This is a genomic window from Planococcus donghaensis (genome assembly GCF_001687665.2).
GTDB lineage: Bacteria > Bacillota > Bacilli > Bacillales_A > Planococcaceae > Planococcus > Planococcus donghaensis.
The window spans coordinates 518,516-749,201 of record NZ_CP016543.2; the positions used below are offsets into that span (position 1 = coordinate 518,516).

201 protein-coding genes, 9 tRNA genes, 3 rRNA genes, 1 pseudogene and 3 riboswitches (2 of these 217 cut by a window edge) are annotated in these 230,686 nt (G+C 41.3%); of the genes and pseudogenes, 162 read left to right on the plus strand and 52 right to left on the minus strand.

From position 1 onward, the window contains the following. The 24 genes from BCM40_RS02705 to tsaD all read left to right on the plus strand — a co-directional run. Nucleotides 1–400, plus strand: the 3' portion of a protein-coding gene (locus tag BCM40_RS02705; RefSeq protein ID WP_008432420.1) for an anti-sigma regulatory factor. 2 nt of this gene lie to the left of the window's left edge; 400 of the gene's 402 nt are visible here — the last part of the coding sequence; its start codon straddles the left edge of the window (only 1 of its three bases is visible, at nucleotide 1); the stop codon is at nucleotides 398–400. A 12-nt stretch (nucleotides 401–412) separates the two neighbouring features. Continuing rightward, nucleotides 413–1,414: a PP2C family protein-serine/threonine phosphatase gene (locus BCM40_RS02710; protein WP_065527261.1), complete on the plus strand. Its 1,002-nt coding sequence runs from the start codon at nucleotides 413–415 to the stop codon at nucleotides 1,412–1,414. Between the two features lie 96 nt (nucleotides 1,415–1,510). Further along, nucleotides 1,511–1,840 (plus strand): anti-sigma factor antagonist, encoded by a 330-nt coding sequence (locus tag BCM40_RS02715; RefSeq protein WP_065527260.1) that lies wholly within the window; start codon nucleotides 1,511–1,513, stop codon nucleotides 1,838–1,840. 1 nt (nucleotide 1,841) lies between these two features. Then, nucleotides 1,842–2,312 carry an anti-sigma B factor RsbW gene (rsbW, locus tag BCM40_RS02720; RefSeq protein WP_065527259.1) on the plus strand — a complete coding sequence of 157 codons (471 nt, stop codon included), beginning with the start codon at nucleotides 1,842–1,844 and terminating at the stop codon, nucleotides 2,310–2,312. After that, nucleotides 2,290–3,072, plus strand: a complete 783-nt coding sequence (sigB, locus tag BCM40_RS02725) for an RNA polymerase sigma factor SigB (RefSeq protein ID WP_008432426.1) — start codon at nucleotides 2,290–2,292, stop codon at nucleotides 3,070–3,072. Before rsbW ends, sigB begins: the two co-directional genes overlap by 23 nt. Beyond that, nucleotides 3,072–3,671 (plus strand): PP2C family serine/threonine-protein phosphatase, encoded by a 600-nt coding sequence (locus BCM40_RS02730; protein WP_008432428.1) that lies wholly within the window; start codon nucleotides 3,072–3,074, stop codon nucleotides 3,669–3,671. The genes sigB and BCM40_RS02730 overlap by 1 nt, the downstream gene beginning before the upstream one ends. A 54-nt stretch (nucleotides 3,672–3,725) precedes the next feature. Then, nucleotides 3,726–5,891: a Tex family protein gene (locus BCM40_RS02735; protein ID WP_065527258.1), complete on the plus strand. Its 2,166-nt coding sequence runs from the start codon at nucleotides 3,726–3,728 to the stop codon at nucleotides 5,889–5,891. Nucleotides 5,892–5,912: 21 nt separating this feature from the next. Continuing rightward, nucleotides 5,913–6,365, plus strand: coding sequence for a SprT family protein (locus tag BCM40_RS02740; protein WP_065527257.1), 453 nt, complete (start codon nucleotides 5,913–5,915; stop codon nucleotides 6,363–6,365). A gap of 172 nt (nucleotides 6,366–6,537) precedes the next feature. After that, nucleotides 6,538–6,612: transfer RNA gene (locus BCM40_RS02745), tRNA-Asn, on the plus strand. Between the two features lie 5 nt (nucleotides 6,613–6,617). Continuing rightward, nucleotides 6,618–6,692 (plus strand) — tRNA-Glu (locus BCM40_RS02750). Nucleotides 6,693–6,820: 128 nt separating this feature from the next. Continuing rightward, nucleotides 6,821–6,897, plus strand: a tRNA-Met gene (locus BCM40_RS02755). A 3-nt stretch (nucleotides 6,898–6,900) separates the two neighbouring features. Then, a tRNA-Asp gene (locus tag BCM40_RS02760) sits at nucleotides 6,901–6,976 on the plus strand. Nucleotides 6,977–6,981: 5 nt separating this feature from the next. Further along, nucleotides 6,982–7,056 (plus strand) — tRNA-Gln (locus tag BCM40_RS02765). 102 nt (nucleotides 7,057–7,158) lie between these two features. Then, nucleotides 7,159–7,244 (plus strand) — tRNA-Leu (locus BCM40_RS02770). A 13-nt stretch (nucleotides 7,245–7,257) separates the two neighbouring features. Further along, nucleotides 7,258–7,334 (plus strand) — tRNA-Arg (locus tag BCM40_RS02775). Between the two features lie 20 nt (nucleotides 7,335–7,354). Beyond that, nucleotides 7,355–7,428: transfer RNA gene (locus tag BCM40_RS02780), tRNA-Gly, on the plus strand. A gap of 237 nt (nucleotides 7,429–7,665) precedes the next feature. Next, nucleotides 7,666–9,216, plus strand: a 16S ribosomal RNA gene (locus BCM40_RS02785). Between the two features lie 204 nt (nucleotides 9,217–9,420). Beyond that, a 23S ribosomal RNA gene (locus BCM40_RS02790) occupies nucleotides 9,421–12,353 on the plus strand. 75 nt (nucleotides 12,354–12,428) lie between these two features. Then, a 5S ribosomal RNA gene (gene rrf / locus BCM40_RS02795) occupies nucleotides 12,429–12,544 on the plus strand. The 16S, 23S and 5S rRNA genes sit together here with 9 tRNA genes alongside, the layout of an rRNA operon. Nucleotides 12,545–12,559: 15 nt before the next feature. After that, nucleotides 12,560–12,632 (plus strand) — tRNA-Asp (locus tag BCM40_RS02800). A 145-nt stretch (nucleotides 12,633–12,777) separates the two neighbouring features. Then, complete coding sequence (gene tsaE / locus BCM40_RS02805; RefSeq protein ID WP_065527256.1) at nucleotides 12,778–13,230, plus strand: tRNA (adenosine(37)-N6)-threonylcarbamoyltransferase complex ATPase subunit type 1 TsaE; 453 nt, start codon at nucleotides 12,778–12,780, stop codon at nucleotides 13,228–13,230. After that, entirely contained in the window at nucleotides 13,227–13,922 is a 696-nt protein-coding gene (gene tsaB / locus BCM40_RS02810; protein ID WP_065527255.1) for a tRNA (adenosine(37)-N6)-threonylcarbamoyltransferase complex dimerization subunit type 1 TsaB, read from the plus strand. The genes tsaE and tsaB overlap by 4 nt, the downstream gene beginning before the upstream one ends. Next, entirely contained in the window at nucleotides 13,919–14,374 is a 456-nt protein-coding gene (rimI, locus tag BCM40_RS02815) for a ribosomal protein S18-alanine N-acetyltransferase (protein WP_065527254.1), read from the plus strand. The genes tsaB and rimI overlap by 4 nt, the downstream gene beginning before the upstream one ends. Further along, entirely contained in the window at nucleotides 14,367–15,386 is a 1,020-nt protein-coding gene (tsaD, locus tag BCM40_RS02820; protein WP_065527253.1) for a tRNA (adenosine(37)-N6)-threonylcarbamoyltransferase complex transferase subunit TsaD, read from the plus strand. Before rimI ends, tsaD begins: the two co-directional genes overlap by 8 nt. A 379-nt stretch (nucleotides 15,387–15,765) precedes the next feature. Here tsaD and BCM40_RS02825 read toward each other — a convergent pair whose 3' ends face one another. After that, nucleotides 15,766–17,700, minus strand: a complete 1,935-nt coding sequence (locus tag BCM40_RS02825; RefSeq protein ID WP_065527252.1) for an ABC-F family ATP-binding cassette domain-containing protein — start codon at nucleotides 17,698–17,700, stop codon at nucleotides 15,766–15,768. A 132-nt stretch (nucleotides 17,701–17,832) separates the two neighbouring features. On the opposite strand from BCM40_RS02825, the gene BCM40_RS02830 reads away from it, so the two are divergent. From BCM40_RS02830 to tatC, 3 genes are all read left to right on the plus strand, one after another. After that, nucleotides 17,833–18,465, plus strand: coding sequence for a redox-sensing transcriptional repressor Rex (locus BCM40_RS02830; protein WP_008429888.1), 633 nt, complete (start codon nucleotides 17,833–17,835; stop codon nucleotides 18,463–18,465). A gap of 90 nt (nucleotides 18,466–18,555) precedes the next feature. Beyond that, entirely contained in the window at nucleotides 18,556–18,732 is a 177-nt protein-coding gene (locus BCM40_RS02835) for a twin-arginine translocase TatA/TatE family subunit (RefSeq protein ID WP_008429889.1), read from the plus strand. A 30-nt stretch (nucleotides 18,733–18,762) separates the two neighbouring features. Then, the gene (gene tatC, locus BCM40_RS02840; protein WP_065527251.1) at nucleotides 18,763–19,533 is read left to right on the plus strand and encodes a twin-arginine translocase subunit TatC; all 771 of its coding nucleotides are present in this window, start codon (nucleotides 18,763–18,765) and stop codon (nucleotides 19,531–19,533) included. Between the two features lie 16 nt (nucleotides 19,534–19,549). Here the strand turns inward: tatC and BCM40_RS02845 are convergent, their stop codons facing one another. Then, complete coding sequence (locus tag BCM40_RS02845; protein ID WP_083394461.1) at nucleotides 19,550–20,362, minus strand: CPBP family intramembrane glutamic endopeptidase; 813 nt, start codon at nucleotides 20,360–20,362, stop codon at nucleotides 19,550–19,552. 192 nt (nucleotides 20,363–20,554) lie between these two features. Between BCM40_RS02845 and groES the strand changes: the two genes are divergently transcribed. Both groES and groL read left to right on the plus strand, forming a co-directional pair. Further along, on the plus strand, nucleotides 20,555–20,839 hold the full coding sequence (gene groES, locus BCM40_RS02850) for a co-chaperone GroES (RefSeq protein ID WP_008429894.1): 285 nt from the start codon (nucleotides 20,555–20,557) through the stop codon (nucleotides 20,837–20,839). A 31-nt stretch (nucleotides 20,840–20,870) separates the two neighbouring features. Then, a complete protein-coding gene (gene groL / locus BCM40_RS02855) occupies nucleotides 20,871–22,502 on the plus strand; it encodes a chaperonin GroEL (RefSeq protein WP_065527250.1) in 1,632 nt (543 codons plus the stop codon). A gap of 142 nt (nucleotides 22,503–22,644) precedes the next feature. Here the strand turns inward: groL and BCM40_RS02860 are convergent, their stop codons facing one another. Next, nucleotides 22,645–23,937 carry an LLM class flavin-dependent oxidoreductase gene (locus BCM40_RS02860; protein ID WP_197681411.1) on the minus strand — a complete coding sequence of 431 codons (1,293 nt, stop codon included), beginning with the start codon at nucleotides 23,935–23,937 and terminating at the stop codon, nucleotides 22,645–22,647. A gap of 221 nt (nucleotides 23,938–24,158) precedes the next feature. Between BCM40_RS02860 and BCM40_RS02865 the strand changes: the two genes are divergently transcribed. After that, on the plus strand, nucleotides 24,159–24,593 hold the full coding sequence (locus BCM40_RS02865) for a DUF6526 family protein (protein WP_065527248.1): 435 nt from the start codon (nucleotides 24,159–24,161) through the stop codon (nucleotides 24,591–24,593). 52 nt (nucleotides 24,594–24,645) lie between these two features. On the opposite strand, the gene BCM40_RS02870 is transcribed toward BCM40_RS02865, so the two are convergent. Continuing rightward, nucleotides 24,646–26,061 carry a DHA2 family efflux MFS transporter permease subunit gene (locus tag BCM40_RS02870; protein ID WP_065527247.1) on the minus strand — a complete coding sequence of 472 codons (1,416 nt, stop codon included), beginning with the start codon at nucleotides 26,059–26,061 and terminating at the stop codon, nucleotides 24,646–24,648. 464 nt (nucleotides 26,062–26,525) lie between these two features. On the opposite strand from BCM40_RS02870, the gene BCM40_RS02875 reads away from it, so the two are divergent. Then, nucleotides 26,526–28,103 (plus strand): BCCT family transporter, encoded by a 1,578-nt coding sequence (locus tag BCM40_RS02875; protein ID WP_065527246.1) that lies wholly within the window; start codon nucleotides 26,526–26,528, stop codon nucleotides 28,101–28,103. A 223-nt stretch (nucleotides 28,104–28,326) separates the two neighbouring features. Continuing rightward, nucleotides 28,327–29,172 (plus strand): DegV family protein, encoded by an 846-nt coding sequence (locus BCM40_RS02880; RefSeq protein WP_065527245.1) that lies wholly within the window; start codon nucleotides 28,327–28,329, stop codon nucleotides 29,170–29,172. A 59-nt stretch (nucleotides 29,173–29,231) separates the two neighbouring features. Here the strand turns inward: BCM40_RS02880 and BCM40_RS02885 are convergent, their stop codons facing one another. Beyond that, the gene (locus BCM40_RS02885) at nucleotides 29,232–29,579 is read right to left on the minus strand and encodes a DUF6568 family protein (protein WP_065527244.1); all 348 of its coding nucleotides are present in this window, start codon (nucleotides 29,577–29,579) and stop codon (nucleotides 29,232–29,234) included. Nucleotides 29,580–29,818: 239 nt separating this feature from the next. On the opposite strand from BCM40_RS02885, the gene BCM40_RS02890 reads away from it, so the two are divergent. From BCM40_RS02890 to BCM40_RS02900, 3 genes are all read left to right on the plus strand, one after another. Continuing rightward, nucleotides 29,819–30,766 (plus strand): sensor domain-containing diguanylate cyclase, encoded by a 948-nt coding sequence (locus tag BCM40_RS02890; protein ID WP_065527243.1) that lies wholly within the window; start codon nucleotides 29,819–29,821, stop codon nucleotides 30,764–30,766. A gap of 278 nt (nucleotides 30,767–31,044) precedes the next feature. Next, nucleotides 31,045–32,040: a tRNA dihydrouridine synthase gene (locus BCM40_RS02895; RefSeq protein ID WP_065527242.1), complete on the plus strand. Its 996-nt coding sequence runs from the start codon at nucleotides 31,045–31,047 to the stop codon at nucleotides 32,038–32,040. A gap of 155 nt (nucleotides 32,041–32,195) precedes the next feature. Next, the gene (locus BCM40_RS02900) at nucleotides 32,196–32,630 is read left to right on the plus strand and encodes a MarR family winged helix-turn-helix transcriptional regulator (RefSeq protein ID WP_156851245.1); all 435 of its coding nucleotides are present in this window, start codon (nucleotides 32,196–32,198) and stop codon (nucleotides 32,628–32,630) included. 65 nt (nucleotides 32,631–32,695) lie between these two features. On the opposite strand, the gene BCM40_RS02905 is transcribed toward BCM40_RS02900, so the two are convergent. Next, the gene (locus tag BCM40_RS02905; protein WP_065527240.1) at nucleotides 32,696–33,205 is read right to left on the minus strand and encodes a CarD family transcriptional regulator; all 510 of its coding nucleotides are present in this window, start codon (nucleotides 33,203–33,205) and stop codon (nucleotides 32,696–32,698) included. Nucleotides 33,206–33,396: 191 nt separating this feature from the next. Here BCM40_RS02905 and BCM40_RS02910 point away from each other — a divergent pair, with 191 nt between their 5' ends. After that, nucleotides 33,397–33,609: a hypothetical protein gene (locus BCM40_RS02910; RefSeq protein ID WP_065527239.1), complete on the plus strand. Its 213-nt coding sequence runs from the start codon at nucleotides 33,397–33,399 to the stop codon at nucleotides 33,607–33,609. 116 nt (nucleotides 33,610–33,725) lie between these two features. Beyond that, nucleotides 33,726–34,247, plus strand: coding sequence for a YehS family protein (locus tag BCM40_RS02915; protein ID WP_065527238.1), 522 nt, complete (start codon nucleotides 33,726–33,728; stop codon nucleotides 34,245–34,247). A 172-nt stretch (nucleotides 34,248–34,419) separates the two neighbouring features. On the opposite strand, the gene BCM40_RS02920 is transcribed toward BCM40_RS02915, so the two are convergent. Beyond that, nucleotides 34,420–35,055, minus strand: a complete 636-nt coding sequence (locus BCM40_RS02920) for an NAD(P)-binding protein (RefSeq protein ID WP_065527237.1) — start codon at nucleotides 35,053–35,055, stop codon at nucleotides 34,420–34,422. Nucleotides 35,056–35,312: 257 nt separating this feature from the next. After that, nucleotides 35,313–35,419: riboswitch (SAM riboswitch) on the plus strand. A 134-nt stretch (nucleotides 35,420–35,553) separates the two neighbouring features. On the opposite strand from BCM40_RS02920, the gene sat reads away from it, so the two are divergent. The 12 genes from sat to metH all read left to right on the plus strand — a co-directional run bounded on the left by sat (nucleotide 35,554) and on the right by metH (nucleotide 52,649). Continuing rightward, entirely contained in the window at nucleotides 35,554–36,717 is a 1,164-nt protein-coding gene (sat, locus tag BCM40_RS02925) for a sulfate adenylyltransferase (RefSeq protein ID WP_065527236.1), read from the plus strand. Nucleotides 36,718–36,734: 17 nt separating this feature from the next. Further along, complete coding sequence (locus BCM40_RS02930) at nucleotides 36,735–38,513, plus strand: SLC13 family permease (protein ID WP_065527235.1); 1,779 nt, start codon at nucleotides 36,735–36,737, stop codon at nucleotides 38,511–38,513. 12 nt (nucleotides 38,514–38,525) lie between these two features. Further along, entirely contained in the window at nucleotides 38,526–39,128 is a 603-nt protein-coding gene (gene cysC / locus BCM40_RS02935; RefSeq protein WP_065527234.1) for an adenylyl-sulfate kinase, read from the plus strand. Nucleotides 39,129–39,156: 28 nt separating this feature from the next. Continuing rightward, nucleotides 39,157–39,870: a phosphoadenylyl-sulfate reductase gene (locus tag BCM40_RS02940; protein ID WP_065527233.1), complete on the plus strand. Its 714-nt coding sequence runs from the start codon at nucleotides 39,157–39,159 to the stop codon at nucleotides 39,868–39,870. A gap of 86 nt (nucleotides 39,871–39,956) precedes the next feature. Next, nucleotides 39,957–40,733 (plus strand): uroporphyrinogen-III C-methyltransferase, encoded by a 777-nt coding sequence (cobA, locus tag BCM40_RS02945; RefSeq protein WP_065527232.1) that lies wholly within the window; start codon nucleotides 39,957–39,959, stop codon nucleotides 40,731–40,733. A 13-nt stretch (nucleotides 40,734–40,746) separates the two neighbouring features. After that, nucleotides 40,747–41,499, plus strand: coding sequence for a sirohydrochlorin chelatase (locus tag BCM40_RS02950; protein WP_065527231.1), 753 nt, complete (start codon nucleotides 40,747–40,749; stop codon nucleotides 41,497–41,499). A gap of 22 nt (nucleotides 41,500–41,521) precedes the next feature. After that, nucleotides 41,522–42,331, plus strand: coding sequence for a uroporphyrinogen-III synthase (locus BCM40_RS02955; protein WP_065527230.1), 810 nt, complete (start codon nucleotides 41,522–41,524; stop codon nucleotides 42,329–42,331). Between the two features lie 68 nt (nucleotides 42,332–42,399). Further along, a complete protein-coding gene (locus BCM40_RS02960) occupies nucleotides 42,400–44,235 on the plus strand; it encodes an assimilatory sulfite reductase (NADPH) flavoprotein subunit (RefSeq protein ID WP_065527229.1) in 1,836 nt (611 codons plus the stop codon). 69 nt (nucleotides 44,236–44,304) lie between these two features. After that, the gene (gene cysI, locus BCM40_RS02965) at nucleotides 44,305–46,020 is read left to right on the plus strand and encodes an assimilatory sulfite reductase (NADPH) hemoprotein subunit (RefSeq protein ID WP_156851247.1); all 1,716 of its coding nucleotides are present in this window, start codon (nucleotides 44,305–44,307) and stop codon (nucleotides 46,018–46,020) included. A gap of 370 nt (nucleotides 46,021–46,390) precedes the next feature. Then, nucleotides 46,391–47,008: a hypothetical protein gene (locus tag BCM40_RS02970; RefSeq protein WP_065527228.1), complete on the plus strand. Its 618-nt coding sequence runs from the start codon at nucleotides 46,391–46,393 to the stop codon at nucleotides 47,006–47,008. Between the two features lie 188 nt (nucleotides 47,009–47,196). Next, nucleotides 47,197–47,301: riboswitch (SAM riboswitch) on the plus strand. A 70-nt stretch (nucleotides 47,302–47,371) separates the two neighbouring features. Beyond that, nucleotides 47,372–49,231, plus strand: a complete 1,860-nt coding sequence (locus BCM40_RS02975; protein WP_065527227.1) for a bifunctional homocysteine S-methyltransferase/methylenetetrahydrofolate reductase — start codon at nucleotides 47,372–47,374, stop codon at nucleotides 49,229–49,231. After that, nucleotides 49,212–52,649, plus strand: coding sequence for a methionine synthase (gene metH, locus BCM40_RS02980; RefSeq protein ID WP_065527226.1), 3,438 nt, complete (start codon nucleotides 49,212–49,214; stop codon nucleotides 52,647–52,649). The genes BCM40_RS02975 and metH overlap by 20 nt, the downstream gene beginning before the upstream one ends. Before the next feature lie 263 nt (nucleotides 52,650–52,912). On the opposite strand, the gene msrB is transcribed toward metH, so the two are convergent. Next, entirely contained in the window at nucleotides 52,913–54,052 is a 1,140-nt protein-coding gene (gene msrB / locus BCM40_RS02985; protein ID WP_065527225.1) for a peptide-methionine (R)-S-oxide reductase MsrB, read from the minus strand. 220 nt (nucleotides 54,053–54,272) lie between these two features. On the opposite strand from msrB, the gene BCM40_RS02990 reads away from it, so the two are divergent. Further along, the gene (locus BCM40_RS02990) at nucleotides 54,273–55,280 is read left to right on the plus strand and encodes an LLM class flavin-dependent oxidoreductase (protein WP_065527224.1); all 1,008 of its coding nucleotides are present in this window, start codon (nucleotides 54,273–54,275) and stop codon (nucleotides 55,278–55,280) included. A 49-nt stretch (nucleotides 55,281–55,329) separates the two neighbouring features. Next, on the plus strand, nucleotides 55,330–55,608 hold the full coding sequence (locus tag BCM40_RS02995; protein WP_065527223.1) for a hypothetical protein: 279 nt from the start codon (nucleotides 55,330–55,332) through the stop codon (nucleotides 55,606–55,608). Between the two features lie 21 nt (nucleotides 55,609–55,629). Here the strand turns inward: BCM40_RS02995 and BCM40_RS03000 are convergent, their stop codons facing one another. Then, on the minus strand, nucleotides 55,630–56,658 hold the full coding sequence (locus BCM40_RS03000) for an NADP-dependent oxidoreductase (protein WP_065527222.1): 1,029 nt from the start codon (nucleotides 56,656–56,658) through the stop codon (nucleotides 55,630–55,632). A gap of 181 nt (nucleotides 56,659–56,839) precedes the next feature. On the opposite strand from BCM40_RS03000, the gene BCM40_RS03005 reads away from it, so the two are divergent. After that, complete coding sequence (locus BCM40_RS03005) at nucleotides 56,840–57,964, plus strand: NADH-dependent flavin oxidoreductase (protein ID WP_065527221.1); 1,125 nt, start codon at nucleotides 56,840–56,842, stop codon at nucleotides 57,962–57,964. Nucleotides 57,965–58,029: 65 nt separating this feature from the next. Here the strand turns inward: BCM40_RS03005 and BCM40_RS03010 are convergent, their stop codons facing one another. Beyond that, complete coding sequence (locus BCM40_RS03010; RefSeq protein WP_065527220.1) at nucleotides 58,030–59,358, minus strand: TrkH family potassium uptake protein; 1,329 nt, start codon at nucleotides 59,356–59,358, stop codon at nucleotides 58,030–58,032. A 189-nt stretch (nucleotides 59,359–59,547) separates the two neighbouring features. Here BCM40_RS03010 and BCM40_RS03015 point away from each other — a divergent pair, with 189 nt between their 5' ends. The 9 genes from BCM40_RS03015 (at nucleotide 59,548) to BCM40_RS03055 (ending at nucleotide 69,551) form a co-directional block, all read left to right on the plus strand. Further along, the gene (locus tag BCM40_RS03015; protein ID WP_065527219.1) at nucleotides 59,548–60,528 is read left to right on the plus strand and encodes a TAXI family TRAP transporter solute-binding subunit; all 981 of its coding nucleotides are present in this window, start codon (nucleotides 59,548–59,550) and stop codon (nucleotides 60,526–60,528) included. A gap of 28 nt (nucleotides 60,529–60,556) precedes the next feature. Further along, the gene (locus BCM40_RS03020; RefSeq protein ID WP_238323770.1) at nucleotides 60,557–60,982 is read left to right on the plus strand and encodes a DUF1850 domain-containing protein; all 426 of its coding nucleotides are present in this window, start codon (nucleotides 60,557–60,559) and stop codon (nucleotides 60,980–60,982) included. Continuing rightward, nucleotides 60,979–63,006: a TRAP transporter permease gene (locus BCM40_RS03025; protein ID WP_065527217.1), complete on the plus strand. Its 2,028-nt coding sequence runs from the start codon at nucleotides 60,979–60,981 to the stop codon at nucleotides 63,004–63,006. The genes BCM40_RS03020 and BCM40_RS03025 overlap by 4 nt, the downstream gene beginning before the upstream one ends. Nucleotides 63,007–63,889: 883 nt before the next feature. Beyond that, nucleotides 63,890–65,800, plus strand: coding sequence for an N-acetylglucosamine-specific PTS transporter subunit IIBC (gene nagE, locus BCM40_RS03030; RefSeq protein WP_065527216.1), 1,911 nt, complete (start codon nucleotides 63,890–63,892; stop codon nucleotides 65,798–65,800). Nucleotides 65,801–65,863: 63 nt separating this feature from the next. Further along, nucleotides 65,864–67,033 (plus strand): N-acetylglucosamine-6-phosphate deacetylase, encoded by a 1,170-nt coding sequence (gene nagA, locus BCM40_RS03035; protein ID WP_065527215.1) that lies wholly within the window; start codon nucleotides 65,864–65,866, stop codon nucleotides 67,031–67,033. Beyond that, entirely contained in the window at nucleotides 67,030–67,770 is a 741-nt protein-coding gene (nagB, locus tag BCM40_RS03040; RefSeq protein ID WP_065527214.1) for a glucosamine-6-phosphate deaminase, read from the plus strand. The genes nagA and nagB overlap by 4 nt, the downstream gene beginning before the upstream one ends. Before the next feature lie 5 nt (nucleotides 67,771–67,775). After that, the gene (locus tag BCM40_RS03045) at nucleotides 67,776–68,498 is read left to right on the plus strand and encodes a GntR family transcriptional regulator (protein ID WP_065527213.1); all 723 of its coding nucleotides are present in this window, start codon (nucleotides 67,776–67,778) and stop codon (nucleotides 68,496–68,498) included. Between the two features lie 19 nt (nucleotides 68,499–68,517). Then, on the plus strand, nucleotides 68,518–68,787 hold the full coding sequence (locus BCM40_RS03050) for a phosphocarrier protein HPr (protein WP_008432745.1): 270 nt from the start codon (nucleotides 68,518–68,520) through the stop codon (nucleotides 68,785–68,787). Between the two features lie 29 nt (nucleotides 68,788–68,816). Then, a complete protein-coding gene (locus tag BCM40_RS03055) occupies nucleotides 68,817–69,551 on the plus strand; it encodes an SIS domain-containing protein (RefSeq protein ID WP_065527212.1) in 735 nt (244 codons plus the stop codon). Nucleotides 69,552–69,554: 3 nt separating this feature from the next. Here the strand turns inward: BCM40_RS03055 and BCM40_RS03060 are convergent, their stop codons facing one another. Together BCM40_RS03060 and BCM40_RS03065 are read right to left on the minus strand one after the other, a co-directional pair. Next, nucleotides 69,555–69,875, minus strand: a complete 321-nt coding sequence (locus BCM40_RS03060) for a hypothetical protein (protein WP_065527211.1) — start codon at nucleotides 69,873–69,875, stop codon at nucleotides 69,555–69,557. A gap of 37 nt (nucleotides 69,876–69,912) precedes the next feature. Beyond that, complete coding sequence (locus tag BCM40_RS03065) at nucleotides 69,913–70,503, minus strand: YdhK family protein (RefSeq protein WP_065527210.1); 591 nt, start codon at nucleotides 70,501–70,503, stop codon at nucleotides 69,913–69,915. A 134-nt stretch (nucleotides 70,504–70,637) separates the two neighbouring features. Here BCM40_RS03065 and BCM40_RS03070 point away from each other — a divergent pair, with 134 nt between their 5' ends. From BCM40_RS03070 to BCM40_RS03080, 3 genes are read left to right on the plus strand one after another with little or no spacing between them, the layout of a single operon-like run. Continuing rightward, complete coding sequence (locus BCM40_RS03070; RefSeq protein WP_065527209.1) at nucleotides 70,638–71,576, plus strand: F510_1955 family glycosylhydrolase; 939 nt, start codon at nucleotides 70,638–70,640, stop codon at nucleotides 71,574–71,576. A gap of 27 nt (nucleotides 71,577–71,603) precedes the next feature. Beyond that, nucleotides 71,604–72,992 carry a sensor histidine kinase gene (locus tag BCM40_RS03075; RefSeq protein ID WP_065527208.1) on the plus strand — a complete coding sequence of 463 codons (1,389 nt, stop codon included), beginning with the start codon at nucleotides 71,604–71,606 and terminating at the stop codon, nucleotides 72,990–72,992. Further along, on the plus strand, nucleotides 72,985–73,653 hold the full coding sequence (locus BCM40_RS03080; RefSeq protein ID WP_197681412.1) for a response regulator transcription factor: 669 nt from the start codon (nucleotides 72,985–72,987) through the stop codon (nucleotides 73,651–73,653). The genes BCM40_RS03075 and BCM40_RS03080 overlap by 8 nt, the downstream gene beginning before the upstream one ends. Nucleotides 73,654–73,687: 34 nt before the next feature. Here BCM40_RS03080 and BCM40_RS03085 read toward each other — a convergent pair whose 3' ends face one another. The 3 genes from BCM40_RS03085 to BCM40_RS03095 all read right to left on the minus strand — a co-directional run bounded on the left by BCM40_RS03085 (nucleotide 73,688) and on the right by BCM40_RS03095 (nucleotide 75,940). Then, nucleotides 73,688–75,166: a phytoene desaturase family protein gene (locus BCM40_RS03085; RefSeq protein WP_065527206.1), complete on the minus strand. Its 1,479-nt coding sequence runs from the start codon at nucleotides 75,164–75,166 to the stop codon at nucleotides 73,688–73,690. Nucleotides 75,167–75,272: 106 nt separating this feature from the next. Further along, nucleotides 75,273–75,599 (minus strand): four-helix bundle copper-binding protein, encoded by a 327-nt coding sequence (locus tag BCM40_RS03090; RefSeq protein ID WP_065527205.1) that lies wholly within the window; start codon nucleotides 75,597–75,599, stop codon nucleotides 75,273–75,275. 86 nt (nucleotides 75,600–75,685) lie between these two features. Then, nucleotides 75,686–75,940, minus strand: coding sequence for an SHOCT domain-containing protein (locus BCM40_RS03095; RefSeq protein WP_065527204.1), 255 nt, complete (start codon nucleotides 75,938–75,940; stop codon nucleotides 75,686–75,688). Between the two features lie 180 nt (nucleotides 75,941–76,120). Here BCM40_RS03095 and BCM40_RS03100 point away from each other — a divergent pair, with 180 nt between their 5' ends. The 5 genes from BCM40_RS03100 (at nucleotide 76,121) to BCM40_RS03120 (ending at nucleotide 80,125) form a co-directional block, all read left to right on the plus strand. Further along, the gene (locus BCM40_RS03100) at nucleotides 76,121–76,660 is read left to right on the plus strand and encodes a GNAT family N-acetyltransferase (RefSeq protein ID WP_065527203.1); all 540 of its coding nucleotides are present in this window, start codon (nucleotides 76,121–76,123) and stop codon (nucleotides 76,658–76,660) included. 103 nt (nucleotides 76,661–76,763) lie between these two features. Beyond that, nucleotides 76,764–77,489: an ABC transporter ATP-binding protein gene (locus BCM40_RS03105; protein ID WP_065527202.1), complete on the plus strand. Its 726-nt coding sequence runs from the start codon at nucleotides 76,764–76,766 to the stop codon at nucleotides 77,487–77,489. Next, nucleotides 77,486–78,505, plus strand: a complete 1,020-nt coding sequence (locus tag BCM40_RS03110; RefSeq protein WP_065527201.1) for an ABC transporter permease — start codon at nucleotides 77,486–77,488, stop codon at nucleotides 78,503–78,505. The genes BCM40_RS03105 and BCM40_RS03110 overlap by 4 nt, the downstream gene beginning before the upstream one ends. Before the next feature lie 564 nt (nucleotides 78,506–79,069). Beyond that, nucleotides 79,070–79,354, plus strand: a complete 285-nt coding sequence (locus BCM40_RS03115; protein ID WP_065527200.1) for a DUF5316 domain-containing protein — start codon at nucleotides 79,070–79,072, stop codon at nucleotides 79,352–79,354. An 18-nt stretch (nucleotides 79,355–79,372) separates the two neighbouring features. Next, the gene (locus BCM40_RS03120) at nucleotides 79,373–80,125 is read left to right on the plus strand and encodes a class I SAM-dependent methyltransferase (RefSeq protein ID WP_065527755.1); all 753 of its coding nucleotides are present in this window, start codon (nucleotides 79,373–79,375) and stop codon (nucleotides 80,123–80,125) included. A 32-nt stretch (nucleotides 80,126–80,157) separates the two neighbouring features. On the opposite strand, the gene BCM40_RS03125 is transcribed toward BCM40_RS03120, so the two are convergent. The 3 genes from BCM40_RS03125 to BCM40_RS03130 form a co-directional block, all read right to left on the minus strand. Further along, on the minus strand, nucleotides 80,158–80,514 hold the full coding sequence (locus tag BCM40_RS03125) for a DUF1801 domain-containing protein (RefSeq protein WP_065527199.1): 357 nt from the start codon (nucleotides 80,512–80,514) through the stop codon (nucleotides 80,158–80,160). A gap of 13 nt (nucleotides 80,515–80,527) precedes the next feature. Next, nucleotides 80,528–80,764 carry a cupin domain-containing protein gene (locus BCM40_RS16240; protein ID WP_238323747.1) on the minus strand — a complete coding sequence of 79 codons (237 nt, stop codon included), beginning with the start codon at nucleotides 80,762–80,764 and terminating at the stop codon, nucleotides 80,528–80,530. Between the two features lie 840 nt (nucleotides 80,765–81,604). Beyond that, a complete protein-coding gene (locus tag BCM40_RS03130; protein WP_065527198.1) occupies nucleotides 81,605–82,165 on the minus strand; it encodes a maltose acetyltransferase domain-containing protein in 561 nt (186 codons plus the stop codon). 115 nt (nucleotides 82,166–82,280) lie between these two features. Between BCM40_RS03130 and BCM40_RS03135 the strand changes: the two genes are divergently transcribed. Then, a complete protein-coding gene (locus BCM40_RS03135) occupies nucleotides 82,281–82,922 on the plus strand; it encodes an alpha/beta family hydrolase (RefSeq protein ID WP_065527197.1) in 642 nt (213 codons plus the stop codon). Nucleotides 82,923–83,044: 122 nt separating this feature from the next. On the opposite strand, the gene BCM40_RS03140 is transcribed toward BCM40_RS03135, so the two are convergent. Together BCM40_RS03140 and BCM40_RS03145 are read right to left on the minus strand one after the other, a co-directional pair. Continuing rightward, nucleotides 83,045–84,142: an ABC transporter ATP-binding protein gene (locus BCM40_RS03140; protein WP_065527196.1), complete on the minus strand. Its 1,098-nt coding sequence runs from the start codon at nucleotides 84,140–84,142 to the stop codon at nucleotides 83,045–83,047. A 107-nt stretch (nucleotides 84,143–84,249) separates the two neighbouring features. Then, nucleotides 84,250–85,140, minus strand: coding sequence for a PucR family transcriptional regulator (locus BCM40_RS03145; protein ID WP_065527195.1), 891 nt, complete (start codon nucleotides 85,138–85,140; stop codon nucleotides 84,250–84,252). Nucleotides 85,141–85,293: 153 nt separating this feature from the next. On the opposite strand from BCM40_RS03145, the gene BCM40_RS03150 reads away from it, so the two are divergent. The 14 genes from BCM40_RS03150 (at nucleotide 85,294) to BCM40_RS03215 (ending at nucleotide 101,550) form a co-directional block, all read left to right on the plus strand. Then, nucleotides 85,294–86,883: a glycoside hydrolase family 13 protein gene (locus BCM40_RS03150; protein ID WP_065527194.1), complete on the plus strand. Its 1,590-nt coding sequence runs from the start codon at nucleotides 85,294–85,296 to the stop codon at nucleotides 86,881–86,883. Between the two features lie 24 nt (nucleotides 86,884–86,907). Beyond that, nucleotides 86,908–87,780, plus strand: coding sequence for an ROK family protein (locus tag BCM40_RS03155; RefSeq protein ID WP_065527193.1), 873 nt, complete (start codon nucleotides 86,908–86,910; stop codon nucleotides 87,778–87,780). Between the two features lie 225 nt (nucleotides 87,781–88,005). Next, a complete protein-coding gene (locus BCM40_RS03160; protein ID WP_065527192.1) occupies nucleotides 88,006–89,313 on the plus strand; it encodes an ABC transporter substrate-binding protein in 1,308 nt (435 codons plus the stop codon). A 463-nt stretch (nucleotides 89,314–89,776) separates the two neighbouring features. Next, the gene (locus BCM40_RS03165; protein ID WP_065527191.1) at nucleotides 89,777–90,637 is read left to right on the plus strand and encodes a carbohydrate ABC transporter permease; all 861 of its coding nucleotides are present in this window, start codon (nucleotides 89,777–89,779) and stop codon (nucleotides 90,635–90,637) included. Further along, nucleotides 90,637–91,452 (plus strand): carbohydrate ABC transporter permease, encoded by an 816-nt coding sequence (locus BCM40_RS03170; protein ID WP_065527190.1) that lies wholly within the window; start codon nucleotides 90,637–90,639, stop codon nucleotides 91,450–91,452. Before BCM40_RS03165 ends, BCM40_RS03170 begins: the two co-directional genes overlap by 1 nt. A 13-nt stretch (nucleotides 91,453–91,465) precedes the next feature. Then, on the plus strand, nucleotides 91,466–92,485 hold the full coding sequence (locus BCM40_RS03175; protein ID WP_065527189.1) for a LacI family DNA-binding transcriptional regulator: 1,020 nt from the start codon (nucleotides 91,466–91,468) through the stop codon (nucleotides 92,483–92,485). 12 nt (nucleotides 92,486–92,497) lie between these two features. After that, a complete protein-coding gene (locus tag BCM40_RS03180) occupies nucleotides 92,498–94,135 on the plus strand; it encodes a glycoside hydrolase family 13 protein (RefSeq protein ID WP_065527188.1) in 1,638 nt (545 codons plus the stop codon). Nucleotides 94,136–94,471: 336 nt separating this feature from the next. Further along, nucleotides 94,472–95,038 carry an MEDS domain-containing protein gene (locus BCM40_RS03185; RefSeq protein ID WP_065527187.1) on the plus strand — a complete coding sequence of 189 codons (567 nt, stop codon included), beginning with the start codon at nucleotides 94,472–94,474 and terminating at the stop codon, nucleotides 95,036–95,038. Nucleotides 95,039–95,587: 549 nt separating this feature from the next. Beyond that, complete coding sequence (locus tag BCM40_RS03190) at nucleotides 95,588–96,034, plus strand: DUF4385 domain-containing protein (protein WP_008432694.1); 447 nt, start codon at nucleotides 95,588–95,590, stop codon at nucleotides 96,032–96,034. Nucleotides 96,035–96,098: 64 nt separating this feature from the next. Beyond that, nucleotides 96,099–96,986, plus strand: a complete 888-nt coding sequence (locus BCM40_RS03195; protein WP_065527186.1) for a TIGR01777 family oxidoreductase — start codon at nucleotides 96,099–96,101, stop codon at nucleotides 96,984–96,986. A 149-nt stretch (nucleotides 96,987–97,135) separates the two neighbouring features. Beyond that, complete coding sequence (locus BCM40_RS03200; protein ID WP_065527185.1) at nucleotides 97,136–97,399, plus strand: RNA polymerase sigma factor; 264 nt, start codon at nucleotides 97,136–97,138, stop codon at nucleotides 97,397–97,399. A gap of 142 nt (nucleotides 97,400–97,541) precedes the next feature. Continuing rightward, nucleotides 97,542–98,006 (plus strand): MarR family winged helix-turn-helix transcriptional regulator, encoded by a 465-nt coding sequence (locus BCM40_RS03205; protein WP_065527184.1) that lies wholly within the window; start codon nucleotides 97,542–97,544, stop codon nucleotides 98,004–98,006. Then, nucleotides 98,003–99,727, plus strand: coding sequence for an ABC transporter ATP-binding protein (locus tag BCM40_RS03210; protein WP_065527183.1), 1,725 nt, complete (start codon nucleotides 98,003–98,005; stop codon nucleotides 99,725–99,727). Before BCM40_RS03205 ends, BCM40_RS03210 begins: the two co-directional genes overlap by 4 nt. After that, nucleotides 99,724–101,550 (plus strand): ABC transporter ATP-binding protein, encoded by a 1,827-nt coding sequence (locus BCM40_RS03215; RefSeq protein ID WP_065527182.1) that lies wholly within the window; start codon nucleotides 99,724–99,726, stop codon nucleotides 101,548–101,550. Before BCM40_RS03210 ends, BCM40_RS03215 begins: the two co-directional genes overlap by 4 nt. A gap of 36 nt (nucleotides 101,551–101,586) precedes the next feature. Here the strand turns inward: BCM40_RS03215 and BCM40_RS03220 are convergent, their stop codons facing one another. Then, a complete protein-coding gene (locus BCM40_RS03220; protein ID WP_065527181.1) occupies nucleotides 101,587–102,393 on the minus strand; it encodes a CPBP family intramembrane glutamic endopeptidase in 807 nt (268 codons plus the stop codon). 156 nt (nucleotides 102,394–102,549) lie between these two features. Between BCM40_RS03220 and BCM40_RS16435 the strand changes: the two genes are divergently transcribed. From BCM40_RS16435 to BCM40_RS03255, 8 genes are all read left to right on the plus strand, one after another. Continuing rightward, nucleotides 102,550–102,723 (plus strand): hypothetical protein, encoded by a 174-nt coding sequence (locus BCM40_RS16435; RefSeq protein ID WP_169818709.1) that lies wholly within the window; start codon nucleotides 102,550–102,552, stop codon nucleotides 102,721–102,723. A 752-nt stretch (nucleotides 102,724–103,475) separates the two neighbouring features. Then, nucleotides 103,476–105,461, plus strand: coding sequence for a penicillin-binding transpeptidase domain-containing protein (locus tag BCM40_RS03225; RefSeq protein WP_238323748.1), 1,986 nt, complete (start codon nucleotides 103,476–103,478; stop codon nucleotides 105,459–105,461). A 457-nt stretch (nucleotides 105,462–105,918) separates the two neighbouring features. Then, nucleotides 105,919–106,305 carry a MerR family transcriptional regulator gene (locus BCM40_RS03230; protein WP_065527179.1) on the plus strand — a complete coding sequence of 129 codons (387 nt, stop codon included), beginning with the start codon at nucleotides 105,919–105,921 and terminating at the stop codon, nucleotides 106,303–106,305. Between the two features lie 38 nt (nucleotides 106,306–106,343). Further along, a complete protein-coding gene (locus BCM40_RS03235) occupies nucleotides 106,344–107,660 on the plus strand; it encodes a hemolysin family protein (RefSeq protein WP_065527178.1) in 1,317 nt (438 codons plus the stop codon). 50 nt (nucleotides 107,661–107,710) lie between these two features. Further along, nucleotides 107,711–108,763 (plus strand): hemolysin family protein, encoded by a 1,053-nt coding sequence (locus BCM40_RS03240; RefSeq protein WP_065527177.1) that lies wholly within the window; start codon nucleotides 107,711–107,713, stop codon nucleotides 108,761–108,763. 97 nt (nucleotides 108,764–108,860) lie between these two features. Next, nucleotides 108,861–109,349 carry a DUF4306 domain-containing protein gene (locus BCM40_RS03245; RefSeq protein ID WP_065527176.1) on the plus strand — a complete coding sequence of 163 codons (489 nt, stop codon included), beginning with the start codon at nucleotides 108,861–108,863 and terminating at the stop codon, nucleotides 109,347–109,349. 329 nt (nucleotides 109,350–109,678) lie between these two features. Continuing rightward, nucleotides 109,679–110,140 carry a LytTR family DNA-binding domain-containing protein gene (locus tag BCM40_RS03250; RefSeq protein WP_065527175.1) on the plus strand — a complete coding sequence of 154 codons (462 nt, stop codon included), beginning with the start codon at nucleotides 109,679–109,681 and terminating at the stop codon, nucleotides 110,138–110,140. Beyond that, a complete protein-coding gene (locus BCM40_RS03255; protein WP_065527174.1) occupies nucleotides 110,137–110,544 on the plus strand; it encodes a DUF3021 domain-containing protein in 408 nt (135 codons plus the stop codon). Before BCM40_RS03250 ends, BCM40_RS03255 begins: the two co-directional genes overlap by 4 nt. A gap of 446 nt (nucleotides 110,545–110,990) precedes the next feature. On the opposite strand, the gene BCM40_RS16440 is transcribed toward BCM40_RS03255, so the two are convergent. Together BCM40_RS16440 and BCM40_RS03260 are read right to left on the minus strand one after the other, a co-directional pair. Next, nucleotides 110,991–111,158 carry a hypothetical protein gene (locus tag BCM40_RS16440; RefSeq protein ID WP_169818710.1) on the minus strand — a complete coding sequence of 56 codons (168 nt, stop codon included), beginning with the start codon at nucleotides 111,156–111,158 and terminating at the stop codon, nucleotides 110,991–110,993. Nucleotides 111,159–111,171: 13 nt separating this feature from the next. Then, nucleotides 111,172–111,438: a hypothetical protein gene (locus tag BCM40_RS03260; protein ID WP_065527173.1), complete on the minus strand. Its 267-nt coding sequence runs from the start codon at nucleotides 111,436–111,438 to the stop codon at nucleotides 111,172–111,174. A gap of 208 nt (nucleotides 111,439–111,646) precedes the next feature. Between BCM40_RS03260 and BCM40_RS03265 the strand changes: the two genes are divergently transcribed. From BCM40_RS03265 to BCM40_RS03275, 3 genes are all read left to right on the plus strand, one after another. Beyond that, nucleotides 111,647–113,131 carry a flotillin family protein gene (locus tag BCM40_RS03265; protein ID WP_065527172.1) on the plus strand — a complete coding sequence of 495 codons (1,485 nt, stop codon included), beginning with the start codon at nucleotides 111,647–111,649 and terminating at the stop codon, nucleotides 113,129–113,131. Nucleotides 113,132–113,298: 167 nt separating this feature from the next. After that, on the plus strand, nucleotides 113,299–113,895 hold the full coding sequence (locus BCM40_RS03270; protein WP_065527171.1) for a hypothetical protein: 597 nt from the start codon (nucleotides 113,299–113,301) through the stop codon (nucleotides 113,893–113,895). A gap of 138 nt (nucleotides 113,896–114,033) precedes the next feature. Further along, the gene (locus BCM40_RS03275; protein ID WP_065527170.1) at nucleotides 114,034–115,353 is read left to right on the plus strand and encodes a short-chain fatty acid transporter; all 1,320 of its coding nucleotides are present in this window, start codon (nucleotides 114,034–114,036) and stop codon (nucleotides 115,351–115,353) included. Nucleotides 115,354–115,423: 70 nt separating this feature from the next. Here BCM40_RS03275 and BCM40_RS03280 read toward each other — a convergent pair whose 3' ends face one another. Together BCM40_RS03280 and BCM40_RS03285 are read right to left on the minus strand one after the other, a co-directional pair. Then, the gene (locus tag BCM40_RS03280) at nucleotides 115,424–116,656 is read right to left on the minus strand and encodes a GGDEF domain-containing protein (RefSeq protein ID WP_065527169.1); all 1,233 of its coding nucleotides are present in this window, start codon (nucleotides 116,654–116,656) and stop codon (nucleotides 115,424–115,426) included. 122 nt (nucleotides 116,657–116,778) lie between these two features. Continuing rightward, nucleotides 116,779–118,242 carry a S8 family peptidase gene (locus tag BCM40_RS03285; protein ID WP_065527168.1) on the minus strand — a complete coding sequence of 488 codons (1,464 nt, stop codon included), beginning with the start codon at nucleotides 118,240–118,242 and terminating at the stop codon, nucleotides 116,779–116,781. A 141-nt stretch (nucleotides 118,243–118,383) separates the two neighbouring features. Next, nucleotides 118,384–118,473, minus strand: a riboswitch (cyclic di-GMP riboswitch). A gap of 695 nt (nucleotides 118,474–119,168) precedes the next feature. On the opposite strand from BCM40_RS03285, the gene BCM40_RS03290 reads away from it, so the two are divergent. Then, nucleotides 119,169–119,954 carry an Ltp family lipoprotein gene (locus tag BCM40_RS03290; RefSeq protein ID WP_065527167.1) on the plus strand — a complete coding sequence of 262 codons (786 nt, stop codon included), beginning with the start codon at nucleotides 119,169–119,171 and terminating at the stop codon, nucleotides 119,952–119,954. A 326-nt stretch (nucleotides 119,955–120,280) separates the two neighbouring features. On the opposite strand, the gene BCM40_RS03295 is transcribed toward BCM40_RS03290, so the two are convergent. Together BCM40_RS03295 and BCM40_RS03300 are read right to left on the minus strand one after the other, a co-directional pair. Next, complete coding sequence (locus BCM40_RS03295) at nucleotides 120,281–121,303, minus strand: sodium-dependent bicarbonate transport family permease (RefSeq protein ID WP_065527166.1); 1,023 nt, start codon at nucleotides 121,301–121,303, stop codon at nucleotides 120,281–120,283. 161 nt (nucleotides 121,304–121,464) lie between these two features. Next, a complete protein-coding gene (locus BCM40_RS03300; RefSeq protein ID WP_065527165.1) occupies nucleotides 121,465–121,839 on the minus strand; it encodes a Na-translocating system protein MpsC family protein in 375 nt (124 codons plus the stop codon). Between the two features lie 623 nt (nucleotides 121,840–122,462). On the opposite strand from BCM40_RS03300, the gene BCM40_RS03305 reads away from it, so the two are divergent. The 9 genes and pseudogenes from BCM40_RS03305 (at nucleotide 122,463) to BCM40_RS03340 (ending at nucleotide 131,462) form a co-directional block, all read left to right on the plus strand. Continuing rightward, the gene (locus BCM40_RS03305) at nucleotides 122,463–123,140 is read left to right on the plus strand and encodes a hypothetical protein (RefSeq protein WP_156851249.1); all 678 of its coding nucleotides are present in this window, start codon (nucleotides 122,463–122,465) and stop codon (nucleotides 123,138–123,140) included. 326 nt (nucleotides 123,141–123,466) lie between these two features. After that, nucleotides 123,467–125,077, plus strand: coding sequence for a DUF2075 domain-containing protein (locus tag BCM40_RS03310; RefSeq protein ID WP_065527164.1), 1,611 nt, complete (start codon nucleotides 123,467–123,469; stop codon nucleotides 125,075–125,077). Between the two features lie 205 nt (nucleotides 125,078–125,282). Next, nucleotides 125,283–125,504 carry a hypothetical protein gene (locus BCM40_RS03315; RefSeq protein ID WP_065527163.1) on the plus strand — a complete coding sequence of 74 codons (222 nt, stop codon included), beginning with the start codon at nucleotides 125,283–125,285 and terminating at the stop codon, nucleotides 125,502–125,504. A 181-nt stretch (nucleotides 125,505–125,685) separates the two neighbouring features. Beyond that, nucleotides 125,686–126,192: a hypothetical protein gene (locus BCM40_RS03320; protein WP_169818711.1), complete on the plus strand. Its 507-nt coding sequence runs from the start codon at nucleotides 125,686–125,688 to the stop codon at nucleotides 126,190–126,192. Between the two features lie 386 nt (nucleotides 126,193–126,578). Further along, nucleotides 126,579–127,583, plus strand: coding sequence for a hypothetical protein (locus tag BCM40_RS03325; RefSeq protein ID WP_065527161.1), 1,005 nt, complete (start codon nucleotides 126,579–126,581; stop codon nucleotides 127,581–127,583). A 205-nt stretch (nucleotides 127,584–127,788) separates the two neighbouring features. Then, nucleotides 127,789–128,222, plus strand: a pseudogene (locus tag BCM40_RS16560) (transposase); the annotation flags it as partial. A gap of 259 nt (nucleotides 128,223–128,481) precedes the next feature. After that, the gene (locus tag BCM40_RS03330) at nucleotides 128,482–129,066 is read left to right on the plus strand and encodes an SLATT domain-containing protein (protein ID WP_065527160.1); all 585 of its coding nucleotides are present in this window, start codon (nucleotides 128,482–128,484) and stop codon (nucleotides 129,064–129,066) included. Next, complete coding sequence (locus BCM40_RS03335) at nucleotides 129,066–130,430, plus strand: reverse transcriptase domain-containing protein (RefSeq protein ID WP_065527159.1); 1,365 nt, start codon at nucleotides 129,066–129,068, stop codon at nucleotides 130,428–130,430. Before BCM40_RS03330 ends, BCM40_RS03335 begins: the two co-directional genes overlap by 1 nt. A gap of 555 nt (nucleotides 130,431–130,985) precedes the next feature. After that, nucleotides 130,986–131,462 carry a DUF4126 domain-containing protein gene (locus tag BCM40_RS03340; protein ID WP_238323749.1) on the plus strand — a complete coding sequence of 159 codons (477 nt, stop codon included), beginning with the start codon at nucleotides 130,986–130,988 and terminating at the stop codon, nucleotides 131,460–131,462. Nucleotides 131,463–131,745: 283 nt separating this feature from the next. Here the strand turns inward: BCM40_RS03340 and BCM40_RS03345 are convergent, their stop codons facing one another. Continuing rightward, the gene (locus tag BCM40_RS03345) at nucleotides 131,746–132,396 is read right to left on the minus strand and encodes a peroxiredoxin-like family protein (protein WP_065527158.1); all 651 of its coding nucleotides are present in this window, start codon (nucleotides 132,394–132,396) and stop codon (nucleotides 131,746–131,748) included. A 140-nt stretch (nucleotides 132,397–132,536) separates the two neighbouring features. Between BCM40_RS03345 and BCM40_RS03350 the strand changes: the two genes are divergently transcribed. The 8 genes from BCM40_RS03350 (at nucleotide 132,537) to BCM40_RS03390 (ending at nucleotide 142,545) form a co-directional block, all read left to right on the plus strand. Further along, complete coding sequence (locus tag BCM40_RS03350; protein WP_065527157.1) at nucleotides 132,537–133,097, plus strand: CGNR zinc finger domain-containing protein; 561 nt, start codon at nucleotides 132,537–132,539, stop codon at nucleotides 133,095–133,097. A 219-nt stretch (nucleotides 133,098–133,316) separates the two neighbouring features. Next, nucleotides 133,317–135,587, plus strand: a complete 2,271-nt coding sequence (locus tag BCM40_RS03355) for an excinuclease ABC subunit UvrA (protein WP_065527156.1) — start codon at nucleotides 133,317–133,319, stop codon at nucleotides 135,585–135,587. A gap of 211 nt (nucleotides 135,588–135,798) precedes the next feature. Beyond that, a complete protein-coding gene (locus BCM40_RS03365) occupies nucleotides 135,799–137,118 on the plus strand; it encodes a PQQ-dependent sugar dehydrogenase (RefSeq protein WP_065527154.1) in 1,320 nt (439 codons plus the stop codon). A 325-nt stretch (nucleotides 137,119–137,443) separates the two neighbouring features. Continuing rightward, on the plus strand, nucleotides 137,444–137,770 hold the full coding sequence (locus BCM40_RS03370) for a hypothetical protein (RefSeq protein ID WP_065527153.1): 327 nt from the start codon (nucleotides 137,444–137,446) through the stop codon (nucleotides 137,768–137,770). A 288-nt stretch (nucleotides 137,771–138,058) separates the two neighbouring features. Next, nucleotides 138,059–138,520, plus strand: a complete 462-nt coding sequence (locus BCM40_RS03375) for a hypothetical protein (RefSeq protein ID WP_065527152.1) — start codon at nucleotides 138,059–138,061, stop codon at nucleotides 138,518–138,520. Nucleotides 138,521–138,801: 281 nt separating this feature from the next. Continuing rightward, nucleotides 138,802–140,037 (plus strand): DUF1572 domain-containing protein, encoded by a 1,236-nt coding sequence (locus BCM40_RS03380; RefSeq protein WP_065527151.1) that lies wholly within the window; start codon nucleotides 138,802–138,804, stop codon nucleotides 140,035–140,037. Nucleotides 140,038–140,133: 96 nt separating this feature from the next. Further along, complete coding sequence (locus tag BCM40_RS03385; RefSeq protein WP_065527150.1) at nucleotides 140,134–140,808, plus strand: metallophosphoesterase family protein; 675 nt, start codon at nucleotides 140,134–140,136, stop codon at nucleotides 140,806–140,808. A gap of 351 nt (nucleotides 140,809–141,159) precedes the next feature. Further along, a complete protein-coding gene (locus tag BCM40_RS03390) occupies nucleotides 141,160–142,545 on the plus strand; it encodes an LVIVD repeat-containing protein (protein ID WP_420330057.1) in 1,386 nt (461 codons plus the stop codon). Nucleotides 142,546–142,702: 157 nt separating this feature from the next. Here BCM40_RS03390 and BCM40_RS03395 read toward each other — a convergent pair whose 3' ends face one another. Beyond that, nucleotides 142,703–143,749: an FUSC family protein gene (locus BCM40_RS03395; protein WP_065527149.1), complete on the minus strand. Its 1,047-nt coding sequence runs from the start codon at nucleotides 143,747–143,749 to the stop codon at nucleotides 142,703–142,705. 278 nt (nucleotides 143,750–144,027) lie between these two features. On the opposite strand from BCM40_RS03395, the gene BCM40_RS03400 reads away from it, so the two are divergent. The 23 genes from BCM40_RS03400 to BCM40_RS03510 all read left to right on the plus strand — a co-directional run bounded on the left by BCM40_RS03400 (nucleotide 144,028) and on the right by BCM40_RS03510 (nucleotide 174,097). Continuing rightward, a complete protein-coding gene (locus BCM40_RS03400; protein ID WP_083394463.1) occupies nucleotides 144,028–145,017 on the plus strand; it encodes a LacI family DNA-binding transcriptional regulator in 990 nt (329 codons plus the stop codon). Between the two features lie 111 nt (nucleotides 145,018–145,128). Further along, nucleotides 145,129–146,949 carry a beta-glucoside-specific PTS transporter subunit IIABC gene (locus BCM40_RS03405; protein WP_065527147.1) on the plus strand — a complete coding sequence of 607 codons (1,821 nt, stop codon included), beginning with the start codon at nucleotides 145,129–145,131 and terminating at the stop codon, nucleotides 146,947–146,949. A gap of 170 nt (nucleotides 146,950–147,119) precedes the next feature. After that, nucleotides 147,120–148,589, plus strand: coding sequence for a glycoside hydrolase family 32 protein (locus BCM40_RS03410; protein WP_065527146.1), 1,470 nt, complete (start codon nucleotides 147,120–147,122; stop codon nucleotides 148,587–148,589). Between the two features lie 32 nt (nucleotides 148,590–148,621). Then, the gene (locus BCM40_RS03415; RefSeq protein ID WP_065527145.1) at nucleotides 148,622–149,587 is read left to right on the plus strand and encodes a carbohydrate kinase family protein; all 966 of its coding nucleotides are present in this window, start codon (nucleotides 148,622–148,624) and stop codon (nucleotides 149,585–149,587) included. Between the two features lie 208 nt (nucleotides 149,588–149,795). Continuing rightward, nucleotides 149,796–150,650, plus strand: a complete 855-nt coding sequence (locus BCM40_RS03420; RefSeq protein ID WP_065527144.1) for an SDR family oxidoreductase — start codon at nucleotides 149,796–149,798, stop codon at nucleotides 150,648–150,650. A 308-nt stretch (nucleotides 150,651–150,958) separates the two neighbouring features. Continuing rightward, on the plus strand, nucleotides 150,959–151,693 hold the full coding sequence (locus tag BCM40_RS03425; RefSeq protein WP_169818713.1) for a MurR/RpiR family transcriptional regulator: 735 nt from the start codon (nucleotides 150,959–150,961) through the stop codon (nucleotides 151,691–151,693). Nucleotides 151,694–151,823: 130 nt separating this feature from the next. Beyond that, nucleotides 151,824–153,767: a PTS 2-O-a-mannosyl-D-glycerate transporter subunit IIABC gene (mngA, locus tag BCM40_RS03430; protein WP_065527143.1), complete on the plus strand. Its 1,944-nt coding sequence runs from the start codon at nucleotides 151,824–151,826 to the stop codon at nucleotides 153,765–153,767. Between the two features lie 24 nt (nucleotides 153,768–153,791). Then, the gene (mngB, locus tag BCM40_RS03435) at nucleotides 153,792–156,392 is read left to right on the plus strand and encodes a mannosylglycerate hydrolase (RefSeq protein ID WP_065527142.1); all 2,601 of its coding nucleotides are present in this window, start codon (nucleotides 153,792–153,794) and stop codon (nucleotides 156,390–156,392) included. 29 nt (nucleotides 156,393–156,421) lie between these two features. Beyond that, nucleotides 156,422–157,591, plus strand: a complete 1,170-nt coding sequence (locus tag BCM40_RS03440) for a glycerate kinase family protein (protein ID WP_065527141.1) — start codon at nucleotides 156,422–156,424, stop codon at nucleotides 157,589–157,591. 183 nt (nucleotides 157,592–157,774) lie between these two features. Then, nucleotides 157,775–158,734, plus strand: a complete 960-nt coding sequence (manA, locus tag BCM40_RS03445) for a mannose-6-phosphate isomerase, class I (protein ID WP_065527140.1) — start codon at nucleotides 157,775–157,777, stop codon at nucleotides 158,732–158,734. 270 nt (nucleotides 158,735–159,004) lie between these two features. Continuing rightward, a complete protein-coding gene (locus BCM40_RS03450) occupies nucleotides 159,005–160,180 on the plus strand; it encodes a M20 metallopeptidase family protein (RefSeq protein WP_065527139.1) in 1,176 nt (391 codons plus the stop codon). An 11-nt stretch (nucleotides 160,181–160,191) separates the two neighbouring features. Continuing rightward, nucleotides 160,192–161,508, plus strand: a complete 1,317-nt coding sequence (locus BCM40_RS03455; RefSeq protein WP_065527138.1) for an amidohydrolase — start codon at nucleotides 160,192–160,194, stop codon at nucleotides 161,506–161,508. After that, on the plus strand, nucleotides 161,501–162,739 hold the full coding sequence (locus BCM40_RS03460) for a M20 family metallo-hydrolase (protein WP_065527137.1): 1,239 nt from the start codon (nucleotides 161,501–161,503) through the stop codon (nucleotides 162,737–162,739). Before BCM40_RS03455 ends, BCM40_RS03460 begins: the two co-directional genes overlap by 8 nt. Continuing rightward, nucleotides 162,736–164,055, plus strand: coding sequence for a helix-turn-helix domain-containing protein (locus BCM40_RS03465; RefSeq protein ID WP_065527136.1), 1,320 nt, complete (start codon nucleotides 162,736–162,738; stop codon nucleotides 164,053–164,055). Before BCM40_RS03460 ends, BCM40_RS03465 begins: the two co-directional genes overlap by 4 nt. A gap of 16 nt (nucleotides 164,056–164,071) precedes the next feature. Continuing rightward, nucleotides 164,072–165,586, plus strand: a complete 1,515-nt coding sequence (locus tag BCM40_RS03470) for an AbgT family transporter (RefSeq protein ID WP_065527135.1) — start codon at nucleotides 164,072–164,074, stop codon at nucleotides 165,584–165,586. Between the two features lie 228 nt (nucleotides 165,587–165,814). Further along, entirely contained in the window at nucleotides 165,815–166,336 is a 522-nt protein-coding gene (locus BCM40_RS03475) for a DUF421 domain-containing protein (RefSeq protein WP_065527134.1), read from the plus strand. Between the two features lie 102 nt (nucleotides 166,337–166,438). Next, nucleotides 166,439–167,116: a type 1 glutamine amidotransferase domain-containing protein gene (locus BCM40_RS03480; RefSeq protein WP_065527133.1), complete on the plus strand. Its 678-nt coding sequence runs from the start codon at nucleotides 166,439–166,441 to the stop codon at nucleotides 167,114–167,116. A 3-nt stretch (nucleotides 167,117–167,119) separates the two neighbouring features. Then, nucleotides 167,120–167,404 carry a putative quinol monooxygenase gene (locus BCM40_RS03485; protein ID WP_065527132.1) on the plus strand — a complete coding sequence of 95 codons (285 nt, stop codon included), beginning with the start codon at nucleotides 167,120–167,122 and terminating at the stop codon, nucleotides 167,402–167,404. A 230-nt stretch (nucleotides 167,405–167,634) separates the two neighbouring features. Beyond that, nucleotides 167,635–168,639, plus strand: a complete 1,005-nt coding sequence (locus tag BCM40_RS03490) for a LacI family DNA-binding transcriptional regulator (protein ID WP_065527131.1) — start codon at nucleotides 167,635–167,637, stop codon at nucleotides 168,637–168,639. 126 nt (nucleotides 168,640–168,765) lie between these two features. Further along, nucleotides 168,766–170,163 (plus strand): hypothetical protein, encoded by a 1,398-nt coding sequence (locus BCM40_RS03495; protein WP_008432564.1) that lies wholly within the window; start codon nucleotides 168,766–168,768, stop codon nucleotides 170,161–170,163. 17 nt (nucleotides 170,164–170,180) lie between these two features. Continuing rightward, the gene (locus tag BCM40_RS03500; protein ID WP_065527130.1) at nucleotides 170,181–171,602 is read left to right on the plus strand and encodes an aldehyde dehydrogenase family protein; all 1,422 of its coding nucleotides are present in this window, start codon (nucleotides 170,181–170,183) and stop codon (nucleotides 171,600–171,602) included. A 45-nt stretch (nucleotides 171,603–171,647) separates the two neighbouring features. Next, the gene (locus tag BCM40_RS03505; RefSeq protein ID WP_065527129.1) at nucleotides 171,648–172,823 is read left to right on the plus strand and encodes an iron-containing alcohol dehydrogenase; all 1,176 of its coding nucleotides are present in this window, start codon (nucleotides 171,648–171,650) and stop codon (nucleotides 172,821–172,823) included. A gap of 194 nt (nucleotides 172,824–173,017) precedes the next feature. After that, entirely contained in the window at nucleotides 173,018–174,097 is a 1,080-nt protein-coding gene (locus BCM40_RS03510; protein WP_065527128.1) for a hypothetical protein, read from the plus strand. A 76-nt stretch (nucleotides 174,098–174,173) separates the two neighbouring features. Here BCM40_RS03510 and BCM40_RS03515 read toward each other — a convergent pair whose 3' ends face one another. After that, on the minus strand, nucleotides 174,174–175,022 hold the full coding sequence (locus BCM40_RS03515; RefSeq protein WP_065527127.1) for a hypothetical protein: 849 nt from the start codon (nucleotides 175,020–175,022) through the stop codon (nucleotides 174,174–174,176). Between the two features lie 162 nt (nucleotides 175,023–175,184). Here BCM40_RS03515 and BCM40_RS03520 point away from each other — a divergent pair, with 162 nt between their 5' ends. Both BCM40_RS03520 and BCM40_RS03525 read left to right on the plus strand, forming a co-directional pair. After that, nucleotides 175,185–175,859, plus strand: a complete 675-nt coding sequence (locus BCM40_RS03520) for a response regulator transcription factor (RefSeq protein WP_065527126.1) — start codon at nucleotides 175,185–175,187, stop codon at nucleotides 175,857–175,859. Beyond that, nucleotides 175,849–177,210 (plus strand): sensor histidine kinase, encoded by a 1,362-nt coding sequence (locus BCM40_RS03525; protein WP_065527125.1) that lies wholly within the window; start codon nucleotides 175,849–175,851, stop codon nucleotides 177,208–177,210. The genes BCM40_RS03520 and BCM40_RS03525 overlap by 11 nt, the downstream gene beginning before the upstream one ends. Before the next feature lie 175 nt (nucleotides 177,211–177,385). Here BCM40_RS03525 and BCM40_RS03530 read toward each other — a convergent pair whose 3' ends face one another. Continuing rightward, entirely contained in the window at nucleotides 177,386–178,261 is an 876-nt protein-coding gene (locus BCM40_RS03530) for a YitT family protein (protein ID WP_065527124.1), read from the minus strand. Nucleotides 178,262–178,539: 278 nt separating this feature from the next. Between BCM40_RS03530 and BCM40_RS03535 the strand changes: the two genes are divergently transcribed. The 5 genes from BCM40_RS03535 to BCM40_RS03555 all read left to right on the plus strand — a co-directional run bounded on the left by BCM40_RS03535 (nucleotide 178,540) and on the right by BCM40_RS03555 (nucleotide 184,643). After that, the gene (locus BCM40_RS03535; protein WP_065527123.1) at nucleotides 178,540–179,058 is read left to right on the plus strand and encodes a YcxB family protein; all 519 of its coding nucleotides are present in this window, start codon (nucleotides 178,540–178,542) and stop codon (nucleotides 179,056–179,058) included. A gap of 265 nt (nucleotides 179,059–179,323) precedes the next feature. After that, entirely contained in the window at nucleotides 179,324–179,785 is a 462-nt protein-coding gene (yiaA, locus tag BCM40_RS03540) for an inner membrane protein YiaA (protein WP_065527122.1), read from the plus strand. A 72-nt stretch (nucleotides 179,786–179,857) separates the two neighbouring features. Continuing rightward, nucleotides 179,858–180,760, plus strand: a complete 903-nt coding sequence (locus BCM40_RS03545) for a hypothetical protein (protein ID WP_156851251.1) — start codon at nucleotides 179,858–179,860, stop codon at nucleotides 180,758–180,760. 237 nt (nucleotides 180,761–180,997) lie between these two features. Then, a complete protein-coding gene (locus BCM40_RS03550; RefSeq protein WP_065527121.1) occupies nucleotides 180,998–184,213 on the plus strand; it encodes a M36 family metallopeptidase in 3,216 nt (1,071 codons plus the stop codon). Between the two features lie 250 nt (nucleotides 184,214–184,463). Beyond that, on the plus strand, nucleotides 184,464–184,643 hold the full coding sequence (locus tag BCM40_RS03555; protein WP_065527120.1) for a hypothetical protein: 180 nt from the start codon (nucleotides 184,464–184,466) through the stop codon (nucleotides 184,641–184,643). A gap of 75 nt (nucleotides 184,644–184,718) precedes the next feature. Here the strand turns inward: BCM40_RS03555 and BCM40_RS03560 are convergent, their stop codons facing one another. The 4 genes from BCM40_RS03560 to BCM40_RS03575 all read right to left on the minus strand — a co-directional run bounded on the left by BCM40_RS03560 (nucleotide 184,719) and on the right by BCM40_RS03575 (nucleotide 191,642). Continuing rightward, the gene (locus BCM40_RS03560; protein WP_083394466.1) at nucleotides 184,719–187,172 is read right to left on the minus strand and encodes a S8 family serine peptidase; all 2,454 of its coding nucleotides are present in this window, start codon (nucleotides 187,170–187,172) and stop codon (nucleotides 184,719–184,721) included. Nucleotides 187,173–187,362: 190 nt separating this feature from the next. Continuing rightward, nucleotides 187,363–188,817, minus strand: a complete 1,455-nt coding sequence (locus BCM40_RS03565; protein ID WP_065527119.1) for a S8 family serine peptidase — start codon at nucleotides 188,815–188,817, stop codon at nucleotides 187,363–187,365. Between the two features lie 357 nt (nucleotides 188,818–189,174). Continuing rightward, nucleotides 189,175–189,810 (minus strand): response regulator, encoded by a 636-nt coding sequence (locus BCM40_RS03570; RefSeq protein ID WP_065527118.1) that lies wholly within the window; start codon nucleotides 189,808–189,810, stop codon nucleotides 189,175–189,177. 5 nt (nucleotides 189,811–189,815) lie between these two features. Further along, nucleotides 189,816–191,642 (minus strand): sensor histidine kinase, encoded by a 1,827-nt coding sequence (locus BCM40_RS03575; RefSeq protein ID WP_238323750.1) that lies wholly within the window; start codon nucleotides 191,640–191,642, stop codon nucleotides 189,816–189,818. 198 nt (nucleotides 191,643–191,840) lie between these two features. Here BCM40_RS03575 and BCM40_RS03580 point away from each other — a divergent pair, with 198 nt between their 5' ends. After that, on the plus strand, nucleotides 191,841–192,287 hold the full coding sequence (locus BCM40_RS03580) for an SRPBCC family protein (protein WP_065527117.1): 447 nt from the start codon (nucleotides 191,841–191,843) through the stop codon (nucleotides 192,285–192,287). Nucleotides 192,288–192,389: 102 nt separating this feature from the next. Here the strand turns inward: BCM40_RS03580 and BCM40_RS03585 are convergent, their stop codons facing one another. Continuing rightward, nucleotides 192,390–192,845 (minus strand): universal stress protein, encoded by a 456-nt coding sequence (locus BCM40_RS03585; protein WP_065527116.1) that lies wholly within the window; start codon nucleotides 192,843–192,845, stop codon nucleotides 192,390–192,392. A gap of 471 nt (nucleotides 192,846–193,316) precedes the next feature. Here BCM40_RS03585 and BCM40_RS03590 point away from each other — a divergent pair, with 471 nt between their 5' ends. Beyond that, complete coding sequence (locus tag BCM40_RS03590; RefSeq protein WP_065527115.1) at nucleotides 193,317–196,091, plus strand: bifunctional diguanylate cyclase/phosphodiesterase; 2,775 nt, start codon at nucleotides 193,317–193,319, stop codon at nucleotides 196,089–196,091. A 147-nt stretch (nucleotides 196,092–196,238) separates the two neighbouring features. Beyond that, the gene (locus BCM40_RS03595) at nucleotides 196,239–196,493 is read left to right on the plus strand and encodes an SHOCT domain-containing protein (protein WP_065527114.1); all 255 of its coding nucleotides are present in this window, start codon (nucleotides 196,239–196,241) and stop codon (nucleotides 196,491–196,493) included. 51 nt (nucleotides 196,494–196,544) lie between these two features. On the opposite strand, the gene BCM40_RS03600 is transcribed toward BCM40_RS03595, so the two are convergent. From BCM40_RS03600 to BCM40_RS03615, 4 genes are all read right to left on the minus strand, one after another. Then, nucleotides 196,545–197,369, minus strand: coding sequence for an STAS domain-containing protein (locus tag BCM40_RS03600; RefSeq protein WP_065527113.1), 825 nt, complete (start codon nucleotides 197,367–197,369; stop codon nucleotides 196,545–196,547). Between the two features lie 309 nt (nucleotides 197,370–197,678). Beyond that, complete coding sequence (locus BCM40_RS03605) at nucleotides 197,679–199,304, minus strand: FMN-binding glutamate synthase family protein (RefSeq protein ID WP_065527112.1); 1,626 nt, start codon at nucleotides 199,302–199,304, stop codon at nucleotides 197,679–197,681. A 23-nt stretch (nucleotides 199,305–199,327) separates the two neighbouring features. Beyond that, nucleotides 199,328–199,951 (minus strand): NAD(P)H-binding protein, encoded by a 624-nt coding sequence (locus BCM40_RS03610; protein WP_065527111.1) that lies wholly within the window; start codon nucleotides 199,949–199,951, stop codon nucleotides 199,328–199,330. 164 nt (nucleotides 199,952–200,115) lie between these two features. Then, nucleotides 200,116–200,637 (minus strand): DinB family protein, encoded by a 522-nt coding sequence (locus tag BCM40_RS03615; protein WP_065527110.1) that lies wholly within the window; start codon nucleotides 200,635–200,637, stop codon nucleotides 200,116–200,118. A 351-nt stretch (nucleotides 200,638–200,988) separates the two neighbouring features. Here BCM40_RS03615 and BCM40_RS03620 point away from each other — a divergent pair, with 351 nt between their 5' ends. From BCM40_RS03620 to BCM40_RS03625, 3 genes are all read left to right on the plus strand, one after another. Then, entirely contained in the window at nucleotides 200,989–202,491 is a 1,503-nt protein-coding gene (locus BCM40_RS03620) for a phytoene desaturase family protein (RefSeq protein WP_065527109.1), read from the plus strand. Between the two features lie 20 nt (nucleotides 202,492–202,511). Beyond that, nucleotides 202,512–202,655 (plus strand): hypothetical protein, encoded by a 144-nt coding sequence (locus tag BCM40_RS16445; protein ID WP_008429251.1) that lies wholly within the window; start codon nucleotides 202,512–202,514, stop codon nucleotides 202,653–202,655. Nucleotides 202,656–202,821: 166 nt separating this feature from the next. Then, nucleotides 202,822–204,207, plus strand: coding sequence for an FAD-binding oxidoreductase (locus tag BCM40_RS03625; RefSeq protein WP_065527108.1), 1,386 nt, complete (start codon nucleotides 202,822–202,824; stop codon nucleotides 204,205–204,207). 89 nt (nucleotides 204,208–204,296) lie between these two features. Here BCM40_RS03625 and BCM40_RS03630 read toward each other — a convergent pair whose 3' ends face one another. Beyond that, nucleotides 204,297–205,043, minus strand: coding sequence for an SDR family NAD(P)-dependent oxidoreductase (locus BCM40_RS03630; RefSeq protein WP_065527107.1), 747 nt, complete (start codon nucleotides 205,041–205,043; stop codon nucleotides 204,297–204,299). Between the two features lie 164 nt (nucleotides 205,044–205,207). Here BCM40_RS03630 and nadX point away from each other — a divergent pair, with 164 nt between their 5' ends. Beyond that, a complete protein-coding gene (gene nadX / locus BCM40_RS03635) occupies nucleotides 205,208–205,987 on the plus strand; it encodes an aspartate dehydrogenase (protein ID WP_065527106.1) in 780 nt (259 codons plus the stop codon). Between the two features lie 106 nt (nucleotides 205,988–206,093). Here nadX and BCM40_RS03640 read toward each other — a convergent pair whose 3' ends face one another. Further along, a complete protein-coding gene (locus tag BCM40_RS03640) occupies nucleotides 206,094–206,582 on the minus strand; it encodes a DUF7000 family protein (RefSeq protein ID WP_065527105.1) in 489 nt (162 codons plus the stop codon). Nucleotides 206,583–206,774: 192 nt separating this feature from the next. Between BCM40_RS03640 and BCM40_RS03645 the strand changes: the two genes are divergently transcribed. Next, nucleotides 206,775–207,908, plus strand: a complete 1,134-nt coding sequence (locus BCM40_RS03645; RefSeq protein ID WP_065527104.1) for a glycerate kinase — start codon at nucleotides 206,775–206,777, stop codon at nucleotides 207,906–207,908. A 67-nt stretch (nucleotides 207,909–207,975) separates the two neighbouring features. Here BCM40_RS03645 and BCM40_RS03650 read toward each other — a convergent pair whose 3' ends face one another. Further along, nucleotides 207,976–208,608 carry a Pr6Pr family membrane protein gene (locus BCM40_RS03650; protein ID WP_065527103.1) on the minus strand — a complete coding sequence of 211 codons (633 nt, stop codon included), beginning with the start codon at nucleotides 208,606–208,608 and terminating at the stop codon, nucleotides 207,976–207,978. A 96-nt stretch (nucleotides 208,609–208,704) separates the two neighbouring features. After that, complete coding sequence (locus BCM40_RS03655; protein ID WP_083394467.1) at nucleotides 208,705–209,190, minus strand: SRPBCC domain-containing protein; 486 nt, start codon at nucleotides 209,188–209,190, stop codon at nucleotides 208,705–208,707. A gap of 91 nt (nucleotides 209,191–209,281) precedes the next feature. Here BCM40_RS03655 and BCM40_RS03660 point away from each other — a divergent pair, with 91 nt between their 5' ends. The 3 genes from BCM40_RS03660 (at nucleotide 209,282) to BCM40_RS03670 (ending at nucleotide 214,392) form a co-directional block, all read left to right on the plus strand. After that, on the plus strand, nucleotides 209,282–209,641 hold the full coding sequence (locus tag BCM40_RS03660; protein WP_065527102.1) for a hypothetical protein: 360 nt from the start codon (nucleotides 209,282–209,284) through the stop codon (nucleotides 209,639–209,641). Between the two features lie 157 nt (nucleotides 209,642–209,798). Continuing rightward, nucleotides 209,799–213,635 (plus strand): AAA domain-containing protein, encoded by a 3,837-nt coding sequence (locus BCM40_RS03665; RefSeq protein WP_238323751.1) that lies wholly within the window; start codon nucleotides 209,799–209,801, stop codon nucleotides 213,633–213,635. Nucleotides 213,636–213,639: 4 nt separating this feature from the next. Next, a complete protein-coding gene (locus tag BCM40_RS03670; RefSeq protein WP_065527101.1) occupies nucleotides 213,640–214,392 on the plus strand; it encodes a hypothetical protein in 753 nt (250 codons plus the stop codon). 227 nt (nucleotides 214,393–214,619) lie between these two features. Here BCM40_RS03670 and BCM40_RS03675 read toward each other — a convergent pair whose 3' ends face one another. Together BCM40_RS03675 and BCM40_RS03680 are read right to left on the minus strand one after the other, a co-directional pair. Next, a complete protein-coding gene (locus tag BCM40_RS03675; protein WP_065527100.1) occupies nucleotides 214,620–215,906 on the minus strand; it encodes an aminotransferase class V-fold PLP-dependent enzyme in 1,287 nt (428 codons plus the stop codon). Nucleotides 215,907–215,932: 26 nt separating this feature from the next. Then, complete coding sequence (locus BCM40_RS03680; RefSeq protein ID WP_065527099.1) at nucleotides 215,933–217,198, minus strand: dicarboxylate/amino acid:cation symporter; 1,266 nt, start codon at nucleotides 217,196–217,198, stop codon at nucleotides 215,933–215,935. Between the two features lie 134 nt (nucleotides 217,199–217,332). Here BCM40_RS03680 and BCM40_RS03685 point away from each other — a divergent pair, with 134 nt between their 5' ends. Next, nucleotides 217,333–218,235 (plus strand): LysR family transcriptional regulator, encoded by a 903-nt coding sequence (locus tag BCM40_RS03685; protein ID WP_065527098.1) that lies wholly within the window; start codon nucleotides 217,333–217,335, stop codon nucleotides 218,233–218,235. Between the two features lie 303 nt (nucleotides 218,236–218,538). Further along, a complete protein-coding gene (ltaS, locus tag BCM40_RS03690; RefSeq protein WP_065527097.1) occupies nucleotides 218,539–220,491 on the plus strand; it encodes a lipoteichoic acid synthase in 1,953 nt (650 codons plus the stop codon). Nucleotides 220,492–220,550: 59 nt separating this feature from the next. On the opposite strand, the gene BCM40_RS03695 is transcribed toward ltaS, so the two are convergent. From BCM40_RS03695 to BCM40_RS03715, 5 genes are all read right to left on the minus strand, one after another. Further along, the gene (locus BCM40_RS03695) at nucleotides 220,551–221,114 is read right to left on the minus strand and encodes a DUF4256 domain-containing protein (protein WP_065527096.1); all 564 of its coding nucleotides are present in this window, start codon (nucleotides 221,112–221,114) and stop codon (nucleotides 220,551–220,553) included. A 186-nt stretch (nucleotides 221,115–221,300) separates the two neighbouring features. Then, nucleotides 221,301–221,690: a hypothetical protein gene (locus tag BCM40_RS03700; protein WP_065527095.1), complete on the minus strand. Its 390-nt coding sequence runs from the start codon at nucleotides 221,688–221,690 to the stop codon at nucleotides 221,301–221,303. Between the two features lie 381 nt (nucleotides 221,691–222,071). Next, on the minus strand, nucleotides 222,072–222,782 hold the full coding sequence (locus BCM40_RS03705) for a hypothetical protein (RefSeq protein ID WP_065527094.1): 711 nt from the start codon (nucleotides 222,780–222,782) through the stop codon (nucleotides 222,072–222,074). A gap of 1 nt (nucleotide 222,783) precedes the next feature. After that, the gene (locus BCM40_RS03710) at nucleotides 222,784–223,656 is read right to left on the minus strand and encodes an ATP-binding cassette domain-containing protein (protein ID WP_065527093.1); all 873 of its coding nucleotides are present in this window, start codon (nucleotides 223,654–223,656) and stop codon (nucleotides 222,784–222,786) included. Further along, nucleotides 223,656–224,030: a GntR family transcriptional regulator gene (locus BCM40_RS03715; RefSeq protein WP_065527092.1), complete on the minus strand. Its 375-nt coding sequence runs from the start codon at nucleotides 224,028–224,030 to the stop codon at nucleotides 223,656–223,658. Before BCM40_RS03715 ends, BCM40_RS03710 begins: the two co-directional genes overlap by 1 nt. Before the next feature lie 321 nt (nucleotides 224,031–224,351). On the opposite strand from BCM40_RS03715, the gene BCM40_RS03720 reads away from it, so the two are divergent. From BCM40_RS03720 to BCM40_RS03745, 6 genes are all read left to right on the plus strand, one after another. After that, on the plus strand, nucleotides 224,352–224,546 hold the full coding sequence (locus BCM40_RS03720) for a hypothetical protein (RefSeq protein WP_065527091.1): 195 nt from the start codon (nucleotides 224,352–224,354) through the stop codon (nucleotides 224,544–224,546). A 386-nt stretch (nucleotides 224,547–224,932) separates the two neighbouring features. Further along, the gene (locus tag BCM40_RS03725) at nucleotides 224,933–226,141 is read left to right on the plus strand and encodes an acyl-CoA dehydrogenase family protein (RefSeq protein WP_065527089.1); all 1,209 of its coding nucleotides are present in this window, start codon (nucleotides 224,933–224,935) and stop codon (nucleotides 226,139–226,141) included. 205 nt (nucleotides 226,142–226,346) lie between these two features. Then, complete coding sequence (locus BCM40_RS03730; RefSeq protein WP_065527088.1) at nucleotides 226,347–227,063, plus strand: PspA/IM30 family protein; 717 nt, start codon at nucleotides 226,347–226,349, stop codon at nucleotides 227,061–227,063. 47 nt (nucleotides 227,064–227,110) lie between these two features. After that, nucleotides 227,111–228,139 (plus strand): TFIIB-type zinc ribbon-containing protein, encoded by a 1,029-nt coding sequence (locus BCM40_RS03735; RefSeq protein ID WP_065527087.1) that lies wholly within the window; start codon nucleotides 227,111–227,113, stop codon nucleotides 228,137–228,139. After that, nucleotides 228,136–228,915 carry a TPM domain-containing protein gene (locus BCM40_RS03740; RefSeq protein WP_083394469.1) on the plus strand — a complete coding sequence of 260 codons (780 nt, stop codon included), beginning with the start codon at nucleotides 228,136–228,138 and terminating at the stop codon, nucleotides 228,913–228,915. The genes BCM40_RS03735 and BCM40_RS03740 overlap by 4 nt, the downstream gene beginning before the upstream one ends. A 33-nt stretch (nucleotides 228,916–228,948) precedes the next feature. Further along, nucleotides 228,949–229,944 carry an SPFH domain-containing protein gene (locus tag BCM40_RS03745; RefSeq protein WP_065527086.1) on the plus strand — a complete coding sequence of 332 codons (996 nt, stop codon included), beginning with the start codon at nucleotides 228,949–228,951 and terminating at the stop codon, nucleotides 229,942–229,944. Nucleotides 229,945–230,038: 94 nt separating this feature from the next. Here BCM40_RS03745 and BCM40_RS03750 read toward each other — a convergent pair whose 3' ends face one another. Further along, nucleotides 230,039–230,686, minus strand: the 3' portion of a protein-coding gene (locus BCM40_RS03750; protein ID WP_065527085.1) for a DUF2812 domain-containing protein. The gene runs 531 nt beyond the window's last position; 648 of the gene's 1,179 nt are visible here — the last part of the coding sequence; its start codon lies beyond the right edge, outside the window; it ends in the stop codon at nucleotides 230,039–230,041.

The following is a 230,686-nucleotide window of genomic DNA, read 5'->3' on the forward strand; positions in this document are numbered from 1 at the left end:
GAGCGATGAGTCCTCGGTAGAAATTTTAACGGAATGGGATATTGTTGCTGCAAGACAACTCGGACGTAATGTCGCGAAAGAACTTGGTTTTGGCACAGTTGATCAGGCCCGTATTACAACGGCTATAAGCGAGCTTGCTCGTAATATATATTTATACGCTGGCAAAGGCAGAATCGAAATTCAGCAATTGACTGAAAATGGTCTTAAAGGAATTTTGATTATTGCAGCCGACAGCGGTCCAGGGATTTCCGATATTCGCCAAGTGATGGAAGATGGATTTACGACTTCAGGTGGATTAGGAGCAGGACTTCCTGGTGTTAAGAGGTTGATGGATGATTTTAAGATTGAAACAATTGTGGGCGAAGGTACAGATATAAGGGCTACGAAGTGGCTTCGTTAGGGGGAATACCCAATGATTCACGAAATTGAGAATCAGTATAAAGAAATTTTAAATGAATACATGAAAAAACAAACCGAGCAAAATCTATATGTTGGTCAAAACTTCAGTCGACAACTTATTTTAGAGAATATTGCTCCCGAAGAAGTAATTAGTATGCACAAGGGGGCAATCCAAGAACTTTATGGGGAGTTACCGGATGTAGTATGGCATTCTTTCGACTTTTTAATCGAAATGATGATCAATTATGGATTGGCGCTTCAAGAGCGACAAAGTCTCTTGAAGCAGCAGGAAGAGCTAAAAGTTGAAATGGATTTAGCAGCAAATGTTCAAGAGACGTTGCTAAAAACAAAATTACCTTTACTCGAAGGCTTAGATATTGGCCTTCTTTCGATTCCTGCCCGAAAAATGAATGGTGACTATATTTATTTTGTTAGTGAGCATGATGGTTATGCAGGGGTAGCGGTTGCGGATGTAATCGGTAAAGGTCTCCCTGCAGCTCTGTGCATGTCTATGATCAAATTTGGTATGGATAGTCTAAGTAGCTCGCAAGCGCTTCCAAAAGATGTGCTAAGTGTCATTAACCGCATTGTTGAAAAAAGTGTCGACGATTCAATGTTCGTTTCCATGTTTTACGGAAATTATGACGCGAAGCGAGCGCGATTGACATACGGTTCAGCAGGGCACGAACCGGCTATTTTATACCGGGCAAAAGACAATGAATTCACAGAGTTAAACGCGAAAGGCTTGTTGCTTGGAGTATCTCCAGCTGCGGTTTATGAGGAACACACAGTTGATCTGGAAAAAGGCGACTTAGTAATTATGATGACAGATGGTGTAACAGAAGGCCGAAACGAAGAAGGTTTTATCGAGCGTGAAGTAATCTATGAATTAATCAAACGAAAAAAAGAACAATCCGCACAAGCGATTGTACAGTATGTTTACGATGAACTTGAGCGTATGCAAAATGCGCACTTTCAAGATGACTTTACATTAGTGATTTATAAAAAAGTCTAATACTAGGTTTAATGACGTACCGTTAGTGGTATTAAGGCTTAGAATAGCTTTTTTAAAAGCGAGATTGAATTTTAAAAAACGGGGTGTCAAATTACAATGAATATTCAAGTGGATTTAACTGAATCGAATAATATTCTTGAAGGATATATAGGCGGAGAAATTGATGCACATACTGCACCAGTTTTGCGCGGGAAATTAGAAAATTACCAAAGTCACCAAGGTCTAGAAGCAGAATTAGACCTTTCTGACGTTAATTATATGGATAGCACAGGGCTAGGCGTTTTTGTAGCCTTTTATAAATCGGTCAATTCAAATGGTGGGCATGTGAAATTAAAAGGACTCTCCGTTCGATTGAAACGACTTTTCGATATTACAGGTTTAGGCGATATTATGGACATCGAATCAGTCGGGAAGGAGGGTAACTGATATGCGCCCTTTTGATTATGTAGAAATGCGAGTTCCCGCTAAATCACAATACGTAGGTGTTGCACGACTTACGATTTCAGGTTTGGCTAGTCGTATCGGTTTTTCGTTTGATGATATAGAGGATTTGAAAATTGCTTCAAGTGAAGCAGTGACGAATGCAGTTCAACATGCTTACTCTGAAGGTGAGCAAGGTGAAGTTGTTATTGGTTGCGCACTTTATGAAGACAAAATCGAGATTATGGTAGCTGATCATGGCCGTAGTTTTAATTTTGAAGAAACAAAAGCAAAAGTAGGTCCTTATCATGATGAAGAAGAAGGGGCTTTTCTCCGTGAAGGAGGTCTCGGCTTGTATTTGATTGAAACATTAATGGACGAAGTTAAAGTTCATCATCAAGAAGGAGTAACGATCTTCATGACAAAGCATGTTGAAGGAGAGCAGGTGGAGAAGGATGTCGAAACAGTCTCATCCTAATCAGCCTACTAAAGAGCAGGTGCTTGATTGGATTGAAGCTTATCAAAAAACAGAAGATGAAGAAGCCCAAACAAACTTGGTATTAAATTATAAACGCCTTGTGGAATCCATTGCTCGAAAATATTCTAATGGCAAATCTTATCACGAAGATATTGCGCAAGTAGGGATGCTTGGGCTTTTAGGTGCTATTAGACGTTATGATCCTTCATACGGTCGTAGCTTTGAAGCCTTTGCTGTGCCAACAATTATCGGTGAAATTAAACGATTCTTGCGTGATAAAACATGGGCAATTCATGTCCCACGTCGTATAAAAGAATTGGGTCCGCGGATAAAAGCGACAGTTGAAGTGTTAACTACAGAACTTCAACGTTCACCGCAAGTGTGGGAAATCGCTGAATATCTGGATGTGGAAGAAGACGATATATTAGAAGCAATGGAGATGGGCAAGAGCTATCAAGCACTTTCAATGGACCATTCTTTAGAGGCGGATTCAGATGGTAGCACAATCACTTTATTTGATGTAGTTGGCCAAGAAGACGATGGTTATGAGAAAGCGGATCAGCGGATGCTTGTAGCTGAAGCGATGAATGTGCTTTCTGAACGGGAAAAGCAGATCATCCAATTCACCTACATAGAGCAGTTGAGCCAAAAAGAAGCTGGGGATAAACTCGGCATTTCTCAAATGCATGTTTCCCGTTTGCAAAGAAAAGCGATTAAGAAACTTCAAGAAGCAATATTAGCTGCTGGCGGAGTATCCTAGTGGAGAAAATTCAGCATAGTTTTATAAATGCTTTTATTTTCAATGCAGCAAAAAAAGGGAATTATGAATCTGGCGACAGTTACCATACTGTTTTGACAGATGATTACTTTATTTGCTCTGTAGCTGATGGATTAGGAAGTGGGCCTATAGCGCGTGAATCGTCTCAAGTGATTCCCCAGATTTTAAGGGAATATCATCATGAAACTGTGGATCAGTTGATGCAACGTTTTAATAAATTGATGATTCATAAACGAGGCGCTGCTGTGGCGATTTTTAAAGTTGATTTTAATAACAAAACATTGGAATACAGTTGTGTCGGCAATATCCGATTTTATCTATACCGGAAAGTAAAAGATGAAATTATTTACCCATTACCGGTAATGGGCTATTTGTCAGGACGACCGCAAAAGTTGCGGACTCAGCTTTACACGTATGTCGAAAACGATTTGTTTTTAATCCATTCTGATGGAGTGGATTTAAGAAATCCGAAATCTATGATGCGTAAAGCAACAATACCTGAACAATTGTACAGTGATATATTGGAGTCGATTCAAACAGTTGACGATGCTACATTCATAACAGGAAGTCTTCTCAAGTGAGAAGGCTTCTTTTTTATGTGTTAAAATGAGAAAGAATTGAAGGGGAGTGTCTAGATGGAAATAGAACAAATTCATACATTGATTGCTAAAGAAACGGACGTGCGAAAAGATCAAGTTGCACAAGTTATCGCTTTAATCGAGGACGGCAATACCGTGCCTTTTATCGCGCGTTACCGAAAAGAAGCTACTGGCTCGTTAGATGAAGTTCAAATTAAAGCAATTGATGATCGGTATACATACATTCAAAATTTAGAGCAACGGAAAACAGAAGTGATTCGTTCTATATCAGAACAAGAAAAACTAACTGAGGACTTAGAAAAGGCGATTCAAGGTGCAACTGTTTTACAACGACTTGAAGATTTATATCGACCTTACAAACAAAAGCGTCGCACAAAGGCAATCATCGCAAAAGAAAAAGGCTTACAACCGTTAGCCGATTGGTTGTTAGAGCCTGGTGATGAAAAACTGATGGTAAAAGCGCAAGCGTTTGTTAACGAAGAAGAAGGTGTCGCTTCCGTTGAAGAAGCGATTCAAGGCGCTCAAGATATTTTGGCGGAATTATTTGCGGACGATCCGGATATTCGAGAGAAAATTCGTTACATGACTCGGAAGAGCGGCACTATCGCGACAGCAGCTAAAAAAAATCACGAAGATGAAAAACAAGTCTTTCAAATGTATTACGAATATGAAGAAGCCATTCAGAAAATTGTCCCGCATCGAATTTTGGCGATCAATCGTGGAGAAAAAGAAGATGTTTTAAAAGTTTCCGTCAATCCGCCAGTTGATCGCATCGTGGCGTTAATGAAAAACAATTGGATAAAGCAAACGCATTCAACGACAGATGTGATAGCTGAAGCAATTGAAGATAGCTATAAGCGATTGATCCAACCATCCGTTGAGCGGGAAATTCGTGCCGAGCTTAGTGAAAAAGGTGAGACACAAGCGATTCATATTTTCTCAGAGAACTTGCGTAACCTACTGCTGCAACCGCCAATGAAAAATAAAATGGTCCTTGGTGTGGATCCGGCTTATCGTACCGGCTGCAAGTTGGCAGTTATCGATGAGACAGGGAAGTTGTTAGAAGTAGCGGTTATATATCCGCATCCGCCAAAATCTGATCAAACGGGCTCGAAAAAAATCATGGAACGTTTAACGGCGAAGTATCCGATTGAAATTATGGCGATCGGGAACGGGACTGCGTCACGTGAAACGGAACAATTTGTTGCGGACTTTTTGTCAGAAACATCGGCAAATATTTCTTATGTGATTGTGAATGAAGCAGGAGCGAGTGTTTATTCAGCATCTGACATTGCGCGTGCCGAGTTTCCAGACTTAAAAGTAGAAGAGCGAAGTGCAGCATCCATTGCACGCCGCTTGCAAGATCCGCTATCGGAGTTGGTGAAGATTGATCCGAAAGCGGTAGGAGTGGGGCAATACCAGCACGATGTTTCTCAAAAAAAATTGGCAGACCAATTAACTTTTGTTGTAGAGACTGCTGTTAACCAAGTTGGGGTCAACGTCAACTCAGCATCTGCCTCTTTGTTGCATTATGTGGCAGGTCTAAGTAAAACTGTAGCGGAAAACGTGATTAAAGTGCGCGATGAAAATGGCCGTTTTACTTCGCGTGCACAGCTGAAAAAAATTCCGCGTCTAGGAGCTAAAACGTATGAGCAGGCAATCGGATTTTTACGAATTCCTGAAGGGGAAAATCCATTAGATGCAACAGGGATTCACCCCGAGAGTTATGACATTGCAGAAAAACTATTGAAACTAGTAGGCGAAGACAAAAAATCTGTTGGAAAAGCAGGGCTCTCTGAAAAACTTGAAGAACTCGAGCTAAACGAGTTAAGTACAGAGTGGGGAGTTGGGGAAATTACGTTGAAAGACATTTTGGATGCGTTGAAAAAACCGTTCCGTGATCCGCGAGATGAATTCCCACAACCATTATTGAAAAACGATATTTTAAAAATGGAAGATTTACTTCCGGGCATGGAAGTGCAAGGGACTGTTCGTAACGTAGTCGACTTTGGCGCGTTTATTGACATCGGTGTAAAACAAGATGGCTTAGTCCACATCTCGAAACTGAAAAAAGGTTTTGTGAAGCACCCGCTAGAAGTGGTCGCAGTAGGAGACATTGTGACTGCATGGGTTGAAAAAGTAGAAAAAGACAAAGGGCGCATTGCCTTAACGATGCTGCAGCCAAAAGAGCAAACCCTTTAACTTGAGTCAAGGGGAGTTAGTATGACGAATGAAGAACTAACGGAGTTGATCAAAGAAATCTCGCTGGCGAGTTTTAATAAGCCGTTTCGGCATGCAGGTGTTTTCAATTCGAGGCTGAGAACAACCGGTGGTCGGTATCTGCTGCGTTCTCATAATATTGAGATCAATCCAAAGTCTTACGAGAAGTTTGGATATAACGAACTCGAAGGAATTATTAAACATGAACTTTGCCATTACCACCTTCATATAGAAGGAAGAGGGTATAAGCATCAGGACCAGGACTTTAAAAGGTTGTTAAAAGAAACGGGCTCACCACGTTTTTGTTCATTGTTGGAAAACAAAGCGAAGCAACGTTCTAAGAAGACTTATGTTTATCAGTGTGTGGCATGTGAAACGAATTATAAGCGCAAGATTCGTATGAATACCGAGAGATACCGATGTGGCCGCTGCTCTGGAAAACTAGTGGCGCAATAATAATTTTCGCGAAAAGGAGGCGACCTATAACGGTTTGTCTCCTTTTTCTATGAGCAGAAAACTTAAGATTTTGAGGGAAGAAAAACAAAAGTAAAATTAAAATAAAAAAGGTATTGACGATTCTCTCAGACCTCTTTATAATAGAAAAAGTCGACAAGTACTTAAACGATATTCCGAAGTAGCTCAGTGGTAGAGCACCGCACTGTTAATGCGATGGTCGTAGGTTCGAGTCCTACCTTCGGAGCCATTCATGGCCCCTTGGTCAAGCGGTTAAGACACCGCCCTTTCACGGCGGTAACACGGGTTCGAATCCCGTAGGGGTCACCATCTTTTATAAAACAATTAATCTGAAAAGTTATAGTTAGATAATAAGTGTGTTACACTAGTACATAAGTTAAACAACTGTAAGAAAAACAAATTGATGTTTTGAGAGAAAAACATTCTTATAATATTGTCGCGGGGTGGAGCAGTTCGGTAGCTCGTTGGGCTCATAACCCAAAGGTCGCAGGTTCAAATCCTGCCCCCGCAACCAAATGGTCCCGTGGTGTAGCGGTTAACATGCCTGCCTGTCACGCAGGAGATCGCCGGTTCGATCCCGGTCGGGACCGCCATTTATTGGGGTATAGCCAAGCGGTAAGGCAACGGGTTTTGATCCCGTCATGCCCTGGTTCGAATCCAGGTACCCCAGCCATTATTATTAAACCGAAACGACAATGAATTAGAAATTCTAATTTCTCATTGACATTAACGTGAAGATGCAGTATAATAGAATTTGTCTCTAAAATTAATTCAAGCGGTCGTGGCGGAATGGCAGACGCGCTAGGTTGAGGGCCTAGTGGGAGAAATCCCGTGGAAGTTCGACTCTTCTCGGCCGCACCATATAATCTCTAATGCGCCCGTAGCTCAATTGGATAGAGTACTTGACTACGAATCAAGCGGTTAGAGGTTCGAGTCCTCTCGGGCGCGCCATCTTAACCTTATATAATAACGCGGGTGTAGTTTAGTGGTAAAACCTCAGCCTTCCAAGCTGATGATGAGGGTTCGATTCCCTTCACCCGCTCCATAATTTTAAAACACTTGAACCTTGAAAACTGAACAGCAAAACGTCAACGAAAGACGTCACGAGCACCTCGGTGCGAGAACGGCTTTTGCGAAGGTTGCCTTGGGCAATCAGAGTAAAGTTGTTTTTTATCTCAGTGTTCGTGACGAAAAATTACTGATCAGCGTTATGCAGATCAAAGCGAATCGTGCGTCTTCGGACGGCGATACGCCAGCAGTATTGAGCAATCAACACTACTCTATAATGGAGAGTTTGATCCTGGCTCAGGACGAACGCTGGCGGCGTGCCTAATACATGCAAGTCGAGCGGAACCAGAGGAGCTTGCTCCTTCTGGTTTAGCGGCGGACGGGTGAGTAACACGTGGGCAACCTGCCCTGCAGATCGGGATAACTCCGGGAAACCGGTGCTAATACCGAATAGTTTGCGGCCTCTCCTGAGGCTGCACGGAAAGACGGTTTCGGCTGTCACTGCAGGATGGGCCCGCGGCGCATTAGCTAGTTGGTGGGGTAATGGCCTACCAAGGCGACGATGCGTAGCCGACCTGAGAGGGTGATCGGCCACACTGGGACTGAGACACGGCCCAGACTCCTACGGGAGGCAGCAGTAGGGAATCTTCCGCAATGGACGAAAGTCTGACGGAGCAACGCCGCGTGAGTGACGAAGGTTTTCGGATCGTAAAACTCTGTTGTGAGGGAAGAACAAGTACCAACTAACTACTGGTACCTTGACGGTACCTCACCAGAAAGCCACGGCTAACTACGTGCCAGCAGCCGCGGTAATACGTAGGTGGCAAGCGTTGTCCGGAATTATTGGGCGTAAAGCGCGCGCAGGCGGTCCTTTAAGTCTGATGTGAAAGCCCACGGCTCAACCGTGGAGGGTCATTGGAAACTGGAGGACTTGAGTGCAGAAGAGGAAAGTGGAATTCCATGTGTAGCGGTGAAATGCGTAGAGATGTGGAGGAACACCAGTGGCGAAGGCGACTTTCTGGTCTGTAACTGACGCTGAGGCGCGAAAGCGTGGGGAGCAAACAGGATTAGATACCCTGGTAGTCCACGCCGTAAACGATGAGTGCTAAGTGTTAGGGGGTTTCCGCCCCTTAGTGCTGCAGCTAACGCATTAAGCACTCCGCCTGGGGAGTACGGCCGCAAGGCTGAAACTCAAAGGAATTGACGGGGGCCCGCACAAGCGGTGGAGCATGTGGTTTAATTCGAAGCAACGCGAAGAACCTTACCAGGTCTTGACATCCCACTGCCCGGTGTAGAGATACGCTTTTCCCTTCGGGGACAGTGGTGACAGGTGGTGCATGGTTGTCGTCAGCTCGTGTCGTGAGATGTTGGGTTAAGTCCCGCAACGAGCGCAACCCTTGATCTTAGTTGCCAGCATTTAGTTGGGCACTCTAAGGTGACTGCCGGTGACAAACCGGAGGAAGGTGGGGATGACGTCAAATCATCATGCCCCTTATGACCTGGGCTACACACGTGCTACAATGGACGGTACAAAGGGTTGCCAACCCGCGAGGGGGAGCCAATCCCATAAAACCGTTCTCAGTTCGGATTGTAGGCTGCAACTCGCCTGCATGAAGCCGGAATCGCTAGTAATCGTGGATCAGCATGCCACGGTGAATACGTTCCCGGGCCTTGTACACACCGCCCGTCACACCACGAGAGTTTGTAACACCCGAAGTCGGTGAGGTAACCCTTGTGGAGCCAGCCGCCGAAGGTGGGACAGATGATTGGGGTGAAGTCGTAACAAGGTAGCCGTATCGGAAGGTGCGGCTGGATCACCTCCTTTCTAAGGATAAATTCGGAACCGGGCGCCTAGCGCTCCGGGGTTGACGTTTTGCGTTCAGTTTTGAAGGTTCACCTTCAGGCGGCAACGCCTTTTTTTGTGACTTTCAACAACTTGTTCTTTGAAAACTGGATAAAACGACATTGAAACAAATGCAAGAAATTCAAGTACGCGTGACTTTTAGTCACAACTTTTTAATTAACCATTGGTTAAGTTAGAAAGGGCGCACGGTGGATGCCTTGGCACTAGGAGCCGAAGAAGGACGGCACTAACACCGATATGCTTCGGGGAGCTGTAAGTGAGCTGTGATCCGGAGATTTCCGAATGGGGGAACCCACTACTTTTAATCGAGTAGTATCCATGTGTGAATCTATAGCACATGAGAAGGCAGACCCAGGGAACTGAAACATCTAAGTACCTGGAGGAAGAGAAAGCAAATGCGATTCCCTGAGTAGCGGCGAGCGAAACGGGATCAGCCCAAACCAAGAGGCTTGCCTCTTGGGGTTGTAGGACACTCTATACGGAGTTACAAAAGGTAGGATTAGGCGAAGCGACCTGGAACGGTCCGCCGCAGTGGGTAACAGCCCCGTAGCCGAAAACCTTGCCCCTCCAGAGTGGATCCTGAGTACGGCGGAACACGTGAAATTCCGTCGGAATCTGGGAGGACCATCTCCCAAGGCTAAATACTTCCTAGTGACCGATAGTGAACCAGTACCGTGAGGGAAAGGTGAAAAGCACCCCGGAAGGGGAGTGAAATAGATCCTGAAACCGTGTGCCTACAAGTAGTCAAAGCCCGTTAATGGGTGATGGCGTGCCTTTTGTAGAATGAACCGGCGAGTTACGATTGCATGCAAGGTTAAGCTGAGAAGGCGGAGCCGCAGCGAAAGCGAGTCTGAATAGGGCGACAGAGTATGCAGTTGTAGACCCGAAACCAGGTGATCTACCCATGTCCAGGGTGAAGGTAAGGTAACACTTACTGGAGGCCCGAACCCACGCACGTTGAAAAGTGCGGGGATGAGGTGTGGGTAGCGGAGAAATTCCAATCGAACCTGGAGATAGCTGGTTCTCTCCGAAATAGCTTTAGGGCTAGCCTCAAGATTGAGAATCCTGGAGGTAGAGCACTGTTTGGACTAGGGGCCCATCCCGGGTTACCGAATTCAGACAAACTCCGAATGCCAGTGATTTATGCTTGGGAGTCAGACTGCGAGTGATAAGATCCGTAGTCAAGAGGGAAACAGCCCAGACCACCAGCTAAGGTCCCCAAATATCCGTTAAGTGGAAAAGGATGTGGCGTTGCTTAGACAACCAGGATGTTGGCTTAGAAGCAGCCATCATTTAAAGAGTGCGTAATAGCTCACTGGTCGAGTGACACTGCGCCGAAAATGTACCGGGGCTAAACGGATTACCGAAGCTGTGGATGGATCTCGTAAGAGATCCGTGGTAGGAGAGCGTTCTAAGGGCGTTGAAGTCAGACCGGAAGGACTGGTGGAGCGCTTAGAAGTGAGAATGCCGGTATGAGTAACGAAAGACGGGTGAGAATCCCGTCCACCGAATGCCTAAGGTTTCCTGAGGAAGGCTCGTCCGCTCAGGGTTAGTCGGGACCTAAGTCGAGGCCGATAGGCGTAGACGATGGACAACAGGTTGATATTCCTGTACCACCTCCCCGCCGTTTGAGCAATGGGGGGACGCAGAAGGATAAGGTGAGCGTGCCGTTGGTTGTGCACGTCCAAGCAGTGAGGCGTGGAATGAGGCAAATCCCATTCCTGATACGTTGAGCTGTGATGGCAAGAGACTGAGTCTCAGAGTCCCTGATTTCACACTGCCAAGAAAAGCCTCTAGCGAGGCGGGAGGTGCCCGTACCGCAAACCGACACAGGTAGGCGAGAAGAGAATTCTAAGGTGAGCGAGTGAACTCTCGTTAAGGAACTCGGCAAAATGACCCCGTAACTTCGGGAGAAGGGGTGCTCTGGTAGGGTGTATAGCCCGAGAGAGCCGCAGTGAATAGGCCCAGGCGACTGTTTAGCAAAAACACAGGTCTCTGCAAAACCGTAAGGTGACGTATAGGGGCTGACGCCTGCCCGGTGCTGGAAGGTTAAGAGGAGTGCTTAGCGCAAGCGAAGGTGCGAATTGAAGCCCCAGTAAACGGCGGCCGTAACTATAACGGTCCTAAGGTAGCGAAATTCCTTGTCGGGTAAGTTCCGACCCGCACGAAAGGCGTAACGATCTGGGCACTGTCTCAACGAGAGACTCGGTGAAATTATAGTACCTGTGAAGATGCAGGTTACCCGCGACAGGACGGAAAGACCCCGTGGAGCTTTACTGTAGCCTGATATTGAATTTTGGTGCAACTTGTACAGGATAGGTAGGAGCCTTAGAGCCCGGAGCGCCAGCTTCGGAGGAGGCGTCGGTGGGATACTACCCTGGTTGTATTGAAATTCTAACCCACAAGCCTGATCGGCTTGGGAGACAGTGTCAGGCGGGCAGTTTGACTGGGGCGGTCGCCTCCTAAAGAGTAACGGAGGCGCCCAAAGGTTCCCTCAGAATGGTTGGAAATCATTCGCAGAGTGTAAAGGCAGAAGGGAGCTTGACTGCGAGACGTACATGTCGAGCAGGGTCGAAAGACGGGCTTAGTGATCCGGTGGTTCCGCATGGAAGGGCCATCGCTCAACGGATAAAAGCTACCCCGGGGATAACAGGCTTATCTCCCCCAAGAGTCCACATCGACGGGGAGGTTTGGCACCTCGATGTCGGCTCATCGCATCCTGGGGCTGTAGTCGGTCCCAAGGGTTGGGCTGTTCGCCCATTAAAGCGGTACGCGAGCTGGGTTCAGAACGTCGTGAGACAGTTCGGTCCCTATCCGTCGCGGGCGCAGGAAATTTGAGAGGAGCTGTCCTTAGTACGAGAGGACCGGGATGGACACACCGCTGGTGTACCAGTTGTTCTGCCAAGGGCATCGCTGGGTAGCTATGTGTGGCCGGGATAAGTGCTGAAAGCATCTAAGCACGAAGCCCCCCTCAAGATGAGATTTCCCATTGCGCAAGCAAGTAAGATCCCTCAAAGACGATGAGGTAGATAGGTTCGAGGTGGAAGCGTGGCGACATGTGCAGCTGACGAATACTAATCGATCGAGGACTTAACCAAAACCATGTACACGAAGACTTGCCCGTTCCAATGTCGTTTATCCAGTTTTGAGTGAACAAGCACTCAACCAAATAGTCCAGTGATGATGGCAAAGAGGCCACACCCGTTCCCATCCCGAACACGGCAGTTAAGCTCTTTTGCGCTGATGGTAGTTGGGGGTTTCCCCCTGTGAGAGTAAGACGTCGCTGGTCTGTTTTATTTTTTTTGGTCCCGTGGTGTAGCGGTTAACATGCCTGCCTGTCACGCAGGAGATCGCCGGTTCGATCCCGGTCGGGACCGTAATTTTGATGATGAACACAGCGATCATGCTGTGTTCATTTTTTTTGGTTAAAAGATAGTAACTTTTACGGAAAAACAATATATTTTGATTTACGCTAACTATTTCGCTAAACTATGTAAAGAATCAATAGAGGTGACATGATATATGACATATACAAAAATGCTAAATTCGCCAGAAGAAACCGAAAACTTTGCGATCCATCTTGCGGAACTATTAGAACCCGGTGATCTGCTAACGCTTGAAGGAGATTTAGGTGCTGGAAAAACTACTTTTACAAAAGGGCTAGCAAAAGGTCTTGGTATTCAACGCATGGTGAACAGCCCTACTTTTACCATCTTAAAACAATACTCTGGTCGTTTAGACTTGAATCATTTCGATGTTTATCGTCTCGAAAATAGCGATGAAGATATCGGATTTGATGAATTTTTCAATAGTGAATCGATATCAGTCGTAGAATGGGCAAAGTTTATTGAAGAATATTTGCCGAAAGAACGGTTAGAAATCACCATCAACCGACAATCTGAACAAGAGCGAAAGATGACTTTGAATCCGATTGGCAGACGATATGAAAATCTTTGCGGGGAGCTAAACTTATGATCTATCTTGGAATCGATACCTCAAATTCTCCTTTGTCTATCGCGTTAATCGAAGACGAAAGAATTTTAATAGAAGAAACATCAAATTTAAAAATCAACCACTCGTTAACAGCTATGCCTGCAATTGAAGAAATGATGAAAAAGGCAAAAATCACACCTGCGGACTTAACACATATTGCAGTAGCTGAAGGACCGGGTTCTTATACTGGTGTACGTATTGGCTTAACCATTGCTAAAACATTGGCATGGTCATTAAAAATTCCACTCCACCTTGTTTCTAGTTTAAAGGTGCTTGCAGCAAATGGGCAGGGGTTTGAAGGGCTAGTTTGTCCTATAATGGATGCTCGCCGTGGAACAGCTTTTATTGGCTTGTATGAAGGTGTGGGATTAATCCCTGTTTTTGCTGATCAGCATAGCGAAGTAAAAGAATTCTTACTCAAAATTAAAGAGCTCAATCGACCCGTGTTGTTTACTGGAGTAGATGCTAAATTACACGAAGCACTTATTACAGAAGTGCTTGGCGAACAGGCTCAATGGAGTGAAGTTTCAAACAGATTGCCACGCGCATCAAACCTGATTGTGTTGGCTCAAAAATCTGAGAAAAGCGCAGTTCATCATGCTGTACCAGAGTATCGCCGTATTACAGAAGCAGAAGCAAATTATAATAAAACTCAAGAAGGCAAAAGTGTATGAATGGAGCCGTAAGTTATAGAAAAATGACGGTTGAAGACATTGATGCGGTGTATGAAATTGAAAAATTGTCTTTTACATTGCCTTGGACAAAAGAGGCTTTCTACAATGAAATGAATATTAATGAGCATGCGTATTATGTGATTGCTGAAACCGAGGATGGCATTGTAGGATATTGTGGGATGTGGCTTGTCCTAGATGAAGCGCATGTTACCAATATCGCTATTCACCCGGACCACCGCGGCAAAAAACTAGGCGATGGCTTGATGGAAGCGGCAATTAAAACCGCGAAAGCACAAGGGGCTGTGTTAATGACATTAGAAGCGCGTGTCAGCAACACAGTAGCTCAAAATCTATACCGAAAATTAGGATTTAAAAATGGTGGCATTCGTAAACGGTATTATACGGATAACTACGAAGATGCCATAGTTATGTGGGTGAAATTCGATGAATAAAGACATTTATATATTGGGAATTGAAACAAGCTGTGATGAAACAGCTGCTTCTGTCGTGAAAAATGGAACAGAAATCATTTCAAATGTTGTAGCTTCTCAAATTGAGAGCCATAAACGTTTTGGTGGCGTTGTACCAGAGATTGCTTCAAGACACCATGTGGAGCAAATAACTTTGGTCATTGAAGAAGCGTTACAGTTGGCAGGACTAGAACCGCATCAATTAAATGCAGTTGCAGTAACAGAAGGACCAGGATTAGTGGGTGCTTTATTGATTGGTGTCAACGCAGCAAAAGCTTTTGCTTTTGCCCATCAACTACCTTTAGTGGGAGTTCACCATATTGCAGGTCACATATACGCCAACCGTTTAGAACAAGAAATGGAGTTTCCACTTCTTGCTTTAGTTATTTCAGGTGGACATACAGAGCTCATTTATATGAAAGAACATGGCAATTTCACGGTTATTGGAGAAACGCGAGATGATGCAGCTGGAGAAGCTTATGATAAAGTGGCACGCACATTAGACTTGCCTTATCCTGGTGGACCTCATATTGATCGCTTGGCACATGCAAGCGAAAAAGCTATAGCGTTTCCACGGATTTGGCTCGAAGAAGGATCGTATGATTTTAGTTTCAGTGGATTAAAATCGTCTGTTTTAAATTACATGCATAATGCAGCGCAGCGTGGAGAAACTGTGGCACCTGAACATGTTGCAGCAGGTTTTCAAAATAGTGTAGTAGAAGTGGTAACGGGTAAAACTGTTCGTGCAGCTGAAGAATACAAAGTTCGTCAAGTCATTGCTGCAGGTGGAGTAGCAGCAAACAAAGGATTGAGAAACTCATTGGAATCTGCATTCCAAGAAAAAGAAATTCCTTTCTATATTCCATCATTGCCGTTGTGTACAGATAATGCGGCTATGATTGCAGCAGCGGGAACCGTTATGTACGAAAAAGGACTTTTGGGGACAATGGCGATGAACGGACGACCAGGCATGCCCTTAACATCATGGATTTAATAAAAACAAGTAATTTCATCATTTCAGTACTACTGGAATGTGTGAAATTACTTGCTTTTTTTTACCATAAAATTCAGACTTCTGTACGTATATTGATAATTAGTCTGTCAATAGAGAACATTTGTACTTATGCACAATTTGTGAATAAACTGTTTATAACTAGAGGATAAAAGGTGAATATCCTACATATTGTGTAGAGGTGAGTGGAAAACTATGTGTATAACATTTAGTTTTTCTGTGGATATTGTTAGTAAGTCTGTTGACAGTTGATAAGACAATGTCGATCATGTGGAGAAATCTGTGGAAATAAATATTTTATAAATAGCTATTGACCTATATATAGTAACAAAAAAACCGGCTATCCAATAGCCGGTTGAAATTAAATATTTTCAATTTTTTCCTGAATTTCAAGCCATTGTGTCATCGCTTCTTCGTGAGTAGACTTTAACTCTTCTAACTCATTTTGAAGAGGCAATACTCGCTCGTGATCTTGGAAGATTTCAGGTTTGCAAAGCTGTTCTTCAATCTCAGTAATTTGTGAATCTAGTTTTTCCATCGTTTGTTCAATTTCTTCTGATTGTCGAACCAATTGGCGTTCGAGCTTTTTGGCTTCTTTATCAATCTGTGAAGTAGAAGCAGTAACTGGCGCTTTGACTTCAGTCACTGAACCGGCTTCATCAAGTGCTTTTAGTTCAGCAATTTCAAGTTTTTTCTCTACGTAATAATCATAGTCGCCCAAGTATTCAGTTGTTCCATCTTGTGTAAGCTCAATAACCTTAGTGGCAATGCGGTTCATAAAGTAGCGATCATGCGATACGAAAAGCAATGTGCCTGGATAGTCCAATAACGCATTTTCCAACACTTCTTTACTGTCGAGGTCTAAGTGGTTGGTCGGCTCATCAAGTAACAAGACATTAGCTTTTTGCATCATTAACTTTGCCAGTGCTACACGTGCTTTTTCGCCACCCGATAAAGTAGAAACAGGTTTTAACACATCGTCGCCAGTAAACAAAAAGCGTCCTAATATGCCGCGTATATCTTTTTCGTTGATTAATGGATAATCGTCCCATAGTTCATTCAAAACAAGTTTATTGCCTTTTAAATTAGCTTGTTCTTGATCGTAATAGCCAAATTGGATACCCGTACCATAATGAATGCTGCCTTCAAGTGGTTTCAGCTCTTTCATAATGGTTTTTAGCAAAGTGGATTTTCCGACACCGTTCGGTCCGACGAGCGCTAAGCTTTCTTGGCGATATAGTTTTAACGAAACGTCTTTTGATACAGGGTTTTCGCTATAACCAATCGCTAACGATTGAACATTTAACACATCATTGCCACTTTGTTTGCCGATTGTGAAACCAAAACTTGCGGACTTTTCATTGCCATCGGGGGCTTCCATCCAATCGGTTTTTTGCAGAACTCTTCGCCGGCTTTGCGCCATTTTCGTAGTGGAAGCTCGTGCTAGGTTGCGCTGGACGTAATCTTCAAGCTTGGCTTTTTCTCCTTGCTGCTTTTCAAACTGCTTTTGGTCAAGCTCGTATTGTTTAGCTTTTTCGTTTAAGTATCGACTGTAGTTCCCGGTGTATTTTTTTACGCGATGACGAGACACTTCATAGACAAGCGTTACCACTTGATCGAGGAAATAACGGTCATGTGAAACAATAAGCAAAGCACCCGGATAATTTTTCAAATAATTTTCCAACCAGCTGAGTGTCTCAATGTCCAAATGGTTGGTCGGCTCATCGAGAATTAATAGCTCGGGTTTGCTAAGTAAATGCTTAGCCAACATAAGACGCGTTTTTTGGCCACCCGATAAAGATGTCACTTTTTTATCGTAATCATCGGGATAAAATTTCATGCCGTGAAGAATGGCGCGTGTATCCGATTCATATTGATACCCGCCAGCGTCTTTAAAGTCATGTTGCAGCAAGTCGTATTCTTTCATTACTTTGTCATTTTCTTCGGGATTGTTGTAGACATCGGGATTCGCCATTTGCGCTTCTAAGTGGCGAAGTTTCGCTTCTTGTTCACGGAAATGATGAAAAATTGTCATCATTTCATCCCACACTGTCGCATCTGATTCTAAATTGGTTTGCTGCTCTAAATAGCCGATCGACAAATCTTTCGGCATGCTGATGTCGCCGCTATCATAAGACATTTCTCCAGCAATGATTTTTAATAAGGTTGATTTTCCAGCGCCGTTGCGGCCTACTAATGCTACGCGATCGCGGTGTTGCACTTCTAATTTGACGCCTGAGAGAATCTCTTCTGCGCCAAAGGATTTATGGACTTGGTTTACTTGTAAAACAATCATGTAGGTCACCTCTATTCTCTTTAAGTGTAGCTGATAGGGCGGTTGTTCGCAATTGCACAAGTCTTTACATATCATGGCTCCTACTGTAAGATGAAAGCGATTTGACAACACCTCAGGAGGATGCGAAAGCGTATGTTACACGAGACATCTAAAATTCCGCAAGCCACAACAAAAAGGCTGCCGCTATATTATCGTTTTCTTCAAAATTTCGCGAACGCCGGACAAAAACGGATTTCCTCGCAAGAATTAAGTGAAGCGATGAAAATTGACTCTGCCACGATTCGCCGTGATTTTTCTCATTTAGGCGCACTTGGCAAAAAAGGGTATGGCTACGACGTTCAAGAATTACTGTTGTTTTTCCGTAAAACATTAGATCAAGACGAAGCGACCAATGTTGCATTGATCGGCGTTGGTGGACTTGGCAGTGCATTCTTAAAGTATAATTTCCACCGCAACCACAATACGAAAATCATTGTGGCATTTGATTCGAATAGTCCGTTAGAAGGCGAGAAAATCAGCGAGATTGATACGTACCATCCCGATATGATTGAGGAAAAGATTAAAGAATATGGTGTGGAGCTAGTTATTTTAACGGTCCCTTCTCGGTCAGCTCAAGAAGTAACAGACCGTTTAGCGAAAACCGATATAAAAGGAATCTTGAATTTCACACCAGTTCGAATTTCAGTGCCTGATCATATTCGTGTTCAGACCATTGATTTGTCAGTAGAGTTGCAAACATTGATCTACCAAATCAAGCAGCACTGACTTAAAACCTTCACATTTCCCCAGCCTTTCGAAATAGCCAAACCTGCTCGAATGATGTAAAATAGAGCCATAATACAGGAGGTGCAACGTATGCCAGGTCCAATGAGTATCATTATTATCGGTGTTGTAGCTTTACTTGTTTTCGGTCCGAAAAAATTGCCGGAACTTGGAAAAGCATTTGGTTCGTCTTTGCGTGAGTTTAAGAACGCTACAAAAGGACTTGTAGACGATGACGATGACAAAGTAGATTTGAAAAAGAAAGACTAGCAAAAGGAAATACGATAGGATGTTTGTCTAATGCCAGAAAATGAGATGACATTAATTGAACATATAGGAGAACTCCGAAAACGACTGACCATTCTAGTCGTTTTCTTTGTATTAGCGATTATTGTGAGCTTTTTCCTTGCACAGCCGCTAATTCAGTATTTGCAGTATACCGAAGAAGCAAAAAATCTTACCTTGAATGCGTTCAAAATTACGGATCCACTGAAGATTTTTATGCAAGTAACAATGATTTTAGCGCTAATTATCACGTCACCACTAATTATGTACCAATTCTGGGCGTTTATTAGCCCGGGACTTCTTGATACAGAACGGAGAGCGACACTCAGTTACATTCCGTTTTCTGTACTTTTGTTTTTAGGCGGAATTGCTTTTGCCTATTTAATCTTGTTCCCATACGTCATCGGATTTATGCTGAATATTTCTGATAACATGAACATACAAGAAACCATTGGCATTAACGAGTATTTTCAATTCTTGTTCCAAATTACGTTGCCGTTCGGCGTTATTTTCCAGCTGCCGGTATTGATGTTGTTTTTAACAAGACTTGGCATTATTACGCCGATGTTGATGACGAAATATCGTAAGTTTGCGTATCTTGGATTGGTGATCATTGCGGCGTTTATTACACCGCCTGACATCGTTTCACATATGATAGTTACGTTACCGCTTATTATTTTGTATGAATTTAGTGTCGTAATTGCTAAAATTGGTTACCGTAAGTTTTTAAAAGCCGAGCAGCAACAAGCGATTGAAGAACAACAAGAAAGCCTTCCGCCGAATTGATCGGGGAAGGCTTTTTTTACTGCAAATTTTCCAGTTGTTTTTGGAATTCCATGATTTTGTCCATGTTTAGTTGAATGACCATGACGTAACTATTCAGCAAAATATGAGCAACAATGGGCGTGATGATGCTTTTTGTTTTCTGATATAAAAACGCTAAGATCAATCCGGTCGTGAAATACAGCAACAAGTGTGTAAAATCGAAATGGATCAGTGCGAACGTCAAAGCACTCACCGCAGTGGCGAAAAAGAAATTGGTCGTCTGATTTAATGAACCAAACAACACGCGACGGAAAACGAGTTCTTCAAGAACGGGGCCAAACAAGACGATTGAAACAATCGCGAGTGGTACCACTTCAGCGATGCTCACTAAGGAAGCGGTATTTTCAGAACCGGGTTCAATGCCGAGAAAATTCATTTCGATTAAAGCGGCAATGGATTGGCCGATGAGCAACAACAAGAAGCCGAGAAAGCCCCATACAATCGACATGAGCAGAGACGACTTTTTGCCTTTCCAAATATCGAAAAAGCGTTTGTCTCGAGACACGATAATGAGTGTTATGAGAAAGCCAATACCCATGGTCAAAAAGATTAACCAGCCGGATGTTGCAATGCCTGCAGCTTCACGGTCCATGCCTTGGCCTTGAAAGTAACTCAAAGTAGGACTAATAAACAGGATCGGTGAAAGCTGTGCGGCGATAAAGATCAACAATACATAAAGCGGTGTTTTTTTGCCTTTGGATTTCGGTCGATACGTGCTACTTTTTTTCGTTTTGGTTGCTCGTTCATTTTTTAAAAAGTTGTCTATAAATTTTTTTTGTTTGTCGGGCATGATGTAATTCCTTTCACTATTAAGCTCTCTCTTATTGTAGAGCTTTCAGAAGATAACCGCAAAGAAATCAAAATCATAATAGTTCCTACTTGCAAAAGACTGAAGATTTTATTAAACTTGTTAATGGGTTAGCACTCAAAGGTTGAGAGTGCTAATCGAGAACATTTAGATAATTTGAGGAGGGTGTTTCATTTGTTAAGACCACTAGGAGATCGTGTAATTATTGAGCTCATCGAAGCGGAAGAAAAAACATCAAGCGGTATCGTTTTACCGGGATCAGCACAAGAAAAACCGCAGGAGGGCCATGTGATCGCTGTAGGAAATGGACTTATTCGTGAAAACGGACAGCGCACAGCATTAGACGTGCAAGCTGGCGATCGCGTTATCTTCTCGAAATACGCAGGCTCTGAATTAAAATATGAAGGCAAAGAATATTTGATCTTACGTGAAAACGATATATTAGCAGTTTTAGGCTAAAATAAACCAACGACACAGGAGGAAGCTAAACATGGCAAAAGATATTAAGTTCAGCGAAGATGCACGCAGTTTAATGCTGAAAGGCGTAGATAAATTAGCAGACACAGTAAAAGTAACGCTTGGACCAAAAGGGCGTAACGTAGTGCTTGAGAAAAAATTCGGTTCGCCGTTAATCACCAACGATGGTGTGACAATCGCAAAAGAAATCGAACTTGAAAATGCTTTTGAAAACATGGGCGCGAAACTTGTTGCGGAAGTTGCTTCTAAAACAAACGACATCGCAGGTGACGGTACAACTACTGCAACCGTTCTTGCACAAGCAATGATTCGTGAAGGCTTGAAAAACGTAACAGCTGGCGCAAACCCAGTGGGCATCCGTCATGGTATTGAACTCGCAGTTGAAAGCGCACTTAGCGAATTAAAAGCAATTTCAAAACCAATCGAAGGCAAAGAATCCATTGCACAAGTTGCAGCGATTTCGTCTGGTGACGAAGAAGTCGGCAAACTGATTGCAGAAGCAATGGAGCGCGTTGGTAACGACGGCGTAATCACGCTAGAAGAATCACGTGGCTTTACAACGGAACTTGATGTGGTTGAAGGGATGCAGTTTGATCGCGGCTACCAATCGCCATACATGGTAACTGATTCAGATAAAATGGAAGCTGTTTTAGAAAATCCGTTTATTTTAGTAACTGACAAGAAAATTGGCAACATCCAAGAAATCCTACCAGTTCTTGAGCAAGTGGTTCAACAAAGCAAACCGTTACTTATCGTAGCTGAAGACGTTGAAGGCGAAGCGTTAGCAACATTAGTTGTGAACAAATTGCGTGGCACGTTTAACGCAGTAGCTGTAAAGGCACCAGGCTTCGGTGATCGTCGCAAAGCAATGCTTGAGGATATTGCAGCATTAACTGGCGCAGAAGTGATTACAGAGGATCTAGGACTTGAATTGAAAACAACAAACATTGCGCAACTAGGTCGCGCATCTAAAGTAGTTGTAACAAAAGAAAACACGACAATCGTAGAAGGCGCTGGCAACCAAGAGCACATCGTTGCGCGCGTTGGCCAAATCCGTAACCAATTAGAAGAGTCAACTTCTGAATTCGACAAAGAAAAACTACAAGAACGTTTAGCGAAATTAGCTGGCGGCGTAGCAGTTATCAAAGTCGGAGCGGCTACAGAAACTGAATTGAAAGAACGTAAACTTCGTATTGAAGATGCATTGAACTCAACTCGTGCAGCTGTAGAAGAAGGAATTGTTGCCGGCGGTGGTACTGCATTAGTCAACGTTTACAACAAAGTAGCAGAACTTCTTGAATCGCAAGAAGGCGACGTGGCAACAGGAATCAACATCGTACTTCGTGCGCTTGAAGAACCAGTTCGTCAAATCGCAACAAACGCAGGTCTTGAAGGATCAATCATCGTTCACCGTCTGAAAACAGAAGAAGTCGGCATTGGCTATAACGCTGCTAATGGCGAATGGGTGAACATGGTCGAAGAAGGAATTGTGGATCCAACGAAAGTTACCCGTTCAGCATTGCAAAACGCAGCATCTGTTGCAGCGATGTTCTTGACGACTGAAGCAGTAGTCGCAGACATTCCTGAACCAGCAGGACAAGGCGGCGGCATGCCTGATATGGGCGGCATGGGCGGCATGATGTAAGTAGCATCTTACCCTTAACTCATGAGGGTTAATGTGTTAAAAACATCTTATTTTCTATTCGTGACCTCAAACTAAACAAAAGAGCCTCACACTAATTTATCGAATTAGTGTGAGGCTCTTTTTTATTGAGTAAACTTAAAAACTAACTTTCAACAGATTTCTGCTTTTCCACATAAGGCAACTCCAAATTGTCACGCAATGTCGTTCCCTCGTATTCCGTCCGGAAAATCTTGCGTGTTTGCAAAATCGGCACTACCTGGTCAACAAACGCTTCGAGTTCGCTTGGCAAATTGGCAATGATCATAAAGCCGTCTGCTGCGTATTGTTCGTACCACGATTCGATCAAATTAGCGATGTCTTCAGGTGTGCCTATAAAAGGCGTGCGCGGCGTTGCTTCGCGCAAAGCCACTTGACGCAAGCTTAAGTTTTCGACACGTGCTTCCCTTTTAATGCGATCGGTATCGCTTTGGAAACTGTTTTTGCCGATGGTTCCGATATCCGGAAACGGTTCGTCTAGTGGGTACTGGGAAAAATCATGATGTTCAAACAAACGGCCTAAAAAAGCGAGAGCTTGTTCAGTGGTGACTAAACTCGCCAGTTCTTGGTATTTTCGTTCGGCATCTTCTGCGGTCTCGCCAATAATGGGGCTGATGCCTTGTAAGACGACTACGTCGCTAGGCTCACGACCGCTCAAACGGGCTTGTGCTTTAACGTTTTTATAATACTGCGTGGCTTCTTCTATTTTCGGTATAATGGCAAATACGGCATCTGCTTGTTGAGCAGAAAAAGCAATGCCGTCTTTAGAAGAACCGGCTTGGAAAATGACCGGCTGTCCTTGTGGTGAACGGCCAATGTTTAATGGTCCTTGGACAGAAAAGAATTCGCCTTGGTGGTTCAGCGTATGCAGTTTTTTTGGATCAAAAAATTGCCCAGATTCTTTATCGCGAACAAAGGCATCATCTTCCCAAGAATTCCATAAGCCTTTCATGACGTGAACAAATTCCGTAGTCATTCGGTAGCGTTCAGCGTGACTGGGGTGATCGTCGAGTTGTTTGCTGAAATTCAAGGCCGTCTTTTCAAGTCCTGACGTTACGACATTCCATCCAGCGCGACCACCGCTCAACATGTCTAATGAAGCAAACTGTCTTGCGGCAGAAAACGGTTCGCTATAGGTGGTGGATAAAGTACTCACAAGTCCAATATGTGATGTTACCGCAGCGAGTGCAGAAAGAACAGTTAATGGTTCAAAGCGATTTAAGTAGTGGGGGTTTGATTTTTCATTGATGTACAGGGCATCTGCAATAAAAACAAAATCAAATTTTCCACGTTCAGAAGTTTGCGCTTGCTGTTTATAAAAATCAAAACTGACACTGGCATCTGAAGGGATGGCCGGATGTCGCCAATCTGAAATCTTCTCGCCGGCTCCGTGAATCATCGTTCCGAGTTTTAGTTGCTTTCTCACATTGCATTGTCCTTTCGATAATCCTTTGTCTTAGATTATGGTACGTGTCCCACTAAGTGTCAAGACAGGTGTCGAGTAGAGGGTTTTGAAACTGTAGAACTTAACCCAAGCTTTATTAGGTTCCCGAGCAATAAGATAGGTGAAAGTATTGCAGTATAGTATGATTCCTTTGTAGAGAGTTAAGGAGTGGAAAAATGAACGAACAATCGTATGAAAAACATGTGCGTTACCCAAAGTTACAGCTTTTTTTCTGGGTACCGTTAAGCTTTATATTGCTTATAACCACAGCTAGTTATGGAATTTATCAATTCGTGAAAAATGGTTTTTCGGTGCAGCTTTTATTGATTTTTGCTATTGTGGTCCTGGCGATTATCCCAGGAATGCTTGCGCGAATTTATGCACTTACGTTACAAGATCGTTTGATTTGCACAGAAGAACAATTGCGCTATTTTATGCTGACAGGAAACCGTCTAGATCCGCGACTAACAAAGTCACAACTAATCGCTTTGCGTTTTGCACCTGATGCGGAACTAGTGGCGTTAGCTGAACGTGCAGTAATTGAAGAGTTATCCGCAGACGCTATTAAAAAGTCTATCAACATATGGCGCGCTGATCATCAACGCGTTTAAATTGAAAAAAGCTCACGCTATCTTTTGCGGATAGTGTGAGCTTTTTATGTGCTTAATTTTCCTTTGTGGCGAGTTTTGGACTTTTAATAGCAAACGATAAAAGGAAGCCAAATGCTGCGACAACTCCAGCTACGACAAAGGCAACATTCACGCCTTGTATTGCACCAGCTATGGAACTGCCGTTTGCAGCCGTAACCGTAATCGTCACTAATACCGCTGTCCCGATAGCACCTGAAATTTGACGGAACGTATTATTCATCGCCGTACCGTGAGAAATAAGGTGATCTGGTAACTGATTTAACCCAAGTGTGGTCGATGGCATCATGACCATAGCGATACCGCCCATTCGAATTGCATTTAATACAGCTAAGTACAGAAACGTTGTATCTTGCGAAAGGTTGGTAAAGAAAAAGGTAGTGACTGCCAAAATGGCAAAGCCCAGACGTAATAGCCATTTGCCTCCATATTTATCGAATAACGCACCCGACACAGGATTCATAATTCCCATAATAATTGCTCCTGGCAATAACATCAGTCCAGAATGGAAAGCGTCGAACCCTAGTAGATTTTGCATGAACAAAGGCAAAATAACTGTTGTGGCAATCATCGAAGCAAATACAATCATCCCGAGTGCGGTAGCAATTGAGAAAACACTGTATTTGAAAACACGAAATTCAAGAATAGGTTCTTTTAGTCTTAATTGTCTCGTAATAAACCAGAACAGGGTTACTGCACCAATTACTAGTGAAATGAGTACATTTGGGCTGAGCCAGCCTACGTTACCTGCGATACTAAAGCCGTAAAGAAGTCCGCCAAATCCAAATGTGGAAAGAACGATTGATAAATAATCCATCTTCGGATTGGTTTGTTCGGTTACATTTTTCAATAGGAAATACGCTGAGATAAAAATGATAATTGCGATTGGTAAAACAACGTAAAAGACACTGCGCCACGGGTAGTGGTCGACTAAATAACCTGATAAACTTGGTCCGATTGCAGGTGCAAAAGCTATGATTAAACCAAACATACCCATTGCTTTCCCACGCTGGGAAACTGGGAAGACTAAAAACAAAATTGTTTGCAAGAGCGGCATCATAATTCCGGCTCCAGCCCCTTGTAGCACGCGTCCTCCTAATAAGAAGGTGAAGTTAGGTGAAATAGCTGCGAGCAATGTACCGACAGCAAACATGCCTATGGCCGTTAAGAATAAACTGCGTGTTGTAAATTTCCCAATTAAAAAGGCCGTGATTGGAATCATAATCCCATTGACCAGCATAAAAATTGATTGAAGCCATTGAACCGTACTTTCGCTAATTTTAAGGTCGTCCATAATAGGTGGTAATGATGTAGAGATAAGTGTTTGATTGAGAATGGTGATAAAAGCACCGGATAGCAATACAGCTAAAAGTGGAATGTTCTTTTTAAAGTCGAATGATTGGGTGTTGTCTAACGTTTCTGAATGAACCATTAATGTATCAGCATCCTTTGTTGGAGTTGGAAATCTTTAAGTTGAAAATCGAGTTTGATATGTATTTAATGATAGAGGTTAGTTGGTTAGAGCTCAATTTTCTTGTTTATAGAAATATGGCGACGAAAACAGATGATTGCTGGGCGTTTGTACGACTAATTTTCCGGATAATGGATAGCTACTGACTCAAAATCTCCAATTCATCTTTAGTGAGTCAAAACGATTGGCAAATTGTGTGTAAGTCATATACAATTACATACTTATTGCCAAAAAGCTTTTGAGTATCGTGCTACTCTTATGCAAAAGAAAAGGTAAAGACAATTGAACATGCTGTTTAGAAATAGATGTGCAGAGCACGTTGTCACACGAAGCAGTTAGTGAGATTGAGATCATCATTGTGGAGAGATTCTCCACTTTTCAAAGTATGTGTTTATGCGCATGCTACTAATAGGAGGTTTTATTTTTTGAAGAAATATGGATCAAAGACAGATTGGCCCGTACTGTTCATTAGTGGTGGGTTACTTGTCGCTTTTGTTCTTGCAGCATTTATCAATGTAGAGTTTGTGTCGAATAGTGTAAATCAATCATTTGCTTTTGCCGTGAAGTATTTTGGGGCATTTTGGCAAGTGTTGTTATTGGGAACATTTTTTATTGCACTTTTTCTAGGATTTTCGAAATACGGAAAAGTTCGACTAGGTGCGATGGACAAGCCGGAAGTTGGCTATTTTAAATGGATTGCCATGATTATGACAACCTTGTTAGCAGCAGGAGGCGTCTTTTGGGCAGCTGCTGAGCCAATGTACCATTTTCTTGATGTGTCTCCTAATTTCACAGGCCCAGGTGTAGACTCTGGTACGGAAAGTGCTATTGTACCGGCCTTTGCCCAATCTTATTTACATTGGGGATTTCTTGCATGGTCAATTCTTGGGACCCTTGGAACAATCGTTTTAATGTATGCTCATTATCAAAAAGGCATGCCATTAAAACCGCGTACGTTACTTTACCCGTTACTCGGTGAAAAAATCATGAAAAACAGTGTATTGGGTACGATTATTGATGCGTCTGCCATTATTGCGGTCGCAGCCGGAACAATTGGACCTATTGGGTTTCTTGGTTTGCAAGCCGCATATGGAATGGAATCATTATTTGGCATACCGAATAACTTGTTTACGCAAGTAGCGATCATCATTACTGTAGTAGCGATTGCCACAATATCAGCTATTACAGGCTTGCGTAAAGGAATACAATTTCTTAGTAATTTGAATATCATTATTACACTCATTTTAATGGTTGCTATTTTAGTGTTAGGGCCAGGCGGGTTTATCTTTGATACGTTTCTTGCAGCAACTGGAGTTCACCTTCAAGAATTCCTAGCAATGAGTACGTTCCGCGGAGATTCTGGTTGGTTAGGTTATTGGACTGTCTTTTTCTGGGGCTGGTTCCTCGGATATGGTCCAATGATGGCGATTTTTATCGCTACCATTACACGTGGACGCACGATTCGTGAGTTGATTACAGCAGTTTCGATCATCGCGCCAACCGTTACGGCATTTTGGTTTACAGTTGTTGGCGGAACAGGGATGTTTTATGAACTTGGTCAGCCAGGGATTGTATCAGATGCATTAAACACATCAGGTATGCCAGCTGCGATGGTGGCCATTACACAACAATTGCCACTTAGTTCAGTTATAGCTCCACTGTTCTTACTCGTCACGATCTTATTTGTGGTGACGACTGCCGACTCGATGGCATATACCATTTCAGTAGCCATTACAGGCGATGGTCATCCGCCAAAAATTATGCGTGTTTTTTGGTCAATTATTATGGGAGCGGTAGCAATTGTTCTCTTAATGATTAGCGAAGGCGGCATTCAAGCGATTCAATCGTTTATTGTGGTGACTGCCATTCCGGTTTCGTTGCTATTATTGCCAACGTTCTGGGCGGCACCTAAAGCTGCAAAAATCATGTTTGAAGATCAATTTGGTAGAAGTGTAAAATCGAAAAATAGAGCAATGGGAACAAACCCATTAAAAGACTTATAAGTAAAACCAATTTTCAATACAAAATATAACATCGCCAGCAGCTCATCATGAGTATGCTGGCTATTTTTTTAGAAAAACTAGTTATGTTCAAATTATGACGGCGCTTACAATAATTTAACTTCATATGACAAGTGTCACTAGTACCGTAAAGATTTGTCATGTATGTTAGCGTTAGTAGATAGTGGGTTCTTATATGGAACTTGCACTTAGAGGAGAATATCTTATGAAGAAAATAGCTTGGATTACGGATACAGCTGCACAACTAGACGATGCTTTTATCCAAAAACACGATGTATACGTTCTACCACTTAGTGTTGTATTTGCAGATGGAGAATACAGAGAATCCATTGACTTAACACAAGACGAATTTTACGATAAATTAAAATTAGCGAAAGTTTCACCGAAAACATCACAACCAGCCATTGGAGAAATGCTGGCTTTATATGAAAAATTAGAAGAACAAGGCTATGACTTTGCAATCGCTGTTCATTTATCAAGTGGATTGTCAGGCACATTTGAAACGGCCCAAACGGCTTCTGAAATGACCGACTTTAAAGTTTATCCAATTGATTCGAAAATTGGTTCTTTTCCAATGGTCAAAATGATTGAAGTGGGGAACGAGCTGCTTGCAAACGGTAAAGAAGTAGAGGAAGTTGTCGCTACAATTACAGAAATGACAGGCAAATCAAAGTTGTCTTTTATTCCATCTAGTTTAAACCAATTACACAAAAGTGGGCGTGTTTCTGGTACGCAAACGTTTTTAAGTAATTTGCTAAATATTAAAGTGGTGATTAGTTTTGTTGAGGGTAAAGCAGTAATGACTGAAAAAGTGCGTACAAACAAGCGTGCAAAAGACCATGTGATGTCACTATTGCGTGCAGATATGGCTGCAGGTTCTGTACCAGAAGTGGCTGTTATTCATTGTAATAATGTTCCGGACTCAGAAGTATGGCAAAATGAGTTGTTGCAAGAATTTCCGAGTTTAAAAGTAGAAATAGCGGCTCTAAGTGTTTGCGTTGGTGTCCATGCAGGAGACGGTACGACTGGCTTGAGCTGGGTTAGTTATTAATTAGAAGACGAAAAAGACCGCTGATCCCAGATCAGCGGTCTTTTAATTTCGATAAAAACTTATTTGTTCATAAATGCTTTGATTTCTTCTTTGTCCATTGATGAATCGCATTTTACGTTTACTGTGTTTTCATTTGTATAGATGAAACCAGGAACGGTTGGAATGTTGAACTCATTGCGTAGTGAAGTAATACCCGTCATATCATCTGATTCTACACTGTTTACGTGGTAAACCTGAGTAGCTGTTTCATCAGCAACTTCTTTTAGTTTTTGGACGAAAGTTTTGCAAAAAGGACAAACTTCTTTACCTATGTAAAGAACGGCTTCCGAATCCCCTTTTAGTAATTCTAGTGCTTTTGTAGAATTAATTTTTTCGAAACCGGCTATGTTTTCTTGATAAGTTGTCATGTTCAATCAATCTCCTTTCTCTACTAACTTCATTGTACAGTATGAGGAGGGTGGACCAAAAAGTTATGCTTATAAGAGAAAAAGAGAAAAAATGATTTATGGAGAAACTCATGGATGCATATGTTAAACTTTAGGGAATAGAGGATAGTGTTGTAGTAGAGATAAAAACAAGACGGATGAATTCGCCTGACAGTGGATTAAAGGATAAAAGGTGAATATGAGAATAATCGAGGTGCTATATGACGACGATCTTTCAAGAATTAGAGACGTATAAAAATTTTGATGAATTAGCTAGAGATGTACTGGATCTTGCAAAAGAAATTTTACCTAACCAATTAATTTATATAAGTTCGATTAGTGGTACGCAGCAAGTTATTTTGAAGATCTCAAATGAGACCACAAGTATTATCGCAACTGAAGGCATGATGTTAAATCTCAATGACTCTCTTTGCAGAGCTGTTGATTTTGAAAAGAAACAACCTTTAGTCTATGAGAGCATTATGGAGGCTGACAGTTTAGAGGATTTGAAAAATGGACTTGAAAAAGCCAATATTAAATCTTATTTGGGCATTCCAATTTCCTTTGTGAATGGCGATCGATTTGGTACGTTGTGTGCTGTAAATGATAAGGAAAAACATTTTGACGACAAAAGTATTACATTGCTGCAAAGAATTGTTAAGATGTTTTCATATTATTTGGACCTAGAGCGCATTGCCTATAGAGATTCTTTGACAAACTTATACAATAGACGTTACCTTTCCAATTTTTTTGATGACCAGCAAGAAACGGAAGGTTGGATTTTCTTCTTGGATTTGGATGGGTTTAAAAAAGTAAATGATGTCCATGGTCATGATGCGGGCGATATCGTGTTGGAAGATGTTGCGGTAAGGCTTCAAAATTTTGTGAATGGACATCCGGATGCTTTAGCATTCAGGTTGGGAGGAGACGAATTTGTTATCCACTTTTCCCGTGTCTCGGATATGGAAGAAATGAGTCGATTGGCGGAACAAGTATTGGAGAGGTTGACGATTTGGGATCCTCACTACCAACTGTCTACCAGTATTGGCATCGCTATGTATCCTGGCGATTGCACGGTAAGCTTAAAGACGCTTCTCAAAAATGCAGACTACGCCTTGAACCAGGCAAAAGCATCAGGGAAAAACACGTACAAATTTTTTGAACTGTAATTCGCAACATAACGCTGCAAGTCGATGAATCATGGAAGCTGCTATTTCAAAGACGTCAACTCGTATCCTTAGAGTTGACGTTTTTTAGATGCCTAAGGAGATATTGTTTAAAGCACGTCTCTTTCCACAAGCAGAGGATTCGTGTAAACTGTATAAGGTTAAGAAAAGTAACAGCATCTAAATACATTTACTCGTTATGGATTTGCCTTATAGATACAACAAGAATTTTAGATGATAGAAGAGTGATCATCTCACCATGAAAGGATTGGAAGTTGAATATGAAAGAGAATTTCTGGCGTGATTTACCACGACCATTTTTTGTTTTAGCGCCGATGGAAGATGTGACGAATGTAGTGTTTCGCCATGTAGTGGCAGAAGCCGCAAGACCAGATGTGTTTTTTACTGAATTTACGAATACTGAAAGCTACTGTCATCCGGAAGGGATTTTCAGTGTGCGTGGCCGTTTGACGTTCACGGAAGATGAACAACCAATGGTTGCTCATATATGGGGCAACAAGCCTGAGCATTTCCGAGAAATGAGTATCGGAATGGCCAAGCAAGGATTTAAAGGTGTCGACATCAACATGGGTTGTCCAGTACCGAATGTTGCAGCTAAAGGAAAAGGAAGCGGATTGATTCGCTACCCGGACAATGCAGCAGAGATCATCCAAGCAGCTAAAGCAGGTGGTTTACCCGTAAGTGTGAAAACACGTCTAGGGTACACAGATGTAGATGAATGGAAAGGCTGGTTGACGCATGTCTTTGAACAAGACATTGCAAACTTGTCGATTCATTTACGTACGAAAAAAGAAATGAGTGCAGTGCCTGCTCATTGGGAACTGATTCCAGAGATTAAAAAGCTTCGCGATGAAATAGCGCCAGACACCCTATTGACGATCAATGGTGACATTCCAGATCGTCAAGTCGGATTAGAACTTGCTGAGAAATACGGCATCGATGGTGTCATGATTGGACGCGGAATTTTCCATAACCCGTTTGCTTTTGAAGAAGAGCCAACCGAACATAGCCCGAAAGAGTTGTTTGATTTACTGAGATTGCATTTAGATTTGCATGATAAATATTCTACAGAAATTGAACCAATTGCATTTAAACCACTTCGACGTTTCTTTAAGATTTATGTGCGCGGTGTACGTGGTGTGGGCGAATTGAGAAATCAATTGATGTATACGGAAACCACAGATCAAGTGCGTGCGTTATTAGATGAGTTTGAAGTGTTAAATGAAGCGGAGAGTTCAGTAGAAACAAACGTGTAAATTTAGCTTTATGAAAGCCATCACCAATTTTACGAATTGGTGATGGCTTTTTAAGTGGAAGGGAGAATTCGCAACACCAAAGTATTTTTACTAATTGACTTCACATAAGGGAATCGTTATATTAAATGGCGAAGCAGATAATAGGGGTGAATCGATTGACACCAGACGTGGAGTTGGAAAACTTAAATTTGATTGATTTATTAAGTGAGCGTCATATAGCGACACGAAGAATTACAGAGCTGGCTTGGGATAAAGAAAGCGATATCCAGATTTCGAATTCCGAGTGGCTTATAATGGCCCACATCTACAAACAACAACCCACAATTGCGTCGGTCACAAAAAATTTAGACATTACTCGTCAAGCAACACATAAGTTTATTAAAAACTTAGCTGCTAAAGGATTAGTTGAAGTACAAAATGTGGAGAACAATAAAAAAGAAAAATGCATTAGACTAACGACGTTAGGTGAAGAGTGTCATGAAGAACACGAAGTGGTAAAAAAGCAACTTGAAAACCAAATCGCTAAAAAAATTGGTGTAGATCAATTGAAAATCTTAAAGGATATTTTAAAAGGTGACTGGGAAATTTAGTTATACCTAAAGAAAAGAGCCGCTTCCTCAATTCGTTGAGGAAGCGGCTCTTTTTAGGTGGTAGATTAATTAATTGCTTGCGGTTGTTCATCCGTGATCAAATCGTTAATCATTTTATTGATTTCTTCAAAACTCGTATCCAGTGCATGGGCAAGTTCTTTAAAAAGAATAATTTGTGTATTGTTCAAAAGGTTATAGTCGTGTTCATATAAAGACTCTTTTTGAATTTGAGTATCAAACTTTTTACGTAATAATCCGTTGATAACACCTGCAATTTGCATGCGGTCACCTGACTGGACTTTCTTTGGTTGTGCTTTTGGGTTTTGTGGAAGATCAGCTTCTAGTTCGGGTTGCTTAAAGACCTCAATAATTGCGAGTGCTTCTTCTCGTTGAAGGAGCTTTAGCATGACAACCTTGTCGTTACCAACTGGTGTGCTAATCGTCACTAATGTATTCTCTAAAGGTTGCAATTGATAATATTGCTTAGTGACATCTGAAACGGTTACGTCGTAAATGTCGTTAATCTTACAAAGGCCGTGGGTGGAATAAATGATATGATCTCCAATAGCGAACATCCTTTTTCCTCCTCAAATGTAACTCATCTATTAATACTATAACATACATGGAAAGTATTGTAAACTTGGTTGACGATTTTGCTTAGTTGAAAAAATTTAAAAATATATCTTTAAACTAAGTTTAGAAATGAGTAATAAAGGGAATAGAAGATACTATTAGTTTTGCATTGCCAAAACGGGGGTAGAATGAGATGAAAAGCATCCAAGAAGCAAAGCAGTTGATTAATGCGGAGAAGCTCAAGCATTACAATGAAAGATTGGCAGATATAGAACGAGATTTGGATTTTTTCTATGAGGAATCGGTAGAAGATGAAGAGTCTTTAAAGATTATCCAAGAGTTAAAGAACAACGTTGAACGTTTAAAAACAATAAAGAATAGAGAAAAACAAGAGACGGTCAATTGAGGCTGTCTCTTTTACTGTCTTCAGGACAGACTGGTAGACAGGAGAATATATGCTATCATTAGAGAAGGATTTAATGTAGATAACAAGGATACTGGAAAGCAACAGGAGGAAATTAAATGGACAATAATGATTTATTGATCAGACTGCGTTATGCGTTGGATATAAAAAATAAAGACATGGTTGAAATTTTTAAATTGGGTGGCATTGATTTAAGTAAGGAAGAAGTATTGAAAGTGTTGACGAAAACTCCTGAAAGTGATGAAGAAGATGACGACAGCATATGGATTGATTATGAAGAGCATGATGATTATATTAAAGCCGAAGATTCCCTTTTCGAATCCTTTTTAAATGGCTTTATTATTTTTAAAAGAGGTCGTCAAGAGCCTAAACCGGGCCAGCCAGAAGTGCCATCACTAACTAATGAGCGTTCCAATAACTTACTGCTGAAGAAAGTGAAAATCGCTTTGCAGTTAACTAGCGAAGATATGTTAGCGATTTGGGAGTTAGCAGGAGTTACGGTTACTAAAGGGGAATTAGGTGCCTTGCTTCGTAAAGTCGGTCATAAAAATTACAAAGAATGCGGCGATCGCTACGCGCGGAATTTTCTAAAAGGATTGGCGATTAAGTACCGAAAATAAAAACACCCCAAAAGTTAGAGTTTAAATCTAACTTTCGGGGTGTTTTTATATGGCGAAATATAGTGAAGAGTTTAAGATGAGCAACGCTTTAAAGATGCGTTGGCAGACTCTGATTATTCAACAAAAATTCTATTTAGCTAAGGATTTTCAGCAAAAGAAAAATGGCTTACTGTTAGTCTATATTTTGTTTCGTCTTGTCTACAAGCAACTGTAATTCACGAAGTGTCTGCTGCTGAATAGCGTCCTGTAAAAAGGATTCATCTAGAAATGTGCGCAAATAAGCTTTTTTGTCAGGACTAGAAATCCTGGCTTTTTTTATGAGCAGCCTAGCAGCAAAAAGAAATTCGAGGTATTGGTCATAGCGGTCATCGAATTGATTAGCCAATTCTTGGTTAATTTTTTTTGCGAGCATGGGGCTTGCCCCATTCGTTGACACCGCAATACTCAATTTTCCTCTTGTGAAATGAGCGGGAAAATGAATGTTGCCGAACTCAGCTTCATCAACAGCATTCACTAAGCAATTTGGGGGAGCCGCTTTTCGTGCAGCTACATTACTAACGGGGTCATTCGTTGCAACAATCAGCATAAAAGCTTTTTCCAAATCTTGATACTCAAAATTTCTCGGCTTCCAAGTGACCAGTTCTTGATCTGCCCATCGGATTATTTCAGCAGTCGCAGTTGGACTAATGACAGTCAATCTTGCCTCTTGATCAACCAAACGTTCAAGTCTACGTGTTGCTATATGTCCGCCTCCAACAACGACTACTTCTTTGTTTTTTATATCAATCATGATGGGGATTGTCGTCATGTTTTCTGCCTCCTTTATGCATTTAATACTAGCAAATAAATTCTAAGAAGAGTTATAAAAATAAATAATTCGCTGAATTCTTAAAAAAATAAGCACTACAGTGGAGCATTATTCGCATGACGTTACTGTTTGTGATTGATTTTTTGCAAATATAAATATAAAAAAACTTAAAACATAGTTTGACACTCGGAATAGTATAATATATACTTTGTGAAATCAAACATTTCAGACAATTTTCACTAACAATTGAATAGACGTTCTTATCAAGAGAGACGGAGGGATTGGCCCTGTGATGTCTCAGCAACCCTCCTTTAAGGAAACGGTGCTAACTCCAATAGGCTTGTTTTAGCCTAGAAGATAAGAAGATTGTTTGGCTTTTTAGGACCTTCTTCTTATTGAAGAGGTCCTTTTCTTTTTGCCTGAATGTCTGGATAGTTTGGTCTCAGAGCGCTTTTTCAAGAACTAACACGTAGAAAAAATCACATTGGAGGTAATATCATGACAAGTAAAGCACACGGTGGAGATTTGGTAAATAGACAGTTAGTCGGCACTGCAAGGGAACAGGCGTTGAAAAAAGCAGCATCTCTTTCTTCGATATCCATTTCGGATTGGGCTATCTCAGATTTAGAGTTGATCGGTATTGGCGGCTTCAGCCCATTGACAGGCTTTCTTGGACAAAAAGATTACAGCAGTGTTTTACAAACATCACGTCTAAGCGATGGCACGGTTTGGAGCGTGCCGATAACGCTGTCCGTTACAGAAAAAGAAGCGGACCGCTACCAAATCGGCGACCACATAGCCTTAAAAGGCGAAGATGGAATTATTTATGGCACGCTCGAGTTAACCGAAAAGTATAGTTATGACAAAGTATTAGAAGCTGAAAAAATTTACGGTACCACAGAAAAAGCGCATGCAGGTGTAGAGAAATTATATACACGTGGAAAGATTTACTTGGCAGGTCCGATTATCTTGTTGAACCGTCCAGATCACAGCGAATTCGCAGAGTTTCATCTAGATCCTCTTGAAACGCGACAGTTGTTCAAAGACCTTGGCTGGAAAACAATTGTTGGTTTTCAAACACGTAACCCGGTGCATCGTGCGCATGAATATATTCAGAAAGCCGCCTTGGAAGTAGTCGATGGCTTGTTGCTAAATCCATTAGTTGGTGAAACCAAATCAGATGATATATCCGCCGCTGTTCGGATGGAAAGTTACCAAGTCATTTTGAAGCATTATTATCCGCAAGACCGAGCACGTTTAGCCATTTATCCTGCGGCTATGCGTTATGCCGGTCCAAAAGAAGCTGTTCTCCATGCCATTGTCCGGAAGAATTACGGATGCACGCATTTTATTGTCGGACGTGATCATGCAGGTGTCGGAGATTATTATGGCACATACGAGGCACAGGAATTTATCAGTCAATTTGAAGATGAATTGGGTATTCAAATTTTTAAATTCGAACATTCTTTTTACTGCAATTCTTGTGAAAATATGGCGACAGCCAAAACTTGCCCCCATGATGCAGAACACCATGTTCATCTAAGTGGGACAAAAGTTCGTGAATTACTTCGCAACGGAGAAAAGCCACCGAAGCAATTTTCCCGTCCGGAAGTAGCCGATGTGCTGATCAAAGGCTTGCGGGAGACCGTAATTAGTAACTAATTAGAGGGTGGTTGCCTATGTCAGTCCAAATGATTTTTGTGCTTATTGTCATTGTCGGCATGGTCAGTGCGTTACTTTTTGAAATTGCTCGTCCGGATATGATTGTGTTTTTGGCATTGGTAGTCTTGCTGCTATCTGGAATTTTAACGACAGAAGAAGCATTGCGTGGGTTTTCAAATCCAGGAATGTTGACGATTGCCTTGTTGTTTATCGTAGTCGGTACTGTGCAAAAGCATGGCCTAATCGATCAGATGATGATCAGTTGGCTGAATAAAGGAAAAAGCTTGAAAGGTTCATTGTTTCGCATTTTCCTTCCATTGCCTTTGATTTCTGCTTTTTTGAATAATACGCCCATCGTAGTGACGTTAACACCATTATTGAAAAAATGGGCTGAAGAACGCAATATTGCCCCTTCTAAAGTATTGATTCCTTTATCGTATGTAACTATTTTAGGTGGCACCATCACTTTGATGGGAACTTCTACTAATTTAGTCGTTCATGGCATGTTGATCGATTATGGTCTAAAAGGATTTTCGCTGTTCGAATTAGCCATTGTCGGAATTCCCATCACCATTGTGGGATTGATTTATTTATTTACAGTTGGCAATATGCTGTTGCCTGAAAATAAGGGATTCAGTAAACAAGTTATAGAAGATTCACGAAACTATATTGCTGAAATGATGGTCGAAGAAATATTCCCGCAGATCAATCAAACAGTAGAACAAGCTAGACTGCGAGAGTTGAAAGGGGTGTACTTGATCGAAATTATTCGTGGCGAGACACGGATTTCCTCGGTTAGTTCCAAAACCGTCATTCAAGCCGGAGATCGCTTGATTTTTACAGGGCTGATTTCCACGATTACTGAACTTCAAAAAAGAAAAGGCTTGAAGTTAAAAACCGGAACCGATTTGCAATTGGATGATTTAAAAAATGGCAATACGCAGCTTGCAGAAGCAGTTGTTTCACATGAATCAACCCTGTTGTCGAAAACCATTAAACAAGCTCAATTTCGCTCACGTTTTGATGCAGGCGTTATGGCGGTGCATCGCAATAATGAACGCATTAAAAGCAAAGTCGGAGATATTATCTTACGGCCAGGTGATACCTTGTTGTTGCTTGCTGGAGCAGATTTTGTCGAGAAATACCAGCAATCCAATGATTTTTATGTGGTTTCCTCTATGAAAACACCAAAATCTTTGCAGGAAAGCCGTTTGGTCGGTTGGTTTTCTTTACTCGTGTTAGTGACCGCGATTGGCTGTGTTATTACAGGATGGTTGACGATGTTCAAAGCGATGGCGTTAGCAGTAATTCTATTGCTAGTAACCAAATCAATTTCTATGGAAGATGCAAAGAATGATGTGCAGTTTAACGTGTTGCTACTGATTGCGAGTGCATTCGGCGTTGGAGCAGCTATGACAAAAACGGGTTTAGCACAATGGATGGCAGATGGCTTATTAGCGGTCGGACAACCATTCGGACTGTTGGCAATTTTGATTTTGATTTACTTATTGACTAGCGTTTTTACAGAGTTGATCACTAATAGTGCTGCAGCAGTCTTAATGATTCCAATAGGTATCGAAATGGCTAGCTATCTGCAACTCGATCCAATGGGTTTTGCGGTTATTATCACCATTGCCGCTTCTGCTAGTTTTATTACACCTATCGGCTACCAAACCAACTTAATCGTTTATGGACCGGGTGGCTACAAGTTTATGGACTACGTCAAAGTTGGGACGCCACTGAGCATGTTGGTGATGACGGTAACCATCACAATTGTTTACTATTACTGGTTTTAGGAGGAGAAAAAGATGAGCAAAGCAACCAATATTGTTTGGCATGAATCGACTGTTACAAAAGAAAACCGACAAAAATTAAATAATCACAAAAGTGGGGTGCTCTGGTTTACCGGATTATCGGGATCGGGAAAATCGACAGTTTCTGTCAACCTTGAAAAAGAAATTCATGCGCTCGGAATACGCACTTATTTGCTCGATGGTGACAATGTCCGTCATGGTTTAAACAAAAACTTAGGGTTCAGCCCAGAAGATCGCACTGAAAATATTCGTCGAATCGGTGAAGTTGGCAAGTTAATGACGGATGCAGGTGTTTTGACTTTGACCGCTTTTATCTCACCGTATCAGGAAGACCGTGCTCAAGTTCGTGCGCTACTTGAAAAAGATGAATTTATCGAAGTATATGTAAAATGCGGAATAGAGACGTGCGAAAGTCGAGATCCAAAAGGTCTTTATAAAAAAGCAAGAACTGGTGAAATCAAAGGGTTTACCGGGATCGATGCCCCATATGAAGAACCGATAAATCCAGACATTACCATTGAAACTGATAAGCAGACTGTAGAGGAGTCCGTACAGGTTATCATCGAATATTTGAAAAAAGTCGGATATCTCGGCTAATGAATTTTAGCTAAAGGAGGAATGTGGGATGAGCCATGCATTACTGTATGAGCACTTTACAGAAGATCCGTTTAAAAACCTGGTGCCAAACGATGATTTAAAAGGTGCTGCAGATGTGTTGCGGTGGGCCTATGATTCTTATGGTGAGGACATTGTTTATGCTTGCAGCTTTGGGGCTGAGGGCATGGTGTTGATTGATTTGATTTCTAAAGTGAAAAGCGATGCAGAAATAGTGTTCTTAGATACAGATGTTCACTTTGACCAAACATATCAATTGATTGATCGTGTTAAAGAGCGTTATCCAACATTGAATATTCGGATGAAAAAACCACACATCACGTTACAGGAGCAAGCCAATCAGTTTGGCGATAAACTTTGGGGAAGTCAGCCAGACAAATGCTGTGACATCCGTAAGGTCAAGCCACTAGAACAAGCACTTTCTGGTGCAAAAGCATGGATTTCCGGCTTGCGAAGAGAGCAATCGGCAAGCCGCAGCCAAACCGATTTTATCAACAAAGACAATCGCTTTAAGTCGATTAAGGTTTGTCCACTGATTCACTGGACATGGGACGATGTCTGGCAGTATATCCATTTGAATAGCTTAGAATACAATGTTTTGCATGATGAGGGGTATCCGAGTATCGGTTGCAAACATTGTTCGTTCGCAGTTACCACTGAAGGAGACAGTCGTGATGGCAGATGGCAAGGTTTCACAAAAACAGAATGTGGTCTACACACATAATTCTACCGGAAAAATATTATAAACTAACGATCAGAAAATGACGCACTCCTCGTTTCTCTGATTAAAAAAAGGAGTCTAGGAAGCTTATGAAAAAAGTTTATTTAGTTGGTGCGGGTCCAGGCGACCTTGATTTAATCACAGTGAAAGGCTTGAAGGCGATTCAAAAAGCCGATGTCATTTTATACGATCGCTTAATCAACAACGAGTTGCTAGACGAGGCGAAAGAACAAGCGCAATTGATTTACTGTGGCAAGAAGCCCGATAACCATTCATTAAAACAAGATGAAATCAACGAGCTGCTGTGCCGTTTTGCACTCCAAGGAAAAACGGTAACCCGTCTTAAAGGGGGCGACCCATTTGTTTTTGGCAGAGGAGGGGAAGAAGCAGAAGCTCTGGTCAATCACAACATTCCATTTGAAATTGTTCCGGGCATTACAGCAGGAATCGCAGCACCCGCCTATGCAGGGATACCAGTAACTCACCGTGATTATAGTTCGTCAGTAGCTTTTATTTCTGGCGTTAGCAAAGTAGGTATAGATCAAGAAGCGTACTGGGAGCATGTGGTCAAAAGTATGGATACACTGTGCATCTATATGGGTGTCAGCAAACTCCCTGAAATCTGCAGCCGATTGATGCGCCATGGCTTAAAAGCTACAACGCCAATCGCTTTAATTGAATGGGGAACGACAGAACGCCAGCGAACCGTCACCGGTACATTAGCAGACATTGTCCGACTGGCACAAGATTTCGAAAACCCGTCGATGATTGTGGTGGGAGAAGTGGTTCGTCTGAGAAGTAAATTGCAATGGTATGAGCAGTTAAAAGATGAAAAACAATTTCAGCTTGCCGCCTATGTAGGATAAAGGAGTTGAAGATATGCAGGCTGTATTATACGTAAGTCATGGAAGTCGTGTTAAAGAAACGCGTCAGGAAGCTCTAGCGTTTATGGAGCAAGTATACAAAAATGTGGATGTGGTTCTTCAAGAAACGTGTTTTTTGGAGTTGGCGAGTCCGGATATTGCTACAGGAATTGACAGGCTGGTTCAACAAGGTGCAACGAAAATCGCTGTTGTGCCGGTATTGCTGTTAAGTGCGGGACATTATTACAAAGACATTCCAGACGAAGTGAAAAAAGCAATTGTGCATTATCCAATGATTTATTTTACTTATGGCAAACCACTCGGTGTTCAAGATCGCTTAGTTAAGATTTTAGTTGAGCGTTTAGAGGAAACAGGAGTAGCACGTTTGACAGACGCGAGAATTCTACTAGTCGGAAGAGGGGGCAAGAGTTCTGAAATCACTCATTCGATTGAAAAAATCGCCACGGAATTGGCTATCAAAATCGACGTGGAAAACGTAGATGTCTGCTATTTAGCAGCGAATACACCAACATTTGATGAAGGGCTACAAGTAGCTATCCGTTCTGGTAGCAAACAGATTTTTGTGCTCCCTTATTTGTGGTTTACAGGAAAGTTAGTGCAATCTATGGATCAGAAAATTAGCGAGTTATCTTCAGGAAACCCCGACATCCTGCTTTGTGGGTATTTAGGGAATCACCCAGCTATGGTGACTGCCCTCACTGAACGTGTGCATGAAGCTATACAAAATGAACAGCAATTAGCAGAGTGAATAAAGAAAGGAGCGACTGCGTATGAATGGATTGGCTGGAAAGAAAATAGGAGTGGCAGCAGTTCGTGCAGCTAAAGAAATCAGCGTGTTGATTGAAAAACAAGCTGGTACGCCAGTCATTTTCCCAATTCAAGGACGTCAGCGGCTAAACGAAGCCATTAGCGCACAGAATATTACGGATTTTTTAGGTGAATCTTTTGACTGGGCCATCTTTACGACAGGGATCGGTGCAAGAACATTAACGGATTGCGCAACCACTATGGGCCTTCACTCTCTTTATGTAGACAAGCTGAACAACACTAAGCTAGCAGTTCGTGGCAGTAAAACGATGAAGTGGGTCAAAGAAAAGAAGTTAGCCCCAATTTATGTTTCAGAAGATGGCACCATGAGTAACTTACTTGCAACTTTAGCACAAGATTTTAAAGATAAAAGCCCGCAACGAATTTTTTTACAAGCCTATAACTTAGATGATCACAAGTTAAAAAAGATTTTGGAAGAAGAGGGTCACTCTGTTTACTTGTCTCGACCTTATGCTTACGAAAAACCAGATCCCTTGGTCGTGAACGGCTTAAAGCAATCGATTGTTGAACAGTCTTTAGACGCTATTGTTTTTACGAGTAAAACGCAGGTCAATAACATTTTTGGTGACCAACAACAGCCAAACTTGATCAATGCTTTTAATGACCGTGTGTTGGCAGTTGCTGTCGGAAAAGTAACTGCCAGTGCACTAGAAAGTCAGGGTATCAAGCAAGTGCTGCAACCAAATCATCAAAAGATGGGCGCCATGATCGTAGCGATTGAGCATCATTACAGGCGACTGGCAGAGAATTAACTAAGAGCGCTTTGCAAAAAATCTATTCACAAATTATAGAAAAATAAAACGATTTCGAGGTGAAGAATGTGCAATTACAAACAATGAACAGTCCGTTTGACCAAGAACAAATAGAGCTTATCAATCGCTTGTTGCCTATGTTAACAAACAACCAAAAAATTTGGTTGAACGGCTATTTAGCTGGCACCCAGTCAGCTGCTTCAGTAGCTGTGGAAGAACAACCCGGCTTGGAATGGTATGCCGAGCAAGCCGAAGTTATAGCTACCCGCGAAGTCACTATTTTGGTTGGCTCTCACACGGGCAACTGCCACACCGTTGCCAACGGCATTTCAAAAAAACTGCAAGAAAATGATTACCAAGTCACGCTTACGCCAATGGATGAGTTTAAACCAAAAGACTTGAAAAAAGTTGAAGATTTGCTGGTCATTACGAGCACGCATGGCGATGGTCATCCGCCAGATAATGCGTTAAGTTTCTATGACTTCTTACACAGTAAGCGGGCACCAAAACTTGAGCATGTTCGTTTTTCAGTACTTTCTCTTGGAGACAGCTCCTATGAATTTTTCTGTCAGACTGGAAAAGATTTTGATCAACGTCTCGAAGAGTTAGGCGCAAACCGCTTCCATTCACGTATCGATGCAGATTTGGATTTTGAAGAAACAGCAGCAGAGTGGTTTGCAGGTGTATTCAGTATTTTAAACAAAGCAAAAGAAACCGATCGGCCAAGTGCTTTAGCAGATGTTGCTGCACAAAATACAGCCTCCATCAGCCAACCAATTTACTCGCGCAACAATCCGTTCCATGCCGAAGTTTTGGAAAACATAAATTTAAATGGTCGTGGCTCGAACAAAGAAACCCGTCATTTAGAGCTCAATCTCGAAGGCTCTAGTCTTCAGTATGAACCAGGGGATAGCTTAGGAGTGATTCCAAAAAATGAAGAACAGCTGGTGGATCAGTTACTTTTGGTAACAGATTGGAATCCGGATGAAGAACTTGTTATTAACACACAAGGCGATACGGCTTCATTGCGCGATGCATTGATTACGACCTTTGATATCACGAGTTTGTCGAAACCCTTGCTTAAAAAAGCAGCAGCTTTTGCAAACGGGAATGCGTTAGCAAATTTATTGGCTCCTGAAAACAACGAACAGTTACGGACTTATATACATGGCAGAGATTTGATTGATTTGACTCAAGATTTTGGTCCATGGCAAGTGCCGGCTGCTGAATTTATAACCATACTGCGTAAAATACCTGTTCGATTGTATTCGATTGCCAGCAGTTTAAAAGCAAATCCAGAGGAAGTTCACCTGACTGTGGGTGCTTTGCGTTATGAAGCAAATGGACGCCAGAGATCGGGGGTTTGCTCGATACAATGCGCAGAACGTGCCGACGTTGGAGAAACTTTGCCGGTATTTATCCAAAGTAACAACAGTTTCCGGTTACCTCAAAATCCAGATACACCTATTCTCATGATTGGTGCCGGTACCGGTATCGCTCCTTACCGTGCATTTATGGAAGAGCGGGAAGAACTCGATATTCCAGGAGAGGCGTGGTTGTTTTTTGGAGAACAGCATTTTGTTTCTGATTTTCTTTACCAGACGGAATGGCAGCGGTGGTTAAAAGATGGGGTTCTGACGAAAATGGATGTTGCTTTTTCTCGTGACACAGCCGAGAAAATTTATGTTCAGCACCGTCTGTTAGAAAAAAGCAAAGAAGTATATCAATGGCTAGAAGCGGGTGCCAATGTTTATGTTTGCGGTGATGAAAAATACATGGCGAAAGATGTTCATGCGACGCTTGTAACGATTCTTGAACAACAAGGCAATATGAACGCAGAACAAGCAGAAGCTTACTTAACTTCTATGCGTAGCAATAAGCGTTATTTGCGTGATGTTTACTAAGTACATCAGCTATTAACTTCGAATTTGTCTTTATGTGCATGAATTTTTCAATAACGAAAGGAGCTTCTTATGAAAATAAAAAAATTGACCGACATTAAAGGCACACCAAGCGAAATGGAAGTCATTAAAAATCAAACCAATTATTTACGGGGCAACCTAGTAGAGAGTTTTGCAGAACGTTTGACGGCTTCCATCCCGGATGATGATGGCAAGTTGCTGAAGTTTCATGGCAGCTATATGCAAGATGACCGAGATATTCGCAATGAACGCAATCAGCAAAAATTAGAACCCGCTTATCAATTCATGATTCGAGTTCGCTTGCCATCAGGCATTGCAACGTCCCACCAATGGCTGACAATGGACAAGCTAGCCAATACTTATGGCAATGGAACGTTAAAATTGACGACACGCCAAACTTTTCAAATGCATGGCATTTTAAAATGGAATATGAAAAGCACCATTCAAGAAATGAACCATGCGTTGATGGACACTATTGCCGCTTGTGGGGACGTCAATCGAAATGTCATGTCAACATCCAATCCGTATCAATCGGATGTTCACAGCGAAGTATACGAAATTTCGCGCCGATTAAGCGAACATCTATTGCCTAAAACAAGAGCCTATCATGAGATTTGGCTAGATGAAGAAAAAGTGATCGACAGTAATGAAGCTGAAGTGGTTGAGCCAATATACGGTCATTTATATTTGCCGCGAAAATTTAAAATCGGTTTTGCAATTCCGCCTGCTAATGATGTGGACATCTATTCTCAAGATCTAGGGTTTATTGCCATTTTAGAAAACGGCAACCTACAAGGCTTTAACGTTACAGTGGGCGGAGGTATGGGCATGACGCATGGTGATCCCACGACGTATCCACAATTAGCATGCGTTATTGGATTTTGTCCACCAGAGAAAGTTAACGCAGTTGGAGAGAAAATCCTCACCATTCAACGAGATTACGGCAACCGCTCCGAGCGAAAAAATGCACGCTTTAAATATACCGTTGATAGATTAGGGCTAGACTGGATTAAAGAAGAGCTCAATACACGTCTTGGCTGGGAGTTGGAAGCTGAGCGTCCATTCCACTTTGAACGCAATGGCGATCGTTATGGGTGGATCGAAAGTGATGGCAAGTGGCATTTGACGTTATTTATAGAAAACGGCCGCGTTAAAGATTTTGACGGTTATCCATTAATGACAGGACTTCGCGAAATTGCCCATATCCATACGGGTGAATTCCGTTTAACCGCCAACCAAAACTTAATCATCAGCAATGTTTTGGAAAAGAACAAAAAAAACATTGATGCACTGGTTGAGCAATATGGACTGACCGATGGTAAAGAAAATTCTGCATTGCGGAGAAATTCAATGGCTTGTGTAGCCCTACCAACTTGTGGACTGGCGATGGCTGAAGCAGAACGGTACTTGCCAGTATTGGTTGATAAAATCGAAGAAATACTGGAGCAAGCGGGTCTTCGGGATGAGGAAATCATCATTCGCATGTCTGGGTGTCCAAACAGCTGTTCACGTCCAGCTTTAGGTGAAATCGGTTTTATCGGCAAAGCACCGGGCAAATACAATATGTATTTGGGAGCTGGTTTTGCAGGCGACCGGCTAAATAAACTATACCGTGAGAATATTGGCGAAGAAGAAATTTTAGCGACATTAAAGCCTATTTTCTTCCGGTATGGGAAAGAGCGATATGACAATGAGCATTTTGGCGATTTCGTCGTTCGCGCGGGTTATGTAGCACCGGTCACATCGGGACTTCACTTTCACAGCTAGTCAATCGGATCAAGTAATTGGCTAAAACTCATCGCAAAAAAAGACGGAGAAATGAACTTTTTCTTCGTCTTTTTTGTTGTCTTCAGAAATTAGAAAGCGTTAGTGTGGATTGATAGCAGAGTTTTTTGTGTAGAGCTATTGGTTTAGTGCGAGCTTTACAGGCTCCGAGTTGAGAGAAATTTGAAACGGCATTGATTTTTCGAATGTTACACGGATTATCAGTGTCTTGTGAATGTAGAAATTTCATACTTATGAAAAAAGTGACTTCTAAATAGTCTTTTTTTCACGGATAAAAAGAACTATCTCTTTTGCGTAAATATGATTATGATAGAAATAAGTAATCACAGATGGATGCAAAGGGGATAGCGAGATGAATTGGTTGCCGAGAAGAAAAAATAAGGTGACAACTTTTTGGGAATGGTTTGTTGTAAACGAGCATGCATACCTTGAACTAGAAGGTACTGGCAGGATTAAACTATTGAACCAATTGGAAAAGAAGTTGCAAAAAGTAAACAAACATTTGGCTTTTGAAATGGGCGAAATTCGAGAGGATGGCAAGCGAGAGTTTGTTATTAGTGCGGATGGCATGGTTGAAGCTTTTGACGATGTTATCGAATTAGTAAAGCAAGCTCCTAAACTTAGTGCTTTTGACATTATTGCCTTTCGCCAGAAACAAATGGAAGAAGTATCGATTGCATATGGTGATATCGAATTGGGGTGGGACGATCTTTTTTGTACATATGAAAAAGAAGACAACAATGGCGAACTCAATTTAATCCTTTATGTTAAAGGCTTTAACGAAGAAAATGAAGACGAATTTGTTTCAGCTTCTTTTATTCTACTAGATACGATTATTGGAGAATACAATGTAGGAATGCACATTGGAGAAATCGAATTTACCAATTACATGGGTCAACCCAATGCACGACCGGTAAAAGAATTGCAAAATTTGTTTTTAACAAATCAATTAACACAATGTGGATCATAAAAAACGAAAAGCCCTGTCCAGAACTTTTATTCTAGATGGGGCTTTATCTATTGATTAGATCCTGTATGGTTTTGATGAAATGTATTTTAAGTGATTTCACAGAAAGTTCATTGTTTTTCGATAGATTATCTTGACCTGATTGCTATATCCATGTACTATACTAAGAATACTTATAACTAAATAGTGAATTCTTATCAAGAGAAGTTGAGGGACTGGCCCTACGACACTTCAGCAACCAGCCGCAAGGTAAGGTGCTAAATCCAGCAGGCAAAAGACGGCCTGACAGATGAAAAGGAACGAGTTTGATATCGTAAAGCCTTCTTTTCATGAAGGCTTTTTTTGTTTATAAAAGGGGGTTAATAGATGGGGTTAATAGATGAGTTAAAGACAAGAATTTTAACAGCAGATGGCGCCATGGGGACCTTGTTGTATTCATATGGCATTGAGTATTGCAATGAAGAGTTGAATTTGCAACGCCCCGAAATTGTTGAGAAAATCCATCTCGATTATATTAAAGCAGGGGCCGATATTATCCAAACCAATACGTATGGGGCGAACGCACTGAAACTAGCTCGATACGGATTGGAGTCTCAAGTTGCAGAGATCAATAAAGCTGCCATTGAGATTGCCAACCGAGCAGCAGCACCAGGGGGACAATTTGTCTTTGGCACGATTGGTGGCATTCGTGGTATCCGCAAAAGTGATGCCAGTTTGCAAGAAATTATTGCGATGGTTGATCAGCAAGCCACTCATTTACTCGAAGGAAATCCAGACGGGTTATTGTTAGAAACTTATTACGATTTTGAAGAACTCGCAGCGACCGTGAAACATTTAAAGAGCATTACCAATACACCGTTAATCGCCCAAGTGTCGATGCATGACCCAGGGATTTTGCAAAATGGCATGTCATTAAACGATGCGTTGCATCAATTAGAATCACTCGGGGCCGATGTTGTTGGAGTCAACTGTCGTTTGGGGCCTCACCATACGATTCAAGCTTTTGAAGAAGTGACATTGCCTGAAAAAGCTTTTCTGTCAGCTTACCCAAATGCCAGCTTGCTGGATGTGGAAGATGGACGAATTGTTTATGAATCAGAGGCCGATTATTTTGGACGTGCAGCTTTATTGTTAAGAGAAGAAGGCGTTCGCTTGATTGGTGGCTGTTGTGGGACGACGCCAAAACATATTGAAGCCGTGAAAAAGCATCTAGGTCAACTAGCGCCGATTGTTCATAAAAAAGTAACCGAAAGAAAACCAATTGTTATTCGTGAAGCAGAAGCATTAGAAGTAAAGCCGCTTCACGAAAAAGCAAAAACGGAACGAACCATTATTGTGGAACTTGATACACCGCGTCATTTAGACGTTACGAAATTTTTAGAAGGCTCGGTTGCGTTAAAAGCAGCGGGAGTAGATGCTGTGACGATGGCCGACAATTCACTCGCTTCACCACGCATTAGCAATATGGCGATGGGGTCGATTTTAAAACATACAGAAGACATTCGTGCACTTGCTCACATTACATGCCGCGACCGCAATTTGATTGGTTTGCAATCGCATTTGATGGGCCTTGATGCACTTGGCATACACGATATACTCGCAGTCACAGGTGATCCGACTAAAGTAGGTGATTTCCCAGGAGCGACAAGCGTTTATGATGTGTCGAGTATGGAATTGATTCAATTAATCAAGAAGTTGAACGAAGGCATTTCATTTTCCGGAAAATCGTTACGGAAAAAAGCCAATTTCTCTGTTGCCGCCGCATTCAATCCGAATGTCCGCGTGCTTGACCGAGCAGTAGCAAGACTCGAAAAGAAAATTGAAAGTGGCGCGGATTATTTTATTTCGCAACCTGTTTATACGAAAGAAAAAATTACAGAAATTTACGAAGCGACCAAACATTTAGAAGCGCCAATTTTCATTGGGGTTATGCCGTTGACCAGTATTCGCAGCGCAGAATTCCTGCACAATGAAGTACCGGGCATAAAGCTGTCAGATGATGCGTTAGCACGCATGCGGGCGTGTGGCGATGACAAAGACCGAGCAACTGAAGAAGGCATTCAAATTGCAAAAGAATTAATCGATACCGCAGCCGAATTATTCCATGGAATTTACTTGATCACGCCATTTGTGCGTTACGATATGACCGTAGAACTGATTCACTATATTCGTCAACTAGATCAACAGAAAGAGAGCGATCGCAACCATGTCCAAGCATCTTATTGAACAACAACTCGAAAAAAGAATATTGATCATCGACGGAGCCATGGGAACGATGATTCAAAACGAAGATTTGTCTCCTGAAGATTTTGGCGGAGAGGAATTTGATGGTTGCAATGAATACTTGAACATTGTGCGTCCCGATGTTATCAAAAATGTTCATACCGCATATCTTGAAGCAGGAGCCGATATTTTGTGTACCAATACGTTTGGTGGAACGCCGATTGTCTTGGACGAATACGGAATTGGCGACCAAGCGGCGGATATTAATAGACGCGCAGTCGAAATTGCGAAAGATGCGGCTGCTGAATTTTCCACCCCGGAATGGCCGCGTTTTGTGGCAGGTGCGATTGGACCTACAACGAAAACCTTGTCTGTTACAGGAGGGGCTACGTTTGATGAAATGCTAGAAAACTTCTATGTGCAGGCAAAAGCATTAGTTGAAGGCGGCGCCGATTTGATTTTATTGGAAACTAGTCAAGATATGTTAAATGTTAAAGCTGCAACGATCGGGATTAACCAAGCGTTTGAAGAAACGGGCATCGAATTGCCGATTATGGTGTCAGGCACCATCGAGCCGATGGGAACGACACTGGCCGGTCAAAGCATTGAAGCATTTTACATTTCGATTGAACATGTCAAACCCCTATCAGTCGGGTTGAACTGTGCCACGGGTCCAGAGTTTATGACTGATCATATTCGGTCATTGTCCGAGCTGTCGGATGGCTATGTGAGTTGTTACCCGAATGCCGGCTTGCCCGACGAAGACGGTCATTACCATGAAACGCCAGAATCGCTTGCAAAAAAACTGCGTGGCTTTGCGGATAAAGGCTGGTTGAACGTGGTCGGCGGTTGTTGTGGGACAACCCCTGCACATATTAAAGCAGTTCGAGAAGCAATGGACGGGTTGCCACCGAGAAAACCAGATCCGATCGAGCATGGTCATGTTGTATCTGGAATCGAGCCGTTGCAATACGATGAAACGATGCGTCCTTTGTTTATCGGAGAACGAACCAACGTAATCGGTTCTCGTAAATTCAAACGATTAATCATTGATGGACAGTTTGAAGAAGCCGCTGAAATTGCTCGTGCGCAAGTAAAAAATGGGGCACATGTCATTGATATTTGTTTAGCGAATCCTGACCGTGATGAAGTTGAAGACATGACTAATTTTATGAAAGAAGTCGTCAAAAAAGTGAAAGTGCCGCTGGTAATTGATTCCACAGACGAAGAAGTCATTGAAGTGGCGCTGAAATTTTCACAAGGCAAAGCGATTATCAACTCTATTAACTTAGAAGACGGAGAAGAGCGTTTTGAAGCGGTCATGCCGCTTGTGAAAAAATACGGAGCAGCCGTTGTAGTGGGGACGATCGATGAAGTAGGAATGGCTGTTACACGCGAACGTAAACTCGAAATCGCAGAACGTTCTTACGATTTGCTAGTTAATAAATGGGGACTAGCGCCAGAAGATATCATTTTTGATCCACTTGTTTTTCCAGTCGGAACAGGAGACCAACAATACATTGGTTCTGCAGTTGAGACGATTGAAGGCATTCGATTAATTAAAGAAAAGCTGCCGCGTACGTTAACGATTTTAGGTGTTAGTAACGTATCATTCGGCTTGCCGCCGGTTGGACGTGAAGTGTTGAACGCGGTGTATTTGTACCATTGCACACAAGCGGGCTTGGATTATGCCATCGTTAATACAGAAAAACTAGAACGTTATGCATCGATTCCGAAACAAGAAATTGATATGGCCAATGAACTGCTGTTTACCACTACAGATGATACGTTAGCTGACTTTACAGCTTTTTACCGCGATAAGAAAAAGGAAAAAACCGAAGACGATATCCCGAAAACGGTACCGGACCGGTTAGCTTACTACATTATAGAAGGAACAAAAGAAGGCTTGATTCCAGATTTGGAAAAAGCGTTGGATATGTACGATGAACCGCTTGATGTCATCAACGGACCTTTGATGAAAGGGATGGCCGAAGTAGGTCGATTGTTTAATGACAATCAATTAATTGTGGCCGAAGTGCTGCAAAGTGCAGGCGTTATGAAAGCAGCAGTTTCATTCCTTGAGCAGTTTATGGAGAAAAAAGAAGACGATTCCGGAAAAGGGAAAATCGTTTTGGCGACTGTAAAAGGTGACGTTCATGACATCGGCAAAAACTTAGTGGAAATCATTTTGAGCAATAATGGCTTTAAAGTTATTGACGTCGGCATTAAAGTAACACCGGCTACGTTAATCGAAGTGATTCGAAAAGAAAAGCCGGATATGATTGGTTTGTCAGGTCTACTCGTCAAATCAGCAAAACAAATGGTCATCACTGCACAAGATTTTAAAGAAGCGGGCATTGATGTACCCATTTTAGTAGGCGGTGCGGCGTTATCAAGACGCTTTACGGAAACGAAAATTTCAGCGGAATACGACGGACCGGTGATTTACGCAAAAGACGCGATGCAAGGACTCGACTTGGCGAACCGTTTACAAAGTGGCGCAGGAAAAGCAGAGTTGTTGTTGGAGTTAGATGCGCAGCAAGAAAAACGTCAAGCATCTGAAGCTATTCGTGCAGCAAAACCGGCCGTGGCGGTTGCTGAAAAACCAGTGAAAACCGTGCGTGAAGATGTCACAGTTTACGTACCAAACGATTTGCGTCGTCACGTATTAAAAGATTATTCAGTGGCTCATTTATATCCATATGTTAATATGCGCACATTGATTGGTCATCACCTTGGGTTAAAAGGCTTTAGCGAGAAAACTTTAGCAAAAGGCGATCCGCGTGCTGTTCAGCTTCATGAACTGGCAACTGAGTTTTTAGGTTCTGGTGTATTAAAGCCGTCCGGGATGTATCAATTTTTCCCGGCTCAAAGTGATGGAGACGATGTCATCGTTTATGATCCGAAAGACGGCAAAACGGAAATCGAGCGCTTTACTTTCCCGCGTCAATCGGCTCCTCCGTTTTTATGTTTGTCCGATTACTTAAAATCTGTCGACAGTGGCGAAATGGATTACGTCGCCTTTATGCAAGTAACTGCAGGGTTTGGTGTACGCGAGCAAGCAACACGCTTGAAAGAACAAGGCAAGTTTTTAGAAAGCCATGCACTGCAAGCAACGGCGCTTGAACTAGCAGAAGGCTTTGCCGAACGCATTCACCAAGAAATCCGCGACCAATGGGGCTTCCCGGACGCAACAGATTTCTCGATGCGCGACCGCTTTGCTGCTAAATACCAAGGACAACGCTTCTCTTTTGGATACCCCGCGTGTCCGAACTTAGAGGATCAAGCCAAATTATTTAACTTGATCAAACCCGAAGACATCGGTGTTCACTTAACCGAAGAATACATGATGGACCCTGAAGCATCCGTGTCCGCAATTGTATTTGCGCATCCGGATGCGAGATATTTCATTGTGGATTGATAGAAGAAAAGCGGAAGCAGCCGGGTAGATTCGACGGGCATAAGACGCACTGGCGAAGCGGCGTTCTTTGCCGCACAGCCAGAGTGGCTTATGACCCAAGAATCTGGCTGCTGGAGTCTGGACAAAGAAAAGCGTAAGCGCCCGTGCCGGCGGAAAATGCCCGCCTGGAGCAAGCTCTTAATTCCTGAAACAGTTAAAACCCCGAACACCATTTGAAAAATGGTGTTCGGGGTTTTATGTTTTCATTTAGTAATGACAGGCAATTAATTTACTTTATCCAACAAGAAGCCATAGCCTTGTGCTTCCATATCTGCTTCAGGAACGAACAGCAACGCTGCACCGTTCATGCAATAGCGCAAGCCGCCTTTGTCTTCGGGGCCATCGTTAAAGACATGCCCTAAGTGACTGTCTCCTGCGCGACTTCTAATTTCGGTTCGTTTCATAAAGAACAAACCGTCATCATGTTCAGTCACTACGTCAGGATCAATCGGTTTTGTAAAACTCGGCCATCCGGTTGTGGAATCGTACTTGTCGGCAGAAGAGAAAAGCGGTTCTCCTGTCGTGATATCCACATAAATGCCCGGTTCATAAAAGTCGTCGTATTCACTTGAAAAAGCGCGTTCCGTATCATCTTCTTGCGTAACAGCATATTGAATATCTGTTAATGTGGCTTTTAGTTCGTCGTCACTTGGTTTTGGGTAAAGTGCAGGATCGATTAACGACTGCGCATCTTCACCTAATTTTTGATCTTCTAACGTATCAAATTCGACGTGACAATAGCCATCTGGATTTTTTTCGAGATAATCTTGATGATACTCTTCAGCTAAATAATAATGATCCAGCATTTCAACTTCCGTAACAATTGGATCGTCGTAGCGATCTTCTTGAGCAGTTACCACTTGATCGATCACAGCTCGGTCGTCTTCATTTTCATAATAAATACCTGTACGGTACTGTTCGCCGCGGTCATTGCCTTGTTGATTTAAAAGCGTTGGGTCAATGATGAGGAAGTAATGGTTCAATACTTCTTCTAAATCCACACGTTCTGGATCATACCGGACATGGACCGTTTCAGCGTGGCCTGTATTTTCGCGAACCACTTCTTCGTAAGTTGGATTTTCCGTGTTGCCATTCGCATAACCTGATGTCACATCGTAAACACCGTAAACTCGTGACATATAAGCTTCGACGCCCCAGAAGCAACCGCCAGCTAAGTAAATATCTTGTAAGTTGTCTGTATCAAACTCGAGGTCTATGTTAGGGTTGTCTGGGAATTTGGAGGTACTTGTCGTTGTCCCTTGTCCAGAATCAGTGCCGCTGGACTCTGAAACATTTGCTGTTCCACAACCTGAAAGCAACAATAGCAATAAAATCGCAAATCCTGCGAATGTCAGTGTTTTCATAATAAAGCTCCTGCCTTTCATGGTGGAGTAATTTCGTTACAATTGTTATCTTAATTTTAATCCACTAGCCAATAAAAGAGGTACTGAGTCGATTCGGAAAAAACTGATAATTTGCACGGTCTGTCACAAAATAGATTTATTCAGTTACAGTAAGTCCGTAAAGTAGAAGCGGATTTGATTGCCGTGCTAAGATTTAAGCATTGTGAAAGGAGGCGGCCCCATGGTTGTATTGAACGTCTTAGATTATTCGCCAATTGATGAGGGGCAAACTTCGGTAGTTGCGCTTAAGCAAACGACCGAACTTGCACAGCTAGCAGAAGAGCTTGGGTTCAAGCGGTTTTGGGTAGCGGAACATCATAAAGTCGAGTCGGTCGCAGGCAGTACTCCCGAAATGTTGATGATGCATTTGGCGACGTCTACGAAAACGATTCGCATTGGCTCGGGCGGGGTGATGTTGCCGCATTACAGTGCATATAAAGTAGCGGAAAATTTCCGCATGCTTGAAGCGTTGCATCCGGGCCGCATCGATCTTGGTATTGGTCGTTCGCGCAGTTACCGCAACGTCAACGCAGCATTAAATGAAAGCAAAACAAAACGGTTGCCGTACGATCAACAAATAACGGATCTTCAAAAATATTTTTCGGATGATACGAAAAGTGAGCACCGCTTTCAATCGTTAGTGGCGATGCCAATGATCAATACAGCACCCGAAATGTGGCTACTTGGTACTGGGCTTGGTAGTGCGAAGCTAGCTGCTGAAAAAGGCATGAGTTACGCGTATGCTCATTTTGCAAAACCGTCAGGACAATCTGTCGATGTGGTGAACGCATATCGCGCGGAATTTCAGCCGTCGGTATTCTTACAGGAGCCAAAAGTGATTCTAGCTGTATTTGCAGTAGTTGCTGAAACGGCAGAAAAAGCTGAGAAGTTAGCGACTGCGTTTGATTTGTGGCTATTGTTTATTGAATCTGATTCGCCACCTCCTTATTATCCGTCAGCCGAAACTGCTCGAAAGCGTGGCTTTACTGCGAGTGAACAAGAAAAAGTGAACCGCAATCGTCGACGCATGTTGATTGGAACTGCAGAGCAAGTAAAAGAGCAGATTGAAGACCTTGCTGAACGATTTAGAGCAGATGAAGTCACCGTAATCCCGAATATTTCAGGTGCCGCTAATCGCATGAAAGCCTTGCGTTTATTGACGTCAGTTTTTGATTTGACTGGAAAATGAAACCATTTGTATCCTGCTGCGTATTATGTGAAAAAGCAGAAGGGTAGGCGTGGCAAATGGAAATCAAATCGAAAGAGAAAGAAAAGAAAGACCGCTGGTGGATTTTGGATGTTGTGGAATTTATAGTAGAGGGTTTGGAGCTATTATTTTTCTTGCCGCGCATGGTCTTTCGTTTTCTCAAAGATTTATAAGGGGTGTTGACGCTGTTGGACAGTATTTCTCGATATTGGACAGTATTCGGCTCGATTTCGACAGTATTTTATCCAATTCGGACAGTATTTCACCCAATCTCGACAGTATCGCCATTAAATGGAAAAAAGCCGCCTAGTTTAGGCGGCTTTTCTTCGTTTTATAGCTTTGCAAACTCAGGGTCTGCGACTTTTACTAATTGTTTGCCGAGATTCGTACCTTTGAACAAGCCAAGGAACGCTTCCGGGGTATTTTCAAAGCCTTCAACAATCGTTTCATCGTATTTCAATTTGCCTTCTTGCAGCCATTGCGTAAGTGCCGCAACACCTGCGGGTAATTCTTTTGCGTAGTCACCAAGCGTAAAGCCTTTCATCATTGTGCTGGTCCGAATAAACTGACCTTGCATGCGTGGACCAAGGTCTCCCTCTTCATTGTTATAAGAAGAGATAGCGCCGCACAATGAAATGCGTGCATGTTTGTTTAACTGACGAATCACGGCGTCGGAAATGTCGCCACCAACATTATCAAAGTACACGTCAACGCCATCAGGAAGTGCGTTGATCAAGTCTTCTTTAAAGCTGTCTTTTTTGTAATTCACAGCAGCGTCGAACCCAAGTTCATTGATCAAGTAATCGATTTTATCATCAGAACCGGCGATGCCAACAACGCGCGTTCCTTTAATTTTTGCGATTTGGCCGACAATCGAACCGACAGCACCGGCTGCGCCTGAAACAACCACCGTTTCGCCTGCTTGTGGATTCGCAATATCAAGCAATCCAAAATAAGCAGTAAGTCCAGTCAATCCTAGAACACTCAAGTGTGCCGTAATAGATGCAGCGGTTGGGTCAATTTTTTGCAACTTGCTGGCATTTGCTACATTATATTCAGCCCAGCTAAGATTGCTGCTGACAATATCACCTTTTTCAAATAAATCCGAGCGCGATTCGACGACTTCAGCTAATAGACCGCCAGTTAAAGCTTGGTTTAATTCGAATGGAGGGATATAAGATTTTACGTCTCTCATCCGTCCGCGCATATATGGGTCTACGGATAGGTAAAGTGTTTTTAATAGTACTTCATTTTCTGCGGGTATCGGAATTTCTTTTTCGACAAAATTAAAATCATCATTAGTTGGCATGCCTTCTGGGCGGTTCGCCAATTGAATTTCTTTATGTAATTGAGCTGTCATGAAAAATTCCTCCTCTAGATACGAATTCGAGAAAAGCGTACCACTCAGATAAAGGGCGGTCAAAAATAATGTACCAAAAAAACGATGCGAGCGCGTATTCTTGATTCCTTAAAATCCGTATGCTATTTTGAAATACCGATACCTTTCGGAAAAGAAGAGCACGAAGAAAAGAGGAACTTCCATGAAGCCATTATATAAAGAATTGTTTAACGAAATCACTTTGCCAAATGGCGTGGTGTTAAACGATCGTCTTGGAGTTGCACCCATGACGACGTATTCAGGAAATGAAGACGGTACGGTTTCTAATGAAGAATTGAGCTATTACAATCGCCGTGCAGGTCTCGGCAGTTTATATGTTACGGCGTGCATCGCAGTTTCAGAAAACGGCATTGCGTTCCCCAATCAGTTTATTGGATTTGACGATAGTGCATTGCCGCGCTTGAAACAGTTGGCAAAAGAGATGAAGTCAAAAGGCAGTAAAGCTATACTGCAAATGCAACATGGCGGTCGCCAGAGCAAGCCTGAATTGATTAAGGCAAACGAAACGGTAGCGCCAAGTGCTGTTCCAGGTGAAGTTGGAAAACCAACTCCGCGCGAATTGACTGAAGAGGAAATTTACGCGATTATCGAAGATTTTGGTGAAACGACAAGAAGAGCGATTGAAGCAGGCTTTGACGGTGTTGAAATTCACGGAGCGAATACGTATTTGCTTCAGCAATTTGTTTCATCCGTGACAAACCAGCGTCAAGATCAATGGGGAGGCACGCTTGTAAATCGCATGAGATTCCCTCTTGCCGTTATGAAAAAAGTTCAAGACACGGTAATCGAATATGCGGATGAGCAATTTATCGTAGGCTACCGCCTATCGCCAGAAGAAAACAATGAAAAAACGACAGGGTATACAATTGAAGAAACAAAAATATTGGTGGAAGAATTAATCGACCGTGGCATTCATTATATTCACGTGTCGTTGTTTGAATTTAAGAAAACACCAAAAGGCGCTGAACAAGGCGACAGCATCATTCGCATTTTAGCCGATCAAATTAAAGGCCGCGTCCCATTTGTAGCTGTTGGTAGTGTGAAAACACCAGAAGACGCTTTATCGGTCATCGCAGAAGGTGCCGACATTGTCGTGATGGGTCGCCAAGCATTGATCGATCCTGAGTGGACGGAAAAAATCAAACAAGGCAAAGAACAAGACATCAATCCTGTGATCAAGCCTAACATGGTAGGAACATTAGATATTCCACAAAACATGTGGCACTTAATCACGTCGTACGGCATGGTTACCGTTGCGGACAATTGATTAATAGTTTGTGAAAACATTTTAAAAAACGCAGTTCCGAAACAATCGGAACTGCGTTTTTGTGTTCACCCCGTAAATACCGGGTCATAAGGATAGCGGTAATTTTCTTTGCGCGGTTTCATCAAGATAAAGAACAAGGTTAATGGGCCAATGCGGCCTGTGAACATGACGATACTGAGTAAAACTTCGCCAATGCTTGTCATGTCTCCGCTAATGCCCATCGACAAGCCGACAGTTCCAAACGCTGAGACGACTTCAAACGCTAAAGGCAAGAACGGAATCTTTTCGGTAACGGTCAATAGGAACAAGAAAAAAACAACGAGCAAGACGCTAATCGTCGTGATGGCAAGCGACCGGATGACGGTTTCTAGCCGAATAGAACGGCCGAAAATTTCCGGTTCTCTCCGTGACCGCAAAAAAGAAAGGGTTGCGAGAATAACTACGATAAATGTGGTCAATTTAATACCTGAAGCGGTTGACGCACTGCCGCCGCCAATAAACATCAACAGCATCGTAAACAACAAAGTCGGGTCTTCAAGTGCCCCGTAGTCCAACATATTAAATCCAGCAGTTCGCGGCGTCACGGCACTAAAATAAGACGTCACCAATTTATCAAACAACGACATATTGCCGAGCGTTCCGGGATTGTTGTATTCCAATAGAAAAAACACCAACATGGCCAAACTATTTAAAATTAGGGTGCCGCCAACCATTAACTTTGTGTGCAGAGCCCATCGACGAATTGATTTTTTTTGTGAAACGTCCATAACAACAGTAAAACCAATGCCGCCAATGATGAACAATGAGGAGATCAATATCGTCACCATTGGGTCGCCAGCAAAACTCATCATGTTGTCAGGGAATAAAGAAAACCCTGCATTATTAAAAGCAGAGATGACATGAAAAATGCTGTAGTTGAGTGCGTCTTCAAAACCAAATTGGGGAATCCAGTAAATGGTTAGAAGGATTGTTGCGACAGCTTCTACGGTTAAAGCAAACGTCAAAATCAATTTGACGAGCTTCACGATGCCGCCGATTGAACTTTGTGTGAGTGATTCCTGCAGATAGATACGGTTTTGCAGACCAACTTTTTTGCGAAATAAAATAAGAATCGCGACCGCAAACGTCATCAAGCCGATTCCGCCGCATTGAATGAGGACAAGAAGAACCAACTCGCCAAAAGCAGTCAGCACAGTGCCAGGGTCAAAGACACTTAGCCCAGTCACAGTAGTAGCGGATGTAGCCGTGAACAAAGCATCCGTCCAAGAAATCGGTTGGGTAGTGGCGAACGGTAGCTTTAAAAGTAAAGTGCCCACTAAAATTAAAAACAAAAAGCTTCCAGAAATCACCAATGGTGGAGAAACGGTCATCCGCTTTTTTCCCCAGGAACGCATGCTAGACACTTCCTCATCTTATAGAAGTAAAATATGAGCCTACTTTATTCCTGTTTAAAGAAACTGTCAACAAAATAAAAAATTTTTAAAAAAACACTCCAATTAATGGTTTAATCGGAAAAAAACAAATATTCTATCTAATTAATGGTATAATCTCGCTATACTGAAAAAAACTTAGGGGGAAGAAAGATGAAAAAAATGAAAGTAAGTGCATTATCTTTAATGGTCGCTAGCAGTTTAGCATTAGCAGCATGTGGAGAAGACGAGGCAACACCAACTGAAGGCGGCGGAGAAGCTGAAGGATTAGAAGCAAACCTTGTGACAATCGCAACGGGTGGAGCATCAGGTCCATACAACATTATTGGTTCGACGCTAGCAGAAACTTATAGTTCTACATATGATGTCAATTCAAGAACGCAAACAACAGGAGCTTCTGTTGAGAACGTTAACTTGATTAAAGAAGACAAAATTGAAATGGCTTTCACGATGAGTGATGTTGTGAGCCAAGCAGTAGAAGGGACTGAAGGCTTTACGGAGCCAACGGACAAAATTAGCCAAATCGCTGCTTTATATCCGAACTATGTTCAAATTGTAACGACTGCAGATTCAGGAATTGAAACTTTTGAAGACTTACGTGGCAAACGAATTGCTGTAGGCGATCAAAACTCTGGAGTAGAAGTAAATGCACGTACTCTTCTCGAAGGTTACGGCATTACGTATGACGATATCGATGTGGATTATTTAGGTTATGCAGAAGCAGCTGACGGACTACGTGCCGGCCAAATTGATGCTGCCTTCCTGACAAGTGGTTTGCCAAACGCTTCACTTCTAGAACTATCAGAAACACTAGACATCCGCATGGTTTCTATTGCACCAGAAGACGTTGAACGTGTGGCGGCAGATAAATCTTACTTCTTACCACTAGAAATTCCAGCGGGTACTTATGGTAACGATGAAGCTATTCCAACTGCAGCGATTATGAACGCGTTAGTAGTGCACTCGGATATGAGTGAAGACGATGTTTACAAATTAACGAAAACTTTCTTTGAAAATCTAGATACGTTAGAAAATGCTCACCAAGCAGCTTCAGATATTTCATTAGAAGCGGCACAAGAAGGACTTGTCGCACCGTTACATCCAGGAGCACAGCGCTACTACGATGAACAATAAGTTTTGGGTAGGAGGAGCATGTTTGATTGTGCTCCTCTTTCTTCTGCTATGGCGGATACCCGTTGTGCAATTTGATTTTGCAAACGAGCGTTATTACTTATCGGAAACAGAGTTTCAGTTACAGTGGATTCATTCTGTTGAAAAAGAAGAATGGCTAGAATTTTATGAACGCAATGGGGACATGCTTCTTCTAACAGAAACAAAGTTTAAAACCTACGGTGCAGGTGTTCCTTCGGATGGTGAAATCATTTCTTCTGAAGATGGATTTGTTCATATGAAGATCAATCGTCCATATAAGGAAATGAATTTAACTGTATCCCAAAATGCACAAACAACAATAACAACAGCGAAAAAGAACATTCCGTTATACACATACACGGAGGATTATGGGTTCGTGACAATTACGGTTGAATATCTCAATCTATGGGAGTATGTAAGGGGGAACAAACTATGACAAAAGACAACCGGGATTTGGACGTTGAAAGCGTATCAGCCCATGAAGAAGACAAAACCCTCAGCCAAGAAGTGCTGGAAAAGTACGATACAGATGCAAAAGTTCGTAAGCTTAAAAACCGCAAACTGGTTTGGTTGATTGCAGCGATTGCCATCGCTTATTCGGTTTATCATTTATACGTGACGTTCAACCCGCTCCCAGCCTTGCAAGCACGCTCGATTCACGTAGCGGTCGGGATGGGGTTAGTATTCCTTGTGTATCCAACTTTTAAAAAGCAAGATCGTACAAAAATACCATTTTACGATTGGATTTTGTTTATCTTCAGTCTAGGGACAGCCGGGTACTTAATGTATGAATACAACGACATTATGACGACACGCGGTGGAATTCCAAATACATTGGATATCATTTTTGCCATTTTGACAGTAGTGCTAGTTCTGGAAGCGGCAAGACGTGTAACGGGTATTATCTTGCCAATTTTGGCTTTGGTGTTTTTAGCTTATCCATTCATCAGTCATTTTATTTGGATGCCGGATATGTTAATGACACGCCAGTTTGACCTTGGCGATATTTTTGGTCAATTGTATTTGAAAACAGAAGGTCTTTATTCTACTGCCATATCTGCTTCTTTGCAGTTTATTTTCCTGTTTATCTTGTTTGGCGCATTTTTAGCCAAATCCGGAATGGGGCAATTGTTTAACGATTTAGCAATGGCTTTAGCAGGAAGTAAGCAAGGAGGACCTGCTAAAGTAGCAGTGATCTCTAGTGGATTTATGGGAAGTATCAACGGTTCAGCGATTGCAAACGTTGTCGGAACCGGTGCTTTCACCATTCCATTAATGAAAAAAATCGGCTACAATAAAAATTTTGCGGGGGCTGTCGAAGCAAGTGCATCCGTAGGGGGACAAATTTTGCCGCCGATTATGGGTGCGAGTGCGTTTATCATGGCGGAAACGACCGGCATTGCTTACGGTACGATAGCACTCGCTGCTTTATTGCCAGCCGTTTTGTATTTCCTTGGTGTCATTATGCAAGTGCATTTCCGTGCAGGTAAAGAAAACCTGAAAGGCATTCCAAAAGCAGATTTGCCAAGAACCAAAGAAGTTCTAAAAGACAAAGGTCATTTACTATTACCGATTGTCGGCTTGATTTTCATGCTTTATACCGGCATGCCAATTGCTTATGCGGCATTTTATACAATCGTGCTAACGGTTGTCGTGGCAGGACTTAGAAAATCCACACGCATGGGCTTTAAAGATATTCTTGAAGCAATGGAAAATGGTGCACGCCAATCGCTATCGGTTATGATTGCCTGTGCGGTCGTTGGAATTATTATCGGAGTTGTCAGTCTAACTAGTTTTGGTACAGTCATGACTTCAGCAATTACAAGCTTTGGCGCAGGATCTCTATTTTGGACATTGTTCTTGACGATGCTTGCGTCTATTGTGTTGGGAATGGGCTTGCCGTCAATTCCAGCTTACATCATCACTGCGACAATGACGGCGCCAGCGCTTGCTGAATTTGGCATTCCAGTGCTTGTTGCGCATCTTTTTGTATTTTACTTTGGGATTTTTGCCAATATTACACCTCCAGTCGCACTTGCTGCATTTGCTGGGGCGGGGATATCTGGTGGCGATCCGATGAGGACCGGATTGAACGCCTTACGTCTATCAATTGCTGGGTTTATTATTCCGTATTTATTTGTTTACAATCCAGCCATGTTGATGATTGATACGACAGATATTGCGGTCAATGCGACGGAATTTACTTTACCGCCGATATGGGAGATTTTGATGATTACCGTAACCGCTATTATCGGCATTATCGGATTGAGTTCAGCTGCAGAAGGCTATTTCCAGGCAAAACTTAATGTGTTGTTCCGTATCGTACTGGGAGCGGGTGCGTTACTGCTCATTGTTCCAGAAACGTATACCGATATCATTGGGCTAACCGTTGTGCTTGGCATATTCTTGATTAATTTCCTGAAAAGCAAAAAAGACAATCCGGCAACTGCGACATCTTAAGTGAATGGACGGGACAGAAAGTTTCTGCTGTCTTATCCATTTGGTTGCTGCGTAGGTGAGTTTCAAATAGAGTAGATTTGAAGAGGCAATAAATTATTCAAACTGCAGCTACCTCGAACTAGTACGAGGTAGCTGCAGTTTTTTTGTGGGGAAATTTTTCTGGGACTTAGCGGGGGAGGGGATAGGCGTGTTTGACGTGGAATACGCGCCGTGAGGTGGAGAATACGCGCGTTCTGGCGAAAATACGCACGGTTGAGGGATGTGTACGCACGCTCCGGCAGAAATACGCGCGAATTCGAAGAATATGCGCGGTGCGAGGGTGCTTATGCGCGTTCCGGCGAAAATACGCACGGTTGAAGGGTGTTTACGCGCGTTCCGGCAGAAATACGCACGAACTCGAAGAATACGCGCGGTGCGAGGGTGCTTATGCGCGTTCCGGCGAAAATACGCACGGTTGAGGGGTGTTTAAGCGCGCTCCGGCAGAAATACGCGCGAACTCGAAGAATACGCACGGTGCGAGGGTGCTTATGCGCGTTCCGGCGAAAATACGCACGGTTGAGGGGTGTTTACGCACGCTCCGGCAGAAATACGCACGAACTCGAAAAATACGTACGCTCTGCAAATCCCCCGCAAAAAAACCCACCCCCCAATTACACAAAAAAGCACGGCAGAAAAACCTGCCGTGCGCTCAAAACCAATCTTTAAGTTCTATAAATTTGCTCGCTGTACGTGTCGATATGTAAAAAGGCCATACTCACTGGAATTTATCAGCATTCATAAGAAAACGCTTACTTTATTTTAAGAAATTCTTAAATTGGTATAGACAACTATACCGATTGTGTTTATAGTGAAAATTAAGAATATATAAAAGGGGTGGAAATTTATGTTCAGTTTTCTACAAAAAATAGGGAAATCGTTAATGTTCCCGATCGCTACATTGCCAGCCGCAGCGTTATTGCTGCGTTTTGGACAAGACGACATGCTTGGCATTCCGTTTATGTCAGCTGCCGGTGCCGGAATTATCGATAACTTGGCAATCATTTTTGCAATCGGTATTGCCATGGGTCTCGCTCACGATGGTAACGGTGGAGCAGCTTTAGCGGGTGCTGTCGCTTATCTTGTTTTAACGTCAGCCATCGTCACGATTAACGACACGATTAATATGGGTGTTTTTTCCGGTATTATATCCGGTATCGCCGGGGGGCTTTTATACAATAAATTCTACAATGTGAAATTCCCGCAATGGCTCGCGTTCTTCGGGGGGAGGCGATTTGTGCCGATCGTTACCGCAGCGACGATGACGATTTTAGCGGGTGTCCTTGGGTACGCATGGCCGCCAATTCAAGAAGGTCTTGACAGTGCGGGAGAATGGATTTTAAATGCCGGGATGTTCGGCGTCGGTGCTTACGGATTCTTAAACCGGTTGTTGATCCCAACAGGATTGCACCACGTGATCAACACAGTTGTTTGGTTTGATTTTGGAACATTCACGGATGCCTCTGGTGAAGTGGTACGCGGAGAAATTAACCGTTTCCTAAAAGGCGATCCAACAGCAGGACCATTTTTATCTGGATTCTTCCCAATTATGATGTTCGGTTTACCAGCAGCATGTCTCGCGATGTATGCAGCTGCTAAAAAAGAACGTAAAGCAGTTGTTGGAGGAATGCTGTTCAGTATCGGATTCACTTCATTCTTAACTGGGATTACAGAACCAATTGAATTCACGTTCATGTTCTTGTCTCCTCTATTATATGTCATTCATGCTCTACTCACGGGTGTGTCAATGATGGTTTCGTATGCATTAGATATTCATCACGGTTTCGGTTTCTCGGCAGGAGCGATTGACTATGTGCTCAATTATGGTCTCGCAACAAATCCGTTATTGCTACTTGTCGTTGGACTGGGTATAGGAATCATTTACTTTGTGATTTTCTACTTCTTGATTATCAAACTCGACTTGAAAACACCAGGTCGTGAAGAAGAAGACGAAGAAGGTGCAGAAAATGCAGGGTCTGACAACAAAGCAGTTGACGTTCGCGCATACCACACAATTGAAGGACTTGGCGGCGTTGATAATGTCGTGGCAGTCGATTATTGCACGACGCGTCTACGTATGACCGTTAAAGATTCAGACCGTGTAAACGAAAAAGAATTAAAACGTCACGGTGCCATGGGCGTTATGAAAATAAATAAAACAAACGTTCAAGTGGTAATCGGAACGGCCGTAGAATTTTTAGCTGATGCGATGAAGCCGCGCCTAGCGAATGGCAATCCTGCACCTAGCGATTTATCAGTCGTAGAAAAAGAAAAAACAAACGAAGCAGCGGCAGTACAAGCGATTGCTGCAAAAGATTTTGAAATGCCGATTCAAGGGGACATCATTCCATTGTCTGAAGTGCCGGATGAAGTATTCGCAAAAGGAATGATGGGGCAAGGGTTTGCGATTGTGCCGACTGGCAACATTCTTTATTCACCAGTAGACGGTCGTGTTGTTAGTGTGTTCCCAACAAAACACGCTATTGGTATCAAAACAGATACAGGAGTCGACTTGTTAATCCATGTTGGGTTGGACACGGTCAAATTAAAAGGACAAGGTTTTGAAGCCTTAGTAGAACAAGACACGTTGGTGCAACGTGGAGATGCTTTGTTGAAACTGGATTTGGAATTCTTAAAAGCAAATGCACCTTCGATTGCGACACCGGTCATTTTTACAAACTTAACGGAACAAAAAGTGACGATGATAAAAGACGGCTTCCAAGAACAAGGAACAGCTTCCATTTTGAAAGTCGACTAACTAAAGCTGAAAACCAGGGACATCCATCGAGATTTTCCTGGTTTTTCGCAAGGAGTGGTCCAAATGAAGAAAAGTTTATTGATTTCAGGCATCACCATTGCGGATGCTAACGAAGAAAGCTTTGTAGGAGATATCTTAATAGAAGACGGACAAATCACACGCGTTGCTGAAAAGCTTGAGGTACAAGCAGATAGCTATGTCGATGCAACCGGTAAAAAGTGGACGGCGTTGCCAGGGTTTATTGACATCCATATTCACGGAGCTGCTGGACATGATGTGATGGACAGTACACCTGAAGCACTGAACGGCTTAGCCGCTGCGTTGCCAAAAGAAGGCACGACAAGTTTTTTAGCGACGACGATGACGCAAACAGATGAAGAAATCTCTGCAGCGCTGCAAAACATTCAAGTGTTTAACGCACAAGAAGGTCAGGCAGAAATGCTAGGTGTTCACTTGGAAGGTCCGTTTATTTCCGACAAACGCGCAGGCGCACAACCGATTGAACATATTATCACGCCGTCTTTGCCACTATTTAATAAATGGCAAAAGCTGAGCGGCGGTCAAATTCGTATCGTGACCATGGCTCCTGAAACTGCAACGGACGCAACGTTTATTCAAAGTTTAGCAGATGAGGGAGTAACGGTATCGATCGGACATTCAGATGCTACATTTGAAGAAGTGCAACAGGCTGTGCATAGCGGAGCAAAACATGTAACGCATCTTTACAACCAAATGAGTCCGCTTCACCACCGCAATCCTGGCGTAGTAGGCGCGGCATTGGTAGAAGACGCTTTGTCAGTAGAAGTGATTGCAGATTTTATTCACAGTCATCCGTCTGCTGTTGAACTGGCTTTCCGTCAAAAAGGGGCAAAGCGCTTAATCCTAATTACGGATGCGATGCGTGCGAAAGGGTTGTCTGCAGGCGTTTACGATTTGGGCGGTCAAGATGTGCAAGTGACCGAAAAAGATGCGCGACTTGCTGATGGCACATTGGCGGGCAGTATTTTAACGATGGAAAAAGCGGTTCAAAATGTTCAGTCGATTACGCGTTGCGGTTTGAATGAGCTAGTGGCGATGTCTTCTGCTAACGCAGCGGCGGCACTCGGGCTTTCAAACAAAGGCAAGCTTCAAGCTGGGATGGATGCAGATATAGCGATTGTCGATGACAGCTTTACTGTTCAACTGACGATTTGCAGAGGTGCGATTGCTTATACGAAGGAGAATCGAGTATGAAACTAATATGTGTCGAAAACTACGAAGAGATGAGCAGCAAGGCGGCAGAGTTAGTGGAACAACAAATTTTAGAAAATGATCATTCGGTGCTCGGACTTGCGACTGGTTCGACGCCGCTTGGCCTTTATGAAAACCTTATTCGCGGTTTTAAAGAACGCGGGATTTCTTATCAAAACGTTCATACTGTAAACTTGGACGAATACAGAGGGTTAGCAGGAACTCATCCAAACAGCTACCGCTATTTTATGAATAAGAAACTGTTTGGTCATATTGATATAAAGTTAGAAAATACGCATATTCCAAATGGCAAAGCAAAGTCAGTTGAAGCAGAATGCGCACGTTACGAAGCATTGATTCATGAAATTGGGCCCCCCGATTTGCAAATTCTCGGCATGGGAATGAACGGACATATCGGCTTTAATGAACCCGGCACACCGGAGAAAAGTGTGACACATTGTGTATCGCTTGATCCCTCCACACGAAACAGCAATGCCCGTTTTTTCAGTGACCGCGATGAAGTGCCGACCCATGCAATTACGATGGGGATTGAATCGATTTTAAAAAGCAAACAAATTCTCGTTTTGGTTTCTGGGAAAAACAAAGCGCAAGCAGTCAAGCGGTTGTTGGCCGGACGGATTAGTGAACAGTTTCCAGCGTCGTTTTTATGGAAACACAATCATGTTACACTAATTGTGGATAAGGAAGCATATAGCTTGGTAGCGGCAAACGAGGAGTGATCACAGTGCTGGACAAACAATCGCCAATTCCGATTTACATTCAAATAGAAGAACAGCTAAAACAGCAAATTCAGCAAGGAGATTTTTTAGTAGGGACGGCGATTCCATCTGAGCGGGAGTTGACCGAGTATTTTGGCGTCAGCCGGATGACGGTGCGCCAATCGGTTACGAATTTGGTCAATGAAGGTTTGCTATATCGAGAAAAAGGTCGGGGCACATTTGTTGCGTCTCCAAAAGTGGAACAGCCGTTAAACGGTTTGACGAGTTTCACAGAAGACATGTTAGCCCGCGGCATGGCGCCAAGCAATAAAATCATCGGCTTTGAAATAGTAAAACCTGACGCTGACGTTGTAACGGCTTTGCAATTAGTTGACGGAGAAAAAGTTTACTTTATCGAACGGATTCGCTTTGCCGATGACAAGACCATGGCCATCGAACGGACCTATTTGCCAGTCGCGCGTTTCCCAGGCTTACACCGGGATTTGCTACAAGGATCGCTGTATGCGATGATAGAAAACAATCAGCAGCTGAAAATCAGTCATGCCACCCAGCGGATGGAAGCTGGACTGGTGAAAAAAGAAGATGCCGAACTGTTGCAAATTGATGTGCCAGCCGCTATCTTAATGATTGAACGCATCAGCTATTTAGATGGCGATGTGCCATTTGAATTGGTACGCAGTACGTACCGAGCAGATCGCTACAAATTCACCACCGAAATTAAACGGTAATCAAAAAGGAGAAATGGACATGATTGAAAAAAGTTATACAATTACAAGCGACGAAGGACTTCACGCACGTCCGGCATCAAAATTAGTGGGCGCAGTATCACCGTTTGCGGCTGAAGTAAAAATGCTTTATAAAGAAAAAGAAGTAAACTTAAAATCAATTATGGGCGTTATGTCACTTGGCGTTTCAAAAGGCAACACAGTTAAAATTACAGCTGACGGCAGCGATGAAGAATCACTGATGGCGAAAGTAGACGAACTCATTATCGCTGAAGGCCTTGGAGAAGCATAAGAACCTGTCTGATGTGGAGTTGAGTCACGATGATAAAAAGCTACTTCCAGCAAGCACATGAACGTCTAGAGCTTGTCGAAAAAAATGAAACCGAAGCGATGCTGTCCGCTGCTAAAAAAGTAGCGACTGCTATCCAATCGGGTGGCATCATCCAATTATTTGGTTGTGGGCACTCGCATATTTTAACGGAAGAAGTATTTTACCGTGCCGGTGGATTGGTTCCGATTAAGCCGATTTTCGTGGAACCGTTAATGTTACACGAAGGAGCTGTCCAGTCATCTCAGCTCGAGCGTCAAAATGACTATGCAGCAAGTTTCTTGAAAGACCAGGATTTTCAAAAAGACGACGTCGTGTTTGTCATTTCAACATCTGGCCGAAACCCGGTGCCGGTAGACGTAGCTTTAGCGGCGCGTGAAAAAGGCGCATATGTGATTGGCATTACCTCGCTTTCGTATTCTGGCAGTCAAACTTCGCGACACAGTAGTGGTAACCATCTTTTCAATTCAGTAGATTTGGTAATCGACAATCATTCGGTTGCTGGTGACGCAGTTTTATCATATGAAGGTGTAGACGTTCCATTTGGTCCCACTTCTACAGTTGTTGGCGCCACAATTTTAAACGCCATTTTTGCACAAGCGATTCGGGAAATGGCTGATGCGGGATTTGCGCCACCGGTATTTTTGAGCGGCAATATTGATGGCTCAGACGAACACAATCAAAACTTGATCGACACGTACAGTGAGCGAATTTCGTTGCTGTCGTAAGGGTTAGGATTTAGCGCACGGCAGGTTTTTCTGCCGTGCTTTTTTGTGTAATTGGGGTGTTGGGTTTTGCGGGATTTTTTTGGGACGCGCGTATTTTTGCCGGAGCGCGCGTAAGTTTCGCGGACCGTGCGTATTTTTGCAGGAGCGCGCATAAGTTTCGCGGCGCGTGCGTAAGCTCACCGCGCGTGCATATTTCGCCGGGAGCGCGCATAAGTTTCGCAGACCGTGCGTATTTTCCCGGGAGCGCGCATAAGTTTCGCGGACCGCGCGTATTTTCCCAGAACCGCGCATAACCCTTAACGCATCGTGCATATCATCCCCCATAAAAACCCCCCTGCAACAATGCAGGGGGGTTCATCATTTATTCAGCAGATAACTCACTCTCAGTTACCCATTTATGATTCTTTATCTCTTCACCGTTCTCAGTATCCGTATAGTCGACCATATAAACCGTTGTTTCTTCAGCAGTATCGATCGTTGCAGTAGCACCATCCATGCCTTCCATGTGATCTACAGCAATTACTGCTTCGTCTCCAGCTGAAAGTGGCATGTCGCCAGCATCTTCTAACTCTTCGTGGATGACCCACTTGTGATTTTCGACGGGTTCGCCGCCTGTAGTTGGTGTATAACTCAATGCGTACACGGTTGTATCAAAGGCGCCAACAATCGTGGCCTCAGCACCGTCCATTCCTGGCATATGCTCAGCGGTAATCTTTGCTTGGCTACCAATTTCAAATGTTGGATTATCTGATACTGCCAGCCCCTCAGGAACTTCATCAGAGCCGGAATGATCCATATCGCCGTGTCCCGCATCTTCATCCGCTTCTTCATTCATTTCTACGTGCGTATCAGGGTCTGCTGGGTTCATATCTTCTTCTGTATCACCGCAAGCAGCTAATGTAAGTGCTGTTAAAGTCGACATTGTTAGTAGCAATAGTTTCTTGTGAATCATCTATATCCCTCTTCCATTCTTGTAGTAAATGTACTGTACCCGCTAATTGTGCATTTGCTGTGCAGAATCTGCACCAAAACTCAAAACTTTTCCTGTACAATGAAACCTAACTAACGAATCGGAGGATGAAAATAATGAAAGCAAAATGGATGTTAACCCCTTTAATGACAGGATTGCTGCTAGTCGGATGCTCACCAAGCGAAGAGTCAGATACATCAACTACTGAAACGAATGAAAGTTCGGAAGAAGTGGAAGTGGCATTTGATGGTCAATTAGACCATGTTCACGGCATGGGCTATATCGAAAATGAAGAAGGCTTGTACTTTGCCTCGCATCACGGCTTGCGAATTTACCGCGACGGCCAATGGTTGGAAGCAACTGAACACGCGAATGATTATATGGGGTTTAACGCAGTAGCCGAGGGCTTTTATACATCAGGTCATCCAGGGCCAGATTCAATGATGCAAAATCCGATTGGAATTCAAAGAAGTATAGACGGTGGTCGTTCGCTCGATCACATGGGCTTTGAGGGCGAAACGGATTTTCACCATATGGCGGTTGGTTACCGCAGTCATCATCTGTTCGTGATGAATCCTCAAGAAAATTCGGAGCTAAGCGCAGGATATTTCCGTAGTGAAAACGATGGAGAAGAATGGCAGCAAGTCAGTGGATCTGGACTAGCAGGCGAAGTGTCAGCTTTTGCCATGCACCCGAGTGATTCGCAACTAATTGCTGCAGCTTCAACAGAAGGCGTATTTTTATCAGAAGATGGAGGAGATAATTTTTCGCCATTAACAGGGAATGTGGTTTTCGGTACAGCTGTGTTTTTTAACGAAGAGTCGCTGTATTATGCAACGTACGACGCACAAGCAGAACTGATCAACTACACGTTAGAAACAGCCAATAAGCAGTCAATCGAGTTACCTGATTTACCGGAAGATGGAGTTATATTCATCGCTCAAAATCCACTCCAAGAAGAACAGCTCGCCATATACACAGCAGCGGGTCACGCTTTTGTTTTTGAGGATGATAGCTGGAACCAAATTTTAAACGCTGGACAAGTAGAGAAATAAAAAAGCTAGAAAACAGCGGAGGTCCTTATGTTTAATAAACTTTCTTTGAAAATCGGTATGTTGTTTTTTGTCTTTATCTTAATTATTCAAGCGTTCTTGTTTGCGACGTTGTATGTGACACTGGTCAATGAACGAGTCGACAGAGTATTGGATAGTTTGTTGGCAAGAGGTGAAACGCATAGCGAAGTGTTGGCTGATAGTTTTGAGGAAGTTACGTTGAAACACGTAGGCATGATGGAAGCGGCCACTAACTTTATCGTCGTGATTACAGATGCGACAGGAGAGATTTTGGTGAATTCAGATGCGCTAGAGCCGGAAATGCTGGAGGTTCTTGAACATACAGACTTTAAAAAGGCACCTACCAAAGGTGAAATTATCGAAGAAGATTGGAAAGTAAAACGTTATATTGCAACCGATAGTCCAATTACGATTGATGGACAACATGCAGGACATGTCTTTATGTTTGCGCCAACCGGTAATATTGATCGCATTGTTGCCCATTTAAAAAATCAATTTTTGTTAGTAGCGCTGGTCGCCTTAGTATTAACAATTATTACGATTTTATTGTTGTCACGTTTTATTACTTTGCCGCTAATTCGCATGAAAGAAGCGACAGAGCAGTTAAGCCAAGGCAACAATCAAGTCGATTTATCAAATGAACGAAATGATGAGCTTGGTGAACTCGCCAATGCAATTACGAAGTTATCGACAGATCTCGATCGGCTGAAAAAGGCGCGCAATGAATTTTTAGCGAGCATTTCACATGAATTGCGAACACCGTTAACCTATATTAAAGGTTACGCCGATATTTTGGGGCGCGGAGATACGACAGAGGGAGAGCGCGAAGAATACTTGAACATTATTCGGGAAGAAACGGCTCACTTAACGTTGTTAATTAAAAATTTATTTGATTTGGCGGAATTGGATCGCAATCAATTCACGATTGAACAAAGAGACGTCTCAATTTCGGAATTATTAAACTCAGTTGCAGTTTTAGTGAAACCAGCATTTGCAGATAAGCAACTTACTTTGTCTGTTCAATGCAGTGAAAATTTTCAGGTGTTTATCGATTCAAAACGTATTCAACAAGTATTGCTCAATATTTTAGATAATGCCCGGAAACACTCGGTTGCAGGCGGAAGCGTAGTGATTATGTGCGCAGAAGAAGAAGGTGAAATTGTCATTCGGATTCGTGACGAAGGGCAAGGAATACCTGAAGGCGAACTGCCATTTGTTTTTGACCGACTTTACCGAGTCGAAAAATCGAGGTCACGAGAACGAGGCGGTTCAGGGCTAGGGCTGGCAATTGCTAAAGAAATTGTAGAATCACATGGTGGACAGATCAACATCGACAGCCAAGCTGGCAAAGGAACGACGGTGACGATTCGTTTGAAAAGAGGTGGAGACCATTCCTAAAGTATTGTTGGTAGATGACGAAAAACGAATGCTTGATTTAGTTGCCCTTTATTTGCGGCCACATCACTACGTTTGCACAAAAGCAGCTAATGGCCATCAAGCTTTGGAATTAGTGAAAAAAGAATCTTTTGATTTGGTGTTACTAGATATTATGATGCCTGATATGGATGGCTGGGAAGTGTGCCGAGACATCCGCAAATTTTCGGATATCCCAATCATTATGTTGACAGCTCGCGAACAACAAGAAGACGTGGTCAAAGGGTTACGTCTCGGAGCAGACGATTACATGACTAAGCCTTTCGGCGAAGAAGAATTGCTTGCACGCATGGAAGCTTTGCTGCGCCGAAGCGCACCTACAAGACGAATCGAGTTTAAAGGGCTGCTTTGGGACGAAGAAGGTTTCGAATTAAGTTATGAACAAAAATCAATTCGCCTCACCCCGAAAGAATTTTCTATGCTCGGCTTGTTGATGAAAAATCCAAATAAAGTATTTGAACGCGATCGGCTATTAGAATTAATTTGGGGCTTTGACTCGGAAACAGAAGGACGAACCGTCGATTCGCATGTCCGCAATATTCGAGAAAAAGTTCGTCAAGCAGGTTTTCCCGTTGACGAGCATTTCTTAACGGTATGGGGAATCGGTTATAAATGGGTTCATTAAAAAACCACTGCAGAAAAATCTGCAGTGGTTTTTTCTAAACTAATCGTTTGCCAGAAACCGAGCGTGCCGCATGAATACCGCTTGCAGCAGCGCCAATAGTGCCGCCTCCTGGGAAGATATGATCGCCACAAACATATAAATTAGATAAACCAGAATGATGCGAAATCGAATAGAACAAAGCTGCATCTAAAGTTTGAGGAAATCCCCCGACAAAACCGTTAACACGACCCGCAAAACGTTCCCAAGCTTTAGGGGCGCCACTCTCCATATGAACAATTGCCTCACGAAACCCAGGGATTACATGTTGAATCGCTTGCAGCATACGCTCGGTTAAGACTTCGCGTGTTTTTTCATATTTAGCTGGGCTATCCCATTCTGCAACACGTGAATGGGTGGAAATCGTCACCGTTTGAAAGCCTTCAGGCGCACGTAACTCGTCGCCTAGTAGAGAAGAGGACATAAAGAAATGACCGCCTTCAGCAAGTCCATCACCGGTTGAAATTTGTCTGAATGCCGGTAAAGGTTCGTCGAGTTTGGTCGAATCAATGGCTAGATAAAGCGTTAACGTTGCCCATGTCTCTCCGGCAATGCCGTCGCGTAAAGGCACTTTCAGTTTGGTGACAAGTTCCGGGGCTAGTATTTTCGGCAATTGCTGAATGGGGACGTTTAAAATAATATCGGTTGCGCTATAGGTGTTGCCGCGATGATCGGTCGCCATCCAGCCATCGTCTTGTTGTTCTAATTTTTCAATCGTTCGTCGTTTTTTCAACAAGCCACCATTTTCTATTAAACTGTCACCCATCAGTTCAGCAAAACGATACAAGCCGCCGGGTACATAATAGGCTCCCTCGTGGTAAATATCTAGCGCGACTGCAGCCAATAAATAAGCGACATCGTCACTCCCTGTTTGCATACTATCTATTAACAATCCATCAAGCATATGCCGGAATTCATGCAATTCACTTAGCCCATGTTTTTTTAAACGTTGACTTAAAGTTTGATTGAGAAAAGGAAGCAGTTTCATGTGTTGGGGACGCACTGATTTAACCAAATAAGCCCACTCGTTTGCATTTACAGGAGGTAAGGCAGGTAGAGGGTCCATCAAGGTACGGACAGTTGTGGCTACTGCAAAAATTTCTTTATAGAAAGCACGAATGTTTTCGCTGTAAGATGGAAAGTGAGAGACAATGCCATCAACGTGTTGCGTACGGTCTTTATGAAAGACGAAAGTCGCATCCGGGTGAACCATTTCCATTACACGCTCGAGCGGTTCGATGGGCATTGGTTTACCGAGGTTGCGAAAAACACGCTCATGAATACCACCTGGTTCAAGTCCCATCCCGAGCGTTGCCCCAACGGGAAATAAATACTTGTGGCGCTTAAATTTACTAGCACAGCCACCTAGTTCTGAAGACGCTTCGAGCAAGGTCACGGCCCATCCGTCTTTTGCGAGCAGCGAACCCGCTGTTAAACCGCCAATCCCTGCGCCGATAACCAATACGTGTCGAGTCATCCGAATCCACTCCTTTGAGTTTATTATGGCGAAAAGCGAGCATTCCTGCCAATACAAAAGCCCGGTCGCAGGAAATTTCCTGCGACCGGGCTTTTACTGAAAAGAATTACGCTACGTTACGGCAAGCGTCTGCACATTTTGCACAAGCGTCTGCACATTTTTGGCAATGATCGTGTTCGTGTTTTGAACATTCTTCTGCACAGGCTTCACAAATCGCTGCACAAGCTTTTGCTAGCTCTGCTACGAACGGTGAATTGCGTGTAATGGCGTGCTCCAGATAAGCGCAAATGTCCGCACACTCTCGGTCTAGACGAATGCATTGCGCCATCATTTTGACGTCATCTTCTTGTAAGCACGCGTCAAAACAGTGGTTGCACGCTGCTGCGCAATCGTGCAAGGTTTTAATCAGTTCTGCATGTTGTTCAGTTGCCATCAATAAAACCTCCAATTTCAGATTTTGTTGCTTCTCTTTTTAAGTTCCCTTTCATTTGGAAATTAAACTGAATAAAGAAGCTGAAATTAGTTTTTTGACGACTCTTTTAACAAACGCAATTGCTCATCGTATTGTTCTTTCGTAATTTCACCTGCTACATATCGTTGGCGTAATGCTTCAATTGCTTGATCGGATTCACGTGGTTCCGTACTCGCTGCTTTTTTGCGGGCTTTGATCAACGTAAACCATAACGCGCCCCCAATTAACGTCAACACGATAATAAAGCCAACAGCAATTGTGACACCAAGCGCCTGGTTCCCAGGTGTGAAAAACTCGCTCATTGTTTTCAACTCACTTTCTTTAGTGAAATTTTTATAAAAATGACTATCTCCATACCTTACGGTTAGTGTAGTTCACCCTTTAGATAAATGCAATGAACCGAAATAATTGGTGGCAAATATAGTAATTAGTAGGTAAAAGTTATGCTACGATAGATGCATACAATAAAAGGGGTGATTTCCATGTTCATACATAAAATTGATGAAGACTTATCGCTGAAAGTTTTAGAAGTGCGTGATGCAGATCGGATTTTTGAATTGACTGAAGGATCGAGAACATATTTAAGAGAATGGTTGCCTTGGCTCGATTTCACAACAAAAGTAGAAGACACGAGAGATTTTATTAAATCCGGCAGCAGTAATTTTGTTGAAGGCAAATCTCTAGGCGCTGCTATTTTATACAAAGGAGAGATTGTGGGAGTTGGAGGCTTTAATAGTATCAATGCAGCCAACAAAACTGCCTATATTGGCTATTGGCTCGGACAGGAATATCAAGGAAAAGGCATCATGACGCGTGTGTCAAAAGCTTTAACGGATTATGCACTGACTGAACTCAAGTTAAACAAAGTTGAGATTCGTGCAGCCGCAGAAAATCACAAAAGCCGCAGCATCCCTGAGCGTCTAGGGTATAAAGAAGAAGGCACCATTCGCCAAGCGGAATGGCTATACAACCATTACGTCGATCACGTAGTTTATGGCATGCTGGCTGAAGAGTGGAAATAAGAAAAAATTCGAACAAAGCAGCAAACTTGCTGCTTTGTTTTTTTTAGAATGAGCGTACAATACAAAGTAACACGAAGATTTTATTCGACTGGAGGGAATGCCCATGAAGAATAGCATCTCCATCAATAACCTTAGTAAAGCGTATGGCAAAGCGGGCGTACTGAAAGAAGTAGACTTGCAAATTGCAGCAGGTGAAATTTTCGGCTTGATCGGACCATCGGGGTCAGGAAAAACAACCTTAGTTAAAATGATTGTCGGAATTGAATCTGCGACGAATGGGACAGTAGAAGTGTTGGGCAAACAAGTCCCTAATTTAAAGTTGCTCGAAAACATTGGTTACATGGCTCAAGAAGATGCCTTATACCCTGAATTGACAGGCAAAGAAAATTTAAGCTTTTTCGCATCATTATACAAAATGAAGAAGGCGGACTTGAAAGACCGAATTGCTTATGCTGCAGATCTGGTCGAGTTAACCGACGAGTTAGGAAAAAAAGTTGTGGCCTATTCAGGTGGTATGAAACGGCGCTTGTCTTTAGCGATTGCGCTTGTTCACGATCCGCAAATTCTAATTCTTGATGAGCCAACTGTCGGCATCGACCCAGAACTTCGTATATCCATCTGGCGGGAATTGATGACATTAAAAAAAGAGCAAGGAAAGACGATTATTGTAACCACTCACGTAATGGACGAGGCAGAAAAATGTGACCGCATTGCCATGGTGCGTGAAGGTGGAATTTTAGCAGCTGGAACACCGGCTGAACTGAAAACGACATATGGTGCAGCTGATTTAGAAGAAGTCTTTTTGCAAGCAGGGAGGGATGCACGATGAGAACGCTAGCCCTAATTCGACGCATCATGCTGCAATTACTTCGCGACAAACGGACAATGGCTTTGCTGTTTTTTGCTCCACTAATTGTGCTGACTTTAATGTATTTTTTCTTTAATGGCGAATCAGAAGACCCGAGACTCGCAGTGGTCGGAGGCAGTGAACCGCTCCTTACGGCGATGGAAAACGCATCGATTGATGTGATTTCTTACGAGGAAGCTGACAATCAAACCATCATTTCAGATAATCTCGCAGGATTATTGGAAATAAAAGACGGCAGTTTCCAAGTAGTTTTGGAAAACAATGACCCAAGCACATCCCGTGGATTGCTCATGAAAATTACGCAAATCGCAGCAATGCAAGGGGGAGGAAATGCGCCGAGTATAGAAACCGAATACATTTTTGGGGATGAAGATACCGCATTTTTTGATGTACTCGGACCAATACTAGTCGGCTTTTTCGTGTTCTTTTTTGTATTTCTTATTTCAGGCATCGGCTTGTTAAAAGAACGCGTATCGGGAACGTTGGAACGCTTATTAGCAACACCAATCCGTCGTTGGGAAATTGTTGCGGCTTATTTAACAGGCTTCGGCATTTTTGCGATTATCCAAACCATTATCGTCGTATTTTACTCGATCCAAGTATTGGATATGATTATGATCGGTCAAGTATGGCACGTTATACTTGTCAATTTAATGCTGGCATTAGTAGCGCTGTCGCTTGGAATTTTGTTATCCACATTCGCATCGTCTGAATTTCAAATGGTTCAATTTATCCCGATTGTCGTTATTCCACAAATCTTTTTTGCCGGTATTATCCCACTCGAAGGCATGGCCGACTGGCTGCAAAACCTCAGCCGCATCATGCCGCTATATTACGCAGCCGATGCCTTAAAAGCGATTATGTACCGAGGAGAAGGATTAGCCGATATTTCAAGCAACCTACTAGCACTCGCTGCTTTTGCGATAGTGTTTATCTTTATGAACATCTTCGCTTTAAAACGCTACCGAAAATTATAAAAGTATTTCAGCTGTCTACTTTTGTGGACAGCTTTTTTATAGGTGAATGGAGTAACGCAGTTCGCCTAAGCGAACTGCTAGGCATTATAAGGGTTTGGGTTTTGGGTAAGGGGTTTTGGGTAAGGGGTTGTGGAGTTTGAGGTGCGTGTAAAGAGCGGAAAAGTTCATGTAAAGAGATCAAAAGTTCATGTAAGAGCCGCAAAAGTTAGTGTATAAATCGTGATGTGTGTAAAGAGTGGAAAAGTTCATGTAAAGAGATCAAAAGTTCGTGTAAGAGCGCAAAAAATTCATGTAAGAGCCGCAAAAGTTAGTGTATAAATCGCGATGTGTGTAAAGAGTGGAAAAGTTCATATAAAGAGATCAAAAGTTCATGTAAGAGCGCGAAAAATTCATGTAAGAGCCGAAAAAGTTGCTGTATAAATCACAACCCACCCAAAGGTTCGAAACCACACATAATAAGAAAACAAATTTCCAACTCTCCGACTACCTCAATCGGGTGACATTTGATAAAATTAACGAGCAGGCGAATTTTAGCCACATACAGTATCCAAAGGAGAGAACATAATGAAATACTTTTTAGCTGGAACAGCGATTGCTTTAATTGGCGTGCTGATTGCGTATTTGCTAAATGATTGGTCATTCATTTACATGATTAGCGGCATTGTTGCTGGCGTTGCATTGATATGGGGCGTTTTGGCATTGGGCACTGGTAAAAACAAGTCAACAAGAACAACAAGTTCAGAAAAACGTCGCGAAAAGCAGCAGCGCGTGACAAAAATGAAAAACGCAGTGATGGTGGCTGTGCCGAATATAATTGCCGTAATCGTCAACTTAGCGATGATTTCGTAAAAAGGATGGGGTGAGGTGTTGTTAGGGTATTACAGCAAGTTGTCGTCAGAAGTGTACGATCTCGACAAGCCGATTGGCAGTTCGTTCGGGGATATTGAATATTACTTGGAACGACTCGGTTCGTGTAAAGGCCGCATTTTAGAACCAGCTACGGGAACTGGGCGCATGCTTGTACCGTTGCTTGAAAAAGGGTTCGAAGTAGATGGATTTGATGTATCCGAAGAAATGCTGACAGTATGTCGAGCCAATTGTGAAAAACATGGCTTCCATCCGAATTTATTTCGTGCAAAAATGGAGTCGTTTTCGGTTGACCAAAAATATGCAGCCGTTGTGATTCCAACTGGAACATTCCTATTGCTCGATGAACGAAAAAAATCGCTAAAAGCGCTTCAAAACTTCTACAATCACTTAGAAGCAGGCGGACGATTAATTGTCGACTTGGACGTGCCAGCAGGCGTCGAACTGGAGAAAACGTCGACTCGAACGTGGCAAGCGCTCAATGGCGATACACTAACCGTCGAAAGCAAGAAAATCAAAGTGGATTGGATTCAACAAACTTTTGTTTCACAGGGGCGTTACGAGCGCTGGCGCGAAGGGAAGTTGATGGAAACCGAACTCGAACGCTATCCAATGCGCTGGTACGGCGTTGAAGAATTCCGGACCCTTTTAGAAAACATTGGTTTTAAAGAGATTTCGATTTCATCGGGCTATCAGTTTGGCCACTACCCACCAAACGCAAATGCCATCATCACATACGAAGCGACAAAATAAGAAAACCGAGGTGCACTTGCACCTCGGTTTTCTTATTTTCGGTTTAATTCTACTGCATCCCAAATTAATAGTTTCAGTTCATCGCTTTGAATTTCATCGGTCCGGTTCAAGCGGACGTGCCGCATTTTTTTGCCATCGCCTTCGAGCAGATTGGATTCATCACGGAGTTCCGCGCCGCGGTAAAAGCCGAAATTGACATGACCTTTTGCCGTTTGCATATAACACACGAGGCCTTCTTTAGCATAACTCGGCTTTGACCATTTAAAACCTTCGTCCATCTCTGGGTAAGCTTCGAATACCAATGTGCGGAGTTCAGAAACAATGTCTTGTACCGGATTTTCTAGTCCTTCGATAAATTTATCTACTTGCGGATCTTTGACTGGATGCATAGACGGACTCCCCTTAATTCGTTTTGGATGATACGAGTAAAAATTGTACATCGTGTTCCGTTAAGTTAAACCAATAATGTCGTTTCCGTGCATCAAACAGGATGGATTGTCGCTCGGCAAGTTCGGTGCGTTCGCCGTCCACTTCAACAGTTAACACCCCATCCAATACGAATAAAAACTCATAACCGCTATGGGCAAATGGATTGCCTTCGGATTGATTGGTGAAAAGAGGGGGCGATATTAAAAGCATCTGCTATTTTGCACTGCGATTCTCATGTGGCGCTCGACTTACAACATCCTTTTTTACTAAATGTTCTGTCTCTATCATACCGCACATAAGCTGAAAATAAAATTTAAGAAGTTCGTGTACAGAAGATTACGAACTAAACTGTTGAAAAGGAGTGATTAGAGTAACAACTTAATTTAATACATGAAGAAGAAATTAAGGTAGGCCTCTTTATATGAAGTTTGCCGTCTCTTACACGATGTTTTGAGGCTTATACCTGAACTTTTCGCATCTTTACCGGAATAGCAGGTTATACGTGAACTCTTGGGTTCTTTACATGAATTTTTCGGGTTTATACCTGAACTTTTAAAGTTTATACCTGAAACTTTTCGCATCTTTACCGGAATAGCAGGTTATACATGAACTTTTGGATTCTTTACATGAATTTTTCGGGTTTATACCTGAACTTTTAGCATCTTTACCGGAATAGCAGGTTATACATGAACTTTTGGGTTCTTTACATGAATTTTTCGGGTTTATACACGAACTTTTAAAGCTTATACCTGAACTTTTAGCATCTTTACCGGAATAGCAGGTTATACCTGAACTCTTGGGTTCTTTACCTGAAATTTTCGGATCTTTACCAGAACTTTTGGAGCTTATACCTGAACTTTTAGCATCTTTACCGGGATAGCAATTTATACATGAATTTTCGAACTCTTTACCAGAACTTTTAAAGCCTTTAAAGAAATCAAAATCGCTACACCAACTTTCCAACATATTTTTTACAAAAAATTCGCTTTTTCATAATTTATTTGTATAATGATGGAAAGCAAAAAAGCAACGCGCCGGAGCGCATTGCTTTTATTCCTCAATTTGTTTAATGATTCGTGCGGGGTTGCCACCTACCAATGTATTCGCAGGCACGTCTTGTGTAACGACAGCGCCAGCTGCGATGATTGCATTGTCGCCAATGGTAATGCCTGGATTAATAATGGCCCGGCCGCCGATCCAAACATTGTCACCGATTGTGACAGGTTTACCAAATTCTTTGCCGGAGTTTCGCGCAGCCGCATTTAGCGGATGAGTGGCTGTGTATATATGGACGCCCGGGGCAATCATGCAGTTATCGCCAATTCGAATTTCGCAAACATCGAGAAACACGCAGTCGAAATTGGCATAAAAATTATTGCCGACGTGAATGTTGTATCCGTAATCACACCGAATGGTAGGTTCGACGTGAATCATGTCGCCGGTCGTACCAAGTAATTTTTTAAGTAAATCGGTTCGATCTTGGCCATCCATCTCAGTTGTTTCATTGAACAGTCGGCTAAGTCGGCGAGCATTCATGCGATTTTGGCGCAACGCCGAATCAGTCGGATCGTACATTTCCCCAGCGAGCATTTTGTCTTTTTCCGTTAACATGTGTTAGCCTCCCCGAAAAATTAATGGTAAATCGATTGTATCATAGCTAATTTCAAAAATATTTAGTAAACTTATGGAATATTCTTTATAATAGAGAGAGACAGGAGTGAATTTTATGAAAGCAATAAACAACAAAGTCGTAGGTTACAAGGGGATCGAAGTTCCTTATACCGTGATGCTCACAGAAGACTACACAAAAAAATTGGCTATTTTCTTGCCAGGTGCTGGTTATACAACAAAAAGTCCGCTGTTCCATTTCGCAGAAGAAATTTTCTTGAATGCACATTACGACGTGTTGCGAGTGAACTACCAATACACAGACAAAGCATATGATGAGTTCACAATGACGGAATTGAACGAAGCGATTGTTCATGATGTCCGTTTAGTCATTAGCCAAGTACTCAAAGGAAGAAACTATCAAGACTTTTACTTGGTCGGCAAATCGCTTGGCACGATTGCGATGGGCTCTGAAATGCTGCGCCCAGAATTCAGCGATGCAAAAGCTGTATGGGTAACGCCATTACTAAATCAAGAACAAGTTCTCAACACCATGGTTAACAGCAAAAATGAAGCATTGTGCTTTATTGGCGACAAAGACCGCTACTACTCAGCAGGTGCGTTCGAGCTGTTAAAAGCAAATCCAAATTTAAAATCAACACTATTGCCAGACATTAATCATCGCTTGGATTGCCAAAACGATCCACTAAAATCGATCGATGCTTTAAAACAAATCATTGCTGGCATTAAAGAGTTTTAACAACTAGCTGCCCTTTTGGGTGGCTTTTTTTATGGAGTATTTATAGACACTAGATGATCCAGTAAAACTTCTGCTGCATACAAAAAACCACCGAGAAATACTCGGTGGTTAAAAACGCTCGATTAACGAATGCGCAATTCAGAGTCGCCATCAAAGAAATGGGCTTTGTTCATATCAAACGCAAGGTCCACTGTAGATTCAGCTTCAACGCTAAAGCGAGAATCAACGCGTGCGACGAAATCTTGGTCGTCAATTTTTGAGTAAAGGATGATTTCTGCACCCATTAATTCAGCAACATCGATATAAGCTTGGATCTTTGTATGTGGTGAATGTTCCAAGAATAGCGGCTCATCGTGAATATCTTCAGGACGGATGCCAAGAACAAGGTTCTTGCTTTCATAGCCTTGATCTTGAAGCATTTTTAGCTTGCCATCTGGAATAAGAACTTTAGAATTACCTATTACAAAATGGTCACCCACTAATTTACCACGTAGGAAGTTCATAGATGGAGATCCGATAAATCCGCCAACAAACATGTTTTCCGGTAAGTCGTATACTTCTTTTGGCGTTCCGACTTGTTGAACAAAGCCGTCTTTCATAACGACTAAACGAGTCGCCATTGTCATCGCTTCTGTTTGATCGTGCGTTACGTAAACAGTTGTTGTTTGCAAGCGACGGTGCAATTTTTGGATTTCTGCGCGCATTTGCACACGCAATTTTGCATCAAGGTTGGATAAAGGCTCATCCATCAAAAAGACTTTAGCGTCACGGACAATCGCACGGCCTAAAGCGACACGTTGGCGTTGACCGCCTGATAGCGCTTTCGGTTTGCGGTTTAAGTAATCATCGAGTCCTAAGATTTTTGAAGCGTTAGCAACACGCGCTTTAATCTCGTCTTTTTTCATTTTGCGTAATTTCAAGCTAAATGCCATGTTTTCATATACTGTCATATGCGGGTACAAAGCGTAGTTTTGGAAAACCATCGCGATGTCGCGGTCTTTTGGTGACACGTCGTTAACGCGTTTGTCGCCGATATACAAATCACCGTCTGTAATATCTTCTAATCCAGCGATCATGCGAAGTGTTGTTGATTTCCCACAACCTGAAGGTCCGACGAGTACCAAAAATTCTTTATCGCGAATTTCTAAGTTAAAGTCTTGTACAGAAACTACACCTTTTTCATATTCTTTTTTAATATTTACTAAAGTTAAGCCCGTCATTTGGTTTCCCCCAATAATCTGTTTGTCATTGGTAACAGCTTAACCGATAGAGAATTTAGAAGAAATATCAAAATTGCCTAAAAATTCATATGCGTTTTTGTGCACATTTACTTTTCAATGAGAATTGCTAAGTAAACAGCCATCGCGTCATGAAATTTTCGCACATCAATGCCGGTATTCTCGTAAAAACGGTCAAAACGGTATTGTAAGCTATTGCGATGCATATGCAGTGCCTTTGCTGTTTCAGAGATATTTAAGTTATTGCGTACAAACACCTCTATCATCTTCATCGTTTCTTCGTCACCTTGATAATCTTGCAAAACGGATTGTCTTATTTCATTCTGGAGGGGTTCTGGTATTTGATCGATCACTAAATACGGAACCGCATCCGTATAACTGATAACGGGTTTGGTTGAATAAAGGCTAACGGTCTTTGCGCCATTTACCATCGCGCGGTAATGAGGGGCAGCACCATCTAAAATCGTCCGGAGCGGGCCCACAAAAAAGTGGATTTTAATATACAAATCGCTCATCAACACATCGATGATTTCTTCGTATGAGATTGGACCGTCTTCTTTTGTTACGTATTCGACCAAAATTCCTTGATGATCGTTTTCCCATAAAATCGGTACGTGTTGCGCATAAAAGTCTTGAACGGCTTGTTTAAAAGCATTAGGACTAATTTGTTTTTCTTGGATGGAAAAATGCACAAAGCGATACGGAGAATTTAATGTGATTTTATTCTCCTCAGTCAGTAGAGCAGGATTAACCACATCGGACCACTTTTTTTCTTCCTCCGTCAGTGTTGGGAAAAGTGGATTGTAAGGCGTCAAAAAGGTTGCGAGCAAAGACAAATCTCTTGGCTCAAGTTCTGTTTCATGTATGCCTACAATGACGCCGTCTGAAAGTGAAAACCATTTATAGGCTGAATCTGATGAAAGTGTGCTTTGGTCGAGTAGTTGAAGCGAAGGATAGAGTTCTTTTAATTGATGGATCATCGAATACCTCTTTTCGCAATTTATCGTTTTGAAGAGTTGCGTAATTTATTCATTATACAATAAAACCTTAGATTAAATTAAGTAGTTGGCAAAACAGCGGATTCATGTATGATGTTAGAATAGTATTCACTTTATGAGAAAAGGAGCATCTTAATGACTGACTGGTGGAAAAAATCGACTGTGTATCAAATTTATCCGCGAAGTTTTATGGATTCAAATGGTGACGGAATCGGTGATATTCGTGGCATTATCCAGAAACTCGACTACTTGCATGAACTCGGTGTAGATATTCTTTGGCTATCACCAGTGTATGATTCGCCGAACGACGATAACGGCTATGACATCCGTGATTATTATGAAATCATGCAAGAATTTGGCACAATGGCAGATTTTGACGAGCTATTGGAACAAGTACACGTGCGTGACATGAAATTGGTTATGGATCTTGTTGTCAATCATACGTCTGATGAGCATGCGTGGTTTAAAGACCATCCCGATTTTTACATATGGCGCGATCAGCCAACCAATTGGCGTTCATTTTTTGGTGGGTCTACGTGGGAGTACCAAAAAGAACGCAACCAATATTACTTGCACTTGTTTTCCAAAAAGCAACCAGACTTGAACTGGGAAAACCCAGAGATGCGAAGCGCCGTTTATGAAATGATGCGCTGGTGGTTGGATAAAGGGATAGACGGTTTCCGAATGGACGTCATCAACATGATTTCCAAAGTTCCGGATATGCAAGACGCACCAGATGGCGATGCGAGTAGCCAATTTATGAACGGACCTAACGTTCACACTTACTTAAAAGAAATGAACAAACAAGTGCTGTCCCACTACGATATTGTGACAGTCGGTGAATCCCCAGGAACAACGCCTAAAGAAGCACGCGATTATACAGCTGCACAAAATCAGGAACTCAACATGATTTTCACGTTCGAGCACATGGATCTCGACAAAGCCTCAGGAGAAAAGTGGGATTTAAAGCCGCTCGATTTGACCGATTTAAAAGAGAATCTGGAAAAATGGCAGCACGGTCTTCACGACGAAGGTTGGAACAGTTTGTATTGGAACAACCACGACCAGCCGCGCATAGTCTCGCGATTTGGTGACGATCAACAATGGCGTGTGGAATCTGCTAAAATGCTTGCGACATGTCTCCACTTTATGCAAGGCACACCGTATATTTATCAAGGTGAAGAACTAGGTATGACCAATGTCCGTTTTGATACGATTGAAGAATACAAAGACATTGAAACCATCAATATGTATCAAGAAAAGCGCGCAGCGGGAATTTCGCATGACGACATCATGACAAAGATTCATGTCAAAGGTCGAGACAATGCACGAACACCGATGCAATGGTCGGCCGAGACAAATGGTGGCTTTACGACAGGGACCCCTTGGATAAAAGTAAATCCGAATTATACAGACATTAATGCTTCAGATCATCAAGATCCGGATTCGGTTTACCAATACTACAAAAAGCTCATCGCGTTCCGGAAAAACATGGACATTATTACGCATGGTGATTTCCAGTTATTGCACCGCGAAGACAAAGAATTATTCGCATATACGCGTACGTGGAACAAAGAAAGTTTGACCGTTTATTGCAATTTTTCAAATCAGCCAAAGACAGTAGAACGTCCACAAGGCGATAAGTTGATCGGCAATTATGCTCATCACAATGACGAAGACAATCTCGTACTCGAACCATACGAAGCCGTTGTTTATTACAACTAAAAACGAAGACCATAAGGAGGAGCCATGGAAAAAGTATTAGGAGTCGACATAGGTGGCACAAAAATCCGCATGGGCATTATTGATGCTAGCGGTCAAATTATATACGAGGAAAAAATTCCAACGATTATTCCGCTTTATCCGTATCTTGAAGAAAACATTTTACGTATATTAGCGGAGCAGCCAGAAGTTCAAGCAATTGGCATTGGCACGCACGGCTTTGTCGATCCGAAACAAGGAAAAGTGATTTACGCGGCAGAAACTTTGCCAGGCTGGACGGATACACCGGTTAAAGAATGGCTTCAAAAAGCAACAGGCAAGCGCGTTGAAGTCGAAAATGATGCCAACGTAGTAGCACTTGCAGAAGCGAAGTTTGGTGCCGCGCAAGGCCTAGATCGCGTTGTAGTGTTAACACTTGGTACGGGCCTTGGTGGTGGCGTATTATGGGACGGCAAACTATTAAGTGGTGGGCCTCACGGGGGTGCGGCAGAACTTGGCCACATGATTCTTTACCCAAACGGTGTTAAATGTGCGTGCGGGCGTTTAGGGTGCAGTGAAATGTATGTGTCCGGAACTGCACTGAAGCGCCGCATCAAAGAAGCAGGGCTACCAGTAACGCCACCTGAACTGTTTGAAAATGCCCAAACCGATCCCGCTGCTAAAAAAGTTGTAGAAGAATTTACAGCTGACTTAGCACTTGTTATCAGCAGTTTGCAAGCAGTCTTTGATATGGAAATGGTCATTATCGGTGGCGGTGTATCAGAAGCGGCAGGCTTATGGATGGCTTCACTGCAGGAAAAGATGGATACCGTTTTATTAAATCCGGTACCGGTGGAAGTCGCACAGTTTGAAAACGATGCCGGCATTTTAGGTGCAGCATTATTAGTTCTTGAAAATTAAACCGGTAGAGTGAGATAGGAGCGGAGAAAGAAACCGCTCCTATTTTTTTGCATTTAAGTCCTAAAAAAGTTTTTGAATTATTTTAAAAAGACATCTTGTGCAAACGTTTTCATAATGATATGATACAGATAATTAATTTGTGGGAACACGCTCCAGTCCGTTCTCATTTTTTATTTGAAGCTTTGTGCAAACGATTTCACAAACATTCTAAAGGGGGATTTACTGATGAAAGAATTAAAGTTTAGCAAGGGGCTTGTAGCATCATTGATGTTATCAGCAGCAGTTTTAGCAGGATGTAGCAGTGATGGAGAAGAAGCTGGTTCAGGATCTGAAGGCGAAGAGCAAGTAACCGTTGATATTTTCCAATTCAAAGTGGAATTCAAAGAACAATTTGAAGACGTAGTAGCACTTTACGAAGAAGAAAACCCGAACGTTAATATTGAAATCACAACAGTTGGTGGCGGCGAAGATTACGGCGCAGCACTTCGTTCACGTTTTGCATCTGGCAACGAACCCGCAATCTTTAACATCGGTGGACCTCAAGATGTAGCGGACTGGAAAGACAGCTTAGCAGATTTAACAGACACAGCAGCATCAGGTGCAGCTCTTGAAGGCACACTTGACGGCGTAACAGTTGAGTCTGAAGTACTTGGACTTCCTTATAACCAAGAAGGTTATGGCTTTATCTACAACACACGTCTATTCGAAGAAGCAGGAATTGATCCTGCATCAATCACGGATTACGCATCACTTGAAGAAGCTGTGAAAACATTGGATTCGAAAAAAGACGAACTTGGTCTTGAATCGGTATTCGCTTTCCCAGGTAAAGAAACGTGGGTAACTGGACTTCACTTGTCGAATACATTTTTAGCACCTGAATTCGATAACAACGTATTAACTGCATTTGACGCAGAAACAGTTGACTTCAAATACGGAGAAGGCTTTAAGAAAATCGTTGATTTGCAAAACGAATACTCGAAACAACCAACAGTTAGCCTTGATTACTCGCAACAAGTAGAAGAATTGTTCTCACTTGAGCGCGTAGCGATTATCCAACAAGGAAACTGGGCTTACGGCTCAATCGCTGGCATTGACCAAGAACTTGCGGACAGCGGTGTTGGCCTTATGCCGATTCCTGTAGAAGGCATGGATAATGCTGGACTACCAGTTGGCGTACCAATGTATTGGGGCGTAAACAAAAAAGCTGACGAAGCAGTTATCAAAGAATCAAAAGAATTCTTAGACTGGTTGTACACATCTGATGCAGGTAAAACAGCTGTATTAGAAGACTTTAAATTCATTCCAGCTTATGAAGGTTACGATACATCAAAAATCTCTGATCCAATGTCGAAAGCTATTTACGACGCTTCTGAGTCAGGTAACACAATCGGATGGGTATTCATGGGTTACCCAACTGGATGGGGACAAGACGAGCTTGGCGCGAACATTCAAAAATACCTAAGCGACGAAGCAAGCTGGGATGAAGTTATTGACTCAGCAAAAGAAGCTTGGAAAACAGACAGAGCTAAATAAGCAACTCGCAAGTTAATGATCATTATGAGCGTTTCAAACAAAGTAGCCTCTGTGCTACTTTGTTTTGTTACTAGGGTAAATTGAGAAGTTTAAACCGCGCCGCGCTTTGGGCATGGCTCACACAATAAGCCGAAAAGAGCACTCGTCTTATTGTTCCGCCTAGCCCGTGGACGCGCCGGCGCTAAGAGATTTGCTAGATACAAAGTGAGAGCAGTTAGTATTGCTACTCGAAAATAAAAGATAGGTAGCAAAACGGCGGAGACGCCTGCGGGAAAGCGAGACAGCCGAGACCCTGCAGGAGCAGAGCGACGAAGCGGCTTGGCGCTCGCCCGCGGCAAGCGCAGCTGTTTTGCGGACTATCGCTAACCAAATCAAAATTAAAAGAGGAAAAGCGTCGGTCTGGAGCGATTTCTCAACCGAATTTTAATTTCACCGATCAAAACAAGAAAGGAATGATGCCCGTATGCGTACAAAAGATTTATCTTATTGGTTGTTTCTAGCCCCTGTCTTACTGGCACTTACGCTAGTTGTCATCGTTCCGATGCTACTTGGTGTCTATTACTCCTTCACTACCTGGAACGGCATTAACACAGGTGAGTTTGTCGGATTCCAAAACTACATCGACTTATTCCACGATCAGCGTTTCTTGGATTCGCTTTGGTTCACTACGAAATTCTCAGTAGTCTCTGTTATTTTAATTAACGTAATTGGGCTATCACTTGCACTTCTTGTGACAGGTCGCGTTCGTTCAAGTAAATTATTGCGTACAACATTCTTTATGCCAAACTTGATCGGTGGATTAATTTTAGGATTTATTTGGCAGTTTATTTTCATTAAAGTATTTGCAAGTGTCGGTGAAATTATCGGCATGGAAAGCTTGCAAGGCTGGTTGTCTACAACAGACACTGGTTTCTGGGGATTGGTTATCTTAATGAGCTGGCAAATGGCTGGTTACATCATGGTTATCTATATTGCTTATTTGGAAGGGATGCCAAAAGAATTGCTAGAGGCATCTGAAATCGACGGAGCTTCTTCATTCCAACGTTTCCGTTTTGTCGTATTTCCACTTGTGGCACCTGCGTTTACGGTCAGCATGTTCTTAACGCTGTCGAATACGTTTAAATTGTACGACCAAAACTTGTCGCTAACAGGCGGCGGACCTTATAACTCTACAGAAATGGTTGCGATGGAAATCTTCAAGACAGCGTTTATGCAAAATGCCTTTGCTTATGCGCAAGCGAAAGCCGTCATTTTCTTCATCATCGTAGCGATCATCGCTCTTGTCCAGGTGTATCTGAACAAACGTAAGGAGGTCGAAATGTAATGAAGAAAAAGTGGAATATTAAGCTAGAAGTTCTCGGCGTGTTGTTAGCGATTTTATGGCTAGCCCCGTTTTATCTGATGTTCGTGAACTCGTTTAAATCAAAAAAAGAAATTTTTATGGATACGATTAGTCCTCCAGAAAGCTGGAGTTTTGATAACTACATTAAAGCATTTGAAGAACTTGATTTTATGCAAACCTTATTTAACTCATTGTTAATTACCGTTATTAGTGTAGTGCTGATTATTCTCTTTTCGGCAATGGCAGCTTACGCCTTATCGCGTGCTAAAAGTAAGCTTAGTACGGTATTTTTTTTCACATTCGTAGCAGCGATGTTAATCCCGTTTCAATCAGTAATGATTCCGCTTGTGACTGTGTTTGGTAAGTTTGACATGTTGAATCGCGGCGGGTTGATCTTTATGTATATCGGATTTGGTGCAAGTCTTTCGATTTTCTTGTATCACGGTGCATTAAACAATATCCCGCGCTCACTTGATGAAGCGGCGACCATTGATGGTGCCAATCGTTGGCAAGTGTTCTGGCATATTATCTTCCCAATCCTTAAACCAATTACCGTGACAGTGGCGATTCTGAACATCATTTGGATTTGGAACGATTATTTATTGCCATCACTTGTTATTAATACACCAGGAAGTGAAACGATTCCATTGAAAATGTTCTTCTTCTTTGGCGAATACACGAAACAATGGCATTTAGCGCTTGCCGGATTGACACTGGCTATCGTCCCAGTTATCATTTTCTACTTCTTTGCACAGCGCGAAATCATCAAAGGGGTATCAGATGGAGCAGTAAAATAAGGGAGACGGTTAAATGGCAATCACGATTAAAGATGTTGCGAAAAAAGCGGGTGTCTCACCAGCCACCGTGTCCCGCGTAATCGCAGATAATCCGAGAATCAGTGTGAAAACGAAAGTGAAAGTGCGGAAAGTCATGGAGGATATGGGATATTACCCAAACTTCCAAGCCCGCAATTTGGTGGCAAATAAAAGCCGGACACTCGGCATCATTATGGAAAATTCAGCGGCATTGGCTTTTCAAAACCCCTTTTTTCCTGAAGTATTGCGCGGCATTTCAACACAAGCTCATGACAGTAAGTATGGCTTGTATTTGTCAACAGGTGCTACTCAAGAAGAGATTTATCAGGAAGTAGTTGAAATGGTACAAGGTCGACGAGTTGACGGCATTGTCTTGTTGTACTCGAAAATTGACGATCCAGTGTTGGAGTTTTTAAGAAAAAGCGAGTTGCCATTCGCAGTTGTGGGACGTCCCCATCAAGACCCGTGTTCGGTAACATATGTGAATAACGATAATATCAATACCGCGAAAGACACGGTGGAATACTTGATTGGTTTGGGGCATCGCCATATTGCATTTGTAGGAGGAGCGACAGATTTTGTCGTATCCATTGACCGAATGCAAGGGTATCAACAAGCACTTGCTAAACACGACATCCCATTTGATGTAAACTATACGGTGAACCAAGATTTTATCCAAGGCAAAGAGCGCGATTCGATTCGTCGTCTAATGGGACTTCCGGTTCCACCAACAGCAATCGTTACACATGATGATATGGTGGCGTACGAAGTAATCGGCTATCTTGAAGATTTGGAAATTAGAGTGCCAGATGATGTTTCCATCATTGGGTTTAACAACCACACCATTTCAAGATATTTAAAACCGCCACTAAGCACGGTGGACATCTCGATTTATGAGCTTGGATTGCGTGCCGCAGAATTGGTATTAGAGAAAATAACAGACGCATCGATACCTCCAAAACAAGTCGCGGTTCCTTCCCGACTAATTGAAAGAGGTTCGTGCCGACGTCTTTGAGAGGGATCGAATATGACTAAAAAATGGTGGAAAGAAGCAATCGTATATCAAGTTTACCCACGGAGCTTTATGGATTCGAACGGTGATGGAGTAGGGGATATTAACGGAGTCACAAGTAAATTGGACTACTTAAAAGACTTGGGTATCGATGTGATTTGGATTTGCCCAATGTATAAGTCGCCAAATGACGACAATGGCTATGACATCAGTGATTACCAAGCCATTTTAGAAGAGTTTGGCACAATGAACGATTTTGAGCAGCTGATGGAAGAAGTACATGCTCGTGGCATGAAGTTGATTATCGATTTGGTTATCAACCACACGAGTGATGAACATCCATGGTTTTTGGAGTCTAGTTCATCACGCGATAATCCAAAGCGCGACTGGTATGTGTGGCGCGACGAACCGTTAAATTGGGAAAGCATATTCGGCGGACCTGCATGGGAATTTGATGAAAAAACACAACAATATTATTTGCACATCTTCTCGAAAAAACAACCCGATTTAAACTGGGAAAATCCAGAAGTGCGCAACGAACTTTATAAAATGATCAATTGGTGGATCGATAAAGGAATTGATGGTTTCCGCGTCGATGCGATTAGTCACATCAAAAAAGAGTACGCCAATACAGTAGGGGCAGGTGACCATTTATTTGTTCCTTCATGGGACAAATTCATGAATGTCGATGGCATCCAGCCGTTACTGAAAGAACTGCACGAAGAAACGTTCAGCAAGTACGACATCATGACAGTCGGTGAAGCGAACGGCGTTTCAGCAGATGAAATCGATGAATGGGTCAGCGAAGAAAGCGGCAAATTCAATATGATCTTCCAATTTGAAGACATCGATTTATGGAATACGGAAATAAGCAACGGCGTCAATGTGCCAGAACTTAAAAAAGTATTGAGCAAATGGCAAGACAAAGTAAACGGTGTCGGTTGGAATGCGCTATTCATCGAAAACCACGACAAGCCGCGTGTGGTCTCGACGTGGGGCGACGATCAATACTACTGGCGTGAAAGTGCGACCGCTTTAGCATGTATGTACTTCTTCATGCAAGGTACGCCGTTCATTTACCAAGGACAAGAAATCGGCATGTCGAACGCACCGTTTGAAGAACTTGATCATTTTGATGACGTTCACACGCACAATTTGTATTTCCATAAAAAAGAATCCGGTATGGACCATGAAACCATTATGACGCTCTTGCGCGCAACAAGCCGCGACCATTCGCGAACGCCTATGCAATGGGACAACACATTGCATGCGGGCTTTTCAGAAGGAATGCCGTGGATCAACGTCAATCCCAATTACGAGTGGCTAAACGTTGAAGCACAAGAAAACAATCCACATTCAGTATTAGCCTTCTATAAACAAATGATTTGGCTACGCAAAAATATGGAAGTCTTTGTCTACGGCGAATACAAGCTAATTGAAATGAATCATGATTCGGTATTTGCCTATACACGCGAATCGGCCGACGACAAAGTGCTTATTGTCACAAACCTCGGTCAGCACGCGTGCTTATGCGCCGTGCACCCAGAAGAATCCACATTGCTATTAGCCAATTACAAAAACATCGACCCTGAACAATTGCTTCCATATGAAGCGCGTGTTTACAAAATTCCAAAAGACGCAGTTGTTGGGTAAGTAGAAGCCGAAGAGAGGTTAACTTTCTTCGACTTTTATTTGTGTAAAGGTGGAGTTTTTAAAATCGGTCTTTACATGAATTTTCGAGTGCTTTACATGAACTTTTGAAGTCTTTACATGAAGTTTCCAAGCCCTTATACGCATCGGAACTTTTACCAGAAATTTGAGTATTTTTATCTTTTTGTTTTGAGTTTTCACGTGAAGTTTGATGTTCTATCCACAAGCTATCCAATGCGCGCGTTTATTAACTCCCAATCAAATCGGGGGACAAGTGTTCTTTTATTGTGTATACTTAGTCTAGTAAATAGCCATATTGAATTTCCAAGGGGTGACTGAATGAACAAAGACATGCTGCAATTATTTGACGCTCGGCGCGATGTCCACGTGCTCTATGCGTATGATGAGATTCGGAAATACATCGAACACGTCGTCGCTTATGCCAAGCATGGCGTAGAAGCAGGAGATCACATCATCTTGATCGAGAACCCTCGCTTATCACCAGAAATCCATGCTGAATTGAAGAGCCAGCTAACAACAGAACAGATGGAATTCGTTCATTTTGTAAAAAGCTTAGATTTTTATTTTTCGAGCGGCAGTTACCATCCGCCCGCGATTCAAGCTTATTTTGAAAAAATGCTCGAACCGCTTTTGGAAGAACAAGCCACTTTCAGAGCGTGGGCACACGTAGAATGGACATCGGGAGAAGTACCTATACACTTAATAGAAGAGTTAGAAAAAATTATAGATGTGTCAGTCAAGAATTATCAATTTCCATTGATATGCGCTTATGACAATGCGTTATTACAAGACGACATCAGAAACATGTTACTAGAAACGCATCCCTATATATTGGCAGAAGACGATATTGTCGTCTCTGATCTATACGTAACCAGCGAAGCTTAAAACCACCGCCGAGACCTCTCGGCGGTGTTTTTTTGTATAGGAGAACCTTTACATGAATAAAATCATCTTATACCCGCACATTTCGAGCTGTTACCTGAACTCTTGGTGCTCTTACATGAACTTTTCACGTCTTAACACGAATCCAAGCCTTACCAGAAGTATTCGCGTTGTTACCTGCACATTTCGAGCTGTTACCTGAACTTTTGATGCTCTTACCTGAACTTTTCAAGTCTTTACACGAATCAAAGCTTTTACCAGAAGTTTTCGCATTGTTACCCGCACATTTCGAGCTGTAACCTGAACTTTTGGTGCTCTTACATGAACTTTTAATCTCTTAACACGAATCAAAGCTTTTACCAGAAGTATTCGCGTTGTTACCCGCATTTTTTGAGCTGTTACCTGAACTTTTGGTGCTCTTACATGAACTTTTCAAGTCTTTACATCAATCAAAACATCCTACCAATCTCCCGCCAACCGCATAAAAAAGATTCAGCTCTCGACATCCAGGGTATATTGCTAACAAAGCACAGCACAAAGGAGTCGATCACGATGGCATTTGATTATGATCTTGATTATGAAAATCTTGATTTACGTAAAAATCCGGAATTGTACCGCGTGGGCAAAGGCGAGCAAGGCGTACTTTTAGTAGAGCCGTATAAAAGTGAGATTTTGCCACATTGGCGATTTAAAACACCGGAAATTGCACAAGAGTCGTGCGATAAAATTTCAGAGATGTTTGAGGAGTATCGCAAGCAAGATGATTTTGTCGGCATGGATATGGCGCGGAAGTTTATACAGATGGGCTATACGCGTGCACGGCGTTATACCAATTACAAAGGTGGCCGCAAATACAATGAAGATGGCAGCATTAAAGAGCGAGACATTGATCCGGTCAAAGCAGAATCGGCCGCAATTTTTAAAAAACGGTGGGATGAAATTCGAGAAGATGAAGATTATTTGAAACGCAAAAAGAAACATCAAAAAGAATTCGGCTGAGGTGCATCTTTTGTTCAAGCCACGCGTCAACTACTATAACAACTTACAGAAAATAGGTGGCTAAATGAAAAAGATCGTATTAGCTGGAGGCACAGGTTTTGTTGGACAATACTTAGAACAAAAGTTCACAGATCAAGGCTACAAAGTGATTATCATATCTCGACAATCAGGACATTTGAATTGGTCAAATCATACGGGCATTGTCCACGCTTTGGAAGGCGCAGAAATGGTGGTCAATTTAGCTGGGAAATCAGTGAACTGTCGGTATACTGAAGCCAATAAACGCGAAATTTTTGATTCGCGAATGGAAACTACTGAAGCGCTTGGCACAGCGATTTTAAATTGCGACAACCCGCCACCGTTATGGATCAACTCCAGCACAGCGACGATTTACCGTCATGCGGAAGATCGTCCAATGACAGAGGCAAGCGGTGAATTTGGCAGTGGATTTTCGGTAGAAGTCGGCAAAGCGTGGGAACAAGCGCTGTTTTCGTTCAACTTACCTACTACGCGACAAGTGGCGCTACGGTTATCCATCGTACTTGGCAAAGGTGGCGGGGTCATGACACCTTATGAAAACATGGTGCGTTTCGGCCTAGGCGGCAAACAAGGAAACGGCAAGCAAATGTTTAGTTGGATTCACTTGGAAGATGTCTACAGAATTATCTTATTCGTGCGGGACCATAACCAAATTAGCGGTGTGCTCAATACCACTTCCCCTGAACCTGTTACCAATCGCGAATTGATGAAGCAATTGCGAATGGCAATGAACCGAAAAGTGGGATTGCCTGCAAGCAAATGGATGTTGAATATGGGGGCGGTCATGATTGGGACCGAACCCGAACTGATTTTGAAAAGTCGCTGGATTTTACCTGAACGGTTAGAGCAATTCGATTTTCACTTTAATTATCCAACTCTTGACAAAGCACTTGAAAATATTCTCAACCAATAGAATAAATAGACCTATAGCACTAATAAGTTCTTCAAGTGAGGAACTTTACTAGTGTTATTTTTTTTATTTAGAATAAATGCCTTTATTTTGAGATAATTAGGTTTAAGACAATCGCTTAGCGGAAATGACACAGGTAGGGGGGTGACGAATTGACCATAGACGAAAAGTTGATGACTGGAATTCTTAACCGAGAAGAACAAGCTTTATCCGAATTGTATGACCGTTACCACCGCATACTGTGGAACATTGCACGTCAAAATAATCCAGATCAATCTGTCTGTGAGCAACTCGTCACTCATGTGTTTCGAACGGTTTGGACAAAACCTCAAGACTTTATGCAAAATCGCAAACTACTAGCGATGCTGATCGAATGTTGTCAGTCACAAAACATGATTTCAACCAATAAAATATAACCACTCAAAACGATTCTTGTAGCTCAAGAGTTGTTTTTTTTTGTGAATCAACACTTCCAAGTTGACCACCCGCCATAAAGAGAGTAGCTTATAGTCAACAGTTCCATTTGGAACAGTTCAGAAACGAAAGATGGTGAAGTACATGAAAGAACAAGAAACGTATATGCAATTAATGATGTCTTTTGCCAATGTGCAAAAAAATATGGTGCGTTTTATTCAAAAATCGGCTATGGATAAAGGCTTGTCGATTCCGCAATATTCGATTTTGATGACCATTTCTCATTGCAGCGAAATGACGCAAAAGACGGTTGGAGAAAAAACCTTTTTACCGAAAAGTACATTGAGCCAAGCGGTAGATGGGCTAGTGAAAGAAGGCTATTTAAATCGCCAACAAGTGGTATGCAACCGACGGGAAATGATGTTGTCATTGAGTGAAAAAGGACAACAGTTAGTGGATAACTTCCATTCGCAAGAAGACGGGTTGTACCAAGTGTTTAAGGCGGCGAGTGAACAATTTACCGCTGAACAAATTAAAGAACTTTTAGACGCTCACCAAAAAATTTCAACCTACTTAACAAGAGTAGAATTAGAGGTGACGAACAAATGATCAAAGTGCTAAAAAACTTAAGTCCATATAAATGGATTGTCTGGGGCGTTGTGGCCTTAGTGTTTGCTCAATCGATGGCAGAACTGTTTTTGCCGACCTTGATGGCGGACATTATTGACAACGGCGTAGTAAAAGGCAATATTCCGTACATTTGGGAAATCGGTGGCTGGATGTTACTCGTTTCCGCAATCGGTGCTGTGGCATCTGTTTTTGCTAGTTTTTATTCATCAAAAGCAGCGATGGGGCTAGGTCGTGATTTGCGGCAAAAAGTGTTTAAACACGTCGGGCAATTTTCACTTCAAGAATTTGATGAAGTGGGAACGGCCTCGCTCATTACCCGTACTACAAACGATATCAATCAAATTCAGCAAGTTACCATTATGATGTTGCGAATGGTGATTAGTGCACCCATTATGTTAGTCGGCGGGATTATTATGGCCGTATCAAAAGATGCGAAACTGTCACTCGTTATTATTGGCGCGATGCCGGTTTTGGTTATTGCGGTCATGCTGATTTTGAAATACGGGATTCCGTTGTTCCAACAAGTTCAAAAACGGTTAGACGGATTGAACTTGGTCGTGCGAGAAAACTTAACGGGCATTCGCGTGATTCGCGCGTTTAACCGCGAAACCGAAGAAAAAGCGCGTCTTCAAAAAGCCAATCGGGAATTGGCAGATGTGTCGATTCGCGTCAACAAAGTTATGGCGTTTATGATGCCGACGATGATGCTAGTGATGAACATGACGGTGGTTGCCGTTATTTGGTTTGGTGGCATTCGGATTAGCAATGGTGCGATGCAAATTGGGGACTTGATGGCGTTTATTCAATACGTCATGATGATTATGTTTGCGTTACTGATGGCGTCATTCATGTTTGTGATGATTCCACGTGCAGCTGTATCAGCCAAACGTATTAACGAAGTATTGGAAATGCAGCCAGCTTTTAAAGACGATGGCACAGCTAAAGCAGACCGCAATCGCGGCACGTTGGAGTTTGACAACGTGACGTTTCATTATCCGGGAGCGGAAGAACCGGCATTGTCGAATATTAGCTTTACCGCAAAACCAGGTGAAATCACTGCGTTGATCGGAGGAACGGGTTCTGGTAAAACAACACTCGTCAATCTCGTGCCGCGTTTTTACGAAGCAACTAGTGGGACTATCCGTGTAAACGGTGTCGATATACGCGAAGCTTCGCAACAAGAAATTCGTTCGAAAATTGGTTTTGTGCCACAAAAATCCATCTTGTTTACTGGAACTATCGCAGAAAACATTCGTTTTGGTAAGCAAGATGCTAGCGACGAAGAAATGAAAAGAGCTGCAAGTACCGCGCAAGCTACGGAGTTTATTGATCAAATCAAAGGCGGCTATGCAGCGCCAATCGAACAAGGTGGTTCCAATTTATCGGGCGGTCAGAAACAACGTTTATCAATTGCCCGCGCCTTGATTCGCAAACCAGATTTGTATATTTTTGATGACAGTTTCTCGGCCTTGGATTTTAAAACAGATGCCAAACTGCGTAAAGCGTTAAAGGATGAGACAAAAAATGCGACGGTGCTTCTAGTTGCACAGCGCGTCAGTACAGTAGTCGATGCAGATCGCATCATCGTATTAGAAAAAGGCAAAATGGTCGGTATGGGGACGCATAAAGAATTGTTGGAATCCAACAACGTTTATCGTGAAATTGCCTTATCGCAGCTGTCAGAGGAGGAAATCGCATGAGCCAAATGGGACCTCCACATGGCGGGGCAAGCATGCCGCCACAAAAAGCAAAAGATTTTAAAGGCACATTCCGACGCCTGGTTTCGTATTTAAAGCCACGTCGTAAAAAACTGGCAGCCGTCTTTTTAGTTGCCATTCTTAGTACAGTCTTTACGATTATCGGCCCGAAAATCATGGGGATGGCCATTACCGAATTGTTTGAAGGAGCTTATGGTCAATTACAAGGTGTACCGGGTGGTGGCATCGATTTTGGAGTTATTGGTCAGTTGCTCGCACTTCTTGCCGGATTGTACGTATTTAGTAGTTTGTTTAGTTATATTCAGCAATACATGATGTCGACAGTCGCGCAAGACACCGTCTACGATTTGCGCCAAGACGTCAATAAAAAACTAGAGAAATTACCACTCAAGTATTTTGACGGACGAGCAAACGGCGAAACGCTAAGTCGTATGACAAATGACATTGATACAATCGGCAGCACGTTGCAACAAAGTTTGACGCAATTTATTACGTCGATTGTCACGATTCTCGGGATTTTCGTTATGATGTTAACGATTAGTCCGCTCCTAACGTTGATTGCCGTTGTCACGCTGCCATTGTCGTTATTTGTTATCGGACCGATTTTGAAAAAATCTCAAAAGTACTTTGCGAGCCAACAAAAAAACCTTGGCCATCTAAATGGTCACGTAGAAGAAATGTACACCGGTCACCAAGTCGTCAAAGCGTTTGGACATGAAGCAAAATCGAACGAACAATTTGATGCAGTCAATGAAGAACTATACAACGCCGGGCGTAAAGCTCAGTTTATCTCTGGGATCATTATGCCGATGATGACGTTGATCGGGAACTTGAGTTATGTCTTGATTAGTATCGTCGGGGGTATTTTAGTTACGCAACGCGCGATTTCGATCGGGGACATTCAAGCGTTTATCACGTATTCCAAACAGTTTACGCAGCCGATTACGCAAACGGCGAACATCGCCAATATCGTTCAATCAACCATTGCCGCTGCAGAGCGCGTGTTTGAATTGCTGGATGAGGAAGAAGAAGTAAAAGAAGTGTCCACTTCTGTTCTCGAACGTGCAAAAGGTTCGGTTGTATTTGAAAATGTGAATTTTGGGTATAGCAGTGAGTTGTTGATCGAGAACATGAATATTGATGTGTCACCAGGACAAACGGTCGCCATAGTTGGGCCGACCGGTGCTGGGAAAACCACTTTGATCAATTTACTGATGCGTTTTTACGAATTAAATGCCGGACGCATTTTAATCGATGGTCTCGATTCGCGTGACATGTCGAGACACGAATTGCGTCAAAACTTTGGCATGGTGTTGCAAGACACATGGCTCTTTAACGGCACCATTCGCGACAATATTGCGTACGGCAAAACGGGTGCGACCAAAGAACAAGTGTGCGAGGCGGCAAAAGCAGCACATGCCGATCACTTTATCCGCACGTTGCCGGACGGCTACGATACGATTTTAAATCAAGAAGTATCGAATATTTCACAAGGACAAAAGCAGTTATTGACCATTGCGCGTGCGATTCTCGCCGATCCGCCAATTATGATTTTGGACGAGGCAACATCGAGCGTCGATACGCGGACGGAAATCTTTATCCAAAAAGCGATGAACCAATTGATGGACGGCCGCACAAGCTTTGTTATTGCGCACCGTTTGTCGACCATTAAAGACGCTGACCTGATCCTCGTCATGGATCAAGGGAAAGTTATCGAACAAGGCACACATCAACAATTGCTAGATAAAGACGGCTTTTACGCCGATTTGTATCAAAGTCAATTTACAGCGAAATTGGCTGTTTAACGTAAAAAAGGTCCACTTTGGTGGACCTTTTTTATTCTATAATAGAGTTTTTTGCGTTGGCAGCCCGCGCGCAAGCCAATAAATCGCAGCGATCATGAACACGGCACTAACAACTAACATGATGGTATTCGGCATGGCTTTCGTATAGATGTCTGTAAAGTTGAATATGGCAACAGATGCAGGCCACTTTGGTGCTAAAAACAGGGAAGCGGCCGCAAGTGAATTATTGATGATGTGCAAAAAAATCGGGACCAGTAAATTATTGGTGCGCAAATACAAGAGCGAGGCTATCACACCGAACAAAAATGCGCCAATCACATCAAGATGCAACACACCAAAAACCAAGCTAGAAAATAAAATACCGCCCCACACCGAAGTTTTACCGATCAAGCGTTTTAACAACACGCCGCGGAACATAAATTCCTCGACCACTGGCGCTAAAACGGCGATGGTAAAAATCGTAAACGCAATATACCAAGGCGACTCGGGCAGCGGGATTTCTTCTAGCAAAAAGTCAACAAGCCACGGCGCAAACGGTGCCAACACATACAGCTGTAGCCAAAACATGCTAAGCGAAAAAGCAATCGACACAGCCACTAACGCAAATAAAAGCGGCAACCATTTCTTGGTGCCAGTAAGCGATAAAACGTTCCAAACTGAGGCATTGTGTTTTTTGAAATAATAACCAAAATAAAGTCCAGGTACGATAACATACATCACCAACTGGCTGACAACGTCAAACGTGATGACGCTGACATTTAGCAACACTAACGTCACCATACTGATTATGGTTCCGATCACCGAATACAAAATCAAATACCGCGCTTTCATTTCTTCAAACATGGAGCACCGCCTTTTTAGGTGTCGTAGTAGATTATACGAACGTGAGCGCAGTAAGTTCCAAAAGACGCTATTTTTCGACAGCGGACCTAAAACAGCGTATGCTTAAGGTAGTTTACCTGACTCCTTTAGGGCAGGCAGAACGGAAGGATGATTCACATGGCATTTCTAGACAAACTCACCCAACTCAAAGACAAGTCGATCGAAAAAGGCAGAGCCCATTGGGAAGAAAACAAAGACGACTACAAAGAAAAAGCCACCAACTACAAAGACAAAGCGATGGTCATGAAAGACGACGTTGCCAATAAAATAAAAGAAAAAACGAAAAAATGATGGATCGAGTAGCCAAGCTGGTAAAGCTTGGCTGCTTTTTTTGTGGGGTTGTTTTACATGAAGTTTTGGGGTCTATACGTGAACTTTTGAGAGTTATACACGAACTTTTCAGCTCTTTACCTGAAGTTTTGGAGTTTTAACAGTGATGCCTTCTTTTACATGAAGTTTTCGAGTCTTTACCTGAACTTTTAGCGTTTTAATAAGGATGCCTACTTTTACATGAATATTTGAAGTCTTTACCCGAACTTTTAAGAGTTATACCTGAACTTTTGAGATCTTTACCTGAAGTTTTGGAGTTTTAACAAGGATGCGAGTTTTTACAAGAACTTTTGAAGTCTTTACCTGAACTTTTAAGAGTTATACCTGAACTTTTGAAATCTTTACCTGAAGTTTTGGAGTTTTAACAAGGATGCGAGTTTTTACAAGAACTTTTGAAGTCTTTACCTGAACATTTGAGAGTTATACCTGAACTTTTCAGCTCTTTACCTGAAGTTTTAGCGTTTTAACAAGGATGCCTTCTTTTACCTGAATTTTTGAAGTCTTTACCTGAACATTTGAGCTCTTTACCTGAACTTTTGGAACTTTAACAGGGATGCGAGTTTTTACCTGAACTTTTCAGCTCTTTACTTAAACTTTTAGCGTTTTAACAGGGATGCCTATTTCCACACAATAATAAAAACAGAATACTCAGACTTTAATTCTCGCGTCATTCAAGCGATAATAGAAGAAAGGAAAAGAGTGGAGGTCATATGATGGAGAAGACCATGTTAAAGACCATTTTCTTTGTATTTATTCTTCTATTAACAGCATGCCAGCAGGAGGAAGCTGAACCGACTCCTGAACAATCACCAGAAGAGCCGACTGAAACGGTTGAATCTCCGGAAGGACGGGTGGCAAATTTTATTGAGCTATGGAACAATGGCGACTTTCCTACGATGCACAGCACTTATTTAAATCAAGGTACGCAAACCGTTTACGGGGAAGCAAATTTTGTGACATGGCAACAAGAGCTGCACAACCAGCTGGGCGTTGAAAACATGAACGTGACGTATACAAAGCCCGATGAAGATGCCGAATGGAATCAAGAGCAACCGGCAGATTTCAAAATTAACGTGAGTTTTGATTCCATTATAGGTCCAGTGGAATTCAATAAAACCTTGACCTTGCTTTATGAACAGGAAGATTGGTTTGTGGAATGGGACCCGTCGTTTATTTTGCCGAATTTAGAGGCGGGGGACCAAGTGACGACAGCTGTTGTTGAAGGAGCGCGCGGGGAAATTCTTGACCGCAATGGCAAAGCAATCGCATCGAATAGTGAAGGCTATGAGATTGGTGTGGTTCCTGAAAACTTCGATTTATCGAAAAAGCAACAATTGGCGCAGTTGCTAGGCGTTACCGAAGAGACGATTGATGGTCGACTCAATCAGCCGTGGGTGCAACCGCATTATTTAGTACCGATTGCACAAATCAAGGCAGACCAAGCAACACTCGATGAGCTGTTTACCATTCGCGGCACGAAACAAGAAAAAGTAGTGATGCGCAATTATCCGTATAACCGCGCTTTATCGCACGTTACCGGATATGTGGGACCGATTACGGCTCAGCAACTAGCGGAGTGGAGCGACCAAGGCTATACAACTGAAACCTTGGTAGGACGACAAGGCTTAGAAGAAGTGTTGCAAGAGCGGCTACGTGGAAGAGCAGGCGGCCGCATTATTTTGAAAAAACAGCGCGAAAACGCTGTGATCACCTCGGTCGAAAATAAACCCGTACCTGGCGAAACGGTTACGTTAACGATTGACGCGGAACTGCAAAAGAAAATCTATACGGCAATGGGAGAACAACCGGGAGCAAGTGCAGCGATCAATCCGACGACTGGCGAAACTTTGGCACTGGTCAGCTCACCGGGCTTTGACCCCAATGAATTTGTGCCAAACATCACCACTAGTCGATTCCAAGAACTTGCGAACGACCCGCTGCAGCCATTTTTCAACCGCTTTGCAGCCGTTTATACACCGGGACAAGTGATCCAGCCAATTACCGCAGCGATTGGAATGGAAAGTGGTACGCTTGATCCGGCAGAAGGCATGGACATCACCGGCAAGTCGTGGCAACGTTACCGCTCGTGGGGCGATTTCCGCATTACACGTCCGCGGGATGATATCAAAAATCCAATCGATTTAAACAAAGCACTTGTTTATTCCGACTCGATTTACTTTGCCCAACAAGCATTGAATATCCAAGACAATGAGTTTCAGACAGGATTGGAGAACTTCGGTTTTGGCGAAGAAATCGATTTTCCGATTGAGCTAACAGCATCACGCATTTCAAAAGACGGCACATTCGGCTCTGAAGGGCAGCTTGCTGACACAGCGTCTGGCCAAGGCCAAATGCAAGTCAACATTTTGCATCTCGCCAATCTGTATAGCCCGATTTTGACAAACGGCAAACTGTACAAACCGACTTTGTATGTCACTGAAGAAAAACCGGAATTATGGAATGAAAACCTGTTAAGTGCTGCGAACGCTAAAATGTTGCGGAAAAGCTTCAGCAATACGGGTGAACAACTCGGTATAGAAATCGCTGGCAAAAGCGGAACAGCGAATGAAAGAGGCAAGCAGACAAAATGGTTTGTCGGTTACCAAGCGGCGAAGCCTGAATTGATTGTTTCAATGATGATTCAAGGCGACGAGAAAGTCGAAGAAATGGTAGAACAAGCACTCCTTTCAGAAGAATAAAGTGAGCCAGGCAGATGTTGCCTGGCTTTTTTGTGGTTACATGAAGTTTCTGGGTTTATACATGAACTTTTTAGAGTTATACCTGAACTTTTGAGCGCTTTACCTGAACTTTCAAGCTCTTTACATGAACTTTTCAAGCCTTAACATGGATCACTGCTTTTACATGGAGTTTCAACGTTTATACATGAACTTTTGAGCGCTTTACATGAACTTTCAAGCGCTTTACCTGAACTTTTCAAGTCTTAACAAGGATCACACTTCAACACATCCCCCCATCCAACAAATGTCGATATAATGTCGCGAATTGGCGATCCCCTCGATTTTATTGAAAAACCAGAACGTTACACTGTATGCTTTTTCATAGAACGTGCTATATTTTTTAGTACAACGATCTAGTACTATCGAGTCACAGATCAAATCGAGTAAAAAAGGAGGCGTCTGCATTGGGAAGGAGTTAATGAAAATCGGGGAAATCGCAAAATTGAGCGGGGTATCGACGAGAACCATTGATTATTACACGGTATCGGGATTGCTTCGGAGCGAGCGGTCTGACACAAATTACCGGTTGTATCCGGCTTCTTCTATGCAGACGCTTCAACGCATTCAATTATTAAAAAAACAGCGCATGTCGATTTCGGAAATTAAAGAAGTGTTGAATACAACGGAACATGCCGAAACAGAGTTTCTCGTCGAAGAAGTATACGAAGAATTTGAATGCTTGCAACGAAAAATCACGAGTTTGGAAGAACAGTTAAAAGATGCACCAAGTTCTGTAAAACTGCACGTCAGCAAAGCGCTTGAACATCAATTAGCAGCAATCACTGCACTAATCGCTTTGTTGTAAATCATTTTGGAGGTGAATCCCTTTTACAGGGAAAACACGTGGATATAGTTACCTTATTGAATTTGGCTTTATTAATTTTATTGCTTGGCTTAACCGCATTTTTTGTGGGATCGGAGTTCGCGGTTGTTAAAATTCGCATGTCGCGGCTCGATCAATTAATCGCAGAAGGCAATAAAAAAGCGGTCGTTGCAAAAAAAGTGGCAAGCGACTTGGATTATTATTTATCGGCTTGTCAGCTTGGCATTACCGTTACAGCGCTTGGACTGGGGGCGCTGGGAAAACCAACAATTGAACGATTGATGTACCCCATCTTTGAATTTTTTGCGGTTTCCGATGCTATGGCATCAACTGCTTCTTACGCCATCTCGTTCATACTCGTAACCTATCTTCACGTAGTGGTCGGCGAAATGGCACCGAAAACATTGGCGATTCAATTTGCGGAGAAGATGTCTCTGCTTTTGGCACCGCCGTTGTATTGGTTTGGGAAAGTTATGAAGCCTTTTATTTGGGCATTAAACGGAGCAGCTCGCGTGTCGCTTAGAATGTTCGGCGTTAAACCAGCAGGTCACGAACAAGCCTATTCGGAAGAAGAATTGAAAATCGTAATGGCACAAAGTTTTGAAGGCGGAGCCATCAATGAAACTGAACTTTCGTATATGGAAAATGTGTTTTCATTTGATGAGCGCGTAGCTAAAGACATTATGGTGCCACGTACCGAACTGGTTACGCTTGATAAAGACATGCCACTCGAAGAAATTATCGAGATTTTGGATGAAAACAATTACACACGTTACCCGGTAACAGAAGATGGCGACAAAGACCGAATTCTTGGATTTGTCAGTGCCAAGAAGATGCTTCCGCATATTGTCGCTGGACGCGAGTGGTATCTTGAGAATTTCGTCTTAGAATTGCCGACGGTTTTTGAAGCAACGGGTTTACAAAATGCGTTGATGATTATGCAAAAAGCGCGTGTCCACATTGCCATTGTTGCAGATGAATACGGCGGAACAGCTGGCATGATTACAATGGAAGATATTTTAGAAGAAATTGTTGGTGAAATTCGTGATGAATTTGATTTTGATGAAGTGGCGGACATTAGCAAAGTGAGCGACAATCAATATTTGATCAACGGCCGTGTGTTGTTGAAAGACTTAGAAGAACGCTTTGATTTAACATTTGATGAAAGTGATGACATCGATACCATTGGCGGATGGATTCACTTCAAGAGCCCGGGAGACGTTGAAACCGGCGCGACATTCACGGATTTGAATATTTCGTGGACCATCGTTGAAATGGACAACCAGCAAATCAAACAAGTGATGTTCCATAATCATTCGAATAAATTGAATGATTAACGTTAACTTAACCATTAATGGAGGTGAATCCCTCGTTTGAGGGAGACCAATTGGACGGACAAATAGTCATCAGTTTACTACTTATTGCGTTATTAATTATCGCAACTGCATTTTTCGTCGGTGCCGAATTCGCCATTTTAAAAGTGCGTATGTCGCGAATCGACCAATTGATCGATGAAGGAAATAAAAAAGCCATACTCGCAAAAAAAGTAGCCAATGATTTGGATTATTATTTATCTGCTTGTCAGCTGGGAATTACGATTACAGCGCTCGCCCTCGGTGCATTAGGGGAGCCAACCGTTGAACGTATGCTGCATCCGTTATTTGAAGCGTTCGCAGTTCCGGCAGCATTATCGACCGTGTTGTCGTACGCCATTGCCCTTACCATTGTGACGTTTTTACACGTCGTGATTGGTGAATTGGCACCAAAAACCTTGGCGATTCAATACGCTGAAAAAGTCACGCTATTGCTGGCTCCATCGCTTTATTGGTTCGGTAAAATCATGAATCCGTTTATTTGGTTGATGAATGGTTCTGCCCGCTTGTTGCTGCGCTTATTTAAAGTAGAGCCAGCCGGCCATGAAGAAGCTCACTCGGAAGAAGAGTTAAAGCTGATTATGGCGGAAAGCTTCCAAAGCGGCGAGATCAATCAAACCGAGCTAACGTATTTGAAAAATATTTTCGCTTTTGACGATCGCATTGTCCGCAACATCATGATTCCAAAAGCGGAAATCGTTTCAGTGGATAGTCGTTTGACGCGCTCTGAACTTTTTACGGTATTGGATAAACATCAATTTACCCGATACCCAGTAGCCGATCATGGCAATGAAGACAAACTCATTGGTTTTATTAACACGAAAGAGTTGTTAACCAGCATGGCGGCAGGAAGAACGAGAAGTCCGGAATCGTTTATTCACGAAATGCCACGTTTCCCCGAAACCACACCCATTCAAATAGTATTGACCAAAATGCAGCAAAGCCATACGCATATGGCCATCATTACAAAAGACGGTGCGATGACAGGACTTGTAACAATGGAAGACATTTTAGAAGAAATCGTCGGTGAAATTAGCGACGACTCGTTCGAAGCAGAGCCAACTTAATAGGAATAAAGATAGAGAGAAGCCTATGGGTTTCTCTTCTTTTTTTGGTAATTTATTGGTAAGGTAAAAAGAACAGTGATTAAAAGGAGAGATGTGTATGCAAGAACGTTCGACAAGAAATATGCGAGAAGCCATCTTGTTTTTCGGCGCGTTAATCTTTTTCGCCGTCTCCACATTTTTTAGTTTGTACGAAGGCAGCCGATTAGAAGATGTCTCTTGGGAGTGGCGGTACTCGGCAATCTTCAGCAATTGGCTAAACGGCGGCGTTGAATCGGCAGGGGATATTTTGACGATCGATTACTTAGTGTACGCTGCGAAGTTCGCGCCGTTATTTCCTGTAATCATGTTTGTTTCTGCGTTCATTTTATTGCTGCAACTGGTTTCATGGATTTTTAGAAAAAACAAAATCGCGTTGAACTTGGTTTATTTAGTGTACGGAGTGGCGCTTTTTGTGATGAGCGACGTATTCATGTCGTCCCCAACAGTCGGACTCGAGCTATTTTCTCGGATTTTCTTCGTTTTCGGTTTTGTTCTAGTGATGTTTGGGGTGACTTCGTTAGTTAAAGAGCGAAAAGACGTGGTCTGAGCGGCGTTGTTTGCGGGATACGTTAGTTTGTTTGCAGAGTGCGATGCGTTGTTTGCAGCAACAAGCGGTTTGTTTGCGCAATCCCGCTCGTTGTTTGCAAGATAGACGAGTTTGTTTGCAATTAGCCCACAAACGGTCTCGAAAAATATGCACTTCTCAAAAACAGGTCACGTGGCCTGTTTTTTTGTATGTGACAAACCGGTCGCTGCACCTTACCGGCTGAATTCTGCATGTTACCGGAAAAGCACAGACAAAGGGTGAATAGTAGCATAAACTTGGATTATAAGTAGATAGGGATTTTATTAATGAAAGATAAGAGGTGAGGTCAGGTGAAAGTATCTTTAAACATTGATAGTCGATTTGAAGAAACGAAAATAACCATTGAATGCAAGGAAATGGACGATTCGATTAAAAGCATTATCGATTTTATCAATGGACGAGAAGAGACACGATTTCTTGTTGGGCGAGACGGCGATATGCAACACATATTGAAACCGGCAGACATTCACTATTTTCATGCAAACAACGATAATGTCACAGCGGTAACAGCGAAAGGTGAATTTCGCTTGAAAGAAAAGCTTTACGAATTAGAAGAAATGTTTCCGTCTAGTCAATTTATACGGCTGTCCAAATCAGTCATCGCGAATCTGGATGAATTAAGTCGCTTTGAAGCGTCTTTCAATGGCACACTGTGTGTTTATTTTCATTCGGGTGCGAAAGAATACGTGTCACGGAATTACGTCAACGCCATTAAAGAATCCTTGAAAATGAATAGGAGGAAAGGAAAATGAAAAAGTTTATTATCCGAAGTTTAATCGGTATATTCTTTGGCGCTTTTCTTAGTATTGTCATGACATATACTGTGATTTGGGGTGGCCAAGAGACGTTAAATAGTGCGGTGTTTTTGAGAAATTCACTTGGTACCATGTTTTGTGGTTGGTTTTTCACGGTCAGCAACTTACTTTTTGAAAATCATAGTTGGTCGCTACTCCGTCGCACAATAACGCATTTTGCGATCGTGATGGTGCTGTATTTTGTATTGGGATTCGGAATAGGTTGGTTTCCCTTTACTTTGGAAGGCTTTCTGATAGTCTTAGTGATTTTCGTGGTGTGCTATTTTGTGTTTTGGTTAGCTTGTTACGCCTACTTTAAAAATCAAGCACAGAAAATGAATAAAGAATTGAGCAATAAATGATGAAAACCAGCCCGAGTGGCTGGTTTTTTAGGTTGAGGAGGAATAGGCGAGAAGTCGCTCGTTGTTTGCGGTATGACTTAGCTTGTTTGCAGGAAGCGACGCGTTGTTTGCGCCGATGAGAGGTTTGTTTGCGCAAAGCGACACGTTGTTTGCGGGATACGCCAGTTTGTTTGCAAAAACTCAATCTCTCTTATAAAGGAGAGCTAAGGATGCGACTCACTAGTTAAAGCATAAAAATAGATTGTGTGAGGACGTTATTTGCGGAAACTCGTAGCTTGTTTGCGGGGAGCGACGCGTTGTTTGCAGCAACAAGCGATTTGTTTGCGCAATCCCACCCGTTGTTTGCGCCTAACGCTAGTTTGTTTGCAACTCGCACAAAAAGCCGAATTACCCAAAACAAGAAAAAGGCGTTTCAAGCGCGACTCGCTTGAAACGCCTTTTTCGATTTACTCGATCGTCAGCTTCTCTAATTGTCTATGCTCCAAAGCAAGCTTCTCTCGCTCTAATTGAATATTAGCGAGCTTGATCTCGGATTTTCGATATATATCGAAAGCAGCGAGAAGGATTAAGCCAGTAAAAATAATCGTAATCATTAAGTAGAAACCAATTTCCAAAGTTATCTCTCCTTTACCCGTTCAGTGCTTGTTGCGCACGGTGCTGATCTTTTTTCTCTACATACAAATCGTATTGATTCGTGTTTGTCACAGCGTCGCGCATATGCGAGGAACCGATAAGTCCTTCAGTGCCATGAACATTAGCGTTTACTTTTAATACCGCATCATAGTCAATGCCTTGCGCGCGAAGGCTGTCGACCGCTTGATAATACATGTCGTCACCAAAAGCAGTATAAGCCAAATGCTTCTTCTTAAAAAATAGCCACCGAACGAGTCCCATATCATCACTCCTCACATAGTTTTGCCTCATTCTTCTTAATACGAAAAAGCAGGCTATGGGTTTCATTAAATATAGGGGAGAAAAAATCTGGTAGAAATATTTGGTTTTATTGAAACATTTAGACAATTGGTTCGTATTAATACTATAGGCCACCATCACAAGCTTGAAAAGATCGTGCGTCAAATAGCTAAAGGGGAGTGGAAAGAGCATGCAGTCATTAGGAATTATTACAGTTATTATTGCGCTAGTCGTCATCGCGGCTATTGCAGGAGTTGGGTATTTTTTCTGGATGAAAATCCGTTACCGCACCGCTAAATCCAATGAAGCGTTGATCATCACGGGACCAAAATTAGGAGATCCAGAAAAAGATACGAATATTTTCACCGACGACGAAGGACGTTCAATGAAAATCATTCGAGGCGGCGGGTACCTGTTAAGACGCTTTCAAACGTCAACGCCGGTTAGTTTGACATCGTTCCAATTAAAACTTGCAACACCGCGCGTCTATACAAACGCAGGTGTACCAATTGTTGCAGACGCTGTGGCAATGGTGAAAGTCGCCGATACGTTAAACGGTATTGCCAATTACGCGGAGCAGTTTCTTGGCAAAAAACAAGAGGAAATTGAAACGGAAATTATTGAAGTGCTTGGGAGTAATTTGCGTGCCATCTTGTCAAAAATGACAGTGGAAGACATCAATAGCGACCGCGAAAAATTCAACACGGACGTACAAGACGTCGCTCAAAAACAGCTAGACTTGATGGGCTTTAAAATTACGTCACTTGGTTTGACGGATTTGCGTGATGCTGATGAAGACAACGGCTACTTGGAAAACTTAGGTCGCCCGCGTATCGCCGAAGTGCGCAAGCTCGCTGAAATCGCTGAAGCTAACACGGAGCGCGAAACACGTATTCACCGTGCGCAAACCGATCAAGAAGCAAAAGAAGAAGAATACAAACGCCAAATTTCAACAGCCGAATCGAAAAAAGAAAAAGACATTAAAGACGCTGCGTTCAAAGAAGAAACCGAACGTGCGCGTGCCAAATCTGAGCAATCTTATGAGCTCGAAAAAGCGAAGCTCGCGATGGAAATTCAGGACGAAGAGCTTAGCATGCAATTCGCGGCACGTGAACGCGCAGTTAAACTCGAAGAAGAAGAAAGCAAAGTGCGCAAAACAAAAGCCGATGCCACGTATTACGAAACAACGCGTTCCGCAGAAGCTGATGCACGCCGTGCGGTCATCGAGGGGGAAGCAAAAGCGAAGATCAAACGCGACGAAGGTGCTGCAGAAGCAGAAGTTATTCGGGAGCGCGGTAAAGCCGAAGCCGAGTCTCGTAAACTACTTGCTGAAGCAATGGAAGAACACGGCGACGTTATCATCACTGAGAAACTGATCGACATGCTGCCGGTATTTGCAGAGAAAGTTGCCTTGCCACTGAGCAATATCGAATCGGTGAAAATCATTGATTCCGGTAACGGCCAAGGCATTCCATCGTTCGGCAAAAGTGTCACGAAAACCATGGTCGACATGCAAGAGCCGCTCAAAGAAATGACCGGTATCGACATTGGCGATTTGCTGAAGTCCTACGTCAACCGCAACAACCAACCGGCTCAACAAGCACCGGTTGCAACGATGCCAGTGGTGCAAAAAGAAGAAGTTGAGGATACGAATAAAAACGAAGAAGAATTGTAAACAGCAAACCCCAAGAGCCTTATACAGGTTTTTGGGGTTTTGTGTAGATGATTCACATGTGAAGTTTTTATACAGCATTCCAATAAAATAAGTTACCGTATAAAATGGAAAGTAGAAATAGTAAAACTCCACACCCCACCCAAACTAGCAGAAAGGAGATGCCCCTTATGAAGACTTTTACAAAAACCCTCTATATGAGTAGCGCAATATGGTTACTCGCTGGCTGCGGGAATGACGTAAAGGAAGAGCCAGAAATAGATGTGACCGAAGAAAGTCCGGTAAGTGAGCAAACGCCGGAAAACACTACTGAAGAAGAAAGCGCATCGCCAATGGAAGAAGAAACACAACCCGAAGAAACCACTCCTGAAAAGAGTGGAGATGCATTAGCTCAGTATTCTAGCCAGCAAATCGAATACGCCAGAGTGTGGCTTCAACTTGGACCCAATCAAGAGTTAGACGGCCTGTACGTCAACCACATACCCGCTGGCACACCGCTTAACGTAGACGATGAAACGAGCGGCACTTACCCAGAAGACGTTATTCAATTAGCGGGATCTCGCTTAGTGGATGGCGTCGTCACGTATAGCGGTAACGGCAATGGCACGGTGAACTTATACAATGTTCCGCTGCGGTGGGATGGGGTATATCCAGCAGGCAAGGAGTTTTATGACGAAATCATTGCCAACACCGAGCTTGTCGCTATCGAAGTAGGAGAAGACGAAGAAGTAATCCGCTTGATTGAATTGCTGAAAATGGAACCGTAACGACTAAAAAAACTAACGATGAAAAAGAGTGAACAGCCAAACCTGTTCACTCTTTTTGCGGTTTTTTACGGACGTACCGAGCAAAGTAAGGTAGCATTAGAAATGCAGTGAAAATTTAGATAAAAGGGGAGTCAAAAAATGAAAGGGATTACACGTTTTTCGAATAACTTAATGGAACGCTATTTACCGGATCCATTTTTGTTCGTCATTATCTTGACGGTGGTTGTGTTTGGGCTAGGTTTAGGCTTAACAGATTCATCACCGATACAGATGGTGGCGTTTTGGGGTGAAGGGTTTTGGGCATTACTAGCGTTCTCCATGCAAATGGTACTCGTACTCGTTACAGGATTCGTACTTGCAAGTAGCCCAATTTTCAAAAAGGGACTAGGCAAGCTTGCGAGTTTTGCGAAATCACCAGGCAGTGCCATTTTGTGGGTGACGATTGTGTCATTAGCAGCAAGCTGGATCAACTGGGGCTTTGGCTTAGTTATTGGTGCGTTGTTTGCAAAAGAATTGGCAAAGCGCGTAGAGAATGTCGATTACCGCCTACTGATTGCTAGTGCGTATTCCGGATTTTTGATTTGGCATGCTGGATTTTCTGGGTCGATTCCGCTATCAATCGCGACAGAAGGTCATCCGTTTGTTGACAAAATCGGCATTATTCCAACGACAGAAACGATTTTTTCGAGTTATAACTTAATTATCGTTGCCGCATTATTAATCATCGTGCCATTACTAAACCGCATGATGATGCCAAAAAAAGAAGACACGGTTACCGTGGATCCGAAAGTGTTGGTCGAGCCAACAGTTGAAGAACTTCCGGCAAAAGGGGATATGACACCCGCACAACGATTAGAAAACAGCTGGATCTTATCGATGGTTATTGGTGTTTTAGGTATTGCATTTATCGTTTATTATTTCGCAAACAATGGTTTTGCGTTAACGCTCGACGTGGTTAACTTTATGTTCTTGTTCCTAGGGATTCTTTTCCACGGTACACCGCGCAAATATTTGATCGCTGTTCAAGAAGCGGTCAAAGGAGCGGGTGCCATTATCGTTCAATTCCCGTTTTACGCAGGCATCATGGGCATGATGACAGCCTCTGGGTTGGCTGCTGTCATTTCAGAAGCATTTGTCAGCATTTCAACAGTGGACACGTTCCCGCTATTTGCATTTTTAAGTGCAGGACTGGTCAACTTTTTCGTTCCTTCAGGTGGCGGACAATGGGCCGTGCAAGCACCGATTATGTTAGAAGCGGCCGAAATGCTTGGCAGTGATCCGGCGAAAGTCGCGATGGCTGTAGCATGGGGAGACGCATGGACAAACATGATTCAACCATTTTGGGCTTTGCCAGCTCTAGCAATCGCTGGACTAAAAGCAAAAGACATTATGGGCTTTTGTGTCATCGTCTTAGTGGTTAGTGGCGTGGTAATTGGATTAGGGTTATTGATTTTATAAAACAAAAAAAGGACGATCTTGCAAAAGGCATAACACATGTCTTTTACGAGATCGTCTTTTTGTCGTTCGTTTATTTAGTTACCAAAATAGAGCGTTCAGCTTCAGCTACTTCATATAGGCTAACGACATTTCTGCCTTTTCGTTTGGCTTCATACAACGCTTCATCCGCGGTTTTGATCAACGAGTTGATGTCTGTGGCGTCTTCTGGGTAAGTGGCTACGCCCAGGCTAATCGTCAGAGATACCTTTTCGTTTTCTTCGCTTCGGACGTCTAAGTTTTGCACGTTTTTTCGAATTTCCTCAGCTTGACGAAAAGCTTCTGCTTTTGTTGTATCAGGCAATAGCATAACAAATTCTTCGCCACCAAAACGTGCTACGGTGAATTTGCCTTTTTGGCTTTGCTTAAACACTTTTCCAACAGCAATAATCGCCGTATCGCCAGTAGAGTGGCCATAGTTATTGTTGATATTTCGAAGATAATCCATATCCCCAAAAATTAACGACAGTGACGTGTTGTTTTTCTGGCTCTTTTTGTACAACTCGTTTATCTTTTCATCAAAATGGCGGTAATTGTGAATGCCTGTTTTGGCATCAATGTAGATCAACTCGGCACTATTGGCCTTTTGCAATAAGTTCTGCAACAGCAAAGCAGGAACGATTAAAAACAAGATTAAATAGGGGTTATAAAGATACGTAATCGCTAAAATAGCGCCAGTGATTAACAAGATCCCTTCAGAAGAAACGGTGTCTACTTTGATCACCGGTGCCGTTTTCCAAGCAATGCCTTCATCAAAACTAATCAATGTGTTGATCAAAAAGATGCGCGTGATGCCGAAAACCAGCATTTCGAGCAATAAAGCTATGGTAAACAGCAATTCTGAATCTGGGCTAGTGCCAGATATTTCACTAAAGATTGAATAACCCAACACTCCAGAAATAATGGTAGCAGAAGCATTAAAATCAGGACCCGTGAATGGTTCAGGATGCTTTTCTTTCAAGCGAAAAGCGATATTGACCAAGCACGAAATCACGATACTCAATGCAAACAAGGGAAACGGCAAAATGATCAATGCCGCAAATTCAACAACACAGCCCATTCCTGCAGAAAGCTTGGAATCGACGAAATCGAATAATCCACCATGTCTAGAGACAATCACTAGCGTTAGCCAGATGAGAAACGTAATGGATGTGAGATCAGCTAGTTGCGGCTGCTCGACTTGCCAACTAATTAAGAAAATAGTGAGGGCTAGCATGTTGGACAGCACGATAAAATTGATGGCTTTTCTTGGGTGTTTGGTATTCATCACTATTCACCTCGTGGACAAGAAGTCCAGTTCTAATCACTAATGAATACAATTGGGAAGCGAGTACTCGCTAGCTTAGTAAACTAGAATGTCCGACTTGCAATATACTGAAACGTTTCAGTTTAATCAAAATTATTTCTCCAAGCAATATTTCTCCAAGCAATATTGGACCATGAGACATTGCGCCAAGCAATGTTCGACCAAGAATCCGGAGTGTCTAGGTTCACATCGTCGTCTACTGCAGCTGTAATCAGGGAAGACAATTCGAAATTTTGAGCAACGTTCGCTGGGATATTGCTTGGGTTAAAGAATACAGCCGCATCTGCAGTGACAAGTCCAGCGCTACCTGCAGGTTGTTTTCCATAAGAACGTGTCGTATTCTTCAAAATCCATTTTACTTGGTCAGGAGTCAAGTTTGGGTTTTGTTCAAGCATTAACGCCACAATTCCACTTACCATTGGTGTCGACATGGACGTGCCACCCATGGTGAAATAGTCATTGCTTACAACATTTTCAGGTTTTAATCCTCTCAAGTCACCTTTTGGCATATAAGCAGTGATTTTAGAGCCAGGAGCAACCACTTCTGGTTTAGAAAATCCTTCTGAAGTAAGCCCATTGCTCGACCAGTTTTTTAACGAATCGTCTGCAGTATCCTTTGTGCCCTTATCATCTATAGAACCTACCGTAATGACAAACGGATCGTTTGCAGGTGCATAACAAGTCGAACAACTTGTACCGCCTTGGTTGCCTGCTGACACGACAACGACGATTCCTTTGTGCCAAAGAAGTTCAACAGCCGCGTTCGTTGCACTTTCTTTGTAATTTTGTTGCGTGGCAATTTGATTGGAAATATTCACTACGCGGATATTGTATTTTTTATGGTTGTCGTAAATCCATTCAAGGCCTTCCACTAAGTTTTGCTCGCCAGCTTTTCCTTCGTCGTCACTCACTTTGACGTTGACAATATTAACGCCAGGAGCAACGCCAGGGTAGGCGCCATTGCTTTGAGTTCCGTCGCCTCCAAGAATACTCGCTACGTGCGTACCGTGACCGAAAGAATCCGACATGTTACCAGCAGTTGAGAATTTAGCATTTGCCGAAACTCGTTTTCTGAAGTCCGATTGAGCCCCGTTAGCGATTCCACTATCAACAACTGCTACCGTAACCCCTTTACCGGTAATCCCTTTTTTTACTACTTTGTCACTAGTGATGACAGACTGATAAACATTGGCAATTAACTTATCATCCGAAGTTTTACTAGATCCTTTGTTTTCCACCACTTTTTCATCTTGGTTAATGAAAACGACACCAGGGACTGACTGAATCGACGAGGCTTTAGATGGATCTATCTCCACTAAGTACGTATTGATAAAAGTCCATTCATCAACAATCGATCCGCCAAGTTGTTGGATTGCTTGCTCAATTCCTTGTGTACCTGCTTTTGTGCCTACCATATAGCGAGCGGTAGGTTGTGCTTGTTCAGAAACGACCATGGCATTTGTGGGAGTAGGTGCGATGGAAGCTGCAAAGCCGCTCAGTGCAACTGCGGCCACCATCATATGAGTGAGTAGTTTTTTTACTGTCATTTTTTTCCCTCCTCTTGTTAAATATCTCTTCAAAAGATCTTATTAACTCATCAGCTCCTATCCGTAAAGTGATGTTGTATGTGATCTTCTAGATGTGCCTATAAAAAAAGGACCATTCGCCGAGGAATAGTCCTTAAACCATTCGGTAACCCAGCCATCGTAGATTGTTTGCCAATCCGTAGATCTGTGGTTTTGCGTCTTTGTTTTTCAACAAATTTGCCTTTTCGTTTTTTAGTTGTGAGAGAATTTTACTTAAATTTACTGAATGATTAGAAAATGCAATTTATTAACATTATAAGAATCTTTGTACCTACTGTCAACTGAAAATGTAATTATAATTGCTTATTATGGTCTTTATTTCTTTTATATATTTCCAACTTTTTTTATCAGATTTTTTGATGGAAAATATAGTCGATAGGAAGTTTTTTTAGTGTATTGGTGAAAATCATTTGGTAAGACTGGGAAAACCATTTGGTAAGACTGGGAAAACCATTTTGTTAAAGCCTAAGTTATGAAATTATGCGTAAGCTCTATTCATTTTTTAAATTTACACGGCAATTAAAATTATTTAGGAAAAAGTAGTTCAATAGAAGTTGAGAACATTTTTGTTCGAAAGTGCTGAGTTGGAATTCACAAATTTCAACCGTGCAGATTTTTTGGCATTCTTTTTTTAGTCTCGCAAAAATAGGAAACTGTAAATGACCAATAAATTGGCTAGAGAAATTTAGTTACGTGAATGCTATATGAACTAGAGAGTTGCTGTGTTATATTGGTAATATTATAGTATATATGGGAATTTATTAATACTACAAAAGTACTATATTAGAAATTTGTTTACAAAAAACGATTTAATAACTTATTAATCGACACTAAGTCAAAATAGTACGCACGATCTTATCTCTCTAATCAGAAAGGGGCTTATACACATGTGGAAAAATAAAAAAGTAGTAGCGACGGCGGGACTCATCGTTTTGTTGAGTGGCTGTGGTGAAGAAACAATCGAGAAAGACGAACCAATCATTGAAACACCAGAAGTGGAAGCTGCAGAGCCAGAAAAAGCTGAAGAAGTCGCAAAAGTGGAGACAGAAGAAAAGGAAAAAGCGGAAGCGGAAGAACAAGCGAAAGCTGAGGCAGCAGCAAAAGAAAAAGCCGAGGCAGAGGAAAAAGCGAAGGCTGAAGCAGAAGAACAGAAAAAAGCTGATGAAAAGGCAAAAGCCGAAGAACAAGCAAAAGCCGAAGCTGAAGCTGAAGAGGCAGCACGTATAGAAGCAGAAAATGCGGGTACTGTTTCACAACAACAAGCGGCACGAATGGCTGAAGATTATATTTCGTATACCGCGTTTTCGAAAAGCGGCCTGATCGATCAATTGGAGTTTGAAGGGTTTAGTAACGCGGATGCCACATTTGCAGCAGAAAAAATCGATGTGGATTGGAGCGAGCAAGCAGTAAAGGCCGCTGAAAATTATATCGCATACACGGCTTTTTCGAGGAAAGGTCTCATCGAGCAGTTGGAATTTGAAGGCTATAGTAATGACAATGCGACATACGCAGTAGACGAAATTACTGTCGACTGGAGCGAACAAGCGATATTAGCTGCAGAGAATTACATCGCGTACACGTCGTTTTCGAGATCGGGTCTGATTGAACAACTGATGTTTGAGGGGCATAGTAAAGCGGATGCTACGAATGCTGTGGATGTTATTGGGCTTTAATAAAGTGTTGTCTGATATAGGGATGAGTCTCCGACTATAGATAGATTTGAGGTTATTCGAGTGGTCTAATATTTAGTTCGCTTCGGCGCTTTGGGCTAGGCGAAGCAAGAAGCCAGGAAGTGCGCCTGTCTTCTTGCTTCGCCTAGCCCGTGGACGCGCCGTCGCTGGTATGCGGTTCTCCTTATTCATAGTAGAACATAGCTGCTTTTCTAAACAGGTTATTGGCTAATACCAGAAACAATCACGATAAAAGAGGTGTTGGAATGAGTCTATTCCAACACCTCTTTTTCTATGTTCATCAAATGACACCCATGATTCTTTTAGATTTAATGAGTAAATTGAGCTAAAGCAAAGTAGAAAGGAATGCCTACGATTAAATTGAATGGGAAGGTAACGCCGAGAGACAGACCGAGATATATAGATGGGTTGGCCTCAGGAACCGATGCGCGTAAAGCTGCCGGTGCGGCGATATAAGAAGAGCTTCCCGCTAGTACACCCATTAAGACCACGCCCCCAAGAGATAGTCCGACCCAATTCCCTACTAAGACACCTGCACTCCCACCAATTAGCGGAACACATAGACCGAATAGGAGGATTTTCCAGCCGTGCTTACTGATTTCAGGAAGGCGCTCTCCTGCGATCAACCCCATATTTAATAAGAAGAGAATTAAGATGCTTCCATAAAGATCGATAAACAGCGGTTTAACAATCGATTCAGCGTTTTGTCCCACCAGCCAGCCGATGATCAAACTACCCATCAAGAGCAGGACACTTTTGCCCAACAAGCTGTCGCGCAGCACTTCTTTGTCAAACAAATTCATGAAGGATGAAAAGTTCATCCCTAATTTTGGTGGAGTGCCGGGAGCATTTAAGAGATCTCCTGAATCGGTTTTATGTAAAATCCGCAACAGCAGCAGGGAAATGATGATGGCTGGACTTTCCAATAAAACTACCAGTGCATTCATAAAGCCTTCATAGCCGATCTGTTTCTTTTCAAGGAAGGAGATGGCGGCTCCGTATGTGACAATGCTGACAGAACCGTATGTAGCCGCAAGTCCGATAGAGTTATGAAGATCCATTTTCATCGCGAGAAGTGCAACCAATACAAGTACCGGAATGGTGATGCCCAAAAGCAAAGTTCCAGCAATCGGTTTAATAACGGTGTGGAGTTCGTAATGAGACAGCTCCATGCCGCCTTTAATGCCAATCGCCACTAACAAGTAGATGCTTAAGGCTTCACTCAAGCCGGCAGGGAATTTCAAATCCGATTTGACTAAAGCGGCAACGACCCCCAACACAAAAAATAAAACGACAGGGGACAATAAATTTTGAATCATAATATCATACATAATAATCAGTTCTCCTTTATAAATCGAGTGTATGGTGCAGATTTTTTCATAAAAAAACCGGTACCATTCAACAGGCAATGATGAATAAGCTCATCGCCAATTGAATGGTACCGGTTTACCCGCAGCCCAAGTTGCCTTGTTCTGAAAGTCTCCCATTATATTTATTTTAATTTTTCTTGCAGATTTCCGGATAACCTAAACACCATGATGCGTTCTCCGGTGTGGGTGCTGATATCGGTATGGAAGCTTTTCACTTCTTCTCCGGTTAGCTCCTGTATGACAGTTCCCAAATACTCACGGCCAGATTCGACTAAATCCGAACGCATTCTTTTAACAGCCAACAAACCTTCTTTGGCACTGCATAATGTATACTCGGCAGGTGTTAAAACGCCGCTTAATGAAATGACCAGCATATCTCGGAGAATATCTGTTTTTACCGAAACAGAGCCTCTGCCTAAAAAATCTTTTTCCCACTGGGTTAAGGTTTTGCTGATCTCCGCTTCCAAAGATCCTTTTGTCCATTTACTATGCTCCATTTATTGTTCCCCCTAATAAAGAAAAACGGCATACTTCTACACCTGCAAAAAATGCAGATATAAAAATACACCGTCCCACCATGCTTTTAACCAATGATTCCCCACACTTCTTCATCCAATCAATAAGAAACTTATTAACTGCCTGCTTAAGCCTGAAACAACACTTGGTTACCAGTTTAAATTTTACGGTTATTCTGTTGAAGTAATCTTATCCAATCTGTTTTGGGTTGTCAATAGGATGTTTTTGGGAGAGGGAGTTGCTTAGAAGGTGGTTTGGAAAATGGGGTTTTTGAGAAAGATATCCTTGGGCTCTATCAGTACTTCGAATATGATTTTTTGTTGTCAGTCTATTTAACTTTTAGCGCTGTAGCCTCCTCACAATAGACTTTACAAAATAACATTAGTAAAAAGTTAAAGTAAATTTTGTGAGTTTAAATACAAAAAAGTAAATATCTGTTTTATTAATAAGCGCTCTATGGTATGTTTACCCATATAATATATGTAATCTCTGCTCTGTAGCGAAGCTTTGCACACGTATAAAATGTATTTCTTACTATATAAATAACAACTAAAACGAGGGCTCAGTTGTCTTGGCAAATACAAATAAAATGGAGGATGTTCTTATGATAAAAAAATGGTTTATTCCAGTAGTGATTAGTTCTATCGTTTTGGCGGGTTGTGGATCGGATACCACAAAAATCAGTGATGAGTCAGAAAATACTACGACCACAGCAAGTGAGCAAGATTCAACTACAGATAATGAAAAAACTGAAAGTGAAGGTGAATCTGAAGAAGTCGAAGAAGCTGCAGAAATTGACGAAGACGTACAGGAAGATGACAGCATGAAAGCCACAAATACTTACACAAATAAAGAGTTAGGCATTACCGGCGAGGTTGGACCGATGAAGTACGAAATTCCTGGAATTCAGTTAAAAGTAATCGAGCCGAAAGACCAAGCGACAGCTGATCTTTTTGAAGTAGCAGTAGGTGATGAAGTACATGCTTTCACTATTCAATTAGTGGGAGAAAATACATCTGAAGAAGACATGAGCTTTTATCTTGGCCAAGCTGTAGCAATTACTAACACTAAAGAACAGCTAGATCCAGACATGATCCTGTCTGAATATATTGAAGGCGAGTACATGGGGCAGGTGCGCCATGAAGGCCATAACGTATATATTTTGAAAAACTCAACAGTAGATCAACTTGAAAGTATTGAACTGCGAATTATGGCACCAATGGACAGCAATTATGAAACAGTTGGAGAAGATGTCTCCCATAAAATTGAAGTTAATAAATAAATGAAATATAAATTAGACCCCAAACGATTTTTGTTTGGGGTCTAATTGCTTAAAATTGGGAATGGAATAAACATCTGATGTAAATTACAAAAATATTGCAAAAACTAGATGCTCAAATTGCTAAATAATGCTAGACTGAAAAACAACTACCATACAGGATTTTACATATATAGGAGGGGTGAGTACATCCAGTATTATCTAAAACGAAATCCCCCTTCAAAGTTCATCGATTACGTACTAGAAGATCATATCGAATAGGTGCACGATTCTAATCTTGAACTTTTATAGAAACATTCGATTTTTTCAGATAGAGAGGTTGAAGTTTTATGGGTACGATTGAACTAAAGACATGGGACTTCAATAAAACTGCGTTGGATAGTATCAAGAAAGAAGCTTACTTTGATTATCCAGTCGTTTACTTTTTGAACAATAATACCACTGTATATATTGGGGAGACTGTTGCCTTTAAAAATCGGATGAAATCTCACTTAAGTAATATTGAGAGAAAGAAATTAGAAAAAATGACGCTCATCATTCATGAAAAGTTTCACCGATCAGCTACCTATAATATAGAAACAAAATTAATCAATTATTTTTTAGGCGATAATCGATACAAGCTGCAAAACAAGAGTCAAACGATGCAAAGTGTTATGCACAATTATCATGATAAAGAATTCTACGACATAAAAATTTTCAATGAGATTTGGACAGAACTGTTGAATAGGAACATGGTAAATAGCCCGGCTCATGTAATTGAAAATAAAGACATCTTTAAACTTTCTCCTTTTAAAGAACTGACGATGACCCAACTCGAGCTTAAAACAAAAATTATAGAAGTGTGTGAAGAACACATCGATGATGATGAAACGTTTGTCTTTATGGTTAAAGGTGAAGCGGGTGTTGGTAAAAGTGTGGTCTTAAGTTCCGTGTTCAATAGCATCCAGGAACGAGCGGCTGACAAAAATTCCAACCTCCATCAAACGAAGAATTACTTACTCGTCAACCATTCAGAAATGCTGAAAACGTATAAAAATATCGCAGCTAATGTGAAGTTTCTTAAAAAGAATAACTTTGATAAGCCTACAAGTTTTATTAACAAGCAAAAGAAAGCTGCAGAAAAAGCGGACATTGTTTTAGTCGATGAAGCACATTTATTGCTGAGCAGAGCGGATGCGTTCAATGGCTTTAATGAGAACAATCAATTAGAAGAAATCATTAAACACAGCAAAGTCGTCATCGTTGTCTATGATGAAAAACAAGTATTAAAACTGAAAAGTTATTGGGACGAAGAGCGACTCAAGAAAATAGTGTCAGACTATCAAAGAGGAGAGCCTTACGTTTTAAGAGAACAGTTCCGCATGGATGCTGGCGACGATGTTATCAACTGGATCGATAATTTTGTAGAGAAGCGAATTCTACAGCTGCCAAAAGATGAACTCTATGATTTTCAAATATTCGACTCGGCCAAGGAAATGCATGATGCCATAGTGGAAAAGAATAAAGAACACGGCCTCTCCAGAGTGGTTTCGACATTCGATTATGAACATAAGAAAGATGGCGAGCAGTATTATATTAGAGAAGACAGTCTTGAGATTCCATGGAACTCAACCGACACTAAAAACACCTGGGCAGAAAAGCCGGAGACAATCAAAGAAGCGGGGTCCATCTATACGATTCAAGGCTTCGACCTGAATTATGTAGGAGTGATTTTGGGGCCATCAGTTACATATGATGAACAGAATGGTTGCGTGAAGATCCTTACTGAAAAATATAGCGATACCGAAGCTTTCAGAGGAAAAGAAGGCATTGAGGATGTTGAAAGAGCGAAAGAGCAGATTATATTGAATTCGATTAATGTGTTGATGAAGAGGGGGATAAAGGGGCTTTATGTTTTTGCTAGTGATGAGGGGTTAAGGGAGCGGCTTATAGCACTCTAAGCAAAGCATCCATAGGTCGAACAATATAAAATGGAATTGCCTCCTAGGAAAAGAAACAATTCTAAACGATTTTGACAATGCACTACGATTCATAATTGTGTCGCTCCCTAGGAAGCGATATCTACTGAGAAAGTTATGTGAATCACAAATCCTAAGTTGAATCGGACTTCACAAAATCTACAATTACAGAAGGAGCGGTATAGAAATGTCAGAACTAAAAAAGTTCATGCCAAAGTTAGAGGATATGGAAGAATTCAAAGAAGCTGCTAATGAAGTAAGTAAGGCGTTTGGGGACTCAATAAGAAAACATCCTGAAAGAGCGTTAAGTATAGGAGGGGGCTTAGTGGGCCTCTATATCTTAAAGAACAAAAAAATAAAATTCAAACTAAAAAAAGGAGATTTAGATGTTGAATTCGAAACGGAATAATTTTTTTGGAATATCGACTTTTGTGTAAATTATTTTGAATAGGTTTAATAAATAGATTTGATGAAAAATCACTCATTTAATGTGTCGCTTCCAGAAAGTGACAGGCAATTAATATAAGTCTCCCCATTCAACTGGAGGACATCAATTGAGCTTTAGTTGTTTTGGAGCGGAGGTAAGAGTTTTGGGAATATTTATTCAATGGCTACCTGCTGTTTCCGTAATAGTTGCGGCATTCGCTACTTTTGTTACTTACAGATCTTATTTAGCAAATCAACGTTTTGCAGAAGCTAATTATAAGCCGATATTGAGGGTGAAAAAAACAAGGGCATATCGAGACTTTTGGGGTGTTCTTTTCGAAAATGAATTAAATAGATATTGCTTAATCAAAACAGTCACTTTCACTGACGAAAGAGTAAAGTGCGAATATGCTGGACATATGGTTGTAACAGAGGACAATAGTATGTTTAACCGAAATTTAGCTTTAGAGCCTACAAAAGATGTTGGTCCTTTTGTTAAATTAATAGCTCAAAATAACGAAAAAATTATAGGTGAAATTGTGTTAGAAGTAGAAAGCTTCCTAGGACAAAAATATAAAATTACAACGCCTGAAATTATATTTGAAAACAAAGATATTAAGAATCAAAATAGAATGTGGCTAGAATTTTTAAAGGTAGAAAAAGTTAAATAAATCTTAAAAAGCGAAACTGGGAAAGAAACAATTCTAAACGATTTTGACAATACACTACAATTTAAAATGTTATTCATAGGAAGTTCTCTGAAATCAATGTTTTTAGATATAGCTATTCAGGATTATTTAGGAGTATAAATTGTTTGGGGAAGTTTCGTTTCCTGGGAAATGAAACTTTTACGTCTTACAGGTTTGTGACGGTGCAGAAGCGAAGAGAGTATTAATCCAAGCTGAATCAATTATGGATCTTCAGACAGTGCCATCGGTGTTTTATTCGGATCCTATGTATGAGGCTTATAAGACGTTGGGGGCAAGGTAAATAAATGAAAGATAAGAAGCGTTCAATTTGATTGAGTTCTTCTTTTGAAAAATAAGGAGGGGATAATATGAAAAAGTTTCTTTACTATCCAGGTTTTGAAATAGAAGATGATGAGTGGCTAAAGTTTGCTTTACTATACATGGAAAATGTAAATACAATCGTTCCAGAGTACGCGTCAATAAAAGAGCGATCAGATACAAAAATAATTAAGAAATATACTGATTTATTGGATGTATACCATCCTAAGTACGATGAAGGGAAACAATCTTCAATTGAGGTAATGGAAATTATAGATAGATTTTTCACTTCGAAAATTTATACATCCGAGAAAAAAATGTTAGATACATGGGAATTAAAAGAGTTACAAACAGTAGAATTATATAGAGGGAAATATAGTCATGATTTTGAAGATTATTGTTTGGAAAAAAGTATAGCCACTAAAACTCACAATGGTATTTTAATTTCCAAAGAATTATCGCTAGCCTACATGAGTATTTTTGCACATAGCATAGGTGATAGAAACGGAATGTCGATTATTACCGATGTTAAAGACCAGCAAAGGCTCACTTTATTAAATGATCATACCCAGAGTTACAATTCTGAATTAGTTAAATTAAACACATTAAAAAGTATTTTAAACATTAATATTCCGGCTCATTTAAAAGATGTGCCCCTTTCCGACATAATTAGTTTACGTAATAAAGAAGATTTTCAAGCGAAATTAAAAGCATTTAATAAAGCATTAAACGATTTTACAAGCAGTACAGATCAGAATCTTTCGGAAGATAATTATAAAGATTTTTTAGATTGTTTATATGACGAAACTAATAACTTGAAAAGCATGGTCAAAGCACATTTACCAGAAATAATATCTTTTAATCTGTATATAGGATTAACAATATCTAATTCAGCGAGTAAATCTGAACTTCTTCAGAACATAGTTGGCGCAAGTCCCCTTCTTTTTAATTCAATGAGAGATGTATACAAAGTTTATAGAAATGAAATCCCTAATAATTTAGCTCCTAGATATTTAACTGATTTAAGTAATTTAGGCAGAATTGCTATAACTTAAAAGTATTTAAGAGTCGCGTACCTGAGAGAGAAAAAATTCTAAAAGATATTGACAATACACTACAATTCATACTGTATGCATAGCCATGCCCGATACATCAATATTCTGATTGTGATTTCTCTTTTTATTCATTAACATAAGTTGTTTTGGAGTTGTATGGTTCCCACGGAAGCGAATTTATATTTCAAGAAGCCAAGTATCAGGCTATCAGGCGTGCTGCGTGCATCTGTCGCCAAAGTCCATGTCCACGATTGAAAGAAGATTCTCGATGACTTTAAACCGGTCTACCGAGCAGTGAGCCGAGAACTAGGCAGAAAAGCGTTGAAAGTATTTGTCGACAAGTGGAAAATGGCCTACACCAAAGTGATGGGGTAATTGGAAGTGAAACTCAGTATCTTCATATTCTATGGCTTTTTAAAATCTATTTGGCGAAGTACCTACTCGACGAATCTCATCGAGTCATTTAACAAGAACGTGAAGAAAAACAGCAAGCGCAAGGAGCAATTTCCGAACGAAGATTTCTTGGATCGCTTCCTAGTTTCCCAGATCGAAATATACAACTAGAACATCTCTGCTCGCAGCCATATTGGATTCGATCAAGCTCGCGCAGAGCCGGCTCAGATGTTCAATCAGGCTTAATGAAAATACATAAAAGAAAAGATTTTTACTTATTTACACATAATTCTTGACGGACTCTTGTAAAAGTTACTTTATATAAAATAATTTGATAATTCTGTAACTTAAAACTATAATTAAAGTTGGCCCCCTATCCGATCTTTAAAGCGATTTAAAGATAACCTAACCGCTTTGTTACATGCCAAGTCATGTAGATTCGTTACTTTTACGAATCTTAATCTTCCGTTAACCAATTGGGGGCCATTTAAATTGGAGGGAAACTATGGATAATTTAAATAATGATATTATAAAATACAGAGATAATAGAGTTTGGCAAACAAAAAAGATAAGAATGAACGCAGAAGAGAGAATGAAAAATAATAGTAGTTTTAATAATTTTGTTTTGAATTACTATACATTTTGGTTACTCACTGCTTCAATCTTTCAATTAGTGGACTCTAATACTTCTCAAGAAATTTATGTCTTAATAGCCTCTATCGCTGTTTTTGGTTTTGCAATTTATTCTTCTACTGCTGATTATAAAGGGAAAGCTCTACAATATAAAGATTCCTACACACAATTAGCACATATTGAAAATGATTTAGATAACTTATTGTTAAGAGAGTCTATTTCTAAAGAAGAAAAAGCAAAAGAGTTTTTTCTTATTAAGCAACGTTATATTAGTGAGTTAGGAAAACATGATAATCAAACAAAAAAAGACTATATTTTATTTAATAAAAATGAAGAAAAAACTGGAAAAAGTACTAGCGCATACAAACGGGTGATTTTTTATATTAATTTATATAAAGGTGTTATAGTAATTTTTCCAATTCTTATCTTTTCAATTCTTCAATTGGGAGTGTTATAATGTCAGCCTCTTCAGAGTTTAATAAAAAATACTCTATAAAAGGACTAAATGAAGTATTTGAATCGTATATACATAAAAATACAGCAATAGGGATAGACAATATTCGTTACACTTCATTCAAGAATAACCTTGAACATGAAATTTCTTTAGTAAATAAAAAAGTGAAATCTGGGGATTATAAATTTACTAGATACAAAGAGAAGTTAATTTTAAAAAGTCGATACAGTATTCCCCGTGTGATCTCAATTCCTACCATAAGAGATAAGATGGTTTTAAAAGCTTTGCAGTTAACACTTCAAAAGACCTATAATAATGAGAGTCAAAGATTACCGCAAACTTGTATAGATATAATAATTCCTCAACTTACAGAATATAATATGTTTATTAAAATCGATATTGCTAATTTTTTTGGGAATTTAAACCATAAGCTTTTGGTGGACAAATTGCAAACGAAAATTAAGAAACATGAGATTCTCAGATTAGTCAAAAATGCAATAATAACTGAAACTAAAGGTCAGATATCTAATGCGGATACACAAATCACAAGAGGAGTACCTCAAGGATTGTCTATATCTAATATACTTGCACATATTTATATGAGAGATTTAGATACTAAGTATGAGAATCGTGCTAATGTCTTTTATATAAGATATGTTGACGATATTTTGGTATTTTGTAAAGAACAAGATAGTGAAAATCTTTTAAAAGAAATTATATATGACATTGAGGGGCAACATGCTTTACCCATTAATAAAGAAAAAACTCATTCGGGTTACTTGATCGATGGATTTGATTTTCTGGGATATAACTTTAAAGATTTAGGAAAAAAAATCGAAATAAATGTAAAAAAATCGAACCAAATTAAGTTTGAACAATCTATTGTAGATATGTTCACAAATTTTAAAAGAAACATAAAAATGTCACCAGAGCAATTTGTCTTTTTGATGAATGTAAAGATTACTGGAACAATTAGTAAAAAAATAAGTGGTAACAGTAATAAGGAATATACATATGGATGGATATTTTATTTTTCAAAAATTAACAATACTAAGTATCTTTATCATTTAGATTGGTTAATAAAGAAAATGTTGAAAAATACTAAAAAGTGTAAAGAAATTAATCCGGAAAACATCAAAACCTTTGTGAAAACGTATTATGAAGTTAAGTATAATTTCAATGAAAGTACATATATTCATAGACCAGATGATTTAAAAGAGAGCAGAAAAAGGGATATATTATTAAACATATTTCATGTACCTGAACAAAAATTAAAAACTATTGATGATATAGATTTTCAATTTGAGAAATTAGTATTAAATTTTATAAAAGATCAAGAAAGTGAAATTCAAAAAATTAAGTCATAAAAATTTTGTTTCTCTGCTTTAAAACAATTCGATTAAATCGATTTAGAAAATTGCGCTCCTTTGCAAGGGGGGATATTCTGGAATTTCATGATAATTTATATTCTATTCAAGCCATACTTGTTGCAATAATATTGCGAGTGTGGTTTTTGATTTTATTCATCTTTATGTACTATGTAGAAATTGTGCTGCACACAGGTGTAAAAACGCGCCCTTGGGAAAGAAACAATTCTAAACGATTTCGACAATACACAACAATTTATATCACATACATTGCTGCATACCCTGCATCTATGTTAAGGGGACGACTTTTTCATATTATTCATCTTTATAAATTGTGTGAAAATTGTTCTGCTCCCTGCAACGAAATATAATATTAACGAGCGCTTGATAACCGGCTCCTATATAATGGTGAAAAGTCTTTGGATAGGAGTGGAACTTCTTATGGAGATGATTCTTGTAATCTGTATCGGCCTGGCTTTAAGCGCAACAGTCGGGTTCCGGATTTTTACGCCGTTATTTATAACCGGTGTTTTTGAACGGGCAGACTAGATTACCGTGTCAGAAGGATTTAGCTGGCTCGGCAGCACCCCTGCGTTGATTGCTTTCGGAGCGGCAATCGTATTTGAAGTAGCGGTTAATTATATTCCAGCTGTCGGGTCGATGATGAAACTTATTGCCACACCGATCGCGGCACTTGCGGGTATCCTGCTGACAGCGTCCTTCATCGGAGATATGAATCCGCTGCTAGAATGGAGCATCGCCATTATTGGTGGAGGTCGAGTTGCCACGGCATCACATACTGTGGTGACTGCTGTTAAAGGGGTAAGCGAAACCGCGCTGCTCAGTCCTGCTGTCGCCGTTGCAGAAGATGTAACTGCAACGACAGTACCGATTGCCATTTTCCTGATTCCGGTGCTGGCCATTTTCCTGATTCCGGTGCTGGCCATTTTTTTTGTTTTGCTGATTCCACTGCTGATTTTCATTTATTACCCTAAGCGACAACGACGGAAGAATAATCATAATACTGTTTAAGCCTATATGAGGAACTTAATAAATCGCACTCCTAGGAAAGAAAAATTCTAAACAATTTTGACAATATACTACAATTTATATTCCATACATTGCCACACCCACTGCATCAACATTGCGGGTGTGGCTTTCTATTATATTCATTCGTGTAAATTGTGTTTAAATTGTTTGCGACATAGGAAACTGTAACCGATGAAATTAACTCAAATAGAATAATTCAGGTAAAAATAAAAAAGCTATCCCATAAAGTCAGTAAATGACTTCGGGATAGCTTTTTCCAATTAACTTATTTAAGTTTTTTTAGTTCTTCCAGTACATCAGAAGGTTCGTAGCGATCTTTGTAATCTGATTTGGTGTATTCAAATTCAATCGTTCCGTCCGTTTGGATGATGTAGGTTGCTGATACAGGAAGCGTCCACGTATCGTCACCGTTATGCTGGTCGACGCGGAGTCCGATTTCTTTATACGTTTCAACCAGGTATTCCGGCAATTGATAAACCAAGTTGAATTGGTTCGCCACTTCGTTGCTTTCATCGCTTAATACGATGTATTCCAAGTCGTGTTTTTCTTGAATGGACATGGATTGATCGGGAGTTTGTGGGCTGATGGCAATCAGTTCAGCGCCTTGTCCGTGAATGTCACCAATGATTTGTTGGTACGCGCGTAGCTCCATATTACAGAACGGGCACCAGTTTCCGCGATAGAATGTTAGGACGACGGGTCCTTGCTTTAATTGTTCATAAAGCTCGATTGTTTTGCCAGTTGCATTCGGTAAGTTGAAGTTTGGTGCTTTCTCACCTTTTTTCAATCCTTTTTCTGCGCTCGATGCTTCCAATTCTTCCAAAGCATTTTGCATTTTCTCTTGGACTTCTGCAGGCGCTGTTGCTTTAAAGTTCTCTACGTATTGCTCAAACTCGTTCTTCATATTGGTTGTCATAAAAGTAAAACTCCCTTTTCATCTATTGATTGTATTGACCGCTTTTATGTCTAACTATTTGAAATGTTTTATGCGGTTAGTTTCGAACTTTACGGTATGTTAGAATGTAAGTCAATCATTCTGTTTGAAGGAGGATTCGCATGGAGAAGGATTCGAAAACAGGATATTCCTATGTCAGTCAGTATTTGTTTATCAATTTTTTAAATACGATTAATATCAAAAAAGTTTCCGTGACGGACTTTCTTGATGAAGAAAACGGCCTGGAAGATTGGCTTTCGTTTATGACGCAACAAGGCATACTGAATCAGCAGCAAGCAGAAAAGCTTCACAAGTCCCCAATTGATGTGGAGCGGGTAAAAGAATTTCGTGATCAATGGCGGGGGTATTTGTCTGGGCCGGAAGGGAATGAAATTCCTTTAGCTTCTTTAGCCACTTACACCGAAGATGCCCCTCTTTTTATTGATAAAACATTTACACCAGTGTCGAGCAAAGGAGGCACAGAAGGGTTTCTGGCATTGCTTTCTTTTGAGATGATCCAAGCCTTTCAACAAGGTGTTTTTAAAAAGATTAAAAAATGCGAGAGCTCACTTTGCTATGCTTTTTTTGTCGATACGAGCGGCAGAAGGCAATGGTGTTCAATGGAAGTTTGCGGGAATCGTGAAAAAGCACGCAAACATTACGTGAAAAAAGGAAATATATAAATCACGCCCCTGTGCAAAAAAATTCTAAATGATTTTGACAATACTCAACAATTCATACTCCATACATTGCCACACCCGCAGCATAAATACTGCGGGTGTGGCTTTTCCTGTTTATTCATTTCCTCATCCAATAACCGTTTGTGTAAACGGGACCAAAATAGGGAACGCTTATATCAATAGGTTAGTCACCTGACTTGATCAGAAAAGGAGTAGTTCACCATGGCAGAAAAAAGAGATGAAATCATCCTGAGAGGGTTGCAGGAAAATAATTTGAAAAATGTCGATTTGAATATCCCGAAAGAGAAGATAAATGTGTTTACCGGCCTGTCGGGTTCAGGCAAAAGCTCGGTTGTTTTTGATACATTAGCAACAGAAAGCAGAAGGCAAATGACGCTGAACTACCCGCTGTATATCCGGCACCAGATGCCGAGGTATGAACGGCCGCGTGCCGACTTGATGCAGCATTTAAGTCCGGTGGTCGTTGTCGAACAGAAACCGGTAAGAGGAAATTCGCGTTCAACTGTTGGCACTTATATGGATATCGATCCGTTGATCCGCTTGCTGTTTTCGCGGATTGGCAGCCCGCCGATCGGCTCAGCCGCCGAGTTTTCGAGTGACAGTTCTTTCGGCAAATGTCCGGAGTGCAGTGGACTCGGCGAAATTATTGCGCCGGATATCCACAAACTCATCGATCATTCGAAGTCGCTCCGGGAGTCCGCGGTAAGATTCAGACCGCTCGCGCCGCCCGGCTGGCAAGGAAGATGGATGGTGGACGGCGGATTGTTTGATCCAGACCTTCCCATCAAGGATTACACAGAAGAAAAATACAATCTTCTGGTCTACGGTCCGCGGGAAGGCGAGCGGGCATTCAGTACTTATTATTACAAAGTAGGCAATCGAGACATCGAATGGGACGGCATTCTTCCTCGGTTTATCCGCTTGTACATTAACCGAGACCTCTCAAAATTGAAAGTAACGTCGCAGGACGATGTGCTGGCGGTAACGGCACGTACACTGTGTCCGATCTGCGAAGGTTCTGGGTTGAATCCGAAAGTGTTGGAAAGCAAAATCAACGGCTTGAATATCGCGCAGTACGACCGGCTGGAAATGACGGATTTGCTGGGTGAACTGGGGAAAATAAACGATCCGGTTGGTACGTCGATTGCGCAGCAGGTGTTACCGGGTGTCAAGCAGCTGGTGGATTTGGGACTTGGCTATTTGTGTTTGGCGCGAAAAGTGGGCACTTTGTCTGGAGGGGAAGCGCAGCGCGTGAAAATTGCGCGCCACTTGGGCAGCAGTCTGAACAATATCACGTATATATTCGACGAACCGAGTGCCGGGCTGCATCCAGAAGAAATCGAGAAGTTGACGCACATGCTGAAAAGTTTGAGAGACAACTACAACACCGTCGTCGTCATCGAACACAATTTGGCCGTCATTAAAATAGCGGATGAAATTATCGAAATGGGTCCGGGTGCGGGTGTGACCGGCGGTCGAGTAGTTTATCAGGGCGCACAAGAAGGCTTGCAGAAAGCATCCGCGATCACTGATTTAAACCATAAAGTCGCTGTCAATAAAACCCCGCGACAGGTAGAAAACAGTTTTTCAATCAACAATGCATCTGCGAATAACTTAAAAAATGTAAGTGTGGAAATTCCGAAAAACGTGTTGGTGTCGGTATGCGGTGTGTCGGGTTCTGGGAAGAGTTCGTTAATGTTTGACGCATTTATAGAAAATTATCCCGAAACCATCGCTGTGAGGCAAAGTGGCATTGGAACATCGAGCCGTTCGACACTCGCGACCTATATGGGAATCATGGATGACATCCGATCGATTCTTGCCAAAGAAACAGGGCAGCCTGTGGGCTTATTCAGCTTTAATTCGATAGGAGCCTGTCCTGTTTGCGAAGGCAAAGGCGTCACCACGCCGGATGTGGCATTCGCGGATCCCGTCACCGTTACTTGCGAAGCGTGCAAAGGAACGCGCTATTCTGATGAGGCGCTGTCGTATCGTCACTTAGGGAAAAATATTGTGGAGATTTTGGAACTGTCGATTGACGAAACCAATCATTATTTGAAAATGCCGAAAATCGTTAAAAAAGTGGACACTTTAAAAGATGTCGGCTTGGGCTACCTGACACTCGGCCAGACGACCAGTTCGTTGAGCGGCGGCGAAGTGCAGCGTCTCAAACTCGCCAGTCACCTGAAAAAAGAAGGGCAGATTTACTTGCTCGATGAACCCTCATTGGGACTGCACACAAAAGACAATGCCCACCTATTAGCTGTATTCCAAGGACTCGTTGACAGAGGGAATTCGGTGATCCTCATCGAGCACAACCTGGACTTTATCGCGGCAAGCGACTGGGTCATCGAAATGGGTCCAGGTGGCGGTAAAAGAGGAGGAGAAATCCTATTTGAGGGAACACCGGAAGCGATGCTCGAGTCAGATACGGTGACGGCGAAGTGGCTGAGAAAAGATGCAAAGAGATGAAAAGGTTTTTCTAACACATCGAGCACATACTGCATATGATTCATCTATGCTAAAAAAATCGGTTTGCTGGAGCAGGTTTAAGGGAAAGTACGTTTATAAGGGAGTTTTTAGTAATAATAAGAAAGTCTTAACCAATTTTATTACTGGATTCTGGGAACTGAATTGTGATCTATTATTCAGTTAAATATTTTAGAAAAGGGGAGGAAAAAAGATGACGGAAATTTCGTGGTCAAGATTAATGTTATCTGCAATGCTGATGTCTGTATTGACTTTAGCAGCATGTGGCAATGACGATTCTTCAGAAGAAGGAACAACCGATGACTCGGATCCTGTAACAGAAGAAAGTACAGAAGAGGGCTCAGAAGAAAGCGCTGAAGAGGGCACTAATGAAAGCGCAGAAACTGAACCAAAAGTTACGGAGTTTGAACCAGCATTCCCAGAACAAACACGAGCACCTGCAGTAGTGACTGAGACAGAAATTAATACGGAAGTAGTGGTTGACGGTCTTGGCGTGTCTTGGGGTATGGCAGAGTTTGAACCAAACCGCTTGCTTGTGACGCAAAGAGATGCAGCAGAACTTCTTATCATCAATCTTGATGAAGGCTCTGTGTCAGACCCAATCGAAGGTACACCAGAAGTAAATAACGAAGATCAAGGTGGTTTGCTTGATGTAGCGGTTGCACCTGATTTTGATGAATCAAGATTAGTGTTTATGACGTTTGCTCAAGATATCGAAGGCGGTACGGTAACTGCAGTTGGTAAAGGGATGTTATCTGAAGATGAAACTTCACTTGAAAATTTTGAAGTGATCTTCCAAGCGACACCAGCATATGAAGGTACACTTCACTATGGTGGACGCATTATCTTTGATGAGGAAGGCAACCTATTCTTAACAACTGGTGAGCGTTCAGATGACCCAATTCGCGAACGTGCACAAGACTTGGATGCTTACTTAGGTAAAGTTATTCACATTACACAAGACGGAGAACCGGTAGATTCAAATCCGTTTATCGAAGATGAAGAAGCGCTAGATGGTATTTACAGCTACGGTCACCGTAATATTCAAGGGATAGATTATAACCCTGCAACAGGAGACTTATGGATTGTTGAATTTGGTCCACAAGCTGGGGATGAACTGAATATTATTGAACCTGGTAATAATTACGGATGGCCAATTGTTTCTTATGGTATTGAATACTCTGGTGATTTGATCAATGGCGGTATTTCAGAACACGAGGCGCAAGGTTTTGTGGAACCAAGATATTATTGGGATCCAACAAGTGCACCAAGTGGTATGGCATTCTATGATAATGACGCAATTCCTGAGTGGGAAAACAACTTGTTCATCGGTGGTTTAGCACCGAGCTATATTGTCCGTGTCGTTATTGAAGATGACATGATTGTTGGAGAAGAACGTCTGTTAACAGATGAAGGCGAACGTTTCCGTGACATTCTTGTAACTGAGGCTGGCGCGCTTATTGCCATCACGGATGGCGGTATGGTTTATAAGGTTTCTGCAGGAGGGGAATAAGTTATTGTTCTCTGAAAGCATCTAACTTTATAACAATAGTAAGAAGCAGGCAATCATGGAAACCCGTGATTGCCTGCTTTTTTTGTCTGTACAGGTAATTAAATTATTAAAGTTTGCCTCTGTATAAAAAACTATTCCGAACAAGTTAGATTTTATACATAGGGACAGGTTTTGACATGTGAAAAAGTAAAGTATGTGAGCTAGGTTAAATCGACTCTGCGATAAAAATAACGAAATATTCAAACTTTTTCAGTCTTCCGACTGGTAATCGAACATAGGTTCTGTTATATTAAGTGCATACCACTATGGAATGAGGTGTATTTCGATGGTGCTTGCGATTAAAGAAGTGAACGGATTTGAAAAAGGGAAGAAATATACGAGAGATCTTAAGCTTTTGTCGTGCTTTAAAAATGACGAATATCGTGTAGTCGCTTTAGGAGATAAAGATGGCAATGTTCTTTATTGGACAACCACAAAAAATTCACCTGAATATCAAAATTTCCGCATAAAAGCTACCTACACATTTAAAGTTAGCTATATTTCTACAGTATTTGACCCTTCTACTCCTAAGGTTGTTATTGCAGAATTGAATGACCTAACAACTGAGAACAGTATGCATGGGAAGGCAGACCAATATAAATTAAATGCTTAATATATATAATTGTAAAAAGAACCTTGGCAGTCTCAAGGTTCTTTTTGTTTAGCTTTATAATTGTTTTGCTCCCTGGGAAGAGGAAATTAACTTTGTGGCGATTGCGATTGGGCTAACGAATGGAAAAAGCGGGGCTGATCAAAGAACTGAAATTTATGTATCCGAAACGGACCGGGTTGTTGGATGAGTTGGGGAAGATTGGGGAGGGTTAAATAGACGAGTGCGCTGGGAAACAAAGCAATAATATGCAATGATAGTATAAGCAAGTAAACATAAAGGAGTGACACAATGGACGGATTAGTAAAACAAAAATTAGGTGAGATACTCGATGTGTTTGAGGGGCTTCCTCATTGTAAAGTTGAGCCGAGTGTAGACGATCAGCTTGTAATCACCAGTGAAAAACCGGTTCTGTGGAGTGACTCACTCGAGAACCAAGATGCGGAATCTACGCATAAAATCGGAACGATTAAACCACACAAAGCGTCACTTGGGCTTTATATCGATTTTCCGCATGGTTATATTGATGACAGCAAGCTAGAAAAAATTATGAACCCTGAAGGAACGTTAATGTATTATCCGCCTGGTACGAAGACGTCTACTGTGAAAAGCTGGTGGCGGTTCCGCTCTGATGAAAAATTTGACAGTATCCACCTGGTTTTAAGAAAAATTGAGTTAGCTTATTATAATTTTAAAAGGGAAGACTGGATTGAGTTAATGCGAGAGATTACTGACGCTCATGAAGAAAAATGAAAACCGGCTCCTTAGACAGAAGTAATTCTAATGGATGACGACAACAAACAATAGTATATAACTGATCCATTGCTACACCTGCGAAATCAACATCGCAGGTGTAGCTTTTTTCATTCTATTCATTTTCAAAAATAATGTGCGATCTAGAGAATTAGGAAGGTAAGCAATTGCGAAATTGGGTAAAGATGAATAGAGTGAATCGATTTACCTGAAATCTATAAGAGCGAATTAGAAAGCTCTTATGTGCGTTCCAGGACTATTTAAGAAGTGAGGGAAAGCCCGTGGAATACATTTTCATTTCGGTTGCAGTGATACTGACTTTGCTAGTTGCTGTCTTTATTTACTTTAGAAAGGAAAGGCAGGCCTTAGCGCAAATAGAAGAACTACACGTTGAAGAAACGACAGAAGAAAGCGATACGGTTGAACCAGAGCCAGAAGATGATGACAGCCAGTTGAACCCGACAGTATCGGAAGTAGATAAAGAGGAAGTCGTCAAAAGCGGGTATGAGAAAATCGAACTGCCCACGAATATGATTCCGATTATTGCCCAGACCCTAAAAGACGGAGCGGTCGTGCTCCACCAAAGTCGGACGTACCGCGTGGAGTTCAGCCCGGAAGTAGTGAAGGGTCTGAAAGATAAGAGCATGAAGTTGATTGGTCGGGTAGATGGCAAAGGGTATATGCCGGCAGTGAAAAAAGAGGGCGTGAAAGGAATTTATGAACAAGCGGTTCTTGTGAAGCGTATAAATCCAGCGCTTTTGGCACACGCGAGCGTGAACTTGTTGACGACGGTCGTTGGCCAGCAACAGCTCATGGAAATCCAAAGCTCCTTGAAAAGCATGGAACAAAAGCTCGAAGCTTTGATTCAGCACCGGGAAAATGATTTTGCAGGACGGATCGAGGCGCGCTTTGGCTATTTCAAAGAAGTCATTGAACGCTTCCGCCGAAACGGCATTACGCTTGGTGGGGTGGAAGATGCAGAAATTGAAGGGTTTTATACGGCGACCTTGCAAGATTTAAACGTATTGATGAAAGACTTGAAAGGGATCGTTGCAAACATCGAAGGCTTAAAAGAACACGAAACGCTACGGAAATGGGGAGAAGCTCCCGTGAAAAAAGAGTACGAGCAGCTTGTTGGGCAGTTTAACGCCAAGCAAGAGCTTGTGCTGCTCAATGTACAGTTTATTGAGGAATGCTACGAACCGTATCTCCGGACCATCCGGAACTTTGAGGAAGCGGCCGTCAAATCACAGGCATTAGCGGCGATTGTTGTAGAGAACCATTCCATCATTAGAGCGATCGAAGAAAAAGTAAAAAGCATCGAAGAAAACTACAGAGTGAAGATTAATTTTGGCATCAAGGCTTTAAAATACCGCAATTTGGAGAGCTTAAAGGAACTTTCGCCCAAAAAAATCAGCCAGCAACAAGTAGCGGAAAAAGAGATTCCGTCCGAATTGCTGGTTGAAGTGATGGAAGATGATAGGGCTTATGCATATGTGCGCGCGAAAAACGAATAGTTGAAACCATACTAAAAAACACTCTTTGTTGATTGCTTGGCATCTCCATGCTGATACATCGATAAGAGGGAAAACGAAAGCGGAGGGGTGTCTCTGGTGAACCGACTTTTAGCGATTAGTGATATTCACGGAGAGCTTGAATTGTTTAATGAGTTATTGGAGAAGGTAGAATATGACGCCGCAGTAGATCAGCTGATTTTACTAGGAGATTATGTAGACCGAGGGCCGAATTCAAAAGGGGTATTGGACCGCGTCATGGAATTGAAAAAGCAGGGAGCCATTGTTTTGCGGGGCAACCATGACCAAATGATGCTGGAGGCGGCAGACGGGGAACCTGGAGCGAAAATCAACTGGATACGTAATGGGGGACTAGCTACATTGCAAAACTACGGTTTTTCCGTAGTGGATACAACTCTTCCTGTGTCACAACTCTTTTGGGAGCATATTGAGTTTATTCGGAAAACAGCTTATTACCATGAAACGGATGATTATATTTTTGTGCATGCTGGGGTTCAACCGGGTATCCCGCCTCACGAAACGGACCCTTACCTGTTAATGTGGATTCGCCAGGAATTTCACCAAGGATATTCGGGAGAAAAGACGGTAATTTTTGGCCACACTCCGACCTTTGTACTTCGAGAGACGGAAAATTACGCTGTTTATTTCGGCGACAATCAGATTATCGGAATCGACGGAGGCGCGGTTTACGGTGGGCAATTAAATTGTTTAGAACTGCCGAGTAGGAAGGTTTATTGGGTAAGGAAAAGCTAATATGAGGACAGATTTACATAAAAAAGTCGCAGTTAAATATGCGGCTTTTTTTATGTGAAAGGAATCTCTTAAGTCAACTAACTCGTGGTTAGTATTTTCAAATTCAATAGTCTGTGCAGCTGAAAGTGTTTCACGAATTTTACCGTTCCCTGTGAGATGCACTATATATGACAACCAATGGACCAATACAAAATCCGCATGGTAGTTCAGTAGTACTCATAGAAGCTATACCATTTGATTTATTTTTGTAAATATTCAAATTATTTCGTGTTCCGTAGTTGTTATTATGATTTCCATTTAATAGAATAAAATAGAAATAAGAGTGATTTTCCAAAAGGAGGAAATATATTGGTGATTAAAAAGTCTTTTGCTCATGTAATGCTTGCTTCCGTATTGGCGCTATCAGTGGTCCCTACTGCTTTGGCGCACGATGAACTCGATAGTTCAGGTGTATCAAAAGGAGAGCAAGGAGTATTTTCCAATGAAGAAATTGCAAATCTGAGCGAAGCGAAGGTGGAAGGATCTAAAAATCTTTCATTCCTTAAGGAAGCTGGCGCAGCTCAGTTAAAAGAAATTGATGGCGTCCAAAACAACACAGCTGATGTCTTCGCCTATAAAGGCTATGCCTACGTCGGCACGCATACAGCCAATGGAGGCAACGGCGGCGTTCGAGTTTTTGACTTGAAAGACCCTGCCAATCCGGTAGAAGTTGCGGTCTTTGCAAACGAGGACGTAGATAATACGTGGCAGGAAAAAGTCATCGTCAAAAGTATTAATACTCCCGACTTCAAAGGTGACCTAGCCGTCGTGAGTGTCCAGCAGTTGAACCGCAATGCAAAAGATACGTCCGGCGGATTCTTGCTATATGATGTGACCAATCCGACCAACCCCAAAAAGCTTGGCTACTGGGAAACCTACGAAAACACGCGCGGTACCCATGAACTTTACTTGACGATGCAAGGAAACAAAGCACTTGTCCTGGCTTCTAATCCATACGCTGATTACTACAGCCACGGCGAACACAAAGACTTTACGATTGTCGATGTGTCCAATCCGGCAGAACCGGAAACATTGTGGGAATTCGATCCACGGATTCTGGATGAAGTACCCGCTGATTTTAATGGCTACCACTGGAAATCGCCGGATGGCAAAACTCGTCCTGTGTTCAATCACAGTGTCATCACTGACAATAATGCGCAATATGCTTATGTTTCCATGTGGGATCTTGGCACCATCATCTTTGATATTACCGACCCGGAAAATCCAGTCTATTTGAGCAGCACTGACTATGCATCTAATCAGCAAGGCTCAGCCCATTCAGCAGCTTTGGCCAAAGGCGGCAATGTACTGATTGAAACCCGTGAAGTCTCTATGCCGGTGCGTCCGGGCTACGAGGAGTCCTATGGCTATACGCGAATCTTTGATATTAAAGATAAAGCGAATCCTGTGTTATTGAGTGAGTTTAAAACGGACTTGACCGAAAAAGTCGAAGATGGCCCGACGTTTAACAATACGGTGCACGATCCGAAAGTGCATGGCAACACACTTTACTTGAGCCATTATGCGGGCGGAGTTTATACAGTGGATATCACTGACCCGGCCAACCCGAAACAAATCGGCCAATATACGCCTGACCAAGCAAATGTCTGGGGTGTATTCGTGGATCGCAATTACGTCCTGGCTTCTGATATGGGCCAAGGTTTGAAAGTGCTTGTAAAAAATAACGCCAAACAGTAAATGGTGGATAGAGCGGAAAAAATAAACTAGAAAGGAGCAGTGCCAGTTATTCCCTGGCGCTGCTCCTGTTTTTTTTCGCTTAATACGATGGCTTTAACCCATTTATCTTTAAAAATATACAGCAATAAGTGTTTGCGACATAGGATCCATCTTACAATTATTTCTCCGCCTCCTGCGCAACTTTCACACTCCCCGGATCAAAAAACTTATCCACCAAATCGTAAATCGTGATCAGCTCGTAAAGAATCGTGAATTCAGGGGGGAATTCAGTAGGGCGCCTGGCGTCACTTGCTGTGATGCCTTTACTGTTGTCCCAAAACAGATCGGTAATATTTTTTAATTGGCATTGATGCTTTTCGTGATCGTAGTCGATCGAGTGTTTCAAGTCGTTCGCAAGTTCAGTTACAGCGTGCATAATAACTTGTCGCTCGGCAGTGGTCCAGGACAAGTTGTGCAGCGGGATGTAAAGCAAAGCATCTAAATGGAATTCTAAGTTATGTAAAAAGAGCAATTGCTTTTCTGCCATTTGAAGCTCAGCTTCTCGCTCGCGAACCCACGGATACAAACTGGATTCGTCGCGCTGGAAATGGATCAGTTTCTCGGTTTTTCGAATTTCAGTGATCAGTTCTTTTACGATCAACTGCTCTTTTTGACGGTTCGCGTCACTGTCAAAAAGGATGGTTTGGAATGTCTCTTCCAACATATTGCCCGCGCGTTCCCCAATGCGTTGAATGCTCTTCAAAATATCTTTTCGGTAGTTAGGCGGAAACACGAGCATATTTACAGCAGTAGATACTAACAATCCAATGGTCGTCGTCCCTAAACGAATAAAAAAAGAAATCAAAATATGTTCATGAATCACTTCGACCATTGCGACAGAGGTTAATGTGGCAACCAGTAAACCGGCATGCAAATTGAGTCGGTAACAAGCTAAAATCGTTGCTACTGCAGCGAGCGTATAAGTAATCGGGGAATTCCCGAAAAGTGTGATAAAGAGGACAGCGAATGCAGAGCCAATCGCGGATGCTGGGAACCGAACGAGTCCCTTTTTAATCGAGTCGCTAACTGTAGGTTCGATCGTCACGATGGCAGTGATTACTGCAAAAACGGGCGGCCACCCAAACCATTCACAAATGACGGCGGTTAAAAAGATGGCAATCCCGGTTTTGACAATTCGGCTGCCGTTAAAGTGAAAAGAACGCATTTTTTATCCATCAGCTCCTTTCTGTAATTTTTCTCCTATGGTCCAGTATATCATCCAATTTCTTACGTACTGCAACACCTTTTTTTCTACTCGCGTCTAGCTACTTGCAAAACTTACATTCGCTGCAAAGGTTTTGTAGCTGCCATTCATAATGTATACGAGCCGGAAAATGAACGGAATAGGTAGCGAGCGACAATGCTTTCTACCTTTCTTTCTGGTTTCATGTTATTTTGGTATATACTAAAGATACAAATTTTACTTCTTTTGGAGTTGGAATCATGAAAACAATTGCGGATATAGCTCAATTAGCGGGTGTAGCAAAAAGCACCGTGTCGCGGTATCTTAATGGCGGTTCGATCAGCGTGGCCACCAAAAGAAAAATCGAGCGAATTATACATGAAACAGGATATACGCCCAATAACTTTGCGCAAAGTTTAAAAGCCAAAAAACCAAATATTATCGGAACGATTGTGCCACGTCTCGATTCGTTTGCCTCTTCTCAAGTTTTGATGGGGATTGACGAACAACTGAGAGGTTTGAATTATCAAATGTTGATCGCTAATACCAGTCAAGATTTGGTACGCGAAATAGAAAGTATTTATAGTTTGTACAACCAAAAAGTTGCCGGGATTATTTTACTGGCCACACAAATTTCAGAGGCACACTTAAAAGCATTTGAAGAAACAAATTTACCCGTGATTCTAGTCGGTCAACAACACGATCAACTGTACAGTTTAATCCATGACGATGATTCGGCTGGCTATGATTTAGGGAAATACGTGTTGAAAAACGGTCATCAAAAAATTGCTTATTTAGGTGTGACCGAAAAAGATATAGCTGTAGGCGTACGAAGAAAAGAAGGGTTTAAAAGAGCAATCAGTGAAGACGACAATTGTGAAGTGAATTATTATGAAACTAGCTTTAAAATGGAAAATGCAGTTGAAGTGACATCTTCCATCATTGAGAGTTTTGATCCTTCGATTATCGTATGTGCAACTGATAATATTGCTTTAGGAGCGTTAAAGGCTGCTCATTTAAAAGAGATTGACGTTCCATCCAGTTTATCAATTGCTGGATTTGGCGGGTATGATGTAACCGGAATTATCCATCCTGGCTTAACAACAGTTAAGTTTCATTATGAAAAAGTAGGGAGAATGGCAGCCACTAGTTTAGTAACCTTATTGAACGGTGGCGAAATTCCACGCTCTCAATTGTCTGATTATCAGATAATTGAGCGAGAAAGCGTTGACAATAAATTAAAGCGGTAATATAATCAGTGAATGGAATCGGTTTTATTGGAATAAAAATGGAACCGGTTTTATAATAGCTTGAAATGGAACCGGTTCCAAAAAACTGAATCAAAGAGGAGAGATGGGGAAATGAGTTATAAAAAGTTGGCGGAAGACATTATTCGTTTGGTTGGGGGAAAAGAAAATGTATCAAGCGTTGCGCATTGTGCGACTCGGTTAAGATTCAATTTGAAAGACAATAAAAAAGCCGATAAAAAAGAATTGGAAAAATTGGCGATTTTAAAAGTTGTTGAAAGTGGCGGACAATATCAAGTGGTCATCGGCCCGCAAGTTTCAAGCGTGTTTAGTGAAATTATGAACATCGGTAATTTCGGAGCGGATTCAGATGCTACCGAAGAGACGAAAGAAAAAGGCCGGTTGTCTTCAAGAATTTTTAATACGATATCCGGCACGTTTACGCCGCTAATCCCTGTCATCTGTGGTTCTGGTTTATTGAAAGCGCTTATAATTGTTTTGGTTATGCTGGACTTATTGTCAGCTGAAAGTGGAACATATTCTATATTATCTGCTGCTGCGAATGCCGTGTTTTACTTTTTACCAATTTTGATAGCGGTAACATTGGCTTTAAAGCTTCGTGTAAGTCCGTATATTTCAGCCGTTATAGCAGCTGCTTTACTGGAGCCAAACTTTACGAGTCTATCGGAAGCGGGAGATATTAGTTCATTTGTAGGCATACCAGTAGTACTGATCAATTATTCGTCAACTGTACTTCCTGTGTTTGTTGCTGTTAGTATTTATTCACTATTAGAGAGACTGCTCAAAAAAGCATTTCACGTTCAGTTACACATGATTATTATTCCGATGGTATCTTTACTCGTAATGGTGCCATTAACAGTGTTGATTTTTGGACCTTTCGGTATTTATGTAGGAGATGCGATTTTACAAGCTACCATTTTTGTTTTGGATAAGAGTGCCGTTTTAACAGGGCTTTTACTCGGAGCGGGTTGGGTATTTATCGTAATTTTAGGGCTTCACTGGGCAATTATCCCGCTGATGCTATCGAATATTACAACTACCGGTAGTGATGCGTTATTGGGAATTGTCATGGGAACGGTTTGGGTTGCAGGTGGAGCAGCACTAGGCGTTTTCTTAAAAACAAAAGACAAAAACTTAAAAGCAATCGCGGGTGCTGCTTTGATCCCGAGTGTGTTGTCTGGAATTACAGAACCGGTTATATACGGTCTATTTTTCCGCTATAAGCGCGTATTTGTGATCGCTGTTATCATGGGCGGACTGGCGAGTGCACTTGCTGGAGGGCTAGGAGTCGAAGCAACACAATTAGCTGGTGGCGTTTTTACAATCCCGACATTTCTTCCGGTCATTGGCTATGTGATTGTTATTGCTTTTTCAATCTTAGGTACGGCGCTAGCGGTGTTGTTATTAGGATATGAAAGCAAAGAAGCCAAAACAATCGAATCGGGTGAGTTGCTTATCGAAGGACAAAATATTGTAAGTCCATTAACTGGCAAAGTAAAAGCTTTGAGCGAAGTTAATGATCCTGTGTTCTCAACTGAAACAATGGGCAAAGGAATCGCGATTGAACCGACAATTGGCGCAGCATTTTCGCCAGTAAACGGCGTCGTTACCGCTCTTTTTCCAACGCGTCATGCAATTGGTATTACTTCCGATACAGGCGTAGAAATGTTGATCCACATTGGGTTGAACACGGTCGAGTTGCAAGGGAAATATTTCGAAGCGAAAGTTAAACAAGGAGACAGAGTCAAACAAGGAGATGAACTGGTAACGTTTGATTTGGAAAAAATCAAAGAAGCAGGCTACGATCTTACAACGCCCGTCATCATTACCAACTCAAGTCTTTACAAAGAAATCATTCAAACAGACAATAAAGTGGTCGAAAAAAATGATGTGTTATTGAGTGTATCGGTTTAATCTCAAGACTTAGAACAGTTAATGTTGGTCTAAATAGCGTAAACTAGTATTAAAGCAAAGAGAGTTTTATGCCCTATTACGGAACCGGTTCCGTAATAGGGGTCTTTATCAATTTATACTAAAAATTTTTAGTAAATCGGAATGGTGTTTGCTAAAAGGAGCTTACCAAAATGAAATTACAAAAAGTAAAAAAATACACGCGAATAGAAGAGGTTAGCCAGCAAGAAATTGAGTTGCTAGTTTCAAGAGTCAATAATTGTTCGTGGCGGCAAACTTTCCATATTCAACCAGTTTCAGGTTTGTTAAATGATCCGAATGGCTTTTGTTTTTACGCGGGGGAATATCATTTGTTTTATCAATGGCATCCGTTAGGTCCGTTTCACGGACTAAAATATTGGTACCATACCAAGTCAAAAGATTTGGTGAACTGGGAAAATGTTGGGATCGCCATTGAACCAAACAGTTATTTTGATAGTCATGGCGTTTATTCAGGTAGTGCCATTGAGCATGACGGAAAATTATATTTGTTTTACACAGGCAACACGCGGGATGAAAAGTTAGACAGACACCCTCATCAATGCATCGCCGTGATGGATAAAGAGGGCACAATTTTAAAGTTGAACGAGTCTGTTTTTGACCATGTACCTGAAGGCTATACAGAGCATTTTCGTGATCCTAAAGTATGGAAAGAAGGCGAACAATTTTACGCTGTGATTGGCGCGCAAACAACAGATCAAACAGGATGTGTTGGGTTATTAAGTTCGCCTGACTTATTTGAATGGAAGTTTGAAGGCGAAGTCCAAACACAATTGGACGATTTCGGATTTATGTGGGAATGCCCAGATTACTTTGTACTGGGAGATCAAGGGGTGTTGATCTTATCACCGCAAGGAGTCCAACCAGAAGGCGATCGTTACCAAAACATTTATCAAGCAGGATATGTGCTAGGAGAAGAAATCGATTTACAAAAGAAAGAAATGACTCATGGAAATTTTGAAGAGCTTGATAGAGGATTTGATTTTTATGCACCTCAAACGATGGAAGATCCTAACGGTAGACGTATTTTAGTCGGATGGATGGGGTTACCAGAAGTAGAGTATCCGAGTGACGTGAATGGATGGGCCCACTGTTTAACAGTTCCGAGAGAATTAACGGTTCGACACGGTAAGTTGCGCCAAACACCAATTCCAGAGCTCGAATCTCTTCGTAAATCAAAAACAGAAGTGTCAGGCTCCATAACAAATGAAGTGAAAACCTATGATGAGTTTTCTGGTGCTGCTTATGAATTAGTTTGTGATTTTGAACGAGGAGACGCTGCGATTTACGGAGTTGAATTTCGAGCAAGTGGAGAAGAAAAAACAGTCATCCAATACGATGCGACGCAAAAGAAAGTGATACTAGATCGCACGTTATCCGGAGAAGAAGTAGCAATCGCGTATGGCACAGAAAGAAAATATCAACTCGATGGAGAAAAAATAAAATTCCACTTGTTTGTAGATTCTTCGTCCGTAGAGATCTTTGTGAATGATGGAGAAGCCGTATTTACTTCCCGGATTTTCCCTTCTGCAGAAAGTAAGGAAATTCGCTTTTTTGCAACCGATGGATCGGTAAATTTCAAAGCAGTAAAGTGGGATTATTGAGAAAATCATATGGAGAGAAAGAGGTGTGTTGAGTGGGGAATTTACTTTCAATTGGCGAGTTATTAATCGATTTTATCCCCCAACAAAAAGGATTAGCATTAAAAGATGTGACCTCTTTTGAGCGTGTTCCGGGCGGTGCTCCTGCAAACGTCGCCGTCGCTGTAGCAAAATTCGGGGGCAATGCTTCACTGATTACCAAATTAGGACAAGATGCGTTTGGTGATTTTCTGTTGGAGCAACTTACAGCGGCTGGTGTTCAAGTCGATAAAATTTCAAGAACACGACAAGCCCCTACTGGATTAGCTTTCGTGTCTTTACGTGAAGACGGGGAACGTGATTTTTCATTTTACCGAAACCCTTCTGCCGATTTACTGCTGACTGCTTCAGAAATAAAGGGCGAGTGGTTTGATCACGGCGACATTTTGCACTTTTGCTCTGTAGACTTAGTTGAAAGTCCGATGAAGCATGCGCATGTTGAAGCCATTCGATTAGCGAAAGCTTATGGTGGTGTCGTTAGTTTTGATCCCAATGTGCGCTTGCCTCTTTGGGAAGATGGAGAAGAATGCAGAAACACGATTTTGAAATTTATTCCGATGTCTCACATCGTTAAAGTTTCTGATGAAGAACTGGAGTTTATTACGGGAATAGCGGATGAACAAAGAGCGATTGCGTCGTTGTTTACAGGAGACGTAAAAGTAGTCGTGTTTACAAAAGGTGCAAACGGTGCCGATGTTTATTTGCAAAACAACCACTATTCATCTGAAGGATATGGTGTGAAAGTAGAAGACACCACAGGAGCGGGAGACGCATTTATTGGCGGATTTCTGTATCAATTGCTAGATAAGGGTGCGACTCAAGACAATTTAGAAAGTCTTGTAGCAGAGCATGTTAAAGAAATTCTCGCTTTTGCCAATGCTAGCGGTGCCTTAACAACCACGGGAAAAGGTGCGATCTCGTCTATTCCTTCTAAAGATCAAGTAGTGCAATTAATCGGATAGAGAGTCGGTCGAATAATTGATGTTGTCCATTTTGATCCCCATGAAAAGAAGCTCTGCGCAATAGCGGAGCTTCTTTTTTTATTCTAGTATTACTCCTACTACTTACTATGTACGGGGAATACACTTTTTGCTTCTCAATCATTTATACTTGAGTTGAAAGTAATGAACGAAGAAGTATAGGTAAGAAGAGATATAGGGGGACGAGTAGATGAAAATAGCAGTAACCGCCGCAAATGGTAAATTGGGTGAAGCAATAGTAGAAGCAACTGTATCTTTGCTGTCAAAAGATGAAGTGATTGGACTAGCGAGAACACCCGAAAAAGCAGCACATTTAGGTATTGAAGTGAGACCAGGCGATTACGAGGATCAACAAGCATTAGAGAAATCACTTGAAGGAATAGATGTATTGTTACTCGTTTCCGGTATGGATGCACCTGACAAACGTATACCCCAACATCGCAATGTTATTAAAGCGGCTAAAAACAGCGGAGTAAAGAAAATTGTCTACACCAGCATACAAGGAGCAGAAGAAGGCACAGCCTTTTCGCCGATTGTTCAAAGTAATCGACAAACCGAACAAGATGTAATCGATAGCGGACTAGACTGGGTGATTGGACGTAATGGTATTTACATCGAGCCCGATGTAGAATACATTGACTCTTATATCCAAGAGGGCGGCATTCGGAATTGCGCAGGCGATAGCAAATGTGGCTACACGACAAGAACGGAACTGGCTTATGCTTACGCGAAAATGCTGATAGAAGATCAGCACAATTCGAAAATATACAACCTTCACGGTGAAGCCATTACGCAGTACGAGTTAGCGGACTACTTGGGCAATGCGTTTGATGGGGATTTAACTTATACAGCTATTAGTGTAGAAAAATTTAAAGAAGAACGAATCGCTGAGTTAGGTGAATTTATCGGCACAGTCGTAACCGGAATCTATCAAGGCATTAAAGACGGCAAGTCGAATAACCCAAGCCATTACGTTGAAGCTACAGGGAGAGCCCATCAATCTTGGGAAGATTATTTCGAAAGTGTTAGTCCAAAGAGCAAGTGATGATGTGAAGTAAATTGGTTTGATATATGCAAAAGCAGAGCTAAACACGGGCTCTGCTTTTTGCATATGCTATGAAGTTTGGTACAGGACGATTCGAACCCGGACGGAATGTTCACAGATTCGAGTCATTCCAACTTCAAAGCTCATCGAGAAATCATTTTAAAATGATTTTAACGGAGCAATAATCTTTTAGCGAACATCGCACAATAACAGATAACGAACTTGTTCAAAGCGTATAAACGGATTAAAATAAGTGTATCGAAGATTTGATGGAATCGTTTACCTCCAAAGTGAGAAGGTGCTTGTGTATGCTGTATTTTGAAGAACGAGCTCAAAAATTTGAATATAAGTTAAATGATACGGATGACCAAATAATTGAATATATAATTTCGCATAAACAAGAAGCAGTATTGCTTTCTATCCAGCAATTAGCTGCAAAATTTTATACCGTACCCAATACGATAACGCGCTTGTCAAAGAAATTAGAGTTTGATGGGTTTTCCCACATGAAGAATAGTTTAAAGGAAGAATTGAATGCAGATGAAGCTATTGAAGAAGATCATTTGACTTACAACATTAAAAAAACGGTTGATTTAATTGATTATAAGCATTTAAAGTCAATTGTGAAGTTTATTCACGAGGCGAATCGTGTGGTGTTTATTGCAGTTGGGGACACGGCACCAATGTGTGAAGTTATGGTGAAAAATCTAAAGGTCTCAAATAAACAAGCAGAATATTACATCCATCGTCACGAAGTAATTCATGAAGTAAATCAGCTGGATAAAACGGATGTGGCATTTTTTATTAGTTTATCTGGTGAAACAGAGCAAATGTTAGAAATTGCCCATTTGGTGAAAAAAAGAGGAGTACGTCTTATATCATTAACACATTTCAATGAAAATTCCTTGCAAAAAATAGCTGATGTTAAGTTATACTGCTATTCCCCACGAAAAATGATCAATAAATTTAATGTGACGGATAAAACACCAGCTATGATTGTATTGCGTGCACTTGCGGAAACCTATTGGAATATATCAGATTGATGTGTATTTATACACATCAATCTTTTTTTTTTATAAAACATTGTGTAAAAATAAGAAGATTCAAACTTCTTATTTCTTTTTTGCTAATGTATGGTTATTAAGTTTTTAAAAAAATGAAAGGGGTTCCAATATGATGTTATCTAATTTGACTTCACCGTCTTTGATTAGCACCAAACAGTCATTTGCCTCTAAAGAAGAAGCCATTCAATTTTTAATCGAACAACTAGCAGCAGAGGGAAAAATCAGCTCTAAAGAAGAATTTTTTCAAGCGGTTATGGACAGAGAAGCACTTTCGCCCACCGGATTTGAAGGAGGACTTGCCATCCCTCACGGAAAGTCTTCAGTTGTAAAAGAAGCTTCTTTTGCAGTGGCAACGCTAGAACATCCACTTGGAACTTGGGAAAGCCTAGATCCTAATAATCAAGTAGAGTTAATTATTTTGTTAGCGATTCCAAAAGCAGAAGAAGGATCGACTCATTTATCGTTACTAGCAGAACTAGCAACAAGGTTATCAGATGAAACTTACAAGAACAATTTGCTACAAGCGACAACTAGTATGGAACTTTTTGAAAGACTAGATACTGAAAAAGTACAGAATACTTCACCCGATACGGTTGATCTTGGTAAAACAATTCTTGCTATTACAGCATGTCCAGCCGGAATTGCCCACACGTACATGTCAGCAGAAGCATTAGTTAAAGCTGGCAAAGAACTTGGTGTTAATGTTTACGTTGAAAAACAAGGAGCCAATGGAATAGAGGACAGACATACAAAAGAATTACTCAAAAAAGCGGATGCGGTTATATTTGCAGTTGACGTAGCGGTTAAAGATGAGGAGCGCTTCAAACATCTGCCAAAAGTAAAAACTTCTGTAGCTGCTCCGCTTAGAAATGCAAAAAATATTTTACAGCAAGCATTAGACAAAGCAGAAAAATCTACAAAAAGAGAATTTTTGGATACAGCCGATTTAGAAGATGATGCTGATAACAAATCGATCAAAATGGAAGTGAAGGATTCAGTACTGACCGGTATATCTTATATTATTCCCATTATTGTTGCGGGTGGGATGACGTTAGCCGCAGCAGTTTTTATCTCGCAAGCATTTGGTCTACAAGAAATATATAACACAGAAGGATCTTGGCTATGGCTCTTAAGACAGTTGGGTGGCACTCTGTTAGGTCAGTTAATGATTCCGATTTTGGCGGCATATATGGCTTACTCTATAGCTGATAAACCGGCATTAGGACCGGGATTCGCAGCAGGGGTAGCAGCAAACTTGATTGGCAGTGGCTTTCTGGGAGGAATGCTCGGTGGCTTACTAGCAGGATATTTCATGAAGTTTCTGAAACAAAAAATTAAAGCAAAAGGGACATTTGCAGGGTTTGTAAGTTTTTGGCTTTATCCGGTGGTGGGAACTTTAGTAGTAGGTTCGATAATGTTGTTTGTAATTGGCCGGCCGTTGGCATTTCTAAATGAAGGGCTTATCTCGTGGCTTACGGGCATGAGCGGAACAAACGCTTTGATTTTAGGCGCAATTATTGGTGCCATGGTTTCGTTCGATCTGGGAGGTCCGGTAAATAAGGCAGCCTATACATTCTGTATTGGTGCAATGGCTAGTGGCAATATTGTTCCTTACGCGGCATTTGCATCAGTAAAAATGGTTTCAGCATTTTCTATAACAGGGGCAACATTATACGGTAAACAATATTTTACTAAGCAAGAGCGAGAAGTAGGTAAACAAACATGGCTTCTTGGATTAGCTGGGATTACTGAAGGTGCGATTCCATTTATGATTAACGATCCGCTTCGGGTAATTCCATCTCTTATCGCAGGTTCTGCTGTGACAGGGGCTATCGTTTGTTACTTTAATATTGGCTTAAATGTACCAGGGGCGGGCATTTTTTCATTAGCACTAGTTCAAGGACAGCCTGCTTTAATAGCAGCGGGGATTTGGTTCGGTGCCGCATTAATTGGAGCTCTCATCTCGATGGTGCTATTGATTGGGACACGCAAGGTGAGAATTAAGAAAGAACGAAAAATCAAAGAAGTTGAAAAACTAGTAACTGCAGAATAAGAAAAAGTTACACAGGAGGATATTATGAAAAACGTTCATATTGTACCCCATATGCATTGGGATAGAGAATGGTATTTCTCTACGGAAGAATCCAGAATTTTTTTAGTAAATAACTTGGAAGAAATTATGGAAATGCTAGAAAATAATCCTGACTATCCCTACTATGTGTTAGACGGTCAGACTTCTATTTTAGAGGATTATTTTGCTGTCAAACCTGAAAATAAAGAACGTGTGGCAAAGCTTGTTCAAGAAGGACGGTTAATTATTGGTCCTTGGTATACGCAAACAGACGAATTGGTCGTTGGTGGGGAGTCCATCGTTCGCAATTTATTATACGGCATTAAAGATAGTGAGCAGTTCGGTGATTATATGAGAATTGGGTATTTGCCTGATTCGTTTGGTCAATCCGCGCAAATGCCAATGATTCTAAATGGTTTTGATATTACCTACTCGATTTTTTGGAGAGGAACCTCAGAACGACACGGGACGGACAAAACAGAATTTTACTGGAAAACAGAAGATGGCTCTAAAGTGCTTGTTCAATTGTTTCCGTTGGGATATGCAATAGGTAAATATTTGCCGGAGGATGAAGAAACGCTAAAAACGCGGATGGATAAGTATTTTACAGTACTTGACCGTGGAGCGACTACTGAAAATATTGTTCTGCCTAACGGCCATGATCAAATGCCAATTCAAAAAAATATTTTTGAAGTCATGGAAAAATTGAGAAGCATTTATCCGGATCGCGAATTTTTCTTAAGCAAATTCGAGAATGTTTTTACAGAACTTGAAAAGAATAAGGACCTTCCGACGCTTCAAGGTGAATTTTTGGATGGTAAGTACATGCGGGTTCACCGCAGTATTTTCTCGACCCGAATGGATATAAAAGCGGCAAATGCCAGAATTGAAAACAAAATCACAAATATTTTAGAACCGTTAGCTTCACTTGCCTACAGCTTAGGATTTGAATACCACCATGGGTTAATTGAATTGATTTGGAAAGAAATCATGAAGAACCATGCACATGACAGTATTGGGTGCTGTTGTTCTGATAAAGTGCACCGGGAAATAAGCAATCGATTTTTCTTAGCAGAGGAAAAAGTAGACCAATTGATTAAGTTTTATAAGCGCAAAATTGTTGATAGTATGGCCACAGATAAGCAACATGATCGGCTAACTGCTTTCAATTTAGTACCTTATGAGCGAACTGAAGTAGTTACAACGAGTGTTATGACCAAATTGAAATCGTTTAAATTAGTGGATAAAGATAAAAACGAATTGGACTTTGAAATTCTGTCGAGTGAAATTACGGATCCTGGATTAATCGATCGCCAAATTGTTCATTACGGAAACTACGAGCCGTTTATTAACTATACGATCCAACTAAAAGATACTTTGCCTGCGATGGGATATAAAACGTATTTTGTCATAGAAAGCAACGAAGAAATCGGAAATTCTTTTGCTGCTACTGAAAATGTTGAAACAGATTTTTATCGTATTACAGTGAACCCAAATGGGAGTTTAAATATAGTAGACAAAACGATTAATCAAACTTTTGAAAATGTTCTTCGGTTAGAAAGTGGAGGAGACGATGGAGACGAGTACGACTTTTCGCCATTAGCAGAAGAACAGTTGATCTATAGTGACGATGTGAAGGCAAATGTTTCAATGAATCAAAATCGCCACGGGGCAGTGATTAAAATTGATTATTGTCTTAAAGTGCCTTCGGATATTGAAAAAAGAAAAATCGATACTAGGGATAGTACAATCGATGTTCGCATTGTGGTAACTGTTCCAAAGCATAAACCAGTAATGACAGTGAAAATCGAATTAAACAACAAAGCAAAAGACCATCGCCTTAGAGCATTAATTCCCACTGGCATCGCTTCAGCTTTTTCTACTTCCGACAATCAGTTTGGTGTGATAAAAAGAGCAGTTGTCGATTCAGCGATTCATGTCTGGGAAAAAGAAGATTGGGATGAGCGTCCAGATCCGATCTATCCGATGCTTAGCTATGTAAGCTTAGCGGATGAGGGATATGGGGTAAGTGTTCTCACCAATAGCACAAGAGAATACGAAATAATTGGCGAGCAATTTGATGTAATTGCTATTACGTTATTTAGAAGTATCGGTTTTCTTGGGAAAGAAGGAATGCTTCGAAGACCAGGCCGTCCATCGGGTATCAAATTACCAACACCGGATTCTCAAATGCTTGGCGAGCTAACTTTAGACTTCGCGATTGCTACACATAGCAGCGAACAAAATGTTGCAAGGCTTGCAAAAGATTACCTGACACCAATCGAGTTTTACAATAAAATTCCGCATGATGCAATCCGCTTAAACAAATCAAACGTAACAACACCATTAGAATATAGCTTGTTCCATGAAATGGAACCTAATCTTGTATTGAGTACGCTGAAAAAAGCAGAAAAAGAAGACCGGTTATTATTACGCTTTTATAATACTAGAAATTCAGTCGAAACATCATCTTGGGTGTTTAATCCCACTATTAAGCAGGCTCATATTGCTAATTTAAATGAGCAAGCTTTGGAAGAAATCCATGTAGAAAACAATCAACTTCAAATACCAGTGAAAACAAATCAAGTGCAATCCATCTTGCTTTAATCTGTTTTTGAAAGAAGGGGATGAGCAAAGTGAAAGTGCTAGTAGCAATAGATTCTTTTAAAGGAAGTTTATCGTCTCAAGAATGCAGTCGTGCAATAACTGAGGGAATAAAAATAGCAGATCAACAGGCTGAGGTTTTAACAATTCCCTTGGCCGATGGCGGAGAAGGCACGGTAGAAGCCCTTGTACAAGCTACTCAAGGTAGAATCATACAAAAAACAGTGATAGGTCCTCTCGGGCAACCCGTATTGGCGTCTTATGGAGTGTTGGGAGAAAAAGGGGAAGTGGTTATTGAGGTTGCTTCTGTCTGCGGGTTGCCACTCATCCCAACAAAAAAGAAAAACCCTTTAGTAGCTACTACTTACGGTATTGGCGAACTAATACTAGGAGAAATCGAAAATGGATGCCGTAATTTTATAATTGGTCTTGGGGGAAGTGCTACCAATGATGCTGGGATTGGTATGCTTCAAGCCCTTGGCTATTCTTTCCTTGATGAAGAGGGTTGCGAAGTAGGGTACGGTGGCGGTGAACTTAAAAGGATTCAATCGATAAATGCTAGTGGCGTGACGAGTTTGCTGAAAGAATGCACGTTTAAAATAGCTTGCGATGTTAATAATCCGCTTTTTGGTTTGAATGGAGCAGCCTATGTCTTTGGACCGCAAAAGGGTGCAACGGAGCAGGTAGTAAAAGAATTAGATGAAGGACTAAAGCATTTTGCACAAATTGCAGCTAGTGAACTAAAAAGAGATATTCACAACATACCAGGAGCAGGAGCAGCTGGTGGACTGGGGGCAGCCTTTGAAGGTTTTCTAAATGGCCAACTGCTCTCGGGCATTGAGTTGCTGATGGATACGATTCGTATAGAAGAAAAGATGGCAGGTATAGACTTTGTCATTACTGGAGAAGGTAGACTGGATCGTCAAACAGCAATGGGAAAAACACCAGTTGGTATTGCACAATGTGCTGGAAAATACGCAATTCCTGTAATTGCGTTAGCTGGAGAGGTAACAAAAGAAGCCGAAACACTACACGATTTTGGCATAACTTCGTTTTTTTCAATTGCAAACGGAGCAATGACGATTGAAGAAGCCATGAACCCAGTAACTGCATACGCAAATCTCAAAACAACAAGTGAACAATTATTTCGTTTGGTTAGTCTTGTGAAGCAATCAAAACATGAGATTAAGTGTGAAGTTTAAGAAAAATAAGGAGTAGGTAAATTGCTCGAATCACCAAATCCAAATATAGATAATTAAAGAGGTTTTTAAGGATGGCTTATTTTTTTTTGGATATTTACCTAAATAAATAACTGAAAATTGAAAAAATAAGTAGAAAAGAGAGCGTTATATGCTCTCTTTTCTACTATAAAGTTGGAGGATTTTATGTATAAAAGCGAACCAATCTTTTTGCAACCTACTTATCATGAACGTATTTGGGGAGGACAAAAGCTGAAAAAAGAATTTTGTTATGACATTCCATACCAAAAAACTGGGGAAGTGTGGGCCATTTCGGCACACCCAAATGGCCCAAGCATAATCTCAAATGGCCCTCTTGCAGGAAAGTCTTTAGCAGATGCATGGCATGAACATGGAGAACTTTTCAATAAAATGGAATTAAAAACTACAGAATATCCGTTACTGGTAAAAATATTGGACGCTGCAGAATATCTTTCAGTTCAAGTGCATCCTAATGACGAATTCGCCCGAAAAGTAGAAAATGTACCTTACGGAAAAACCGAATGTTGGTATGTATTGAGTGCAGAAGAAGGAGCAGAATTAATAATTGGTCATCATGCAACTTCTCAAGAACAGCTAAAAGAATTGGTAGAGCAAGGGAAATGGAAGCATTTGTTGAGGACGATTAAAGTAAAAGCGGGCGACTTTGTGTATGTCCCTAGTGGAACCATCCATGCAATTGGTGCGGGAATTGTGATCTTAGAAACCCAGCAAAGTTCAGATATTACTTATCGAGTTTATGACTATGATCGTAAGGATGCTGCAGGAAATTCCCGCAAGCTACACTTTGAACAATCGCTTCAAGTAACGAAGGTTCCACATGAAGATGTATACATTGAACAAACACAAGTAATTAAAGAAGGTTTAGTGGAAAAAAAACTTGTAGAAGAACGATATTTTTCAGTTTATCACTGGCGGCTGAGCGGGAAATCTACCAGCCGGTTAGAAAAAGACTTTCTACAAGTCAGTGTAATCGAAGGACAGGCAAGACTAACGATTGCAAACCAATCTTTTAAGATAAACAAAGGCGATCACTTTCTTTTACCTTATGGCATTCAAGAATATTGTTTGGAAGGAAATGCAGAATGTATTGTTTCACACAGTTAATATTAAAGTAAATAGATTCTGTATTTTGTCCGTTTATAATAATCGAAAATTTTTTAATGTTAATTCACGTTAATTCGAACTTCAATTTCTTTCAAAAATTTTTTCACACCACCAAAAGCAGCCCCGCGTAACAGCGGAGCTGCTTTTTTATTGAAGTTATATTCAGAACAATCAAAATTAATGTAGCGCTGTATTGGTGAAATAGTGTACACTCCTTATTAACGGAATGATTAAGGTCTATTTCCTTAAATAGAAAAGCAGGTGACAGTGTTGAAAAAGCAAACACAAGAGTTGTTCGAAGAGATTCGCGCATTTAGACGGGATCTTCATGAGAACCCTGAATTGAGTGGCGAAGAAACAGAAACTTCTCGAAAAATACAAGTGAAACTTGATGAATATGGCATCTCATATTCTACGGGATATGCAAAAACAGGTGTCCTTGGTGTGATCCAAGGCGATAAGCCAGGAAAAACGGTTGGATTGCGTGCCGATATCGATGCCTTACCGATTTTAGAAAAAGCAGATGTGCCGTTCAAGTCTAAAGTCGATGGCAAAATGCATGCATGCGGGCATGATGCGCATACGGCCATGTTGCTCGGAGTCGGAAAATTACTGCAAGACCAGAAAGCCGATATTGCTGGAACGGTGTTATTAATTTTTCAGCCGGCTGAAGAAAATGCACCAACGGGTGGCTCGGAGCAAATGATGGCAGATGGTGTTTTTGATACGTATCAACCGGATGTTTTAATCGCGCAACATGTTTGGCCAGGTTTACCGGCTGGGCAAGTTGGTGTCATAGACGGAGCCATCATGGGCAACTCTGACCGTTTCCAAGTGACAATCTACGGAGCAGGGGGCCACGCATCGATGCCTCATCAAACCGTTGATGCGATTATTATCGCCAACCAAGTCATGTCCGCCATCCAAACGATTGTTAGCCGGAACGCGAACCCGATGGATTCAGGCGTAATCACAATTGGGAAAATTACAGGAGGCTATCGTTACAATGTGGTAGCGGACACGGTAGTGCTTGAAGGAACGATTCGCTCTCTTTCAGACGACACCAAGAAACTTTTGAAAAAACGTTTCCATGAAGTGGTTCAAGGAGCTGCGGAAATGATGGGCGGTTCGTGTGAAATCGACTATTCGGATGGTTACCCAGCAACGATTAACACAAAGCGTTGGGCTGAAGTAGTTCGGAAATCGGCAAAACATCAATTAGGCGACGCGGGCACACCAGAAGTAATCGGAAGCATGGCTGGAGAAGATTTCGGCCGTTTCTTGAAAAAGTACGAAGGGGTTTATTATTGGCTCGGTACTTCAGTTGGTGAAAACCAAAAACCGCTCCACGACCCTGGCTTTATGATCGATGAACAAGCTTTGTCGATTGGGACAGAGTTGATGGCCCAAGCAGCGCTTGACGTGCTAGCCGAATTGAATAAATAGGAGGAACAGAAATGGCAAATTCCATTGAACAATTCATGGAAGAGATTGAGCCGTATGTGATTGAACAACGACGCAAGCGACATCGCTATCCTGAAATCGGTTTTGCGGAATACGTAACCACTTATGAGTTGAGCGAACAATTAGCTGGAAAAGGATTTTCACTTTTTTATGGAACAGACTTTTTAACAAGCTCAGAACGCATGGGTGTACCGTGTGATCCAATGCTCGCGGAAAATGAACAGCGAGCGCTTCAAAAAGGCGTGCCGCCTGAGTTTCTTGAAAAGATGAAAGGTGGACATACTGGATTTGCAGCTGTACTTGACACAGGACGACTGGGACCTAAATTTGCTTATCGCTTTGATATAGACGCATTGCCAATAGAAGAAGCAGAATGCACTGATCATGTGCCAGCACAACACGAGTTTCGTTCTCAAATTGCGGGAATGATGCATGCTTGCGGTCACGATGGTCACGCGGCAATTGGACTTGGACTCGCGAATTATTTGGCGAAGAGAAAAGACAACTTAAGCGGCAAGTACACAATTTTGTTCCAACCTGCAGAAGAAGGTGGACGTGGTGCAAAAGCGATTGTTGATAAAGGGTGGCTTGATGACATTGATTATTTTATGAGCGGCCATGTCGGGATTCACAATTTACCGTCAGGAACAGTTGCAGCGACCACTTCAAAATTTTTGGCCAGTTCCAAAATCAATGCGAAGTTCATCGGCAAGTCGGCACATTCTGGATTAGAGCCCAACGAAGGACGCAACGCGTTGCTCGCTGCCGCATCGGCTGCATTGCATCTACATAGCATTGCAAACCATAAAGACGGAATCACTCGTATCAATGTCGGCACGTTGCACGCAGGAGCCGGACGCAATGTTATCGCCGACAAAGCGTTGATGGAAATTGAAACGCGCGGTGAGACCAATAAGTTGGATGCTTACATGCAAGAAAATGCAACGCGCATTTTACAGGCGAGTGCTGCATTGTACGATGTCGAGCTAGAACTTGAACATATGGGAAGATCGGTTTCAACAGCTGCGGATCACGATTTCGCGAAAGTTGTAGAACGAGCATGTGCACTGTCATCAAGCTTAAAGATTGTTCCGCATTTGGAAGTGGGAGCTTCAGAAGATGTTACATACATGATTGAGCGCGTTCGTGAACAAGGCGGAAAAGCAACGTTTATGATTTTTGCAAGTCCGTTACCTGCAGGTCATCATCATCCTTGTTTTAATTATGAAGAACAGGCACTACTTGCTGGATTGGAAACGATAATACGAACAACGGATTATTTGCTAAAGGAGGACGGGTTACGTGCTTAGCTGGTTAGTTGAACATTTACAGCGGATGAATATGACTAATGTATTGGTTAGACCAGAAGGGTTTACGCGAGAAGGCTATACGCCTGAAGAAACAAGCGCCATGGAAGTTTTTAAAGACATCGCGAAAGAGTTAGGCTTGGCTGTAAAAGTAGACGCGGCAGGAAATATGATTGCGCGGTGGGAAGTTCCAGGCGGCGAAAATGCGGCGGTAGCGACCGGGTCTCACCTTGATACGGTGCCTAATGGCGGCGCATTTGACGGAGGAGCTGGCGTTGTATGTGGCCTCGGCGCAGTTAAATTGCTGAAAGAAGCCGATTATCAACCAAAGCGACCGATTGAAGTGATTTGTTTTCGCTCGGAAGAATCTTCACGATTCGGTGTCTCGACAATTGGCAGTAAGGCGATGAGTGGATTATTGGATCTTTCTATTGGAACGCTTGTCGACCAACACGGCACGACACTGGCGGAAGCTGTTAAAAGTCAAGGCTTTAACTGGGAAGAGTTGACCAAAGCAAAACGTTCAAAAGAGGAACTAAAAAGCTTTGTCGAACTGCACATTGAACAAGGAATGCATATAAACGACCATGAAAAAAATTACGGCATTGTTAAAGGTGTGGCTTGTCCGATTCGCTTAGCCGTTACGTTTAGTGGCAAAGCAGGACATACAGGTACGACGCCGATGGACCGCAGACAAGATGCTTTAGCGGCAGCGGCTCCTTTTATTTCATTTGTTCAAGATACAGCTCTTCAACTCAATGATGTGTATGAGAAACCGCTAGTGGCGACAGTTAGTACATTGACCTCTTCTCCAAACTCGATGAATGTGATTCCGCAAACGGTAACTGCTGGAGTAGACATCCGTAGCGTTGATGATGGATTGAAAAAGAAAATGGCAGAAGCGATTGGGATTGAAGCAAACCGTATTGAACAAGCGACCGGTGTAGCTATCTCTATTGAAGTATTAGTCGATAATCCATCTGTTTTGCTTGATGAAAAGGTAGCTCGGCAGTTAGTTGATGCGGGCGACCAAGAAGCTTATTTGGCACATCACATGGATAGTGGTGCGGGACACGATGTCATGAATATGGCCCAAGTGTGGCCGAGTGGATTGCTGTTTATCCCTTGCAAAGACGGCTTGAGTCACCATCCAGATGAATATGCAACAGCGGAAGATTTGAAAATGGGCTCAGAACTATTAGCGCGGTATTTAATGGAGGCAACGACGCTATGACTGAAATCGTAAAAGTTGGGTTAATCGGACCAAAAGACTCGGTTAACGAAACGATGAAAGCGGCCGGCAGTTTAGACGGCATTGAATTGGTTCCGTTCATTTACGAACAGACCGAAGAAACAAAAGAAATTATCAATGAAAATTCGGCCCGTATTGGCCATTGGCTTTTTTCGGGTCCGGCGCCTTATCATTTTGCATTAAAAGAAAAGTTAATCGATGCCGACCACGCAGATTATATTTTGCTGCACGGGTCAAGTTTACTAGGTACGATGCTGGACGCCATTATGCAAGAAGGTGTGGTGTTGTCGAGCATTAGCCTCGATTCCGTTCCACGCCGAGAAGTGTTGAAAATGTTGAAAGACTTTGATTTGGAAAAGATGAAAATTCACACCGCTCCAGAACTCGGCTATATTCCTGCTGAAGAATTGGTCGATTACCACGAAGCACTTTATCGTTCAGGTGAAATACAGGCAGCGCTAACTTGTGTTCATAGTACGTATAATGCCTTAAAAGAAAGAGGCGTGCCGGTTTATCGGATTTGTGTATCGGAACTGGCAGCGCACCGAGCAATTTCAGTTATTAAAGAAAGGAGCTTGTCGGATCTTTACCGGATGAAGCAATTAGCAATGATCGGCGTCGAAATCATTTACCCTAGCCAAGCGCAACAACGCAAGACGCCGTTCAAAATTGAACGGCAAGAGCTTGCCACCAATCGCGTGCTTATCGATTTTGCTGAAGAAGTAAAAGGCTCGAAAGTGAGCATGGGGAATGGCATTTATTTCATCTATACAACAAGAGGTGAACTAGAGCTATACGGCAAGTCCCATCATTTAAAAGAGTTGCAAGAAGAAATTTTTGCCAACAGTAATATGCACGTCCGCATTGGTGTAGGATACGGCAGAACAGTCACAGACTCTGAACAAAACGTCAGATTGGCATTGGATTATACCCGAGAAAAAGAGAACGGTGTCGTTATCAATATTGACGAAGGCGGAAAAGTGACGGAGATCAATTCCCTAGGAAATGAGCTCAGCTATAGCCGGCGCAGCAGTGAAGCCAAATGGCAAGAAGCGCTAAAAGACGCAGCGATTAGTCAAACCGTTGTCGCACGTATTGAATCGCTATCTCACCATTACGCAAAAGAAGAAATCACGGCACTGGAATTATCGCAGTGGATGAACAGCACCGAGCGCAATGCACGCAGAATTTTGACCGAACTTGAAAGTGTTGGCGTAGCAGAAGTTTCAGGAGAAGAATCTGGCCGAAGAGGACGTCCGCGGAAATTATACCGTTTACTATTTGGTTCAGAGAACTAAACGAGGAGGAATGGGAATGACATCACCGACAGAAGAACAAGGCAAAAAAGGGTTTTTGAACTTTATTGAGAAATGGGGCAATCGCTTACCCGATCCATTCTTTATCTTTGTATATTTAGCAGTGTTTGTTGTCTTACTCTCATGGTTAGTTAGTTCACTTGGCGCGACCGTAATCCACCCAGGAACCGGAGAAGAAATGGCGATTCGAAGCATCGTCTCTGGAGAAGGAATTCGTTTTATTCTCGCTGAAACCATCAATAACTTTACAGGCTTTGCACCACTCGGCCTTGTGCTTGTCATGATGCTTGGTATTGGTTTGGCTGAACGTGTTGGCTTGATGGAAACAGCTATTAAGAAATCGATTTTAAATGCACCAAAATCATTGATTACATACGCGGTGATCTTTACCGGGATTATGGGTAACTTGGCATCAGATGCCGCATTTATCTTAGTTCCACCGCTTGCTGCAATGGTCTTTGCCTCGGTTGGTAGACATCCGCTCGCTGGTCTTGCAGCTGGATTTGCTGGAACGGGCGCTGGATTTACAGCAAACATATTGATTACAGGAACAGATGCATTGCTATCCGGGATTTCAACAGAAGCGGCGAAAACGATTGATGAGACGTTTATCGTTACACCAGTCGATAACTGGTACTTCATGAGCGCTTCGGTTATTATCATGGCGATTGTTGGCGCAATTATCACAGAGAAATTGATCGAACCGCGCCTTGGTAAGTATACAGGCAGAATGGATAAATCGTTCGAACCTGTAACAAAGCAAGAAAACAAAGGGTTACGCAACGCCTTAATCGCGGCAGCTGTCTATATTGGCTTGATCGCATTGTTAGTGTTCTTCCCAGGTTCTCCTGTTCGAAATGAAGACGGCGGCATCATTCCGTCACCGTTCTTATCCGGAATTGTTCCAATCATTCTTTTCTTCTTTATCACGGTTGCTGTCGCATACGGTGTTACAGTGAAGAAAATAACGGAATCAAAAGACATTCCTGCTTATATGGCGGAGGCCATTAAAGACATGTCGGGTTATATCGTTCTTATTTTTGCGGCAGCTCAGTTTATCAGTTATTTCAACTGGAGTAACCTTGGCATTTGGTTGGCTGTTAACAGTGCAGAATTTCTGACAAGTATTAATATGACCGGATTGCCGGTCATGGTCGCATTCAGTATTCTTGCTGCATTATTGAACCTGTTAATCTTCAGTGGTTCTGCGCAGTGGGCGTTAATGGCACCAATTTTTATTCCGATGTTCATGCTGCTTGATTACCACCCAGCATTTGTTCAATTGGCGTTCCGTATTGCCGATTCTTCAACGAATATCATCACACCACTTAATCCGTATATTTTAATCGTTCTCGCCTTTATGCGCGAATACGATAAAAAAGCGGGACTGGGTACATTGATTTCATTGATGTTGCCATACAGCCTGATTTTCTTCGGCGTGTGGGTTATCATGATGATCATCTTCGCATTGACTGGGCTTCCAATCGGACCTGGTATTAGCTTGCGGATGTAAACTACTCATTCATAAAAACTGCCTCACCCTTGTTAGTTGTGTCTAACGATGGTGAGGCAGTTTTTTGTTTTGAAAAAATCGCTCTGGACGCTTTGGGCATGGCTCACACCAAGAGCCGAGAAGAGCAACAGTTTAGTTATCATATGACTTTCGTTTCAATCCACGTACCAACGGGTAACTTTTGAGTGAAATCGTCTATTCAAACTCGTTCGGAGAGGAAGTGAAAAGATGCTGGATACAATCTTCTTTGATGGATGGAAGAGTCTTTTGCGTGTGGCGATTATGTGTTTATTGGCATATCCTTTCCTCATTATGTTGCTCCGAGTGTTTGGGAAACGGTCCCTTACAAAAGTAAATATGTTCGATTTCATCATAACTGTGACGTATGGGGCAACTTTGTCGAGCATTGTCACGAGTGAGAAAGTTTCTTTTGCTGATGGAGCGGTTGTATTTGTCATGCTGACATTACTACAATACATTGTTACGAAATTAGCAGTAAAGTCTAGAAGATTTTCAGACTTCATCAAAGCAACACCGACATTTTTGTATTACGAAGGTGCATTTGATGAAGAACATTTGCTAAAGGAACATTTACGGAAAGAGGATTTGAGAGCGAGATTGCGTCAAGAGGGTCTGAGTTCTTTTGAAGCAGTAGAAGCAATTGTTCTTGAGGGAGACGGTTCAATATCTGTTATCAAAAAAGAATCGGTGAAATCGAAGAGTGCGTTAGAAGGGATATCCAAAAGATAGAGGCTGTATTAAAGTTGTCCTTCTAGTCAGTTTGTTTAAGTACAAGAAATTCGGGAACAACTAGTATTAGGATGATTTATCAATCAGAGGAGGAAACAGAACATGGCAAAAGTATTAGCAGTATTATCAAGTGGACACAAAGATACAGAAAATAATTATGAAACTGGTTGGTGGGCAGAAGAGTTATTCGCACCGAAAGAGATTTTGGAAAAAGCAGGACATCAAGTAGATTTAGCTTCACCACTTGGTGGCAAACCAACGCTCGATAAAGTCAGCATCAGTGAAGATTACGATCCTGAAGGCAAATACAAAAAAATGTACGAATCAGGAATAGCAGACAACACAACAGCTCTTTCGGATGTAAACGCAAAAGAGTACGATGTAGTATTTATCGTGGGAGGCCACGGCGCTATGTATGACTTGGCTGAAAGTCAAGAACTGCGCGACATCATCAATACTGTGTATGACAACGGAAACATCGTTTCAGCTGTATGTCACGGACCGGCTCCATTAATTTGGACGACACGTCCAGATGGCAAGAGCATCATTGATGGTTTAGACGTAACAGGCTATCCAGAAGCAGTTGAACCAGAAGGTCTTTCTGAAATTCTGCCATTTAGCTTAGAAGGTAAAATGAACGAAGTCGCTAATTATAGTGCTGAAAACAAAGTAGTATGGGGCAACGAGCAATTAGTAACTGGTCGCGATCCATTTTCTGCTGAAGAACTAGCAGACGAACTGGTTAAAGCGTTAGATAAAAGAAACAACAAGGACAACTAAGCAATGGAATCAATCGTCATTACTGCGATTCTAAAGCCAAAAGAAAACATGGAAGATCAATTATTGACGGAATTGAACAAAGTGCTAGAAGCTTCCCGAGCAGAAGCGGGTTGCGTAAACTATGTTCTCCATCAATCGATTGAAGACGACACGTTTGTTCTCCACGAAGAGTGGAAAGACAAAGATGCGTTAGAAAGCCATGTTGCGTCTAGTCATTACCAAGAATACCGGACTAACACAGCGGACTTGGTTGCAAGACGAGAAGTCTTTAAGTTGAAAACTGTTTAACAGTACATGCAATTTCATAACTACTACATGCAGCACTTTGTGATGATCCATCGCAAAGTGCTGCATTTTTTTAGCTCTAGTAAAGCAATAGCTATGAGTATACATAGAACAAAAATTAGAAAAAGAAAATTCGATTTAAGTTGAAAATCTCTTAGAAATCAACTAGCTTTAAGTAATACATATAAAGTGAGAGTTAGATAGAATTTGTAGAGGAAGGTCGGAGAATCAAAATGGTATCGTCAAAAGATGTGGCAAAATATGCAGGTGTTTCACAAACGACCGTGTCACGGGTGGTCAATACACCTCATTTAGTAAAAGGGCCGACATATAGAAAAGTAATGGCTGCAATTGATGAATTGAATTATATTCCAGACGGCAATGCGAGGTCTCTTGTACAAAAAAAGAGCGATACGATTGCGCTTATTTCAGGGCCTTTATACAATCCCTTTTTTGTTGAAACGACCACATCTATTGTTAATTATGCAAATGAAAATGGATTTAAAATAAATGTCCATTTTTCCAATGACGAAAATATTGAGGAAATATATAGCTCGATTTTTGAAAAAAAAGTAGATGGCATCATTTTGTCCTCAGTGCTATTGGAGGATCCGGTTTTCGCAAAGCTAGAGAAATCAGGAATTCCATTTATCTTGTACAACCGGAAGCACGAAAGCAATAAAAATTTTGTAGAGATGGATAATGAGCAAGCAGGTTTTTTGGCCACGGATTATTTATTTTCACTTAACCATAGAGAGATTTGTTGGATAGGTGGACCGACAGAAATGAGTACTTTTAAAGGTCGTTATGACGGCTTTTTAAAAGCATTTCAACAAAATAATACTACGGTAAATCCAGAGAAGGTATTCATCGGGAAGACAAGTAAAGAAAACTTATATGAAACTTTTTTAAATTTAGAAGAGCTTTCAGAAAAACCCACTGCCATTTGCGCGGCGACAGATGCGATTGCCATTCAAATGATGGATTTTTATATTTCCGCAGGTTATAAGGTGCCAGAAGACATTAGCATTATTGGAATTGATAACGTGAAAATTGGGCAACATGCTTCGATTAATCTAACGACCGTTGGTATTTCTTCACCTATCGATCTAGGTAGAATTGCGATTGAAAAGTTAATTAAGATGATTCAACAACAAAATAAACCTTGTGTTCAAATAACAGAAGCTGTTAGACTATTTGAAAGAAAGACAATAATTAAAAAGAAGGAGGAGGCATAAGTTCTTTTTTAAGTTAAATGGTTACGTAACCATTTTTTTGATCATAAATGGTTACGCTTCCATTTTTAACAGGGGATTAAGGGAATCTGTAAAGAACGATACTAACAAAGAGATAGGGGATATGTTATGAAATGGAAAAATCGAAAGTTTGGTGAAGAATCGCCGTATATTCCAGCTGGTCCTTTTAAAATTCGTTTGCCGTTTATTCATTACCGGTTCGAATGGCCAGATTATGTTCAAGGGTTATTGATGTGTGCGGTAGATTTAGCAGCCATTCCGTTATTAATAGAATTACTTGGAATGTCGTTTGAAGTTGCTTTAGCGATTGTCATGTTAAATGGTGTCTTTTATTTATTACATCATCTACTAGGTGATCCAACTATTCCAGGATGGATTACACCAGCCATTCCACTGATTATGCTGTACTGTCTTCAATTTCCAGAAGGCCCAGAAAGGGTGCATGCTTTAATCGCATTTCAATTGACCTTAGGGTTGTTTGCCATTTTCTTAGGATCTACAGGATTAGCTTCAAAAGTAGTATCAAGTATTCCGTCTGCGATTAGATCAGGCATTATATTAGGGGCTGGTTTTGCGGCCGTAGCTTCTATTTTCGAAGTAGGAGGTCGTTTTGAAACGTATCCTTGGACGATTTCAATTGCTGTAGGCATCGGTTTTTATTTACTTTTCTCTAAACATTTTACCAAGCTGAAACTAACGAATAATTTATGGGGAACAATCGGCAAGCTCGGTATTTTCCCAATCATTATTATCGCAATTGTTATTGCACCACTGTTTGGTGAAGCTCCTTGGCCAACAATTGAGTGGGGAATTAGCTCTCCCGATTTCATCGGTTTATGGACGGGTTACACGGTTTTCGGCTTAGGCTTCCCACCATTAATGCTGTTTATAACAGGTATTCCAACTGTATTTGCAGCGTATATCGTATTGTTTGGTGACGTTTTGCAAACAAAGGCTTTAGTAAAAGAAGCAGATTTATCTCGTGATGACGAAAAAATTGATTACAATGCGAATCGTGCGCATTTGATTTTTGGAACAAGAAACTCTGCAATGAGTATCCTTGGACCCGATGTTACGATGGCAGGTCCGCTATGGGCTGCTATGCAAGTGGTACTGGTTCAACGATTTAAAGACGGAAGAAAAGCGATGGATTCCTTTATTGGTGGTGCTGGTTCATTCCGTTGGGGAACTAATACCGGCTTACTATTATTACCGATTGTTAGTTTAGTTCAACCGATTCTAGGTGTGGCACTTGCTTTAACGCTTCTGATTCAAGGCTATGTCAGTGTGAAAGTTGGTATTTTAGAAGCAAGAAGCCAAAGTGACTTAGGAATCGCAGGGATTATTGGAGCGGTTTTAGTCATCAAAGGAGCAGCTTGGGCTTTCGCGATAGGGATCGTCTTATGCTTATTGATCTACGGAAAAGACTTCTTTAAGAATGAATCAGACAAAACATTTACGAAAGATGTACCTTTACAAGTTAAAGAAGAAACTTCTGTTTTATAAAGGAAAGGATGTGCCGCATGAAAAAGAAACTTTACATTGATAAGCAATGGGTAGAGACTACTGACTATGTTGAGCTGTTTTCACCGTATTCAAATGAAAAAATTGGAGACATTCCAAAAGCGTCAAAAGAAGATGTAGAAAAGGCTATTGATGCTGCCACAAATGCTAGTGAAGAAATGGCAAATTTGACGGCGTATCAACGGGCAGAAATCCTTGAACAATTGGTTGCATTATTTATCGAACATAGAGAAAGAGCAGCAAAACTTATTTCACTAGAATCCGCAAAGCCACTAAAGTATGCACTAGGCGAAATAGATCGCACAATTGAAACGTATAAATTTGCAGCAGAAGAAGCAAAGCGCTTAACTGGCGAAATGGTTCCAATGGATGCAGCAAAAGGCGGAAGCAATCGCTTAGCCTATACATTACGCGAACCAGTAGGTGTTGTAGCTGCCATAACACCATTTAACTTTCCACAAAATTTAGTAGCACATAAAATTGGGCCAGCTATTGCATCAGGAAATACGGTAGTTTTAAAACCTGCTTCTCAAACCCCCTTATCTGCTTTTCTACTGGCAGAATTATTGGACCAAACAGATTTACCAAAAGGTGCTTTTAATTTGGTGACAGGCAGTGGGAAAACGGTTGGGGACGTTTTAGTTGAAAGCGAAAAAGTAAAAATGATTACTTTTACAGGGAGCCCAGCTGTCGGTAAAGGCATTCGAGACAAAGCCGGATTGAAAAAAGTAGCGTTAGAACTGGGTTCAAATTCAGGGCTTATTATTGATGAAGGCGTAGACATGGATACGGTGATTGAAAAAGTTGTCATTGGATCTTTTTCAAACCAAGGACAAGTATGCATTTCGCTGCAGCGGATTTATATAATGGAAAGTTTAATCGAAGAGTTTCTTACTCGCTTTAAAGAAGCAACGGCAAAACTAGAAGTTGGAGATCCACTGGATCCATCAACAGAAATTTCAGCTATGATTTCTAAAGAAGAACAACAGCGAGCTGAAACGTGGGTACAAGAAGCTGTGGCTGAAGGGGCCAAGTTAGTTATTGGAGGAAAAGTTGAAGATGAAGTATTCCAACCGACTATACTTACACAAGTCGCTGCGGATTCGAAAGTTTCGTGCCAAGAAGTGTTTGCGCCTATTGTCATCGTCAACTCAATCCAATCGGTTGAACAAGGGATAAGTGAAATCAACAACTCTGATTACGGTTTACAAGCTGGTATTTTCACCAATGATATTAAGACCGCGTTCAATGCATCTAAAAAGCTACAAGTGGGCGGCGTACTTATCAATGACATTCCAACTTTCCGTGTAGATCAAATGCCATATGGTGGAGTTAAAGAAAGTGGTAATGGTAAAGAAGGACTGAAGTATACGATTGAAGAAATGACTGAAATGAAACTCGTCATTTGGAATCAATCTTAAAAAACCCCTTTGTGTAGGTAAGATATTTGATAAGGAGTGTTTACAGTGTCAAACAAAATTACGTTTGTGCCGATAAGTTACACTGGCTGGGATTCATTAGAGCATTTGGTAAGTGAAGTAGAACGCTTAAATGCCAGCAATATTTTAATAGTGACCGATCCATTTTTAGAAGAATTGGGGATGACCAATAAAATTATTGAACCGCTTCAAGCACAAGGGTGGAAAACAAGTGTTTATACAGAAGTGGTTCCGGAACCTCCTTTAGAAGTTGGCGAGAAATTAGTAGCCTTCACGAAAGAACATAAATTTGATCTAGTAATTGGATTAGGCGGAGGAAGTGCGCTCGATTTAGCTAAATTGGCCGGAGTTCTCGCAACACATGAAGGGAAAGTGGCTGACTACTTGAACTTAACAGGGAATCGTACGTTAACTCATAAAGGCATACCCAAAATATTAATCCCTACAACTTCTGGAACAGGGTCAGAAGTGACCAATATTTCGGTGCTGTCGTTAGAATCCTCAAAAGATGTGGTAACGCACGACTATCTATTACCAGATGTCGCCATAGTGGATCCAGCACTAACAACATCGTTGCCACCAAAAGTAACAGCTGCTACGGGGATCGATGCGTTAACACATGCAATTGAATCGTATGTTTCCAAAAATGCGAACCCTGTGACCGATGCACTTGCCTTGCAAGCAATCCGCTTAATTAGTGGTTCTATTCGAACAGCTGTAGCCGATGGAGAAAATAAAGAAGCGCGTATGGATATGAGCTATGGCAGTTATTTAGCTGGTTTATCATTTTTCAATGCGGGCGTAGCGGGCGTTCATGCGTTAGCCTATCCTTTAGGCGGGCAATTTCATATTTCACATGGCGAATCGAATGCTGTCTTATTGCCTTACGTCATGGGCTATATTCGCCAAAGCTGCGAAAAAAGAATGAAAGATATTTTAGAAGCAATGGGCTTTAGTTCAAATCAGTTTTCTCAAGAAGAAGCTTCACTAAAGTGCATTGAAGAACTAAAAAAATTAGTAGCTGATGTCGGAATTCCATTGTCATTAAAGGAATTTGGCATTCAAGAAGAAGCTTTGGATAGTCTAGCGGATGATGGCATTAAGCAAAAGAGAATTTTAGCAAGAAGCCCGATGCTATTAGAGAGAGAAGACATTTTCGCGATTTACCAAGCGGCCTTTAAAGGGGAAGTTGTAGAAAAATAAAGATTGTGTACTAACTAAATTAATTGTCGTACATAAAAACTTCTATTTCCTGAGAGTGAATATCTCGGGGAATAGAAGTTTTTTTAATTTCTAAATTGAAGCTTGCTTATTCTGAGATCCGAACGATATAAACATATGCTACTATATATGTAGTTGTATAATATATCCATTTCAGTAGAGGAAGGAAACCAACTATGGATTTTAAAACGAGAATTTTAGAAACTGTTATGGCAGCTGAACTAGAGATACAGAAAGTAATAGCTGGACATGAAAAGACAATTAAAAATCAAGAAGACGTAATAAAACGACAAGAGGAAAAAATACGAGAGCTAAAAACAAAATTAAAAAAGCGGGAAGGGGAAAATCTGCAGCTTCAAGTACGTTTAGACTTAGAAGTATCTAAACAACAAAATAATCCTTTACCTAAACCTACAAAAAAAGTAGTAAAAGAAGAAGTTCGTACTGTGAGCGCAGCTAAACAACCTACTAAGGAAGAAGAATGGGAAAAGACATTATTACAAGTTAGAAATGAGTTGTCAGCAGCAACTGAAAAGAAAAAGCGGGAAAAGACTTATTATGAGAATTCTACATCCGAAAACGAATCTACTACAACTGACCTTACAGAACTAAACGACTCGTTAAAACCTGTCATTTATCGTTATAAGATTAATGTTATAGATAACGCTTTTCTGGAGACATTCGTAAGGAAATATAATTTAGTTGGACGGAAAGCAATTTTGCCGTTATATGAAACAAAGAATTCTCGTGAAATATACTTGTATACAGAAGTGGAAAATATTTTTGTTGATGTATTGCTTAAAGAGATTTACATGGTTAATGAGCAGTTTGAAAGCCTGTCTGCAAGATATTCACCACTCGTACTCAAGTATCGTCAAATTACAAATATCAAGCATGCTTCTCAAGAAAAGAAAAGTGCTGAAAAATCAGGCCAATGGAACTCGGTGGACACGAATTCGTCTGCATCACTTGCTTCTATTGAAGATTCTTTATTTAGTGAGCAAAGTGAACTGAATAAAATCGGCTATCGAATTAGTGGTTCTACAAGAGAAGAACGGTGGGAAGCGATTAGAAGAGCGATTCCAGCAATAGGACTAAAAAAAGTAGTATATATTATTAGCGCAAATGTGCGGTTAAGAAAAAAACAAAAAAATGGGGAACAAAAATACCAACATGCGATTACAGAATGGGAATACGATCTCAGTCAAATTAAGAAACGATATTATTATGGAGGTTTTAAGTGGCCAGAGACTTGAATAGCTTTTTCAGCATGTCACAATCCATATCTCCACAAAAAAACTCGGCACCCAAAGGTATCGAGTTTTCTTATTTTTATAAGCTTTCGTCAGAAGATTCGTCGTTTGTATTATCGCGTTCTCCACGGTGCTCTTTAGCCCCGCCACGTTGTTTCGGAAGTTCGACATCAAGTGCTTCAAGCTGAGTCTGTGCTTCTTCTTTTGTCAACGTGCCTTCTTTAACTTGATCGAGAATCGCTTCGACTTGTGTGCGTGTTTCTTCATCTAAGTCTGCAAAACGATCTCCTTTCAATTCTGGCACTTCAATACCAAGTGCTTCAAGCTGTGCCTGAGCTTCTTCTTTCGTCAACGTGCCGTCTTTAAGTTCATCCATGATCGCTTTAGCTTGAGTTTGCGTTTCCTCATCTAAATCTGCGAATGGATTGCCATGACGATTGCCTTTCCCTTGACGTTCACCCATCTCAGGTGCATCAATGCCAAGTGCTTCAAGCTGTGCCTGAGCTTCTTCATTCGTTAACGTGCCGTCTTTAAGTTCGTCCATAATCGCTTTAGCTTGAGTTTGCGTTTCCTCATCTAAATCTGCGAATGGGTTGCCATGACGATTGCCTTTCCCTTGACGTTCGCCCATCTCAGGCACTTCAATACCAAGTGCTTCGAGCTGAGTTTGTGCTTCTTCTTTTGTAATTGTGTCGTCTTGTAGTTCATCCAGGATTGCTTTAGCTTGATCTTTTGTTTCATCATCCAAATCGGCAAATGGACTACGGCGCTCTTCTTTATCCTTTGAAAGAGCTGTTGCGCTTTGTTCAGTTGCGTTTTCTGTTAAAGTGTCTGTTGTTTCTGATGCAAATACGGGACCTACGGCAGATCCTACAACTCCAATTGATAATGCGCTTGTAGCGAGTAATAACGATAATTTTTTGTTCATTTACGATTCCTCCTAAGTTTTGATGTGATGTCTTACAATGCTTACTATAAAGTGGGTTAGTGAAAGTTTAGTGAAATTGAAAAAGAATTTTCATTTGTTTTTCATAAAGGTATGTTATTTTTAGAAAAGATAAAAAGGGACTTTTAAGAGAGGAGGAGGCATATGAAAGTGCTATTAGCTGAAGATGATGAGCGCCTTGGAGAACTGATCGTGCATTTATTAAAGAAAAAAGGAGCTTCTGTTGTTGACTGGGTAACAGAAGGTGAAGATGCCATTGCTTATGCGCAAGCCTCTTTTTATGATGTCGTCATTCTCGATTGGATGATGCCAAATGGCGATGGCGTATCCGTTTGTCGGCATTTACGAGCATCGGACTATAGCGGTGCCATATTGATGTTGACGGCAAAAGGCGCTGTGCCAGATCGAGTAGAAGGACTAGATGCCGGGGCAGATGATTATATTATCAAACCGTTTGAAATTGATGAGTTGTGGGCACGGCTTAATGCGTTAACAAGACGTACGCGCACACCAATCCGAGAAGAAACGGTAACGCTTGGTGAATTATTGCTAAATCGAACAAGTCATACGCTCTACTATCAAGAAGAAGAAATTTTACTCACACCGCGTGAGTTTCAATTATTTGAACTACTTGTAGTAAATCGAGGACAAGTACTGACCCGTGAATTGATACTCGATCGCATATGGGGACTCGATGCCGAAGTGTCTTTAAAAACAATTGATGCTACAGTGAAGCTATTAAGGAAGAAAATTAGCCGCACCAGTAAAGAAGATTTCATCAAAGCGGTTCGCGGGGTGGGGTATAAAATTGAAGCGTGAAAAAAGAACAAAGCGAGCTGAAAAAACAAAAGATGTCTTTCGGGCTACGCATAAACGTCTCACCTTATTTTACAGCGGCATTTTTTCCATCTTTTTGATCCTCTTTGTAGCGATTGTGTTATTTATTTTGTATCAAGTAGTTTTTAGCGGTCAAGAGCAGGAACTACGGCAGCTTGCCGAACAAGAAATAACGGATCTTCGCAGAGAAACCTTTGGGCCGGCTGCTCCTACGCGAAGACTGCCGCGCCAACAATTTCTAGCAGAAAATCAATTGTTTTATTACGTACAAACTTCAGATGGTGAACTTGTAGTATCTAATGAAGGCATTGAACAGCTACAGCCATTGTACTTGGAACTTATTTCGGGTTGGGTGCCTAACGAAACAGAAATTAGACAAGAAAACATCACCATCCCAAAAGAAGATCCGGAGTTTAGTGAGTTTCTAAATTTTGATTTTACGGTTCTTACTTTAGCACGTCCGGTCAAGGTAGACGGTGACGTTGTCGGTACGATGTATATCGGTCTCGACATTTCCAATATCACACGGATTTTCCGTTGGACGGTCATCGTACTTAGTGGACTAGCTATTCTCTTTATTGGTATCGGAATTGTGCTTAGTTATATCATGTCAAAACGGGCACTTGTTCCGGTTCAGCGGAGTTACAACCAGCAACGTGAATTAGTGGCGAACGCATCTCACGAGTTGCGAACGCCGCTAAGTACGATTTTATCTTCTATAGAAGTGCTTGAAATGGAGCGGGAAGAGAAAGATCCTTTTACCGGACGCATTTTGGACGGGTTAAAACATGAAGTTCGTCGAATGACTGTATTGGTTAGTGATTTGCTGACACTGGCACAAGCAGATTCACCAGATGCCAATGCGCTAGTTCGCAACTGGTGCAACTTAACTCCAGCGAGCAAACAATTGATAAGCTCTTTTAAAGCAAGAGCGACTGCTAAAAAAATCGATTTAATACTAGATGCACCTGCGGAAGCGAATGTATATGCAGATTGCGACAAATTAGTTCAGCTATTATCGATTCTACTCGACAATGCGATCAACTATACACCAGAAGGCGGCACTGTTACTGTCACCTTGCAAATACGCAACGATTCTTTACTACTTGCCGTACGGGATACCGGGATTGGCATTGCAGCTGCTGACCAAGACCGTATTTTCGATCGCTTTTACCGAGCAGACAAAGCACGGACGCGAAAAGAAGGTGGCCATGGACTTGGACTGGCAATCGGCAAATGGATTGTAGACGCACATGGTGGAACGATTTGGGTGGAAAGTTCAGCAGGTGAAGGGTCGTTATTTCAAGTACGGATTCCAAATGGTGACAAGTAAAGTAAGCAGGTAGTATTTTAAAGAACATGACCTTGAACAGGTTAACAGTCGACTTATAAAATAGAATGAGATAAGATTCAACACAAAAACCGCCGCATAGAACTTCTGTCGGCGGTTTTCGCATTGGATAAAAGAAACAAGAAGGTCTTTATAGATTTACTAGCTTGCATGAGAATTAGTGAATATCTCGCTTTCTAAAGTTGCCGCCTCTTACTTCAGCTACGTCGTAAACGGCGACAAAGGCATTGTTGTCGATTTCAAAGATGATTTCTTTCATCTTACTGTCTTCGAGTCGGTTGATGATGCAAGTGATTTCTTTGTAGTCCTCGTTAGTATATGCCCCTTTGACGATATTATAGGTGGCATTGCGTCCAAGACGATCGTAGATGGTTTGGACGAGTAGCTCAGGGTTACGCGAAATGATTTTATAGGTTTTAGAGCCACTGAATCCTTCTTCGACCAAGTGAATGACTTTGGCGGCAATGTAATAAGCAATGCCTGATAAGAAGGCGCCTTTTAGACCAAAGACGAATGAGACGATGATAAAGACGAACATGTTAAGAAATAAGATCAAATCACTTGTTCCAAATGGCAGTTTGCGTGACAGCAGTACCGCCAGCATATCGATTCCATCGAGCGCACCGCCGTTTCGCAATGCAACTCCCATTCCAAACCCAATAATAATTCCACCAATGACTGTAATCAGTAATGTGTCTCCGACGATGATAGGTGGAATATGATGCATCAAGGTCGTCGCATAGGCAAGAGAAGAGATACCGATGGTAGAGTAGATAGCGAAGCTTTTCCCAATTTGCTTATACCCTAAATAGATGAATGGAATATTCAAGACGGCAATCAGCAAACCTAACGGCATTCCAGTCAGTTGGGAGCCAACGATGCTGATACCGGTGACCCCACCGTCCGATACATTATTCGGAATTAGCACGGTTTCGAGACCATATGCGGTGATGAAAGCACCGATGATGATGGGCAATGCTCGCAAAATTACTTTAACTTTATTAGCTTTTCGTTTTTTATTTGGTGCAGTCATTCTAGTCCTCTTTTCTATCTTTTCGCGATGTGGTTTTATCCTCAACTATTAACTATAATCCTTTTATTGCTCATTTAGTAGCGCCAAGTTCAATAGAAACAATTAAAGACTTTTTTAATTGTTTCCAAATTTTGCGAGACTGCAGTTTTTTCATTTTACTTAGAAAGGTGAGAGAAATAACTTTTTTATCCAAAAAATTCCTTTTATATGGTATGATAGAGTCCTATTGAAGTCTTGAGAAAATGTCCAGGTCAATAAAAAAGGAGCTAACTAAGAACATGGAGATTGTCTATGAAGTAACCGAAGAAGCGTATATTGATTTTAATTTATACCACGCACAAAATTCTGAAACGGTCAGGAAAACAATGACCATGCAACGAGTGTTGGTCCCGATTATTTATGTAGTGATGGCCATCGTACTTTCGTTTATATTGGATATTCCAATCTTATTCATGGTAATTCCGTTTCTGATCATGGGAATTTTATGGGCTGTATTTTATCCGAAGTATTTTTATCGTCACATTCGGAAATCAGCCAAAAAGTTACTTCGAGAAGGAAAGAATACAGGAATACTAGGTACGCATACTATGATTTTTACAGAAGTGGGTCTTCGTGAAATCAGTGCAACAGGCGAAGAACTGGTATCGTGGGCGGGTATCGAAAATTTCGGCGAAGATACATCCAATTTGTATTTATATAATAGCGGCTTATCTGCTTATATTATTCCTAAGAGCAGCTTAGTGGATGTTGATCGAATTCGTCAATTTTTACTAGATAAGATTAATAACGAGAGCTAGAGGCAAAGTCTACATCTATTTTGTTAGAGAAAGACAGGACTATAGAGTAAATCCAATACTTATGTAGGAGCGCCGGCAGAAAATATTCTGTTCGGTGGCTTTTTGATTTCTATAAAATTAGTCTATTGAAGATTCTATTCAAAAACAATTGTAATGCTTTCTTCTATATATGGTAGAATAATCGTAATAAAATATTTTTGTAAAATTGAGACAGCTGTGCAAAAAGAGAGAAATCCGCAATATTAAAAGATAGGGGGAAATGTATATGTTAGGGGATAGAGAAGAGGACGTATTCACGAAAAAGCCGGTGGAAAAACGCAGGCTTGGTGAACCGACTGGCGCGTTCAAAGGTGCATCTTGGGGTGCATTGCTTATTGGGGTATCGACGTATTTGATCGGTTTGTACAATGCAGGAATGGAGTTAAACGAAAAAGGCTATTATATTACCGTTATGATTCTCGGACTTTACTCGGCCGTTTCTCTTCAAAAAGCGGTTAGAGACCGTGATGAAGGAATACGCGTTACCAACTTGTATTACGGCATTAGCTGGTTTGCACTCATTGCCGCAATTTCGCTTATGGCGATTGGCTTGTTTAATGCAGGAAGTATCACGTTAAGTGAAAAAGGCTTTTACGGCATTTCGTTCGTCTTGAGTTTGTTTGCTGTTGTAACCGTACAAAAAAACGTGCGCGATACAGAAGAAGCGAACAATATGGATGAGTCGTAAGAGACACAAAAATTTTGTGAGATCACACCATTAATCAAAGACAAAATTTAACGAACAGAAAGAGGAAACCAATTGAAAATCCAAGTTAAAAAACTAATGTTATCGGCTATCGTCACAAGCGTTGTATTTACAGGGGGAGTCGGTAATGTCTTCGCACAAGAAACATCGACAAACGCTAACTCAGAAACGGAACAAATGCAGCAAAACAAACAAGAGACCAAGTACTCGAAAAAAGTGATGGAAGCGGTACGCGTTGCTTTAGGAGAAGATGCTACATCTACGCAAAAAGATAGTGCCATAAACAAATTACGGAAGACGCAAGTCATGGATTACTACTTGGCGTCATTTGGTAAAAAGTTAAAAGGTAACGAAGTTCGTCGAGCAGTAAAAGAAGTGTTTTCAGTTGATTTAAACATAATTTCAGAAATGAATTATGGCAGCAAACTGAGCGTTTATTCGGATGACATTATGGAAAGCTTGCGCGTTTCTTTGGGAGAAGCACCGACATCTAAAGCAAAAGACGAGCAGATTATGAGCATGATGAAAAACGAAGTAATGGACCGCTATATAAAACAACATGATTATTCACTTACTGGAGTAGTGAGCCGAGCGCTGATTAATGGTATTTACGGCGTGAACTTGCAGGGGATTTCTAATTTGGAATACTTGCAAATAGCCATCCACTCTAAAGGACAATGGATTATAAAAAGTGACAAGGATTTATTCATGTTAAAATCTAGCCTCGACGATGTGGATGTGTCGATTGCAACAACGCCTTACTTTAAAGAAGTAACAGGCAGTGACCAAATACCAGTAGCTTTGAAAAATCAACTTTTAGATAAAGGCTTTACTTATATTGAAGAAACAAACCTTCTGTATTACAAAGACCCAGCCGGCAAATCAGTTTCAGATCAATTCAAAGGTCAAGTAACTGGACTTCTTGTTGAAGCAGTAATAGCGCAATCTCAAAAGTAATCCTTAGCAGCTCAAACCGCCCATCTCTCAACCGAGATAGGCGGTTTTTTCTTGTTTAAAATCAACTTTTTCCAACTATCCACTAAACCTACTACCAATAGTCTATCCCTCGCTACTACCTTGTAACAGTCTTACTACTGCTTAGTCAGTGTTTATCAACTATTGGGTAGGACTTTATCTTATAGTGAAGAACAAGTACTAAGTATCACGATTAAAATTGAGAAATGGGGATGTATGATGAAGAAGGAAAAAGTATATTCTGTATTGGGTTCGGCTGTTTTAGCAAGTTCCTTATTAATTCCTTTTACCACAAATGCCATGGAAATTTCAGGACCGATCGCTTCAACAAGTGTTTTGGAAACACAAACACATGAACAATTGTATGACGCTCGAAATGTGCTGAGTGGCGTAATCCCTACGAGCAAACAATTACTAGCAACCAATAAATTAATCGATTCCATTGGAAGCGGTACCAAAGTTCAGTGGAACAAAATGTTTGGTACGCCTTCATCCATTGTAAAAGATAAAGGGTATTTAACAGCTCCAACTTCAGGTTCTGCAGAGACAATTGCGCGCGGCTGGTTAAAAGCCAATGCTGAAGTTTTTGGATTGGCTGAAAAAGATATCGATTCACTAAAAGTAATTCGCAATTATAAAGTGCCTGGCACAGGTCTTCAACCTGTTACATTCCAACAATCATTTGACGGTATCGAGTCGATTTTTGGTGGACGCGTAATTGTCGCAGTCAATAAAACAGGACAGATATTATCGGTAACAGGCAATTTGTCGAAAGCCAAATCTTTTGTAAATGACTTTGCTTTATCCGAAGCAGATGCATTAAACAAAGTCATTGCATTAGAACAACCTGGTTTGGCGTATACAGCTAAAGCCGCAGGACAAGCAAATGGATGGAAAGTGTTTGATGGGAACAATGTCTTGCCAACAAAACAATACGTGAAAAAAGCGGTATTTTCTAAAGGCGATGAAATGAGACCCGTGTACCGCGTATTGTATATTGAAGAACTTCAAAAAGGTGCAGAAGTGATTATTGATGCGAAAACAGGAGAACGGCTATACGAACGTTCACTTGTTCAACATTTAAATCCAGAAGGGGCAATTTTTGAAAACTACCCGGGTTCGTCTAAAGGCGGTACGTTGGTCAACAAATCATTTAAAGGTGACGCCGCTGCTTCACCAAACGGTTGGCTACTCCCGACAAGTGAACTTGGCGTTACCACACTTGGTAACAATGCAAATTCGTTTGCCAACTGGAGTAACTTTTTAGCGCCAGCCGATCAAGCGGTTCGACCGGTCAATCCATTAGGACAATTTAAATACCCGTTCTTAAATGCTTGGCAAAAGAGTAAAGGGCAAGCTTTGCCGCCTTCTTATGCAGAAGACGTCAACAGTGCAACAACGAATCTGTTTTATCACCACAATTTGTTTCATGATTATTTCTATAAGCTTGGGTGGGTTGAAGGTGCAGGGAATCTTCAAACAACAAATTTTGGCAAAGGCGGCTCTGAAGGTGACGCCATTATGGGATTGGTCCAAGCCGGAGCGGTTTCAGGTGGGGAACCGACCTACACTGGACGCGACAACGCTTATATGCTGACCTTGCCAGACGGTCTGCCGGCATGGAGTGGGATGTTCTTATGGGAGCCGATCGCAGGCGCGTTTGAAGGCGAATATGCAGACGGTGATTACGATGCAGGAATTATTTATCATGAATATTCTCACGCCTTGTCTACACGATTAGTCGCAGGCGGAGAGTCTCTTGGCAGCCATCAGGCAGGTTCGATGGGCGAAGCTTGGGGAGATTGGTTTGCGATGCATTACTTGATCAAAAATAACTTGCAAGACAAAGCCGTTGTCGGAGCTTACGTAACGGGCAACGAAGAGCGCGGAATTCGTAGCTGGTCGTTAGAAGATAGTCCACTACAATACGGAGATATCGGCTTTGATATTATCGGACCTGAAGTACACGCGGACGGCGAAATTTGGGCAGCGATTCTTTGGAAAGTTAGAGAAGATTTGCTGGCGTCACTTGGCAAAGAAGCAGGTGAGAAAGTCGTTGAGCAATTGGTCATCGATGCGATGCCAATTTCTGCTCCAAACCCGTCAATGGTAGATATGCGCGATGCCATCATTGCGGCCGATACAGAACGTTACGGCGGGAAACATTACGATACATTGTGGGCAGCCTTTGCAAGTCGCGGGTTAGGATATAGTGCAGCTTCAAATGGTGGCAATGATACCGATCCTACACCTGCTTATAACCATCCGCTAAATGACAAAAATGGTTTGTTCGCCGGCAAGATTATTAACGCCGCTACGAATAAACCAGTTGAAGATGTTCGCATCATTATTGGTGAATATGAAGCTAGAACAAGTGCTGTTACGAAAACAGCAGAAAAAGGCGCATTTGGCGTTCCGATGCTAGCAGGGACTTACGACATCACCATCCAAGCAAAAGGCTTTGGTTCACGTACACTTAAAGATGTTGAAATTGATACAGGTAAAAACAAAGCATTGAAAATTTCGCTTGAACCAAACGTTGCCTCTTCATCGAATGGCGCAACAATTGCGAGTGTGTCTAGTGAGTCTGACAGCAACCAAGTGAAAATGGTCATTGATGATACAGAAGCGAGTGTATACGCATCTGAAGCTCAAGAAGGCGGCTTTACAGGTGCAGAATTTGTTGTTGATTTGGTGACGGATAAAGCGGTTAAAGTGTCTAGCGTCAACGTCAGTGCCTTTAAAGACATCTCTAAAGGAAGATTTGCGACAATCAAAGACTTTACGGTACTTTCTTCTATAGACGGGGAAACGTGGACGGAAATTGTAGATAGTGAATTTACAGCTTCGATTCCACGTCCAGCTACACCTGATTTGCACTACAAAGAATACGAACTAGAAAACACGGTAGAAGCGAAATACTTGAAACTGGTTGTCAAAAATGCACAAAATAACGCAGCAGGTTATATTCAAGTAGCTGAACTGCAAGCATTTGGACCAGGCAAAACAAAAATTTCACCACTTGTACTAGAGCCTGAAGAGCCGTTTGTGGCTACAGGAACAGTTACAGCAGGAAATGCAGGAACAGGCATCGGCAACTTAGCCGATGTGGGTGCGACGCTTGCAGTCACGGAAAATGAATTTGTGACTACACAAAATCCAACTCCGACGACACAAGGTTTGGACGGTTACGTAGTGACGTTGCCTTCGCCATACGGAGATGGAATTCATACGTTTAACCTGACAAGCTCAGCAGAAAGTGACTACGATTATGACGTGTATTTCTACAATAAGAACTTCGAAGTGATCGGATCAGTTGCCACTTCTGGAGCTGACGAAACAGGAGTCATTCCTGGTGGCACGGCTTACGTTTATGTTGGATTGTACAGCGGAGCAAACGTACCCTTCACATTTACAGCTCTAAGCCCGTATTAAAGAAAGTTGTTCCATACGTTTTTATAATAAAACCGTTAGAGAAAAATTCATCATTTTTCTCTAACGGTTTTTGAATTTCAAAAATAAAATCCGAGAAAAGTTGAATCGGCATAGTAAATATTTCGTTTTGGTTATCGTCTTGACTGTATTGAGTGGCTGGAACGCAGAGACAGACAATTCATTTGGTGATTTGTTTAACAATAAAGACTCTTAGGTGTTAGACAATAAGGCAGGGATGAAGGGGATTCACTTGCCAGGAATGAACTGGTTCATATTGAAGTTTGAAACAGTGAATGGTGTCGGGGAGTTTAAACTAACAAGAGAAGAACTAGAAGGCGGATACAGCGTGAACTTAAAAGAAATTGAGAGGGAAGAAAAACTAAAAGAGCTTATCCAAGTGCGTATAGAAAATAGAAAAGAGCTAACGTGATTTTCAAAGTAGTGTTTGCACTCAAAAACAGCAAAAACCCCGCAGCTGCCAGTGGCAACTGCGGGGTTTTGATAATTAGTTTGTGAAAAATGCTTCGTGATGACGGCTAAATGCTACTGCGAAATCACCGCGTAATACTTGCTCACTAGGGTTAAATGTTGCTTGTACAGTTGGGACAAGATCATATTTACCTTGAGTCACTGAGAACTGAGCGTTTAAGATGTTAAGGTCTAGTGCAAGTTGAACATATGGTTTCAAGTCAGCAGGGATGCTGTCTTGGTCTTTTATCGCAATACGCTCATCTTTATACTGAACTGTTACGTTGCCTGAGAAAGCTTCTGCTTGTTTTTGCAAACCTAAACTTTGTACTAACGAGTAAGCAAGTTCAGCTTTTGTTACGCTCCCTGTCGGATCGAATTTACCGCTTGCTTTTGCTTTCATAACGCCATTAGCGAATTGAGCATAATCACGGAAAGCTGATCCTTTAGCTGTAACGGCTTCTGCAAATGGAGTGAAGTCAGAAGAAACGTCGTTAAAGCTTGCTGTTCCAGGAAGGCTTTGACGAATTTCAGCACCCATTACTAAGTAAGTAGCAAGATCTGCACGAGTTAGTTTAGCATCAGGTCTAAATTTTCCTTGAGCGTTAGAATCGAATAAATGGTTTTTGACACCCATCGCGATTGCTGGTTCTGCAGCGTGACCCGCGATATCAGTTAGTCCAGTGATGCCATTTACTTTTGTGAAAGAAAGAACACCTTCTACTGTTTCCGGAAATGCAAGGCCAACAGGATTTGCTTCATTGCCGCGTAAGCCGCGTACTTCAGCTTTCCATTGACCAGCTACTGGGTTGTTAACAATAACAGTACGGTCATAAGTTGTCGCAAACAATAAGCTAATACCTGAACTATATTCTGTGCCGTCTGGAGAAATTAGGACCAAGTTTACTGGGTTACCTGTTTCTCCAAGAAGACCTTCTGCATTTACTTTTGCAGACAAGATCGAAACGCCTTGTTCTACAGAAAAGGTATGTTGTGTACTTTTAGCTACTACATAATCAACTGAGAAATCTTCGCGTTTTGTTTGTTCTGAAACGTTCGCATTAAATGTTTTTTCGCTGTTTAATGTTGCACCGTATGTTTTGTTGTTGAAAATTGAATCGAGTGCTGCATAGGCATTTACATAGCCTGCGCCAACTTCCCATGTTTCATAACCGGGCATGTTTGTCGCCGTGTTTTGAAGAAGTGATTTTACTTCGTCAGGTGAAAGTGTTGGATTTGCTTCTAACAGTAATGCTGTGATTCCTGCTACGTGCGGTGTTGCCATTGAAGTACCGCTCATCGTCGTGTAATAAGGAAGATGTGCGGGTTCAAGTGTTGTCGCATCTTGTTCAGCTGCTAATGATGTAACTGGAGAAACCGTTCTTGTTGATACAATATCAACGCCAGGAGCAACGATAGAAGGCTCGTCTTTCCAAGACCAAGTTTTGCCGTGAAGGTCAAATGTGCCACCTACATCTTTTGTTCCGCGAGAAGAAAAGTCTGCAAGCGTCCCATCTTTTTCACCAGCTCCAACTGAAATTACCCAAGGAGCTTTTGCATATGGATTATGTGTATCTGAACCAGGACCTGCGTTACCAGCGGCGAATAAAACAACGATTCCGCGGTCATACGCTTTTTTACTAGCTAAGTTGATCGGGTGAGTTGGTACAAAATCTCCACCAGAACCCCATGAGTTTGTGATTACACGGATATTGTATTCGGTTTGATGCGTAATCGCGTAATCGAAACCTCCGATACCATCAAGGACGAATAATGCACCACCAGAACCATAGCCGATCAAGTCAGCGCCAGGAGCGGCTCCTTCGTATTTACCACCAGACATTGCGCCAGTACCGCCAACAGTTCCAGCTACGTGCGTACCGTGTCCAGAGTTTGTGTCAGTATTTGGAACGTCTTCTGTATAAGAAACAGGAAGAATGCCTGTAATGCTTTGAAGATTTGTTGATCCTAAAACGTTTTGCACAAGATTTCTACCAAGTTCATGATCTTTATGTGTGCCATCAACGCCGCTGTCATTGACAACCACTCCGATGCCATCACCAGAAACCGGTAATCCACCATTTTGTTTTCTGAAGTTATTATCAGTTTGTGCTTTATCAACGCCAGTAATCATGTTGGCATCAGCATTGAAATACTCAAGTTTTTCGTTCAAGAAAACAGATTGTACTTCAGGGTTTTGCGCTAGTTCTTCGATTTGTTGTTTTGTTGCGAAAGCACCCACAATTGGGAGGCTCTGCATACTAATGGCGGATTTAATTCCTAACCCTTCCAGCAGATCAAGCTGAGCCTCTGTGGGTTTTTGATCTCCTCGGAATGTAACAATAACTTCTGTCGCTCCTTTGGAAAGAGCAGACCAGACTTTTTCATCTACCTGTGCAGTGGTAGTTGACTGCGAGCTGTTTGCATTAGCGGTAGAGAAAGCTGGGAAGATCAAGAACAACATCGTAACGATCAACAAAATCTTTTTCATTTCATCATTCTCCTTTTCTCAATAGTTTGAAAAATCTTAATTTAATTATCATCTTTTTACTATCGGTTGCCTATTACGCAGAGGATGTATTTTCCGTTCCCGAAGGTCCTAGGCAAATTACTACCAATGGCGTAGAGGACAGCAAAAAAAACACCCCCTATATAAATAGGGGGCGGTCAAAACTTATTTTTTAATTTTTACTTTTTTTTTTCGATGGAACAAGAGTTGCTGGAGCAAGGTTTTCTGCTTTAATCGCTTGGATTGCTGCATACGCATTTACGTAACCAGCGCCAACTTCCCATGTCTCGTATCCTGGCATTGTTGTAGCTGTTTGTTGCATCAATTCTTTAATTTCAGCAGGGGATAGAGTAGGATCTACTTCAAGCATTAAGGCAATGATGCCTGCTGCATGAGGGGCCGCCATCGATGTTCCGCTGAATGTTGTGTAATACGGCAAATGTGCCGGTGAAATTCCTGTCGCATCTTTATCAGCACTTAACGCTGATAGTGGTGTGAACACGCGTGTTGAAACGATATCAACGCCTGGTGCTGTGATTGTCGGACGATCTGCCCAAGTAAACGTTTCACCGTCAATAACGACCGTGCCACCTTTATCTTTAACACCACGTGATGAAAAGTCAGCTAGGTTTTTAGAAGAATCTCCAGCAGCTACAGTTACAACCCAAGGTGCTTTTTTATAGTTTCCAGAAATGGTTGAAGCTCCAGGACCTGCATTTCCTGCAGAGAAAACAGTTGTAATGCCACGGTCGTATAACTTTTTAGTAGCGATATTGATCGGGTGGTTTGGATCGAAATCAGTATTCGAGTCGCTCGTATCGCCCCACGAATTAGTGATTACGCGAATGTTGTATTCGGTTTGATGTGTAAGCGCGTAGTCAAATCCGCCGATTGTGTCCATGATTGCAATTCCAGCGCCTGAACCATAGCCGATCAAGTTTGCACCAGGTGCAACGCCTTCGTATTTTCCACCAGACATCGCACCAGTTCCGCCAACAATTCCAGTAACGTGTGTTCCATGTCCAGAAGTAGAATCTGTATTCGGGATATTTTCAAGGTATGCAACTGGTACTAAACCAACCGTACTGTTTAAGTTAATATTCGCCATAACATTTTGTACTAAGTTTTTGCCAAGCTGATGATCTTTATGTGTACCATCAACACCGCTGTCATTGATGACAACGCCGATGTTTTTACCCGTAATCGGCATTCCGCCATTAGCAGCTCGGAATTCTGGGTCTTCGCGAACTTGGTCAACGCCTGTTACAGAAGTAGAAGCTTCGTTTTCATATTGAAGCGGTGCGTTGTAGTAAATAGAAAGAATATCTGCTGATTCCGCTAATTTTGTCACTTGCGCCGGTGTTACAGATGCTCCTGCCATTGGTAAGCTTTGAAACAACTGCGCATTTGAAATGCCTAAGCTTTCAAGTACTTGAAGATTGCTATCGCTGTTTTTGAATGTAATGATGACTTCGATCGGTGTGAGTCGATTTTGTAATAAGTTTTGTAGCTTTTGGTCAATGATAACTCCTTCTGCATTCGCTGAAGTTTGGTTTAATGAAAAAGGATTGAATGCAAGACCGAGCGCTAAACAAAAGGTGCTGATGACGATCAATAATCTCTTCATGGTTATCCTCCTAATATTTTCAGAATTTTTCTTCTTCTAATGATTTCATTTTTCATAGATTAACACCATTCACCACGAGGCGTATTTCTACATATACAAAAAGACGTAGCCACCTACTGCTTAAGTAGTAGATGGCTACGTCTTCTGGCTTGTAGACAAACTAGCTATCGGAACAAACTTGTGCCAATAGTTATTCTTTTTGACTTTTTTATTTATAGAGAAACTTCGATATTAGTTGATGAACCTTTTTAGTACATACGCTAGCGATGGCGCGTCTACCCCAAAGCGGTCAGCGCGGTTTTAATAGCTCCATAAATTGTGCAAATAGATTTTATCTACGCCTTGAGAGAACAGTTGCTACCTCAACGGCACTAAATTGTTTTGCACGGCAAAAATAATCGCTTGCGAGCGGCTTTTTACATCAAATTTTTTGAATATGTTGCTGACATGAATTTTGACAGTTTTATCGCTAATATACAGCCGTGTCGCAATATCTTTATTTGATAGTCCTTCAACTAAAACGAGTAATACTTCCATTTCCCGTGGAGTTAAAGTTTTGTCTTCTTGGTTATTTTCTTGCTTGTGCATCGATAGTAATTTTTTCGTCATGCCTGGTGGAATCACCGACTCGCCACTTGCGACTGCGCGAATAGCATCAATCACATCTTTAGAAGGAGAATCTTTTAGCAAGTAACCGTCAGCACCTTCTCGAATGGCTGCCATGAAATATTCATCGTTATTATACATCGTCAAGACGATTACTTTAATCGAAGGATAATTGCTTTTTACCCAACGAGTCAGTTCAATGCCGTTCATTTGTGGCATGTTAATATCCATCATAATAATATCTGGCGAAACGTTTGGCAGCATGTCGATCAATTGCGTACTTCCTGTGGCTTCACCAACTACTTCCATGTCTTCTTCTTGCGCGATTAATGTTTTTAAACCATCTCGTAAAATGGCGTGATCATCTACCAACAACACTTGAATCATCCTGTTTATCCCCCTTCAAAACCCATCTTTGGTATTCGTACGATAATTTCGGTTCCTTTTGTTTCACTGCTTTCAATTTGAAGTGTTGCACCAACTTTGGCAGCGTCTTCGTTCATTTGCAAAATTCCGTAATGGGGTTCTTTCATGGCCATTGTCATTGCTTCATACAATGAAAATCCAACACCATCATCTTTAATCTTTAGAAAAATTTGTTCTTTTTGATAGCTCAATAAAATATTCAATGAGCTTGCTTGAGCGTGTTTTATACAGTTTTGTATGCTTTCTTGTGTGATCGAGTAAATGACTTTTTCCGTCAATAAACTCAAGCGTGTTTGAATGCCACGTTGATCAAAGGAAATATCGAGTCCGTTATTGTGGCTCTTTTTAATCTCGGCGATCTTTTTTTGAATGGCCAAATCCAAACTAAGATTTTCCGTTGGATGCGGACGCAGTGCATAAATCGAATCACGGATTTCTTTCAATCCTTCGCGTAATGTGTTGTTGCTGTCGTTGATCATTTGCTCGGCTTCTTGTGGGTGAGAAGGGATTTTACGAGCTGCGCTATCGAATTTCATAACGGCACCCGCTAATGTTTGTGCAATGCCATCATGAATATCATGGGCAATACGATTGCGCTCTTCGAGTAAAATACGCTGTTCTTTTTCACTGAACAACAACTGGGTTTTTAAGAAAATCGCTAATTGGTTTGAGATGGTGGAAATCGAGTGAACGTCTTCGACCACAAAACTATTGGTGCGAATCTTCGTTAAAATAAGACAGCCGATCAATTCGTTATCTAATATTAACGGAGCATACACCGCGACTTGCATGTTTTTATCAAAGCAGCGAGAGAGTGGTGCCTGGTCTAGGTCTTGTTTATTAAAAACTTGTGTAGACCGGATTTGTTCCAACTTTGAAAAGTCCTCGCTTTGGAGTGTGTCGTTTAAATCTTCCCGGCTGCCTTCTGAGAAGGTCAAATGCCATTGGTCTTGATCATCTTTTGTGAACAAGAAACTTTCTTCGTAAAAAACAACATCACTCAACAAAAGTTTAATGTCTTTATCCCATTCTTTTGTGGGAATGGATTTGTTTAGTTCGGATGAAAAATGAAACAACGCTTTTAATCGTTGCTTATCGGCACGCAACCTCAAAATGGTTGAGCTGATAATTGCTAAAAAGATTAACGGAGACAAGAAGAAGAAATAAGAGAAAATATCCACTTCGCCGCGGTTTTGACTTCCTAAGTAATAAAGGAGAAAACCATAGACTAAGGAAATGCCAAAACTAAAAAGTTCGCCTCTGCCTTTTTCAGCCCAAATGGCAACGGTGTATTTTTCAGGACGAAGAAACAAAACGATGTCGATAATAAAGTTGTTAATAATATAGAAAAGAGCAATAAAGACAAACAACGAAATGTAGTTCATCGATATATCGGGTCCACTAAACAAAGGCATGAACATACTTTGAAACCAATGAGCACCCATAAAACTAAGAATCAATTGAGCAGGGTTGAAAAAAATGATACGCAGCGGCCTGCGATAAATCCAAGTGGTTAGAAGAACTCCTAAAAAATAAAGAACAATCGTCATTTCGATGCCGTATATAAGGTAGGTTAAAAAGACGATTGGAAAAGTCAGCGAAGAATTTCCTTTTCTAAAAGGCATTGGATAATGTTCGCAAATAAAGATAAAACTAAGAAGCATTAATAATTCAAACGGTTTTTCGATAGCTGGTAAATGAAATAGTGCGTATACCACAAGAGACCAGCCCATTAATGAAATGATCATCATAAAGAGTTGCGCACTATGATGCCTAGCAGTTACCTTTTTCAATCAGAACTCACCAGCCTTTTAGTATTTTTTTATTATTCTAACATTATAGAGGCCAAGAGTGAAAGCTAGTAAAATAATCTTAATTTATCAGAAAAGTCAGTTTATTAAAAGTTGGAACATGTTATATTAGAAAGAGAGCAATACTCGTTTAAATTATCGCCCGTCAACAAGTGATTTTATATGAAAGGAGGACGCGAGATGTGGAATTTAAAAAAGTCTATTTATATTGACCGGGGGATAGGGGAAGTTTATCAATTCGCAACAAATCCGAATTATTGGTATCAATGGTATGCAGGGGTATCTGAAGCAGAAAACCTTCTCGGGTCAGGCGCAAAAGGAACGAGTATGGATTTAAAGTATTTCTTTTTCGGAAGAGGGTTGGAAGTGCATGTGTTGGTTGAGGAAAATGCAGCTGTAGGAGATAGTTATGTTTGGCGTTGCCTGGTGACTGGAGCGCTGGATGCAAGACAAACATGGCGTTATTATCCAAAAAATGGAGGCACGGAGCTCCATTTTGAAATGGATTATAACTTAAACGGCAACATCATCGGAAAATTAGTCAATACACTTTATATTAAAAAGTTGATGGCTAATTCTATAGAGCAAACATTGCGGAATTTAAAAGACATAAGTGAAAGCGAATAGCGTGGATAAATCCACTAATCTTTAACGTCTTGCAAGTTAAGAAGAAAAATTAAAACGGTCAGTCTGCTTGCTATACAAGTCGACTGGCCGTTTTTAAATTCTTTACTCTTCTGTTTTTTGCTCTCTGCGAACAACTAAAACATCACATGGGCTACTGCTTACAATATGTTGAGATACACTGCCCAATATATAGTGTTCAATTGCATTTAACCCTTGGGCTCCACATACAATAAGGTCGATATCCAACCGTTTTGCATAGTCACGCGAAATCACCTTTTCGGGAGTACCAGGGACTACATACACATGTACACTAGAAATTCCCGCTGCTAAAGCATCTTGTTTGTAGTTATTCAGTAGTTCTTTGCCGTGGTCAAAAATTCGGTCTTCAGGATCCGGTACGCTCTTTGTCATAGCGGTATAGGAACGAGTATCCACTACATAGATTAAGTTTAGTGCGGCTTCGTTTCTTTTAGAAATTTCAATCGCCTTTTTAAATGCCCAATCTGCTTCCTTCGAGCCATCAATAGCCACCAAAATACGCTTGTATTTCATGGTCATACAAATTCCTCCTAAGGTTTTTTTTCGCGTCTTTACTATAGTTCTTCAAAATTCTTTAAAACCCTTTTTTAAATCTGAATATTCTAATAATTTATTTGTCATTTGGAAAACCAAATTAGTGAGGGAAGTAGAATGTTTCCTAGTCATTTCGAGTAAGAATCTGTTTTTCAATCTCCCGAAAGACTTACACTAAATTAGTGTTTTCTCACGAATTAACAAGTCACGTGAGAACTTGTCAATTTTTTATTAACTTTTAAAGGGGTTATGCCGATATTAATGTTAAAATAGCTCTATGAAAAACAATATACATGAATAACCAGTTATCCATTTCTTTTATAGCAGAAAATAGGGTGCCAATAATAAAATTATAGAAATCAATATACCTAATTGTTTTGTTAGAGAATCGGTGATCAAATTTTCATCTTTTACTAAGCTAATAAATCGATAGGTCAATGAATGGAGGCTTTGTTAATGGAGATTGAACAAACCAGGTATTCCCGGTTGGCCCATATAACGAAATTGATCAACACGAACTTTGAATTACGCCCATTGCTAGAACATGTTATCACTGCGATATCCGAAGAAGTCGTACGATGCGATTCTGTCGGAATTTACTTGCCACAAGAAGATGGGAATTTCCGTGGATATGTGGGGAAACCAGCCGTTATTAATGGCATGACACTCGATATGCATGTGGTGGATACAGAGTACGATTTATTAGCAAAAGAAGTTATCGAAACTCAACAAACGATTTATATAGCAGACACGTCTAAAGACAATCGCCCCGATCCAAGAGCGGTGGCAGGGTTTGGCATCAAGTCGTTGTTAGCTCTTCCAATTTCATATGAAGGTGAATTGTTTGGTCTTGTTTTCTTATTTGATTACGGCATTCCAATGGACTTGACCGCAGAGGAAATTCAAACAGTAGAAGCATATGTCAACATGGCAGGTGTAGCGATTCGGAATGTTAAAAACTTACAGCGTAAAGAAAGTATTCTCGCTGAAAAGCAATTATTGCTAGATTTGACGCGAGATTTGTCTATGACTTCATCTATGTCTGAATTAATGGACAAATGCTTCCATTATGTCGGTACCGTTCTGAAAAACGATAACATTGCTGTGCATTTATTAGATCCTATCGCAGGTGAGAAGATCAAACCGACCAATATGAGTGCGAAAAGTGAATGGTCTGAAGAAGAATGGTTAGAAAAGCACGAGGAGCTGCAGTTTGATCTGTCGAATGATCGCGTATTCAGCGCGGTGGTCACTGCTAAAAAGCCCATTTGTATTCGAGATGTCACAAAAGACGACAGAGTCAATCAAGAGGTTTGTAAAGAATTTGGAATTACAGGCATGCTGATGCTTCCTTTTGTATCGATGGGGGAAGTATTAGGAGCGCTCGTTTTGGTCAGTTTTGAGGAAAACAATGAGGTCTTTTGTGAGTCGGATATTGAACTTGCACAATCCATCACAGAGGCTACTGCTTCGACTTTGTCTAACTTGCTGTATATGGAAAAGCAAGAAATGATTATCGAACGAAGAACGTCAGAAGTGGTTTTGAAAAACGATGAATTGAAAACAGTCGTAACAGAGTTAGAGAGTCTTAGCCGTGAAAAAGAGCTGATTTTAAATTCAGTAGATGAGGGCATTTTTGGTTTTGATTTGAACAACAATATTACGTTTTGTAACCGAGCAGCTGAGTCGATATTGGGCTATAGAAATGGTGAATTGATCGGACAATCTTACAAAAATCTCTTGCCTAAACAGCAAGACTTAATCATCACTTCTGTTTCATTAGAAGAAGATTTGAAGTTTCTTAAAAAAGACGGCAATGATTTTTCGGTTGAATACGTGGTTTCTTCTATAAAAGAAAACGAACAGGTTATTGGTGAAGTTGTCACATTCAGAGATATTACGAAGAGAAAGCAATTGGAAAAAGAAATTAGCCATTTAGCTTATTATGATCACTTAACAGATTTGCCAAACCGAATCTTATTAGAGGATTATTTAAAACTAAAAACAGAAAAAGCAAAAGCTTCAGGACAAAAAGTGGCGGTATTATACTTGGATCTGGACCGCTTTAAAATTATAAATGATAGTTTCGGCCATAGTTATGGAGATATGTTATTAAAGAATGTTGCAAATCGTATAAGACGGAGTGTACCGGCAGATGCATTTGTCTCGCGTCAAGGAGGCGATGAGTTTACAATCGTCTTGCCTGGCTATGACAACAACCAAGAAGTATTAAATCTTGTGGATAACTTAATCGCGTCATTTACAGAACCATTTTCCTTAAAAGGAAATGAAGTGTACATCAAAACAAGTATCGGAATTAGTGTGTTCCCAGAACACGGTAGTACTGCGGAAGTATTGATCAAAAATGCAGATGCCGCGATGTACAAATCAAAAGAAAAGTCCGGCACGCACCATCATTTCTTCAAAAGTGAAATGAGCGATTGGAGCATGGAAAGCATTTACTTGGAAAATGCTTTGTATAAAGCGTTGGAAAATGATGAATTGAGCCTTCACTATCAGCCGCAAATAGACAGTAAAACCAATCGCATACTTGGGGCAGAGGCGTTGCTTAGATGGAATCATCCAACTCGTGGCATGGTATCCCCAATTGAATTTATACCGGTTGCAGAAGAAACCGGATTGATCGTGCCAATTGGCAAGTGGGTGCTTTTAAACGCTTGCAAACAGTTAAAGAAATTGCACAATCAAGGAAATACGAATATGTCAGTTTCCGTGAATTTATCAGGGAGGCAGTTTGAAGAAGACGATTTGATCCCAATGATCGAATGTATTTTGATAGAAACAGGTGTCGCTCCAGCATCTTTGCATATTGAACTGACTGAAAATCAAATTTTCAAAAATACGCATGTTACGTTGGAAAAAATGAGAGAAATAAAAGCATTAGGTATTAAAATCGCATTAGATGACTTTGGAACAGGGTATTCGTCATTAGGGTATTTGAAAAACTTCCCGATTGATACGTTAAAAATAGATCGATCATTTATGTTTGATATTTTAACGGATAATGACAATGCCGCGATTACCAGTACAATCATTACGCTGGCTCAAAACCTTAACTTAAATGTTATAGCGGAAGGCGTAGAAACAGCAGAGCAATTAGCTTTTTTAATGGCTAAAAATTGCTTTAACATTCAAGGCTATTATTACAGTAAACCTCTACCTGCCGAAGCATTGGAGAATTATATCAATCAACTGGCACCAAAAGTATAAACTGCTTATCAATTAGCAACCGCGATTTGGATAAAACCAAATTGCGGTTTTCTTTTACCCTCACCGAGTCAAACCACACCCATTCAACGTGAAATGGGTGTACATTTGACGTAACAAACTATATCGGAATTGGGGAGGGTGAAAGAAATGATGGGGCCAGGTTGGGGAATCGGCTGGGGCACAGGAATGGGAGGAGGACTTTTGGTGATGATTCTATTACTCGTAGTCATCGGCTTTGCCATTTACTTTTTTATGAAAAACAGCAACAACCCGAACAATAATTTACCGAGTTCAAGAAAAGATTCGACTGCAGATGCGATGGAAATAGCTAAAGCGAGATTAGCGAAAGGGGAAATTACCGCTGAAGAGTTTGAAGAAATCAAGAAAAAACTTTTAGGGTAAACGAAAACTGCGATCTGGATAAGTAAATCCAAATCGCAGTTTTTTATAATGCTATATCACCAAATATTCTTTAAGTGCTTGTTGCAATGTACCAAGTGTTTTCGTCTTCGGATCAAACAATAACCCAAGTGAGACCATTTTCCGAACGACTTCTGCACGCAGTCCAGTAATAATCGATTGACAACCCATCATGGCAGAACCGTCGATAATTTTCATGATGTGATGAATGACTTCTGGTTCCATGTCAACGATTCCAGACAAGTCTAGAATCAAGGTTTGAATACGGGATACACTCACTTCAGTTAATACTTTTTCTTCGATAATTTCTGCTCGGAAAGAATCGACAGCACCGATTAATGGCAAAATAGACACCGATGTACTAATAGGGATTATTGGCACAGACAAGTTTTCAACCAGTTGTCGATGTGCTAATATCAATGAATCTTTATATGTTGAATAGCTGATAAAGAACGTATTCAAGAAAGTATCAACTTGTGTATTAATATCTTTTTCCATAGCAAAAAAGTCGAATGCAACTTCATTCGGGGTAGCTCGATCGTACTGTTGAAGAAAGGTCCAAAGGGTGCGACGAATCGCTTGAATCCATTCTAATTTGAATGACAGTTCGATTGAATGCGTCGCCCATGCAATGCCTTCTTGTTTCGCAAATAATTTAAGGTCTTCTTCTCGTCTATCGATAATATACCCGACGACCTTATGCGCATTGGTTACAAGATCAATATTGCCAATCCTTAAAATTTCATTGATTTTGTCTTTTACAGTAACGGCTTCCTCTAATAATTTTTCCTCAAAAGCTTCTTGATGTTGCTGGAAGTACGTTTTAATCTCTACTGAACTTTGCAATGCCTCAGTCATTAGCTTTTCTCCTTTACCAATAAATCTCTTTAATCATGTAAACTTTTGTTTTAAGTACAGCATTAACGAAATTCCCTCAGCATAGTCCTATTAGGACGTGGAACAATTTTAATTATACCCACAGGTGTATAATTAAAAACATTTTTTAAAAGAAAAAGTTAAAGGTGGAAATGGATTCTCTAAGTAGAATGAATTATCCAGAAAACGCCTTTTAAATAGCATTCTGAATGTACTATGCCCTTTAGATGAGGTGCATTTAAAAAGCAGTAAGACATCTCCAAAAGATGGTCTTACTGCTTTTATTGGGGGTTAGTTTTTTGCCGGCAAATCTTCTACGTCTTTTTCTTCCTGTTCTTCTTGTTCGATTTTGTGAATCATACTGCCAACAGAAGAAATACGCCCTTGAATGTCTTTATGTGTTAAGTGTTTTCGTTCGAGCATGGTCGGAGATTCGACGCCTGCAGCCGCTGCCACGTTAAACAAACCAGCACGCAACGACATAACATAATTGGCAACGCGGTACATCTTCTCGCCAACCACTAAACCGTCTTGTAGGTCAGGGTCTGTCGTTGCAACACCAACCGGGCACGTGTTCGTATGACAAACTCCTGCCATGATGCAGCCAACACTGATCATAAATCCTCGCGCGATATTGACAAGGTCAGCCCCCATCGAAAGGGCGATCGCTATTTTATCAGGTGTGATGAGTTTACCAGAAGCGATCAACTTTACGCGGTCACGTACGCCGTATTGCCGAAGCAATTCATCGACAATCGGTAAGGCAGTCAAGATCGGCAAACCGACTGAATCGGCAAGTTCTTGGTAAGTCGCACCAGTTCCACCTTCACCACCATCGATGGTGATAAAGTCAGGCCCTTTGCCGCTGTCTTTCATAATTTGAACCATTTCCTCAAGTCCTTCAACATCTCCAACGACAATTTTCATACCAACCGGTTTGCCGCCAACTTCACGCATTTCTTCGATAAAATCAAACAGCTTTTCAAACGAATCGTATTCTGTGAAACGGTTTGGACTGTTTACGGTTTTACCCGGTTCAATCAACCGAATACGCGCAATTTCTTCGGTTACTTTCTGACCTTCTAAATGGCCACCACGTGTTTTCGCACCTTGTGCGAGTTTCACTTCAAAAGCTTTTACTTTTTCCATGTCAGCTTTTTCTTTAAAAGCTTCCCACGAAAACTCGCCGCCTGGCGTTCGTACGCCAAAAAGACCGGGACCAATTTGCATGATTAAATCGGTGTCCCCAGCTAAATGATGATCCGAAATTCCACCTTCCCCGGTATTCATCCATGTACCACCTGCAATGCCAAGCCCTTTGGATAGGGCCGTAATGGCATTTTCTCCTAAAGCCCCGTAGCTCATAGCAGACATGCCCACTTGTCCTTTAATCCGGAAGGGTTGCCTGCAATAGCCTTCACCGAGCACTACTGCATCTTCATCACGTAAATAATAGGGATCCGTAAGAACTTCTTCGCGGTGTTCTTTTCTCGACATTAATCCTTCATGGTCAACAACATATTGGTAAGTTGTCACTTTTTTGCTGTTGTCAATCTTCAGTTCTGTCCGTAATTTCGGAAACAGTGAATTTCGGATGTAAAAACCGTCTTCTGCAAAATTACGACTTGATCCAAATCCAATTAACCGTTCATTGTATTTTCCGGCTTTGACGATATCTTGGTATTGCATACGTGAAAAGGGAAGCCCTTCGTTGTCGCCAGAAAATAAATATTGGCGTAGTTCAGGCCCAACATGTTCAGCCATATAGCGAACTCGTCCAAGTAACGGGAAATTGCGTAAAACGGCATGTTGTTTTTGATGATTGTCTTTTTGATAAATGTAGGCAATATAAGCAAGTGGAGCTGCGATAGTCGACCCCACGAGTGCGGATGGTAAGTATTTCGTTATTTTCCCCATAAAATCCACCTTTTTTTAGTTTTTTATACGCTCTTGAATGCATTTTCAATCGGAGTGTTTCCAGGTACCACTTTTAATGTTTTATTGTATGTAGCTTTATTCGTAAGAGATTCAACTAAAACAGCAGCGACGTCTTCATAAGGAATTTCCATAACCTTTTTGCGTGGGGAAGTAATGACATCAATCGTGCCTTTTCCTGGTTTGTGAACGCCGCGGCTCGAATAAACGACTGTATACGTAAAGACGTCTAACTTAATAAGTTCTTCAGGGATTTTCTTGCCACCCGTGTCTTGAGATTCAGCAGATTCATCTACGCGAGCTGGGCTCAAATAAACAACTCGTTCAATTCCTTGAGTGCGCGCTTCTTCCATCGCACGAGCTACCGCTTCTTTATCAACAAGTACGTTTCTGTTTTCACCCGCTGTTGGATTTGCCCCAGCTATATAAATAATCGCTTCGCATCCCGAAATCGCATCTACAAAATCGTAATCTTTCGTGACACATACATCGGCAGCACCAATCATTTTCAGCTCTTCTGCCCGATTCTCGGTTTCTGCAATCGTGATGGCTTCATGGTTTTCGGCAGCGAGCTTTTTTAACACATACTCTCCGACATCACCGCCACCACCAAATACGAATACTTTCATCCAATCCCTCCCCGTGTAAAATGCTGTATTCAACTTTTCCCTTCTGCTTGGAGGATGAAACCATTTAATAGGAAAGAACGGGTGTAATTTAGAAAGGGAGATAAGCAAAAAAGCAGAAACCAATTCACTGGTTTCTGCTTTTTGTACGTACTTATATGATAAGTCTACTTTAGTACACCTAAATATTCTTCCCAAGGCCCGACATCTTTTCGGTACCTTTCTGCCATCACCCTTACAATTTGAGAAAGATGTGTTAAATCATGCACCATCCATGTAGAAATCAGTTCTCTTAGTTTCACTTTACCAAACACAGGATGTTCTCCAGTTAACTCGAATTGTGAGTCGGATTTGATCAAGTCTTTGACAATTTCAATATTTTGTAAACGTAGCTGTTTGAATTCAGCCAGTTTTTGCTCGAGTGAGGTTTTCGGTGGATTTGTGATATGAGCATCCCGATCAAATGGAGGAAAAGACTTGTTTTCGCTTTCTGCTAAAATGGTTTTTATCCTAGGGATCCAGTTCGTTTTTTCGCATTCAATTAAATGATCGATAACTTGAGAAGTATTCCAAGTTCCTTGTCCTTCATTGCAGGTTAGCCAATCGTTCGATAAATTAGATAAAAAACTAGCTAAAGTTTGTGGTGTGGCTTCTAGAATTTGTATGGCTTCGTCTAAAGAAAAATTCATAAAATTTCCTCCTTGTTATAAATTACTCGAATAGTAGAGTAGCGAAAGAGCCCATATAGTTATTACATTTACAGCGTACCATTTAATTAAACTGAAGAAGTACTTTTCTTAGGAGCATATAGTTTCTATATTTCGTTTTGAAAGCAGCTGTCTATTTAAGTTATACAAAGGCTCCATAAAGTAAGTTTTTAAAACCGGCAGTTAGGGAAATAAAAGGAGTATGTCAAAGTTTTGAAGAATCTAATTAAGTAATGGAGTTAGCAGATTGACGTCTCGATCTCCACATAAATTTTGCCGAATCGATATAAGGGTTAAAGATGAAATACTTAGGAGAAGAAGGGCGGTACATACATGAGCAATTCACAAAAATCCGTTATTGTTATTGGTGGCGGACTTGGCGGCTTATCAGCGGCAATTTCTCTTGCGCAACAAGGATACGAAGTTTCGTTATATGAAAAAAATGATCACATTGGCGGGAAAGTCAATCGTTTAGAGCAGGATGGATTTGGGTTTGACCTTGGTCCATCGATTTTAACGATGCCGCATGTTTTCGATAAGTTGTTTCAAGGGAGCGGCAAGCGCATGGAAGATTATGTGCAAATTCAGCGACTCAACCGGGAGTGGCGCTCGTTTTTCCCTGATGGCACGGTACTCGATTTGTACCACGACCTTGATTTGATGCAGCGTGAAAATCCTGCACTTTCTCGAAAAGACATGAAAGAGTATTACGCATTATTAAAATACGCGCAGAAAATTTACAAAACGACTGAACACAGTTATTTAAAAGAAGGTTTTGAGTCACCTGCTGAAGCAGTTGCACAAAACGGTATTTTGGCAACATTAACTGGCTTTGATTTGACATCTACTATGTATAGCGCGATTTCCAAACGCATTAGTAATCCTCATTTGCGTGACATGCTTTCGTACTATGTGAAGTATGTCGGGTCTTCTCCATATAGTGCGCCAGCCGTATTGAATATGATGATTTATATGCAACATGCGCAAGGTTGTTGGTATGTAAAAGGCGGCACACATAAACTGGCAGAAGGATTGACGAAGCTTGCAGAAGAAATCGGCGTTAAACTCCATACAGGTATGGGTGTCATTCGTGCGTTAACAAGCGAAGACGACAAAATCGTTGGTATTGAACTAGAAGATGGTTCGTTTAAAAAGGCCGATTATTATGTATCGAATATGGAAGTGATTCCGTTTTATAAAAAAATGGTGGCGGCAGATGAAAGCTTTGTTGCGGATTTGAAGAAGAAATACGAACCCGCAAGTTCAGGACTTGTGTTGCATCTCGGCGTGAAAAAAACCTACCCATTTTTAAATCATCACAACTTTTTCTTCTCGGAAAACTTGTATGAACAAATGGAGAAAGTGTTTGAAAAACACGAGTTGCCCGATGACCCAACCATTTACTTAGTCAACGTCAATAAAACCGATCCGACACAAGCGCCAGAAGGGCACGAAAACATTAAGATTTTGCCACACATTCCGTATATCCAAGACAATCCGTTTACACCTGAAGATTATGCGAAGTTTGAAGAAATTGTTCTCGATAAACTAGAACGCATGGGCATGCATGGCCTGCGGGACAATATTGTCACACGTGACGTTTGGACGCCACACGACATCGAACGCGTTTACGGTTCAGACCGCGGGGCAATTTATGGCACGGTTTCCGATAAAAAGAAAAACGGTGGCTTTAAGCATAAAAAGCAAAGCGAATTATACGACAACCTGTACTTTGTCGGCGGCACAGTCAATCCAGGTGGCGGTATGCCAATGGTGACCTTGAGTGGGCAACAAGTGAGCGATAAAATTGTGAAACGTGATCAGGCTGGTAAGTAGCGTTAGAAAGGGGCAAGTCGATGAGCTTCATAGAGGATTTAATGGGTGCGATTTTCGATTTATTAAAACTTTTTGGTTACTTTGTAGCTGGGGTAATCGTCGTGTCAATCGTCATGTACGGCCTTGCTGGATTATTCGATTTGATCAGCTATCTGTACTTCTAGCGTTGGAATAGTAACAAAGACCATTTGATGAAATCAATCGATTTCGAAGATGGTCTTTTTCGTTTTATTCAACACGTAGAGTAACGTAATTCTGATTATTATGTATAATTGGGTTAATTGGTCGAACCAATTTTATGATGAAACGCAAAAAAGGGAGCGAATCAATATGGCACTAGCAAATCAAGAGACGATTTTGGATAGTTTAAAAGAGCATTTAACCGCTGAGCAAATCAGTGTTAACGAAACAATTAAAGAACTGCATGGCCAAGACGAGTCGTATCATCAGATGAAGTTGCCAGATATCGTGGTTTTTCCTGAAACAACAGAACAAGTTTCAGCAATTATGAAAATATCCGCACAATACAAAATCCCGGTTATTCCGTTTGGTCTAGGTTCAAGTTTAGAAGGCCATGTCATTCCGCAAAGCGGTGGAATAACAATTGATTTTTCCTTGATGAACAACGTATTAGACGTTTATGAAGAAGATTTTTTAGTGAGAGTGCAGCCTGGAGTGACGCGCACGCAACTGAATAAAGAGTTAAAGAAGTATGGGTTGTTTTTCACCGTAGATCCTGGAGCTGATGCCACACTCGGTGGAATGGTCGCAACAAATGCAAGCGGTACGACGACAGTGAGGTACGGCGTTATGCGCGACCAAGTACGTGATTTGGAAGTGGTGTTGGCAGATGGTACCGTCATTCACACCGGAAGTAAGGCAGCAAAATCTTCATCGGGTCTTCATTTAAATGGCTTGTTTGTCGGTTCTGAAGGGACGCTCGGATGCTTTACTGAAATGACGCTACGTGTTTACGGAATTCCAGAATTTATCACCGCAGCACGTGCATCGTTTGAGACCGTGAAAGATGCGGTAGAAGCGGTTGTTTCTATTTTGCAAGCGGGCATTCCAATTGCACGAGTTGAACTATTAGATGAAGAATCCATGAGACAAGTTAATAAATACAACGATACAGCTTATCTCGAAAAACCAACTCTGTTTTTAGAGTTTCATGGCAACGAGGCCGGGTTGCAACAAGATGTTGAGTTTACGCAAGAAATCGTTCAAGGACATGGCTGCACAGAAGTAGCTTTTGAAACAGATACAGCCGCACGGAATCGTTTATGGGAAGCACGCCATACATTGGCCTATGCGTATATCCATGCGCATCCAGGCAAAAAAATGATGGTAACGGATGTTTGCTTGCCAATTTCAGAACTGGCTGGAGCAGTAGAACATGCACGTGAAAACCTATTAGAATTAGGATTACCTGGCGGAGTTCTTGGACATGTTGGCGATGGCAATTACCACGCGCTCATTATGATTGATATGAACAATCAAGAAGAAGTAGAAAAATCACAGGAGTTCAACGAACGTATTGTGTTGTACGCACTTGAAAGAGGCGGTACGTGTACAGGGGAGCACGGTGTGGGCATTGGTAAGCAAAAATATCAGCGTCAAGAACATGGCGGTGCTTTTGATGTCATGGAAAAAATTAAAGTCGCTCTAGATCCTGCTAATCTATTAAATCCGGGGAAGAATATAAAAGGAGAGTAAATAGTGAGTAGCCGACCATATTGTGGTCGGCTTTTTCTATGGATTAAAAAAGGTAGCTAGGAATTTCCTAGCTACCTTTGGTAATCATGTTATTTTGTATTTGTGAATCCGCCATCGATGCGAACTGTTTCACCGTTGATGTAATCTGCTTTTGTCAGTAAGAACGTCACAAGCTCTGCGACATCTTCTGGTTGTCCCAAGCGTTTTTGTGGAATTCCAGCCTCAGCACTTTCTTTCATATCTGGATTGTCTTCAAAGAACTTTTTCACCATTGGCGTTTGAATCGGACCAGGTGCAATGGCATTTACGCGAAGACCGTCTTTAGCATACTCCGCAACAAGACTTTTCGTCATTCCGACGATTCCATGTTTCGTTGCACCATACGTCACAACAGAAGCTTGTCCAATGACGCCTGCGCTTGAAGCTGTATTTACAATGGAGCCTCCGCCATTTTTCAACATGGCTTCTCCGACATAACGTAAACCGTATAAAGCGCCAAGCAAGTTAATGCCGACAATTTGATCGATTTCTTGAATATCTGTTTCAAGGAATTTTTTGCCGCTACCGGAAATGCCGGCGTTGTTGAAGAAGTAATCGATTGAGCCAAAATGCTCTAGTGTTTTGTCTACATAGTTTTTAACGTCTTCTACTTTTGAGACGTCCGCTTTAATGAAAATGGCATCGACGCCTTTTTCTTTTAGTTTTTCGACGGTTTCATTACCACTATCTTCACTAATGTCGACTACAGAGACATTGACACCTTCCTCTGCTAAATAAAAAGCAGTAGTTTGACCAAGTCCGCTAGCGCCGCCTGTAATGATTGCTGTTTTGCTCATTGCAATTTCCTCCTTTAATAAAATTAGTTTCTATAGATAGTGGTTTCCCTTTAAATGCAAAGTTAACCGAGAAATCGTAAAATTGCTTTGCTCTAGTTCTGTATAAGTATCAACGAATCGCTTACACTTTAAGAAACAATGTTAGTTACGTGAGGAGGATGAATATGAACATTGGAATCATTGGAACGGGCAACATCGCAACGTATTTATTGGAACAAGTAAACGTTAATCGCTTGGTCGATGGTCAAGTGATTGCTTTTTTCGGGCGTAACAAGGAAGTGGGACCGCGTCTAAGTAAGCAGTATGACGTTAGTTTTTATACCGATTTCCAAGAGTTTTTAAACACGCCACTCGATATCGTTGTAGAAGCATCAACGATCGAAGCGGCAAGTCTTTATGTGGAAGGTGTGGTCGCTCACAAAAAAGACCTCGTAGTGAGCAGCATCGGGGTATTTAAAGACATCGATTTTCTAGATAAAGTCAAAAAGTTGGCAGCGTCTTCCGGTACGATCGTCTTTCTCCCTTCAGGTGCAATTGGCGGATTGGACGTTTTGCAATCGGCTAAAGCGGCTGGCGGTTTAAAGCAAGTTCAAATCACGACACGGAAATCTCCCGCATCGCTCGGCATAGAATCAGACGAAGAGAAAGTGGTATTCGAAGGAACTGCATATCAAGCAGTTGAAAAGCTTCCGAAGAACATCAATGTAGCGTTAGTGCTTGCCATTGCGGGAATCGGTGCTAAAAAAACGAAGGTGCGTGTGATCGTTGATCCGTCTGTTACACAAAACTCTCACACTATTGAAGCAGAAGGGGATTTTGGGCGGATGGAGTTAAAAGTTGAAAACAACCCGATGCCAAGTAACCCAAAGACCAGTCTTCTTGCAGCATTGAGTATTTTGAGCGTGTTGCAAAATAAAGAAAGTGCGCTTCGAATTGGCAACTAAGGGATGAATTGCAAACAAAAATAACGAGACAGCTTGCCCAAGCTGTCTCGTTGTTTAATAGATAAGTTGTGTAACGGATTGGTTGTGAAACTCTCCAAGTAAGCGACTAACGCAGAAGTTTTTCAATGTCTTCGACCAAAAGCGCTACCCGCTCATCTATTCTTTTTATCAATTCTTCTTGATATTCAAAATCGGGGTGTTCATCTACGCAAATTTCTATAATTGAACGAATCCCATCTGCGGTAGAAGAAAGAGTGTAGTTATTTGTATCATTTTCTTTAAGTAACTGCCGGAATTCATTTTGAATAGCTTGGTTCCGACCAACAAGCCAAACTTCAAAACGGGTCTTTTCATGAATGTACATAATCATAATTTTCAAGCCATTGTCATGTAATAGTTTAGGCGCTACCGCAAAAAAGGTTATATCCATCTGTCCTGGATAGAGGCTACTTGATATATGGTGTGACGGGTACTTATTTTTAAAATAAATTCGCAACTGTGCCATGAAGTTCATAATTCCTTGATAGGCTTCTCGTATTTCACCTGTTTTAACTTGTTCACCATAATCATAAATCCAATCGTTTAATGATCTCATGTCTCTGATCCCTCTTTTCTAAAAGGTTGGGTGTAAGTTTAATGCTGAGTGAAATAAGTAATTAGAAACGGCCCTCTTTGTATACACTATATATTTAGAGGTAACTCTATACCGTCAGTATAATGCATGTCAGTTTCTTTTTCTTTATATTTCTATCTAGACAAATTACCAATAGTACTGGAGGTTTGCAAATTGAAAATCATAGTTGCGCCCGATTCGTTTAAAGGCAGTTTAACAGCCATAAAAGCAGCTGAAGCGATGGCTGAAGGTATACGAGAGCTTGACCACCAAACTGATCTCATTTTATTGCCCGCTGCAGATGGGGGGGAAGGCACAATGAGTGCCATGGTCAGAGCGACTAGCGGGAAATTAGTGGAACATCAAGTAGAAGACCCACTGGGACGTAACGTGTCTGCTTGTTACGGTGTTTTAGGTGATGCTCAAACGTGTGTAATTGAAATCGCTGAAGCTTCAGGGCTAACACTTTTAAAAGAAGAAGAACAAAATCCGTTAATCGCATCTTCCTTTGGTACCGGCCAATTGATTGGCTACGCATTAGATGCAGGGTTTCGGAAGTTTATAATAGGACTTGGAGGAAGTGCTACAAATGATGGAGGAGCTGGGATATTAGAAGCTCTTGGTATGAAATTTTTAGATCGTGATGGACAGCGTTTAGCAAGAGGTGGCGGTTCATTAGGAGAGCTTTTCAAAATAGACGCCTCCAACTTTGATCGACGCCTTGCAGAAAGCACCTTTTTAATCGCGAGTGATGTAGAAAATCCTTTCATTGGGGAACAAGGAGCTTCAGCCATATTTGGTCCCCAAAAAGGTGCGACTCCTGAGTTGGTCGAGCAGCTAGATAATAATTTGCGAAACTTCGCCGATAAAGTCGAGCAACTAATAGGTATGGCTCTTCATCACAAACAAGGGGCTGGTGCAGCAGGTGGAGCAGGAGGTGCATTGCAGGCCTTTTTCAAAGGGGACATGCAGCGTGGTGTTGATGTAGTTTTGGAAGAAATGGACTTTGAATCGTATATTGAAACAGCAGACTTAGTCATAACTGGAGAAGGAAAAAGTGACAGTCAGACCTTATCTGGGAAAACGCCTTTTGGCATTGCGCAAGTTGCTAAGCGAGCAGGCAAACCGGTTATACTGATTTCTGGAGTGGTTGAGTCAGAAAGTCGGAATTTGTTACAGTCTTATTTTACAGAGGTTTATTCGATTGTTGGTGCTGAGGTGTCAGCTGAACAAGCGATGTCAGATGCGTATAGCCAATTGAAAATAAAAACACAAACTGCTGTTAACACATTTATGGAGAACAATTAGAAAGAATAAAACGTCGCTTCTTAGATTTTATTCTAAGGAGCGACGTTTTTTGTAAAGAGAATTTATTTTATTCGACTTCAACAGATGCGGTGGACGCTGCACGCAATTTTCGACTTCCTACAACAGTTAACGAACAAAGCAGAATAAGTACCGTTATAAAAATTGAGCTGATAAGTACTTGGCCATACCCACTAATTCGTGGATCTAAAAACGGGTAAGGATACCAATCCACCAGCGGACCGCGGAGTAATGTGTAAACTAAATAAGCGAGTGGATAGAGAATCCATAACCACATGCGTCGAAAAGAAATAAGGTTTCGTGAAGGAAAAGCTAGCCAATCAAATAATGCATACAAGGGTAACAATGTATGCAAAATGAAATTTACCCAAGGAATAGTCGTTTGGAGCTCTGCTTCCATGCCGCGTAAGAATAGAAAATAAACAATTCCTGTTGTCATGATGTAAGTTGTCACGGCTCCTCGGAATAATTGGAATTGTGGAGAGTGGAATTGTTTAGTAGAGAGCATAGCCCCGATTAGTAATACACCTACAATTAAAATATTGCTTTGTATTGTAAAGAAGCTAAAAAAATTACTGAGAACTAGACCGTTATAGCGTAACCCATGTGTCATTTGAGTAATAATAGCGATCAAGCCCATGATGCTAAGTACTAAACGAAGTCCTCGAGCTACTTTTTCCATTTATTCATCTCCTTAAAATATCCTTTTCATAAAGCATATAGTCCTGAAGAGAGTAAATCAATGGTTTTAGAAAGCTAATTGGTCTTATAAGTTGCTTCACCGTTCAACAAACCGAGCAAGGTTTTCAAGCGTAGAATTTAATCCTATATCATGATCCTCTTTACGTATGCCTTTAGGAACGTTTTCGCAAATAAGCGTAACACGCGTTCCTTCTGAAACAGTTTCTAAATACCACGTTTGAATCATTTCACTTGAAAACGCAGGATCTTCGGAGTCAAATACGACTGACATCACTATTTTTGTGTCTTCCACTACTTTTAGAAAGGTACCTTGGAAAACATCTGTATCATGTGAAGTTTTCCCTTTTTCTGAGCCAGCGACTTTGTATGTAAGACTCATTTTGTATACTCCGCCTTCACAAACATTAAATGTTTCAATTTTTGCGGACATACCTTGAGGGGGAAGCCACAAAGCAAATGTATCAGGATTGATGAATGATTGGTAAATATCTTTGGAAGAAGCCTTGATCACGCGTGAGGCAGAATCGATTCGGTAGTTGAATGGCTGGATAATTATAAACAACTCCTTCTTTAAAATCGGAATATTCAGAATTGACTTTCTGTGAAATCATTTTATCATTAAAGAGAAAAGATAAAAAGAAAGGGTGAATGCGGTGAAGAAGACGATTTTTGTTCACGATATTTCTTCTATTAAGCACAACCATTTTTCATTTAAAGACGCATCGGGGCTCATTAAAGATTATCCATTTGTTTTAAAAGTAGCCCCAGGTGGTAGTCATTATCATTTTGATAAAGAGGATTTAGAACTTATGAGCAAACATGAAAAAGACCTCGCCCCACACGATGAAAAGAGAACAAGCAAAAAAGAATATATCGAAGAAATGAAAAAAGAATTCTATCATCAAATACGCGCAGGAAATATGGACGCTATTTTATGCAGCTTGTACAAGTTGGAAGGCGAAAGTGTTGAGCTGAAATGGGGCGGGGAAGTGAGTCATAAATTTAAAATTTAATATCTTATTATTCTATAACCTACTGTCGTCGCTCCCAGAAAACCATCTGAGAGCGATGTTTTTATTTACTTCGAAATTCAGCGTTTATAAACAACAGTCTTTCGTGTAAATTTCACAACTTTAAAACCCCATATCTTCAAATCGATGATATGATTAGATGAAAACAGATCAGGTGAAAAGCATCGGTTTGAAATTTCTTCAGTTCCAAAGAACAGGTGATTACATGAGTAAACAACATTCAGCAACATATAAAACATCGGTACGACTAACCAAGACGGCAATGGAAAAAATGGGCGTGTTCGGCATCAGCGAACGCTCATTTTTTGTTGCGGACAAAGCGTTTAAAGTGTTTATCGAACGCTATCCGTCTAATGCGGATGGCGAGCTTTCGGTTGCGCTGATTTTGGACAAGTCGGAAAATGTGCGGTTAACGGGAAAAGAAGCGGAAGCATCGTTTGTTTTGCATGGCGTTTTTACGAATCATCATTTGTTGATTACAAATGTAACGCAGCGAAAAGCTTATCAAGCGCTCGGCACAAACTGGCAGCGCGAAGAATATATGCTGTTTGACCGATCGCGAGAGGCGGCATCGATACCACTGATTAATATGATTAACCGGATGACGCCTGCTAAAGAAAGTTCCGATTACGTGAAAAAGCGGATTGGCAGTTGGGAAGGCTATTTGAAAATTCAGGAACGCGGCATGGATATTCCAGACATCAAAACCGCTTATTCGAGTTTGTCGTTTAGTCACGACTTTAGCCGTATCACATTAAAAGGTTGTCAGTTAAAAGAAACCGAATGGAAATCGTTAAAAAACTTAACGGTGCGATTGACTGGTGTATCTGGAGACGTCGGCACTGTTATTAAAGCAGCAAACCGAACGGTAGAAATAGAACTCCAACACTATATGGTCAAGCAGCTTCGTGAAAACGGCTTGTCACTCGATAAAAAAGAAGTCGTCTTTAGTAATTTTGCGGCTTTAAGCCAAATAAGACGACTGCGCCAAGGTTTTGCCAACTTGGAAAAAGGACTAGCGGTAAACGCCAATCTAGATCGTCTCTTATTTGAAGAAAAACCGCCTGTTAAGCCGCTTCGGTCTTTAGAGAAACTGACTTTTCATAATCGATTAAATGAATTTCAACAAAAAGCGGTGTCAGGTGCGATAGCAGCAGAGGATTTATATGTGATACAAGGACCACCAGGTACAGGGAAAACCACAGTTATTTCGGAAATTTGTCTGCAAAACGCCAAAAAAGGATTGCGCACACTGGTCGCTTCCCAGTCGAATTTAGCGGTTGATAATGCACTTGGACGTTTGCTTGCCAATAAAGACATTCGGATTTTGCGCGTAGGTCGTACGGAAAGCATCGAAGAAGAAGGTAAGAAGTTTATCGAAGAAAACGTTGGCCAATATTGGAAAGACCATACGTTAGCAGAAGTATCGGCGCAATATGAAATGCGTGCAAAACGCGAACCCGAATTGAAAAAAGAACTCACACATAACGAACAAGCTACAGAAAAACTGGAGCCTGTATACGAAAGTTTGGTAGTTGCAGTAGAAGAGAAAAAACGAGCTGTTGAAAAGCAGCAAACGATACAGCAACAACTCGAACAAGAACGAGTAAAACAATCTGCATTAGAGCGTGAACAAGATAAAGCACGACAAGAGAGACAAGCGATAGACAAAGAAATCGAAACGCTTGAAAACGAACTTCAACAAGATGCTGTCTTTATTGAAGAAACAAAAGGCACCGAGTGGCTCGTGCAAGAACAGAAAATCCAAGGTGCGATTCAACAACTTCAGCGTGCACTTGGACGAGAACGTTTAGAGCAAGATTTAGAAGTAAAAAGGCATGAACTTGAAGCCATCACAGAAAAACGTGATCAAATGGCGGATATTATGGAACAGAAAAAAATAGCGATTGCCAATATGGACAGCATCAAAAAAATCGATGGCTTGTTGGACGTGATAAAAGAAGAACGCGTTGAAGAAACGGCATCAATTACGTATTTGATCAACCGACTAGAAGCCAATCGTGAAAACATGGCAGACTGGACCAAACTCAACGAATACAACGAGCGTGTTTCTCCGGCAATTTCGTATATTGAAAAACTGCTGACTTCGGTTGATATTTCAGTTGCCAACCTAAAAGAACAAGCCTTGTTAAAAGCAGAAGCGTATAGCTCTGCAGAAATTGACGAGTATTTAGAAAAGTTGAGAGCGATATTAAAAGGGGAACAGCGCAGCAATCCAATCGTTTTGCAAAAAGGGCTAATTGGCTTATATAGAAGGCAAAATGATTTATGGAGAAGAGGCGCGAAGTTTAAAGCGGTTGATGTGTATGTGGCTGAGTCAAAGCGCGCTTTTAGCGACTTAAAGAAAACTTTATGCGCTGAACTTGTTAAACAGCAAGAACAGTACCGCGTATGGGATGCTAAATGGTTGGAAAAACAAGAAAAGCAACAACAAGACATGGCGCCACTCGAACTGCGCTACCGGCAATTGCCAAATGTGGCTGACCTCCCCGCTGACATTAACGGCGCGATTCGCGAGTCTAAAGCGCAACTTGAAAAGCTTCAAAAAGACAAAACTTTGTTTGATCAAACCAAGCAGCGTATAAACGATCAGCAAGTTAAACTCGAACAAAAACATTCGGTCTTAGAATCCATTAGCAGCCGTTTAGCGAAAGTAGAAGCTGAGATCGAAAAAGTTGAAGAGGCAATAGCCAATTGTGAACAGCAACTCGCGGCTTTAGCAGAGGTTTTGACTTCAAACCCTGAGCAGTGCTTAGAAGAAACAACAAAACAACTGGCTAGTTTGTCATTTACGAAAGAATCGCTAAAACAAGAAATGAAAAATCTGCCTTTAATGCAGTCTGTACAAAAAAAATGGTTGGATTTATTGGCGACTGCGAACGAGCACGATTTGGATGAAATCCGCAAATTGTATATTAAACACGCCAATGTTATTGGAACAACATGTGTGGCGTCAGCCCGTAAAGATTTTATCGACAACTACCCAGAGTTTGATGTGGTCATTATCGACGAAGTGTCAAAAGCTACACCACCCGAATTATTGCTGCCCATGTTAAAAGGGCAGAAAGTCATTCTGGTAGGTGATCATCATCAGCTGCCACCACTTCTCGGCAATGACACGTTAGAAGAAACACTTCAAGAAATGATTGCCGAAGATAATGGGTTTGAAGAAAAGAAAGAACTTGAAAAGCTATTAGAAGAGTCGCTATTTGAACGGTTGTATAAAAACTTGCCAGCTGCCAATAAAACCATGTTAGCTATTCAATACCGCATGCATGAAGACATTATGGAAACCATTTCACCGTTTTACCGGTTGGAAAACGATCAATTGCAATGTGGCATTGTGGACTCGGATAGCGAGCGCGATCATTTACTAGAATCATCGATTGTAAAACGAAATAATCACTTAATGTGGCTTGATTTGCCAAATGAACCTGCTTATTTTGAAGAACGCATGAGCGGCGGGAAAAGCTTATACAACGCTGCTGAACTTCAAGAAATTCGTACTTTATTGGTCGAGTTAAATGATGCGACAGCTGAAGCAAAACGAGCAGGACGAATGGCTTCCGATGAATTAAAAAGCATTGGTGTGATTAGCTTTTACGGCGAACAAGTCAAACGTCTTCAACGCATGTTCGACCAAGAATTGCACTTGCCACATTTGGCGGTTCGAACAGGAACGGTTGACCGTTTCCAAGGAAGCGAACGCGATATTATCATACTAAGCATGGTACGCAACAACCAAAACAAACATGGCGATATCGGATTTGCAAAAGACTACCGACGCTTAAACGTTGCCTTATCGCGTGCAAAAGAGTTGTTAGTGCTTGTCGGCAGTTCAGAAATGTTCACCAAACAAGCGAAACAGGCAGAAACACGCAAGATGTACAAGCATGTAGTAGAAGTTGTGAAAAAGAAAAGCGGCTTGAAAGCATTAGAAAACAGTAAGGGGTGACGATGTGGACAATTTACGAATGGAATTACGTGCGACGATAACAAGCAATCCGGATGTCTCCATCGTCAACGAGCAGCTTTGGAAGCTGCCGATTGTTTTATATGATGTTGGGTTTGATCAGGTTAAACGGTTGAAAATGGACATTTTGATGAAAATGTTACTACTCGCTTTTCAAGAAGCTGATATTCGACGAGCCGCTAATTTATCGGAAATGCTGTTTGTAGAAGAGTTGTTTATTAGCGATTTAATCTATAAAATGCAGCGCATCGGCTTGATTAGATTGGAAAAGACAGGTTATAAACTGACGCCAAAAGGGCATGACTATTTGGAAAAAGGGATTTTCGATGAAGAAATGGAAGGCGGACAAACGGTAATTTCGTATAGCGCAATTCATGATGAGTACCGTTTAGCACGAGAAGATTCTTCGGAAGAAGCAGACGAAGCGCTCGGAATTTATCGTTATCCCATAAAGGGCAGTTTAAACAAAGATCGAATCGAACAGCTGTTATTTAAAGAAGGTGTCAATACCGGAGAAGAAAACTTTCAAACTATTATTACCGGCATAACAAGCTGTATAGAACAAAAGACAAAATACATTTCGTGTGTTGAGTTTCAGTTATATGACGACAAGCAAGACATCTTTTTCTCGCGTGTTTGGAATTTATTGACGAGCAGCTGGGACGAAATAGTAGAAAAACAAATCGAAGCGCGCGAAGTTGTGAAGTGGCGTAAAGCGATGGAAGAGCAAAGTGTATAAATAGCAGAAGCAGCAGAATAATTAAACTGTAGACAAATTCGATTTGCTTGAATTGGTCTACAGTTTTTTTGTTGGAAGTAAATTGCTCCAATCTCTTTGTCTACCCCCGTATAGTTTTCTTTTTACTAGATTGGAACAGAGTCTCTTTCTCTTTCGGATTAGTGTTTAATACTAAAAGCTGAAAATAATGAGCAAACGCAATTCTAAATTTGCGTTTGCTCATTATGTTATACGTTAATATTTAAGTGAGAAGAAATTTGGTGCGTGACTTTCAAAAATGCTTTTATATCTTCTTTTGAATGACAATGGATGGGGGAAACTCGAACAATTGCATCGAGTCCGACAGCATCCAAAATCCTTTTAGAATAATGACTTGCGGATTCTCTAGCATAAACAAGAATGTTATGTTTACCGTATTCTTTTACAACTTCGGAACAACTCAAATTTTCGAAAGTGAGTGCTAAAATCAAATCTTGATTAATACCGTTAGCTTTTTCGAAATGGATGGTTACACCTTCTAAATCTTTGATCCCCGGTGTATCCGAAGTACCGTTGATAAGTTCGTGAAGGATGGCTTGCTCTTGGTGGTGAATGCGATTCATGCCCTCAACGATTAAAGTTCTTCTATCTGATGAATGGTTATAGTAGCTACCAATATGACAGATATAGTCTATGATTGCCGTGAAACTAGCAAAATGTGCGGGAGTGGGGCTGCCGACATTCCAGTTATCAGGATTTGTAGCTTGCAAACGATGGTGAGGCAGAGAAGCGATACGCTCTGAAAGATAAGCGTAACCAATTCCACGATTACCAAACATTTTATACGGAGCAATTGTTAAGGCATCAATTTTCCAATCACTGGCATCAATAACACCGTGGGGTGCTCCTTGAACGCCATCTACAATAATATAAGTGTTAGGGTTTTTCTCTTTTATTGCTTTGGCATATGTCTTGATATCGTGCATAGCACCAGTAATATTGGAAGTTAAGATTACGGATACAAGAACAGTTTGTTCATCTACTAAATCGACGATGTTTGAAAGCGGAATACTCCCAGAGGCCGAATCCGCTTTGGCTACTCGCAATTCATGTTGGAATTGTTCCGATGCAAATTGGCATGCGTCATAGGAAGAAGGATGCTCGATTGCGGTAGTAACAATATTTCCGTTCGGATTCGATGCGACTGCTGAAATGATTTCAAACATTAACTTTGATGCCGTTAACGCTGAAGCAATTGCGCCGTCTTTTGCGTTTAAGAACAAACTAATATCTTCGGTTCCTTTAGCAATAACGTTGCGGATATCCAGTGCTACGTTATGATTGCGTTCTGGACAATCAGGAATAGCAGAATATTTAGCTTGAGCTTCGACAGCTGCTTTTAAGCGTAGTGAACCCCCCGCATTTTCAAAGAAAATCCGGTCAATTCCGTACACATCCTGTTTCAAAAAATAGAAACTATTATTTAACTGAGTTTGTAAGTCTTCCGGAAAAAAATCTGTATAGCGTTCTGACATTTGATACACAACCTTTCAAGAATCTATTAAAATGCTTCCTCACTCGATGTATCTACCTTAGGATTATTTGAAGAGTTGAAAATTGCTTCATTTAAATCATTATTTTTCTTAGCAATAACTGTTGTACCAGTTAAGTCACCAGCAATATTAAGTGTGGTATGCCCCATATCAATGACCGGCCAAATTGCTGCTAAAATCGGAATGATTAGTAAAGGCATACCTAGCGCCTCGAGCAAGACAATAGACATCACGATTCCAGCGCCGCGAACTCCAGCTGCACCGATGGATAAAACCAAACCTAGTAATACAAATTGAAGAATCATACTAAAGGTAATCGGAATGTTATAAAGGTTTGCAGCAAAAACGGATATGACACCAATAGCAACCGCAAAACCATCCATATTTGCAGTTGCTCCAAAAGGAATAGTAAAACCGGATGTCTTTTGACTGATACCTAAATTATTTTTAGTTACCTGTAATGAAACAGGAATAGTTGCAGTACTAGTGGAAGTGGTAAATGCGAAAAGCATTGATGGATAAATATTTCGGTAAAATCTTACTGGATTTAATCCAGTAGTTACTTTTAAAATAATTGGATAAGCAATAAGTAGGACCAGGACGAGTGCAATATAATCAGCGACAACAAATTTGACGACAGCCGCTAGCATGTCAGATCCAAACGTCCCAACGAGATTAGCTAATAGCGCCAGGATGCCATAAGGAGCAAGCAATATTATAAAGTTAGTCATTTTGAGCATGATATTAGCACTTTCGTTTACAAAATTAGTGACTGTGAGTGTATTTTTTTCTCCTAATGTAAGCATTACTACACCGATAAAGACTGTGAAAAGGATAATTGGTAACATTTCCATATTCGCAAGTGATTGAAAGATGTTCGTCGGTATCCATGTCAGAAAATGTTCTACAAAGCTAAATTCTGCAGCTTCCACAGTTTCTCCATGATCTAATAGTGACTCTAGTCCTTTACCAGGCTGAACGATTAGTGCAATACCGACACCAAAAGATGTGGCTATGAAACTAGTAGTGATTAAATACAGTAGGAATCCTCCCCCAATTCTTCCTACTGACTTTGCATCTTTCATCTTTAAAACACCTGCAAGAACGGACGTAACAACTAAAGGAATGATTAACATTTTAAGTAGGTTAATAAATAAGCTTCCAACTGGTTCGAGATATTTTGCGTTTTCCCCGAGTATAAAACCGACTACAATACCAATTAACCCCCCAATTGCGATTTGCGTGTATAACGGCAAATTAAACCACCATTTCATTTCGCTTCCCCCTTTGTAAGAATATTTAGAAAAAACTTACTAACCACAGTATAAGAACTTAATCATATAGTGTAAAATTAAATTTATAGCTATTAAATATAAGTAAAATAGATATATATATAGGGGTGGGAATTTTGAATTATGGCCAAATAGAATCTTTTCTCAGCATCATTAGGTTAGGCAGTTTATCAAAAGCTGCGGAACAACTATACGTATCACAATCAACAATCAGCCAACGGCTTTACTCTATTGAAAAAGAATATGATGTAGTTCTCTTAAATCGAGAAAAAGGAGTGAAGAGTGTCACTCTAACGAACGAAGGAGAACGCTTTTATCAAATTGCCTTAAAATTTGAAGCATTGTATTCGGAAACGAAAAATTTGAAAGCTACTTCTGGTGAAGTTACGATTAGTATTGGAGCGGTAGATAGTGTTCATAACTATATTTTGAAGAATATATATTCAAAAATATTCCATGAAATCTCAGGGCTGCGATTGGCCATCCACACATACCAGTCTAATGAGATCTATTATTTGATTGATCAAAACAATATCGACATTGGATTTTCACTACAGGATCGCATCTTAAAAAACGTCAAAGTACAAAAGCTCTTCGAAGAACAGATGGTGATGATTAAGAAAAAGAAAGAAGGGTTATTTGAATTCGAAATGGATAATAGTTTGTTGAACCCAAAGCATCAGCTCTATATCAACTGGGGAATGGATTACCAGGTTTGGCATGAAAAGCATTGGGGTCCAACGAATAATACTTTTATACAGATTGATACAGCAAAAATGCTAGGAGATTTTTTAGAGGAAGAAATGTGGGCGATTGTTCCGGTTTCAATCGCTCGAGATTTTTATGCAAAAGGACAAATAGATGTATTTTTATTAAATGATCCACCTCCAAGTCGCTCTTGTTTTCAAGTAGAAAAAGGAGAAGTCAACAATCGTATTCGCCAAGTGAGTGAACTAATCCAAAGGTCGAAGTCAGAAATTGAAGAGCTGGTAAGACCATGGGATAGTAAGAACCATTAGAGCGCCGTATACTTATTTATAACAACGAAAAAAAACTCTGCATCTATTGCCTTGCTTTCGAGTAAGGTGATTTTTTATTTTTCAATTAGTATATAGTTTTGCAGAGTATCGACATTGAAAAACATCATTTTATAATATTAAATAGAATATTCTGAAAAAACGCCAAACTGTCATTTTCTAGTGTATTAGAGTAGAATAGAGCTTGTCATAATTTTTACAATAAATTTACGTACGCTATTGGGTTCAAAAGTTTACTTCAATGTCCCAAAGTCCTTGTGAAGACCAACTATGAGAAGGTGCAATATGAAAATGATTAAAACTGACAATAAAAAAACCATGAATAAGTACGTACCATTTTTTGCTTTAGCAGTTGTTATGCTATGGATAAAAACGTACGTATCACAAAAAACTCAATTTAAACTGGATGTTGATGGCACGCTCCAAGAAATGTTGCTGTTCATCAATCCGCTCGGATCTGCTTTATTACTATTAAGTTTATCGTTCTTCTTTAAGGGAGCACGAAAATACTGGTCACTCCTGTTAATTTATACATTAATGTCGGTCATGTTATATGCGAACGTTGTGTATTACCGATTTTTCAGTGACTTCATAACATTGCCGACCCTGTTTCAAACACAAAATTTTGGTGATTTAGGCGGCAGCGTAGTGACTTTAATCCAACCGACAGATGCTTTATTCTTTGTCGATGTCATTATTTTAAGTGTTCTTGTATTTTCGCAAAAACTTAAAAAAGAGTCGGGTAACTTTAAAACAAGAGCTATTTTACCGGTCATTACCGTTGCATTAGCCATTTCGTTCTTTAACTTAGCATTAGCGGAAAAAGACCGTCCGCAACTGTTAACGCGCGGCTTTGACCGAAACTACATTGTGAAATATTTGGGTATGTACAATTACGCTCTATATGACACGGTAGAAACCGTGAAAGCCTCTTCTCAACGAGTATTGGCCGATAGCGATGATAAAACAGAAGTATTGAACTACACAAAATCCAATTATGCTAAGCCAAATGAGGACTATTTTGGAGAGGCAGAAGGTATGAATGTTGTTTATTTGCATTTGGAATCGTTCCAAGAGTTCTTACTAAACTATGAGTTGGACGGAGAAGAAGTAACGCCATTTTTGAATTCACTAATTGGTGATCAAAACACGTTGTATTTCGATAATTTCTTCCATCAGACGGCTCAAGGTAAAACTTCAGACGCAGAGTTTATGCTTGAAAATTCTTTGTTCGGATTGCCAAAAGGCTCAGCATTTATTACGAAAGGCCGTAATACTTACCAGGCTGCTCCGGCTATCTTAAAAGATAAAGGCTATACATCAGCTGTATTCCATGGCAACAACGGAACGTTTTGGAACCGAAATGAAGTTTATAAATCGTTTGGCTATGATTATTTCTTCGATATTGAATCGTATACCAATTTGACAGAAGAAGACATGGCAGAATATGGCGTTATGGATAAGCCGTTCTTTGAACAGTCAGGTGTCATGATGGAATCACTGCCTGAACCTTTCTATACGAAGCTATTAACGGTTTCGCATCATTTTCCATATCACATGGACGAAGAGTTAACCACGATTGGAAAAGCGACAACGGGTGATTCAAGCGTGGATGATTATTTCCAAACAGCTCGCTATGCAGATGAAGCTATTGAGCAGTTCTTCACGCAACTAGAAGAGTCGGGTTTAACTGATAACACGATGATTGTAATGTACGGGGACCATTACGGAATTTCCGATAACCACAATCAAGCGATGGAACAAATTCTTTCAAAAGAAATCACACCTGTTGAAAATGCGAACCTTCAACGAGTGCCATTGTTCATCCATGTACCAGGCATGAAGGGCGGAATTGACCATACTTATGGTGGTCAAATCGACCTGTTACCGACAGTCCTGCATTTGCTTGGCGTTGAAACAGAAAATTACGTTCAATTTGGCGCAGACTTATTGTCTGAAGATCACGAGGAATTGGTGACTTTCAGAAATGGTGATTACGTAAGTCCAGATATTTATTCAATTGGTGAAAATTATTACAATCCAGAAACTGGTTTGCCAATTGAAGACGAACAGCTTGAGCAAGCTGAGCAGTTGCAAAAGCAATCTAACTTCGAATTAGAACTGTCAGACCAATTGGTCAATGGTGATTTGTTAAGGTTTTATACACCAGTCGGGTTCACACCGATTGACCCGTCCGACTATAGCTACCAAAGCACTTCATTAGAAGAAACTGAATAAGATACAAATAAAAGCATCTCAACAAGCGATTTTTTCGCTTAGTGGGATGCTTTTTATAGTTAAACTCGCAACAATCCTCTAAATCCTCTGGCCCCGTAATACGAATCGGCTCCATTATGATATAAGAAGACTTGGCCATAGCGGAAGTCACAGAACAAAGCACCGCCGCGATCTCTCACTTCTGCCGGTGTTAACACCCAACTAGATGTTTTGGAATCAAAAGTGCCAAACTTTTGCAACGCACGGTATTGCTCTTCGCTTAAGAGTTCAATGCCCATATTTGAAGCCATAGTTACCGCATTATTGTCAGGCTTGTTTTTCTTTCGGGCATCGAGTGCTTTCTGGTCGTAACAAACGCTTCTCCGGCCACTGGGGCTTTCTGCGGAACAATCATAAAAAAGGTATTCATCGTTTGTTTGGTCAAACTCCACAACATCAGGTTCTCCGCCTGTCCGTTCCATTTCAAAAAGTGACCATAATTTGTCCGGGTGCGCTTCTAGTTTTTCTTGAATCGGTTCCCACTCGAGTGATTCGTGCCGGTTCATGTTTTGGTTGAAACGGTCTTTCAAACTAGCTAACAATTCATCGTGTTGCAGTGTGGATAAGGTTTTTTTCTCTGGCATTTCGTCGACCTCCTACTTTTTTTGAAGGATGAGAAGAATTTGCTTTTATTGTGGACCGTTGTTGGGGTTTTTGCAAATAAATTTGGAACGCAATATTATTATTGAGTTAAAAGTGACAGTCGAGACAGGCGATATCGGAGAAGGTTAAATGAAAAATGGAGCCCCTTCAAGGATTCCGTTTTATGTCTACTCTTTTTCAGTTAAGAACGTAATGATCAAAAATAGTAAGAACGCAAGCAACAGTAAACTACCGCCGACGATGAAAAAGACAGTAACAAAAGTCTCGTTCCAATTGAATGGATTTAAGTTATAGATCCACATGCCGCTAGTTAATGCTAAAGCACCGACCATCGCGAGCACACTATGTATAGCGACTAACTTTTTGAAACGAATGGTATAAACGCGGTAGAAAATACCCCAAGCAAATACCGACAGCCAGCCAACGAGCAAAATATGTGCATGAACTGGACGCAATCCATAATCCATTTCCCCGGCCATTTTAGATCCTAGAAACGTACCAAACAATCCAAAAACTGCTGAAAACTGGATTAAACGAAGACTCCACTTTTTTTCCATAGCAATACCTCCACTTTTAGTTAAAATCCGAGTAGGTGAAAAATTGATAACACCACTACTTATAATCATATCATGTACCATTGCATTAATTTTATGAACAATTAGCAAACTGAAATCATGAAATAGGAAGATCAAGTTACCAGTGTCTTTACTTAGCAACGTCAAATTCTATCATTTGTTCTTCTACGAATAAAACCACTACATTAATATCATTAAAAGCAGCGTCTTGTTCGATAGAATTTTCGTATGAAACTTGATATAGAAGTAAGAGAACTCATCGTTTATAGATTTATATTGTGAAAGCCAGTCGGGAAAAAAGTAGAAAGAGAAGAAAAAAGGCTTTTCCAAGTCCAATTAGACCATGGAAAAGCCAAGATTGACTTACAGTTTTATGACGATTCGTCTCGTTAGCATCCGTATGAACAGGAGCAATACAGCAATCAACACTAACGAGCCGCCGATCGATAGTGCAATGCTAGCGCCGACAGAGTTATAGGGAATCCATGGTACGACAGAGTTGTTTACCCAGAAAAAGCTATTTAGACTTAATGCAGCAATTGCAATGGCGATAAAGCCGAATCCGATGATCCAACTAAAACGGTAATAACCCACCCCAATCAACCAACCGACCAAGTAATATGTGGTAACGTTTAAAAAAAACGTCGAGGTGGCTAGCAACCATCCAGAGGATAAATCGAATACGGTATCGGTGTCTCGATTGATAGGCAATGGAGAAACACTCGAAATCAAGTATTCAATACCCGTAATCACAAGGGGAATGAGGGTGACCGCTAATGCTAACGCAAAGACTGCCAAGACGGTCCCGATATAAAGGTCTTTGCGTGTAATGCCTTGTTGAACAAACTGTCCCATAAATCCATAGGCTGAAATAATCCCACAGACTAATAGGAATATAGCGACAGAATAGCTGGAGAAGACGAAAAACTCTTGAATGCGTGCATCATTTATCGAAACAATTACCAACCCAATGATATGGGCAATAGTAACAAAAGAGAAAAACCACAAGCTCCATTTCAACTGTTCAGTAAAAAGGTCAACTGCGACTTTGGGATAAAGTTTAACTGGCTTCATATTAATGCGCCTCCTCTGTTAAATGAATAAACAGATCTTGCAACGATACGGGGCCAACTTCTAAACCTTGATCTTGTGCGGAAAGTCGATTTTGTTCGCTCAAGACGCCATAAGTCATGACCGATTTAGTACCGCCGAGCTTTTGCTCATTTAAAATCTCCATACCAGAAACAAAAGCATCAACTCGATCCGCAGCGCCTGTAATCGAAACGCCTTGAGTAGAAATACTTTGGTAATCATTATCTAGCAGTATGCGCCCTTCATGAATTATGACAACATGGTCGAAAAGATAATCCATTTCTGAGACTAAGTGTGTCGAGAGAATAAAGGTACGGGGGTGTTCAGCTTGGTCTGCTAAAAGTTCTTCGTAAAAAATAACGCGTGTCGGCGCATCCATACCAAGATAAACTTCATCAAAAATAGTAAGTGGTGTACGACTAGCAAGTCCAATGACGACATTTAATGCTGCTTGCATACCTTTAGACAGTTTGTTAATCGGTTTATCTAATGGTAGCTTAAAACGCTCTAGTAAACGGTAGGCATAATCTTTATCGAAATTTGGTCGATAGCGCTCTGAAAACTTTAACATCATCGGAATATTTTCGTATTCTTCTTCGTAGTTTTTGGTGTAAATAAAAGAAACTTGCTGCATTTTGTTGGGATTTTCAAAGATAGGTTCGCCGTCAATTTCTACTTGGCCTGCTGTTGGCTCACGAAATGCTGCTAGTAAAGAAAGGAGGACAGTTTTGCCAGCGCCATTGCGTCCAATAAGACCATAAATCTTATCCGACTCAAATGTTAAAGAAATATCTTTTAACGCTTCCAATTTACCGAATTTTAACGTGACATTGCTCAATTTAGCCTCGACAGCCATCAAACTTCACGTCCTTTCGTGTTTTTTATTAGTTCGATAATTTCAGCTTGTGTGATGCCAAGCTTGTTTGCTTCTTGAACGAGACCTTTGACGTAATTATCGACAAATGCCTCTTTTCGTTGGCCCATCAAAGTTTGTTTAGCACCTTCTGCGACAAACATGCCAATGCCTCTTTTCTTAAATAAAATCCCTTCCTCTACCAATTGATTGATTCCTTTTGAAACAGTTGCATGGTTAATTTTATAAAAGTTGACAAGTTGGTTGGTCGATGGGGCTTGATCGCCCTCTTTTAGTTGGTCGTTGACAATTTGATCTTCAATCAACTCACGAATTTGCAAAAAAATTGGCTTGTTTGAATCAAACGTATTACTCACTAAAAAACACCTCCTTAACCGACAATGTATTATGGTTATATACTTATGTATATAACCATAATACATTGTGAGTGATTTGTCAAATAGTTATTATATTTTTCTGAAAATTATTTTTAGTAAGATGTAAATAAAATGTTTCTCGCTCAATTACTATGCGCGATAGGGGAACAATAAGTAGAAATACGTTATTCAATTGTATCTGCCTGCTTTTACTTGCTCGTTCAAAAAAGACATTCAAGGGGGGAAAGCGTAAGTAACAGGATTAATTTTCAAATTCGATGGGTAAACAACAAGTAAATCTTTGGAAGTGGAGTGATCAGAATGACGAGAAAAGGAACAGCAGGCAGAACGCAGGATCAACAATCAGCACCTACAGAATCAGCAATTGATAAAGCCGTGAAGAAAACAAAAGAAGCTTTTGACAGTGAAAATGAAGCAACAGATTATGACGAAGCAACAGATGAAATGAAACAGGCGAAAGATCGTTCCAAGCATGTTTCCCCTAAAAAAGAATAAAGTTCACTTATATACAAACTATTCAGACTAGTCATTTACAAATATTGTTTTCTGTATTACAGTGACATTAAGAAGCGTATGGGAACAAGCCGATAGTTGTTCCATACGATGAAACGTTAACTCTCTATGCTGCCTAGTCTGCTTAAACTTCTTTCGAGGAGCTTTGTCCGTAGATAAAAGAGCCAGTTCATCCAGACAAGCAGTTTTGCTGTTGTCTTTTTGGACTGGCTTTTTTTGCATGGTGCTTATAAAGGGAGAAAGTATGAAAGGTGCCAGGAACATAGAAAGATCAAAATCCGCGATACATCTACTGAATCCAGTAAGCCATTTAATAAAGTGTCCAGAAGAATTCTACACAGTAATTATAAAAAAAGGGGCGATTAATCATGGATTTTTCATTCACTCAAGAACAAGAAATGTTGCGAAATACAACACGCGGATTTGTGGATAAAGAAATTATGCCTTTTATCGAGGAGTGGGACCGCGCAGGTAAATCAGACCCTGCTATTTACGGGAAACTCGCTGACCTGGGATTGATGGGCGTTTGCATTCCAGAAGCTTATGGCGGCAGTGGCATGGATTATAATTCACTAGCGATTGTTTGTGAAGAGCTTGAACGCGGGGATACGGCATTTCGAACGGCGGTTTCAGTTCATACGGGGTTGAATAGCTTGACCATTTTGCAGTGGGGAACAGAAGAACAAAAGCAACAATACTTAATCCCGCAAGCAAAAGGCGAAAAAGTCGGAGCTTTTGGATTGACCGAACCCAGTGCTGGTTCAGATGTGGCGGCGATGAAATCGACCGCTGTAAAAAAAGGTGATCATTATTTATTAAACGGACAGAAAACGTGGATTTCGTTATGTGATGTGGCAGATCACTTTATTGTATTTGCTTATACGGGTGATCAGGCAGAAAAGCATAGCGCGATTTCTGCATTTATTGTGGAACGGACATGGCCTGGATTTTCTTCTAAAGCGATTAAAGGAAAGCATGGAATTCGCGCAGGAAATACGGGTGAACTGTTTTTTGAAGATGTTAAAGTACCAAAAGAGAATTTGTTGGGGAAAGAAGGAGAAGGATTTAAAATTGCGATGTCAGCTCTGGATAACGGACGGTTTACCGTTGCGGCAGGAGCAGTAGGGCAAATTATGGCATGTCTAGAAGCGAGCGTTAGCTATTGCCGACAACGTCAAACGTTCGGCAAAGAAATTGGGCGTCATCAACTTGTTCAACAAATGATTGCCAACATGGAGGCTGGCTTTCAAATGAGTCGTCTACTCGTCTATCGTGCGGGCGAGCTGAAAAATCAAGGGAAACGGAATACACGAGAAACCTCACTTGCAAAATGGCAAGCGTGTGACTTTGCTAACAAAGCGGCAGATGATGCATTCCAAATTCATGGCGCATATGGTTATTCTGATGAGTATCCAGTGAGTCGTTATTTGCGCAATTCGAAAGCTCCAGTTATTTATGAAGGAACGCGTGAAATTCATACCATTATGCAAGCAGAATATGTTTTAGGCTACAAAGAAGACAAAGCCTTATCGCATACCTTGCCAGCTTGGGAACAGCAAAGTAGTGTCAGTGAATAATGTAAGTAGAATCAGATTTGACTGAATTTTCTATTTCCTTGGGCTACTTAAAGGTTATACTATAAGAGAAAACTTTTCATCTTTCATATACCATAATGAGCAGATTAAACTGTTCGCATGCTTAATCTTTACAGCTAAAGGGTAGTCTTTCAATAAGAAAGAATGCTTGGCAGTTCCGAAAAACCATACAAAGAGGAGAATGATGATGGAAATTTTAAAACGATTTAAAGATATTATGACGAGCAATATTCATGCACTTTTAGACAAAGCAGAAGATCCGGAGAAAATGATTGATCAATATTTGCGTGATTTGAATAGCGATTTAGGAAAAGTGAAATCAGAAACAGCAGCAATTATGGCAGCTGAAAAACGAGAACGACGTGAATTGAGTGAAGTTGAAAAAGAAATGGATGATATGCAGCGCTATGCTGTAAAAGCATTAGAGGCAGGTAACGAAGACGATGCGCGTAAATTTTTACAGCGCAAAGCCGAACTTTCAGAAAAACTAACAGACAAAAAGACAGCTGTCGAACTAGCCGCTGCTAATACCCAGCAAATGCGCCAAATGCACGACAAGTTAGAATCGGATATCGGGGAACTTGAATCCCGCCGTTCAGAACTAAAAGGCAAAGCCGCTGTGGCGAAAACACAAAAACGCATGAACGATTTTGCTTCATCGGTCGACGGGGCGGGCGAGCGAATTTCTGCTTTTGATAAAATGGAGCAAAAAATCAACCAAGAGCTTGATGAAGCAAATGCCATGTCAGAACTAAATAAAAGCTCGGGAACGGACATTAAAGATTTGGCCTCAAAATACGATAGTGACTCATCTGTTGATGACGAATTGGAATCGTTAAAAGCCGGCATCAATGTAGATGATGAATTAGCCGCATTAAAAACGCAATTAGGTAAAGACAAATGAGGATTGAGAGACAATATGTTCTTGTGAGCTAAAGGAGGACGGGTAGAATGGTCATTCAATACAAATGTCCAAACTGTGGCTCGGATATGGCATACGACAGTGAATCAGGTCATCTTTCCTGTCCGAACTGTGGCAGACAAGATGATATCGAAACCTTTCCAGAGACGAATATTATTCGTAAGTTCGATCCAGATGAAGCGAAAGAATACCATTGTGAAAACTGCGGAGCGGTTATTTTAACAGAAGCGGAAACCACTGCAACCCACTGTAGTTTTTGTGGGGCACCAGTATTGTTAGCAGATCGACTGACAGGAGACTTAGCTCCTGCAAAAGTTATTCCTTTTACTATTAGTAAAGAAGAAGCTGTCGCGGCCTTTAAAAAGTGGACGAAAAATGGCAGGTTAACACCGAGAGGTTTTACAAGTGGTGATCGTATTAAAAAAATGACAGGCATGTATGTGCCATTTTGGTTATACGATATTGAAGGAAAAGCGGAAGTTGCAGCGCTTGCAACGAGAGTTCGTAGCTATACGACAGGAGATACCATTTACACAGAGACCGATTTCTATGATGTTCGCCGGGAACTAGATCTCAGTTATTTAAAAGTGCCAGCAGATGCATCAGAGAAAATGGACGATGAGTTAATGGATAAACTGGAACCTTATAATTATGGAGAGTTGAAAGATTTTAAAATGCCTTATTTGGCAGGCTATCTTGCGGAAAAATACGATTTTGATGATGAGGCTTTGTTCTCCCGAATCGAATCGAAAATCGTCCCGTATATCGACTCATATATAAGTAGCACTATCTCAGGATACTCAACCGTTAGCTATACCAATAAACAAATTCACACTCATAAAAAGAATGTTTATTATACGTTGTTTCCCGTATGGATGGTCTATTACGATTTTGATAACAAAGAACATACTTTTGCGATGAACGGTCAAACTGGGAAAGTGGTCGGCAAGCCGCCGATTAGTGCGTTTAAAGTCGCAGCTTGGTTTACTGGAATCGCAGCTTCCACATTTGCTGTTGTAAAAGCAATTTCGTTTGCTGTGGGAGGTGTTTTTTGGTGAGCACTTTTAAAGTGAAAGCGATACTAATGATTTGTTTAGTACTCTTATTTATTGGTATAGGTGGCGTTACGACATTTGCTGCAGTAGATCAGCATATATATGATGAGGCCAATTTATTAAGCGAATCGGAAATAACCGAGTTGGAAGCTATCGCCACAGAATATAGTCAAAAACAAAACGCAGATTTTTTATTTTTAACTACCGCAGATGAACAGTCACCAGATATTGTTACGTACATGGGAGATTTTTTTGATGAATGGGCAGTCCAAAACAATCAGGAAAATGCAGTATTGCTAACAATGAACATCGCCACACGGGATGTTTACTTAGCTGGTTTTGGAACGGCTGAAACAACATTGGATGATCAACGCATTAACCTAGTATTAGATCGAATCATTGCTGAAATGCAAAATGGCGATTATGCTGATGCTTTTCGTGAAACAGTAACGACTTCAAGTCGTTATATGGAGTTTAGACCGGGTGTAAATCCGGAGAACATCTTTTTTAAAACATGGTTTCAACTAGGGATTGCGCTAATTCTAGGTGGAATCGTAGTCAGCTTTATGCTTTACAATTCAGCTGGCCGTGTTACGACAACAGCTAGTACGTATGTGGACAGCGACCATACAAGAGTAACTGGTACACGAGACCAATTCCGCAATAAAACCGTATCACGCCGTAAAGTTCCGAAAAAAAGCAGCGGTGGCGGCGGTTTCGGTGGAGGGGGTAGTACTGGCGGTGGCCGTTCATTTAGTGGCGGTGGCCGCAATTTTTAAAAGTGAATGGAACCAAGGGAAGGAATGAACAAAATGGGGTTTTTCGGCAATCAATTTTCAGATGTAGTAGAATGGGAAGAATTTAGAGAAGATATGATCTTTTGGAAGTGGACCAATAATGAAGTGAAAAAAGGCAGTAAGCTCATTATTCGTACCGGCCAAGATGCTATCTTTATTAATAACGGAAAAGTCGAAGGGATTTTCGAAGACGAAGGCGAGTACGATATTGAATCAGAAATCGTGCCCTTTCTATCTACGTTAAAGGGATTCCGTTTTGGCTTTAATAGTGGTATGCGCGTAGAAGTATTATTTGTAAATACAAAAGAATTCACTGTTAGATGGGGTACACAAAATCCAATCAATATCCCATCACCACAGCTTCCAGGTGGCATGCCCATTCGTGCGAATGGTACATTTCAATTCAAGGTAAGTGATTATATTGGCTTGATCGACAAGATTGCGGGCGTCCGAAGCAGCTATTTAGTAGAAGATGTGAAAATTCGCATCACGGCAATACTAGATCAGCTCTTAATGAGATGGATTAGCAAAGAAGGCAAAGATATGTTTAACTTACAAGCAAATGCGCATGAAATTGGTCAAGGTATTCAAGATGACTTAAACATGCAGCTAATGGATGACGGCATGAAAGTGACGCGTTTCCAAGTAATGAGCTTTAACTATCCGAAAGAAATTCAAGATATGATCAACAAAAGTGCGTCTCACGGCATGGTTGGCGACGTCTCGAAATACCAACAGATTTCTGTGGCAGACGCCATGGGCAAATCTTCTGGTTCTAATACAGCATCTGATATGGCGGGCATGATGATGGGTATGAACATCGCGAAAGAAATGATGGATGACCAAAAAAAATCAGAGACCAACAAACAGCAAAGCACTGCTGAGAGTACAAATGATTCCAATCCCCAAGCGACGAGCGGTGAGAAAACAGTACCGAAATTCTGTCCAAACTGCGGTCAAAAAAATGAAGGAGCTAATTTCTGTCCAAACTGTGGGCAAAAGTTAGGGTGAATAAATGACAAAACCGCTACGGGATCAACATCCTCGTAGCGGTTTTGTCTGTCTAAAATAGTAGGATTTATAAAGAGGTAATCCTCGTTAATTTTTAAACAGCTACCTGTTTTTTTAAACGTCTATAATACGTCCATAGTTTAACTAACAAAGATCCGTAAATAGTGATACACAATATAAATGCAAAAGTCCCCCAGGATACCCACTGAGATATTTCTGTTTGTTGATGGAAGCTATTAACAAGAAAGTAAAGGTACAAAAGGGTGAAAGGTAAAAAGAAGGCAGTATACGTCAGGACCATCTTTTTAGCTTGATTGATTCGACTTGAAACATCGCTATACAATTGTGGTCGCTCTTGATCTTGTGAATATTTTTGACTCCAAATGGTCCACTTTTCTAAGTTCGAAATAGAGTTAAAGCAATTAGACCAGCCAGCTTCTTTGTGGATGGTGAAATAGCTTGCAGGTGGTTGCCGTTGGTAATCGACTTTATATGCTACGTAACGTGGTTCGCCCATTGTAAAGTGAAAAATCATGCCGATTCGATTGACGCGCTGCAAATTGAATCCGCGTTGTTCCATCAACTCTAGCCAGTTTTCCAGTTTGTCAGGGGAATACATCCAAGCTAAACGAATTTTGGTTACCCGGCGACCTGAATGTTTCAGTTGTCTTTCGTCTTGTTTGTCGATTCTTTGGCTCGTTGGAAGAACTTCTACAGCAATTCGGCCTCTAAGATCATTGTT

What these genes read in the sequence shown, in the direction of transcription:
- BCM40_RS03090 (WP_065527205.1), bottom strand. Translation starts at nt 75,599, where the DNA reads ATGGCAACTGAACAACATGCAGAACTGATTAAAACCTTGCACGATTGC.
- BCM40_RS03170 (WP_065527190.1), top strand. Translation starts at nt 90,637, where the DNA reads ATGAAGAAAAAGTGGAATATTAAGCTAGAAGTTCTCGGCGTGTTGTTA.
- BCM40_RS03205 (WP_065527184.1), top strand. Translation starts at nt 97,542, where the DNA reads ATGAAAGAACAAGAAACGTATATGCAATTAATGATGTCTTTTGCCAAT.
- rimI (WP_065527254.1), top strand. Translation starts at nt 13,919, where the DNA reads ATGAATGGAGCCGTAAGTTATAGAAAAATGACGGTTGAAGACATTGAT.
- BCM40_RS03700 (WP_065527095.1), bottom strand. Translation starts at nt 221,690, where the DNA reads ATGGAAAAAAAGTGGAGTCTTCGTTTAATCCAGTTTTCAGCAGTTTTT.
- BCM40_RS03375 (WP_065527152.1), top strand. Translation starts at nt 138,059, where the DNA reads ATGGACGGATTAGTAAAACAAAAATTAGGTGAGATACTCGATGTGTTT.
- BCM40_RS03085 (WP_065527206.1), bottom strand. Translation starts at nt 75,166, where the DNA reads ATGACTCGACACGTATTGGTTATCGGCGCAGGGATTGGCGGTTTAACA.
- BCM40_RS03455 (WP_065527138.1), top strand. Translation starts at nt 160,192, where the DNA reads ATGGCAAATTCCATTGAACAATTCATGGAAGAGATTGAGCCGTATGTG.
- BCM40_RS03270 (WP_065527171.1), top strand. Translation starts at nt 113,299, where the DNA reads ATGAAGACTTTTACAAAAACCCTCTATATGAGTAGCGCAATATGGTTA.
- BCM40_RS03335 (WP_065527159.1), top strand. Translation starts at nt 129,066, where the DNA reads ATGTCAGCCTCTTCAGAGTTTAATAAAAAATACTCTATAAAAGGACTA.
- BCM40_RS03365 (WP_065527154.1), top strand. Translation starts at nt 135,799, where the DNA reads ATGACGGAAATTTCGTGGTCAAGATTAATGTTATCTGCAATGCTGATG.
- BCM40_RS03695 (WP_065527096.1), bottom strand. Translation starts at nt 221,114, where the DNA reads ATGCCAGAGAAAAAAACCTTATCCACACTGCAACACGATGAATTGTTA.
- BCM40_RS03055 (WP_065527212.1), top strand. Translation starts at nt 68,817, where the DNA reads ATGATAAAAAGCTACTTCCAGCAAGCACATGAACGTCTAGAGCTTGTC.
- BCM40_RS03065 (WP_065527210.1), bottom strand. Translation starts at nt 70,503, where the DNA reads ATGATTCACAAGAAACTATTGCTACTAACAATGTCGACTTTAACAGCA.
- BCM40_RS02710 (WP_065527261.1), top strand. Translation starts at nt 413, where the DNA reads ATGATTCACGAAATTGAGAATCAGTATAAAGAAATTTTAAATGAATAC.
- yiaA (WP_065527122.1), top strand. Translation starts at nt 179,324, where the DNA reads ATGTTAGGGGATAGAGAAGAGGACGTATTCACGAAAAAGCCGGTGGAA.
- BCM40_RS03595 (WP_065527114.1), top strand. Translation starts at nt 196,239, where the DNA reads ATGATGGGGCCAGGTTGGGGAATCGGCTGGGGCACAGGAATGGGAGGA.
- BCM40_RS03405 (WP_065527147.1), top strand. Translation starts at nt 145,129, where the DNA reads ATGAGTTATAAAAAGTTGGCGGAAGACATTATTCGTTTGGTTGGGGGA.
- tsaE (WP_065527256.1), top strand. Translation starts at nt 12,778, where the DNA reads ATGACATATACAAAAATGCTAAATTCGCCAGAAGAAACCGAAAACTTT.
- BCM40_RS03300 (WP_065527165.1), bottom strand. Translation starts at nt 121,839, where the DNA reads ATGGAGCATAGTAAATGGACAAAAGGATCTTTGGAAGCGGAGATCAGC.
- BCM40_RS03495 (WP_008432564.1), top strand. Translation starts at nt 168,766, where the DNA reads ATGAAATGGAAAAATCGAAAGTTTGGTGAAGAATCGCCGTATATTCCA.
- BCM40_RS03465 (WP_065527136.1), top strand. Translation starts at nt 162,736, where the DNA reads ATGACTGAAATCGTAAAAGTTGGGTTAATCGGACCAAAAGACTCGGTT.
- nagA (WP_065527215.1), top strand. Translation starts at nt 65,864, where the DNA reads ATGAAGAAAAGTTTATTGATTTCAGGCATCACCATTGCGGATGCTAAC.
- BCM40_RS03005 (WP_065527221.1), top strand. Translation starts at nt 56,840, where the DNA reads ATGAAGCCATTATATAAAGAATTGTTTAACGAAATCACTTTGCCAAAT.
- BCM40_RS02870 (WP_065527247.1), bottom strand. Translation starts at nt 26,061, where the DNA reads ATGGTTCATTCAGAAACGTTAGACAACACCCAATCATTCGACTTTAAA.
- BCM40_RS03175 (WP_065527189.1), top strand. Translation starts at nt 91,466, where the DNA reads ATGGCAATCACGATTAAAGATGTTGCGAAAAAAGCGGGTGTCTCACCA.
- BCM40_RS03650 (WP_065527103.1), bottom strand. Translation starts at nt 208,608, where the DNA reads ATGGAAAAAGTAGCTCGAGGACTTCGTTTAGTACTTAGCATCATGGGC.
- BCM40_RS03330 (WP_065527160.1), top strand. Translation starts at nt 128,482, where the DNA reads ATGGATAATTTAAATAATGATATTATAAAATACAGAGATAATAGAGTT.
- BCM40_RS02915 (WP_065527238.1), top strand. Translation starts at nt 33,726, where the DNA reads ATGGACAATAATGATTTATTGATCAGACTGCGTTATGCGTTGGATATA.
- BCM40_RS03600 (WP_065527113.1), bottom strand. Translation starts at nt 197,369, where the DNA reads ATGACTGAGGCATTGCAAAGTTCAGTAGAGATTAAAACGTACTTCCAG.
- BCM40_RS03315 (WP_065527163.1), top strand. Translation starts at nt 125,283, where the DNA reads ATGTCAGAACTAAAAAAGTTCATGCCAAAGTTAGAGGATATGGAAGAA.
- cysC (WP_065527234.1), top strand. Translation starts at nt 38,526, where the DNA reads ATGAGCAAAGCAACCAATATTGTTTGGCATGAATCGACTGTTACAAAA.
- BCM40_RS03245 (WP_065527176.1), top strand. Translation starts at nt 108,861, where the DNA reads ATGCAAGAACGTTCGACAAGAAATATGCGAGAAGCCATCTTGTTTTTC.
- BCM40_RS03185 (WP_065527187.1), top strand. Translation starts at nt 94,472, where the DNA reads ATGAACAAAGACATGCTGCAATTATTTGACGCTCGGCGCGATGTCCAC.
- BCM40_RS02830 (WP_008429888.1), top strand. Translation starts at nt 17,833, where the DNA reads ATGTTACACGAGACATCTAAAATTCCGCAAGCCACAACAAAAAGGCTG.
- BCM40_RS02920 (WP_065527237.1), bottom strand. Translation starts at nt 35,055, where the DNA reads ATGACGACAATCCCCATCATGATTGATATAAAAAACAAAGAAGTAGTC.
- BCM40_RS03725 (WP_065527089.1), top strand. Translation starts at nt 224,933, where the DNA reads ATGGATTTTTCATTCACTCAAGAACAAGAAATGTTGCGAAATACAACA.
- BCM40_RS03160 (WP_065527192.1), top strand. Translation starts at nt 88,006, where the DNA reads ATGAAAGAATTAAAGTTTAGCAAGGGGCTTGTAGCATCATTGATGTTA.
- BCM40_RS03280 (WP_065527169.1), bottom strand. Translation starts at nt 116,656, where the DNA reads ATGAATACCAAACACCCAAGAAAAGCCATCAATTTTATCGTGCTGTCC.
- BCM40_RS03150 (WP_065527194.1), top strand. Translation starts at nt 85,294, where the DNA reads ATGACTGACTGGTGGAAAAAATCGACTGTGTATCAAATTTATCCGCGA.
- BCM40_RS03625 (WP_065527108.1), top strand. Translation starts at nt 202,822, where the DNA reads ATGGCACTAGCAAATCAAGAGACGATTTTGGATAGTTTAAAAGAGCAT.
- tatC (WP_065527251.1), top strand. Translation starts at nt 18,763, where the DNA reads ATGCCAGAAAATGAGATGACATTAATTGAACATATAGGAGAACTCCGA.
- BCM40_RS02885 (WP_065527244.1), bottom strand. Translation starts at nt 29,579, where the DNA reads ATGACAACTTATCAAGAAAACATAGCCGGTTTCGAAAAAATTAATTCT.
- BCM40_RS03265 (WP_065527172.1), top strand. Translation starts at nt 111,647, where the DNA reads ATGCAGTCATTAGGAATTATTACAGTTATTATTGCGCTAGTCGTCATC.
- BCM40_RS03305 (WP_156851249.1), top strand. Translation starts at nt 122,463, where the DNA reads ATGATAAAAAAATGGTTTATTCCAGTAGTGATTAGTTCTATCGTTTTG.
- cysI (WP_156851247.1), top strand. Translation starts at nt 44,305, where the DNA reads ATGAAAATAAAAAAATTGACCGACATTAAAGGCACACCAAGCGAAATG.
- BCM40_RS03580 (WP_065527117.1), top strand. Translation starts at nt 191,841, where the DNA reads ATGTGGAATTTAAAAAAGTCTATTTATATTGACCGGGGGATAGGGGAA.
- BCM40_RS03535 (WP_065527123.1), top strand. Translation starts at nt 178,540, where the DNA reads ATGGAGATTGTCTATGAAGTAACCGAAGAAGCGTATATTGATTTTAAT.
- BCM40_RS03290 (WP_065527167.1), top strand. Translation starts at nt 119,169, where the DNA reads ATGTGGAAAAATAAAAAAGTAGTAGCGACGGCGGGACTCATCGTTTTG.
- BCM40_RS03180 (WP_065527188.1), top strand. Translation starts at nt 92,498, where the DNA reads ATGACTAAAAAATGGTGGAAAGAAGCAATCGTATATCAAGTTTACCCA.
- BCM40_RS03310 (WP_065527164.1), top strand. Translation starts at nt 123,467, where the DNA reads ATGGGTACGATTGAACTAAAGACATGGGACTTCAATAAAACTGCGTTG.
- BCM40_RS03410 (WP_065527146.1), top strand. Translation starts at nt 147,120, where the DNA reads ATGAAATTACAAAAAGTAAAAAAATACACGCGAATAGAAGAGGTTAGC.
- BCM40_RS03500 (WP_065527130.1), top strand. Translation starts at nt 170,181, where the DNA reads ATGAAAAAGAAACTTTACATTGATAAGCAATGGGTAGAGACTACTGAC.
- BCM40_RS02910 (WP_065527239.1), top strand. Translation starts at nt 33,397, where the DNA reads ATGAAAAGCATCCAAGAAGCAAAGCAGTTGATTAATGCGGAGAAGCTC.
- BCM40_RS03675 (WP_065527100.1), bottom strand. Translation starts at nt 215,906, where the DNA reads ATGTCAGAACGCTATACAGATTTTTTTCCGGAAGACTTACAAACTCAG.
- nagE (WP_065527216.1), top strand. Translation starts at nt 63,890, where the DNA reads ATGTTCAGTTTTCTACAAAAAATAGGGAAATCGTTAATGTTCCCGATC.
- BCM40_RS03225 (WP_238323748.1), top strand. Translation starts at nt 103,476, where the DNA reads ATGGAGAAGACCATGTTAAAGACCATTTTCTTTGTATTTATTCTTCTA.
- BCM40_RS03140 (WP_065527196.1), bottom strand. Translation starts at nt 84,142, where the DNA reads ATGACGGGCTTAACTTTAGTAAATATTAAAAAAGAATATGAAAAAGGT.
- BCM40_RS03215 (WP_065527182.1), top strand. Translation starts at nt 99,724, where the DNA reads ATGAGCCAAATGGGACCTCCACATGGCGGGGCAAGCATGCCGCCACAA.
- BCM40_RS03135 (WP_065527197.1), top strand. Translation starts at nt 82,281, where the DNA reads ATGAAAGCAATAAACAACAAAGTCGTAGGTTACAAGGGGATCGAAGTT.
- BCM40_RS03490 (WP_065527131.1), top strand. Translation starts at nt 167,635, where the DNA reads ATGGTATCGTCAAAAGATGTGGCAAAATATGCAGGTGTTTCACAAACG.
- BCM40_RS03275 (WP_065527170.1), top strand. Translation starts at nt 114,034, where the DNA reads ATGAAAGGGATTACACGTTTTTCGAATAACTTAATGGAACGCTATTTA.
- BCM40_RS03155 (WP_065527193.1), top strand. Translation starts at nt 86,908, where the DNA reads ATGGAAAAAGTATTAGGAGTCGACATAGGTGGCACAAAAATCCGCATG.
- BCM40_RS03095 (WP_065527204.1), bottom strand. Translation starts at nt 75,940, where the DNA reads ATGAGCGAGTTTTTCACACCTGGGAACCAGGCGCTTGGTGTCACAATT.
- BCM40_RS03400 (WP_083394463.1), top strand. Translation starts at nt 144,028, where the DNA reads ATGAAAACAATTGCGGATATAGCTCAATTAGCGGGTGTAGCAAAAAGC.
- BCM40_RS03720 (WP_065527091.1), top strand. Translation starts at nt 224,352, where the DNA reads ATGACGAGAAAAGGAACAGCAGGCAGAACGCAGGATCAACAATCAGCA.
- mngB (WP_065527142.1), top strand. Translation starts at nt 153,792, where the DNA reads ATGAAAAACGTTCATATTGTACCCCATATGCATTGGGATAGAGAATGG.
- BCM40_RS02825 (WP_065527252.1), bottom strand. Translation starts at nt 17,700, where the DNA reads ATGATTGTTTTACAAGTAAACCAAGTCCATAAATCCTTTGGCGCAGAA.
- BCM40_RS03255 (WP_065527174.1), top strand. Translation starts at nt 110,137, where the DNA reads ATGAAAAAGTTTATTATCCGAAGTTTAATCGGTATATTCTTTGGCGCT.
- BCM40_RS03060 (WP_065527211.1), bottom strand. Translation starts at nt 69,875, where the DNA reads ATGGGGGATGATATGCACGATGCGTTAAGGGTTATGCGCGGTTCTGGG.
- BCM40_RS03165 (WP_065527191.1), top strand. Translation starts at nt 89,777, where the DNA reads ATGCGTACAAAAGATTTATCTTATTGGTTGTTTCTAGCCCCTGTCTTA.
- BCM40_RS03210 (WP_065527183.1), top strand. Translation starts at nt 98,003, where the DNA reads ATGATCAAAGTGCTAAAAAACTTAAGTCCATATAAATGGATTGTCTGG.
- BCM40_RS03350 (WP_065527157.1), top strand. Translation starts at nt 132,537, where the DNA reads ATGGAGAAGGATTCGAAAACAGGATATTCCTATGTCAGTCAGTATTTG.
- BCM40_RS03640 (WP_065527105.1), bottom strand. Translation starts at nt 206,582, where the DNA reads ATGAGATCATTAAACGATTGGATTTATGATTATGGTGAACAAGTTAAA.
- BCM40_RS03070 (WP_065527209.1), top strand. Translation starts at nt 70,638, where the DNA reads ATGAAAGCAAAATGGATGTTAACCCCTTTAATGACAGGATTGCTGCTA.
- BCM40_RS02890 (WP_065527243.1), top strand. Translation starts at nt 29,819, where the DNA reads ATGACGACGATCTTTCAAGAATTAGAGACGTATAAAAATTTTGATGAA.
- BCM40_RS02740 (WP_065527257.1), top strand. Translation starts at nt 5,913, where the DNA reads ATGACGAATGAAGAACTAACGGAGTTGATCAAAGAAATCTCGCTGGCG.
- BCM40_RS02970 (WP_065527228.1), top strand. Translation starts at nt 46,391, where the DNA reads ATGAATTGGTTGCCGAGAAGAAAAAATAAGGTGACAACTTTTTGGGAA.
- BCM40_RS03230 (WP_065527179.1), top strand. Translation starts at nt 105,919, where the DNA reads ATGAAAATCGGGGAAATCGCAAAATTGAGCGGGGTATCGACGAGAACC.
- BCM40_RS03710 (WP_065527093.1), bottom strand. Translation starts at nt 223,656, where the DNA reads ATGGCTGTCGAGGCTAAATTGAGCAATGTCACGTTAAAATTCGGTAAA.
- nagB (WP_065527214.1), top strand. Translation starts at nt 67,030, where the DNA reads ATGAAACTAATATGTGTCGAAAACTACGAAGAGATGAGCAGCAAGGCG.
- BCM40_RS03125 (WP_065527199.1), bottom strand. Translation starts at nt 80,514, where the DNA reads ATGCATCCAGTCAAAGATCCGCAAGTAGATAAATTTATCGAAGGACTA.
- BCM40_RS03550 (WP_065527121.1), top strand. Translation starts at nt 180,998, where the DNA reads ATGAAGAAGGAAAAAGTATATTCTGTATTGGGTTCGGCTGTTTTAGCA.
- BCM40_RS03590 (WP_065527115.1), top strand. Translation starts at nt 193,317, where the DNA reads ATGGAGATTGAACAAACCAGGTATTCCCGGTTGGCCCATATAACGAAA.
- metH (WP_065527226.1), top strand. Translation starts at nt 49,212, where the DNA reads ATGTCCAAGCATCTTATTGAACAACAACTCGAAAAAAGAATATTGATC.
- BCM40_RS02715 (WP_065527260.1), top strand. Translation starts at nt 1,511, where the DNA reads ATGAATATTCAAGTGGATTTAACTGAATCGAATAATATTCTTGAAGGA.
- BCM40_RS03295 (WP_065527166.1), bottom strand. Translation starts at nt 121,303, where the DNA reads ATGTATGATATTATGATTCAAAATTTATTGTCCCCTGTCGTTTTATTT.
- BCM40_RS03470 (WP_065527135.1), top strand. Translation starts at nt 164,072, where the DNA reads ATGACATCACCGACAGAAGAACAAGGCAAAAAAGGGTTTTTGAACTTT.
- BCM40_RS03560 (WP_083394466.1), bottom strand. Translation starts at nt 187,172, where the DNA reads ATGAAAAAGATTTTGTTGATCGTTACGATGTTGTTCTTGATCTTCCCA.
- sat (WP_065527236.1), top strand. Translation starts at nt 35,554, where the DNA reads ATGACAAGTAAAGCACACGGTGGAGATTTGGTAAATAGACAGTTAGTC.
- BCM40_RS16240 (WP_238323747.1), bottom strand. Translation starts at nt 80,764, where the DNA reads ATGCTTTTAATATCGCCCCCTCTTTTCACCAATCAATCCGAAGGCAAT.
- BCM40_RS02865 (WP_065527248.1), top strand. Translation starts at nt 24,159, where the DNA reads ATGAACGAACAATCGTATGAAAAACATGTGCGTTACCCAAAGTTACAG.
- BCM40_RS03110 (WP_065527201.1), top strand. Translation starts at nt 77,486, where the DNA reads ATGAGAACGCTAGCCCTAATTCGACGCATCATGCTGCAATTACTTCGC.
- BCM40_RS03370 (WP_065527153.1), top strand. Translation starts at nt 137,444, where the DNA reads ATGGTGCTTGCGATTAAAGAAGTGAACGGATTTGAAAAAGGGAAGAAA.
- BCM40_RS02735 (WP_065527258.1), top strand. Translation starts at nt 3,726, where the DNA reads ATGGAAATAGAACAAATTCATACATTGATTGCTAAAGAAACGGACGTG.
- BCM40_RS03010 (WP_065527220.1), bottom strand. Translation starts at nt 59,358, where the DNA reads ATGCGTTCCTGGGGAAAAAAGCGGATGACCGTTTCTCCACCATTGGTG.
- cobA (WP_065527232.1), top strand. Translation starts at nt 39,957, where the DNA reads ATGAAAAAAGTTTATTTAGTTGGTGCGGGTCCAGGCGACCTTGATTTA.
- BCM40_RS02905 (WP_065527240.1), bottom strand. Translation starts at nt 33,205, where the DNA reads ATGTTCGCTATTGGAGATCATATCATTTATTCCACCCACGGCCTTTGT.
- BCM40_RS03485 (WP_065527132.1), top strand. Translation starts at nt 167,120, where the DNA reads ATGGAATCAATCGTCATTACTGCGATTCTAAAGCCAAAAGAAAACATG.
- BCM40_RS03620 (WP_065527109.1), top strand. Translation starts at nt 200,989, where the DNA reads ATGAGCAATTCACAAAAATCCGTTATTGTTATTGGTGGCGGACTTGGC.
- BCM40_RS02880 (WP_065527245.1), top strand. Translation starts at nt 28,327, where the DNA reads ATGAAGAAAATAGCTTGGATTACGGATACAGCTGCACAACTAGACGAT.
- BCM40_RS03100 (WP_065527203.1), top strand. Translation starts at nt 76,121, where the DNA reads ATGTTCATACATAAAATTGATGAAGACTTATCGCTGAAAGTTTTAGAA.
- BCM40_RS03015 (WP_065527219.1), top strand. Translation starts at nt 59,548, where the DNA reads ATGAAAAAAATGAAAGTAAGTGCATTATCTTTAATGGTCGCTAGCAGT.
- BCM40_RS02990 (WP_065527224.1), top strand. Translation starts at nt 54,273, where the DNA reads ATGGTTGTATTGAACGTCTTAGATTATTCGCCAATTGATGAGGGGCAA.
- BCM40_RS03680 (WP_065527099.1), bottom strand. Translation starts at nt 217,198, where the DNA reads ATGAAATGGTGGTTTAATTTGCCGTTATACACGCAAATCGCAATTGGG.
- msrB (WP_065527225.1), bottom strand. Translation starts at nt 54,052, where the DNA reads ATGAAAACACTGACATTCGCAGGATTTGCGATTTTATTGCTATTGTTG.
- BCM40_RS03515 (WP_065527127.1), bottom strand. Translation starts at nt 175,022, where the DNA reads ATGAACAAAAAATTATCGTTATTACTCGCTACAAGCGCATTATCAATT.
- BCM40_RS03565 (WP_065527119.1), bottom strand. Translation starts at nt 188,817, where the DNA reads ATGAAGAGATTATTGATCGTCATCAGCACCTTTTGTTTAGCGCTCGGT.
- BCM40_RS02940 (WP_065527233.1), top strand. Translation starts at nt 39,157, where the DNA reads ATGAGCCATGCATTACTGTATGAGCACTTTACAGAAGATCCGTTTAAA.
- BCM40_RS16445 (WP_008429251.1), top strand. Translation starts at nt 202,512, where the DNA reads ATGAGCTTCATAGAGGATTTAATGGGTGCGATTTTCGATTTATTAAAA.
- tsaB (WP_065527255.1), top strand. Translation starts at nt 13,227, where the DNA reads ATGATCTATCTTGGAATCGATACCTCAAATTCTCCTTTGTCTATCGCG.
- BCM40_RS03285 (WP_065527168.1), bottom strand. Translation starts at nt 118,242, where the DNA reads ATGACAGTAAAAAAACTACTCACTCATATGATGGTGGCCGCAGTTGCA.
- BCM40_RS03585 (WP_065527116.1), bottom strand. Translation starts at nt 192,845, where the DNA reads ATGACCATGAAATACAAGCGTATTTTGGTGGCTATTGATGGCTCGAAG.
- BCM40_RS02950 (WP_065527231.1), top strand. Translation starts at nt 40,747, where the DNA reads ATGCAGGCTGTATTATACGTAAGTCATGGAAGTCGTGTTAAAGAAACG.
- BCM40_RS03735 (WP_065527087.1), top strand. Translation starts at nt 227,111, where the DNA reads ATGGTCATTCAATACAAATGTCCAAACTGTGGCTCGGATATGGCATAC.
- BCM40_RS03425 (WP_169818713.1), top strand. Translation starts at nt 150,959, where the DNA reads ATGCTGTATTTTGAAGAACGAGCTCAAAAATTTGAATATAAGTTAAAT.
- BCM40_RS03610 (WP_065527111.1), bottom strand. Translation starts at nt 199,951, where the DNA reads ATGAAAGTATTCGTATTTGGTGGTGGCGGTGATGTCGGAGAGTATGTG.
- BCM40_RS02930 (WP_065527235.1), top strand. Translation starts at nt 36,735, where the DNA reads ATGTCAGTCCAAATGATTTTTGTGCTTATTGTCATTGTCGGCATGGTC.
- BCM40_RS03075 (WP_065527208.1), top strand. Translation starts at nt 71,604, where the DNA reads ATGTTTAATAAACTTTCTTTGAAAATCGGTATGTTGTTTTTTGTCTTT.
- BCM40_RS02845 (WP_083394461.1), bottom strand. Translation starts at nt 20,362, where the DNA reads ATGCCCGACAAACAAAAAAAATTTATAGACAACTTTTTAAAAAATGAA.
- BCM40_RS03220 (WP_065527181.1), bottom strand. Translation starts at nt 102,393, where the DNA reads ATGTTTGAAGAAATGAAAGCGCGGTATTTGATTTTGTATTCGGTGATC.
- BCM40_RS03130 (WP_065527198.1), bottom strand. Translation starts at nt 82,165, where the DNA reads ATGTTAACGGAAAAAGACAAAATGCTCGCTGGGGAAATGTACGATCCG.
- BCM40_RS03530 (WP_065527124.1), bottom strand. Translation starts at nt 178,261, where the DNA reads ATGACTGCACCAAATAAAAAACGAAAAGCTAATAAAGTTAAAGTAATT.
- BCM40_RS03475 (WP_065527134.1), top strand. Translation starts at nt 165,815, where the DNA reads ATGCTGGATACAATCTTCTTTGATGGATGGAAGAGTCTTTTGCGTGTG.
- mngA (WP_065527143.1), top strand. Translation starts at nt 151,824, where the DNA reads ATGATGTTATCTAATTTGACTTCACCGTCTTTGATTAGCACCAAACAG.
- BCM40_RS03630 (WP_065527107.1), bottom strand. Translation starts at nt 205,043, where the DNA reads ATGAGCAAAACAGCAATCATTACAGGCGGCGCTAGCGGACTTGGTCAA.
- BCM40_RS03745 (WP_065527086.1), top strand. Translation starts at nt 228,949, where the DNA reads ATGGGGTTTTTCGGCAATCAATTTTCAGATGTAGTAGAATGGGAAGAA.
- BCM40_RS03000 (WP_065527222.1), bottom strand. Translation starts at nt 56,658, where the DNA reads ATGACAGCTCAATTACATAAAGAAATTCAATTGGCGAACCGCCCAGAA.
- BCM40_RS02860 (WP_197681411.1), bottom strand. Translation starts at nt 23,937, where the DNA reads ATGATTCACGGAGCCGGCGAGAAGATTTCAGATTGGCGACATCCGGCC.
- BCM40_RS03520 (WP_065527126.1), top strand. Translation starts at nt 175,185, where the DNA reads ATGAAAGTGCTATTAGCTGAAGATGATGAGCGCCTTGGAGAACTGATC.
- BCM40_RS03345 (WP_065527158.1), bottom strand. Translation starts at nt 132,396, where the DNA reads ATGACAACCAATATGAAGAACGAGTTTGAGCAATACGTAGAGAACTTT.
- BCM40_RS03665 (WP_238323751.1), top strand. Translation starts at nt 209,799, where the DNA reads ATGAAAACAGATCAGGTGAAAAGCATCGGTTTGAAATTTCTTCAGTTC.
- BCM40_RS03510 (WP_065527128.1), top strand. Translation starts at nt 173,018, where the DNA reads ATGGATTTTAAAACGAGAATTTTAGAAACTGTTATGGCAGCTGAACTA.
- ltaS (WP_065527097.1), top strand. Translation starts at nt 218,539, where the DNA reads ATGAAAATGATTAAAACTGACAATAAAAAAACCATGAATAAGTACGTA.
- tsaD (WP_065527253.1), top strand. Translation starts at nt 14,367, where the DNA reads ATGAATAAAGACATTTATATATTGGGAATTGAAACAAGCTGTGATGAA.
- sigB (WP_008432426.1), top strand. Translation starts at nt 2,290, where the DNA reads ATGTCGAAACAGTCTCATCCTAATCAGCCTACTAAAGAGCAGGTGCTT.
- BCM40_RS02975 (WP_065527227.1), top strand. Translation starts at nt 47,372, where the DNA reads ATGGGGTTAATAGATGAGTTAAAGACAAGAATTTTAACAGCAGATGGC.
- BCM40_RS03325 (WP_065527161.1), top strand. Translation starts at nt 126,579, where the DNA reads ATGAAAAAGTTTCTTTACTATCCAGGTTTTGAAATAGAAGATGATGAG.
- BCM40_RS16435 (WP_169818709.1), top strand. Translation starts at nt 102,550, where the DNA reads ATGGCATTTCTAGACAAACTCACCCAACTCAAAGACAAGTCGATCGAA.
- BCM40_RS03395 (WP_065527149.1), bottom strand. Translation starts at nt 143,749, where the DNA reads ATGCGTTCTTTTCACTTTAACGGCAGCCGAATTGTCAAAACCGGGATT.
- nadX (WP_065527106.1), top strand. Translation starts at nt 205,208, where the DNA reads ATGAACATTGGAATCATTGGAACGGGCAACATCGCAACGTATTTATTG.
- groL (WP_065527250.1), top strand. Translation starts at nt 20,871, where the DNA reads ATGGCAAAAGATATTAAGTTCAGCGAAGATGCACGCAGTTTAATGCTG.
- BCM40_RS03420 (WP_065527144.1), top strand. Translation starts at nt 149,796, where the DNA reads ATGAAAATAGCAGTAACCGCCGCAAATGGTAAATTGGGTGAAGCAATA.
- manA (WP_065527140.1), top strand. Translation starts at nt 157,775, where the DNA reads ATGTATAAAAGCGAACCAATCTTTTTGCAACCTACTTATCATGAACGT.
- BCM40_RS03050 (WP_008432745.1), top strand. Translation starts at nt 68,518, where the DNA reads ATGATTGAAAAAAGTTATACAATTACAAGCGACGAAGGACTTCACGCA.
- rsbW (WP_065527259.1), top strand. Translation starts at nt 1,842, where the DNA reads ATGCGCCCTTTTGATTATGTAGAAATGCGAGTTCCCGCTAAATCACAA.
- BCM40_RS03480 (WP_065527133.1), top strand. Translation starts at nt 166,439, where the DNA reads ATGGCAAAAGTATTAGCAGTATTATCAAGTGGACACAAAGATACAGAA.
- BCM40_RS03190 (WP_008432694.1), top strand. Translation starts at nt 95,588, where the DNA reads ATGGCATTTGATTATGATCTTGATTATGAAAATCTTGATTTACGTAAA.
- BCM40_RS02895 (WP_065527242.1), top strand. Translation starts at nt 31,045, where the DNA reads ATGAAAGAGAATTTCTGGCGTGATTTACCACGACCATTTTTTGTTTTA.
- BCM40_RS03145 (WP_065527195.1), bottom strand. Translation starts at nt 85,140, where the DNA reads ATGATCCATCAATTAAAAGAACTCTATCCTTCGCTTCAACTACTCGAC.
- BCM40_RS03195 (WP_065527186.1), top strand. Translation starts at nt 96,099, where the DNA reads ATGAAAAAGATCGTATTAGCTGGAGGCACAGGTTTTGTTGGACAATAC.
- BCM40_RS03355 (WP_065527156.1), top strand. Translation starts at nt 133,317, where the DNA reads ATGGCAGAAAAAAGAGATGAAATCATCCTGAGAGGGTTGCAGGAAAAT.
- BCM40_RS03615 (WP_065527110.1), bottom strand. Translation starts at nt 200,637, where the DNA reads ATGAATTTTTCTTTAGACGAAGCCATACAAATTCTAGAAGCCACACCA.
- BCM40_RS03730 (WP_065527088.1), top strand. Translation starts at nt 226,347, where the DNA reads ATGGAAATTTTAAAACGATTTAAAGATATTATGACGAGCAATATTCAT.
- BCM40_RS02955 (WP_065527230.1), top strand. Translation starts at nt 41,522, where the DNA reads ATGAATGGATTGGCTGGAAAGAAAATAGGAGTGGCAGCAGTTCGTGCA.
- BCM40_RS03115 (WP_065527200.1), top strand. Translation starts at nt 79,070, where the DNA reads ATGAAATACTTTTTAGCTGGAACAGCGATTGCTTTAATTGGCGTGCTG.
- BCM40_RS03605 (WP_065527112.1), bottom strand. Translation starts at nt 199,304, where the DNA reads ATGGGGAAAATAACGAAATACTTACCATCCGCACTCGTGGGGTCGACT.
- BCM40_RS03570 (WP_065527118.1), bottom strand. Translation starts at nt 189,810, where the DNA reads ATGATTCAAGTGTTGTTGGTAGATGATCACGCCATTTTACGAGATGGT.
- BCM40_RS02835 (WP_008429889.1), top strand. Translation starts at nt 18,556, where the DNA reads ATGCCAGGTCCAATGAGTATCATTATTATCGGTGTTGTAGCTTTACTT.
- BCM40_RS03260 (WP_065527173.1), bottom strand. Translation starts at nt 111,438, where the DNA reads ATGGGACTCGTTCGGTGGCTATTTTTTAAGAAGAAGCATTTGGCTTAT.
- BCM40_RS03025 (WP_065527217.1), top strand. Translation starts at nt 60,979, where the DNA reads ATGACAAAAGACAACCGGGATTTGGACGTTGAAAGCGTATCAGCCCAT.
- BCM40_RS03105 (WP_065527202.1), top strand. Translation starts at nt 76,764, where the DNA reads ATGAAGAATAGCATCTCCATCAATAACCTTAGTAAAGCGTATGGCAAA.
- BCM40_RS03705 (WP_065527094.1), bottom strand. Translation starts at nt 222,782, where the DNA reads ATGAAGCCAGTTAAACTTTATCCCAAAGTCGCAGTTGACCTTTTTACT.